215 protein-coding genes and 8 tRNA genes (1 of these 223 only partly in view) are annotated in these 226,359 nt (G+C 68.2%); 93 read left to right on the plus strand and 130 right to left on the minus strand.

The genetic code is table 11. The features are described from left to right. Positions 1–1,274: glycerol-3-phosphate dehydrogenase/oxidase (locus JOE67_RS00005; protein WP_204973544.1), on the minus strand; the 1,274-nt coding region annotated here is incomplete at its 3' end. Between the two features lie 101 nt (positions 1,275–1,375). Between JOE67_RS00005 and JOE67_RS00010 the strand changes: the two genes are divergently transcribed. Beyond that, on the plus strand, positions 1,376–2,344 hold the full coding sequence (locus JOE67_RS00010) for a sugar-binding transcriptional regulator (protein WP_204973545.1): 969 nt from the start codon (positions 1,376–1,378) through the stop codon (positions 2,342–2,344). A gap of 24 nt (positions 2,345–2,368) precedes the next feature. Here JOE67_RS00010 and JOE67_RS00015 read toward each other — a convergent pair whose 3' ends face one another. Then, complete coding sequence (locus JOE67_RS00015) at positions 2,369–3,517, minus strand: glutamate--cysteine ligase (RefSeq protein ID WP_204973546.1); 1,149 nt, start codon at positions 3,515–3,517, stop codon at positions 2,369–2,371. Positions 3,518–3,726: 209 nt separating this feature from the next. Between JOE67_RS00015 and rpsP the strand changes: the two genes are divergently transcribed. The 4 genes from rpsP to trmD are packed head-to-tail and all read left to right on the plus strand — an operon-like array spanning position 3,727 to position 5,657. Next, positions 3,727–4,146, plus strand: a complete 420-nt coding sequence (gene rpsP, locus JOE67_RS00020; protein WP_204973547.1) for a 30S ribosomal protein S16 — start codon at positions 3,727–3,729, stop codon at positions 4,144–4,146. A gap of 6 nt (positions 4,147–4,152) precedes the next feature. Further along, positions 4,153–4,383, plus strand: coding sequence for an RNA-binding protein (locus JOE67_RS00025; protein WP_204973548.1), 231 nt, complete (start codon positions 4,153–4,155; stop codon positions 4,381–4,383). A 1-nt stretch (position 4,384) separates the two neighbouring features. Beyond that, entirely contained in the window at positions 4,385–4,948 is a 564-nt protein-coding gene (gene rimM / locus JOE67_RS00030; protein WP_204973549.1) for a ribosome maturation factor RimM, read from the plus strand. Positions 4,949–4,964: 16 nt separating this feature from the next. Continuing rightward, complete coding sequence (gene trmD, locus JOE67_RS00035; protein ID WP_204973550.1) at positions 4,965–5,657, plus strand: tRNA (guanosine(37)-N1)-methyltransferase TrmD; 693 nt, start codon at positions 4,965–4,967, stop codon at positions 5,655–5,657. A gap of 16 nt (positions 5,658–5,673) precedes the next feature. Here trmD and JOE67_RS00040 read toward each other — a convergent pair whose 3' ends face one another. Both JOE67_RS00040 and map read right to left on the minus strand, forming a co-directional pair. Next, complete coding sequence (locus tag JOE67_RS00040) at positions 5,674–6,396, minus strand: DedA family protein (protein ID WP_239527929.1); 723 nt, start codon at positions 6,394–6,396, stop codon at positions 5,674–5,676. Positions 6,397–6,525: 129 nt separating this feature from the next. Further along, positions 6,526–7,308 carry a type I methionyl aminopeptidase gene (gene map, locus JOE67_RS00045; RefSeq protein ID WP_204973551.1) on the minus strand — a complete coding sequence of 261 codons (783 nt, stop codon included), beginning with the start codon at positions 7,306–7,308 and terminating at the stop codon, positions 6,526–6,528. Between the two features lie 103 nt (positions 7,309–7,411). Here map and JOE67_RS00050 point away from each other — a divergent pair, with 103 nt between their 5' ends. From JOE67_RS00050 to JOE67_RS00090, 9 genes are all read left to right on the plus strand, one after another. Beyond that, positions 7,412–7,906 carry an MFS transporter permease gene (locus tag JOE67_RS00050; RefSeq protein WP_204973552.1) on the plus strand — a complete coding sequence of 165 codons (495 nt, stop codon included), beginning with the start codon at positions 7,412–7,414 and terminating at the stop codon, positions 7,904–7,906. A 176-nt stretch (positions 7,907–8,082) separates the two neighbouring features. Continuing rightward, complete coding sequence (rplS, locus tag JOE67_RS00055) at positions 8,083–8,430, plus strand: 50S ribosomal protein L19 (RefSeq protein ID WP_071644740.1); 348 nt, start codon at positions 8,083–8,085, stop codon at positions 8,428–8,430. A 120-nt stretch (positions 8,431–8,550) separates the two neighbouring features. Continuing rightward, positions 8,551–9,285 (plus strand): signal peptidase I, encoded by a 735-nt coding sequence (gene lepB / locus JOE67_RS00060; protein WP_204973553.1) that lies wholly within the window; start codon positions 8,551–8,553, stop codon positions 9,283–9,285. Beyond that, on the plus strand, positions 9,282–9,941 hold the full coding sequence (locus tag JOE67_RS00065; RefSeq protein ID WP_204973554.1) for a ribonuclease HII: 660 nt from the start codon (positions 9,282–9,284) through the stop codon (positions 9,939–9,941). The genes lepB and JOE67_RS00065 overlap by 4 nt, the downstream gene beginning before the upstream one ends. 43 nt (positions 9,942–9,984) lie before the next feature. Further along, positions 9,985–10,311, plus strand: a complete 327-nt coding sequence (locus JOE67_RS00070; protein ID WP_071644723.1) for a DUF2469 family protein — start codon at positions 9,985–9,987, stop codon at positions 10,309–10,311. Positions 10,312–10,403: 92 nt separating this feature from the next. Further along, positions 10,404–10,766, plus strand: a complete 363-nt coding sequence (locus tag JOE67_RS00075; protein WP_204973555.1) for a YraN family protein — start codon at positions 10,404–10,406, stop codon at positions 10,764–10,766. After that, positions 10,763–12,292 carry a YifB family Mg chelatase-like AAA ATPase gene (locus JOE67_RS00080; RefSeq protein ID WP_204973556.1) on the plus strand — a complete coding sequence of 510 codons (1,530 nt, stop codon included), beginning with the start codon at positions 10,763–10,765 and terminating at the stop codon, positions 12,290–12,292. Before JOE67_RS00075 ends, JOE67_RS00080 begins: the two co-directional genes overlap by 4 nt. Further along, positions 12,289–13,467, plus strand: a complete 1,179-nt coding sequence (gene dprA, locus JOE67_RS00085) for a DNA-processing protein DprA (RefSeq protein ID WP_204973557.1) — start codon at positions 12,289–12,291, stop codon at positions 13,465–13,467. Before JOE67_RS00080 ends, dprA begins: the two co-directional genes overlap by 4 nt. Before the next feature lie 55 nt (positions 13,468–13,522). Next, positions 13,523–14,425: a tyrosine recombinase XerC gene (locus tag JOE67_RS00090; protein WP_204973558.1), complete on the plus strand. Its 903-nt coding sequence runs from the start codon at positions 13,523–13,525 to the stop codon at positions 14,423–14,425. A gap of 28 nt (positions 14,426–14,453) precedes the next feature. Here JOE67_RS00090 and JOE67_RS00095 read toward each other — a convergent pair whose 3' ends face one another. Next, on the minus strand, positions 14,454–14,951 hold the full coding sequence (locus JOE67_RS00095; protein WP_204973559.1) for a murein hydrolase activator EnvC family protein: 498 nt from the start codon (positions 14,949–14,951) through the stop codon (positions 14,454–14,456). Between the two features lie 296 nt (positions 14,952–15,247). Here JOE67_RS00095 and rpsB point away from each other — a divergent pair, with 296 nt between their 5' ends. The 8 genes from rpsB to JOE67_RS00135 all read left to right on the plus strand — a co-directional run bounded on the left by rpsB (position 15,248) and on the right by JOE67_RS00135 (position 21,226). Further along, complete coding sequence (gene rpsB, locus JOE67_RS00100; protein ID WP_204973560.1) at positions 15,248–16,138, plus strand: 30S ribosomal protein S2; 891 nt, start codon at positions 15,248–15,250, stop codon at positions 16,136–16,138. Positions 16,139–16,177: 39 nt separating this feature from the next. Then, positions 16,178–17,005: a translation elongation factor Ts gene (tsf, locus tag JOE67_RS00105; RefSeq protein ID WP_204973561.1), complete on the plus strand. Its 828-nt coding sequence runs from the start codon at positions 16,178–16,180 to the stop codon at positions 17,003–17,005. 90 nt (positions 17,006–17,095) lie between these two features. Then, positions 17,096–17,812 (plus strand): UMP kinase, encoded by a 717-nt coding sequence (gene pyrH, locus JOE67_RS00110; RefSeq protein WP_204973562.1) that lies wholly within the window; start codon positions 17,096–17,098, stop codon positions 17,810–17,812. A gap of 74 nt (positions 17,813–17,886) precedes the next feature. After that, the gene (frr, locus tag JOE67_RS00115; protein ID WP_204973563.1) at positions 17,887–18,441 is read left to right on the plus strand and encodes a ribosome recycling factor; all 555 of its coding nucleotides are present in this window, start codon (positions 17,887–17,889) and stop codon (positions 18,439–18,441) included. A 5-nt stretch (positions 18,442–18,446) separates the two neighbouring features. Beyond that, positions 18,447–19,607, plus strand: coding sequence for a phosphatidate cytidylyltransferase (locus JOE67_RS00120; RefSeq protein WP_204973564.1), 1,161 nt, complete (start codon positions 18,447–18,449; stop codon positions 19,605–19,607). Next, on the plus strand, positions 19,607–20,194 hold the full coding sequence (locus tag JOE67_RS00125) for a DivIVA domain-containing protein (protein WP_204973565.1): 588 nt from the start codon (positions 19,607–19,609) through the stop codon (positions 20,192–20,194). Before JOE67_RS00120 ends, JOE67_RS00125 begins: the two co-directional genes overlap by 1 nt. Before the next feature lie 60 nt (positions 20,195–20,254). Beyond that, a complete protein-coding gene (locus tag JOE67_RS00130) occupies positions 20,255–20,929 on the plus strand; it encodes an aggregation-promoting factor C-terminal-like domain-containing protein (protein WP_338041438.1) in 675 nt (224 codons plus the stop codon). A gap of 9 nt (positions 20,930–20,938) precedes the next feature. Next, positions 20,939–21,226 (plus strand): hypothetical protein, encoded by a 288-nt coding sequence (locus JOE67_RS00135; protein WP_204973566.1) that lies wholly within the window; start codon positions 20,939–20,941, stop codon positions 21,224–21,226. 29 nt (positions 21,227–21,255) lie between these two features. On the opposite strand, the gene JOE67_RS00140 is transcribed toward JOE67_RS00135, so the two are convergent. Next, positions 21,256–22,335 (minus strand): AI-2E family transporter, encoded by a 1,080-nt coding sequence (locus tag JOE67_RS00140; protein ID WP_204973567.1) that lies wholly within the window; start codon positions 22,333–22,335, stop codon positions 21,256–21,258. 183 nt (positions 22,336–22,518) lie between these two features. On the opposite strand from JOE67_RS00140, the gene JOE67_RS00145 reads away from it, so the two are divergent. Next, positions 22,519–24,402 carry a DUF8094 domain-containing protein gene (locus JOE67_RS00145; RefSeq protein ID WP_204973568.1) on the plus strand — a complete coding sequence of 628 codons (1,884 nt, stop codon included), beginning with the start codon at positions 22,519–22,521 and terminating at the stop codon, positions 24,400–24,402. After that, positions 24,399–25,349: a tetratricopeptide repeat protein gene (locus JOE67_RS00150; protein ID WP_204973569.1), complete on the plus strand. Its 951-nt coding sequence runs from the start codon at positions 24,399–24,401 to the stop codon at positions 25,347–25,349. Before JOE67_RS00145 ends, JOE67_RS00150 begins: the two co-directional genes overlap by 4 nt. 53 nt (positions 25,350–25,402) lie before the next feature. Here JOE67_RS00150 and glgB read toward each other — a convergent pair whose 3' ends face one another. The 3 genes from glgB to glgX are packed head-to-tail and all read right to left on the minus strand — an operon-like array spanning position 25,403 to position 31,792. Continuing rightward, the gene (glgB, locus tag JOE67_RS00155) at positions 25,403–27,610 is read right to left on the minus strand and encodes a 1,4-alpha-glucan branching protein GlgB (RefSeq protein ID WP_204973570.1); all 2,208 of its coding nucleotides are present in this window, start codon (positions 27,608–27,610) and stop codon (positions 25,403–25,405) included. After that, positions 27,607–29,691 carry a maltotransferase domain-containing protein gene (locus tag JOE67_RS00160; RefSeq protein ID WP_204973571.1) on the minus strand — a complete coding sequence of 695 codons (2,085 nt, stop codon included), beginning with the start codon at positions 29,689–29,691 and terminating at the stop codon, positions 27,607–27,609. The genes glgB and JOE67_RS00160 overlap by 4 nt, the downstream gene beginning before the upstream one ends. 31 nt (positions 29,692–29,722) lie before the next feature. Beyond that, complete coding sequence (glgX, locus tag JOE67_RS00165) at positions 29,723–31,792, minus strand: glycogen debranching protein GlgX (protein ID WP_204973572.1); 2,070 nt, start codon at positions 31,790–31,792, stop codon at positions 29,723–29,725. Between the two features lie 99 nt (positions 31,793–31,891). On the opposite strand from glgX, the gene JOE67_RS00170 reads away from it, so the two are divergent. Genes JOE67_RS00170 through ligA form a run of 3 tightly spaced genes read left to right on the plus strand, consistent with a single transcriptional unit; the run spans position 31,892 to position 36,558 of the window. After that, positions 31,892–33,046 (plus strand): cysteine desulfurase family protein, encoded by a 1,155-nt coding sequence (locus JOE67_RS00170; protein ID WP_204973573.1) that lies wholly within the window; start codon positions 31,892–31,894, stop codon positions 33,044–33,046. 38 nt (positions 33,047–33,084) lie between these two features. Then, entirely contained in the window at positions 33,085–34,182 is a 1,098-nt protein-coding gene (gene mnmA, locus JOE67_RS00175; protein ID WP_204973574.1) for a tRNA 2-thiouridine(34) synthase MnmA, read from the plus strand. A gap of 57 nt (positions 34,183–34,239) precedes the next feature. After that, positions 34,240–36,558, plus strand: coding sequence for an NAD-dependent DNA ligase LigA (gene ligA / locus JOE67_RS00180; RefSeq protein WP_204973575.1), 2,319 nt, complete (start codon positions 34,240–34,242; stop codon positions 36,556–36,558). A gap of 247 nt (positions 36,559–36,805) precedes the next feature. Here the strand turns inward: ligA and JOE67_RS00185 are convergent, their stop codons facing one another. Together JOE67_RS00185 and JOE67_RS00190 are read right to left on the minus strand one after the other, a co-directional pair. Further along, positions 36,806–38,695 (minus strand): DEAD/DEAH box helicase, encoded by a 1,890-nt coding sequence (locus JOE67_RS00185; protein WP_338041439.1) that lies wholly within the window; start codon positions 38,693–38,695, stop codon positions 36,806–36,808. Positions 38,696–38,736: 41 nt separating this feature from the next. Further along, positions 38,737–40,437, minus strand: a complete 1,701-nt coding sequence (locus JOE67_RS00190; RefSeq protein WP_204973576.1) for a long-chain-fatty-acid--CoA ligase — start codon at positions 40,435–40,437, stop codon at positions 38,737–38,739. A 47-nt stretch (positions 40,438–40,484) separates the two neighbouring features. On the opposite strand from JOE67_RS00190, the gene gatC reads away from it, so the two are divergent. From gatC to JOE67_RS00215, 5 genes are read left to right on the plus strand one after another with little or no spacing between them, the layout of a single operon-like run. After that, on the plus strand, positions 40,485–40,784 hold the full coding sequence (gene gatC, locus JOE67_RS00195; RefSeq protein ID WP_099195633.1) for an Asp-tRNA(Asn)/Glu-tRNA(Gln) amidotransferase subunit GatC: 300 nt from the start codon (positions 40,485–40,487) through the stop codon (positions 40,782–40,784). After that, on the plus strand, positions 40,781–42,298 hold the full coding sequence (gene gatA / locus JOE67_RS00200; RefSeq protein WP_204973577.1) for an Asp-tRNA(Asn)/Glu-tRNA(Gln) amidotransferase subunit GatA: 1,518 nt from the start codon (positions 40,781–40,783) through the stop codon (positions 42,296–42,298). Before gatC ends, gatA begins: the two co-directional genes overlap by 4 nt. Next, positions 42,298–43,812, plus strand: a complete 1,515-nt coding sequence (gatB, locus tag JOE67_RS00205; RefSeq protein ID WP_204973578.1) for an Asp-tRNA(Asn)/Glu-tRNA(Gln) amidotransferase subunit GatB — start codon at positions 42,298–42,300, stop codon at positions 43,810–43,812. The genes gatA and gatB overlap by 1 nt, the downstream gene beginning before the upstream one ends. A 51-nt stretch (positions 43,813–43,863) precedes the next feature. Beyond that, complete coding sequence (dinB, locus tag JOE67_RS00210; RefSeq protein ID WP_204973579.1) at positions 43,864–45,123, plus strand: DNA polymerase IV; 1,260 nt, start codon at positions 43,864–43,866, stop codon at positions 45,121–45,123. Between the two features lie 30 nt (positions 45,124–45,153). Then, positions 45,154–45,738, plus strand: coding sequence for a nucleoside/nucleotide kinase family protein (locus JOE67_RS00215; protein WP_204973580.1), 585 nt, complete (start codon positions 45,154–45,156; stop codon positions 45,736–45,738). Here the strand turns inward: JOE67_RS00215 and JOE67_RS00220 are convergent. From JOE67_RS00220 to JOE67_RS00235, 4 genes are all read right to left on the minus strand, one after another. Next, complete coding sequence (locus tag JOE67_RS00220) at positions 45,728–46,228, minus strand: DUF2017 family protein (protein WP_338041440.1); 501 nt, start codon at positions 46,226–46,228, stop codon at positions 45,728–45,730. The two genes, JOE67_RS00215 and JOE67_RS00220, sit on opposite strands and share 11 nt — an antisense overlap. Then, positions 46,225–46,527, minus strand: a complete 303-nt coding sequence (gene clpS / locus JOE67_RS00225) for an ATP-dependent Clp protease adapter ClpS (protein ID WP_204973582.1) — start codon at positions 46,525–46,527, stop codon at positions 46,225–46,227. Before clpS ends, JOE67_RS00220 begins: the two co-directional genes overlap by 4 nt. Beyond that, positions 46,524–46,868 (minus strand): metallopeptidase family protein, encoded by a 345-nt coding sequence (locus tag JOE67_RS00230; RefSeq protein WP_204976518.1) that lies wholly within the window; start codon positions 46,866–46,868, stop codon positions 46,524–46,526. The genes clpS and JOE67_RS00230 overlap by 4 nt, the downstream gene beginning before the upstream one ends. A gap of 143 nt (positions 46,869–47,011) precedes the next feature. Then, positions 47,012–47,083 (minus strand) — tRNA-Arg (locus tag JOE67_RS00235). Positions 47,084–47,131: 48 nt separating this feature from the next. Here JOE67_RS00235 and orn point away from each other — a divergent pair. Together orn and JOE67_RS00245 are read left to right on the plus strand one after the other, a co-directional pair. Then, a complete protein-coding gene (gene orn / locus JOE67_RS00240; protein WP_204973583.1) occupies positions 47,132–47,758 on the plus strand; it encodes an oligoribonuclease in 627 nt (208 codons plus the stop codon). Positions 47,759–47,794: 36 nt separating this feature from the next. After that, positions 47,795–47,870, plus strand: a tRNA-His gene (locus tag JOE67_RS00245). Between the two features lie 100 nt (positions 47,871–47,970). On the opposite strand, the gene JOE67_RS00250 is transcribed toward JOE67_RS00245, so the two are convergent. Beyond that, positions 47,971–48,234 (minus strand): hypothetical protein, encoded by a 264-nt coding sequence (locus JOE67_RS00250; RefSeq protein ID WP_204973584.1) that lies wholly within the window; start codon positions 48,232–48,234, stop codon positions 47,971–47,973. 65 nt (positions 48,235–48,299) lie between these two features. Between JOE67_RS00250 and JOE67_RS00255 the strand changes: the two genes are divergently transcribed. Next, positions 48,300–49,208, plus strand: a complete 909-nt coding sequence (locus JOE67_RS00255; RefSeq protein WP_204973585.1) for an alpha/beta fold hydrolase — start codon at positions 48,300–48,302, stop codon at positions 49,206–49,208. Here JOE67_RS00255 and JOE67_RS00260 read toward each other — a convergent pair. Next, entirely contained in the window at positions 49,180–49,653 is a 474-nt protein-coding gene (locus tag JOE67_RS00260) for an Lrp/AsnC family transcriptional regulator (RefSeq protein ID WP_204973586.1), read from the minus strand. The two genes, JOE67_RS00255 and JOE67_RS00260, sit on opposite strands and share 29 nt — an antisense overlap. A gap of 168 nt (positions 49,654–49,821) precedes the next feature. Between JOE67_RS00260 and JOE67_RS00265 the strand changes: the two genes are divergently transcribed. Genes JOE67_RS00265 through JOE67_RS00275 form a run of 3 tightly spaced genes read left to right on the plus strand, consistent with a single transcriptional unit; the run spans position 49,822 to position 53,316 of the window. Next, positions 49,822–50,934, plus strand: a complete 1,113-nt coding sequence (locus JOE67_RS00265) for a thiamine pyrophosphate-dependent dehydrogenase E1 component subunit alpha (RefSeq protein WP_204973587.1) — start codon at positions 49,822–49,824, stop codon at positions 50,932–50,934. Position 50,935: 1 nt separating this feature from the next. Further along, complete coding sequence (locus JOE67_RS00270) at positions 50,936–51,961, plus strand: alpha-ketoacid dehydrogenase subunit beta (RefSeq protein ID WP_204973588.1); 1,026 nt, start codon at positions 50,936–50,938, stop codon at positions 51,959–51,961. Further along, the gene (locus tag JOE67_RS00275; protein WP_204973589.1) at positions 51,958–53,316 is read left to right on the plus strand and encodes a 2-oxo acid dehydrogenase subunit E2; all 1,359 of its coding nucleotides are present in this window, start codon (positions 51,958–51,960) and stop codon (positions 53,314–53,316) included. Before JOE67_RS00270 ends, JOE67_RS00275 begins: the two co-directional genes overlap by 4 nt. A gap of 56 nt (positions 53,317–53,372) precedes the next feature. Here JOE67_RS00275 and JOE67_RS00280 read toward each other — a convergent pair whose 3' ends face one another. Further along, on the minus strand, positions 53,373–53,966 hold the full coding sequence (locus JOE67_RS00280; protein ID WP_204973590.1) for a TetR/AcrR family transcriptional regulator: 594 nt from the start codon (positions 53,964–53,966) through the stop codon (positions 53,373–53,375). A gap of 91 nt (positions 53,967–54,057) precedes the next feature. Between JOE67_RS00280 and JOE67_RS00285 the strand changes: the two genes are divergently transcribed. Genes JOE67_RS00285 through JOE67_RS00305 form a run of 5 tightly spaced genes read left to right on the plus strand, consistent with a single transcriptional unit; the run spans position 54,058 to position 59,993 of the window. Beyond that, on the plus strand, positions 54,058–55,611 hold the full coding sequence (locus tag JOE67_RS00285; RefSeq protein WP_239527930.1) for a carboxyl transferase domain-containing protein: 1,554 nt from the start codon (positions 54,058–54,060) through the stop codon (positions 55,609–55,611). A gap of 5 nt (positions 55,612–55,616) precedes the next feature. Then, on the plus strand, positions 55,617–57,536 hold the full coding sequence (locus tag JOE67_RS00290; protein ID WP_204973591.1) for an acetyl/propionyl/methylcrotonyl-CoA carboxylase subunit alpha: 1,920 nt from the start codon (positions 55,617–55,619) through the stop codon (positions 57,534–57,536). Then, entirely contained in the window at positions 57,533–58,705 is a 1,173-nt protein-coding gene (locus JOE67_RS00295) for an acyl-CoA dehydrogenase family protein (protein ID WP_204973592.1), read from the plus strand. Before JOE67_RS00290 ends, JOE67_RS00295 begins: the two co-directional genes overlap by 4 nt. 8 nt (positions 58,706–58,713) lie before the next feature. Further along, positions 58,714–59,193 (plus strand): MaoC family dehydratase, encoded by a 480-nt coding sequence (locus JOE67_RS00300; RefSeq protein WP_204973593.1) that lies wholly within the window; start codon positions 58,714–58,716, stop codon positions 59,191–59,193. Next, complete coding sequence (locus JOE67_RS00305; RefSeq protein ID WP_204973594.1) at positions 59,190–59,993, plus strand: HpcH/HpaI aldolase/citrate lyase family protein; 804 nt, start codon at positions 59,190–59,192, stop codon at positions 59,991–59,993. Before JOE67_RS00300 ends, JOE67_RS00305 begins: the two co-directional genes overlap by 4 nt. Positions 59,994–60,005: 12 nt before the next feature. Here the strand turns inward: JOE67_RS00305 and JOE67_RS00310 are convergent, their stop codons facing one another. After that, a complete protein-coding gene (locus JOE67_RS00310) occupies positions 60,006–60,593 on the minus strand; it encodes a histidine phosphatase family protein (protein WP_204973595.1) in 588 nt (195 codons plus the stop codon). 23 nt (positions 60,594–60,616) lie between these two features. Then, positions 60,617–61,465: a Sir2 family NAD-dependent protein deacetylase gene (locus JOE67_RS00315; protein ID WP_204973596.1), complete on the minus strand. Its 849-nt coding sequence runs from the start codon at positions 61,463–61,465 to the stop codon at positions 60,617–60,619. Positions 61,466–61,526: 61 nt separating this feature from the next. Here JOE67_RS00315 and JOE67_RS00320 point away from each other — a divergent pair, with 61 nt between their 5' ends. Then, positions 61,527–62,336 (plus strand): TrmH family RNA methyltransferase, encoded by an 810-nt coding sequence (locus JOE67_RS00320; protein WP_204973597.1) that lies wholly within the window; start codon positions 61,527–61,529, stop codon positions 62,334–62,336. Between the two features lie 19 nt (positions 62,337–62,355). Here JOE67_RS00320 and JOE67_RS00325 read toward each other — a convergent pair whose 3' ends face one another. After that, positions 62,356–63,183 carry an SGNH/GDSL hydrolase family protein gene (locus JOE67_RS00325; RefSeq protein ID WP_204973598.1) on the minus strand — a complete coding sequence of 276 codons (828 nt, stop codon included), beginning with the start codon at positions 63,181–63,183 and terminating at the stop codon, positions 62,356–62,358. A gap of 105 nt (positions 63,184–63,288) precedes the next feature. Here JOE67_RS00325 and JOE67_RS00330 point away from each other — a divergent pair, with 105 nt between their 5' ends. From JOE67_RS00330 to JOE67_RS00345, 4 genes are all read left to right on the plus strand, one after another. Beyond that, positions 63,289–65,031, plus strand: coding sequence for a DEAD/DEAH box helicase (locus JOE67_RS00330; protein WP_204973599.1), 1,743 nt, complete (start codon positions 63,289–63,291; stop codon positions 65,029–65,031). A gap of 127 nt (positions 65,032–65,158) precedes the next feature. Further along, positions 65,159–66,244: a VIT1/CCC1 transporter family protein gene (locus JOE67_RS00335; protein WP_204973600.1), complete on the plus strand. Its 1,086-nt coding sequence runs from the start codon at positions 65,159–65,161 to the stop codon at positions 66,242–66,244. Between the two features lie 92 nt (positions 66,245–66,336). Next, positions 66,337–66,792 carry an SRPBCC family protein gene (locus tag JOE67_RS00340; protein ID WP_204973601.1) on the plus strand — a complete coding sequence of 152 codons (456 nt, stop codon included), beginning with the start codon at positions 66,337–66,339 and terminating at the stop codon, positions 66,790–66,792. 6 nt (positions 66,793–66,798) lie between these two features. Beyond that, entirely contained in the window at positions 66,799–67,530 is a 732-nt protein-coding gene (locus JOE67_RS00345) for a glycosyltransferase family A protein (protein ID WP_204973602.1), read from the plus strand. 40 nt (positions 67,531–67,570) lie between these two features. On the opposite strand, the gene JOE67_RS00350 is transcribed toward JOE67_RS00345, so the two are convergent. Continuing rightward, positions 67,571–67,655 (minus strand) — tRNA-Leu (locus JOE67_RS00350). Positions 67,656–67,766: 111 nt separating this feature from the next. Here JOE67_RS00350 and JOE67_RS00355 point away from each other — a divergent pair. Together JOE67_RS00355 and JOE67_RS00360 are read left to right on the plus strand one after the other, a co-directional pair. Next, on the plus strand, positions 67,767–69,062 hold the full coding sequence (locus tag JOE67_RS00355) for a M20/M25/M40 family metallo-hydrolase (protein WP_204973603.1): 1,296 nt from the start codon (positions 67,767–67,769) through the stop codon (positions 69,060–69,062). Positions 69,063–69,114: 52 nt separating this feature from the next. Continuing rightward, positions 69,115–69,945 (plus strand): undecaprenyl-diphosphate phosphatase, encoded by an 831-nt coding sequence (locus JOE67_RS00360; RefSeq protein WP_204973604.1) that lies wholly within the window; start codon positions 69,115–69,117, stop codon positions 69,943–69,945. Positions 69,946–69,967: 22 nt separating this feature from the next. Here JOE67_RS00360 and JOE67_RS00365 read toward each other — a convergent pair whose 3' ends face one another. After that, the gene (locus JOE67_RS00365) at positions 69,968–70,813 is read right to left on the minus strand and encodes a PAC2 family protein (RefSeq protein WP_204973605.1); all 846 of its coding nucleotides are present in this window, start codon (positions 70,811–70,813) and stop codon (positions 69,968–69,970) included. Between the two features lie 77 nt (positions 70,814–70,890). Between JOE67_RS00365 and JOE67_RS00370 the strand changes: the two genes are divergently transcribed. The 9 genes from JOE67_RS00370 (at position 70,891) to lnt (ending at position 80,582) form a co-directional block, all read left to right on the plus strand. Then, positions 70,891–71,577, plus strand: coding sequence for an HAD family hydrolase (locus JOE67_RS00370; protein ID WP_420827623.1), 687 nt, complete (start codon positions 70,891–70,893; stop codon positions 71,575–71,577). Next, the gene (locus tag JOE67_RS00375) at positions 71,574–72,584 is read left to right on the plus strand and encodes a tRNA (adenine-N1)-methyltransferase (protein WP_204973607.1); all 1,011 of its coding nucleotides are present in this window, start codon (positions 71,574–71,576) and stop codon (positions 72,582–72,584) included. The genes JOE67_RS00370 and JOE67_RS00375 overlap by 4 nt, the downstream gene beginning before the upstream one ends. A 10-nt stretch (positions 72,585–72,594) precedes the next feature. After that, a complete protein-coding gene (locus JOE67_RS00380) occupies positions 72,595–73,503 on the plus strand; it encodes a hypothetical protein (RefSeq protein WP_204973608.1) in 909 nt (302 codons plus the stop codon). Between the two features lie 53 nt (positions 73,504–73,556). After that, entirely contained in the window at positions 73,557–74,507 is a 951-nt protein-coding gene (locus JOE67_RS00385) for a helix-turn-helix transcriptional regulator (RefSeq protein ID WP_204976524.1), read from the plus strand. After that, positions 74,504–75,499 carry a helix-turn-helix transcriptional regulator gene (locus JOE67_RS00390; RefSeq protein ID WP_204973609.1) on the plus strand — a complete coding sequence of 332 codons (996 nt, stop codon included), beginning with the start codon at positions 74,504–74,506 and terminating at the stop codon, positions 75,497–75,499. The genes JOE67_RS00385 and JOE67_RS00390 overlap by 4 nt, the downstream gene beginning before the upstream one ends. Before the next feature lie 26 nt (positions 75,500–75,525). Next, the gene (gene tatA / locus JOE67_RS00395) at positions 75,526–75,759 is read left to right on the plus strand and encodes a Sec-independent protein translocase subunit TatA (RefSeq protein ID WP_204973610.1); all 234 of its coding nucleotides are present in this window, start codon (positions 75,526–75,528) and stop codon (positions 75,757–75,759) included. 62 nt (positions 75,760–75,821) lie between these two features. Further along, positions 75,822–76,583, plus strand: a complete 762-nt coding sequence (tatC, locus tag JOE67_RS00400; protein WP_204976532.1) for a twin-arginine translocase subunit TatC — start codon at positions 75,822–75,824, stop codon at positions 76,581–76,583. Further along, complete coding sequence (locus JOE67_RS00405) at positions 76,580–79,051, plus strand: DEAD/DEAH box helicase (protein WP_204973611.1); 2,472 nt, start codon at positions 76,580–76,582, stop codon at positions 79,049–79,051. The genes tatC and JOE67_RS00405 overlap by 4 nt, the downstream gene beginning before the upstream one ends. A gap of 4 nt (positions 79,052–79,055) precedes the next feature. Further along, positions 79,056–80,582: an apolipoprotein N-acyltransferase gene (gene lnt, locus JOE67_RS00410; RefSeq protein ID WP_239527931.1), complete on the plus strand. Its 1,527-nt coding sequence runs from the start codon at positions 79,056–79,058 to the stop codon at positions 80,580–80,582. 1 nt (position 80,583) lies between these two features. Here lnt and JOE67_RS00415 read toward each other — a convergent pair whose 3' ends face one another. The 4 genes from JOE67_RS00415 to JOE67_RS00430 form a co-directional block, all read right to left on the minus strand. Beyond that, positions 80,584–80,967, minus strand: coding sequence for an RNA polymerase-binding protein RbpA (locus JOE67_RS00415; RefSeq protein WP_182253146.1), 384 nt, complete (start codon positions 80,965–80,967; stop codon positions 80,584–80,586). 121 nt (positions 80,968–81,088) lie between these two features. Continuing rightward, positions 81,089–81,859 carry a glycerophosphodiester phosphodiesterase family protein gene (locus tag JOE67_RS00420; RefSeq protein WP_204973612.1) on the minus strand — a complete coding sequence of 257 codons (771 nt, stop codon included), beginning with the start codon at positions 81,857–81,859 and terminating at the stop codon, positions 81,089–81,091. Further along, positions 81,856–82,782, minus strand: coding sequence for an SPFH domain-containing protein (locus tag JOE67_RS00425; protein WP_204973613.1), 927 nt, complete (start codon positions 82,780–82,782; stop codon positions 81,856–81,858). The genes JOE67_RS00420 and JOE67_RS00425 overlap by 4 nt, the downstream gene beginning before the upstream one ends. A gap of 7 nt (positions 82,783–82,789) precedes the next feature. Further along, entirely contained in the window at positions 82,790–83,263 is a 474-nt protein-coding gene (locus tag JOE67_RS00430; RefSeq protein ID WP_204973614.1) for an NfeD family protein, read from the minus strand. A gap of 105 nt (positions 83,264–83,368) precedes the next feature. Here JOE67_RS00430 and JOE67_RS00435 point away from each other — a divergent pair, with 105 nt between their 5' ends. Further along, positions 83,369–84,133, plus strand: a complete 765-nt coding sequence (locus tag JOE67_RS00435) for an SDR family oxidoreductase (RefSeq protein WP_204973615.1) — start codon at positions 83,369–83,371, stop codon at positions 84,131–84,133. A 68-nt stretch (positions 84,134–84,201) separates the two neighbouring features. On the opposite strand, the gene JOE67_RS00440 is transcribed toward JOE67_RS00435, so the two are convergent. Next, entirely contained in the window at positions 84,202–84,786 is a 585-nt protein-coding gene (locus tag JOE67_RS00440; protein ID WP_204973616.1) for an HdeD family acid-resistance protein, read from the minus strand. Positions 84,787–84,845: 59 nt separating this feature from the next. Here JOE67_RS00440 and JOE67_RS00445 point away from each other — a divergent pair, with 59 nt between their 5' ends. The 3 genes from JOE67_RS00445 to JOE67_RS00455 are packed head-to-tail and all read left to right on the plus strand — an operon-like array spanning position 84,846 to position 88,108. Next, positions 84,846–85,283 (plus strand): helix-turn-helix transcriptional regulator, encoded by a 438-nt coding sequence (locus JOE67_RS00445; protein ID WP_338041441.1) that lies wholly within the window; start codon positions 84,846–84,848, stop codon positions 85,281–85,283. Positions 85,284–85,293: 10 nt separating this feature from the next. Beyond that, positions 85,294–85,707, plus strand: coding sequence for a VOC family protein (locus tag JOE67_RS00450; RefSeq protein WP_204973618.1), 414 nt, complete (start codon positions 85,294–85,296; stop codon positions 85,705–85,707). A gap of 49 nt (positions 85,708–85,756) precedes the next feature. Continuing rightward, positions 85,757–88,108, plus strand: a complete 2,352-nt coding sequence (locus JOE67_RS00455; protein ID WP_204973619.1) for an ATP-binding cassette domain-containing protein — start codon at positions 85,757–85,759, stop codon at positions 88,106–88,108. A 66-nt stretch (positions 88,109–88,174) separates the two neighbouring features. Here JOE67_RS00455 and JOE67_RS00460 read toward each other — a convergent pair whose 3' ends face one another. Further along, a complete protein-coding gene (locus JOE67_RS00460; RefSeq protein ID WP_239527932.1) occupies positions 88,175–88,510 on the minus strand; it encodes a GrpB family protein in 336 nt (111 codons plus the stop codon). Between the two features lie 147 nt (positions 88,511–88,657). Between JOE67_RS00460 and JOE67_RS00465 the strand changes: the two genes are divergently transcribed. Continuing rightward, the gene (locus JOE67_RS00465) at positions 88,658–89,221 is read left to right on the plus strand and encodes a GNAT family N-acetyltransferase (RefSeq protein WP_204973621.1); all 564 of its coding nucleotides are present in this window, start codon (positions 88,658–88,660) and stop codon (positions 89,219–89,221) included. Here JOE67_RS00465 and JOE67_RS00470 read toward each other — a convergent pair. The 3 genes from JOE67_RS00470 to JOE67_RS00480 all read right to left on the minus strand — a co-directional run bounded on the left by JOE67_RS00470 (position 89,194) and on the right by JOE67_RS00480 (position 93,691). Beyond that, positions 89,194–90,840, minus strand: a complete 1,647-nt coding sequence (locus JOE67_RS00470) for a bifunctional phosphatase PAP2/diacylglycerol kinase family protein (RefSeq protein ID WP_204973622.1) — start codon at positions 90,838–90,840, stop codon at positions 89,194–89,196. The genes JOE67_RS00465 and JOE67_RS00470 overlap by 28 nt on opposite strands. Before the next feature lie 16 nt (positions 90,841–90,856). After that, on the minus strand, positions 90,857–92,440 hold the full coding sequence (locus JOE67_RS00475; protein WP_204973623.1) for a serine/threonine-protein kinase: 1,584 nt from the start codon (positions 92,438–92,440) through the stop codon (positions 90,857–90,859). 174 nt (positions 92,441–92,614) lie between these two features. After that, a complete protein-coding gene (locus JOE67_RS00480; protein ID WP_204973624.1) occupies positions 92,615–93,691 on the minus strand; it encodes a DNA polymerase IV in 1,077 nt (358 codons plus the stop codon). Between the two features lie 98 nt (positions 93,692–93,789). Here JOE67_RS00480 and JOE67_RS00485 point away from each other — a divergent pair, with 98 nt between their 5' ends. Beyond that, positions 93,790–95,094, plus strand: coding sequence for an MFS transporter (locus tag JOE67_RS00485; protein WP_204976537.1), 1,305 nt, complete (start codon positions 93,790–93,792; stop codon positions 95,092–95,094). A 21-nt stretch (positions 95,095–95,115) separates the two neighbouring features. On the opposite strand, the gene JOE67_RS00490 is transcribed toward JOE67_RS00485, so the two are convergent. From JOE67_RS00490 to polA, 7 genes are read right to left on the minus strand one after another with little or no spacing between them, the layout of a single operon-like run. Beyond that, on the minus strand, positions 95,116–95,928 hold the full coding sequence (locus tag JOE67_RS00490; RefSeq protein WP_204973625.1) for an arginase family protein: 813 nt from the start codon (positions 95,926–95,928) through the stop codon (positions 95,116–95,118). A gap of 54 nt (positions 95,929–95,982) precedes the next feature. Beyond that, positions 95,983–96,726: a formylglycine-generating enzyme family protein gene (locus JOE67_RS00495; protein ID WP_204973626.1), complete on the minus strand. Its 744-nt coding sequence runs from the start codon at positions 96,724–96,726 to the stop codon at positions 95,983–95,985. Further along, a complete protein-coding gene (locus tag JOE67_RS00500) occupies positions 96,726–97,091 on the minus strand; it encodes a DUF6198 family protein (protein WP_204973627.1) in 366 nt (121 codons plus the stop codon). The genes JOE67_RS00495 and JOE67_RS00500 overlap by 1 nt, the downstream gene beginning before the upstream one ends. Beyond that, the gene (locus tag JOE67_RS00505; RefSeq protein WP_204973628.1) at positions 97,088–97,867 is read right to left on the minus strand and encodes an SGNH/GDSL hydrolase family protein; all 780 of its coding nucleotides are present in this window, start codon (positions 97,865–97,867) and stop codon (positions 97,088–97,090) included. The genes JOE67_RS00500 and JOE67_RS00505 overlap by 4 nt, the downstream gene beginning before the upstream one ends. 50 nt (positions 97,868–97,917) lie before the next feature. Continuing rightward, positions 97,918–99,270, minus strand: coding sequence for an MFS transporter (locus JOE67_RS00510; protein ID WP_204973629.1), 1,353 nt, complete (start codon positions 99,268–99,270; stop codon positions 97,918–97,920). A gap of 32 nt (positions 99,271–99,302) precedes the next feature. After that, entirely contained in the window at positions 99,303–100,976 is a 1,674-nt protein-coding gene (locus JOE67_RS00515) for a DUF885 domain-containing protein (RefSeq protein ID WP_204973630.1), read from the minus strand. 39 nt (positions 100,977–101,015) lie between these two features. Then, complete coding sequence (gene polA / locus JOE67_RS00520; protein ID WP_204973631.1) at positions 101,016–103,649, minus strand: DNA polymerase I; 2,634 nt, start codon at positions 103,647–103,649, stop codon at positions 101,016–101,018. A 63-nt stretch (positions 103,650–103,712) separates the two neighbouring features. Between polA and JOE67_RS00525 the strand changes: the two genes are divergently transcribed. Next, positions 103,713–104,117: a hotdog fold thioesterase gene (locus tag JOE67_RS00525; RefSeq protein ID WP_204976546.1), complete on the plus strand. Its 405-nt coding sequence runs from the start codon at positions 103,713–103,715 to the stop codon at positions 104,115–104,117. Positions 104,118–104,229: 112 nt separating this feature from the next. Here the strand turns inward: JOE67_RS00525 and JOE67_RS00530 are convergent, their stop codons facing one another. Then, complete coding sequence (locus JOE67_RS00530; protein WP_204973632.1) at positions 104,230–104,847, minus strand: response regulator; 618 nt, start codon at positions 104,845–104,847, stop codon at positions 104,230–104,232. Positions 104,848–104,939: 92 nt separating this feature from the next. Between JOE67_RS00530 and JOE67_RS00535 the strand changes: the two genes are divergently transcribed. Continuing rightward, positions 104,940–105,022: transfer RNA gene (locus tag JOE67_RS00535), tRNA-Leu, on the plus strand. A 60-nt stretch (positions 105,023–105,082) separates the two neighbouring features. Here JOE67_RS00535 and JOE67_RS00540 read toward each other — a convergent pair. The 44 genes from JOE67_RS00540 to JOE67_RS00755 all read right to left on the minus strand — a co-directional run bounded on the left by JOE67_RS00540 (position 105,083) and on the right by JOE67_RS00755 (position 154,704). Next, positions 105,083–105,748, minus strand: coding sequence for a lipase family protein (locus tag JOE67_RS00540; protein ID WP_204973633.1), 666 nt, complete (start codon positions 105,746–105,748; stop codon positions 105,083–105,085). Then, positions 105,745–106,503, minus strand: coding sequence for an alpha/beta fold hydrolase (locus tag JOE67_RS00545; RefSeq protein WP_204973634.1), 759 nt, complete (start codon positions 106,501–106,503; stop codon positions 105,745–105,747). The genes JOE67_RS00540 and JOE67_RS00545 overlap by 4 nt, the downstream gene beginning before the upstream one ends. Positions 106,504–106,607: 104 nt before the next feature. Continuing rightward, entirely contained in the window at positions 106,608–108,056 is a 1,449-nt protein-coding gene (gene pyk, locus JOE67_RS00550; protein WP_204976549.1) for a pyruvate kinase, read from the minus strand. Between the two features lie 56 nt (positions 108,057–108,112). Further along, positions 108,113–109,579 carry a glutamate synthase small subunit gene (locus JOE67_RS00555; protein ID WP_204973635.1) on the minus strand — a complete coding sequence of 489 codons (1,467 nt, stop codon included), beginning with the start codon at positions 109,577–109,579 and terminating at the stop codon, positions 108,113–108,115. Next, positions 109,572–114,131 carry a glutamate synthase large subunit gene (gltB, locus tag JOE67_RS00560; RefSeq protein WP_338041442.1) on the minus strand — a complete coding sequence of 1,520 codons (4,560 nt, stop codon included), beginning with the start codon at positions 114,129–114,131 and terminating at the stop codon, positions 109,572–109,574. The genes JOE67_RS00555 and gltB overlap by 8 nt, the downstream gene beginning before the upstream one ends. A gap of 131 nt (positions 114,132–114,262) precedes the next feature. After that, positions 114,263–115,234 (minus strand): prolipoprotein diacylglyceryl transferase, encoded by a 972-nt coding sequence (lgt, locus tag JOE67_RS00565; RefSeq protein ID WP_204973636.1) that lies wholly within the window; start codon positions 115,232–115,234, stop codon positions 114,263–114,265. A gap of 10 nt (positions 115,235–115,244) precedes the next feature. Then, positions 115,245–116,036 (minus strand): tryptophan synthase subunit alpha, encoded by a 792-nt coding sequence (trpA, locus tag JOE67_RS00570; protein WP_204973637.1) that lies wholly within the window; start codon positions 116,034–116,036, stop codon positions 115,245–115,247. Then, positions 116,033–117,250 (minus strand): tryptophan synthase subunit beta, encoded by a 1,218-nt coding sequence (gene trpB, locus JOE67_RS00575; RefSeq protein WP_204973638.1) that lies wholly within the window; start codon positions 117,248–117,250, stop codon positions 116,033–116,035. The genes trpA and trpB overlap by 4 nt, the downstream gene beginning before the upstream one ends. Next, positions 117,247–118,059, minus strand: a complete 813-nt coding sequence (trpC, locus tag JOE67_RS00580) for an indole-3-glycerol phosphate synthase TrpC (protein ID WP_204973639.1) — start codon at positions 118,057–118,059, stop codon at positions 117,247–117,249. Before trpC ends, trpB begins: the two co-directional genes overlap by 4 nt. Continuing rightward, the gene (locus tag JOE67_RS00585) at positions 118,059–118,289 is read right to left on the minus strand and encodes an HGxxPAAW family protein (protein WP_204973640.1); all 231 of its coding nucleotides are present in this window, start codon (positions 118,287–118,289) and stop codon (positions 118,059–118,061) included. The genes trpC and JOE67_RS00585 overlap by 1 nt, the downstream gene beginning before the upstream one ends. Positions 118,290–118,323: 34 nt before the next feature. After that, the gene (locus JOE67_RS00590) at positions 118,324–118,917 is read right to left on the minus strand and encodes a Trp biosynthesis-associated membrane protein (RefSeq protein ID WP_338041443.1); all 594 of its coding nucleotides are present in this window, start codon (positions 118,915–118,917) and stop codon (positions 118,324–118,326) included. Position 118,918: 1 nt separating this feature from the next. After that, positions 118,919–119,263: a phosphoribosyl-AMP cyclohydrolase gene (gene hisI / locus JOE67_RS00595; RefSeq protein WP_204973641.1), complete on the minus strand. Its 345-nt coding sequence runs from the start codon at positions 119,261–119,263 to the stop codon at positions 118,919–118,921. Then, positions 119,260–120,021: an imidazole glycerol phosphate synthase subunit HisF gene (hisF, locus tag JOE67_RS00600; protein ID WP_204973642.1), complete on the minus strand. Its 762-nt coding sequence runs from the start codon at positions 120,019–120,021 to the stop codon at positions 119,260–119,262. Before hisF ends, hisI begins: the two co-directional genes overlap by 4 nt. Beyond that, on the minus strand, positions 120,021–120,863 hold the full coding sequence (gene hisG, locus JOE67_RS00605) for an ATP phosphoribosyltransferase (RefSeq protein WP_204973643.1): 843 nt from the start codon (positions 120,861–120,863) through the stop codon (positions 120,021–120,023). Before hisG ends, hisF begins: the two co-directional genes overlap by 1 nt. Before the next feature lie 41 nt (positions 120,864–120,904). Then, positions 120,905–121,168 (minus strand): phosphoribosyl-ATP diphosphatase, encoded by a 264-nt coding sequence (locus JOE67_RS00610; protein ID WP_204973644.1) that lies wholly within the window; start codon positions 121,166–121,168, stop codon positions 120,905–120,907. Continuing rightward, positions 121,165–121,845: a ribulose-phosphate 3-epimerase gene (gene rpe / locus JOE67_RS00615; protein WP_204973645.1), complete on the minus strand. Its 681-nt coding sequence runs from the start codon at positions 121,843–121,845 to the stop codon at positions 121,165–121,167. Before rpe ends, JOE67_RS00610 begins: the two co-directional genes overlap by 4 nt. Next, complete coding sequence (locus JOE67_RS00620; protein ID WP_204973646.1) at positions 121,842–123,239, minus strand: RsmB/NOP family class I SAM-dependent RNA methyltransferase; 1,398 nt, start codon at positions 123,237–123,239, stop codon at positions 121,842–121,844. The genes rpe and JOE67_RS00620 overlap by 4 nt, the downstream gene beginning before the upstream one ends. Then, positions 123,236–124,159 (minus strand): methionyl-tRNA formyltransferase, encoded by a 924-nt coding sequence (fmt, locus tag JOE67_RS00625; RefSeq protein WP_204973647.1) that lies wholly within the window; start codon positions 124,157–124,159, stop codon positions 123,236–123,238. The genes JOE67_RS00620 and fmt overlap by 4 nt, the downstream gene beginning before the upstream one ends. A 36-nt stretch (positions 124,160–124,195) precedes the next feature. Beyond that, the gene (locus JOE67_RS00630; RefSeq protein WP_338041444.1) at positions 124,196–126,175 is read right to left on the minus strand and encodes a primosomal protein N' family DNA-binding protein; all 1,980 of its coding nucleotides are present in this window, start codon (positions 126,173–126,175) and stop codon (positions 124,196–124,198) included. Between the two features lie 7 nt (positions 126,176–126,182). Continuing rightward, the gene (metK, locus tag JOE67_RS00635) at positions 126,183–127,379 is read right to left on the minus strand and encodes a methionine adenosyltransferase (protein ID WP_204973648.1); all 1,197 of its coding nucleotides are present in this window, start codon (positions 127,377–127,379) and stop codon (positions 126,183–126,185) included. A gap of 111 nt (positions 127,380–127,490) precedes the next feature. Continuing rightward, the gene (gene rpoZ, locus JOE67_RS00640; protein WP_099195959.1) at positions 127,491–127,745 is read right to left on the minus strand and encodes a DNA-directed RNA polymerase subunit omega; all 255 of its coding nucleotides are present in this window, start codon (positions 127,743–127,745) and stop codon (positions 127,491–127,493) included. 61 nt (positions 127,746–127,806) lie between these two features. Beyond that, entirely contained in the window at positions 127,807–128,715 is a 909-nt protein-coding gene (gmk, locus tag JOE67_RS00645; protein ID WP_338041445.1) for a guanylate kinase, read from the minus strand. Next, a complete protein-coding gene (gene pyrF / locus JOE67_RS00650; RefSeq protein WP_204973650.1) occupies positions 128,708–129,571 on the minus strand; it encodes an orotidine-5'-phosphate decarboxylase in 864 nt (287 codons plus the stop codon). The genes gmk and pyrF overlap by 8 nt, the downstream gene beginning before the upstream one ends. After that, the gene (carB, locus tag JOE67_RS00655; RefSeq protein ID WP_204973651.1) at positions 129,568–132,855 is read right to left on the minus strand and encodes a carbamoyl-phosphate synthase large subunit; all 3,288 of its coding nucleotides are present in this window, start codon (positions 132,853–132,855) and stop codon (positions 129,568–129,570) included. Before carB ends, pyrF begins: the two co-directional genes overlap by 4 nt. Further along, the gene (carA, locus tag JOE67_RS00660; RefSeq protein ID WP_204973652.1) at positions 132,855–134,003 is read right to left on the minus strand and encodes a glutamine-hydrolyzing carbamoyl-phosphate synthase small subunit; all 1,149 of its coding nucleotides are present in this window, start codon (positions 134,001–134,003) and stop codon (positions 132,855–132,857) included. The genes carB and carA overlap by 1 nt, the downstream gene beginning before the upstream one ends. Continuing rightward, a complete protein-coding gene (locus tag JOE67_RS00665) occupies positions 134,000–134,506 on the minus strand; it encodes a PH-like domain-containing protein (RefSeq protein WP_204973653.1) in 507 nt (168 codons plus the stop codon). Before JOE67_RS00665 ends, carA begins: the two co-directional genes overlap by 4 nt. Then, positions 134,503–135,804 carry a dihydroorotase gene (locus tag JOE67_RS00670; RefSeq protein ID WP_204973654.1) on the minus strand — a complete coding sequence of 434 codons (1,302 nt, stop codon included), beginning with the start codon at positions 135,802–135,804 and terminating at the stop codon, positions 134,503–134,505. The genes JOE67_RS00665 and JOE67_RS00670 overlap by 4 nt, the downstream gene beginning before the upstream one ends. A 1-nt stretch (position 135,805) precedes the next feature. Beyond that, a complete protein-coding gene (locus JOE67_RS00675) occupies positions 135,806–136,762 on the minus strand; it encodes an aspartate carbamoyltransferase catalytic subunit (protein WP_204973655.1) in 957 nt (318 codons plus the stop codon). Continuing rightward, entirely contained in the window at positions 136,759–137,289 is a 531-nt protein-coding gene (gene pyrR / locus JOE67_RS00680) for a bifunctional pyr operon transcriptional regulator/uracil phosphoribosyltransferase PyrR (protein WP_204973656.1), read from the minus strand. The genes JOE67_RS00675 and pyrR overlap by 4 nt, the downstream gene beginning before the upstream one ends. A gap of 196 nt (positions 137,290–137,485) precedes the next feature. Continuing rightward, positions 137,486–139,057: a Rieske 2Fe-2S domain-containing protein gene (locus JOE67_RS00685; protein WP_204973657.1), complete on the minus strand. Its 1,572-nt coding sequence runs from the start codon at positions 139,055–139,057 to the stop codon at positions 137,486–137,488. A gap of 97 nt (positions 139,058–139,154) precedes the next feature. Beyond that, positions 139,155–142,463, minus strand: a complete 3,309-nt coding sequence (locus JOE67_RS00690; RefSeq protein ID WP_239527933.1) for a DEAD/DEAH box helicase — start codon at positions 142,461–142,463, stop codon at positions 139,155–139,157. A 50-nt stretch (positions 142,464–142,513) separates the two neighbouring features. Then, a complete protein-coding gene (nusB, locus tag JOE67_RS00695) occupies positions 142,514–142,924 on the minus strand; it encodes a transcription antitermination factor NusB (RefSeq protein ID WP_204973658.1) in 411 nt (136 codons plus the stop codon). A gap of 2 nt (positions 142,925–142,926) precedes the next feature. After that, on the minus strand, positions 142,927–143,490 hold the full coding sequence (gene efp, locus JOE67_RS00700; protein WP_071643676.1) for an elongation factor P: 564 nt from the start codon (positions 143,488–143,490) through the stop codon (positions 142,927–142,929). Positions 143,491–143,616: 126 nt separating this feature from the next. After that, complete coding sequence (gene aroQ, locus JOE67_RS00705) at positions 143,617–144,057, minus strand: type II 3-dehydroquinate dehydratase (protein ID WP_204973659.1); 441 nt, start codon at positions 144,055–144,057, stop codon at positions 143,617–143,619. After that, the gene (aroB, locus tag JOE67_RS00710; protein ID WP_204973660.1) at positions 144,054–145,133 is read right to left on the minus strand and encodes a 3-dehydroquinate synthase; all 1,080 of its coding nucleotides are present in this window, start codon (positions 145,131–145,133) and stop codon (positions 144,054–144,056) included. The genes aroQ and aroB overlap by 4 nt, the downstream gene beginning before the upstream one ends. Next, on the minus strand, positions 145,130–145,651 hold the full coding sequence (locus JOE67_RS00715; RefSeq protein WP_204976555.1) for a shikimate kinase: 522 nt from the start codon (positions 145,649–145,651) through the stop codon (positions 145,130–145,132). Before JOE67_RS00715 ends, aroB begins: the two co-directional genes overlap by 4 nt. After that, a complete protein-coding gene (aroC, locus tag JOE67_RS00720; RefSeq protein WP_204973661.1) occupies positions 145,638–146,867 on the minus strand; it encodes a chorismate synthase in 1,230 nt (409 codons plus the stop codon). Before aroC ends, JOE67_RS00715 begins: the two co-directional genes overlap by 14 nt. A 4-nt stretch (positions 146,868–146,871) precedes the next feature. Then, a complete protein-coding gene (locus JOE67_RS00725; protein ID WP_204973662.1) occupies positions 146,872–147,696 on the minus strand; it encodes a shikimate dehydrogenase family protein in 825 nt (274 codons plus the stop codon). A 1-nt stretch (position 147,697) separates the two neighbouring features. Beyond that, positions 147,698–149,134, minus strand: coding sequence for an endolytic transglycosylase MltG (gene mltG / locus JOE67_RS00730; protein WP_204973663.1), 1,437 nt, complete (start codon positions 149,132–149,134; stop codon positions 147,698–147,700). Further along, on the minus strand, positions 149,127–149,609 hold the full coding sequence (gene ruvX / locus JOE67_RS00735; RefSeq protein WP_204973664.1) for a Holliday junction resolvase RuvX: 483 nt from the start codon (positions 149,607–149,609) through the stop codon (positions 149,127–149,129). The genes mltG and ruvX overlap by 8 nt, the downstream gene beginning before the upstream one ends. After that, complete coding sequence (alaS, locus tag JOE67_RS00740; RefSeq protein WP_204973665.1) at positions 149,606–152,266, minus strand: alanine--tRNA ligase; 2,661 nt, start codon at positions 152,264–152,266, stop codon at positions 149,606–149,608. Before alaS ends, ruvX begins: the two co-directional genes overlap by 4 nt. Positions 152,267–152,334: 68 nt before the next feature. Then, entirely contained in the window at positions 152,335–152,514 is a 180-nt protein-coding gene (locus tag JOE67_RS00745) for a hypothetical protein (protein ID WP_204973666.1), read from the minus strand. A gap of 62 nt (positions 152,515–152,576) precedes the next feature. Continuing rightward, on the minus strand, positions 152,577–153,206 hold the full coding sequence (gene rpsD, locus JOE67_RS00750; protein WP_099196950.1) for a 30S ribosomal protein S4: 630 nt from the start codon (positions 153,204–153,206) through the stop codon (positions 152,577–152,579). A 169-nt stretch (positions 153,207–153,375) separates the two neighbouring features. Continuing rightward, entirely contained in the window at positions 153,376–154,704 is a 1,329-nt protein-coding gene (locus tag JOE67_RS00755) for a replication-associated recombination protein A (RefSeq protein WP_204973667.1), read from the minus strand. A 79-nt stretch (positions 154,705–154,783) separates the two neighbouring features. Here JOE67_RS00755 and JOE67_RS00760 point away from each other — a divergent pair, with 79 nt between their 5' ends. From JOE67_RS00760 to JOE67_RS00770, 3 genes are all read left to right on the plus strand, one after another. Further along, complete coding sequence (locus JOE67_RS00760; protein WP_204973668.1) at positions 154,784–155,101, plus strand: hypothetical protein; 318 nt, start codon at positions 154,784–154,786, stop codon at positions 155,099–155,101. A gap of 133 nt (positions 155,102–155,234) precedes the next feature. After that, positions 155,235–156,518: a DUF349 domain-containing protein gene (locus tag JOE67_RS00765; RefSeq protein ID WP_204976557.1), complete on the plus strand. Its 1,284-nt coding sequence runs from the start codon at positions 155,235–155,237 to the stop codon at positions 156,516–156,518. A gap of 77 nt (positions 156,519–156,595) precedes the next feature. Further along, a complete protein-coding gene (locus tag JOE67_RS00770; protein ID WP_204973669.1) occupies positions 156,596–157,147 on the plus strand; it encodes an SAM-dependent methyltransferase in 552 nt (183 codons plus the stop codon). Here JOE67_RS00770 and JOE67_RS00775 read toward each other — a convergent pair. The 11 genes from JOE67_RS00775 to pdxS all read right to left on the minus strand — a co-directional run bounded on the left by JOE67_RS00775 (position 157,134) and on the right by pdxS (position 168,392). Then, complete coding sequence (locus JOE67_RS00775) at positions 157,134–159,386, minus strand: RelA/SpoT family protein (RefSeq protein ID WP_204973670.1); 2,253 nt, start codon at positions 159,384–159,386, stop codon at positions 157,134–157,136. The two genes, JOE67_RS00770 and JOE67_RS00775, sit on opposite strands and share 14 nt — an antisense overlap. Positions 159,387–159,456: 70 nt before the next feature. Beyond that, a complete protein-coding gene (gene secF, locus JOE67_RS00780; RefSeq protein WP_204973671.1) occupies positions 159,457–160,446 on the minus strand; it encodes a protein translocase subunit SecF in 990 nt (329 codons plus the stop codon). After that, complete coding sequence (secD, locus tag JOE67_RS00785; RefSeq protein ID WP_204973672.1) at positions 160,446–162,182, minus strand: protein translocase subunit SecD; 1,737 nt, start codon at positions 162,180–162,182, stop codon at positions 160,446–160,448. The genes secF and secD overlap by 1 nt, the downstream gene beginning before the upstream one ends. A gap of 38 nt (positions 162,183–162,220) precedes the next feature. Then, the gene (locus tag JOE67_RS00790; RefSeq protein WP_420827624.1) at positions 162,221–162,643 is read right to left on the minus strand and encodes a preprotein translocase subunit YajC; all 423 of its coding nucleotides are present in this window, start codon (positions 162,641–162,643) and stop codon (positions 162,221–162,223) included. A 64-nt stretch (positions 162,644–162,707) separates the two neighbouring features. Further along, entirely contained in the window at positions 162,708–163,739 is a 1,032-nt protein-coding gene (ruvB, locus tag JOE67_RS00795; RefSeq protein WP_204973673.1) for a Holliday junction branch migration DNA helicase RuvB, read from the minus strand. After that, a complete protein-coding gene (ruvA, locus tag JOE67_RS00800) occupies positions 163,732–164,340 on the minus strand; it encodes a Holliday junction branch migration protein RuvA (RefSeq protein ID WP_204973674.1) in 609 nt (202 codons plus the stop codon). The genes ruvB and ruvA overlap by 8 nt, the downstream gene beginning before the upstream one ends. A gap of 9 nt (positions 164,341–164,349) precedes the next feature. Next, on the minus strand, positions 164,350–164,928 hold the full coding sequence (ruvC, locus tag JOE67_RS00805) for a crossover junction endodeoxyribonuclease RuvC (RefSeq protein ID WP_204973675.1): 579 nt from the start codon (positions 164,926–164,928) through the stop codon (positions 164,350–164,352). A 67-nt stretch (positions 164,929–164,995) separates the two neighbouring features. After that, positions 164,996–165,760 (minus strand): YebC/PmpR family DNA-binding transcriptional regulator, encoded by a 765-nt coding sequence (locus JOE67_RS00810; RefSeq protein ID WP_204973676.1) that lies wholly within the window; start codon positions 165,758–165,760, stop codon positions 164,996–164,998. Positions 165,761–165,878: 118 nt separating this feature from the next. Then, positions 165,879–166,493, minus strand: coding sequence for a pyridoxal 5'-phosphate synthase glutaminase subunit PdxT (gene pdxT, locus JOE67_RS00815; RefSeq protein ID WP_420827625.1), 615 nt, complete (start codon positions 166,491–166,493; stop codon positions 165,879–165,881). Between the two features lie 16 nt (positions 166,494–166,509). After that, positions 166,510–167,394, minus strand: a complete 885-nt coding sequence (locus tag JOE67_RS00820; protein WP_204973677.1) for an AraC family transcriptional regulator — start codon at positions 167,392–167,394, stop codon at positions 166,510–166,512. Between the two features lie 95 nt (positions 167,395–167,489). Beyond that, positions 167,490–168,392: a pyridoxal 5'-phosphate synthase lyase subunit PdxS gene (gene pdxS / locus JOE67_RS00825; protein ID WP_204973678.1), complete on the minus strand. Its 903-nt coding sequence runs from the start codon at positions 168,390–168,392 to the stop codon at positions 167,490–167,492. Positions 168,393–168,460: 68 nt separating this feature from the next. On the opposite strand from pdxS, the gene JOE67_RS00830 reads away from it, so the two are divergent. Next, positions 168,461–169,771: an aminotransferase class I/II-fold pyridoxal phosphate-dependent enzyme gene (locus tag JOE67_RS00830; RefSeq protein WP_204973679.1), complete on the plus strand. Its 1,311-nt coding sequence runs from the start codon at positions 168,461–168,463 to the stop codon at positions 169,769–169,771. 4 nt (positions 169,772–169,775) lie between these two features. Continuing rightward, positions 169,776–170,627, plus strand: a complete 852-nt coding sequence (gene pdxY / locus JOE67_RS00835; RefSeq protein WP_204973680.1) for a pyridoxal kinase PdxY — start codon at positions 169,776–169,778, stop codon at positions 170,625–170,627. Positions 170,628–170,646: 19 nt separating this feature from the next. On the opposite strand, the gene JOE67_RS00840 is transcribed toward pdxY, so the two are convergent. The 3 genes from JOE67_RS00840 to JOE67_RS00850 all read right to left on the minus strand — a co-directional run bounded on the left by JOE67_RS00840 (position 170,647) and on the right by JOE67_RS00850 (position 173,634). After that, a complete protein-coding gene (locus JOE67_RS00840; protein WP_204973681.1) occupies positions 170,647–171,180 on the minus strand; it encodes an HIT family protein in 534 nt (177 codons plus the stop codon). Next, a complete protein-coding gene (gene thrS, locus JOE67_RS00845; RefSeq protein ID WP_239528250.1) occupies positions 171,177–173,114 on the minus strand; it encodes a threonine--tRNA ligase in 1,938 nt (645 codons plus the stop codon). The genes JOE67_RS00840 and thrS overlap by 4 nt, the downstream gene beginning before the upstream one ends. Positions 173,115–173,466: 352 nt before the next feature. Further along, positions 173,467–173,634 carry a hypothetical protein gene (locus JOE67_RS00850; RefSeq protein WP_177243763.1) on the minus strand — a complete coding sequence of 56 codons (168 nt, stop codon included), beginning with the start codon at positions 173,632–173,634 and terminating at the stop codon, positions 173,467–173,469. A gap of 146 nt (positions 173,635–173,780) precedes the next feature. Here JOE67_RS00850 and JOE67_RS00855 point away from each other — a divergent pair, with 146 nt between their 5' ends. Further along, on the plus strand, positions 173,781–175,121 hold the full coding sequence (locus tag JOE67_RS00855) for a cryptochrome/photolyase family protein (RefSeq protein WP_204973682.1): 1,341 nt from the start codon (positions 173,781–173,783) through the stop codon (positions 175,119–175,121). An 11-nt stretch (positions 175,122–175,132) separates the two neighbouring features. On the opposite strand, the gene JOE67_RS00860 is transcribed toward JOE67_RS00855, so the two are convergent. The 6 genes from JOE67_RS00860 to JOE67_RS00885 form a co-directional block, all read right to left on the minus strand. Beyond that, the gene (locus JOE67_RS00860; protein ID WP_204973683.1) at positions 175,133–175,411 is read right to left on the minus strand and encodes a hypothetical protein; all 279 of its coding nucleotides are present in this window, start codon (positions 175,409–175,411) and stop codon (positions 175,133–175,135) included. Positions 175,412–175,509: 98 nt separating this feature from the next. Then, a complete protein-coding gene (locus JOE67_RS00865; protein ID WP_204973684.1) occupies positions 175,510–175,941 on the minus strand; it encodes an HU family DNA-binding protein in 432 nt (143 codons plus the stop codon). A 200-nt stretch (positions 175,942–176,141) separates the two neighbouring features. Continuing rightward, on the minus strand, positions 176,142–177,530 hold the full coding sequence (locus JOE67_RS00870; protein ID WP_204973685.1) for a hypothetical protein: 1,389 nt from the start codon (positions 177,528–177,530) through the stop codon (positions 176,142–176,144). Between the two features lie 276 nt (positions 177,531–177,806). Beyond that, positions 177,807–177,878: transfer RNA gene (locus JOE67_RS00875), tRNA-Val, on the minus strand. A gap of 25 nt (positions 177,879–177,903) precedes the next feature. Continuing rightward, positions 177,904–177,974: transfer RNA gene (locus JOE67_RS00880), tRNA-Cys, on the minus strand. Between the two features lie 56 nt (positions 177,975–178,030). After that, positions 178,031–178,103, minus strand: a tRNA-Gly gene (locus JOE67_RS00885). A gap of 205 nt (positions 178,104–178,308) precedes the next feature. Between JOE67_RS00885 and JOE67_RS00890 the strand changes: the two genes are divergently transcribed. Beyond that, positions 178,309–178,381 (plus strand) — tRNA-Val (locus tag JOE67_RS00890). A gap of 132 nt (positions 178,382–178,513) precedes the next feature. Here the strand turns inward: JOE67_RS00890 and JOE67_RS00895 are convergent. The 5 genes from JOE67_RS00895 to JOE67_RS00915 are packed head-to-tail and all read right to left on the minus strand — an operon-like array spanning position 178,514 to position 180,854. Beyond that, positions 178,514–178,663: a hypothetical protein gene (locus JOE67_RS00895; RefSeq protein WP_204973686.1), complete on the minus strand. Its 150-nt coding sequence runs from the start codon at positions 178,661–178,663 to the stop codon at positions 178,514–178,516. Beyond that, positions 178,660–179,010 carry a hypothetical protein gene (locus JOE67_RS00900; RefSeq protein ID WP_204973687.1) on the minus strand — a complete coding sequence of 117 codons (351 nt, stop codon included), beginning with the start codon at positions 179,008–179,010 and terminating at the stop codon, positions 178,660–178,662. Before JOE67_RS00900 ends, JOE67_RS00895 begins: the two co-directional genes overlap by 4 nt. Before the next feature lie 30 nt (positions 179,011–179,040). After that, positions 179,041–180,162: a fatty acid desaturase family protein gene (locus JOE67_RS00905; RefSeq protein WP_204973688.1), complete on the minus strand. Its 1,122-nt coding sequence runs from the start codon at positions 180,160–180,162 to the stop codon at positions 179,041–179,043. 27 nt (positions 180,163–180,189) lie between these two features. Continuing rightward, positions 180,190–180,687 carry a hypothetical protein gene (locus tag JOE67_RS00910; RefSeq protein ID WP_204973689.1) on the minus strand — a complete coding sequence of 166 codons (498 nt, stop codon included), beginning with the start codon at positions 180,685–180,687 and terminating at the stop codon, positions 180,190–180,192. Then, on the minus strand, positions 180,684–180,854 hold the full coding sequence (locus JOE67_RS00915; RefSeq protein ID WP_204973690.1) for a hypothetical protein: 171 nt from the start codon (positions 180,852–180,854) through the stop codon (positions 180,684–180,686). Before JOE67_RS00915 ends, JOE67_RS00910 begins: the two co-directional genes overlap by 4 nt. 397 nt (positions 180,855–181,251) lie before the next feature. Here JOE67_RS00915 and JOE67_RS00920 point away from each other — a divergent pair, with 397 nt between their 5' ends. From JOE67_RS00920 to JOE67_RS00935, 4 genes are all read left to right on the plus strand, one after another. Further along, a complete protein-coding gene (locus JOE67_RS00920) occupies positions 181,252–181,530 on the plus strand; it encodes a hypothetical protein (RefSeq protein WP_204973691.1) in 279 nt (92 codons plus the stop codon). 655 nt (positions 181,531–182,185) lie between these two features. Beyond that, entirely contained in the window at positions 182,186–183,517 is a 1,332-nt protein-coding gene (locus JOE67_RS00925; protein WP_204973692.1) for a cytochrome P450, read from the plus strand. After that, a complete protein-coding gene (locus tag JOE67_RS00930; RefSeq protein ID WP_204973693.1) occupies positions 183,514–184,737 on the plus strand; it encodes a zinc-dependent alcohol dehydrogenase in 1,224 nt (407 codons plus the stop codon). Before JOE67_RS00925 ends, JOE67_RS00930 begins: the two co-directional genes overlap by 4 nt. A 48-nt stretch (positions 184,738–184,785) precedes the next feature. Then, on the plus strand, positions 184,786–185,679 hold the full coding sequence (locus JOE67_RS00935; protein WP_204973694.1) for a TIGR01777 family oxidoreductase: 894 nt from the start codon (positions 184,786–184,788) through the stop codon (positions 185,677–185,679). Between the two features lie 16 nt (positions 185,680–185,695). Here the strand turns inward: JOE67_RS00935 and JOE67_RS00940 are convergent, their stop codons facing one another. From JOE67_RS00940 to zapE, 5 genes are all read right to left on the minus strand, one after another. Further along, complete coding sequence (locus JOE67_RS00940; RefSeq protein ID WP_204973695.1) at positions 185,696–186,451, minus strand: MBL fold metallo-hydrolase; 756 nt, start codon at positions 186,449–186,451, stop codon at positions 185,696–185,698. A gap of 75 nt (positions 186,452–186,526) precedes the next feature. After that, complete coding sequence (locus JOE67_RS00945) at positions 186,527–186,913, minus strand: SPW repeat domain-containing protein (RefSeq protein WP_204973696.1); 387 nt, start codon at positions 186,911–186,913, stop codon at positions 186,527–186,529. 111 nt (positions 186,914–187,024) lie between these two features. Continuing rightward, complete coding sequence (locus tag JOE67_RS00950; RefSeq protein ID WP_420827626.1) at positions 187,025–187,627, minus strand: type II toxin-antitoxin system PemK/MazF family toxin; 603 nt, start codon at positions 187,625–187,627, stop codon at positions 187,025–187,027. After that, positions 187,624–188,883, minus strand: coding sequence for an ammonium transporter (locus tag JOE67_RS00955; protein ID WP_204973697.1), 1,260 nt, complete (start codon positions 188,881–188,883; stop codon positions 187,624–187,626). Before JOE67_RS00955 ends, JOE67_RS00950 begins: the two co-directional genes overlap by 4 nt. Before the next feature lie 112 nt (positions 188,884–188,995). Further along, on the minus strand, positions 188,996–190,039 hold the full coding sequence (zapE, locus tag JOE67_RS00960; RefSeq protein WP_204973698.1) for a cell division protein ZapE: 1,044 nt from the start codon (positions 190,037–190,039) through the stop codon (positions 188,996–188,998). A gap of 127 nt (positions 190,040–190,166) precedes the next feature. Between zapE and JOE67_RS00965 the strand changes: the two genes are divergently transcribed. Next, positions 190,167–191,063, plus strand: a complete 897-nt coding sequence (locus JOE67_RS00965; protein WP_204973699.1) for a rhodanese-like domain-containing protein — start codon at positions 190,167–190,169, stop codon at positions 191,061–191,063. A 37-nt stretch (positions 191,064–191,100) separates the two neighbouring features. Continuing rightward, the gene (locus JOE67_RS00970; RefSeq protein ID WP_204973700.1) at positions 191,101–191,532 is read left to right on the plus strand and encodes a SufE family protein; all 432 of its coding nucleotides are present in this window, start codon (positions 191,101–191,103) and stop codon (positions 191,530–191,532) included. A gap of 34 nt (positions 191,533–191,566) precedes the next feature. On the opposite strand, the gene JOE67_RS00975 is transcribed toward JOE67_RS00970, so the two are convergent. Next, the gene (locus tag JOE67_RS00975) at positions 191,567–192,712 is read right to left on the minus strand and encodes an alpha/beta hydrolase family protein (RefSeq protein WP_204973701.1); all 1,146 of its coding nucleotides are present in this window, start codon (positions 192,710–192,712) and stop codon (positions 191,567–191,569) included. Positions 192,713–192,737: 25 nt separating this feature from the next. On the opposite strand from JOE67_RS00975, the gene JOE67_RS00980 reads away from it, so the two are divergent. From JOE67_RS00980 to JOE67_RS01000, 5 genes are all read left to right on the plus strand, one after another. Continuing rightward, positions 192,738–193,319 (plus strand): DUF3000 family protein, encoded by a 582-nt coding sequence (locus tag JOE67_RS00980; RefSeq protein ID WP_204973702.1) that lies wholly within the window; start codon positions 192,738–192,740, stop codon positions 193,317–193,319. After that, positions 193,312–194,508, plus strand: a complete 1,197-nt coding sequence (locus JOE67_RS00985) for an HRDC domain-containing protein (RefSeq protein ID WP_204973703.1) — start codon at positions 193,312–193,314, stop codon at positions 194,506–194,508. Before JOE67_RS00980 ends, JOE67_RS00985 begins: the two co-directional genes overlap by 8 nt. Before the next feature lie 74 nt (positions 194,509–194,582). Continuing rightward, the gene (locus JOE67_RS00990) at positions 194,583–195,788 is read left to right on the plus strand and encodes an acetyl-CoA C-acyltransferase (RefSeq protein ID WP_204973704.1); all 1,206 of its coding nucleotides are present in this window, start codon (positions 194,583–194,585) and stop codon (positions 195,786–195,788) included. A 6-nt stretch (positions 195,789–195,794) separates the two neighbouring features. Next, the gene (locus JOE67_RS00995) at positions 195,795–197,954 is read left to right on the plus strand and encodes a 3-hydroxyacyl-CoA dehydrogenase NAD-binding domain-containing protein (protein WP_204976564.1); all 2,160 of its coding nucleotides are present in this window, start codon (positions 195,795–195,797) and stop codon (positions 197,952–197,954) included. 143 nt (positions 197,955–198,097) lie between these two features. Then, positions 198,098–198,793, plus strand: a complete 696-nt coding sequence (locus JOE67_RS01000; RefSeq protein ID WP_204973705.1) for an SPFH domain-containing protein — start codon at positions 198,098–198,100, stop codon at positions 198,791–198,793. A gap of 7 nt (positions 198,794–198,800) precedes the next feature. On the opposite strand, the gene JOE67_RS01005 is transcribed toward JOE67_RS01000, so the two are convergent. The 6 genes from JOE67_RS01005 to dut form a co-directional block, all read right to left on the minus strand. Next, entirely contained in the window at positions 198,801–199,706 is a 906-nt protein-coding gene (locus JOE67_RS01005) for a diacylglycerol/lipid kinase family protein (RefSeq protein WP_204973706.1), read from the minus strand. Between the two features lie 11 nt (positions 199,707–199,717). After that, on the minus strand, positions 199,718–201,661 hold the full coding sequence (gene dxs / locus JOE67_RS01010) for a 1-deoxy-D-xylulose-5-phosphate synthase (RefSeq protein ID WP_204973707.1): 1,944 nt from the start codon (positions 201,659–201,661) through the stop codon (positions 199,718–199,720). A 117-nt stretch (positions 201,662–201,778) separates the two neighbouring features. Next, positions 201,779–204,640: an aconitate hydratase gene (locus tag JOE67_RS01015; RefSeq protein ID WP_338041448.1), complete on the minus strand. Its 2,862-nt coding sequence runs from the start codon at positions 204,638–204,640 to the stop codon at positions 201,779–201,781. A gap of 175 nt (positions 204,641–204,815) precedes the next feature. Further along, positions 204,816–205,478, minus strand: coding sequence for a DUF3159 domain-containing protein (locus JOE67_RS01020; protein WP_204976565.1), 663 nt, complete (start codon positions 205,476–205,478; stop codon positions 204,816–204,818). An 83-nt stretch (positions 205,479–205,561) separates the two neighbouring features. Further along, positions 205,562–206,149 (minus strand): DUF3710 domain-containing protein, encoded by a 588-nt coding sequence (locus tag JOE67_RS01025; RefSeq protein WP_204973709.1) that lies wholly within the window; start codon positions 206,147–206,149, stop codon positions 205,562–205,564. Next, positions 206,146–206,595: a dUTP diphosphatase gene (dut, locus tag JOE67_RS01030; protein ID WP_204973710.1), complete on the minus strand. Its 450-nt coding sequence runs from the start codon at positions 206,593–206,595 to the stop codon at positions 206,146–206,148. The genes JOE67_RS01025 and dut overlap by 4 nt, the downstream gene beginning before the upstream one ends. A gap of 3 nt (positions 206,596–206,598) precedes the next feature. Between dut and JOE67_RS01035 the strand changes: the two genes are divergently transcribed. Next, on the plus strand, positions 206,599–207,081 hold the full coding sequence (locus JOE67_RS01035; protein WP_239527936.1) for a DUF3093 domain-containing protein: 483 nt from the start codon (positions 206,599–206,601) through the stop codon (positions 207,079–207,081). A 63-nt stretch (positions 207,082–207,144) separates the two neighbouring features. On the opposite strand, the gene JOE67_RS01040 is transcribed toward JOE67_RS01035, so the two are convergent. Then, positions 207,145–207,438: a DUF4193 domain-containing protein gene (locus JOE67_RS01040; RefSeq protein ID WP_071640407.1), complete on the minus strand. Its 294-nt coding sequence runs from the start codon at positions 207,436–207,438 to the stop codon at positions 207,145–207,147. A gap of 210 nt (positions 207,439–207,648) precedes the next feature. Between JOE67_RS01040 and sepH the strand changes: the two genes are divergently transcribed. After that, on the plus strand, positions 207,649–208,674 hold the full coding sequence (sepH, locus tag JOE67_RS01045; protein ID WP_204973711.1) for a septation protein SepH: 1,026 nt from the start codon (positions 207,649–207,651) through the stop codon (positions 208,672–208,674). Positions 208,675–208,687: 13 nt separating this feature from the next. Here sepH and JOE67_RS01050 read toward each other — a convergent pair whose 3' ends face one another. After that, positions 208,688–209,815: an alkaline phosphatase family protein gene (locus JOE67_RS01050; RefSeq protein ID WP_204973712.1), complete on the minus strand. Its 1,128-nt coding sequence runs from the start codon at positions 209,813–209,815 to the stop codon at positions 208,688–208,690. Between the two features lie 83 nt (positions 209,816–209,898). Between JOE67_RS01050 and JOE67_RS01055 the strand changes: the two genes are divergently transcribed. Further along, positions 209,899–212,337 carry a DNA gyrase/topoisomerase IV subunit A gene (locus JOE67_RS01055; protein WP_204973713.1) on the plus strand — a complete coding sequence of 813 codons (2,439 nt, stop codon included), beginning with the start codon at positions 209,899–209,901 and terminating at the stop codon, positions 212,335–212,337. A gap of 71 nt (positions 212,338–212,408) precedes the next feature. Here JOE67_RS01055 and JOE67_RS01060 read toward each other — a convergent pair whose 3' ends face one another. Then, complete coding sequence (locus tag JOE67_RS01060) at positions 212,409–214,529, minus strand: DNA gyrase subunit B (protein WP_204973714.1); 2,121 nt, start codon at positions 214,527–214,529, stop codon at positions 212,409–212,411. 180 nt (positions 214,530–214,709) lie between these two features. Between JOE67_RS01060 and JOE67_RS01065 the strand changes: the two genes are divergently transcribed. Then, the gene (locus tag JOE67_RS01065; RefSeq protein WP_099196012.1) at positions 214,710–214,919 is read left to right on the plus strand and encodes a DUF7455 domain-containing protein; all 210 of its coding nucleotides are present in this window, start codon (positions 214,710–214,712) and stop codon (positions 214,917–214,919) included. Positions 214,920–214,946: 27 nt separating this feature from the next. Here the strand turns inward: JOE67_RS01065 and JOE67_RS01070 are convergent, their stop codons facing one another. Together JOE67_RS01070 and JOE67_RS01075 are read right to left on the minus strand one after the other, a co-directional pair. Then, complete coding sequence (locus JOE67_RS01070) at positions 214,947–215,981, minus strand: alanine racemase (RefSeq protein ID WP_204973715.1); 1,035 nt, start codon at positions 215,979–215,981, stop codon at positions 214,947–214,949. Next, a complete protein-coding gene (locus JOE67_RS01075; protein ID WP_338041449.1) occupies positions 215,978–216,667 on the minus strand; it encodes an alanine racemase in 690 nt (229 codons plus the stop codon). Before JOE67_RS01075 ends, JOE67_RS01070 begins: the two co-directional genes overlap by 4 nt. A gap of 59 nt (positions 216,668–216,726) precedes the next feature. Between JOE67_RS01075 and JOE67_RS01080 the strand changes: the two genes are divergently transcribed. Continuing rightward, positions 216,727–217,749 (plus strand): sugar-transfer associated ATP-grasp domain-containing protein, encoded by a 1,023-nt coding sequence (locus JOE67_RS01080; protein WP_204973716.1) that lies wholly within the window; start codon positions 216,727–216,729, stop codon positions 217,747–217,749. Between the two features lie 61 nt (positions 217,750–217,810). Here JOE67_RS01080 and JOE67_RS01085 read toward each other — a convergent pair whose 3' ends face one another. The 3 genes from JOE67_RS01085 to JOE67_RS01095 all read right to left on the minus strand — a co-directional run bounded on the left by JOE67_RS01085 (position 217,811) and on the right by JOE67_RS01095 (position 220,860). After that, positions 217,811–218,512: a coenzyme F420-0:L-glutamate ligase gene (locus JOE67_RS01085; RefSeq protein ID WP_204973717.1), complete on the minus strand. Its 702-nt coding sequence runs from the start codon at positions 218,510–218,512 to the stop codon at positions 217,811–217,813. Then, the gene (locus JOE67_RS01090) at positions 218,509–219,768 is read right to left on the minus strand and encodes an RNA polymerase sigma factor (protein ID WP_204973718.1); all 1,260 of its coding nucleotides are present in this window, start codon (positions 219,766–219,768) and stop codon (positions 218,509–218,511) included. The genes JOE67_RS01085 and JOE67_RS01090 overlap by 4 nt, the downstream gene beginning before the upstream one ends. Before the next feature lie 165 nt (positions 219,769–219,933). After that, the gene (locus tag JOE67_RS01095) at positions 219,934–220,860 is read right to left on the minus strand and encodes a proteasome assembly chaperone family protein (protein WP_204973719.1); all 927 of its coding nucleotides are present in this window, start codon (positions 220,858–220,860) and stop codon (positions 219,934–219,936) included. 111 nt (positions 220,861–220,971) lie between these two features. Between JOE67_RS01095 and JOE67_RS01100 the strand changes: the two genes are divergently transcribed. The 3 genes from JOE67_RS01100 to sucB all read left to right on the plus strand — a co-directional run bounded on the left by JOE67_RS01100 (position 220,972) and on the right by sucB (position 225,656). Then, a complete protein-coding gene (locus JOE67_RS01100) occupies positions 220,972–222,447 on the plus strand; it encodes a leucyl aminopeptidase (protein WP_204973720.1) in 1,476 nt (491 codons plus the stop codon). Continuing rightward, a complete protein-coding gene (lpdA, locus tag JOE67_RS01105) occupies positions 222,447–223,820 on the plus strand; it encodes a dihydrolipoyl dehydrogenase (RefSeq protein ID WP_204973721.1) in 1,374 nt (457 codons plus the stop codon). Before JOE67_RS01100 ends, lpdA begins: the two co-directional genes overlap by 1 nt. A 72-nt stretch (positions 223,821–223,892) precedes the next feature. After that, entirely contained in the window at positions 223,893–225,656 is a 1,764-nt protein-coding gene (gene sucB / locus JOE67_RS01110) for a 2-oxoglutarate dehydrogenase, E2 component, dihydrolipoamide succinyltransferase (RefSeq protein ID WP_204973722.1), read from the plus strand. A 6-nt stretch (positions 225,657–225,662) separates the two neighbouring features. On the opposite strand, the gene JOE67_RS01115 is transcribed toward sucB, so the two are convergent. Beyond that, positions 225,663–226,359 carry the 3' portion of a hypothetical protein gene (locus tag JOE67_RS01115; RefSeq protein ID WP_204973723.1) on the minus strand. It continues 698 nt past the right edge of the window, so 697 of the gene's 1,395 nt are visible here — the last part of the coding sequence; its start codon lies beyond the right edge, outside the window; the stop codon is at positions 225,663–225,665.

Genomic DNA, 226,359 nt, shown 5'->3' on the forward strand with positions numbered 1-226,359 from the left:
ACCGTCGACACCGACCGCGGGCGGCCGATGAGTCCGAGCACGACATCCGAGAGCGACTCTCCGAGGGCCCGGAAAGTGGTCCACTTGCCGCCGACCAGGCTCACCAGGGGTACAGAGCCCTGCCTATCGACCTCGATGCGGTAGTCCCGCGAGACGAAGCCGGGCGCGGTGTCTTCATGGCGGGGGAGCGGACGGATGCCAGAGAAGGTGTAGACGATCTGATCACGCGACACGGGGATGGTCGGGAACACGTGATGGATCAGGTCGAAGAAGTAGTCGATCTCCTCATCGGTGCACACCGGCGCCTCGCGGGGATCGGCGTCGATGTCGGTCGTGCCGACGAGCACCCGGCCCTTGAGCGGGTAGATCAGGACGATGCGTCCATCCGAATGCTCGAAGAAGATCTCGCGGCCGCCGGTCGCGTCGAGCAGCTCGGGGTGATCGAGCACGATGTGCGAGCCCTTGGTGCCGCCCATGAAGCGCGTGTCCTCGCCGAGGGCGTCGTTCGTCAGGTCGGTCCACGGTCCGGATGCGTTCACGACCACGTCCGCGGCGAGGGTGAACTCTGCGCCCGACTCGAGGTCGCGAAGCCGGACGCCGTCGGCCGAACGGCCGATCGCCTCGACATAGTTCAGGGCGACGGCGCCATCGTGCGCTGAGCGACCGTCCTGCAGCACGTCGAGAGCGAGACGCTCGGGGTCGTGCATCGATGCGTCGTAGTACGTCGCGGTGTACTTGATGTTCGGGTCGAGAGAGGGCAGCTCCGCCAGCGAGCGCTTACGGCCGAGGAACCGATGACGCGGCACCACGCCGCCGTCGCGGGAGAACGTGTCGTAGATCGTGAGTCCGACCTTGATCAGGAAGGCGCCGCGCTCCTGCGGCTTGCCGCTGCGGTGGGTGAGGAAGCGCAGGGGAGCCGAGAGGATGCCCGAGAACGTCGAGTAGATCGGGATCGTCGTCTGCAGCGGCTTCACATAGTGCGGTGCGATCTTGAGCAGACCGTTGCGCTCCTGAACGGATTCCCGCACCAGCCGGAACTCGCCGTTCTCGAGGTAGCGAATGCCGCCGTGGATCATGTGGCTGGATGCCGAGGAGGCGCCCGACGCGAAGTCGCCGCGTTCCACCAGCACGACATCGACGCCCTGCAGGGCGAGGTCGCGGAAGGTGGAGATGCCATTGATGCCCGCGCCGATGACGAGGACGCTCGTGCGTCCAGATTCGCGGACGGCCCGTACCTGCTCGCGCTCCGGCGAGGAGTGTGTCGGCTCAACCATGCTCGACCTCTCTCTGCTCTGATTGCCTTCAGCATCGACCCGCAGCGCTCTGCGTGCAAGCCCATTGCACATATGTGCAAGAATCGTGGACGGAGGACCGGATGCCGACTCGCAACCACCGCGATCAGAAGCTGATCGCCGCGCTCACCGCCGCACGCCTGTACTACATGCAGGACCAGACGATGGAGGTCATCGCAAGGGAGCTCGGCACCTCGCGTTCGTCGGTGTCGCGCCTGCTCAGCTTCGCCCGCGAGGTCGGTCTCGTCGACATCCGCATCCACTCGCCCCTCGAGCGGCTCGGGATGCTCGAGCAGCGCCTCAGCGATCGTCACGGCGTCACCGCCCACATCGCGCCGATACCCGAGCGGGTCAGCGAGGTGGAGCGGCTCGAGCGCGTCGCCCTCACGGCAGGCAGGCTGCTGTCGCAGTTCATCGAGTCGAACATGGTCGTCGGCGTCGCGTGGGGATCGACCATCAGCACCGTGAGCCGTTCGCTCACTCAGAAAGACACCCACGGCACGACGATCGTGCAGCTCAACGGCGCCGGCAACACGCAGACCAGCGGCCTGGAGTACTCGAGCGACATCCTGCAGCGGTTCGGGCACGCCTTCGGCGCGCAGGTCGAGCAGTTCCCGGTGCCGGCGTTCTTCGACAGCCCCGACACGAGGGACGCCATGTGGCGAGAGCGCAGCACCAGGCGCGTGCTCGCCTTCCAGGCCAAGATGGATGTCGCCGTGTTCGGCCTGGGCTCGCCGCAGTCGGACGTCCCCAGCCGGGTGTACGTCGGCGGATACCTGGCGCGTGACGACTATCGCAGCCTCGAAGAGGACGGGGTCATCGGCGACGTCGCCACCGTCTTCTTCCGCGCGGACGGCAGCTGGCGCGACATCCGGCTCAATGCACGTTCGACCGGACCAGGTCTCGACAGGCTCCGGCGCGTTCCTCGCAGGGTGTGCATCGTCTCAGGGGAGGCGAAGCTCGGCTCGCTCCGCGCGGCGATCGGCGCCGGGCTGATCACCGACGTCGTGCTCGACGATGCGCTCGCCAGACGTCTGCTCGACACCGACTGACGACAGACCTCGCGCGGGGCGGGGTCAGTCGCGGACCGAGCGCTCGGGTCCGCCGCGGAACTCGCGGATCAGATGCTGCACGACCTGACGCAGGTCGCCGCGGGCCGCGTCGGCAGCCTCCAGCTGACGGGAGTAGCTCGCGCCCTGCTCGATGATCGTGAGCACGCCCTGGAGCTCGCGCGAGCAGCGGAGGTCGGCGGCGATGGGGGCGAGGTCCTCGACCACCGCGGTCAGATGCTCTCGCACCGGCACCTGCGACCCGGCGCGATCGACGATCACCCTGGCATCCAGACCGTAGCGGGCGGCGCGCCACTTGTTCTCGCGATGGAACCACGGCTGCAGGGTCGGCAGCTGCCTGCCCTCGTCGAGCTCCCGGGAGAAGAACTCCACCAGAGTCTGAGTGAGCGCGGCCACGGAGGCGAGCTCGGCGAGCGTCGACATACCGTCGCACGCGCGCACCTCGATCGTGCCCCACTTCGGGGCGGGTCGGATATCCCAGCGGATCTCAGACGGATCGTCCATCACTCCCGTGCGCGTCATGTCGTCGACGAAGTCCTCGAACTCGCGCCAGCTCGTGATCGGCCAGGGCAATCCGGCCGTCGGGAGCTGCTGGAAGACGAGCGCGCGGTTCGACGCATAGCCGGTGCGCTCACCGGCCCAGTACGGGCTCGATGCGGACAGCGCCTGCAGATGAGGGAGGAACGAGGACAGCGCTCCCATGATGGGCAGCACTTTTGCCCTGTCATCCACTCCGACATGCACGTGGATGCCCCAGATCATCATGTTGCGGCCCCACCACTGCGTCCGCTCGATGAGCTTGTGATACCGGTTCTTGTCGGTCACCCGCTGGTCGAACCACTGAGCGAACGGGTGGCTGCCGGCCGAGAGCAGCTCGATGCCCGCCGGGTCGGTGGAGCGCCGGACCGCCGCGATCGCCGCCGCGATGTCGTCGACGGCGTCCGCGACGGTCGCGCCGACTCCGCTGGTGACCTCGATGGTGTTCGTCAGCAGCTCTCCGGTCACGGTGTGACGCTCGGGCGCGCTCTGCTGCTCGAGGCGCGTCAGCAGCTCGGGTGCACGCCCGACCAGATCTCCGGTGACAGGATCTGCGAGCATGATCTCCCACTCCAGCCCGACGGTCGAGCGGGCGGAGGAGGCGAATTCGATCGGCACGCGCACAGTCTGACACGCACCTTCACCGCGCCGCGCACTCCGTGTCGTGTCGTTTCGCGGACTGCCGTCCGATCTGGCAGAATAGAGGGTCGGACGGCTGCTCGACCCTCTATCCAGCATCCGTCACCCCTTACAGAGCTTCCGCCGGATGTGCACCCCACTCTCCAGGCGACCGGTTCATCTTTCTTTCCACACCATTCAGGAGAATCGTGGCTGTCAAGATCCGTCTCAAGCGCATGGGCAAGATCCGTGCACCGCACTACCGCATCGTCGTCGCCGACTCGCGCACCAAGCGCGACGGTCGAGTGATCGAGGAGATCGGCAAGTACCACCCCACCGAGAACCCCTCGTTCATCGAGGTCGACTCCGAGCGTGCGCAGTACTGGCTCTCCGTCGGCGCTCAGCCGACCGAGCAGGTCACCGCACTGCTGAAGCTCACCGGCGACTGGGGCAAGTTCAAGGGCGACAAGGACGCGAAGTCCACCGTCCAGGTCGCAGAGCCCAAGGCTCCCTTCGAGGTCGACTCGGCCAAGAAGTCGGTCATCAAGCCCAAGGCTGAGAAGAAGGCCGAGGCTCCTGCCGAGGCTCCCGCCGAGGACGCGGCAGACGCCGCCGCCGACGCAGAGTAATCCGCTGTGCTCGCCGCCGCGCTCGAACACGTCGTCAAGGGGATCGTCGATCACCCTGACGATGTCCGCATCACCGCATCCGCGTCGCCCCGTGGTGACCTTCTCGAGGTGCACGTGCACCCGGATGACCGTGGTCGCGTGATCGGGCGCGGCGGCCGTACCGCCAAAGCGCTGCGCACGCTCGTCTCCGCCCTCGCCGACGGACGCCGTGTCCGCGTCGACGTCGCGGACGACTGACGTGGCAGCCGAGAAGAACCAGCTCCGCGTCGGCCGTCTGCTGAAGGCCCACGGCCTCAAGGGCGCGTTGAAGCTCGAGCTCTACACCGACAACCCGGAGCGTCGCTTCGTTCCCGGTGCCGAGTTCACGCTGCAGGTGCCCGAAGCGTCCAGCTGGCACGGCAAGACCGTCACCATCCGCGAGTACCGCGTGATGAACGGCAACTCCGTCGTCTTCCTCGACGGCGTCGACGATCGCACCGCCGCGGAGTCGCTTGTGCGGGCCATCCTGTGGATGGACGAGGACGACGAGACCGAAGACGACGCCTGGTACGCGCACCAGCTCGTCGGACTCGACGTCGTCCGCGACGACACGGTCGTCGGACGGGTCGCACGGGTCGAGCACCTGCCCGCTCAGGATCTGCTGATCGTGAAGACCGATACGGGCGATGTGATGGTGCCCTTCGTCGAGGCGATCGTGCCGAGTGTCGACATCGCCGCCGGCCGCATCGTGGTCACACCGCCGCCCGGGCTCTTCGAGGAGCTGCCCGCTGCGGACAGCCCCGACGACGCCCCCTCCGAGTGATCGGCAGCGCCGACCGATGAGAATCGACGTCGTATCGATCTTCCCGTCGTACTTCGACGGTCTCGCGCTATCGCTCCTGGGGAAGGCCCGCGACTCGGGCATCCTCGACCTGAACGTCCACGACCTTCGCGACTGGACTCACGACCGCCATCGCACCGTCGACGACACGCCGTACGGCGGTGGTGCGGGCATGGTGATGAAGCCCGAGCCCTGGGGGCTCGCGCTCGATCAGCTGGCACCGGCCGAGGCATCCGCTCGTCCGACCATCATCTTCCCCTCGCCTGCGGGCGCGGTCTTCACGCAGGCGACTGCCCGCGATCTGGCGACACGTGAGCACCTCATCTTCGGCTGCGGCCGCTACGAGGGCATCGACGAGCGTGTGTTCGAGTACGCCGCCGATCTCGGCCAGGTGCGCCTGATCAGTCTCGGCGACTACGTGCTGAACGGGGGAGAGGTCGCGGTGATGGCGATGACCGAGGCGATTGCGCGGCTCATCCCCGGCGTGGTGGGAAACCCGGAGAGCCTGGTCGAAGAGTCCCACGAGGACGGACTGCTCGAGTACCCGTCGTACACGAAGCCTTCGGTCTGGCGAGACCGCGAGGTGCCGCCGGTGCTGCTCAGTGGCAATCACGGCGCGATCGCGAACTGGCGTCACGAGCAGCAGCTCGAACGCACCCGTCTGCGCCGGCCCGACCTTCTCTCGGACTGAACCGCCGCGCGGTCGCTCAGCGGCCCCTCGTGGTCGGAACGCCGGGTGACTCCGTGTCCGAGTCCTGCTGCCGCTGACGAGCTTCGCCGCTGGCGTCTGAGCGCCCGGCGCGCCGAGACCGGATGCGCAGGACGACTATCACGACGACGACCGCCGCGACGACGACGATCACGATGTTCTGCACCACGTCCACGTACTGTTCGACGATGTGCCAGCCCGAGCCGAGGAACCATCCGCAGAGGATGAACACCGTGTTCCAGATCAGGCTGCCCGCGGTGGTGAGGGCGCTGAAACGCCACACGGGCATACGTGCGACGCCGGCGGGGATAGAGATCAGGCTGCGGAAGATCGGGATGAAACGCCCGAAGAACACAGCCTTGCCGCCGTGCCGTTGGAACCAGGCGACCGTGCGGTCCACATCCGACACCGCGATGAGCGGCAGGCGGTCGGCGACGCGCCGCAGACGATCCAAGCCCAGCCACGCTCCCAAGCCGTAGAGCGCGAGCGCACCCACCAACGACCCCAGCGTCGTCCACGCGACGGCCTCCCAGAGCCCGAACGCTCCGTCGTGGGCCGCGATGCCGGCCATCGGCAGGATCGCCTCGCTCGGCAACGGCGGGAAGAGGTTCTCCAGCGCGATCGCCAGTCCCGCCCCCGCCGGGCCGATGACGTCCATCAGCCCGATCACCGCATCTATGAGAGCTGAGAGCCAGGAGCCGTCGGCGGTGGTGCTCGTCATCACGTGGCAGGTCCCTCGGATCGTCGGGCGAGTGTCGCACGCGAGTCTAGAAACGGCGGATGCGAGAGTTCTGGGAGCAGACGCTGCCGTGCCGACGGCGCGCCGACCCGGTCCGCACGGCTCGCGCGATCAGTCGACGCCGAGGAAGCCGCGGTCGGTGAGGACTATCGGACCGTCCTTCGTGACGGCGACCGTGTGCTCCGAGTGGGATCCGCGCGAACCGTCTGCGCTGCGCAGCGTCCAGCCGTCGTCATCGGTCACCAGCTCGTCGGTGGTCGCCAGGAACCACGGCTCGAGGGCGAACACCAGGCCCTCGCGCAGCGGGAAACCGCGCCCGGCGCGTCCGTCGTTCGGCACGTGCGGGTCGCCGTGCATGATGCGCCCGACGCCGTGGCCCCCGAAGTCGGTGTTGATCGAATAGCCCTCTCCGTGCGCGACGGCCGCGATCGATGCCGAGATGTCACCGATGCGGTTGCCGACGACGGCAGCGGCGATCGCGGCGTCGAGCGCGCGCTCGGTCGTGTCGATCAGGCGCAGGTCCTCGTCACGGGGCGTGCCGACCACGAACGACACCGCGGAGTCCGCCACCCATCCGTCGACCGACACGGCGAAGTCGAGCGACACCAGGTCGCCGTCGCGGAGCACGTAGTCGTGGGGGAGCCCGTGCAGCACCGCGTCGTTCACCGACGTGCAGATGACCTTGCCGAAGGGGCCGCGCCCGAACGAGGGCGCGTAGTCGATGTAGCAGGACTCAGCGCCAGCGCGGCGGATCAGATCGTGGGCTCGCGCGTCGATGGAGAGCAGGTTCGTCCCGACCTTCGTCTCGTCGCGCAGCGTCGCCAGCGTCTCGGCGACGAAGCGGCCGGCGGCGCGCATCTCGTCGATCTCGGCGGGGGTGCGCAGTTCGATCATGGGGATTCCTCTCGTCGGCATCCATTCTCCCCGATCCGCGCCTCGGTCGACGTCCTCAGCGAACAGCCACCCTCTCCATCGGACGGAGACGTAGCATCGGAGCATGATGGTGCGACGGCTCTTCTTCCGCTGGCTGCTGCCGGCATCCCTCGTCCTTCCGGCTTGGATGCTGGTGGGCTGGGCGATCTTCGGACGCAACGGCTGGGGCCTGCTCTGGGTGCTGCTCATGGCGATTCCCGGCGTCCTCATCGCGCAGCTCGTGCTGACGCTCCTGACCCGGTCGCGTCCGTCGGTTCGTGCAGAGCGGGCCGTGTCGTGGCTGGACGTCGCCGGATTCGGCGTGTGGCACGTGCTGACGATCCTCGTCGGATGCTTCATCGACGGAGCCTTCCCGTGGCTTCTCACCGCTGCGATCGTCACGGCTGTCGTGCTGCTGTGGATGCAGCTCTGGCAGCTCTGGAACGAGGCCCGCGGGGCAGGCGCTCGCCTGCGCGAGACCATCACGTGGTCGACGCTCGCCCCGTCGCAGCATTCCGATCGTGCGGCCGGCGAGCCGGACGTGATCGTGATCGAGGAGTCTCGTTCGCGAGACCTCTGACGCCCCCGTTCCGGATTGGCGCAGGGCCGCCGTTCATGGCAGAATAGCTGTTTGTGCCGTGACCCGGTTCTGCCTCAGGGGAACCTGCGGACGCCTCGCGCGCCGCTCGGCACACACCCGTTCTCACCCCTTTGATTCATGCATCCGACCTGTGGCGAGTGCAGAGAGAGACGATCATGCAGATCCTCGACGCCGTCGACGCGGCTTCGCTCCGTTCCGACATTCCTGTCTTCCACCCCGGCGACACCGTCAAGGTGCACGTGAACATCACCGAGGGCACCCGCTCGCGCATCCAGGTGTTCCAGGGCGTCGTCATCGGCCGTCAGGGCGATGGCGTGCGCGAGACCTTCACGGTCCGCAAGATCAGCTTCCAGGTGGGCGTCGAGCGCACCTTCCCGGTGCACTCGCCGGTGATCGACCACATCGAGGTCGTCACCCGCGGTGACGTGCGTCGCGCGAAGCTGTACTACCTGCGCAACCTGCGCGGCAAGAAGGCCAAGATCAAGGAGAAGCGCGACAACTGATCTCGTCGCATCCTTGCGCCAGAACCCCGGGACACTCGTCCCGGGGTTCTGGCGTTCGGTCGCGGGTGTGCGACCCTTGTAGAGCCGCGCGTGCGCGGTGAGTCGATGAAGAGGACCCACATGACATCCGATGCCCCCGCGGCGATGATCCAGCCACCACAGCGGAGGCGAGGGGCACTGGTCTTCCTGAGGGATGTGCTGGTCATCATCCTCATCGCGGCGCTCGTGTCGTTCGTCGTCAAGACCTTCGTGATCCGCTCGTTCTACATCCCGTCGGGATCGATGGAGCGCACGCTGCTCGTGAACGACCGCATTCTCGTCGACGAGCTGACTCCGCGGTGGAGCGGCTACGACCGCGGCGACGTCGTGGTCTTCAAGGACCCGGGCGGCTGGCTGCCGTCGGCACCGCAGACCCCGGCACGCCCTCCGCTCGTCGAAGCCGTCGACTGGGCGCTCACCTTCGTGGGGATCTCGACGACCGACGCGCAGGACCACCTCGTGAAGCGGGTCATCGGCATGCCGGGCGACCACGTCGTGTGCTGCAACGCGCTCGGCCAGACCACCGTCAACGGTTCGCCGATCAACGAGCTCGGCTACCTCAATCTGCCCGAGGGCGACACGGCGGCGTCGAACGCCGAGTTCGACGTCACGGTGCCTGAGGACCGTATCTGGGTCATGGGCGACAACCGGGATCGCTCGCAGGACTCCCGCGCGCACCAGGATCTGCCGGGCGGAGGTTTCGTGCCGCTCGAGAACGTCGTGGGGCGCGCGTTCCTCACCACCTGGCCCCTCGACAGATTCGGGCCGATCGACACGCACGACGACGTGTTCCGCGCCGTGCCCGATCCGGAATGACCGTGGTCGCCCCGACGCTCGCCCTCGAGCGCCGGCTGCTCAAGGAGTTCGACCTGATCATCGCGCTCGACGAGGTCGGCAGGGGAGCGCTGGCCGGCCCTGTGGCGGTCGGCGCGGCCGTGATGGATGCCGCAGGCTCGCGTCGTCGGGTGCCCGAGGGCCTCCGCGACTCGAAGATGATCACTGAGAAGCGCCGGCCCGCCATGGCCGAGCGAGCGAGCAGCTGGGTGCCGCTGTCGGCCGTGGGCTGGTCGACTGCCGCCGAGATCGACGAAGTGGGCATCATGCGCGCCCTGGGGCTCGCCGCCTCGCGCGCTCTGCAGGCCGTCGTCGACGCGGGCGCGAACCTGGAGCGGACCCTGGTGATCCTCGACGGCAACCACGACTACGTCTCCCGGGTGCATCCCGTGCCGCTCACCGTCCGCACCGTCATCAAGGGCGACCGCGACTGCGCCTCGGTGTCGGCGGCATCGGTCATCGCGAAGGTCGCACGCGACACGCACATGGCGGCGCTGCATCCCGAGCATCCCGACTACCAATGGGACCGCAACAAGGGCTATGCGAGCCTCGAGCATCGGCAGGCGATCCGCGAACGCGGGCTCTCGCCGCTGCACCGGGCGTCGTGGGCGATCGCAGACGCGCCGACCCTGTTCTGACGAATCCGCATTCGGCCCCGGGTGCTCATAGGATGGAGTCATCATGGATGAGGATGCCTTCGACGATTACGACCGCGAGCTCGAACTCGCGCTTTTCCGCGAGTACCGCGACGTCGTCGGACAGTTCCAGTACGTCGTCGAGACCGAGCGCCGGTTCTATCTCGCCAACGAGGTGAACGTTGTACGTCGTGACACAGAGCACGACTTCTACTTCGAGATCTCCATGACCGACGTGTGGGTGTGGGACATCTATCGCGCCGATCGCTTCGTCAAGGCTGTGCGCGTGCTGACCTTCAAGGACGTCAACGTCGAGGAGCTGCAGCGACGCGAGTTCGAACTGCCTGAAGAGCTGTCGCTCGACGGCAAGTGACTTCTGTCCCCAGTTCGGGGACAGGAACGAGTTGTCCCCACGCGGTGTGAGGACGAGCTGGCCGCGTCGGCGGCGGACGCCAGGCTGTCGTCATGGCAGCGAAAGACGAGTTCGGGCGGGCGGGCGAAGAGCGCGCGGCACAGCACCTGGAGGCACTCGGCTACGAGATCCTCGAGCGCAATTGGCGCTGTGCGCAGGGTGAGATAGACCTCATCGCGGCGCGGGGCGATCTGCTCTGCGTGATCGAGGTCAAGACACGCCGGTCGGACCGCTTCGGCCACCCCTTCGAAGCGGTCGACGAACGCAAGCGACGCCGTCTCTGGCGGCTCGCCTTCGCCTGGGCGGAGGCGCACCCCGATATCGCGCGAGGCCGACCTCTGCGCCTCGAGGCGATCGGCCTGACGGGCGCCGAACCAGCGGATGCCCGACTCGAGCACCTCGACGATCTGCGATGAGCACCGCGCGCACGTGGGCGGTGGCTCTGACCGGCGTCGACGGACACATGGTGGAGGTCGAGGCAGACCTCAGCAGCCAGACACCGGGGTTCCAGATCATCGGCCTGCCGGATAAGGCACTGGGCGAGGCAGCACAGCGCGTGCGCAATGCCTGCGTGAACGCGGGACTGGACTTCCCGCGGCGGCACCTCACAGTGAACCTCTCTCCTGCCAACCTGCCGAAGGCCGGCAGCGGGTTCGACCTGAGCATCGCTGTCGCAACACTCGCCACCACCGGAGCCCTGCGCCGGGATTCGGTGCGCTCCACCGTTCACGTCGGCGAACTCGGGCTCGACGGCCGCCTGAGGCCCGTGCCCGGAGTGCTGCCTGCGGTCTACGCGGCCGCTCGCGCCGGATTCACCAAGGTGATCGTGCCGTATGCGAACGCGGCCGAGGCTCGGCTCGTGCCCGGTGTCGAGGTCCATGCAGCGGCGTCTCTCGCCGAGGTCGCCGTGTCACACGGTGCTGACATCGAGGTGCGTGACACCGACCCCGTTCACACCGCTCCGCGCGCTGTACCGAGCGATGAGACGCTCGACCTTGCCGAGGTGATCGGCCAGGACGAGGCTGTCGATGCGCTGATCACCGCGGCGGCGGGCGGGCACCACATGATGCTGAGCGGACCACCCGGTGCAGGCAAGACCATGCTCGCGCGGCGACTGCCGGGGATACTCCCCGCGCTCACCGAGGGCGAAGCGCTCGAGGTGGCTGCCATTCGCTCGCTCGCGGGTGAGGCTGTCACGCGCCTCGACTCCCTGCCGCCGTTCGAGGCGCCTCACCACACGGCGTCGGCCGCGGCGCTGGTCGGCGGTGGCTCACGCAGCCCCCGTCCTGGGGCCATCGTCCGCGCGCATCGCGGGGTCCTCTTCCTGGACGAGACGCCGGAGTTCCCACGTTCCGCGCTCGATGCGCTGCGACAGCCGTTGGAGAGCGGCCGAATCGAGATCATCCGCGCCGGGTTCGCGACGGCGTTCCCCGCACGATTCCAGCTGATCCTCGCGATGAACCCCTGTCCGTGCGGTAACTACGGGGTACGCGGTGCCGAGTGCATGTGCCCGCCTATGGCGATCCGCCGGTACGCGGGCCGGTTGTCTGGGCCGCTGCGCGACCGGGTCGACATCGACCTGCAGGTGGCTCGCGTCGCTGCGGCCCGTGCAACCTCCGATGAGCGCTCAGGGGTGTCGACCGCAGACGCCCGGGAGCGGGTGACCGTTGCGAGGTCGGTCGCTGCCGAGCGATGGCGGGGCACCCCCTGGCGGCTCAATGCAGAGGTGCCGGGGGAGCGGCTGAGGCAGGGGGCGCTGCGTCTGCCTTCGGCGGTGCGCGCGCCTCTCGACCGCGCCCTGGAACGGGGCAGCGTCACCCTGCGCGCCTACGACCGGGTGCTGCGCATCGCATGGACTCTGAGCGATCTGGCAGGGCTGTCGTCGCCCGGCGGCGATCAGCTCGGACACGCGCTCTTCCTCAAGAAAGGACTGCTGGCATGATCGATTCCGCACGGTGCGAACTCATCGACGATTCGGAGCTCACGGCAGCGGCTCGGCTGACGCGGCCCGACGTCGAGGCCACCGAGGTCGCCGCTCGTGTCGCGTGGTCGGTGCTGGTGGAGCCGGGCGACGGAGTGGCCGGCGCGCTCGTCCAGGCTCTCGGCGCCGCCGGGGCGCTGCGTACGGCGTTCGGCGACCTCGACCTCGTGCCACCAGGTGTGGTGGCCCCGCGCGCCCTGAAAGAGGCGATGGCGCGGTGGCGGCCGCGTGCCCATCCACGGGCCGTACGCGATGCCCTGCTCGCGGCGCACAGCGTCGGGGCCCGACTGCTGCTGCCGGGTGATGAGCTGTGGCCGGACGGCCTCCGCGATCTCGATGCACATCAGCCCGTGCTTCTCTGGGCCCGCGGAGATGCTGACGTGCTGCGCGCTTCGACGGCCGCAGCTGTCGTCGGGGCGCGAGCCGCCACATCGTACGGCGAGGCCATCGCGGGCGATATCGCCGGTGACCTCGCAACAGGGGGCGCCCTCGTGGTGTCGGGTGGTGCCTACGGCATAGACGGGGCGGCGCATCGCGCCGCGCTGGGTGTCGGCGGGACGACAGCCGCCTACCTCGCCGGTGGAGTGGATCGGGCATATCCCGTCGGCCATCAGCAGCTCTTCGACCGGATCCAGCAGTCAGGCGTCGTTCTCAGCGAGGTGCCCTGTGGCTCGGCACCCACCAAGTGGAGGTTCCTCGCGAGGAACAGGCTCATCGCCGCCGCAAGTCTGGCCACCGTCGTGGTCGAGGCAGGCTGGCGCAGCGGGACTCTCAACACGGCGGGTCATGCGTCATCGCTGGGGCGGCCGCTCGGGGCGGTGCCGGGGCCCGTCACGTCGGCCGCGTCGGCAGGATGTCATCGGCTGCTGCGCGAGTTCGACGCGGTGTGCGTCACGAACGCGCAGGACGTGCGTGAACTGTGGGGAGAAGCGGATGCTTCGTATGTGGCGCCCCCGCCACCGGATCATGACCGCACGCGGATGCTGGATGCGATGAGCATGCGCACCCCACGCGAGCCCGCTGACATCGCACGTCGCAGTGGGCTCTCCATCGAGCGCGCTCGCTCCCAGCTCGGGCTCATGGCACTTGACGGCGTCGTCGCGCAGCGCGACGACGGGTGGGTGCGCCGACAGTGACAGCGGCTCCGGCGCGTCAACGGGCGTGGGGCCAGGTGAGCGGCATGCTGGTGCTGTGCGGTATGAGAGCGCGGTGACGTCCTTCACGTCGTACCTGGAGCAGGTGCGCCGGCTGTCGACGGCCACCGTCCGCGCATACCGCTCGGATCTGGCGGATCTGGGGGCGGTGACGGGAGACGTCGATCTGCGCGACGTCGATCTCGAGCTGCTGCGTGAATGGCTCTGGCGCGCGACCCAGCGTGGCGATGCGCGGTCGACGATGGCCAGACGCGCCGCTGCCGCCCGTTCCTTCTTCGGGTGGGCGCACGAGAGCGAGCTCATCGCCGTCGACCCGAGCCTGCGCCTCGTGACCCCGAAGCGCGCCAAGACGCTCCCCGTCGTCGCCTCGAAGGAAGGCATGCGCCAACTGCTCGATGAGCGGGCGGCGGCTGCAGCAGACGGCGACCCTGTCGCTCTGCGCGACCACGCGATCCTCGAACTGCTGTACGGCACCGGTGTCCGCGTCTCGGAGCTCTGCGGCGTCGACGTCGACGACGTCGACCTCGAACGTCGCACCGCGCGTGTACTGGGCAAAGGCTCGAGGGAACGGGTGGTGCCCTTCGGCACCCCGGCCGCCGAGGCCGTGGGTGCCTACATGACGAGAGGACGCCCGGCCCTGGCCGCGCGAGCCGAGCGCGCGACACCCGCCCTGTTCCTGGGCGCCCGCGGCGCGCGCATGGGGACGCGCGCCGTCTACGCCCTGGTCGCGCGTGTGCTGAGTCCGATCGTCGGCGCCGAGCACATAGGGCCTCACGCTCTCCGTCACTCCGCAGCGACCCACCTGCTCGACGGCGGCGCGGATCTCCGCGCTGTCCAGGAGATCCTGGGGCACGCGAGCCTCGGCACGACCCAGATCTACACGCACGTGTCAGCCGAGCGCCTGCTGGACGGCTATCGCCTCGCGCATCCACGCGCCTGACCGCTCACGACGAGATCGTCCGATCGCATCAGCCCTGACAGCACGGCAGCAGGATCGCCCGGGGAATCGATCCGAACAGCGGCAGAGGGTTGATGTAGTCGCCCTCCAGGCGCACGCCGACGTGAACGGCCCCGCGCACGGTGTGGCCGCCATCCGCGACCACGCCGAGCGGATCGCCGGCCGACACGGAGTCGCCTGGGGACAGGTCCGACGTCACCGGCTCCCAGGTGCTCACATGCCCGCCGCCGTGGTCGATCGTGAGGAGGGGACGATCGACCACCACGCCCCGGAACGCGACCACGCCTGCTGCGGGCGCCAGCACCTCCGTCCCCGGACTCGCTGAGACGTCCATCCCGCGGTGCCCAGGGCCGTAGTCGTGCGCGGGTGCCTGGAACGGCTCCGTCACAGATCGCGGCCCGGACGTCGGCCAGCGCCACGGATAACCGGGCGCCGTCGGCGAACCGCCTGCACCTCCGCTGAGCGAGAGCCCGAGGGAGAGCAGGAGAGCGACGAAGCGAATGCGCATGTGTACACACTCTCCGACCGATCGGATCGATCGGTGCGCGAGCGCCGGCGACCGTGGAGAACTCGTGCATTCCGGTGGATGTGCAGGACGTTCTCGCGCGGCGTCATCCTGTACACTGGGGGAGCACCTCGAAATCGGGGTGACTACGCGTGCCCACAGCGACTCCGGTCGTGGCATCCACTCCCACAGGTCCCGCTCTCTGAGCGGGCGGGCGTGTGCCGGGCACCAGGAATGCCGGTCGGTCGACCGGCGAATCAACCTCAACGACGCGAGAGCGTCAGAACAAGGAGACGACCATGGCTGTGGTCACCATCCGCCAGCTGCTCGACAGCGGCGTTCACTTCGGACACCAGACCCGCCGGTGGAACCCGAAGGTGAAGCGCTTCATCCTGACCGAGCGCTCGGGCATCCACATCATCGACCTGCAGCAGTCGCTGTCGTACATCGACCAGGCCTACGACTTCGTCAAGGAGACCGTGGCCCGCGGCGGCACGATCCTGTTCGTCGGCACCAAGAAGCAGGCGCAGGAGATCCTCGCCGAGCAGGCAGACCGCGTCGGTCAGCCGTACGTCAACCAGCGCTGGCTGGGTGGCCTCCTCACCAACTTCTCCACCATCGCGAAGCGTCTCGCTCGCATGAAGGAGCTCGAGGAGCTCGACTACGAGAACCCCGCAGCCTCGGGCTTCACGAAGAAGGAGCTGCTCCTCAAGAAGCGCGAGCTCGACAAGCTGCACAAGTCGCTCGGCGGCATCCGCAACCTGTCGAAGACCCCCTCGGCCCTGTGGGTCGTCGACGCCAAGCGCGAGCACCTCGCCATCGACGAGGCCAAGAAGCTCGGGATCCCCGTCATCGGCATCCTCGACACCAACGCCGACCCGGACGACTTCCAGTACCCGATCCCCGGCAACGACGACGCGATCCGCTCGGTCTCGCTGCTGACGCGCATCATCGCCGACGCCGCCGCCGAGGGCCTGCAGCAGAAGCACAACCCCGACGCCGGCGACGCCGAGCCGCTCGCCGAGTGGGAGCAGGAGCTTCTGCAGGGCGACGCCGAGGCAGCCGCTGAGGCTCCGGCCGCCGACGAGACCGCTGAGGCTCCGGCCGCCGACGAGACCGCTGAGGCCCCCGCCGCCGACGAGACCGCTGAGGTTCCGGCCGAGGCAGCCGTCGAGGCAGACGCCAAGTAAGTCACCCCGCACACGTAGAGAAGCAAGGAGCCACTACACATGGCCAACTTCACCATCGCCGACATCAAGGCGCTGCGCGAGCAGCTCGGCACCGGAATGGTCGACACCAAGAAGGCGCTCGAGGAGGCTGACGGAGACGTCGAGAAGGCGACCGAGATCCTCCGCCTCAAGGGTGCGAAAGGCAACGCGAAGCGTGCCGACCGCTCGACCAGTGAGGGACTCGTCGTCGCTCGCGAGATCGAGGGTGGCGTCACGCTGATCGAGCTCGCCTGCGAGACCGACTTCGTCGCGAAGAACGAGCGCTTCATCACGCTCGCCGAGAAGGTCGCCGACGCCGTCGCGGCCGTCGCAGCGGACTCGATCGAGGCCGCTCTCGCCGCTCCGGCCGGCGACCAGACCGTCGAGCAGCTGATCTCCGACGAGGCAGCCATCATCGGCGAGAAGGTCGAGCTGCGTCGCGTGCGCACCATCACCGGCGACGCCGTCTCGGTGTACCTGCACCGCACCAGCAAGGACCTGCCGCCGCAGATCGGTGTGGTCGTCGCCTACAGCGGCTCGGACGCCGAGACCGCTCGCAGCATCGCCCAGCACATCTCGTTCGCCAACCCCTCGTACCTCACCCGTGAGGACGTCCCGGCTGCCGAGGTCGAGAAGGAGCGCGAGATCGTCACCGAGATCTCCCGCAACGAGGGCAAGCCCGAGGCTGCTCTGCCGAAGATCGTCGAGGGGCGCGTCACCGCTTACTTCAAGCAGGTCGCGCTTCTCGAGCAGGACTACGCGAAGGACAACAAGCTGTCCGTGGCCCAGGTTGCGAAGGCTGCCGGTATCACCGTCACCGACTTCGCCCGCTTCAAGGTCGGCGCGTAACAACCTCAAGGGGGTTCGGATCTCTGATCCGAACCCCCTTCTTCATGCCCAGAAGGCACTATCTTGAATCGGGACGAGAGGAACTCATCCATGACCGAAGGAAGCGGACGCCGGCGCGTCCTCCTCAAGCTCTCCGGCGAGGCGTTCGGCGGCGGCCAGCTCGGTGTCAATCCCGACATCGTCGGCCAGATCGCCCGTGACATCGCCGCCGCTGTCGACCGCGTCGAGATCGCCATCGTCGTCGGCGGAGGCAACTTCTTCCGCGGTGCAGAGCTGAGCCAGCGCGGAATGGACCGCGGTCGCGCCGACTACATGGGCATGCTGGGTACCGTCATGAACGCCCTCGCCCTGCAGGACTTCCTCGAGCAGGCCGGCGCCGCCACGCGCGTGCAGTCAGCCATCTCGATGACCCAGGTCGCCGAGCCGTACATCCCGCTGCGCGCCGAGCGCCACATGGAGAAGGGTCGCGTCGTCATCTTCGGCGCGGGCGCAGGTCTGCCGTACTTCTCGACAGACACCGTCGCAGCGCAGCGTGCGCTCGAGATCGGCGCAGACGAGGTGCTCGTCGCCAAGAACGGCGTCGACGCGATCTACACGGCCGATCCGAACAAGGATGCGAGCGCCGAGCGCATCGAGAAGGTCACCTACCGCGACGCTCTACAGCGCGGGCTCAAGGTGGTCGACTCCACCGCGTTCAGCCTGTGCATGGACAACAACATGGACATGCGCGTGTTCGGCATGGAGCCCGCCGGCAACGTCACCAAGGCGCTGCTGGGCGAGCCGATCGGCACCCTCGTCACCCCCTGAGCGCCCCGTCGCTCGCTGTCCGGCCAGTCTCCGCCGGATAGACTCGTTCGAAACCCACGACTAAAGGAGTACCCGTGATCGCGGACGTCCTCGAAGACACCACCGCACGCATGAACCGCGCGGTCGACGCAGCCAAGGAGGACTTCGCCACCGTCCGCACCGGACGAGCGAACCCCCAGCTGTTCCAGAAGCTCATGGTGGACTACTACGGCTCGCCCACGCCCATCGCGCAGCTCGCCTCCATGGCGAACCCTGAGGCTCGCACGCTCATCGTCACCCCCTACGACAAGAGTGCTCTGAAGGCGATCGAGCAGGCGATCCGCGACATGCCGAACCTCGGTGCGAACCCGACGAACGATGGAAACATCGTGCGAGTGACCATGCCGGAGCTGACCGAGGAGCGCCGGAAGGAGTACGTCAAGCTCGTGCGCTCCAAGGGTGAGGACGCCAAGGTCCAGGTGCGCGGCATCCGTCGCAAGGCGAAGGACCAGCTCGACGCTCTCAAGAACGAGGTCGGCGAGGATGAGATCGCCCGCGGCGAGAAGGAGCTCGATGCTCTGACGCGTCAGTACGTCGACGCGATCGACGACGCGCTCAAGCGCAAAGAGGCAGAGCTGCTCGAGGTCTGACACGCATGGCCGGTGACAGCGATTCCGACGATCAGCCGCTGACGCGACGCGAGGCCCAGCGGGGTGATCTGCCTTCAGCGGCCGACACTCCGTCGAGCGCGCCCGCTCACGTGGAGGACGTCGACACACCCGTGCGGGGGCTGCCGCTGTCGGATGCGGCATTCCCGTCGTTCGATGCGGAGCGCATCCCGCCTCGGCCGCCGATGCCTGCGCCCGGCACGGATTCGCACGCCATCCGCGAGCAGTGGCGAGCAGCACGCGGCGAGTTCGAATCGCACGTGTCGCAGGCTCGCGAGCAGTTCGATCAGGCGAACGAGCGCATCAAGCAGCGCACGGGGCGCGATCTGATCGTCGCGATCCTCATCGGCATCGGCTTCGGTGCCGTGCTCATCGCGTCGCTGCTGTTCGTCAAGTGGCTCTTCATCCCGATCGCGGTCGCCGCAGGTCTTCTCGGAACGTACGAGCTCTCTCGCGCGTTGCGCACCGCTGGGCGTCGAGTCGACGTCGTCCCTCAGCTGATCGCCGGAGCGGCTGTGCTGCTGACCGGCCCGTTCGCGGCTCTGTGGCTGAGCTGGGTCATGCTGATCGCGGCGGTGGCGTTCGTCAGCGTGTGGCGCATGGTCGCGCAGATGATCGCCGCCGACGGCCGCACCTACGGCGACGTGCTCTCGGATGTCATCGTGGGCGCCTTCGTGCAGGTCTACGTGCCCTTCCTCACGTCCGTCGCTCTCATGCTGCTGAGCCGTGACGACGGCGAGTGGTGGGTGCTGGGCTTCGTCGCCGTCGCTGTGGCGGCTGACACCTGCGCCTACGCGTCCGGGCTGGCTTTCGGCAAGCACCCGATGGCGCCGCGGATCAGTCCGAAGAAGACCTGGGAGGGCTTCGCCGGCGCGGTGATCGGCTCGCTCGTGGTCGGCGTCCTGCTCGCGATCTTCCTGCTGCAGCTGCCGTGGTGGTGCGGTCTCGTCTTCGGCGCCGCGATCGTCGCCTGCGCGACGCTCGGCGACCTGGGGGAGTCGATGCTCAAGCGCGACCTGGGGATCAAGGACATGAGCTCGTGGCTGCCCGGTCACGGTGGCCTGCTCGACCGGCTCGACAGCATCCTTCCCTCGACGATCCCCGCGATCGCCCTCTACCACCTCTTCACCCCTCTGATCGGATCCTGATGACTGACGCAGACCTCGAGGCGCTCACCACGCCACAGGACGACGTGGCGCCGGCCTTCCCGCTGACCAGTGGACGGCAGCGTGGCTACCACCGGGCGGCCGTGGACAGCTTCCTCGATTCCGCACGTGCCGCATTCGAGCAGGCCAGGGCGGACTTCGGCGCCGACGACGTGCGCGCCGCCTCATTCCCGCTGGTGAAGGAGGGGTACGCGATCGCAGACGTGGACGCCGCTCTGTCGCGGGTCGAGGATGCCTTCGCTCAGCGTGAACGTGAAGAGGCGATCCGCCGGGTCGGCGTCGATGCGTGGGTCGCGCAGGCCCGCGATGACGCCCAGCAGGTGCTGGACCATCTCAGCAGGCCGCACAGGCAGCGCTTCGCGCGCACGAGCATCCTCACCTTCGGATACCGCATAGACGAGGTCGATCACGTCGCCGATCGGATCTCGGCCTTCCTGCGCGACGGTGACGCGCTCGACGTCGAGCAGGTGCGCGGCGCGGCTTTCCGCATGCAGCGGGGCGGCTATCGGGAAGAACAGGTGGATGCTCTTCTCGACGCCACCGTCGAGATCATCCTCGCTGTGCGTTGAGGCTTTCTCGGTGAGTTCTCATGGATGTCTCGGCGACGTGTGCGTAGACTGAGGGCCATCGTGACTCCCGATAACGAATTGATCTCGAACCAGACGAGCCCGAACGCTGGTGGTTCGACGAAGAAGACTCAGACGCGACGCCGCGCCAGCGCCCTGCTGGCGGGCCTCGCGGTGGTCGGTATATCAGCTGCCATGATGGCGCCGACGGGCGTGGCCGTCGCCGACCCTGAGCCCGCCGACGCTCCGCTGACCGCGTACTCCCTCGCGACAGCTGAGACGCAGAGCATCACCGTCTCGTCCGTCGAAGGGGCCGATATCGCTCCTGCCGCACGCAGCGGATTCGACGTGTACGTGAAGCCCAAGCCGAAGCCCAAGCCCAAGCCCGCGCCGAAGCCCGCTGCGGAGACCGCGTCATCGAACCGCAGCACTGGTCCCTCGATGCCCCGCTACAGCGGCGGCGGGTCGAAGGAGGACTGGATGACGGCGGCCGGCATCGCGCGCGGCGACTGGGCCTATGTCGACTACATCGTGTCGCGCGAGAGCGGCTGGAACCCGAACGCCACCAACGCGTCCTCGGGGGCGTGCGGTCTGGTTCAGGCTCTGCCCTGCAGCAAGGTCCCCGGCAACGGCTACGACCCCGTCGACAACCTCCGCTGGGGCAACGGCTACGCCGTCGGCCGCTACGGCAGCTGGGCTGCAGCCTACAACTTCTGGTCGCGCAACCACTGGTGGTGAACCGGCGACGTGCCACGCTCACATCGTCGACGACCTGAGCGCAGCAGCTCGGACGACTCCTTCGACCGCCTGCTCGCGGGCTGGAAGCGCACCGAGACGCGGCGGGGCAGGGAATGGATCGTGCAGCCCGTCTCAGCGACCCAGGCTGTGAAGGACTATCGATGCCCTGGCTGCGTCACGATGATCTCGCCTGGTACGGCCCACGTCGTGGTGTGGAGTGGCGACGGCGTGATGGGCGACAGCGCCGATCTGGCTGCCCGTCGCCACTGGCACACCCACTGCTGGCGTATCGCCTGAAGCTCGCACCGCGCCGGCCGCGGACCGCGTCAGCGTTCGTTCATGCGGGGAATCAGCACCTGCCTGTAGATGATCAGCACGCTCGCGGCGACCGGGATGGCGATCAGTGCGCCCAGCAGTCCCAGCAGTGATCCTCCCGCGAGGGCCGCGATGACCACGACCGCGCCCGGCACCGCCACCGCGCGGCTCATGATGCGCGGTGCGATGAAGTACGCCTCGACCTGCATGTAGATCAGGTAATAGATCGCCGCGGCCAGTGCCGTCGCCGGAGAGCCGACGCCGGGCAGCAGGCACGCGAGCACGATGATCGTCGAGCCGGTGAGGGTCCCGACCAGTGGGATGAGCGAGAAGAAGAACGCCACCACGGCCAGAACGGCGGTGAAGGGGGCGTTGATGATCGAGAGGTAGACCATGCTCAGGATGCCGTTGATCACACCGAGCGAGACCTGACCCATCACGTAGTGTCCGACCGAGTCGGTGATCTGGTCGGCGATGTCGATGAAGCGCTCGCGCTTGGAGGCGGGCACCAGCTGGTACACCGCGCGCTTCAGCGAGGGAGTCGACGCGGTCATGTAGATCGTGAGGATCAGCACGATGAAAGCGCCGAAACCCCCGGCGAGCACAGCGCCGCCGACGACGAGGACGCCCTGCCCGATCGACTCGGTCCATCCGGCGACCGTGTTCTGCCACTCGTCTTTCGCCATCCACTCATTGATGTAGGCGAAGACATCGTCCACGGCGAGGTTGGGGAACGTCTCGGTCATCCATGTCCTGAAGCTGCTGATGGTGCCGGGACCATCCTGCACCAGCGGGCTGATCTGCTCGACCAGCTGCGAGACCTGATCGACGAGCACCGGCACGACGATGAGCACGACGGCCGCGAAAACGCTCAGCACGGCGAGGATGGTCACCAGCACAGCCGCCCAACGGGGGAGGCCCCGACGCTCGAGGAACGTGACCAGGGGATCGAGACCCAGACTCAGGAAGAGTGCGGTGCCGATGTACAGGATGATCGTCGACAGAGTCTGGACGCCATTGATCAGCAGGATGCCGAGGCCCACGCCGAGCGTCGCCACCAGAGCGGTGCGGAAGGGACTGTGAATCTTCATGGCTCTCCAGGTCGACCTGCGAAAGATCCTAATCGCCTTGCGGTCGCTCGCCCCCGCGACTGGCCGCAGCGCATGCCCGGCCACCTCGCGCGGGTCGTTCGTGGGCAATGCCCAGGTGGTTTCGCTAGTCTGAAATGTCGAGCGGACCGGCGGCGAATGCCCGGTCACGTAAGGAGTTGATTCGTGCGTTTCGTATGGGCCGTCGTGGCCTTCGTGCTGGCCACGGTTCTCATCGGAGCCGGAATCGCCCAGCGCACCATCTTCATGGGGCCATCTGAGCAGACTATGGAGCTGTCGGTGAACGAGCCGCAGCCCTACGTCCTCGTCGATGCGGAGGTGCTGGGAGCCCACCCCGGACTGCAGACCCTCCTGGTGCGCGGTGAGGGCGAGATGTTCGTCGCCTACGGCCGCACCGACGATGTGAAGGCGTGGCTCTCCGACACCAGCTACACCGACGTGACGCTCGGCAAGGGCGACAAGCCGAAGAGCAGCACAGTGGCGGCGCAGCAGCCACCGGCTGCCGGTGGCGAGACGTCTGGTCGGAATCCGTCTGGATCGGACCTGTGGCTCGATTCGTTCACCGATGAAGAGATTCTCGTGACCAAGATGCAGCTCACCCCCGGGCACAGCGTGCTGATCGCCCGCGACGGCGTGCAGCCCGCGCCCGACGACATCCTGGTGAGCTGGGGCCTCGACACGCGCACACCTCTCGCCGGCCCGCTGATGGTCGCAGGAGGGGTGCTGCTGCTCGCCGGTCTCGTGCTCTACATCCTCGCCATCCGGCACCAGCGTCGCGGTCGGGGTCCGCTTCGAAAGGGCCCCGCGCCGCTGCCGGAGACGGAGCCGATCGAGATGCCTGCCGCTCCGAAGCGCAAGGCGATCGAAGCCGGTGACGGCACGAGCGACGCGTCCGAGCCCGGCTCTCCTGACGCCGTCACCGGTGACCAGCCGGTCTCGGACGGGCAGGACTCGGGGACCGGGCGCACGCAGCGCTCTGCGCTGCGCCGCCGCGCCTGGCTGGGTCTTCCCGCGCTGGCCCTCACCGCGGTGCTCGCAACCGGCTGTTCACCGGAGTCGTGGCCCGACCTCGGCGCCGAGAGCCCGACGCCGACGCCGACGCCGACCGTCGTGACTCCGGAGGACCAGAAACCGCCTGTGGTCACCGAGAAGCAGGGGCACCGCATCATCGCGCAGATCGAGGAGACCGTGTCGAAGGCCGACACCGATCTCGACATCGAGCTGGCCGAGACCCGCCTCGCCGGCGCAGCACTCGAAGGCCGTCGCACGGAGTACGTGCTGCGCGGCAAGATCGCCGATCGCGACACCAACCTCACCGCGCCCCGCGAGAAGGTCACGATCCTGCTGCCGGAGGCCGCAGACGGCTGGCCTCGCTCGGTCCTCGCGCTGACGGTCTCGGAGAAGGACGACACGGTGCCTCCGGTCCTCCTCACGATGACTCAGGACGATCCGTGGTCGAATTACCGGATCTCGGAGATGGCCGACATGCCGGCGTCGTCCGAATTCCCTGACGTCGCACCCGAATGGCTCGGTACCACCCGGGTTCCTCAGGACTCGCCGTTCCTCGCGCTCCCTCCCGAGCAGGTCGCCGCGGCGTTCTCGGATTTCGTCGACAGCGGAGACAAGAGCGAGTACGCAGGACGCTTCGACGAGACCGCCGTGAAGCTGGCGCAGAGCGTGCGCGACAGTCGTGCCGCTGTGGTCAAGGGGCTGAAGGACAAGAAGGCGGACAAGACCTCGAAGGTCGCGTTCGACATGAAGCCCACCGACGAGACTCCTCTGTCGCTCGCCACGCTCGGCAGCGGTGCGGTGGTGTCGGTGAGCGTCGATGACATCGAGACGATCACACCCACCACGAAGGAAGCGGTGATCCGAGTCGGTGACAATCCCGAGGCGAGTGCTCTGACCGGCGTCAAGGAGTCGGCGAAGGGCTTCACGACGACCTACTCGATCCAGCTGTTCTTCTCGGTCCCGGCACAGGGGTCGAACGAGCAGATCCGTCTCCTGGCGTACCACCAGGACCTCATCAGCGTGAAGGTGATCAAGTGACCGAAATCTCCGCGGCCGCACTGCGCGGCGCCGTCGATCTCTCCTCCCTGCGCAATCGACCGACCGCGCCGTCGCAGCCCCAGAGCGCACCGGCGGCACAGGGCGAGGGGGAGCAGGCAGCGCCCGATGTGGTGGTCGACGTCACAGACCAGTCTTTCGGCGAGATCCTCGAGCTCTCCCGTTCGGTGCCCGTTGTCGTCGACCTCTGGGCCGAGTGGTGCGGGCCGTGCAAGCAGCTCAGCCCCATCATCGAGAAGGTGACTCGAGAGCAGCGTGGACGGGTGGTTCTCGCGAAGGTCGACGTCGATGCGAACCCTCAGATCGCCCAGGCGTTTCGCGCGCAGTCGATTCCGATGGTCGTCGCGCTCATCGGGGGTCAGCCTGTCCCGATGTTCACGGGTGCGGTGCCGGAGGAGCAGGTGCGCGAGGTCTTCTCACGTCTTCTCGAGGTTGCGGCGCAGAACGGAGTGACGGGGTCTGTGCCGTTCGGCGGTGCCGACGATGTCGCTTCGGATGAGCCCGAGCAGGCGCCGCTCCCTCCCTTGCACGCCGAGGCGTTCGAGGCCATCGAGGCGGGCGACTACGCCCGCGCGATCACGGCGTACGAGCGAGCTCTCGCGGAGAATCCGCGAGACGACGACGCGAAGGCCGGCCTCGGCCAGGTCAGGCTCCTGCATCGGGTCCAGGGTCTCGACCTGCAGCAGGTCCGCGCGGCGGCGGCCGCGGCGCCCGGCGATGTCGACGCCCAGTTCCAGGTGGCTGATCTCGATCTCGCCGGAGGTCACGTCGACGATGCCTTCGGCCGTCTGCTCGACCTCTTCGCCACCGCCGATCCCGAAGCGCGCACGCGCATTCGTGAGCGTCTGGTCGAGCTGTTCGAGCTCATCGGTCCGGCGGATCCGCGCGTGGCGTCCGCTCGCACCCGGCTCACCTCACTGCTGTTCTGAGCCGCCACGATCAACAGAGCGCCCGGCCCCGCTGAGGGGTCGGGCGCTCTCGTTCACCAGCGACTGGGAGTCGGCAGGTGGGGGTCGGACTGGTAGCGGAACCACAGCGTCGACAGCGCGGGAAGAGTGACCGTCGCGATCGCTGGCGCGTCGTCGGCGTCCCTGTGCGCGCTGATCATGCCGAGGTTGCCGGTGTCGTGCCCGCCGAAGGCAGCGGCATCCGTGTTCAGAATCTCCTGCCAGGTTCCCTCGACGGGAAGAGCCAGCCGGTAGCCGGTGCGGGTGACCCCCGCGAAGTTGGAGATCACCACGAGGCGGCCGCCGTGGGCATCGCGCCGCTCGAACGCGATCACACTCGGGTCCCAGCTCGGCGCTCCCAGCCGAGAGAAGGATGTCCCGTCGTTGTCACGCTCCCACAGCGGAGCCTGAGAGCGATACACGGCGTTCAGCGATCCGACCAGGTCCTGCAGCTGGGCGTGCGAGGGCTGATCGAGCAGCCACCAGTCGAGTTCGCGATCGACCGACCACTCGCCGATCTGCCCGAACTCCTGTCCCATGAACAGCAGCTTCTTGCCGGGATGGCCCCACATGAAGCCGAGATAGGCCCGCAGGTTGGCGAGCTTGTGCGCGTGGTCACCCGGCATCCGCGAGATCAGGCTTCCCTTGCCGTGCACGACCTCGTCATGACTGATCGGCAGCAAGTAGTTCTCGCCGAATGCGTACACGAACGAGAACGTCATCTCACCCTCGTGGTGCGAGCGATGCAGCGGGTCGCGCTTCATGTACTCGAGGGAGTCGTTCATCCATCCCATGTTCCATTTGAAACCGAAACCCAGCCCGGCGTGGTCGGTCGGCGCGGTGACACCGGGGAAAGCGGTCGACTCCTCGGCGATCATCACGATGCCCTTGTGGTGCCGGTAGGCCGTGGCGTTGACCTCCTGCAGGAATCTGATCGCCTCCAGGTTCTCCCGCCCGCCGTGGATGTTCGGCTCCCACTCGCCGGCCTTGCGCGAGTAGTCGAGGTACAGCATCGAGGCGACGGCGTCGACGCGCAGACCATCGACATGGAATTCGCTCAGCCAGAACAGCGCGTTCGCGACGAGGAAGTTGCGAACCTCGCTGCGGCCGTAGTCGAACACGAGCGTGCCCCAGTCCTGATGCTCACCGCGCCGCGGATCGCTGTGCTCGTACAGTGCGGTGCCGTCGAAGCGGGCAAGTGCGAACTCGTCCTTCGGGAAGTGGCCAGGCACCCAGTCCATGATCACGCCGATGCCGGCCTGGTGCAGCCGGTCGATGAGGTAGCGCAGATCGTCGGGGGAGCCGAACCGGCTGGTCGCCGCGTAGTAGCCGGTGACCTGGTATCCCCACGACCCACCGAACGGGTGCTCGGCGAGCGGCATGAACTCCACGTGCGTGAAGCCCGTGGACTGCACGTGCTCGATCAGCGGGTCAGCAGCGTCGCGGTAGGTCAGCCCGCCGCGCCAGGAGCCGAGATGGACCTCGTACACCGACATGGGCTGGGCGACGGCATGGGTGGCGGCCCGCCTCGTCAGCCATGCCGCGTCATTCCAGCGATAGGCGCTGAGCGTGACGACCGATGCGGTCGCGGGCGGCAGCTCGGCCTCCTGCGCCATCGGATCCGCCTTGAGGCGCCAGCGCCCGTCCGCCCCGCAGATCTCGTACTTGTACCGGGCTCCGACCTGGACGTCGGGGACGAACAGCTCCCACACGCCGCTTCCGCCCATCGAGCGCATGCTGTGGCCCTCGCCGTTCCACGCGTTGAAGTCGCCCACGACGCGGACCGCGGATGCGTTCGGCGCCCACACCGCGAAGTCGACGCCCTGCTCGCCATCGAGCGCACGGGGATGCGATCCGAGAACGTCCCACAGCCGCTCGTGGCGCCCCTCGCCGATCAGATGGATGTCGAGTTCGCCGACGGCGCTCAGATGGCGGTAGGGGTCGCCCTCCAGACGCTCTTCCCCGCCCTCATAGGTCGTCGCGATGCGGTAGGCGACGGGCGGCCCGCTGTGGCTGCCCTCCCAGATCCCGTGCGCGACGTGCGCGAGGTCGAGCCTCGAGCCGTCGTCGAAGACCGCCTGCACCGTCTCCGCCAGGGGTCTGCGGGCGCGGATGCTGGTGCTGGTGCGTCCGACCGAATCGGTGCGCGGATGCGCGCCGAGAACCGCATGCGGATCATGATGGGTGGACTCCGCCACTGCAACCCACTCCGCCGAAGCTGTGACGTCCTCGAGATAGCTCATGATCGCTCCTTCACCTTCAGGATGTGCACCGGCTCGGCGAACGCGTCGAGTCGTACGTAGTTGTGGTCGGACCAGGTCCAGACCGCCCCCGTGAGCAGATCCTCGACCTCGAACGTCTCACCCGGTTCGACGCCCCAGATCGTGGTGTCGAGGTGCACGGTCGTCTCCCGCACGGAATGCGGGTCGACGTTCGCGACGACGATGACGGTGTCGGCGCGTCCGGTGCCGGTGAAGGCGGCATCCAGATGCTTCGAGTACACGAAAACGGCGTCGTCATCGCTCCAGTGCGCCGAGAAGTTGCGCAGCTGACCGAGCGCGGGATGCTCGTGCCGAATCTGGTTCAGACGCCGAAGCAGCGGCGCGAGCGATTCGCCGCGCTGCTCTGCGCCGTCCCAATCCCGGAATTTGTACTCGTACTTCTCGTTGTCGATGTTCTCTTCCGAGCCCGGTCTGGCGACGTTCTCGATCAGCTCGTATCCGGCGTACACGCCCCAGATCGGCGCCGCCGTGGCGGCGATGCAGGCTCGGATGCGGTAGGCCGCACGCCCGCCGTACTGGAGGTACTCGGTGAGGATGTCGTGGGTGTTCACGAACAGGTTCGGCCGCATGTAGTCGCTCGTCTCGTGCGAGATCGACGTCAGGAACTCCTCGAGTTCGGCCTTCGTATTGCGCCACGTGAAGTACGAGTAGCTCTGCTGGAAGCCGACGGCCGCGAGCGCTCGCATCACAGCGGGCCGGGTGAAGGCCTCGGCGAGGAAGATGACGTCGGGGTCCTGACCGTTGACCTCTGCGATCAGCCACTCCCAGAACTGCAGCGGCTTCGTGTGCGGATTGTCGACACGGAAGATCTTCACGCCCAGCTTCACCCAGTGCATGACGACCCGGAGCATCTCGGCGTAGCTGCCCGAGGGGTCGTTGTCGAAGTTGATCGGGTAGATGTCCTGGTACTTCTTCGGCGGATTCTCGGCGTATGCGATCGTGCCGTCGGGGAGTGTGGTGAACCACTCCGGGTGCTCTGCCACCCAAGGGTGGTCAGGTGACGCCTGCAGCGCGAGGTCAAGGGCGACCTCGAGCCCCTCCTTCGCCGCAGCGCGGATGAAGGCGCGAAGATCCTTCTCGGTGCCGAGCTCCGGGTGGATCGCGTCGTGTCCGCCGTCGGGGGAGCCGATCGCGTACGGCGAGCCGGGATCGCCGGGCTCGGTCGTCAACGTGTTGTTGCGGCCCTTGCGGTTGGTGGCTCCGATCGGATGGATGGGCACGAGGTAGACGACGTCGAAGCCCATCCCGGCGACCCCAGGCAGCCGCTTGGCCGCCGTGCGGAACGTGCCGCTCTTGACCGATCCGTCCTTGAGACGCACCGCACCCTCGGAGCGGGGGAAGAACTCGTACCAGGCGCCGACGCCCGCGAGCGCGCGCTCTACGCGGAGCGGCAGCCAGTCGGTGACAGAGCCGAGCGAGGTCTGCGGCCTGGCCCTGAAGGCGGCACTGAGCGCTGCGTCGGTCGCGGCGGACCGAAGGGCCGTGGCGTCGGAGGACTTCTGGGCCTTTCGCAGGCTCGTGGCGGCGGCCTTCAGCATCCGGATCTCTGCCGCGGGCCGATCGGCGTCCTTCGACGCGGCCGACAGCAGCTGCACTCCCAGTGCGCACATGACCGGTACATCGACGCCAGCCACCGCCTTCACGTCGGCGGCGTGCGCCCAGGTCGCGAAGTCGTCGGAGAAGGCCTCGAAACGGTAGCGCCAGTCGCCCGCGCGGTCGATGGCCACGGTGGTGCGCCACCTGTCTGTGCCGTCGGCGAGCGCGGTGAGCCGGTGCAGCGTCTCCTCTCCCGTGGGCGAGGAGAGACGCAGGTGCACGCCGATGAGATCGTGACCCTCTCGGAACGAGACGACGTCGAACGGCACTGCCTCACCGACGAACGCCTTCGCCGGATAGCCCTGGGGCACGTGCGGTGTGGGCGAGAACAGCGGAATCCTCCCGGCTCTCAGGCCGGTGCCCACGGTCGTCTCAGCGGCAGGGCGCAGAGGGATCTGTGCGGGGCTTCTCAGGCCCGCAGATTCATGTGCTGTCTGTGCTGCCACACCTTGAATGTACCGCTCTCGCGGGCGTGCGTCACTCCACCCGGAAGAGCTGCATCGAGGTGCCGGCGATCGGCAGAACCTCGCCGGGAGCGTACCGCCGCTGCTCTGCGCGGGGCGCGTCGTCAGCGCTCGACCACAGCGACACGAACTCGGTCGCGCCGGTGAGATCATCGGGCAGGCGGACGTCGATCGGGGCCTCGGTGCCGTGTACGATCAGCAGGATGCGGTTGCTCTCGCCATCGTGCGGATCGCTGGTCGCAACGTACTGCAGGGTGCGGTTGCGGGGGTCGTTCCACTGCTCGACCTCCATGGTCTCGCCGTTCTGGTCGAACCACTCCATCTCCGAGGCCTCGGGCACGTGCTCGCCGAGCACCGCATAGCGGGCGGGCCGCAGAGCGCGGTTCTCGGCACGCAGCCGGGTGAGCAGCGCCACGTGCGCCAGCAGGTCCTTCTGCCACGGCTCGTGGGCCCAGTTCAGCCAGGTCAGCGGAGAGTCGTGGCAATAGGCGTTGTTGTTGCCCTTCTGAGTGCGTCCGAACTCGTCACCCGCGGTGATCATCGGAATGCCTGCCGACAGCAGCAGGGTGCCCATCAGATTGCGCATGGCCTTGCGGCGCGCGGCGATGATGGCAGCGTTGTCGGTCTCGCCTTCGACGCCGTGGTTGAACGATCGATTCACGTCGGCGCCGTCGCGGTTCTGCTCACCGTTGGCCTCGTTGTGCTTGACGTCGTAGGTGACCAGGTCATGAAGCGTGAAGCCGTCATGAGCGGTGACGAAGTTCACGCTCGCCAGGGGTCCGCGCTCCGGCGAGTAGGTGTTGGCGGACCCCGCCAGACGGTTCGCGAACCCGCCGACGCCGACGGGAGCCGAGGCACGACGCGCGTAGTCGATGTCGCTGAGCCAGAAGTTGCGTGCACGATCGCGGTAGCGATCGTTCCACTCGCTCCATCCAGCGGGGAAATTGCCCGTCTGCCAGCCGCCGAGGCCGACGTCCCACGGCTCGGCGATGATCTTCACATCCTGCAGAGCGGGATCCTCGCTGATGGCGCGCAGGAGCGGGTGCTCGATGTCGTACTCGTGCCCGCTGTTTCGGGCAAGCGCAGTGGCGAGATCGAATCGGAAGCCGTCGATCTGCATCTCCGTCGCCCAGTAGCGGAGCGAGTCGAGAACGAGGCGCGCCGGCGCGTCGGATGAGGTGTTCAGAGTATTGCCGCATCCGGTCGTGTCGACGTAGGCGCCGTCTTCGAGCTGCCGGTAGTACAGCGCGTTGTCGATTCCACGGAAGCTGGATCGCGGGCCGCCGATGCCTTCTTCGCTGGTGTGGTTGTACACCACGTCGAGGATGACCTCGATGCCTGCCTGATGCAGCAGCTTGACCATGCCCTTGAACTCTGCGAGCACGGCTTCGGGACCGGAACGGCGTGCCGCCTCGGTCGCGTAGGCGGTGTGCGGGGTGAAGAAGTTCAGGGTGTTGTAGCCCCAGTAGTTGGTGAGGCCGCGCTCGAGCAGCCGCGGCTCTGGAACGAAGGCGTGCACGGGCAGCAGCTCGACGGTGGTGATTCCGAGTTGCTTCAGGTAGCCGGTCATCGCGGGGTGGGCGAGTCCTGCATAGGTGCCGTGCAGGGCCGCGGGAACATCAGGGTGACGCTTGGTGAGTCCCTTGATGTGCCCTTCGTAGATGACTGTCTCATCCATGGGCACGGCCGGCTTTCGCACGTCGCCCCAGTCGAAGCCATCGGCGATGACGACAGACCGCCACTCCTCGTATCCGTGGCCTTGGGCGAGTCCCCGGGAGTAAGGGTCGAGGAGCAGCCTCTCGGGGTTGAAGATGTTCCCAGGACCGTGCGGGCCGTCGACCCGCAGCGCGTACCGCGCTCCCGGCTGCAGAAGCTCGGTCGTCACCTGCCAGATGCCGCCGGTCTGCCGCTCCAGCGGGATGGTCGCCGTCTCCCAGTCGAGATCGTCCTCGTCGAACACGACGAGTTCCATCGACGAGGCGTTCTGCGACCAGACGCGCAGAGTTCCGACACCGTCGTGCAGGCGCACGCCGAGGTCGTTGAGGGTGTCGCCGCCGAGAGACGGCGCGGGCAGAGCGGGCATGGGCAACAGCCTAAACGCGTCGGCGGATCCGCGGTGAATCCGCGTTCCACTGACCCTGGTTCTCAGTCCCGCACCGCGGTGCGGTGGGAGGATGGGAGCATGCGGCACTACCTCGACCACGCTGCCACGACGGCGCTGCGCGCCTGCGCGCGCGATGCCTGGCTGTCGGCGTCGGAGATCGTGGGCAACGCGTCGTCGACACATGGTGCAGGGCAGGACGCGCGCCGGATGCTCGAAGAGTCGCGCGAGCGGGTCGCCGCGGTGCTGGGTTCCGATCCGATCGAGGTGGTGTTCACCTCCGGTGGCACCGAGTCGATCAACACGGCCTTGCGGGGTATGTGGGCCGCGAGACGGGAGGGGGCGCACTCGATCGTGCTTCCGGATGCCGAGCACCATGCCACGATCGACACCGTCGCAGCCCTGGCAGAGGAAGGCGCCGAGGTGCGCGCGGTTCCGGTCGACGGGCTCGGACGTATCGACGCCTCCGCCTTCGCCGGTGCTCTGGATGGCGCTGCGCTGGCGACCGCCCTCATCGCGAACAACGAGGTCGGGACCATCAACCGCGTTGCCGACCTCACCGCCGACAGCGCGAATGCCGGCGTGCCTCTGCATCTCGACGCCGTCGCGGCGTGCGGCCATCTGCCGTTGTCGTTCCGAGAACTGCGCGGCGATGCGCCGGTCGGGGGCGGGCTGGTGGCGATGAGCATCGCCGGCCACAAGATCGGTGCTCCCGTCGGCACCGGCGCCCTGGTCGTGGCGCGCAGCGCTCGAATGGCTCCGCTGCTGCGTGGCGGAATGCAGCAGCGAGGGCTTCGCGCCGGCACGCAGGACATCGCGGGCGCTGCGGCCCTCGCCGCAGCGCTGGAGGAGGCGGAAGCGCAACGCGAAAGCGAGGGCATCCGGCTCGCAGTCCTGCGGGATCGGCTCATCACCGGCATCCGCCACGCCGTCCCGTCTGCTCAGCTGCTCGGCGATCCGATCGACAGACTGCCCGGCAATGCGCATCTGCTCTTCCCTGGTGCGGTGGGAGAGAGCCTTCTCTTCCTGCTCGACATGGCAGGGGTGTCGGCCTCGACAGGGTCGGCGTGCCAGGCGGGCGTCGCCGAGCCGTCGCACGTCGTGATCGCGATGGGACGCAGCGAGCATGAGGCCCGCAGCGTTCTGCGCTTCACGCTGGGCCCGTCATCGAACCGAGCAGATGTCGACGCGGCGATCGCCGCGATCCCGGATGCTGTGCAGCGGGCCTCACGCTGACGGGACCCGCTCAGGCGCTCGCTCGTAGACTGGAGACCATGCGAGTTCTGGCGGCGATGAGCGGTGGCGTCGATTCCGCGGTGGCGGCGGCGCGTGCCGTCGACGCCGGCCACGACGTCGTCGGCGTGCATCTCGCGCTGTCGAGGGCGGGCGGCACTCTGCGCACGGGCAGCAGAGGATGCTGCACGATCGAGGACGCGCTGGACGCGAGGCGCGTGGCCGACCTGCTCGGCATCCCCTTCTACGTCTGGGACTTCTCGGAGCGCTTCCGCGACGACGTCATCGACGACTTCATCTCGGAGTACAAGGCCGGCCGCACGCCCAACCCGTGCCTGCGCTGCAACGAGAAGATCAAGTTCGCCGCTCTCCTCGAGCGCGCCATCGAGCTCGGCTTCGACGCCGTCTGCACCGGCCACTACGCAACGCTCGTCGACGGCTCGGGGGGTCTCGAGCTGCACAGGGCATCAGACGCCGCGAAGGACCAGTCGTACGTGCTCGGCGTCCTGAACGCCGAGCAGCTCGCGCATACGTACTTCCCCCTCGGTGACACGCCCTCCAAGGCGCTGGTGCGCGCAGAAGCGGCCGAGCGGGGCATCACTGTCGCCCAGAAGCCGGACAGCCATGACATCTGCTTCATCCCTGACGGCGACACACGCGGCTGGCTGGCGGAGAAGGTGGGCACCGCGACGGGCGACATCGTCGACCGCAACGGCGAGGTCGTGGGATCGCACGAGGGTGCGCATGCATTCACCGTGGGACAGCGGCGAGGTCTGCGGCTCGGCGTGCCCGCAGCCGACGGGAAGCCGCGCTTCGTGCTCGAAGTCCGCCCGGTGTCGAACACGGTCGTCGTCGGCCCCAAGGAGGCGCTCGCGATCGCGGAGATCGCGGGGGAGCGGTTCTCGTGGGCAGGTGCGGCTCCCGAGGCATCAGAGTTCGCGTGCGAGGTGCAGATCCGCGCCCATGCCGAGCCCGTTCCCGCTCGCGCGTCCGTGACGGACGACGGCGTGCGCGTCGTGCCGGAGGTCGCGCTCGACGGGGTCGCCCCGGGACAGAGCGCCGTGATCTACGTCGGCACGCGCGTGCTCGGGCAGTTCACCATCGACACCACCGTGTCAGCAGTGCCCGTCGACGCCTGATCCCAGCGCGGCCGTCAAGCCCCATGGGCTGTCGGTGCCCACTCGTAGACTTGCGGGGTGCCTGAGAACATCTCGCTGACCGACGCCCGTACTGAAGCCGAAGAGCTCACGACTCGCATCCTCGAGGCGAAGGACGCGTACTACGGACGCGACACGTCTCTGGTCGACGACGCGACCTACGACGGGTGGATGCGCCGCCTCGAAGAGCTCGAGCGGCTTCATCCCGAGCTGCAGGGGCAGGACTCACCCACGCAGATGGTCGGCGCCGCCGAGGCGACCGGGCTCGCGACCATCGAGCACGCGGAGCGCATGCTGAGTCTCGACAATGTGTTCTCGATCGACGAGCTCCGAGAGTGGGCGTCGAAGACCAGAGCGTCAGCCGGGCGTGACGTCGCCTGGCTCACCGAGCTCAAGATCGACGGTCTCGCGATCAACCTGCGATACGAGAACGGGGTGCTGACCTCTGCGGCGACCCGCGGCGACGGTCGAGTGGGCGAGATCGTCACCGAGAACGCGTTGCGCCTCGCCGACATCCCCGAGCGCCTCGTCGGCGAGGGTCATCCGGAGATCGTCGAGGTGCGCGGCGAGGTGTTCATCCCGGTCGCCGCATTCGAACGGCTCAACGCGGCGCAGGCCTCGTTCCGCGACCGAGTGCTCGCTGACGCACGCGAGCGCTGGGAGACGCGCGCCGGTGCGAAGAAGCCGTTCGACGAAGAGAAGGCGCGCACCGCAGCCGCCAGACGGTTCCCTGCATTCGCCAACCCCCGCAACGCTGCGAGCGGTGGCCTTCGCCAGCAGATCGACAAGAAGAGCGGACTCGAGCTCGAGGCCGGGTTGCTGCGCATCGAGTCGCTGTCCCTGTACGTGCACGGCATCGGCGCCTGGACGAACCCTCCGGTGGCCGCCCAGAGCGAGGTCTACGAGCTTCTGTCGGAGTGGGGTCTTCCCACCAGCCCTCACACCAGGGTCTGCCGCACCGTCGACGAGGTCGAGGAGTTCGTCGCCTACTTCGGCGAGCACCGTCACTCGATCGAGCATGAGCTCGACGGCATCGTCGTGAAGGTCGACGAGCTGGCCCTGCACGACGAACTCGGCACCACGAGCCGCGCACCCCGGTGGGCCATCGCGTACAAGTACCCACCAGAAGAGGTGCAGACGCGTCTGCTCGACATCGTCGTATCGGTCGGGCGCACGGGACGGGCGACACCGTTCGCGGTGATGGAGCCTGCCCATGTCGCGGGGTCGGTCGTGCGCCAGGCGACCCTGCACAACAAGGACGTGGTCAAGGCCAAAGGCGTGCTGATCGGAGACACCGTCGTGCTGCGCAAGGCGGGCGACGTGATCCCCGAGGTGCTCGGTCCCGTGGTCGAGAAGCGCGACGGCAGCGAGAGAGAGTTCGTCATGCCGGAGGCGTGCCCTGAGTGCGGCACGACGCTGCGACCGATGAAAGAGGGCGACATCGATCTGCGCTGTCCGAACGCGCGCTCGTGCCCCGCGCAGGTGCGCGGCCGCGTCGAGCACGTGGGGTCCCGCGGTGCGCTCGACATCGAGGCGCTCGGTGAGGTCACCGCTGCGGCGCTCACGCAGCCGAGCAGCCCAGCCGTTCCGCCCCTCGAGACCGAGGCCGGCCTGTTCGATCTCACCCTCGAGCAGATCGTCCCCATCGAGGTCATCGTCCGCGACTCCGAGACGGGACTGCCGAAGGAAGACGATGACGGCGTGGTCAAGACCCGCGCACCGTTCCGCCGCAATCCCACAGCGGCAGAGAAGAAGCAGGGGCTCGAGGGGCCGCAGCCCTCATCGCAGGCGGTCAAGCTGCTGGCCGAGCTGGAGAAGGCGAAGACGAAAGAGCTCTGGCGGCTGCTGGTGTCGTTGAACATCCGTCACGTCGGGCCGGTCGCCGCTCGCGCGTTGGCGCAGTGGTTCGGCTCGCTCGAGGCCATTCGCGCGGCGAGCCGCGACGAGCTCGCCGCGGTGGAAGGGGTCGGCGGCATCATCGCCGACTCGCTGCTCAGCTGGTTCGAGATCGACTGGCATCAGGACATCGTGGAGCAGTGGTCCGAGGCCGGTGTGCAGTGGGCGACGCCTGGGCATCCGGGTCCCGGCGCTGCCACAGCCGAAGGTGGTGTGCTCGACGGTCTCACGGTGGTCGCGACCGGAAGCCTCGACGGTTACACCCGTGAGGGTGCGCAGGAGGCGATCATCAAAGCCGGCGGCAAGGCCGCGTCGTCAGTCTCGAAGAAGACCGACTTCGTCGCCGCGGGCCCTGGTGCCGGATCCAAGCTGGCGAAGGCCGAGGACCTCGGGATCCGGATCCTGGACGCCGAGCAGTTCCACATCCTCGTCACGCAGGGCCCGGGCGCGCTCGACGCGTGACCACGCGCTCGCCACGACGGCCTGCCTCATCTCTCGGGGCGGGCCGTCGTTCGCGAGGTCGCTTCCGGATTCGCGGGCACTCGGCGGCACGGGCATCCGGAGGTTCGACATCCGGAGGTCCGGGCATCCGGAGATCTGGGCACTCCGCGCGGAGAAGTGCGCTTCACGCGGATGAATTCTCGAGATCCGTCCGCGTGAAACGCTCATCCCCGCGGCTGGACGCGGGGATGAGCGGTGAAGAACTGCCTCAGCTCTTGTGACGAGGCTTGCGGTCACCGCGATCATCGCGCGAGTATCCGCTGCTGCGGTCGGGGCGTGCGCCGCGATCGTCGCGCGAGTAGCCACGGCCCCCGCGGTCGTCCCGGCCGCCCCTGTCGTGGCCGGCACGGTCGTCGCGAGGTGCGCGCCGGTTGGGCACGCCGCGGTCAGGGCGGATCTCGATCAGCTTGCCCGAGATGCGGGTGTCGCGGAGCTTGTCGAGCACCGACGGATCCATGTTCACCGGGAGCTCGACGATCGAGAAGTCGGGCTTGATGGCGATCGCGCCGAAGTCGTCGCGGCCGAGCCCGCCCTCGTTCGCCAACGCGCCGACGATCTGGCGCGGCTCGACGCGGTGGCGGCGGCCGACCTCGATGCGGTACGGCGTGTAGTCACCGCGTCCACGGCGCTCACGCGGTGCACGCTCGCCTCGATCGGCCGAGCGATCGCTGCGCTCGCGAGGAGGACGGTTGTCGCGTTCGACAGCTCGCGACAGCTCGTCGTTCTCGGGGTCGAGCAGCAGGGGAGTGTCACCCTGCGCCACGACGGCCAGAGCCGCAGCCACATCGGCCTCGGGCACGTCGTGGTTGCGCACGTAATGGGCGATGATGTCGCGGAACGCCTCGATGCGACGAGTCTCTTCGAGGGCAGAGGTGATGGCGTCGTCGAAACGCGCGAGACGCGTGGTGTTGACGTCCTCGGTGGTGGGCAGCTGCATCTGGGCAGGAGCCTGACGCGTCGCCTTCTCGATGTGCTTGAGCAGGTAGCGCTCACGAGGAGTGATGAAGCTGATCGCGTCGCCCGTGCGGCCGGCGCGACCCGTTCGGCCGATGCGGTGCACGTACGACTCGGTGTCGGTCGGGATGTCGAAGTTCACGACATGGCTGATGCGCTCGACGTCGAGACCGCGCGCGGCGACGTCAGTGGCGACGAGGATGTCGAGCTTGCCGTCCTTCAGCTGGTTCACACTGCGCTCGCGCTGCACCTGCGGCACGTCGCCGTTGATCGCCGCCGCCGAGTAGCCGCGGGCGCGGAGCTTCTCGGCGAGGGTCTCGGTCTCGTTCTTCGTGCGGACGAAGATGATCATCCCGTCGAAGTTCTCGATCTCGAGGATGCGAGTCAGGGCATCGACCTTCTGCGCGTACGAGACGACGAGGTAGCGCTGGGTGATGTTGGTGTTCGTGGCGGTCTTGGACTTGACCGTGATCTCCTCCGGGTCGCGCAGGTACTGCTGCGCGAGCCGGCGGATGCTGGCGGGCATCGTCGCGGAGAACAGGGCGACCTGCTTCTCCTCCGGAGTCTGAGCGAGAATCTGCTCGACGTCCTCGGCAAAGCCCATCTTCAGCATCTCGTCGGCCTCGTCGAGCACGAGGTACTTGAGGTCGGAGAGGTCGAGCGTGCCCTTGGCCAGGTGGTCCATGATGCGCCCGGGGGTGCCGACCACGACATCCACGCCGCGGCGCAGCGCCGACAGCTGCACCCCGTAGCCCTGGCCGCCGTAGACGGGCAGCACGTGCACGCCCTTCATCTTCGTCGCGTACGCCTCGAACGCCTCGCACACCTGCAGAGCCAGCTCGCGGGTCGGCGCGAGCACGAGGGCCTGCGGGGTCTTCTGACCTGGCTCCAGACGCTCGAGCACGGGCAGCGCGAACGCCGCGGTCTTGCCGGTGCCCGTCTGCGCCATGCCGACCACGTCCCGGCCCTGCAGCAGCGTGGGGATCGTTGCGGCCTGGATCGGCGAAGGGGTCTCGTAGCCGAGATCCTTGATCGCCTTGAGCAGCGAGCCTGTGATGCCCAGCTCCTCGAATCCGGGAGGCGTCACGCTCTCTTCAGCGGTCTGGGGTGCGTCGGTGGCAGGGGCGATGTCGTCGGCAGTCACCTGTCAACGATAGTGGGTGCGGATGTGAGAGTGCTGGCCGCTCAGCTTCCCGAGGTCAGCGCCAGCAGGCGCTCCTTCACCTGGCGGCGCAGCACCTTGCCGATCAGCGACGTGGGCAGCTCGTCCACGACGAACAGACGACGGGGAACCTTGTACGGCGTGAGGATGCCCCGGGCGAACTCGCGGATCGCCTCGACGTCGACGTCCTTGCCGTCCTCCACGACGATCGCTGCGACGACCTCCTCGCCGGAGTGGTCGCTGGGCAGGCCGACGACGGCTGCGTCGACGACGTCCGGATGCTGGCGCAGAGCGCCCTCTACCTCGGTCGGCGCCACGTTGAAGCCACCAGTGATGATGAGCTCCTTGATGCGGTCGACGATGCGCACGAAGCCGCCTTCGTCGATCGTGACGATGTCGCCGGTGCGGAACCAGCCGTCGACGAAGACCGCCTCGGTCTCTTCGGGCTTGCCGTAGTAGCCGGAGAACACCTGGGGGCCGCGAACGATCAGTTCGCCCGCCGAACCCGCCGGCACGTCGACGGTCGGGTTCTCAGGGTCGACGACGCGGCACTCCGTGCCGGGCAGCGGCAGACCGACCGTTCCGGCGACGCGGTTGCCCGCAACCGGATTCGCCATCAGCACGGGGGAGCACTCGCTCAGACCGTACCCCTCGACGAGGAAGCCGCCTGACGCCTCTTCGAAGGGGACCACCAGCTCGTGCGCGAGCGCCATCGCACCCGATATCGCGACCTCGGTGCCGGCGAGCGAAACCCCCTTCTCGTTCGCCGCCGACAGCAGCCGCTCGGCGATCGGCGGCACGAGCGGCAGGAAGGTCGCCGGGTGCTTCTTCGTGACCTCGAGCACGAGATCGGGGTCGAACTTCGGGAAGAGGACGAGACGCGCTCCCATCGACATGGCGAACGTGAGGCAGAGGGTGAGGCCGTACGCGTGGAACATCGGCAGCACGGCGTAGACGACGCAGCCGTTGCCTCGGGTGATCGACGGCACCCATGCCTGTGCCTGTGCCGCGTTGGCGAGCAGGTTGCGGTGGGTGAGGGAAGCGCCCTTCGGCGTTCCCGTGGTGCCGGAGGTGTACTGGATGATCGCGAGGTCGTCGGTGCCCGGCCGCCGGTGCGTGGCAGGCAGGGGAGTGGATGCCAGCAGCGATTCCCAGCTGATCGCGCCGCGAACCTTCGCCGTGAGCGCTTCGCGGGACTCTCTCGCCTTGGCTATGGGCAGCTTCAGCATGAGCTGCGTCATGACCGGCATCGCCTTCGTCACGTCCACGGAGATGAGGCTCGTCAGCGCCAGGTCGGCGGGGAACGCCTGCACGGTCTCGACGACCTTGCTCCAGACGATCGCGTGCTTCGCCCCGTGATCCTCGAACTGCTTGCGCAGCTCGCGTGCGGTGTAGAGCGGGTTGTGCTCGACGACGACCGCGCCGAGCCGCAGCACGGCGTAGAACGCGATGATGTGCTGCGGGCAGTTCGGCAGCACGATCGCGACGGGATCGCCGGCGCCGACGCCGAGGTCTCGCAGTCCCGCGGCTGCGCGCTCGATGGCATCCTGCATCTCGCGGTAGGTCGTCTCGCGACCGAAGAACTGCAGCGCGGGGGCATCCGGGTAGTCGCGCACCGATGCCTCGACGATGTCGACCAGCGAACCGGTCACCTCGGGCAGATTCTCCGGAACCCCGTCGGCGTAGCTTGCGGTCCATGGGCGAGGGGGAACGAACTCGGTCACGCGCCCAGCTTACGTGGCCCTGCCCCGCGCTCTCGTAGACTGGAGCGGTGTCTGAAATCACCCCTGATCTTGTGCGCCATCTCGGCGTGCTCGCGCGCATCCAGCTGTCCGACGACGAGGTGACTCAGCTGACAGGTCAGCTCGATGCCATCGTCGACAACATCGCCAAGGTGTCGGAGGTCGCGACGCCCGACGTCGTGGCGACCAGCCACCCGATCGCGATGAGCAACGTCTTCCGACCCGACGAGGTCGGACAGACGCTGACCCTCGAGCAGACCCTGCAGAACGCGCCGGACGCCGCCGACGGCCGCTTCCGCGTCACCGCGATCCTGGGAGAAGAGCAGTGAGCGACATCATCCGGCTGACCGCCGCCGATCTGGGCGAGAAGATCGCCGCCGGTGAGATCTCGAGTGTCGAGGCGACTCAGGCTCACCTCGATCGGATCGCCACCGTCGACGGCGACGTGCACGCCTTCCTGCACGTGAGCGAGCACGCGCTCTCCGCAGCCGCCGACATCGATGCCCGGCGTGCGGCGGGGGAGCAGCTCGGCCCGATCGCGGGCGTTCCGCTCGCGGTCAAGGACGTGCTGGTAACCACCGACATGCCCTCCACGAGCGGATCGAAGATCCTCGAGGGCTACATGTCGCCCTTCGACGCCACGGTCGTCGCTCGCTCGCGAGCCGCAGGGCTGATCCCCCTCGGCAAGACCAACATGGATGAGTTCGCCATGGGCTCGTCGACCGAGCACTCCGCCTACGGGCCGACGCGCAACCCTTGGGATCTCGACCGCATCCCCGGTGGCTCGGGAGGAGGGTCCGCCGCGGCTGTGGCTGCGTTCGAGGCGCCTCTCGCGCTCGGCTCCGACACCGGCGGCTCGATCCGCCAGCCTGCGCACGTGACGGGCACCGTCGGCATCAAGCCCACCTACGGCGGCGTCAGCCGCTACGGCGCGATCGCGCTGGCATCTAGCCTCGACCAGGTCGGTCCCGTAACCCGCACCGTGCTCGACGCCGGTCTGCTGCACGACGTGATCGGCGGGCACGACCCGAAGGACTCGACGTCGCTCGCGAAGCAGTGGCCGTCGTTCGCGGAGGCCGCGCGCGAGGGCGCAAGCGGGCAGGTGCTCAAGGGGCTCAAGGTCGGCGTCATCAAGGAGCTGCCGGACTCGGGCTTCCAGGAGGGCGTCGTCGCGTCGTTCCGCGAGTCGCTCGCGATGATGGAGGCGCAGGGGGCCGAGATCGTCGAGATCTCGGCGCCGCACTTCGAGTACGGAGTCGCCGCCTACTACCTCATCCTTCCCGCCGAGGCCTCCAGCAACCTCGCGAAGTTCGACTCGGTGCGCTTCGGGCTGCGGGTCACACCCGAGGGCGGCGCGACCGTCGAGGACGTCATGTCGGCGACCCGTCAGGCCGGGTTCGGGCCCGAGGTCAAGCGACGCATCATCCTCGGCACGTACGCCCTCTCGGCGGGACACTACGACGCCTACTACGGCAGCGCGCAGAAGGTGCGCACGCTCATCCAGCGGGACTTCGATCAGGCGTTCGCGCAGGTCGACGTCATCGCCACGCCGTCCGCGCCGACCACGGCGTTCAAGATCGGCGAGAAGATCGACGACCCGCTGCAGATGTATCTCAACGACCTGACCACGATCCCGGCGAACCTCGCCGGAGTCCCGGGCATCTCGATCCCGTCCGGCCTCGCGGCCGAGGACGGGCTCCCGGTCGGCATCCAGTTCCTCGCGCCCGCGCACGAGGACGCTCGTCTGTATCGCGTCGGCGCGGCTCTCGAGGCCGCGCTCGTCGACTCGTGGGGCGCGCCTCTGCTCGCCCGTGCTCCGCAGCTGCTGGGAGGAACCCGCTGATGGCCACCGCCAAGCTCATGGACTTCGACAAGGCCCTCGAACTGTTCGAGCCCGTGCTCGGCTTCGAGGTGCACGTCGAGCTGAACACCCGCACGAAGATGTTCTCCGATGCGCCGAACCCGGCGAACGACGAGTTCCACGGCGCGGAGCCGAACACGCTCATCGCCCCGGTCGACCTGGGCCTGCCGGGCTCGCTCCCCGTGGTGAACGAGAAGGCCGTGCGCTCGTCTATCAGCCTCGGCCTCGCGCTCGGCTGCTCGATCGCCGAGTCGAGCCGCTTCGCGCGCAAGAACTACTTCTACCCCGACCTCGGCAAGAACTATCAGATCTCGCAGTACGACGAGCCGATCGCGTTCGAGGGGTCGGTCGAGGTCGAGCTCGAGGACGGAACGCTCGTCACCATCCCCGTCGAGCGCGCGCACATGGAGGAGGACGCGGGCAAGCTCACGCACATGGGAGGCGCCACCGGCCGCATCCAGGGTGCCGAGTACTCGCTGGTCGACTACAACCGCGCCGGTGTGCCGCTCGTCGAGATCGTCACCAAGCCGATCTTCGGAGCCGAGCACCGTGCACCCGAGTACGCGAAGGCGTACATCGCCGCCATCCGCGACATCGTCCGCGGCCTGGGCATCTCCGAAGCGCGTCTCGAGCGAGGCAACCTGCGGTGCGACGCGAACGTCTCGCTTCGCCCCCGCGGTCAGGAGAAGCTCGGCACACGCACCGAGACGAAGAACGTCAACTCGATGCGTTCCGTCGAGCGCGCGGTGCGCTATGAGATCCAGCGCCAGGCGGCGATCCTCGCAGACGGCGGCACGATCACCCAGGAGACGCGTCACTGGCACGAGGACACGGGTACGACCTCCCCGGGGCGTCCGAAGTCTGATGCCGATGACTACCGCTACTTCCCCGAGCCCGACCTGCTGCCCGTGCAGCCGACGCGCGAAGTGGTGGAGGAGCTGCGTGCCGCGCTTCCCGAGCAGCCGGTCGCCCGCCGCCGTCGGCTGAAGGCGGAGTGGGGCTTCACCGACCTGGAGTTCCAGGACGTGCGCAACGGCGGCCTGATCGACGAGGTCGAGGCGACGATCGCCGCCGGCGCCGCACCCGCGACCGCGCGCAAGTGGTGGACAGGTGAGATCACGCGCATCGCCAACGCGCAGGAGCGCGACGCTGCGGGTCTCATCGCTCCGGCCGACGTCGCCGCGCTGCAGGGTCTGGTCGATGCAGGCACACTGACCGACAAGCTCGCTCGGCAGGTTCTCGAGGGCGTCATCGCCGGTGAGGGTTCGCCGCAGGAGATCATCGACGCACGCGGCCTCGCCGTCGTCTCGGACGATGGTGCGCTGATCGCCGCCATCGACGACGCCTTCGCTGCGCAGCCGGACGTGCTGGCGAAGATCAAGGACGGCAAGGTGCAGGCTGCCGGCGCTGTCATCGGCGCAGTGATGAAGGCGATGAAGGGTCAGGCCGACGCCGCGCGGGTGCGCGAGCTGATTCTCGAGCGCGCCGCGCAGTGACCTCTACGGTGCCACCGGCACGATGTCGGTGGCACCGGTCAGGATGGATGCATGGGACGCGGTGACGGATCCGGTCGCATCGTCTCGCCCGAGGGCGCGGACGACAGCGGCACCGGCATCCTGCATGTCGACATGGACGCGTTCTACGCGGCAGTCGAGGTGCTGCACGACCCGTCGCTGCGCGGCCTTCCGCTGATCATCGGCGGTCGTGACGGGCGCTCGGTGGTCTCCAGCGCGTCGTACGAGGCGCGCCGGTTCGGCGTGCGCAGCGCCATGCCCGTCGGTCAGGCTCTCAGACTGTGCCCGACGGCTCGGGTGGTGCCGCCGGATTTCACGCGCTATCAAGCGGTGTCGGCCCAGGTCATGGAGATCTTCCAGAGCATCACACCGCTCGTCGAGCCTCTGTCGATCGACGAGGCATTCCTCGACGTACGCGGCGTGCGCCGGCTGTGGGGGAGTCCGGGCGAGATCGCCGCTCTCATCCGTCGACGGGTGCGCGATGAGGTCGGCATCACCTGCAGCGTCGGGGTCGCTGCCACGAAGCACGTCGCGAAGATGGCATCCACCGTCTCCAAACCAGACGGGATGCTGGTGGTGCCGGCCACGCGCACGCAGGAGTTCCTCGATCCGCGCCCGGTCGGGGCGATGTGGGGCGTCGGTCCGAAGGCAGCGGAGGCGCTGGAGCGTCGGGGGATCCGGCTGATCCGTGACGTCCGCGAGGCGCCGCCGGAAGCGCTCGAACGCGCGGTCGGTCCTGCGCTGGGCCAGAGGATGCAGGAGCTCGCTCGAGGTCTCGATCCACGGTCGGTCCAGACGGAGAGGGTCGAGAAGAGCATCGGTCACGAGGAGACGTTCGATCGCGATATCGCGGACCTCGATCTGCTGCGATCGGAGCTTCTGCGCCTGGCCGATAGGGTCGGAGCCAGGCTGCGATCTGCCGGATGGCATGCCGGTGCGGTGTCGATCAAGATCCGCTTCGCCGACTTCAGCACCATCAGCCGCACGGTCTCGCTGCCCGAGCCGACCGATGTCGGACAGCGCATAGGGGAGACCGCGATCGGCCTGTTCGGGCAGATCGAGCGCCGCGATCCGGTGCGTCTGGTCGGCGTGCGCGCCGAGAAGCTGCGATCGGCCGGGGCGTCTGCGATGGCGCTCTGGGACGACGACGAGGATCAGCGACGGCTGGAGGGCACGCTCGACGACGCACGTGCACGGTTCGGCGTAGGGATGATCACCCGCGCACGGCATGTCGGCGGGTCCGATCGTCGCGGTGCCGACGCAGTGCAACCGCGGCCGTTCGGACGGGAATGACCCCGTCTGCGGTTCGGATAGCGTGGAGCCATGCCGAGTGCGACCTCCCCTGATCCCTTCGGCGAGGGCCTGACGGCTGCGACCGTGCGCATCTGCGATGCGGTCACCGCTGTATCCGCATCGAACCCGGTCGTGGTGATCGACGGGCGAAGCGGAGCAGGCAAGAGCAGCCTCGCCGCGCGCGTCGCGCGTGCGTGGCCGCTCAGCACGCCCGTGCAGCTCCTCGCACTCGATTCGCTGTATCCGGGCTGGGACGGGCTCGAGCGCGGCGCCGATATCGCGCGCGAGAACGTGCTGCGTCCGCACGGCAGGGGCCTGATCGGCATCTGGCGTCGCTGGGACTGGGAACTGGGGGAGGAAGCCGAAGCCCATGCGGTCGATCCGGCGCTCGGTCTGATCGTCGAGGGATGCGGAGCACTCACGCTCGCATCGGCAGCGCTGGCCGATGTCACCGTATGGGTGGACGGCCCGAGCGCGTCACGACGCCAGCGCGCGCTCGATCGGGACGGCGACGGGTTCCGCCGTCACTGGGATATGTGGGCCGCCCAGGAGGATGCGCATATCATGCGTCATGAACCGCAGCGTCTCGCTCGCGTGAGCGTGCTCACCCCGTAGGGTTCTCGTCCGCGGCGTCGACTGCGTCTGCTCGCTGGATGAGATCCTCCAGGCGGTAGCCGAGCCAGTCGTAGACGTGGAAGCGAGGGTCGTCCGCGTCATGGTGGTCGTCGCTGACGACCCCGAGCCTGGATGCGACGACGAGCCGGATCGCCGTGAGAGTGCGCAGCCATGGATCGATGTGCCCGGGTGGCACCTCGACCTCGTGGGGCGTCAGCATGTCGCGCGAGTCCTCGTCGTCGGCGTCGAACTCGTGCAGATCGTCGCGCATCACGATGGCGTCGCTGCGACGGCGGTCGAACAGCTCGCTCTCGGTGCCACGGCGGAACTCCGACGCCGCCGCATCGTCTCCTGGATAGGCGACGGGAGCAAGCCGCAGGAGCGCCGGGTCAGCGCCGTCACGCGGCCCTTCGACCAGCCCGAGGAACTCGTCGAGCAGATGCAGCAGGTTGCGTCCTTCGATCCAGGCGATCGAGATCGTGACCGTCACAGCGGCACCTGCCTGACCGTCGCCCACAGACCGAATTCATGCATCGCGCGGGCGTGCACCTCCATGGTCTCCCTCGGGCCGGTGGCGACGACTGCGTGCCCTTCGTTGTGCACAGCGAGCATGAGAGCGGTCGCCTGCTGCTCGGGATAGCCGAAGTAGCGACGGAACACCCGCACGACATAGCTCATGAGGTTGACGGGATCGTCCCACACAACCAGCTGCCATGGCACCAGCGGTGCGGCGGAGAGATGCTCAGCGAGCTGTTCGTCGAGCAGGGGAGCGGACGCCGGGATGCTCATGCCCACCCCAGCTCGTGCAGCTGCTCGTCGTCGATGCCGTAGAAGTGGGCGATCTCGTGCACGAGAGTGGTGTGCACCTCGTCGCGCAGCTCGCCCTCGTCGGCACACGCACCGAGGTGCGCTCGGCGGTAGACGATGATGCGATCGGGCAGCTCGCCCATGCCGTACTGTCCCCGTTCGGTCAGCGCGAAGCCCTCGTAGAGGCCGAAGAGATCGCCGCCGTCTTCTGGTTCGTCCTCGACCACGAAGATCACGTTGTCGAGTCCCTCGACCATGTCGTCGGGGAGCCTGTCGAGCTCGTCGACCACGAGCCTCTCGAAGGCCTCAGCATCCATCTCCATGCCTGCAGCGGCCTCTTCGGCGCCGGAGGCGATGGCGACCTGTGCCAGGTCGCCATCCGAAACGGGGTGATCGAGCGAGGACATACGTCGATGCTATCGAGAGCGTGCATGCAGCGCCGGGGAATCCCCGCGACCGCAACCGGTGCCCCCTGCAGGATTCGAACCTGCGACCAACGGATTAGAAAGCCGATGCTCTTCCTCTGAGCTAAGGAGGCGTACTGACTCAAGATTACCGTGTCGGGCGCCGTCGCTAGGATCGGATCATGGTTTCTGCGACAGAGAACGACAGGCTCGTCTGGATCGACTGCGAGATGACGGGCCTCGACCTCTCGGTCGACGAACTCGTCGAGATCGCCGTCGTCGTCACCGACTTCGAGCTGAACCCCATCGACCCCGGATTCCAGATCGTCATCAAGCCAGGCGATGCGGCGCTCGCGAACATGAACGACTTCGTCACCAACATGCACCGGACCTCAGGGTTGATCGACGAGATCCCCGCCGGTGTGAGCCTCGCCGAGGCCCAAGAGCAGACCCTGGCCTACATCAAGCGCTTCGTGCCGCAGGAGCGCAAGGCGCCACTCGCGGGCAACACGATCGGCACCGATCGGATGTTCCTCGCCAAGTACATGCAGGACGTCGACCAGTACCTGCACTACCGAAACGTCGACGTGTCGAGCGTCAAGGAACTTGCGCGGCGCTGGTACCCGCGGGTCTTCTTCCAGGCGCCCGAGAAGAACGGCGGGCACCGCGCACTCGCAGACATCCTCGAGTCGATCCGCGAGCTGCGTTACTACCGTTCCGCGGTGTTCATCGATGCCCCTGGACCCTCGTCAGAGCAGGCCCGCGACATCGCGTCCCGCACCGTGTCAGAGTTCACTCCGAACATGTAATAGACTTATCGAGTTGCCCGCTCCGGCAGGCGCATGGTGGGTATAGCTCAGCTGGTAGAGCACCGCGTTGTGGTCGCGGGGGTCGCGGGTTCAAGCCCCGTTACTCACCCCAGAGAAGGTCCCGGATCCTGAAGGTTCCGGGACCTTCGCTTTTCATGTCTCGTCGTGCATGCCGCGTCGTTCGCTCCACCCGCGGGCGCCGATCTCGCGTGTCAGTGGCGCAGCGACGCCACGGCATCGTCTGGATCCCAGAACTCGCCGACCAGGACGAACGCGCCGGATGCCAGGTGCAGCCGCTCGGCGCGGTAGCGGATGCCGAGGGGATCGGCGATCACGCGCAGGTGACCGCGTATCGTCCCGCGGGCGTCGACGACGCGCCACAGGTGATCTCCGGCTCGGTCGAGATGCTCCGAGCGGCTGCGCAGGGTCGGCGTCTCCCAGAGGAGCGCGGGGTGTGCCGTGGTGAGCGAGGTCATGATGTCTCCTTCCTGATTCGAACATATGAACGGCCACCGACATTCCTTCCCGTAGACTCGGAGGCATGCCCGCTCCATCCCCGTACGCAGCTCGTCTCGCCGCGGTCCCGGTCGAGCGCCGAGAGGTCGAGGTGCTCGGATCGACGACGGCGTACTGGGTCTACGGTGAGCCGGATACGGCGGCGGACGCCCCGACGATCATCGCCGTGCACGGTTTCCGCGGTGAGCACCATGGCCTCGAGCCCGTCGTGGCATACCTGCCTGGCATCCGGATCATCTCGCCCGACCTTCCCGGCTTCGGCGAGACGCCACCGGTGCCAGGGCGTGAGCATGATCTCGGGCTCTACGCGGGCTGGCTATGCGAGTTCGCCCGCGCTGTGGCGCCGGGAGCGATCATCCTCGGCCACTCGTTCGGGTCGATCGTCTCGTCAGCGGCCGTCGCCAGCGGGCTCGAGACGCCGCGCCTCATCCTGATCAACCCGATCGGCGCGCCTGCGCTGGAGGGCCCGAAGGGAGTGCTCACCCGGATCGCGGTGCTGTACTACTCCCTGGGCGCACGCCTGCCGGAGCGCCTCGGAACGGCTCTGCTGCGGCATCCGCTCACCGTTCGCGTGATGAGCATCGCGATGGCGAAGACCCGCGACCCCAGGCTGCGACGCTTCATCCACGATCAGCACGACACCTACTTCTCGCGCTTCGCCGACCGCGAGGTGCTGCACGACGCGTTCGTGACCAGCGTGTCGCATGACGTCCGCGCCTTCGCGGGCGTGATCGACGTGCCGACCCTGCTGATCGCCGCGCAGCGAGACGACATCACTCCGATCGAGGCCGAGCGCCGGCTGGCGATGATGTTCCCGAACGCCGAGCTCGTCGAGATCGCAGAGGTCGGCCACCTCATCCATTACGAGACGCCGGCGGAGGCAGCAGGAGCGATCCGCCGGTTCCTCAGGCTTCCCGTCGCGCGAGGCCGATGAGACCGGCGACGCGGAACGGGATCACCTCGCCCATCGCGAGGGAGGTCTCGGTGCGCTCGACCCCTTCGATGGACAGGATGCGCGCGTCGGTGTCGAAGAGGTGACGAGCATCTCGGCAGGCGACTCGCGCGAGCAGGTCGATCGATCCGCTGAGACCGTGAGCCTGGACGATCTCCGGCACGCGTGAGAGCTCACTGATGATGCGCGGCAGCTCGGTCTGCCGCACTCCGATGCTGATGAAGGCCTGAAGCGGGAATCCGAGAACCTCGGTGGAGTACGACCGCTCGTACGACTCGAACACGCCGGTCTGCTCCAGCCGCGCCATGCGCGCCTGGATCGTGTTGCGCGACAGGTTCAGCCGGTCGGCCAGCTTGACCACCGTCATGCGCGGGTCTTCGGCGAGGGCGGTGAGCAGTTCGAGATCGGTGCGGTCCAACGTGGGCATAGTGCCACACGTTAGCAGGGCTTGGCCCTCACTTATTGCGCAACATGCTCAGCAGTCGCAGACATGCTTGAGCGAGGTGTCACCCAGACGTACCATTCGATCAAGCCCGACGCAGCTGTCGGGAAGCCGTGCACGCCCCACGAAGGCCGCCACGTCAGGAGGACGCCGATGTCACCGCACACCAGCCCGATCGTCGACACGCAGAACGATCTCGAACTCACGGAGCGCATTCTCGCTCCCGACGGCACGCGCGTGCCGAACCCCCAGCTCGACCGCTGGATCGCCGACATCGACTTCCAGACGATGCGCGAGCTGCACCGCGACATGGTCGTGCTGCGCCGCATCGACTCGGAGGGCGTAGCGCTGCAGCGTCAGGGCCAGCTGGGACTCTGGGCGCCGTGCAACGGACAGGAGGCCGCCCAGATCGGCACCGGTCGCGCGCTCGCCCCTCGGGATTTCGTGTTCCCGAGCTACCGCGAGACCGGAGTGATGTACACCCGCGGTGCCGAGCCGGGCGACTACGTCCGCATGTGGCGCGGCGAGGACGGCGCGGCGTACGACCCGTCGCGATTGAACATCGCCCCTCTGCAGATCATCATCGGGGCCCAGACGCTGCATGCGGTCGGCTACGGCATGGGAATCCTGCATGACGGCGCCGACGAGGTCGCCGTCACCTACTTCGGCGACGGCGCGACCAGTCAGGGCGATGTCAACGAGGCGATGATCTTCGCCTCGTCGTATCGCGCGCCCGTCGTGTTCGTCTGCCAGAACAACCACTGGGCGATCTCCGAGCCCGTGGGCCTGCAGTCGCAGTACCCGCTCGCCGGCCGTGCTCCGGGCTTCGGGATCCCGAGCCTGCGCGTGGACGGCAACGACGTGCTCGCCTGCATGGCGGCGATGCGCTGGGCGCTCGACCACACGCGCTCTGGCAAGGGCCCCGCGTACCTGGAGGCCGTCACGTACCGCATGGGTCCGCACACCACCGCAGACGACCCGAAGCGCTACCGTGACGATGCCGAGCTCGCACAGTGGCGCGAACGGGATCCGATCACCCGCCTCGAGGCTTACCTGCGCGCGGCCGGGGAGCTGACCGACGAGCACCTGGTCTCGGTTCAGAAGGCCGCCGACGACGTCGCACGCGAGATGCGCGCCGCGTGCATCGGCATGCAGACCCGTCCCGCTCTCGCCGTGTTCGATCGCGTGTACGCAGAGCCGCACTCCGGCCTGCAGCGCCAGCGCGACGACTACGCCGCGTACCTCGCATCGTTCGAGGAGGCCTGACATGACGACCATGACGATGGGCAAGGCCCTGAACGCCGGCCTTCGGCAGGCCATGCTCGATGACGAGAAGGTCGTGCTGATGGGAGAGGACATCGGCACGCTCGGCGGTGTCTTCCGAATCACCGACGGACTGAAGGACGAGTTCGGCGCCAAGCGCGTGATCGACACGCCTCTCGCGGAGTCCGGCATCGTCGGCACCGCCGTCGGTCTCGCCTTCCGCGGCTACCGCCCTGTGGTCGAGATCCAGTTCGACGGGTTCATCTACCCGGCCTTCGACCAGATCGTCTCCCAGGTCGCGAAGCTGCACTACCGCACCCAGGGCCGCGTGAAGATGCCGATCACGATCCGCGTGCCGTGGGCAGGGGGCATCGGGGCGGCGGAGCATCACTCCGAGTCGCCTGAGGCCTACTTCGTGCACACCGCCGGTCTGCGCGTCATCGCGGTCTCTGATCCTCAGGACGCCTACCGCTGCCTGAGGCAGGCGATCGCCAGCGATGACCCCGTGCTGTTCTTCGAGCCCAAGCGCCTGTACCACCACAAGGGCGAGGTCGACCTCGAGGCGCCGCTGGCCGACGCCCCGCCGATGGGCCTCGCGCGCGTCGTGCGTCAGGGAGCCGATGCCACGATCATCACGTACGGCGCCATGGTGAGCACTGCACTCGACGCGGCCGCGGCGGCCGAAGACGAGGGGGTCTCCCTCGAGGTGATCGACCTGCGCTCCATCTCGCCGGTGGACTACGAGACGGTCTCGGCCTCGGTGCGCCGCACCGGCCGCGTGGTGGTCGCGCACGAGGCGTCCCGCGAGGCGGGCGTCGCCGCCGAGGTCATCGCGAGCATCACCGAGTACTGCTTCGAGTACCTCGAGGCGGCCCCCGTGCGGGTGACCGGGCATGACATCCCGTACCCACCGGCGAAGCTCGAGAAGTTCCATCTGCCCGACCTCGACCGCATCCTGGATGCCGTCGATCGTGTGCTCGATCGTCCGCACAGTCTCAGCGGCGCGGACGCGAAGGGAGATCAGCGGTGATCGCCGAATTCCGTCTGCCCGACCTCGGAGAGGGACTGACTGAAGCCGAGGTGGTCCAGTGGCTCGTGCAGCCGGGTGATCCCGTGGCGCTCAATCAGACTCTTGCGGAGGTCGAGACCGCGAAGGCGGTCGTCGAGCTGCCCTCGCCCTACGAGGGAACCGTCGCGACCCTGCATGCGGACGCGGGGGAGACGGTCGCCGTCGGAGCTCCGCTGATCGCCTTCGATGTCGTCGGCGAGGAACCCGCGTCCTCCTCCGCTCCTGCTTCGGAGGGCGAGGAGAAGGCGCAGCCGAACCTCGTCGGATACGGCGCAGCCCCGGCGTCTTCCGGCCGCCCGGCGCGCCGAGCGCGTCGCGGCGGGACTCCTGCTGCGGCGTCCGCGGATGCGGACGTGCTCGTCGCCGCCCCGCACGATGTGCTTCCGCCGAGCGTCGCAGAGCCGACTGTGGGGGAGCGCCCCCGATCCACCCCGCCCGTTCGCGCGCACGCCAAGCGCCTCGGAGTCGATCTCGTGCTCATCGCCGCTGAGGTCGGCGACCGGGTGATCACCCGCGAGGACGTGGATGCCTACGCCGAGCGCACCGGTGCCACCGCGAACGCGGCGGCACCGGCTCCTGCCGAGCCGGCGATGCCCGCCGCCATGCCGTCCGGTGAGCGCGCCCAGACCCGCATCCCGATCAAGGGCGTGCGCAAGCACACCGCCCAGGCCATGGTGCGCAGCGCCTTCACTGCGCCTCACGTGACGACGTTCCACACGGTCGACGTGACGGCCACGATGGAGCTCATCGATCAGCTCAAGGCCGACAGATCGCTGTCGGAGCACCGGATCGGTCCGCTCGTGGTCGTCGCGAAGGCCGTCGCCCTCGCACTCGGCCGCAATCCCTCGCTGAACGCGACCTGGGACGAGGCGGCCGGCGAGATCGTGCAGAACCACTTCGTCGACCTCGGGATCGCCGCGGCGACGGAGAGGGGCCTGATCGTGCCGATCATCCGGGATGCAGAGCGACTCTCGCTTACCGGCCTGGCCGATGCGCTCACGCAGCTCACCCAGACGGCCCGTGCGGGTAAGATGAGCCCCGCAGAGCTCGCCGGCGGCACGTTCTCGATCACCAACATCGGCGTGTTCGGCATCGATGCGGGAACCCCGATCCTGCCACCAGGGCAGTCGGGGATCCTCGCGGTCGGCGCTGTGCGGCGTCAGCCGTGGGAGCACCGGGGCGAGATCGCTCTGCGTCAGATGATGACCCTGAGTCTCTCGTTCGATCACCGTCTCGTCGACGGCGCTGAGGGCGCCCGGTTCCTCAAGGACGTCGCAGACATCCTCGAGCAGCCGGGGCGGGCTCTGCTGTTCTGATCCGTCTGCGCCTGTCGACGCGATCCTCGTCGAGCACTCGTGGCCGGCGACTGATCTCAGTCGCCGGCCGTGAGCGCCGACATGGCCATGGCTGCGAGCACGCGAGCCGTGTCGGCCCGCGTGCGCAGCGCCGCCGAGGTGCTGTGCGGTGTCGAGTTGAGCAGGCCGAAGCAGGCCTGCACGCGCAGGCGCAGCTCTTCGCGACCCGCGCTGACCAGCATGTGGAGGGCATCGATCCACAGCTCGATATAGGCGCGCTGCAGCCGTCGCACGTCTGCCTGCGAGTCGTCCGACAGATGAGACAGATCGCGATCCTGCACTCGGATGACGTCGGCGTTGCGCAGCGCGAAGTCGACGTGGAAATCCACGAGCAGCGCCATGCGGGCGCGCTCGTCGCTCTCGCCGCGTACCACGGCCGCGCCGCCGGCGACCAGATCCTCACTCACGCCGATCAGCAGCGCTCCCAGCAGAGCCTGCTTTCCTGCGAAGTGCCGGTACACCGCAGGGCCGGAGATGCCCACGGCCGCGCCGATGTCCTCGAGGCTGACGCCCGAATAGCCCCGCGCAGCGAACAGCTCGGCGGCCGCGATGAGGATCGCGTCGGTCCGCTCGGCCTTGGCGCGATCGCGCGCGGTGAGAGGCGTTGTCATTTCGGTTAATCCTCGCTAACCTGAATTGTCGGGTTAGTGCACACTAACCCTTTTGATGCGAATTTTCAGCAATGGTCAAGGAGGACCCGCGATGCCGGTCACCCAGCAGGCACTCGCCGAAGAACTGCGTGAGCGACTCGCCGCCGCCGCGCTGGGCGGACCGGAGCGCTCCCGGGAGCGTCACGTCTCCCGCGGCAAGATGCTGCCCCGGGATCGCGTCACGCGGCTGCTCGACGAGGGAAGCCCCTTCATCGAGATCGCGCCGCTGGCAGCTCACGGGCTGTACGGCGGCGAGGCACCGGCGGCCGGCGTCATCGCGGGCATCGGGCTCGTGCACGGTCGGCATGTCATGGTCGTGTGCAACGACCCCACGGTGAAGGGCGGCACCTACTTTCCGCTGACCGTCAAGAAGCACCTTCGAGCGCAGGAGATCGCGCTCGAGAATCGTCTGCCGTGCCTCTACCTCGTCGACTCTGGCGGCGCCTTCCTCCCGAAGCAGGACGAGGTGTTCCCCGACCGTGACCATTTCGGGCGCATCTTCTTCAACCAGGCGCAGATGTCGGCAGCGGGCATCCCACAGCTGGCGGCGGTTCTCGGCTCCTGCACGGCGGGGGGCGCCTACGTGCCGGCGATGAGCGACCAGACCGTGATCGTCCGCAATCAGGGCACGATCTTCCTCGGCGGTCCGCCGCTCGTGAAGGCCGCCATCGGCGAGGTCGTGACAGCTGAGGAGCTCGGTGGCGGCGAGCTGCACGCCCGCCGCTCCGGCGTCGTCGATCACCTCGCCGACGATGACGAGCACGCTCTCGAGATCCTGCGCGACATCGTCGCGACCCTTCCGCAGCCCCCGCAGCCCGCATGGCAGGTGATGCCCGGTGTCGCTCCGCGCGAGACCGGAAGCATGTACGACGTCGTCCCGGTCGATGTGAACGCCGCGTACGACGTGCACGAGGTCATCGACCGGCTCGTCGATGCCGACACATTCAGTGAGTTCAAGGCCGAGTACGGCACGACCCTCGTCACGGGCTTCGCCCGGCTCCACGGCCACCCGGTCGGCATCGTCGCGAACAGCGGGGTGCTCTTCAGCGAATCGGCGCAGAAGGGCGCGCACTTCATCGAACTCTGCGACCAGCGAGGCATCCCCCTGCTCTTCCTGCAGAACATCACCGGATTCATGGTCGGGCGAGACGCCGAGGCCGGTGGCATCGCCAAGGACGGGGCGAAGATGGTCACCGCTGTCGCCACCACCCGGGTGCCCAAGCTCACCGTCATCATCGGGGGTTCCTTCGGAGCCGGCAACTACTCCATGTGCGGGCGTGCGTACTCGCCGCGCTTCCTGTGGAGCTGGCCGGCGAGCCGCATCTCGGTGATGGGCGGGCCGCAGGCGGCATCCGTCCTCGCCACAGTCAAGGAGGATCAGCTGACGGCAGCGGGAGAGAGCTGGACGCCGGAGGAGCGCAACGAGTTCGAGGCGCCGATCCGCAGCCAGTACGAGGCCCAGGGCGAGCCGTACTACGCGACCGCCCGGCTCTGGGACGACGGCATCATCGACCCGGATCAGACCCGAGACCTGCTGGGGCTGGCTCTCGACGTCGTCTCCCGCACCCCCCTGCCCGAGCCGCGCTTCGGCCTCTTCCGGATGTGATCACCATGACCACAGGCAGCATGACCACAGGCACCACGACCATCGACACCGTGCTCGTCGCCAACCGCGGCGAGATCGCCCGCCGTATCATCCGCACCCTGCGCGAGCTGGGCGTGCGCAGCGTCGCCGTGTACAGCGACGCCGACGCGCGTGCGCCGCACGTCCGCGAGGCGGACCAGGCGATGCACATCGGAGGGTCTGCAGCCGCCGACTCCTACCTCAACGTGGATGCCATCATGGCCGCGGCACGGGCATCCGGAGCCCAGGCGATCCACCCCGGATACGGCTTCCTCTCCGAGAGCGTCCAGCTGGCACGCGCGTGCGCGGCCGCGGACATGATCTTCATCGGCCCGGACGAGCGGGCCCTCGACATCATGGGCGACAAGGCCACCGCGCGCGACCACGTCGCTCGGCACGGCGTTCCGGTGGTGCCGGGCTTCAACGCCGCCGGTCTCGACGATGCTCAGATCCGAACCCGCGCCGACGAGATCGGCTACCCCCTGCTGGTCAAGCCCAGCGCCGGCGGTGGCGGAAAGGGCATGGAGATCGTGCGATCCGGCGACCAGCTCGCCGGAGCACTGGCGACGGCGCGACGGGTCGCGACCGCTGCCTTCGGTGACGATTCGATGGTGCTCGAGCGGCTGGTGCAGCGGCCGCGGCACATCGAGGTGCAGGTGTTCGGAGACGCACACGGCACCGTGATCGCACTCGGCGAGCGCGAGTGCACTCTGCAGCGCCGACACCAGAAGGTCATCGAAGAGGCGCCGGCCGCTGCACTTCCCGATGCGGTCCGGCGGCGGCTGCTCGACGCAGCCGTTGCCGCCGCCAGGAGCGTCGACTACGTCGGGGCCGGCACGGTCGAGTTCCTCGTCGAGGCGGACGCCGTGGAAGACATCTTCTTCATCGAGATGAACACTCGGCTGCAGGTCGAGCACCCCGTGACCGAGGAGGTCACGGGCCTCGACCTCGTCGCGCTGCAGCTGCACATCGCCGCAGGCGGGGCGATCGACCCCGCCCCCGCGGTGCGCGGCCACGCGGTCGAAGCGCGCGTGTACGCCGAGTCTCCCGAGCGCGGATTCCTGCCTTCGACGGGCCGCGTGCTGCTGTTCGACCCGCCCCGTGACGTGCGCGTCGATGCGGCGATCGAGACCGGCTCCGAGATCAGCGGCCACTACGACCCCATGATCGCGAAGGTGATCGCATACGGTGCGGAGCGCACGACTGCGCTCCGCCGCCTCGACGCCGCGCTCGCTCGCACGGTGGTGCTCGGCGTCGAGACCAACATCGCCTTCCTGCGGGCCCTCATCCGAGACGAGCGCGTGATGTCGGGGGACCTCGACACCGGTCTCATCGAGACGATGCTGCCGTTCCCCGCCGGCGCTCCGACGCCATCCATGCTCGCCGCGGCCGCGCACGCCCTCGAGGCGCAGCGCCCGGTCGGGGCGGGAGACATCTGGCACCAGCTGCCTGGTTGGCGGCTCGGCGGCACGGCCCAGGTCGATCGCCCGGTGTTTCTCACCGACGACGACGAGGTGATCCAGGCTCCGGCGGCGTACGTGCACGGCATCCCGACGGCGACCGACGCGGGCGGCGCGGTGTGGACTTTCGCCGAGGGCGCGACAGCCCGTCTGCGGCCGCTGTCGCGTCGCTCGCGCATGCAGCGTCGTCTCGCCGAGCGGGAGCAGGCATCGGGCCCACGTGAGCCCGAGGGCCGTGCACCCATGCCAGGCAGCATCGTCGCCGTGCATGTCGCCGAGGGCGACCTCGTGCGCGCCGGCGACCCCATCGTCTCGATCGAGGCGATGAAGATGGAGCATCCGGTGCTCGCGCCTCACGACGGCACGGTGCACCTGCTGGTCGCCCTCGGCGACCAGGTGAGGCGGGACCAGCCCGTCGTGCGAGTCAGCGAAGAGGAGACAGCATGAGCGCCCAGACCGAACTGACCGGTGTCGACCTGAACGAGGAGCAGCGCGAGCTCGCCTCGATGGTGCGCGAGTTCGCCGAAGAGGTCGTCGCCCCGCAGGCGTACGAAGCCGACCGGACCCACACCCTGAACCTCGACGTGGTCCGCCAGATGGGGGAGATGGGCCTGTTCGGTCTGCCTTTCTCGGAGGAGTACGGCGGCCAGGGCGGTGACTATCTCGCCCTGGGCCTCGCAATCGAGGGACTGGCGCGCGTGGACCAGTCGCTGGCGATCACCCTCGAGGCGGGGGTGAGCCTCGGAGCCATGCCGATCTATCGCTTCGGCACCGAGGAGCAGAAGCAGGAGCACCTGCCGTCGCTGCTCGCGGGCGAGGCGCTGGCGGGCTTCGGTCTCACCGAACCAGAGGCCGGCAGCGACGCGGGCGCCACGCGCACCACGGCGCGCCTCGACGGCGGCGAATGGGTGCTCAATGGCAGCAAGCAGTTCATCACGAACTCCGGCACCGACATCACCCGGTTCGTGACGATGACAGCGGTCACCGGCGAGAGCGACGGACGCAAGGAGATCTCGACGATCATCGTCCCGAACGGCACCCCCGGCTTCACCGTCGAGCCCGCATACGACAAGGTCGGCTGGAACGCCTCGGACACCCACCCGCTGACCCTCCAGGATGCGCGCGTGCCCGAGGCCAACCTGCTCGGGGAGCGCGGCCGCGGCTTCAAGAACTTCCTCAGCATCCTCGATGAAGGCCGCATCGCGATCGCCGCCCTCGCGACGGGCGCCGCCGAGGGATGCCTGGAGGCGGCAGTCGACTACGCAAACAAGCGCACGGTGTTCGGCTCGGCTCTGAGCACCAGGCAGAACGCGCAGTTCACGCTCGCCCGCATGCGGGTACGTGTGCACACCGCGCGTCTGGCTTGGCATCACGCTGCTCGTCTGCGCGACGCAGGCCGTCCGTTCGCCGAAGCGGCGGCGATCGCCAAGCTCGTCTCGGGTGAAGCCGCGATGGACAACGCCCGCGACGCGACGCAGATCTTCGGCGGCAACGGATTCATGAACGAGTACCCCGTGGCTCGCCACTACCGCGACTCGAAGATCCTCGAGATCGGCGAGGGCACGACCGAGGTGCAGCTGCTCGTCATCGCCCGCTCGCTGGGTCTCGTGGGTTAGGAGAGAGCATGACCGACATCGTCCAGCGCGGGCTCTACTTCGAGGAGTTCGAGGTCGGCGCGCGCTATCTGCACCGCCCGGGGCGCACCGCGACCGAAGCCGACAACGTGCTGTTCACCACCCTCACGATGAACACGCAGGCGCTGCACCTCGACGCCGCGTTCGCGGGCGATCAGCAGCCGTTCGGACAGCGCCTGATGAACTCGATGTGGACCCTGTCGACGATGGTCGGGGCATCGGTCGCGCAGCTGACCCAGGGCACATTGGTCGCGCAGCTCGGACTCGGCGACATCTCGTTTCCGCACCCGCTGTTCCATGGCGACACGCTGTACACCGAGAGCATGATCGTCGACAAGCGCCTCTCGTCCTCTCGTCCCGGTCAGGGCATCTGCACGATCGAGCACACGGGTCGCAATCAGGACGGGGTGATCGTGGCGAAGGCGACTCGAACCGCGCTGATGCGCTGTCTTCCGGAGGGCGAGCGATGACTCTCGGCATGGGCCCGGCGCTGCTGTTCTGTCCGGCTGATCGACCGGAGCGCTTCTCAGGGGCGCTGCAGAAGGCGGATGCCGTGATCCTGGATCTCGAGGATGCGGTGCTTCCGGATGCCAAGGCTGCCGCTCGTGAGAACGTCATCGCGGCCGATCTGGATCCGTCCCGGGTGATCGTGCGGGTGAACGCGCCTGAGACGGCCGAGTTCGCGCTCGATGTCGACGCCGTGCGTCGCACTCCGTTCCGCACCGTGATGGTCGCGAAGAGCGAGGACCCGATGGCGTTCGACTCGTTCGGGGCGGAGTTCCGTCTGATCGCGCTCTGCGAGACCGCGCGAGGCGTGCACCGGGCCGGTGACATCGCCGCCCACGAGCGGACCGCGGGGCTGATGTGGGGTGCAGAGGACCTGGTGGCGTCGCTGGGTGGCACGTCGAGCCGGTTCGCCGACGGGCGCTACCGCGACGTCGCACGCGCGGCTCGTGCACAGGTTCTGCTGGCTGCCGGAGCATACGGCCGCACGGCGGTGGACGCCGTGCACCTCGACATCGACGATCTGGATGGGCTGGCTGCGGAGGCCGCCGACGCGGCGGCATCCGGATTCGGCGCGACCGCCTGCATCCATCCGAAGCAGGTCGCCGTCATCCGCGACGCGTACCGGCCGGACGAGGCCACGCTCTCATGGGCTCGCGCGGTGCTCGCCGCAGCCGAGGGGGAGCGGGGCGTGTTCCGCCACGACGGGCGCATGATCGACGAGCCGGTGCTGCGGCACGCCAGAGCTGTTCTCAGTCGAGGGTGAGCCGGCCGGCGGTCAGAGGACGACCGCCTCTTCGAGCAGGCGCAGCGTATCTGGCGATGCCTCGAAGCGATGCAGGGATCCGTTGCCGAGCACGCTGCCGAGTGCAGGCAGCGTTCCGCCTGAGGCGTGGTCGATGAGCGAGCGGATCACTCCGCCGTGGGTCACGACGATCACCGATTCAGCGGTCGGAGCCGAACGGCGGCGGGCGTCGCGTGCGATGCGGTGCAGTGCAGCCATGGCGCGGACGCACACATCCTCGAGCGACTCCGCTCCCGGCACCTCGCCGTGCCAGTCACCGTAGGCCTCGATGTAGTCCTTGACGAGCATCCCCTCGCCGACGCCGAACTCTCGTTCCCGCATGTCCGGAACGAGAGTGGGAGCCGCGAGACCCAGTTCGTCCGCGATGATCTCGGCGGTCTCCCTCGCTCGCTTGAGCGGGCTCGCGTAGATGGCATGGTGCTGGGTGCGGCCGAGCTTGTGCGCCGCGTATCGAGCGTCGTCCCTGCCGGTCTCGTTCAGGGGGATGTCGGTCGTGCCCTGGATGCGGCGGGCGAGGTTCCAGTCGGTCTGGCCATGGCGTACGAGTGTCAGCAGGGTCACCTCTCGAGCCTACGGGAGGCGGCTCAGAGGACGCCGAGCCGGGAGGCCAGCGCCGTGAGCACCTCGGTCGTCCCTCCCGTGATCACCTCGTCTGCCCACACATCGGCCCTGGTGGGCTCGTGGTTGACGATGACGATGGGCATGTCGCGGCGCCGTGCGCGCTCGATCACGCGGATGCCGGAATTGACCGTCAGCGACGTCCCGGCGACGACGAGTGCGCTCGACGCGTGCACGAGCGATTCGGCGAGCGCGAAGCGCGCGACGGGGACGAACTCCCCGAAGTACACGACGTCCGGCTTGAGCATCCCGCCGCAGATCTCGCACGTCGGAATGACGAAGCCCTCGGTGCTCTCCGGCGACACGTCGCCGTCGGGATTGAGCACGATGTTCTCCGGGACGAGGATCCACGGGTTGAGCGCCTCGATGAGCTCGGCGATCGCCCGCCGATCGTAGACCTGACCGCAGTGCAGGCACAGCGTGCGGTGCATCGTGCCGTGCAGTTCGACCACCCGCCGGCTGCCGGCCCGCAGGTGGAGACCGTCGACGTTCTGCGTGACGACGCCCGTTGACGCGCCCGATCGTTCGAGAGCCGCGAGCGCGAGATGCCCGCCGTTCGGATCGGGCGCAGTGAACGCGCGGTAGCCGAGATGGCCGCCGAGCCAGTACCGGCGCCGCGCCGCCTCGTCCGACAGATAGGTCTGAATCGTCATGGGCTTCGATCGGGGCGGCGCACCTGCGCCGCGATACGCCGGGATGCCCGAGTCGGTCGAGATTCCGGCCCCGGTGAGCACGGCGAATCGACGGGACTGCAGCAGATCCGCGGCACGATCGATCGCGTCGGAGATCGTGTCCGAGGATTCGAGCGACTGCACCTCGGAAGTCTAAGCGCGTCTGACGGGCTCCGGGGCCGTCGCGGCCTGACAGCATGGAGGCATGCAGCTGCACGTCCTCACCGACCCACACGATCCGGTGCTCGATGACTACCGTTCTCTCACCGACACGGCGCTGCGTCGCGTGCGCGAGCCGGCGGGTGGGCTGTACATCGCCGAATCGGCGAAGGTGATCGAGCGTGCTCTGCAGGCCGGGCACAGGCCACGGTCGGTTCTGACGCAGCAGAAGTGGACGGATGCCGTCGCCGCGCTCGTCGGAGATCGTGACGTGCCGGTGTACGTCGTCGCCGATGACGTCGCCGAACGACTCACCGGGTTCGCGGTGCACCGCGGCGTGATGGCGGCCATGCACCGTCCTGATCCGGCATCCGTGGCGGAGGTGCTGTCGATGATCGACGGGAGCCGTCCGCGGATCGCGATCCTCGAGGGCCTCACCGATCACACCAACGTCGGTGCGATCTTCCGGTCGGCGGCTGCTCTGGGCGTCGATGCCGTGCTGATCACCCCCACCTGCGCGGACCCCCTCTACCGGCGGTCGGTGCGCGTGTCGATGGGCGCGGTGTTCCAGGTGCCGTGGACACGGATCGAGAGCTGGCCCCAGGAGATCGACACGCTGCGGGCGGCGGGCTATGCGGTCGCAGGAATGACGCTGGGGGAGGCCGCCATCGCCCTGGACGATCTGGTGGCCGAGTCGCCCGAGCGGCTCGCACTGGTGTTCGGAACGGAAGGCGACGGCATCCTGCCCGACACCGACCGGATGCTGGATCGTCGAGTGACCATCCCGATGATGGGCGGTGTCGACTCGCTCAACGTCGCCGCGGCATCGGCGGTCGCGTTCTACGCGACGCGCTGACCGTCGCCGTCCGGGGCGCTCAGCCGATGTCGCCGCGCAGGAAGGGGCCCGCATCGGGGCGCTTCGCAGCGATGTGATCACCGGATGACTGGTGCCGAAGGCGGCGCAGCACCCACGGCACGAGGTGCTCTCGCGCCCAGCCGATGTCCTCGGTGCGCGCTTCACGCCAGGTGCGCACGGGGATGGGGTCGGGTTGCATCGCCTGCAGCGAGTTCGGCACGTTCAGCGCGCGCAGCACCATGCGCGCCACTTCGTGGTGACCAAGAGCGTTCAGGTGCAGCCGGTCGTCGGCGAAGAACCGGGTGTCCTGGATGACTTTGAGAGCCCACTGGTCGGCGACGATGCAGTCGTGGCGGTCGGCGATGGCCCGCACGTTCTCGTTGTAGATGGCGACCTTGCCGCGGAAGGCACGGAACACGGGCGTGAAGTTCGTGTCGATGCCGGTGAACAGCACAACCGCTGCACCCGTGGACGCGAGCCGTGCCACGGCGTCCTCGAGCTGGGCGGCGATGTCGTCGGGGTCGGTGCGCGGGCGGATCACATCGTTGCCGCCCGCGCAGATCGAGACGAGGTCCGGCTTGAGCGCCACCGCCGGCTCGATCTGCTCGGCGACGATCTGGCGGATGAGCTTGCCTCGCACGGCCAGGTTGGCATAGGCGAAGTCGTCGACGTCCTTCGACAGCACCTCGGCCACCCGGTCGGCCCAGCCGCGGTGACCGCCGGGCGCGGCCTCGTCGGGGTCGCCGATGCCTTCGGTGAACGAATCGCCGACGGCGACGAACCGGCGCCACGGGTGGGGCCCCTCGTTGGCGATGTACGGTGTGCGCGACGAATCCTGGTCGACCATCGTCTCTCCTTCGGCAGGCGCGCCTCGGGGTGCCCGGGCACAGCATCCGAGCCTACCCCCGGGCCTAGAAGCGAACTGTCGGCGGGCTGGATTATCGTAGACGGGATGCTCTCTCCGTCCTTCCCTCAGCGCGCCCCGTGGGGTACCGCAGACAAGCTGAGGGCCTGGCAGAGAGAGGCTCTCGAGCAGTACTTCCAGGCCGACCAGCGCGACTTTCTCGTCGCGGCGACCCCCGGTGCAGGAAAGACGACATTCGCCCTGACGCTCGCCGTCGAGCTCCTGCGTATGGGCGAGGTCAACCGGGTCATCGTCGTGGCCCCCACCGAGCACCTCAAGACCCAGTGGGCCGATGCCGCCGCACGCGTGCACATCCGTCTCGACCCGCACTTCAAGAACAGCCACTGGGCGCCCGCGCGGCACTATCACGGCGTGGTCGTGACATACGCGCAGGTCGCGGCGAAGTCATCACTGCACCGCCACCTCACCGAGGACGCGAAGACGCTGGTCATCCTCGACGAGGTGCATCACGGCGGCGACGCGCTCAGCTGGGGTGACGCGATCCGCGATGCGTACGGTCCTGCCAAGCGGCGCCTGCTGCTGTCGGGAACGCCGTTCCGCAGCGACACCGCACCCATCCCGTTCGTCGAGTACCTGCCGGACGAGTCGGGTGCGCGCATTTCGAGCACCGACTACGCCTACGGATATGGGCGGGCGCTCGAAGACGGCGTCGTCAGGCCGGTGCTCTTCCACATGTACTCCGGCAAGATGCGCTGGCGCACGAGTGCGGGCGACGAGCTGGAAGCGCATCTCGGGCAGGACAACACGAAGGATGTCACCTCGCAGGCCTGGCGCACAGCGCTGGACCCGGAAGGGGAGTGGATGCCGGCTGTGCTGCGCGCAGCCGACCGCCGGCTCTCCGAGATCCGCCACCACGTGCCCGACGCCGGCGGCCTGGTGCTCGCCACCGATCAGACAGTGGCGCGCGCGTACGCGAAGATCCTGCACAGCATCACGGGGCAGCAGCCCACCGTCGTGCTCAGCGACGACGCCTCGGCCTCGGAGCGGATCGAGAAGTTCAGCGCGGACGACCGGCGATGGATGGTCGCGGTGCGGATGGTGTCGGAGGGCGTCGACGTGCCCCGTCTCGCGGTCGGCGTGTACGCGACCTCGTCGTCGACCCCCCTGTTCTTCGCTCAGGCCATCGGCCGCTTCGTGCGCGCCCGGCGTCGCGGCGAGGCCGCGAGCGTGTTCCTGCCCAACGTCCCGGTGCTGATGACTCTCGCGAACGAGATGGAGAAGCAGCGCGACCACGCGCTGGATCGCCAGACGAAGGACGACGACGGGCTCGAGGACTCGCTGCTGGAGAGCGCGAACCGAGAGGACGACGCGTCGGATGCCCTGACGCAGGAGTTCAGCTATCAGGCGATCTCGTCGCTCGCGCACTTCGACCGGGTGGTGTTCGACGGCAAGGACTTCGGGCAGCTCGCCGAGCCGGGCACTCCCGAAGAGGAGGAGTTCATCGGCTTTCCCGGCCTGCTCGAGCCTGAGCACGTGCACGACCTCCTGATGCAGCGTCAGGCTCGGCAGAGCAAGCTGCGTCAGGCACGCGAAGCGACCGCGCCTCCCGAGCAGGAGTCGACCCTCCCGGCGCCGCTGCACCGCACGCTCCGTGAGCAGCGGCAGCTGCTGAACAGCCTGGTCGGGCTCTACGCCCGGCAGAGCGGCGAGCCGCACGGTGCCGTGCATGCCGAGCTGCGCCGAGTCTGCGGCGGTCCTGCCGTCGCACAGGCAACGGTCACGCAGCTGCAGTCGCGCATCGACGTGCTGCGCAAGCGCGTGCGCTCCTGAGGGTGTTCGCGCATCGCCGGACCCAGGGCAGTTCGGGAATCCGAAATCCTGTCAATCGCTGATCTGACGCGGTTCCGGCGCTCCGTGATCGATACCGTTGACTGGTCACCCACAGCACGGAGGATGCATGAACGCGCCCGCACAGCCCACTGCCGCCGATCGCCGGCAGTGGGCCCGCTACCTGGTCGAAGAGCGCGCTGAGGGCGCCGTGTACGCGAACCTCGCTGCTCGCCGCGAGGGCGAAGAGCGCGAGATCCTGCTGTCTCTGGCCGAGGCCGAGCGCCGCCACGAGCAGCACTGGCTCGATCTGCTCGGTGAAGAGCCGCAGCGCCTGCCGAAGGCCGGCCTCCGATCACGGATGCTGGGCTGGATGGCGTCCCGCTTCGGATCGATCTTCGTGCTCGCTCTCGCCCAGAGCGCCGAGGCCAGGTCGCCGTACGACACCGAGAGATTCGCCACCCCTGCGATGCGCGCCGATGAGAAAGTGCACCACGAGGTGGTGCGAGGTCTCGCGGCGCGCGGTCGCCGACGCCTGTCGGGCTCCTTCCGCGCCGCGGTGTTCGGCGCGAACGACGGACTGGTGTCGAATCTCGCGCTCGTGCTCGGCATCGGCGCCACCGGCGTCAGCGGCGGGTTCGTGCTGTTCAGCGGCATCGCGGGCCTGCTGGCCGGGGCCCTGTCGATGGGGGCCGGCGAGTTCGTGTCCGTGCGGTCGCAGCGGGAGCTGCTGGCGTCGACCGAGGAGAACAACGACGCGGATGCCACTGCAGCCGATCTCGACATCGACGCCAATGAGCTCGCACTCGTCTACCGAGCTCGCGGTATGGCGGAGGACGAGTCGCTCGCACGTGCGCAGCGCGTCGTCGAGGCTGCCCGGGCGGGCATCCGGCGCGACGCCACCGGCCCGATCGGCATCCACACCGACCACGACGTCGTCGGCAGCGACTGGTCAGCGGCGATCTCCAGCTTCCTGCTCTTCTCGTCAGGAGCGATCGTGCCCGTGCTGCCGTGGATCTTCGGCCTGAGCGGCTCCTCGGCGATCGTCCTGGCCCTCGTGCTGGTCGGCATCGCACTGCTCACAACGGGGGCGATGGTCGGCATCCTCTCCGGCGGGCCGCCGCTGAGGCGGGCCCTTCGCCAGCTCGCGATCGGAGTGGGGGCAGCAGCCGTCACGTACGTCCTGGGTCTCGTCTTCGGTGTCGGAGCGGTCTGAGTCGACTCCCGCGCAGGGCCACGTCAACCCCCTCCCGCGATGGGATGCGATGCGGCTGACTGGGATCTCCATCCAGAAGCGAGGAGTTGAAGATGCCCCAGATCATCGAGACCGTCGACGTGAACGTCCCCGTGAGCGTCGCGTACAACCAGTGGACGCAGTTCGAGAGCTTCCCGCACTTCCTCGACGAGGTCGTCTCGATCACGCAGATCGACGACACCCACAACCACTGGGTCGTCAAAGTCGGCGGTGCCGAGCGCGAGTTCGATGCCGAGATCACCGAGCAGCACCCCGACGAGCGCGTCGCGTGGCGCAGCATCGGCGGCGAGACCGAGCACGCAGGCGTGGTCACCTTCCACAAGCTCGACGAGACCACCACTCGCGTCACCGCGCAGATCGACTGGGATCCGCAGGGACTGCTCGAGAAGGTCGGCGCTCTCGTCGGTGCGGGTTCCCACGCCGTGAAGAAGGACCTCGACAACTTCAAGGAGTTCATCGAGGGCCGCGGCAGCGCGACCGGCGCGTGGCGCGGCGACGTCGAAGCCTGAGCATCATTGCGCATCTCGGTCGTCATCCCGGTGCGGGATGACGCGGCACCGCTCGAGCGCTGTCTCACGGCTCTGCGTGAGCAGACCCGTGCACCCGACGAGGTGATCGTCGTCGACAATGCATCTTCGGATGCGTCGGCGGCGATCGCCATGTCCGGGGGAGCGCGGGTGGTGCGCTGCATGGAGATCGGCATCCCCCCGGCTGCGGCGGCCGGCTACGACGCCGCCGTCGGCGATCTGATCCTCCGCCTCGATGCCGACTGCGTGCCACCGCCGACGTGGGTGCGTGACGCCGAGACGCAGTTCCTGCGGTCGCCGGATCTGCTCAGCGCCACGGGCCCAGCCCGTTTCACCGACGGACCGCGCGCCCTGCGGTGGACCTCTGCCGTGTATCTGGGCGGCTACGGACTCGCCGCAGGAGCAGCTCTCGGGCACCGGCCGCTGTTCGGCTCGAACCTGGCGATGCGGACCGACGCGTGGCGCTCGGTCCGCTCAGAGGTGCACCGTCATCACACCGAGACCCACGACGATCTAGACCTGTCGTACCACCTCGGTGGTCTGGGAAGACCCGGCCGACTGCGCGGTGCGCCGATGGGCATCTCCATGCGACCGCTCTGGCCAGGACGCGGGTTTCGTCGTCGCGTTCGGCGAGGTTTCGACACCGTCGTGCTGCACTGGCCGGACGACTTCCCGCCGTGGCGGTGGCGACGCCTGCGCGCACGAAGATTCGCTGACTGAGACAAGAAGGCCCCGGATCCTGGGATCCGGGGCCTGTCTGTGCGCGAGGGGGGACTTGAACCCCCACGCCCTATTCGGGCACTAGCACCTCAAGCTAGCGCGTCTACCTATTCCGCCACCCGCGCAGGTGATGAAATGTTCGTTGCCGAACGAAGAATGACTCTAGCACGCCGTGGTGAGGTGTTCGAACCAGCGCGACGCCCGGGCGTGGCACGACCGTTGGGTAGCCTGGGGTCATGCCCGACACTGAGCTGCCCGAGGTCGTCCGCATCGCTCGCGATCTGATCCGCATCGACACGTCGAATTACGGTGGGGGTCGAGCGAACGGCGAGCGGGAGGCGGCTGAGTACGTCGGCGCGTACCTCCAGCAGCTCGGCCTCGCGCCGGAGTACTACGAGCCGATCGACCGGCGCACCAACGTCATGGCCCGCGTGGCCGGGCGTGATCCCGACCGGCCGGCTCTGGTCGTGCACGGGCACCTCGACGTGGTGCCCGCGATCGCCGGCGACTGGAGCGTCGACCCGTTCGAGGGCCTCGTGCGCGACGGGTTGCTGTGGGGCCGCGGCGCCGTGGACATGAAGAACATGAACGCCATGATCCTCACCGCCGTCGCCGACATCCTGCGCGCGGGAGAGCAGCCAGAGCGCGATCTGATCCTCACGTTCTTCGCCGATGAGGAGAACGGCGGCGTGGAGGGCTCTGCGCTCGTCGTGCAGAACAAGCCGGAATGGTTCGCGGGCGCGACTGAGGCGATCAGCGAGGTGGGCGGGTACTCGATCACCGTCGACGATCGCCGCGCGTATCTGCTGCAGGTGGGGGAGAAGGCGATGCTGTGGCTGCGCCTGGTCGCGAAGGGACGGGCGGGGCATGGCAGTCGCTACCACGACGAGAACGCCGTTACTCGGCTGGCCGAGGCGGTCGCGGCGATCGGCCGCACGCGCTGGCCGATCCGGCTCACCCCGACCACCGAGTCCCTGCTGCAGGGGCTGAGCGACCTCACGGGTCGTCCTGTCGAGGATCCGGATGCCCTGGCCGCCGCTGCAGGACCCGCTGAGGCGTTCCTGCGTTCGACGTTCCGCACCACGGCGAACCCGACAGTGCTCACCGCCGGATACAAGCACAACGTGATCCCCGAGACCGCCGAGGCGCTCATCGACGTGCGTGTGATCCCCGGCACGGAGGACGACGTCCTCGCCGAGCTGCAGCGCATCGTCGGAGACGACATCGAGATCCAGACCGTCGTGCGCGACATCGGCATGGAGACCCCGTTCGAGGGCGACCTGGTCGATGCGATGGTCTCCGCGCTCGGTCGTCACGACCCGGGCATCCCGGTCATCCCGTACCTTCTCGGGGCCGGCACCGACAACAAGGCTCTGGCCTCGATCGGCATCACGGGCTATGGATTCGCTCCTCTCCGCCTGCCGGCCGACCTCGATTTCACAGGGATGTTCCACGGAGTCGACGAGCGCGTGCCCGTAGAATCGCTTGTCTTCGGCCAGCGCGTGCTGGCCGATCTGCTGCGCAGCTGCTGATCAGCATCGCCCTGCGCGCCACGCCTACGAAGCCTCTGTCAGAAAGCGACGCATGAACCTGCTCGAAGCGCTCATCCTCGGCATCGTGCAGGGACTCACCGAGTTCCTGCCGATCTCATCCAGTGCGCACCTGCGCATCCTCGGTACCTTCCTGCCCTCTGGGGAAGACCCGGGGGCCGCGTTCACCGCCATCACGCAGATCGGCACCGAGGCGGCCGTGGTGGTGTTCTTCTGGCGCGACATCGTGCGCATCATCGCGCAGTGGTTCCGCTCGCTGACCGGCAAGGCTCCCCGGAACGACCCGGACGCCCGAATGGGCTGGCTGATCATCCTCGGAAGCATCCCGATCGTGCTGCTGGGTCTGCTGTTCCAGGATCAGATCGAGACGGTGTTCCGCTCGCTGTGGGTCGTCGCCGTGATGCTGATCGTGTTCGGCGTGCTGCTCGGCATCGCCGACTACGTCGGCGCGAAGCGCCGCAAGCTCGACCAGCTCACCTACGGCCACGGCGCGGCGTTCGGTGTGGCCCAGGCGCTCGCGCTCGTGCCGGGCGTGTCCCGCTCAGGCGGCACGATCACCATGGGGCTCTTCCTCGGCTACGAGCGGGCGGCAGCAGCTCGGTATGCGTTCCTGCTGGCGATCCCGGCCGTCTTCGGCAGCGGGTTCTATCAGTTGATCAAGCACGGGGGAGATGCGGATCAGCACTTCGGGCTGGGCGAGACGCTCGCCGCCACCGGCATCGCTTTCGTCGTCGCACTCGGTGTGATCGCGTTCTTCATGAACTGGATCTCGAAGCGCAGCTTCCTGCCGTTCGTGATCTACCGCGTGCTCCTCGGAGTCGCGATCATCATACTGCTGGCGACAGGCGTCATCCCCGCCGTCTGATTCGCGAGGCCTTCGGGCGCAGTCAGCGCTTGTCGGGGCCGTCGCCCCGTCGGCGCAGGTAGCGTTCGAAGGCCTGAGCGATGGCGTCGCCGGAGGCGTCAGGGGAGTCCCACGTGTCGCGCGTGCGCTCGAGCTGGCGGATGTACTCGGCCATGTCCTCGTCTTCCGCGGCTGCCGCATCGATGGATGCCTCCCAGGCGGCCGCCTCGGTCCGCAGGTGCTCGCGCGCCGGCCCCACGCCCGTGAGCTCCTCGAGACGGTCGAGCAGCGCGAGGGTCGCCTTGGGTGACGGCGATGCGGTCGCGACGTAGTGCGGCACGCTGGCCCACAGGCTGGCTGCAGGGATCTCGGCCTGGCTGAAGAACTGGTCGAAGACGCTGAGGATCCCGACAGGGCCTTCGTAGGTCGACTTCTCGAGGCCGTGCGCCTCGCGTACACGCTCGTCCTGACTCGTCGCGAACACCGAGATCGGCCGGGTGTGCGGCACGTCCGAGAGCATCGCGCCGATCGTGACCAGACCGGTGACGTCGTCGCGCAGGGCGACGTCGACGAACTCGTTCACGAACGCCTGCCAGGCGCGTGCCGGCTCCGATCCCGTCAGAAGCCAGAGCTCCGGTCCGGCGACGGCCGGACGAACCGGGCGCCAGAGCGCGGCCTGCGGCCAGCGCAGCTCACGCGCGCCTTCCGCGTTCAGCCTGCTCGACGGCCGGGTGTACTGATAGTCGAAGTACAACTCGGGGTCGGCAGCGTGCACCTGTTCGTATTCACCTGCCGCACGCAGAGCCGCGATGGCGCCGCTCGCCGCTTCGCCGGCATCGTTCCAGCCGTCGAACGCGGCGACGATGATGCGAGAGCCGAGGACGTCCATCCCTCTCCTTCCGGGAGCCGAGCCGATCCCTCCAGGCTAGACCTCAGGGCCGGGTCAGGGGCGGCGACCCGGCTAGCATGGGTGCAATGAGCAGAAAGCCCCGCGCAGTCCTGTGGGACATGGACGGAACCCTCGTCAACACCGAGCCGTATTGGATGGCGGTCGAGACGGAGCTGGTGGAGTCCTACGGCGGCACCTGGACTCACGATGATGCTTTGGGGCTCATCGGCAGCAACCTGCTCGAGAGCGGACGGGTGCTGCAGCAGGCCGGTGTCGACCGCGAACCGGCCGAGATCGTCGACCTGCTCACCGACCGCGTCGCCGAGCGCCTGCGCACCCAGGGTGTCCCGTTCCGCCCTGGCGCGCGAGAGCTGCTCGCCGACCTGCGCGCCCAGAGCATCCCGACTGCGCTGGTGACCATGTCTCTGCGTCGGATGGCGCTCGATGTCGTGGCCCGGATCGACTTCACCGCGTTCGACCTGGTGGTCGCCGGCGACGACGTCGAACGCGGCAAGCCGTTCCCCGACCCCTACCTCACCGCCGCCGCCAGCCTCGGCATCGACATCGCCGACGCCGTCGTGATCGAGGACTCGCCGACCGGCGTCACCTCGGGCGTGGCATCCGGCGCGGTCACGCTGGGCGTGCCTCACATCGTCTCGCTCGACGGTTTCGGCGCCGACGAGCTCTGGCCCACGCTCGAAGGTCGCACCGCGGCCGACATCATCGACCTGCACACCCGTCTCGCGAAGGAGGGCGCCCGATGAGCGCCGTACGCCCCAGCGGTCCCTTCCGCGAAGGAGACCGCGTTCAGCTCACCGGCCCGAAGGGCCGCCTGCACACCATCACACTGCGTGCCGACGGCGAGCTGCACACTCACCACGGCGTGCTCAGGCATGCCGACCTGATCGGACAGCCCGACGGGTCTGTCGCCACGAACAGCTCGGGCCACGACTATCTGGCGCTGCGCCCGCTGCTGCGCGACTTCGCGATGTCGATGCCGCGCGGCGCGGCCATCGTCTACCCCAAGGACGCGGCGCAGATCGTGATGCAGGCAGATATCTTCCCCGGCGCCGTGGTCGTCGAGGCAGGCGTCGGATCAGGGGCGCTCTCGCTCGCCCTGCTGCGCGCGATAGGCCACGACGGCAGCCTCACCTCGTTCGAGCGGCGAGAGGACTTCGCCGAGGTCGCGAAGGCCAACGTCGAGACCTTCTTCGGCGAGACGCCGCAGACCTGGGAGGTCGTCGTCGGCGATCTGGCGGAAGAGCTGGGCTCCGTGCACCAGCCGGGCACCGTCGACCGAGTGGTGCTCGACATGCTCGCCCCGTGGGAGTGCATGGACGCCGTGGCTGAGGCGCTCACGCCCGGTGGCGTCGTGATCTGCTACATCGCGACTGCGACCCAGCTGTCGCGCGTCGCCGAGTACATCCGCAACACGGGGCTGTTCACCGACCCCGACGCCTCCGAGACCATGGTGCGCGGCTGGCACGTCGAAGGCCTCGCGGTGCGTCCCGACCACCGCATGGTCGCCCACACCGGATTCCTGCTCACCGCCCGCAGGCTGGCACCAGGCGCGGTTCCCCCTGAGGTGCGCCGACGCGCATCCAAGACGAGCTACGGCGACGAGGACGTCGAGCTCTGGACTCCCGGTGCCGTCGGAGATCGGCAGATCACCGACAAGAACCTGCGCAAGCGGGTGCGCGAGGCGCAGAAGGCGGCTGGCGGCGCGCGGGTTGCCGCCGCGTCGCGCGAGGGTGAGCAGGCATCCGAATAGACTGGGGCGCGTGCGTAAAACGACCGCTGCCCTCTCGGCTCTCGCCCTCACCGCAATCGCTCTGACCGGCTGCTCGGCCGCGACGCCGGCCTTCGACGGCTCCGCGTGCGACCGCGACAGCTCAGCCGCGCTGGAGGCCTCGGTGAAGGTGACAGGCGAGTTCGGCTCACCAGAGGTGAGCGTGGAGACGCCCGTGCGGTCAGGAGACCTCTCCTACGCTGACCTCATCGTCGGCGACGGCCGTGCCATCACCGACGGTCGCCAGGAGGCGATCCTCGCTCGTGTACTGGTGAACGGCACGACGGGGGAGCCGATCGACGCTCAGCTGCGGCTCTGGAGCCCGGAATCCGCAGGCGCCGAGCTGCCCGGTGTGGACAAGGCGCTGGAATGTGCGACCGCCGGAAGCCGCATCGTGGTCGCGATCCCCGGGTCCGACCTGCCGGAGGGCGTGGCCGATCAGATCGGCCTCGACGCGAAGGGAAACCTGCTCGCGGTCTACGACGTGCATTACGCCACTCTCGACAAGGCCGACGGCTCCGACGTGTTCAACGACGCGCCTGGTCTGCCGTCGGTCGTGCGGGCCCCCGACGGACGCCCCGGCGTCATCATCCCTGACACCGCGGCTCCGAAGAAGGCCGTGACCGAGACGCTGCTCCGGGGCGAGCACGAGAAGGTGGGCGACGGCACCGCCCTGATCCGGTCGACCTCGGTCGGATGGAGCGACCGCACGGTCGAGCAGACCACGTGGGACGGAACACTCACCGGCACCGACGGACTTTCGGCCGAAGTGGCTGACGCGGTCTCGAAGGCGCGAGTCGGCTCGCAGCTCATGATCGTCGTGCCGTCGGAGGCCGGCGACGCCACCGTTCACGTCGTCGACGTCCTCGGCGTCGTACCCGAGGAGCTGACGGCGCAGTGACAGCCGCCCGCATACCGGCCGAGGAGCGCCTGACGAACCTCGTCGTGGCGCTGATGGCCACGGAGATCGGGCTCACGAAGCAGCAGATCATCGAGAACGTCTCCGGCTATAGGCAGCGGGTCGAGGCTGGCGCCAAGACCGATGCGCTGGAGAAGATGTTCGAGCGCGACAAAGACGAGCTGCGCTCCCTCGGCGTGCCGATCGAGACCATCGGCGACCCCACCGACCCTCAGGATCTCCGCGAGGCGCGCTATCGCATCCCGCAGGCGGATTACGATCTGCCGGCCGACATCGACTTCACTCCCGCGGAGCTGGCCGTCCTCCGCCTCGCGGGCAGCGTCTGGAGCACCGAGTCGGTCTCGCTCGACGCACGCTCGGGTGTCCGCAAGATCCGCGCGCTGGGCATCGACGGCGATGAGCCGATCATCGGCTTCGCGCCGCGCATCGCGGCTCGCGATGCCGCGTTCCCTGCCCTTCAGGAAGGGATCGAGCGCAATCGCGTTGTCGTCTTCGAGTACCTGAAGCCGGGGGAGACGGCGCCGACGCGTCGACGCGTGCGGCCGCTCGCCCAGGTCGAGTACGAAGCGCGCTGGCACCTGTTCGGCATCGACATCGACATCGACGCAGAACGCACCTTCCTGCTCAGCCGCATCGTCGGAGACGTCAAGGTGACTGCTCAGACGTTCGACGTGGCGCTGCGCGAGGGGGCCGCGGATCGGGCTCTCGCAGGACTCGAGCACGTGGCCGCATCGCAGAGCGCCCTGCTCGAGGTGACGCCGGGCACCGAGGCCGCGCTGCGGCTCGGGCGCCGAGCCACACCGCAGGCGCAGGGGATCGCGGTCGGCTATGTCGACCGGCACATCTTCGCCGACGAGCTCGCGTCTTACGGTCCTGAGGTGCGCGTCGTCTCACCTGCCGACCTGCGAGACGCGGTGATCGAGCGCCTCAGGGCGATCGTCGACCAGCACTCGGCCGATCGCCGGGCAGAGGGGAGCAGGTCATGAGCACCTCTGGCGCGCCGCTGCTCGCCGCTGACCGCGTACGGCTCTACCTCACCCTCGTGCCCTACCTGCTCGAGCGCGGACAGGTCACGCTCGACGAGGCTGCCGCCGACTTCGGCGTGACTCCCGAAGCGCTGCGCAGGATGGTCGAGAAGCTGACGGTCATAGGCCTGCCAGGCGACTCGGGTTACTGGCAGCTCCCGCAGGAGATGTTCGACATCGACTGGGACCTGCTCGACGAGCACGACATCATCGAGATCACCAACGACGTCGCGCTTCGGCGCGTTCCGCGGCTGACCGCGCGGGAGGCTGCAGCGCTGCTCGCGGGTCTGCAGATGGTCGCTTCGGTGCCGGCGGTCGCCGAGTCGGGTCTCGTCGCCGGTCTCATGGCGAAGCTCTCGCGGGGCTCCGCAGGTGCACCTCCCGATCTGATCGTGGCCCCTGCCGCCGTCACCGAGGTGCAGCGTGTCGTGTCGCAGGCCCTGCATGACGGGGTGGCCGTGTCCTTCCGCTATCAGGCGCCGGATGCGCAGCCAACGACGCGTACTGTCGACCCCGCGCAGATCCGCATCGACAACGGTCAGTGGTATCTGCAGGGCTGGTGCCATCTGCGCACCGCCATGCGCACGTTCCACCTCGACCGGGTGAGCGACCCGCGCCTCACCGACATTCCCATCACGCACGCCGACGCCACGGTCCCGACCGAGTTCGGCGACGGCGACGGCCCCGCAGGCGAGGTGACGGTCCGGATTCCCGAGCGGCTGGCTCCGATGATCGGGGCGTTCCGCCAGGAGGAGATCGATCGCGCCGACGGGCTCGTCACCCTCCGCATCCGGATGGCCGACCCCCGCGGGATCAAGCGGATCGCCGCACGATTCGGTGGAGCGCTGGAAGTCCTTGACCCCACTCTGGCCCGTACGACCACCCGTGATTGGGCGGCTGCAGGACTCGACCTGTACACGACACCTGGGTCGCATCCCGTCCGGGTAGACTGATCGCACCCTCGATTTAGGAGCTCCACATGTTTGCTGGCCTCAACGGATGGCACCTGGTTATCCTCCTCGTCGTCATCCTTCTTCTCTTCGGTGCGGCGAAGCTGCCGGCGCTGGCCAAGAGCATGGGTCAGTCGGCCCGCGTCTTCAAGGGCGAGATGAAGGCCATGCGCGAAGAAGACGCCGCTGACCCGACGAAGAAGAAGGACACCGCGACCGACGTCGACCCCGAATCGCCCGCCGGTCCTGATCGCACTGTCTGATCAGCGTGGCTGCGGTAGATTCTCACGCCGCGAAGGACAGCCAGCCGCGCGGTGAACGGCGGATGTCGCTGGGCGCTCATCTTCTCGAGTTCCGCAAGCGATTGATGCTGTCGGCGGCCGGCCTGCTGGTCGGCATGATCGTCGCGTTCATCGTGACCGACCCGATCATCGCGTTTATCTCAGAGCCGATCAACCGGGTGGCAGAAGAGAGCGATCAGCTTGTGGCGCTCACCTTCAGCTCGGTGACGGCGCCGTTCGATCTGCGGATGCGCATGGCGTTCTCGCTGGGGCTGTTCCTGTCGGCGCCGATCTGGATGTGGCAGATCTGGGCGTTCATCATGCCCGGGCTGACCCGCAAGGAGATCAAGTACACGCTCGGGTTCCTCGGGGCGGCGCTGCCGCTGTTCTTCGCCGGATGCTATGTGGGCACGCTCATCGTGCCTCACATCATCGAGTTGATGGCGACGTTCACCCCCGACGGGGCTCAGAACCTGTACACGGCCAAGGAGTACTACGACTTCGTCTTCAAGATGATGCTGGTGATCGGCGTGGCCTTCGTCCTGCCCGTCTTCCTGGTGGCGCTGAACTTCGCCGGCATCCTGTCGGGCCAGGCGATCCTCAAGGGGTGGCGGGTCGCTGTGCTGATCGCGACGACGTTCGCCGCGCTCGCGACGCCCGCAGCCGACGTGGTCAGCATGCTGATGCTGGCCGGCATGCTCATCGTGCTGTACTTCGCCGCTGCCGGCCTCACGCTGCTGCTCGACAAGCGCCGGCGCAAGAAGCGCGTCGCCGCCGGTCTCGAACCCGACCTGCCGACGGCATGAGCTCGCCCGCTGACCGCTACGCCGCAGCGCGCGCGGCAGCGGAGCATCCTCACACGCAGGCCTTCGCGGACCGGCAGCGCTTCGCGCTCGATCCGTTCCAGGTCGACGCGTGCTACGCACTGGAGCGGGGCCGCAGCGTGCTCGTGGCCGCCCCCACCGGTGCAGGCAAGACCATCGTCGGAGAGTTCGCGATCCATCTCGCGATGCAGACGCCGAACGACAAGGCCTTCTATACGACCCCGATGAAGGCGCTGTCGAATCAGAAGTTCCGCGAACTCGTCGACGTGTACGGCGCCGACGACGTCGGCCTGCTCACCGGTGACACGAACATCAACGGCAACGCGCGGATCGTGGTGATGACCACCGAGGTTCTGCGCAACATGCTGTACGCCGACTCGGATGCGCTGCGCGGACTGCGCTACGTCGTTATGGACGAGGTGCACTACCTTGCCGATCGCTTCCGCGGCCCCGTGTGGGAAGAGGTCATCCTGCATCTGCCCGAACATGTGCGGCTCGTCTCACTCAGCGCGACGGTGTCGAACGCGGAAGAGTTCGGCGACTGGCTCGACACCGTGCGTGGCGATACCGACGTCATCGTGTCGGAGATCCGGCCCGTGCCTCTCGAGCAGCACGTTCTGGTTCGCGATGACCTGCTGCCGCTCTTCGACGAGCGCGCAGGCATCGCCACTGCGCAGGTGAATCAGGAGCTGCTGCGCATCCGATCGTTCACCGGGTCGAGGCACGAGAGCAACCGCCGTGCGCAGGAGTACCGCAGCAATCGGCACGCGGGTCGCGAGGCACATCGCCCGCCGCGCGGCGGTAAGCGCCCGGTGCGGGCGTCGAACATGCGCCGTATCGAGCGCATGGATCGCCCCGAGGTGGTGCGACTGCTCGAGCGGGCGAATCTGCTGCCCGCCATCTTCTTCATCTTCAGTCGCGTCGGCTGCGATGCGGCTGTGCAGCAGGTGCGTCGCGCCGGCGTCCGCCTGACCTCGCAGGAGGAACGCGAGCAGATCCGGGAGATCGTCACCGATCGCACCCGTGCCCTGCAGGACGAAGATCTCGATGTGCTCGGGTTCTGGCAGTGGAGGGACGATCTCGAACGAGGCGTCGCCGCCCACCACGCCGGGATGCTTCCCGCATTCAAAGAGGTGGTCGAGGAACTCTTCCAGCGCAAGCTCGTGAAGGCCGTGTTCGCGACCGAGACGCTGGCACTCGGCATCAACATGCCTGCGCGAACGGTCGTGCTCGAGAAGATGGAGAAGTTCAACGGTGAGGCGCGGGTCGCGATCACCTCGGGGGAGTACACCCAGCTCACCGGCCGCGCCGGCCGCCGCGGCATCGACATCGAAGGTCACGCGGTCGTGCAGTGGACAGAGGGGATGGACCCCCAGGCCGTCGCGGCCCTGGCATCCCGTCGCACCTACCCGCTCAACTCGAGCTTCCGCCCGACCTACAACATGGCGGTCAACCTGATCGACAGGTTCGGTCGCGCGCGAGCACGCCAGATCCTGGAGTCGTCCTTCGCCCAGTTCCAGGCAGACCGATCTGTCGTCGGGCTCGCCCGCAAGGTGCGAGAGGCGGAGGAGTCGCTGGCAGGCTACCGCGACGCGATGAGCTGCGAACACGGCGACTTTCTCGAGTACGCCGCGATGCGGCGCGAGCTCAGCGATCTCGAGAAGAAGGACCGCCGGGATGCCGGTGGTCGCGCGGCTCGGGACAAGCGGATGAAGAAGATCCAGACGCTGCGCAATCGAATGCGGCGGCACGCCTGCCACAGCTGCCCTGACCGCGAAGCCCACGCGCGCTGGGCCGAGCGCTACTTCTCGCTCAAGCGCGACACCGACCGCATCCGACGCCAGATCGAGACCCGCACCGGCACCGTCGCCCGGATCTTCGACCGGGTCATCGATGTGCTGCAGGTCGTCGGCTACCTCGAAGGCGAAGGCGACACGCTTTCGCTGACGAGCGCAGGGGGCACGATGCGCCGCATCTACGGTGAACGCGACCTGCTGGTCGCCGAGTCACTGCGGCAGGGACTCTGGCGCAACCTGGATGCGCCGTCGCTCGCCGCCATGGCCAGCTGCCTGGTGTACGAGCCGCGGCGCGATGAGCAGAACATGGGCGAACGCGGACTGCCTCGCGGTGCGTTCCGCATCGCCTACGACGCCACGACACGGCTCTGGGCCGAGCTGGATGACCTCGAGCACGACTACTCGCTGCCGCGCACCGAGCCCCTCGCACCTGGTCTCGCCGCCGCGATGCACGCATGGGCGCGCGGCGGGTCACTCGACCGGGTGCTCATCGACGCAGACATGGCCGCCGGTGACTTCGTGCGCTGGGCGAAGCAGACGATCGACCTGCTGGACCAGCTCTCGATCGTCGCGGAGGATGCCGAGCTGGGCCGAACCGCTCGTCGCGCGCTCGAGGGTGTGCGGCGCGGCATCGTCGTCTACACCGCGGTGTGACCCGATGACCGACGTCGAGCCGATGCCTTCGGCGCGCCCGCCCCTGCCGCTGTGGGGGGCCGTGGTCGTGGCGGCGGTCGCGGGGGCGCTGATGGCTTTCGCTTTTCCCGCCGCGGCGATCTGGCCGCTGGTGTTCGTGGCGCTGGCGTTGCTGCTGCCTGCTCTGATGGGGCGGCGGATCGGCGGGGCTCTGCTGGTCGGGCTCGCGTACGGCCTGGTCTTCTTCGCCGTGCAGGTCTCGTTCACTGCGAGATATCTCGGTCCTGTTCCGTGGGTGGCGCTGACGGTGGTGGAGGGGGCGCTCACTGCGGTGGCGCTGCTTCCGATCACGCTCGCCTACCGGTGGCTTCCGCGAGCGTGGCCCCGCAGCAGAGCCATCGTGCTGCCTTTCGTCGTAGCGGGGCTCTGGACCGTGCATGAGCTCTTCCTCGGCAACTGGCCCTACGGCGGGTTTCCCTGGGCGCGGCTAGGAATGTCGCAGGCCCAGGGCCCGTTCGCGCCGGTCGCCTCGTGGCTCGGAGTGAGTGGGCTCTCCTTCCTGATGGTCGCTCTTGCCGCGCTGCTCGTAGAGGTAGTGCGGATGCGCGGCTGGCGTCGGCCCTGGTTGCTGATCGCACCGGTGCTGACGGCCCTTGTTCTCTCGCTCACGCCGTTGTTCCCGACGGCTCCGAGCGGCGACATGCGGATCGCGGCGGTGCAGGGCAATGGGAGCACCGGCTACTTCGATGAGCGAGAGCCGTACGGCGTCATGACTGCGCAGACGGACGCGACTCGAGCCATCGGCGACGGCCCTGTCGACCTTCTCGTCTGGCCCGAAGGCGGCATCGATTACGACCCCTTCCAGGATGAGACGACCGCTCGGAGACTGACCCGACTGGTGAACGAGTTCGGCGCCCCCCTGCTCGCGAACACCGCGACCGAACGCGGAGACCGGATCTTCAACACATCGTTTCTGTGGATGGAGGACGGCGACGCCACTCAGCTGCATGACAAGAGGCATCCCGTGCCATTCGGGGAGTACGTCCCCGACCGCGACTTCTACTACGCACTCGCACCGGACCTGATCGGCCTGATCGGGCGAGAGTACACGCCCGGGTCGAACCCGCCTGTCGTCCGGGTCGACGGCGTCGGCGTGGGGCTCGCCATCTGCTTCGACGTGATCTACGACGAGGTGATCCGCGAGAGCGTGACGCAGGGGGCTCAGGTGCTGGTCTTCCAGACCAACAATGCTGACTTCCGCGGTACCGACGAGAACCTGCAGCAGCTCGCATTCGCACGGATGCGCGCTGTCGAGACCGGACGCAGTGTGGTGAACGTGTCGACGGTGGGCACCAGCCAGATCATCCGGCCGGACGGCTCGACTGTCGCCTCGCTGGACGCAGATGAGGCCGGAGCGCTGCTCGAGGATGTCGAACTGCGTTCCGGCCTCACGGCTGGTGTCGTACTCGGCCCGTGGATCCAGCTGGTGATGCTGGTCGCGGCGCCGGGTGCGCTGATCATCGCCGGATTGTGGTCTCGGCGACGCGGGTGAATCAGGCGCCGATGCGCTCGCGCGTCGGGTCGTCGCCGGCGCCACGGCGGGCGCGCACATAGGCGAGGCGCTCAGCGAGGAGCTCTTCGAGCTCGTCGCGGGTGCGACGCTCGAGCAGCATGTCCCAGTGGGTGCGTGCTGCCTTCTCGTCGTTGTCCTCGATCTTGACGGGTGCACCGTCGACCTGCAGCACCGCTTCGGCGCCGCAGTGGCGGCACTCCCATGTCTGCGGTGCCTCGGCATCGGCGGCGAACATCAGGGTGGTCTCCTGGCCGCACGTGTCGCACTTGTACTCGGTGGCGCGCCGCTCCATGAAGACGACGCCCTCCTCGCTCTGAAGGCTCTGGGCACCCAGCCGGATGCCGCGAAGGCTGCGATCTGCCATTGTGTGGTCCTCTCGTCGCTGTCAGGTATAACGCTCGCGCCTGTGCGCTTCATCCACGGCGGCGAGAACGGTCGAGAACTCACAGCGGAATCCCAGGGCATCGCCCATGCTCACCGACGGATCAGGAGAAGGCACGCAGGGCCACGTCCGCGCGGTCGGTGACGACGCCATCTGCACCGGCTGCGATCAGTCGGGTCATGTCGGCGGGGTCGTTGACGGTCCAGACGTGCACCTCGACACCGTGCCGGTGGGCGGCGCGCAGCAGCGACGGAGTGAAGAGGCGGAGTCGGCCGTGGACCTCGGGGATCTGCACGGCGTCGATATCACGGAGCACCCGCGCGGGGGAGAGGCGAACAGCCGACAGCGCCCGCAGTCGTGCGATCACAGAGCGCCCGCCGGACGTGGCGGGGCGGATCTCGGCGCCGGCTCTTTCAGTGGAGGCGAGTGCCGCCAGGCGGTTGCGGTCGGAGAAGCTGGTGACCAGCACGCGGTCCGCATGAGGAGCGAGGGCAGGACCGAGCGGGCCCGCGGCCGCGGGTGTCTTGACGTCGATGTTGAACCGCACGTCGGGGAAGACGTCGAGAGCGTCTGCCACCGTGAGCAGTCCGCCATGCTCTGCGAAAAGCCTCTCGAGCTCTTTCGTGCGCACCGACGCAACCGGGCGCGGATCGCCGGTCAGCCGCGCGAGCGTATCGTCGTGGAAGAGCACGACGTCGCCGTCGGCGGTGACCTGGCAGTCGGTCTCGATGTACTCCGCTCCTGCGGCGTGCGCGGTGGCGAAGGCAGCCGCCGTGTTCTCCCACACCGACGAGTCCTCGCCGTTCGCGGAGGTCAGTCCGCGATGGGCAAGGACTCGGGGGTGAGTCGTGCCGGTGAAGAACGGGTGCGTCACGCGTCGCGCGGGGAGTCGCCAGCGGCGTCGCCGCGCGGCGTGAACGCCGAGCCGATGCCCTTGAGGGCCTCGGTGAGCTCGCTCGGGATGATCCAGAGCTTGCTCGACTCGCTCTCGCTGATCTTCGGAAGCATCTGCAGGTACTGGTAGGCGAGGAGCTTGTCGTCTGGGCGGCCCTGGTGGATCGCTCCGAAGACGTTCTGGATCGCCTCGGCCTCGCCCTGAGCGCGCAGCACGGCAGCCTGCTTCTCTCCCTCGGCCTTGAGGATCGCTGCCTGACGCTGACCTTCGGCTTCGAGGATCTGCGACTGCTTCGATCCCTCAGCCGTCAGGATCGCGGCGCGGCGATCGCGCTCGGCGCGCATCTGCTTCTCCATCGAGTCCTGGATCGAGACAGGCGGATCGATGGCCTTCAGCTCGACACGGGAGACGCGGATACCCCACTTGCCGGTCGCCTCGTCGAGGACCACCCGCAGCTGGCCATTGATGTTGTCACGGCTGGTCAGAGCCTCTTCGAGGTTCAGACCGCCGACGACGTTGCGGAGAGTGGTGGTGGTCAGCTGCTCCACGGCACCCAGATAGTTGGCGATCTCGTAGGTCGCAGCACGGGCATCCGTCACCTGGAAGTAGACGACGGTGTCGATCGAGACGACGAGGTTGTCCTCGGTGATCACCGGCTGCGGCGGGAACGACACCACCTGCTCGCGCATGTCGATGAGGGGCCGCAGCCGGTCGATGAACGGCACGAGGAGGTTCAGCCCCGGCTGCAGGGTCTTGTGGTAGCGACCCAGCCGCTCGACGACGCCCGCCGTGGCCTGCGGGATGATCCGGATCGCGCGGGCGATGGTGACGAGCACGAAGATGATGACCGCGATGGCCAGGATCCACGCGATAGCGGTCGGAATGAACGAGGAGTCGCTCATCTTGCTCCTATTCGGTGACGGGGCGGACGATGGCGGTGGCGCCGCTGATGTCGGCGACCGCGATGCGGGTGCCGGCGAGGATGGGTGCTCCATCGACGCTGCGGGCGGTCCAGATGTCGCCGTTGCTCAGCTTCACCTGGCCAGTGATCTGGGTGATGTCGAGGAGCGCGGTGCCCCGGAGCCCCATCAGCGCGTCGACATTCGACTTCGCCGGATCCTCGCCGCGGCGCAGACGGTGCAGCAGGGGAGGACGGAGGAAGAAGATGAACAGGGCGGCGGCGACCGCCGCGACGATGAGCTGGCCCCACCACGGAAGTCCGAGCAGCCCGCCGACGAGTCCGACGAGACCGCCGAAGGAGAGCATGAGGAAGGTGAAGTCGAGAGTCAGCATCTCGATCACGAGGAAGACGGCGATCAGCACCAGCCAGGCGATCCACGCCCACTGCCCGATGTCGGCCAAGAATGTCGCGAAACCGTCCATGCGCCCTCCTGTCGTCAACCTACCACGCGGACCAGGCCCGGACAGGGCGGCGTTGTAGGGTTGAGTGTCGCCATACGGGCGATCCCCGCGTATCGAGGAGCACGAATGACACAGGTCCTTCCGGCCGGATCCCTCGACGGCAAGGTGGCCCTCGTCACCGGATCGTCGCGAGGAATCGGAGCCGACACCGTCCGCTACTTCGCCGAGGCGGGCGCCGACGTCGTCATCAACTTCCGCAACAAGGCGCCGCGCGCCGAGAAGCTCGCGAACGAGCTGCGCGCCCTCGGACGCCGTGCCCTCGTGGTTGGTGCGGATCTGACCGACCCCGAGTCGGTGTCGGCGATGTTCGATCAGGTGCGTGAGGAGTTCGGCCGCCTCGATGTTCTCGTGCTGAACGCTTCCGGTGGCATGGAAGCCAACATGGGCGAGGACTACGCGCTCAAGCTCAACCGCGACGCGCAGGTGAACGTGCTGCAGACCGCTGAACCGCTGCTCGGAGACGGTGCACGCGTCGTCTTCGTGACGAGCCACCAGGCGCACTTCATCCGCACCACGCCGACCATGCCCGAGTACGAACCGGTCGCGAAGTCGAAGCGTGCCGGCGAGGACGCCCTGCGCGAACTCGTCCCTGACCTCGCCGAGAAGGGCATCGGCTTCACCGTCGTCTCGGGCGACATGATCGAGGGCACCATCACCGCCACTTTGCTGAACCGCCTGAACCCCGGTGCGATCGCCGAGCGTCGCGAGTCGGCGGGCAAGCTATACAACGTGTCGGAGTTCGCCGCTGAGGTGGCGCAGGCCGCGATCGACCCAGTGCCCTCCGACCACACGCGTCTGGTCGGAGACACGTCGGACTTCATCGCCGAGTGATCCTGCGGTGAAGAGGGAGGCGGCCCGCTCGGGGTCGCCTCCCTCTTCTCTGCTCGACGCCGGGCCGCTCAGATGTCGGCGACCGGTGCGTGCGCCGCCTGCACGCTCTTCATGGTGAGCGCCCGCACGAGCTGCACGACACCCAGCGCGACAAGGGAGATGCCGAGGATGAGCCAGAGCACGGTAGCCGCGTACAGGGGCGAGAACAGCACGGCGATGCCGGCGACGATGCCGAGCAGCGCGTAGAGCAGGGTCCACACCTTGGAGGCGTCGAGTCCCATCAGGCTCAGCGCCACCACTCCGTCGGCGATCCAGCTGACGCCGATGAAGATGGCCACGATGATCGCGAGAGTGACGGTCGCGGCGCTCAGATTCGCGAAGGCGATGACGCCGGTGACGATGTAGAGCAGTCCGAGTACGATATGGCCGGCACGGACCCAGCCGCCGCCCTTGCCGGAGAAGACCGCCAGCCCGAGATAGACCAGTCCTCCGACGATGAGGTAGCTGGCGAAGATTCCCGTGACGATGACAGCGGACTTGGCGGGCCAGATCAGCAGCACCAGGCCGGCGATGAGAGTGACGGCTCCGGAGACGCCGAGGAAGATGCGGACGGAGCGCAGGAATCCAGGCTCCGCCGTGCTGAACGATGACATGGTGTTCCTTTCGTGGGCGGACGCTACGCGCACACGCTATCGGATGCCAGGATCGTGGTGTGAGTGAAGAGGGGGATCCGCATCGACTGGCCGAGCTGGTGCGGCTGCGGCGGGTGAGAGACAGGATCGACCGCGAGTACGCGCGTCCGCTCGACGTCGAGACGCTCGCCAGGGGCGAGCACATGTCAGCGGGCCATCTCAGCAGGAGGTTCCGCCAGGTCTTCGGAGAGTCGCCGTACTCGTATCTGATGACGCGCCGCATCGAACGCGCCATGGCGCTCCTGCGCCGCGGCGACGTGAGTGTCACTGAGGTGTGCTTCGAAGTGGGGTTCTCCTCTCTCGGCACTTTCAGCACCCGGTTCAGCGAGCTGGTCGGGGTATCACCGAGCGCCTACCGGCGCGAACCGGGTCTCGGCCCCGGCATCCCGTCGTGGATCGAGAAGCAGGCGACGAGACCGATCAGGAATCGAGAAGCGCCATCCCACAGGCGTGACTAGCGTCGAGAACATGAACATCACCATCAGCGTCAGCTTCCTCCCGCACATCGATCCGGAGGCATCCCTCGGCTTCTACCGCGACGTCCTCGGCTTCGAAGTCCGCAAGGACGTCGGGTACGACGACATGCGATGGATCACGGTTGGCCCGGCCGGCCAGCCGGACACATCGATCGTGCTCACGCCGCCGGCGGTGGATCCAGGCATCAGCGACGATGAACGCCGCACCATCCTCGAGCTGATGGCCAAGGGCAGCTTCGCCGGGGTCGTCCTCACCGCCGACGACGTGGATGCCGCCTTCTCCGAGATCGAGGCCAAGGGCGCCGACGTCGTGCAGGAGCCCATCGACCAGCCCTACGGCGTGCGAGACTGCGCGTTCCGCGATCCGGCCGGTAACTTCGTCCGTATCAACCAGGCCATCGCCTGACGGGGGCGCCGTGACAGGCATCCATCGCCATCCGAATGAAGGAACCACCGTGCCACAGGACCACCCCGCCGACAGCCACGACAGCATTCGCGTCGAAGGCGCCCGCGAGAACAATCTCAAGGACGTCTCGGTCACCCTCCCGAAGCGCCGGCTGACCGTCTTCACGGGCGTCTCGGGATCGGGGAAGAGCTCGCTGGTGTTCGACACGATCGCTGCCGAGTCTCGACGCATGATCGACGAGACCTACAGCGCGTTCGTGCAGGGATTCATGCCGTCTGTTCCCCGTCCCGACGTCGACGTCCTGGAGGGGCTGACCACCGCCATCATCGTCGATCAGGAGCGCCTCGGCGCCAACCCTCGGTCGACGGTGGGCACGGTGACCGACGCGAACGCGATGCTGCGGATCCTGTTCTCGAAGTTCGGCGTACCGTACATCGGCGGTCCGACGGCGTTCTCGTTCAACATCCCCACGCAGAAGGCCAGCGGGGTGATGACCGGACCCAAGGGCGAGAAGAAGATCGTGAAGGACGTCGTCTACCTCGGCGGCATGTGCCCGCGGTGCGAGGGCAGGGGAGCGGTGTCCGACATCGATCTCGCCCAGGTCGTCGACGAGTCGAAGTCCCTCGACGAGGGCGCCATCATGGTGCCCGGCTACACGGCGGACGGCTGGATGGTGAAGGGGTTCTCGCAGTCGGGGTTCTATCCGGCCGACAAGCCGGTCTCATCGTTCACCGAGAAGCAGCGCCAGCTGTTCCTCTACGGCGAGGTGACGAAGGTCAAGATCTCGGGGATCAACATGACCTACGAGGGCCTGATCCCGAAGATCACCAAGTCGATGCTCTCGAAGGACATCGACGCTCTGCAGCCGCACATCCGCGCGTTCGTCGAGCGCGTGGCGACGTTCAAGACGTGCCCTGAATGCGATGGCACCCGTCTCACCGAGGGCGCCCGGTCATCGAAGATCGACGGCACGAGCATCGCCGACGCGTGCCGGATGCAGATCACCGACCTCGCGGCGTGGGTGCGGGGGCTTTCCGTGGCCGGCGCCGCGCCGCTGCTCGACGCGCTGCGCGCGAACCTCGACTCCTTCGTCACCCTCGGTCTCGGCTATCTCAGCCTGGAGCGACCCTCGGGCTCGCTGAGTGGGGGAGAGGCGCAGCGGATCAAGCTGCTGCGCCATCTCGGATCCTCGCTCACCGATGTGACCTATGTGTTCGACGAGCCGACGATCGGTCTGCATCCACACGACATCCAGCGCATGAACACGCTGCTGCTTCAGCTGCGCGATAAAGGCAACACGGTGCTCGTGGTCGAGCACAAGCCCGAGACGATCGCGATCGCCGATCGTGTCGTCGACCTCGGACCCGGCGCAGGCAGCGGCGGGGGAGAGGTGTGCTTCGAGGGCACGGTCGACGAGCTGACGCGCAGCGGAACGCTGACAGGGCGCCACCTGCACGACCGGGCGGCGCTCAAGACCGAGGTGCGGCCGCACGCCGGCGTGATCGAGGTCAGGGGAGCGGACGTCAACAACCTGAAGGATGTGGACGTCGACGTGCCCACAGGTGTGCTGACGGTCGTGACAGGCGTCGCCGGATCGGGCAAGAGCTCTCTCGTGCACGGCTCGATCACTCCGATGGACGGCGTGGTGGCCATCGATCAGACCGCGATCAAGGGATCTCGCCGCAGCAACCCTGCGACGTACACCGGCATGCTGGAGCCGATCCGCAAGGCGTTCGCCAAGGCGAACGGGGTGAAGCCGGCGCTATTCAGCGCGAACAGCGAGGGGGCGTGCCCGTCGTGCAAGGGATCCGGCGTGATCGTCACGGAGCTCGGCTTCATGGACACGATCGAGACGCCGTGCGAGGACTGTGGCGGCAAGCGCTTCCAGCTCGGAGTGCTCGAGTACAAGCTGGGCGGGCTGGACATCACCGAGGTGCTCGACCTGCCTGTAGCGGAGGCGCACACCTTCTTCTCTGCCGCCGAGACGAAGATCCCCGCGGTGGTCTCGGTGCTCTCGCGGATGGAGGACGTGGGTCTCGGGTACCTGACGCTCGGCCAGCCTCTGTCGACGCTGTCGGGTGGTGAGCGTCAGCGGCTCAAGCTCGCGATCCAGATGGGCGAGAAGGCCGACATCTACGTGCTCGACGAGCCCACGACCGGCCTTCATCTCGCTGACGTCGAGAACATGCTCGGTCTGCTCGATCGACTGGTCGACTCGGGAAAGACCGTCGTCGTCATCGAGCATCATCAGGCGGTGATGGCGCACGCCGACTGGATCATCGACATCGGGCCAGGTGCAGGTCACGACGGCGGTCGGGTCGTCTTCGAAGGGACTCCCGCTGAGCTCATCGCGGATGGGTCGACGTTGACCGGCCAGCACCTCGCCGAATACGTCTCATGACGGATCAGGATGCCATCGACGAGCGCATCCACCCCGCATCCGGAATAACCGATAATGCACATTATGTCAGTTCACGTCGACACCACGTGCAGGCAGGATCACGCCTTCGGAGGCATTGGTGAATATCGACTTCTCCGATACGACGTCGTCGACTCGTTCCGACCCGCGCGGGATGTCGCGATAGACGCCTGGGGAGTCAGGCCTGGAACCGATGGCGCGCTCGAAACCCAAGGATTCGAGCCTTGTGGACACGTCACTATCGGTTGGCAGCGGTGAGATCCTGACCTGAAGATCGAGGTACGGTTTGGCTGCAAGCCCGGGCATCGCCGTCGATCCGATGTGATCGTACTCAGCATCGCCAGCGCCAGGTAGACCGGCAAGACGCTCGCCGATCGCGGCCAAGAACCTCGATGCTCCGTGGCCACGAATCGTCGTACGGCTGCAACTCGGCTGGATTCGAGGTCGCCATGCTGACGACGTTACTCGGAAGTCAGGTGGTACGTCGCGAGAAGCGGATAACGGGATTACCCACCGGCCTAGAGTCGACTCATGCCTGCGTTCCCGCATCCCGACCTGACCGTCGAGCAGCTCACGCTGTCAGACCTGACCTCTGACGACGCGCCTGCGCTCGTATCGGCCTTCTCGGACCCTGAGCTGCGGCGGTGGCTGCCCCTCCCCTCCCCGTACACACTGCAGATGGGCGAGGCATGGTGCGCGGAGATCTCTGAGCAGATGAGGCGTGAGGGACGCGGTCTCGTCATCGGCATCCGCCGTGACGGCATGCTCGCCGGAAGCATCGACGCGAAGCGCGTCGACTGGCGCGCAGGCACCCTCGAACTGAGCTACTGGACCGCTCCGCTCCACCGCGGTCAGGGGCTCATGTCGGCGGCACTGCGCCGCACGACGGACTGGCTGATCGAGGGCCTCGGCTTCGAACGTGTCGAGCTGCGGATCTCCCCCGGCAATACCGGGTCGCTCGCCACCGCCCGTGCCGCAGGCTTCACCCGCGAGGGCGTGGCGCGCAACGCCGGCTTCACCGATACGGGGCGCACAGATCTCGTCATCTGGTCCCGCGTCCCGATGGACTATCCGTCCTCATCGGCGAGTCCGTAGACCTCGAGGCCACCGGGGACGATCCGCACGGTCGCCACGGCGGTGCCTCCGTCCAGCGCTGAGACCTCGCCATCGTGCGCGATGTGCACGGGTTCACCCGAGGAGGTCCTGGCCTCGATGCGCACTTCCTGCGCGGTGAACGCCTCGATCGTCGCGAGCTCGGCGCGGCCCGGCACCCGATCGAGCAGGGCGGATGCCCGCACCCCGAACGTCAATGCGACGAGGCCACGAAGGCGCGGCATGCGTCCGCGGGCATGCAGCACGCGCACGTCGAGAACACCGTCATCGAGGCGACGCCGCTGCAGGGGCACCATCGATGCAGATGAGTTCTGCCCTGCTGCGACTGCGACGGACCAGACGCGCGCGGTTCGTCCGTCCACTCGCACTGAAAGGGTGCGAGCCCACGCCAGGACCCGGATGGCGGCGATGAGCGTCGCCACAGGCTTGCCCAGCGCGCCTTCCATCTCTTCGCGCTCGGCGACGAAACCGGGATACACGCCCACCGACGCGACATTCATGACGGTCATGGGGCGACCTCCGTCGATCGCGAGCTCCGCGACGTCGACGCGTCGACCGGCGCCCGTCTTCAGCGCCTGCACCGCATCGTCCAGCGTCGCCGCACCGGCGGTACGGGCGAAGTGGTTGAACGTGCCTCCCGGGAAGATCACCAACGGCAGGTGAGCGCGCCGCGCGGCATCTGCGGTGTTCGCTACCGTGCCGTCGCCGCCCCAGACTCCGATCACGTGAGGAGGGTCATCTGAGGCGACGGCGTCACGCACCAGATGTGCGATGTCATCCCCGTCCGCGAGCAGGTGCACCTCGGCCGACGGGAGCTCCTTCGCCAGGAAAGAGGCGGGCTCCGGACGCAGCGGGTCGATACCAGAGGCGGGATTGGCGAAGATCAGAGCGCCGGCGCCGTCAGGCAGCGCAGCCAATTCGACCATCGCCCCTCGGTGCGTGGGCTCGGGTCGCGGGTGCGCCGGCACGAGCATCCGCCCGAGGACCGCGACCGCGGCGCCGAGCGCCCCTCCCCCGATGACATCCGACAGCCAGTGCGCGCCGGTATGCAGGCGAGAATATGCCACGGCCGCACCGAGCGGTGCAAGCACGGCGCCCGAGCGCCCGGACTCGAGGGCGACCCCCGTCACGAAAGCAGCCGCCGACGCGGAGTGCCCCGAAGGGAACGACCCCGATGTCGGTGTCTTCCGCAGGCGACGCGGGACCGGAACGTCCTTGAGGAGTGGCCGATCACCTCCGAACACGCGTTTCCCGACGAGGTTCGCCAGTGCGCTCCCTACGATCAGCGATCCGATGCCTCGCACCGCGCCCCGGCGCGGCGCTCCGCCCATCAGGTACAGCAGCGTCCCGATCTGGAACCAGAGGCGGCTGCGATCCGCACGATGCGAGAGCCGCGCGAGAGCGCCGTCGAGTTCTGGCAGATGCCGGTGGCCGTTGATCCGCTGCGCCGCGCGTGAGTCGAGCCGCCGCACCCAGCGAGGCAGCAGACGGACCCGGCGCAGAGCGACGGACGGGCGCGTGAGCGACGCCACTCCCCTCTTGAGAAGAGAGGTGCGATGGGATGCGACCTGCCGGTCGCCTTCGGTGCCGAAGTTCCTCATGAGAACGACTCCCCCCTCACCCGGCGGGCGGCGGCGACTGCGAGGGCGTCGACCCCGAGTCACCATCCGGTGTCGGCTTGGTGCCGGGTGACGGCTCGGCTTCCTCCAGCTGCTGATCCCCCGTATCCTCCGCGGCCTCCTCAGCATCCTCGGCCGCTTCCTCGGCATCCTTCTGAGCTTTCTCTACGGCCTTCCGCTGCTCTTCGGATGCTTTCTCGGCTTCCTTCTCAGCTTTGCGATCCTTCTCCGAGTTCTTGTCGTCCGATGTGTTCCCGACGACACCGGAGTCTCGTGTCTCGTCCGGCGCTTCGGGCGTCGGGGTCGCAATCTCCGATGGCCCGGTGTCGGCCGGGTTCGTCGCAGCGGGTTCGGGTACGGCATTCCCGGCCATCCACGCCCCGGCGAGTACCGCGGCGCCCGCGGCCACGGCCGCGACCGCCCCGACGAATCCCAGCCGACGGCGCGTCGTCGAGCGGTCGGGCTCGCCATCCGGCGCTGAGCGGGCGAGAACGCGAGTCGGAGTAGGCTCCGCGGGCAAGGATGCCGCGCCCATCGGCATATCAGACGTCGCTGCTGACGACGGGGATGGAGTCGCGCCGGTCGACGCAAGGGCCCCCGCACCCGTCGAGGTCGTCATCGCGGCAGTCACAGCGTCGGTCGGAGCGGCCATCGCATCCGCAGCCGACGAGCGCGCCACCGCCGCTGCTGCGGCGGCTGCCGCCGCAGCAGCCGGAATCACCGGACGGGGCGGCCGAGCGGAAGCCGTGGTGAGCTCGGATGCTGCGGTGAACACCTCCGACGCTGTGGGCCGCTCCCCCGGGTCTGACGCCGTCATGGCCGTCAGCAGGTTCGACCACGCCGACCCGAGGTCGGCGGGCACCACAGGAGCAGTGTCGAGTCTCGCCAGCGCGGCGCCGATCCCCTCTGCCTGCGGGAACGGCCGAGTCCCGGTGAGGGCCTCCAGCATCATCAAGCCGAGCGAGTAGATGTCGGCCGGCGCGGCAGGCATCGCGCCCTGCAGCTGCTCGGGGGCGATGTACGCGGCGGTGCCGATCACGATCCCCGGTGTGGTGAGCCGCGCGGCGTCGACGATGGCGGAGATGCCGAAGTCGGCGAGCTTCGCGCCCGATCGACTCGTCGGAAACGGCGCCCGCGACAGCAGCACATTGGACGGCTTGATGTCGCGATGCACGATTCCGGCGCTGTGCACGACGTGCAGAGCTTCAGCGAGGTCGGCTGTGAGTGCCGCGACGTCTCCGGGCGCGAGCGGGCCATCGGCAATGCGCTCGGCGAGCGTGGGGCCGTCCACGTACTCCATCACCAGGTACTCGGGACGTCCCGGCACCAGATGGGCGTCGTACAGCGTGACGAGTGCCGGGTGGTTCAGAGAGGCGAGCGCGGTCATCTCACCGCGCGCACGCCCTGCCGAGGCCTCGTTCCCCTCGAGTTCGCTGCGAAGCATCTTGAGCGCTACGACGCGTCCGAGAATCGTGTCGTCGGCGCGGTACACCTGCGCCATCCCGCCGCGGCCGACGCATTCGAGGATCCGGTAGCGCCCATCGATCAGCTCAGCGTTCGTCAACGAGTCATCGGCGGTCATCGAGTCCTCCTGTCGCCTGGTCGGGTGCGCAGCGACGATATGCCACTGTAGGTGCCCGAGACCCGACCAGCCGATGGGCTTGACAGCGCTCGACTCCCCTTGGCATCCGGATCGCTCGGCAGGAGGCCGTTGCCGACGGGCGAGTAGAGATCTTCGATGCGGCGGACGACGAGGTCACATCCTTCCGCGGATCGGTGTTCGTTCCACCGCATCCTCGTCCCCCGGCATCGTCATCTCCGCGCGCACGCCCAGCAGACGCACTTCCCGCTCAGCCTCCACCGTGGCGGCGAGCTCCAGAGCTGCCGCGACGAACTCCGCGCGATCAGAGGTGGGCGTCGCCAGCTTGCGGCCGAAGGTCCGCGTGTCGAACGGCGCGTAGCGCACCTTCAGGTGCACCCGCTGTATCGGGCGGTCTTCCGCTGCGCAGTCGTCGTACGCGCGCACAGCCAGATCACGGACAGCGTCGGCCACCTGCTCCGCCGTCGTGAGATTCTGCTGGTACGTCGTCTCGCGGCTGTGGCTGCGTGCCACCCACGGCGTGTCATCGACTACCGCCGGGCCGCGGCCGTATCCGAGATCGCGATACCAGACGCCCATCTTCGGGCCGAACTCCGCGACGAGCTCCCCCTGATCGGCGTCGGCCAGCTCACGCACCGTCTGGACGCCGTGAGCCGCCAGCCGCTTCTGCACGCGAGACCCGACGCCCCACAGGTCGCGCGTCGACCGCTCCCCCATGACATCGAACCAGTTCTGCTCGGTGAGCCGGAAGACTCCCCGCGGCTTGCCGAACCCCGTCGCGATCTTCGCCCGGATCCTGTTGTCTCCGATCCCGATCGAGCAGTGCAGGGCCGTGGAGGCGAGCACCGCCGCCTGTGCTCGATGGGCAACCGCCTCGGGGTCCTCGGTGGAGACGCCGAGGAAGCACTCGTCCCAGCCGAGCACCTCAAGAGTGACTTCGGGCAGAGCGCGCAGGGTCGCCATGACCTCGGCCGATGCCTGCTCATAGGCAGCGTGGTCCACCGGCAGGAAGACAGCATCGGCAGGAGCCTTGCGCGCCGCGACCTTCAACGGCATCCCGGAGCCGATCCCTAACTGACGCGCCTCGTACGAGGCCGTGGCGACCACCGCCCGTTCAGCCGGGTCACCGTTGCCTCCGACGATGACTGCCTTTCCTGCGAGTTCGGGGTTCCGGAGCACCTCGACCGCAGCGATGAACTGATCCATGTCGACATGCAGCACCCAGGGAGTCATGGTCCGAGTCTGCGCCGCCAGACGCCTCGTGTCACGCGGTCTGTGCGAACCCCGAGCGGCGTTAGCCTTGACGGGTGAGTGCCACTCCCCTCCCCCGTATGACACCTGGTTGGCGCGGATGGCTTGTGTGGGGTGTGGCGGTCGCCGCCTACGTTCTCGCGATCACCAACCGCAGCTCGCTCAGCGCCGTCGGCGTCGATGCCGCCGAGCGCTTCCAGGCTGACGCCGCGACCCTCTCGCTCTTCGCCGTCGTGCAGCTCGCAGTATACGGCGGCCTTCAGATCCCCATCGGGGTGCTGCTCGACAGGTACGGGTCGCGCCCGATCATGGTGGTCGGCATGCTGCTGATGGCACTCGGTCAGTTCGTCATGGCGGTCTCTCCCAGCATCGGCATCGCCCTCATCGCCCGCGTGCTGCTCGGGGCCGGCGATGCGGCGATCTTCCCGGCCGTGCTGCGGCTGGTCGCAACATGGTTCCCCGCTCAGCGCGGACCCGTCATGGGCCAGTTCACCGGACTCATCGGCCAGACCGGCCAGCTGGTCGCCCTGATGCCTCTCGCCGCTCTGCTGCACTCGACCAGCTGGTCGATCACCTTCGGCAGCATCGCTGGTCTCGGACTGCTCTTCGCCATCCTCGTCTGGATGCTCGTGCGCAACCATCCGCCGGAACGCAGCGCCGACGTGACGGTGAACACGGAGACTGGACTGGTCCAGGTGATCACCTCCGCGATCGACACAGGAGTCGGAATCCGCGCGGCGTGGGCGCACCCCGGAACCCGCCTGGCGTTCTGGTCGCACTTCACGACCCCCTTCGCCAGCACGGCGTTCCTGCTTCTGTGGGGCATGCCCTTCCTCACCGCAGGGCAGGGGCTGTCGCCGGCCCAAGCCGCAGGCATCCTGTCGGTGAACGTGCTGGTCAGCATGGCACTCAGCCCCATTCTCGGCACTCTGTCGCGACGCATTCCCACCCGACGCTCTCTCGCCCTCGTGCTGCCGAGCGTCGCAGTCCAGGTCATCGCATGGAGCGCCGTGATCCTCTGGCCAGGTCCTGCGCCGATCTGGCTGCTGGTGGTGCTCGTGGTCTGTCTGGCTGCCGGCGGTCCGGCGTCGATGATCGCGTTCGACCATGCGCGCACCCACAATCCTGCCCACCGTCTCAGCACCGCCACGGGCGTGACGAACTCCGGCGGCTTCCTGGCCGCGCTGGTCGCGATCTTCTTCATCGGCTTCACCCTCGACCTTCAGGGCGCTGGTACGCCGGACACGTACGCGCTCGACGCCTTCCGCTGGGCGTTCGCTACGCAGATCCCGCTGTGGCTGATCGGGGCGTCGTTCATCGTCCGCGAACGCAAGAACACTCGGATTCGCATGGGGCTCGACCCCGAGCGCACGCGGCGCCGCTGACTTCTCAGCCAGCAGCGGGACTCAGAGACGCAGCGCCTGAAACGTCCCGAGGATCAGCTCGAGACTGAGGTGAGACGGGATGTCATCGTCCCCGGCTTCGAACTCAGCGAGCTCGACGCCCGTCACCTGGCCTGGTGCGAGCGCTGCGAAGATCGCTGCCACGTGATGAGGCAGCAGACCCTCGCCGACGCGATAGGCGGCGGGGATGTAGCCGGGCTCGAGCACATCCCAGTCGACGTGGATCCACACGTCGCGCCCGTCGACGAGCTCGGCGACCCTCTCCGGTGTGCTCTCCCGCGGGCTGAGAACGGTCACCCGATGCTCGTCCAGCAGCTTCCGCTCGGCAGGGTCGATGTCGCGGCCGCCGACGATGACCACCTGCGCGGGGTTCAGCCCGGCGCCGTGCCCGCTGTCCCAGAGACCGCATGCCGCTGCGACGACCATGCCACCGAGATATCCCGACTCCGTCGTCTGCGGGGTGTTGAAGTCGCCGTGCGCGTCGATCCAGAGCACGACGGCGTCCGGGAAGCGCTCCGCGACCGCAGGCAGGGTGCCGATGCTCGCACCGCACGTGTTGGTGGTCAGCACGGGAACTGCTCCGCTGTCGAAAGCCCGCTTCACCGCGTCGCGCAGGCCGTGCAGCGTGTCGGTGGCGGCCGGAAGGCACTCCGACCAGTCGTCCGTGCGCGCCGGCGAAGGATCCCCGATGATGCGGGGCTCGAGCCCGAGCATCCGGCCGATCGCCTGGCCCGTCGCGAGTGCGCCCGGAAGCGCGCCGGCGGTGCGGTCGCCCACGCGTCCTTGCGAGACGATGAGCTCGATCGGCCTGTTCATACGCATTTCTCCTGAGTGCTCGAGGTTGGTGGGGTGCGGCGAATGCGCCGCGGATCAGCGTCGGGGTGTCCAGCCCAGCGGCCGTGCTCCGCCGCGTCCGCCCTGCTCGACGTCGGCCTGCGCTGACCATCCCTGGGCGGCATCCTCGCCGTCGAAGGCACCCCGCGCGAGTCTCATGCCCACATCGTCATGGTGCATCCGCGGTCCACCGCCCCGACGCACGGACGCGCGCACGCTCCAGGTGTCGTCGGCGAAGCCGCCGCCGCGGAAGACACGGTAGTCGTCGTACCGCTCCGGATCGAGGAAGTCCCAGCACCACTCCCAGACGTTGCCGAGCGTGTCGAAGAGTCCGTTGAGATTCGGCAGCTTCATGCCGACGTCCCGCGGGGACCCGACTCCGTCGAGCGATGTCCATGCGATCTCGCCGAGGGGGCCGTACTGCGGCCCGATCGACCCGGCGCGGCAGGCGTACTCCCACTCCGCCTCTGTCGGCAGACGGTAGCCGTCGCTGTCGACGTGCCAGGTGATCTCCTCCCCGTCGAACGAGTAGGCAGGATCGAGCCCCTCCCACTCCGACGCGGCATTGCAGAACCGGATGGCGCGGTACCAGCTCAGGTCGCGGGCCGGCCGGCGGGGATGCTGAGCAGCGATGCCCAGCACTTCGGCGAACTGGCCCTCGGTCACCGCGAAGACGCCGATCTCGAACGGCTCGAGCTCGACCGTCCGGTGCTCGCCCCGGCGTGCGTCGTGCAGGACGACGGTTCCGGCCGGCAGCTTTCGCATCTCCCAGAGATCCATCAGCGGTCCACGGGGAGGCGTCGGGTGCGTGGAGCGGGTTCGTGCCCCACCGGTACCGAGAAGATGCGCAGGAAGAGCTGGCAGAGAGGACCCACGAGCAGAGCGCACAGCACGGTGCCTGCACCGACGGTGCCGCCGTTGACGATCGTGCCCATTCCCGGCTTCTGCCGGATGGAGATCCACAGCAGCAGCACGATGGCGCTGACAATCGTAGTGACGACGCCGAACGAGAGGGGCACATGCCTGGTGATGCCCTGGGTCAGCACATCCCACGGCGCCGCGCCCAGGGCACTGCGCACGAGGAAGGCGATCCCGATGCCGTTGAGGAACACCCCGACGAGCAGTTGGGCGATGCGCCGCGTCATCCTTCTGCCGCGGGGTCCGCTCGCTGGGGCGACCGCTCGACCCAGGTCGCATACTTGGCCTCGCGCCCGTCGCCAGACGAGGTGCGTGTCACCCTGCGCTTGACCCAGGGGCCGACGAACTGACGGTAGTACGCGAGACCGACCGGTCCTTCCGGGTGATCGGTGGTCGGCGACCACCACTCCTCCGGTGGTTCGACGCCGACGGCCTGCAGCACGCGTGCAGCCACGCGGTGATGCCCGTTCGAGTTCATGTGCAGCCGGTCGTGTGACCAGTAGCGCGGACGCGAGAGTTCGGCATCGGGCCAGTTCAGCGCTCGGATGACATCCGGGCGATCCTCGATCCGGCGCAGCACCGCTGCTGACAGCAGATCGCCCCGCCGCTGGAACACCGGTCCCATCGGCAGCTGACCGCTGGGATTGGCGCCCGACAGCACGATCAGGGTGACGCCCTCCTCATCGCAGCGGCGCAGCACACGTGAGAAGGCGTCGGCGATGTGCTCGATGTCGGCATTGGGGCGCAGGATGTCGTTGCCACCGCCGTTGAACGACAGATGGGTCGGCCGCAGCGCCAGGGCCGGTTCCAGCTGCTCTTCTACGATGGGCCAGATCAAGCGCCCGCGGATCGCCAGATTCGCGTACTGCACCGTGTCACCGATGGCATCCGCCCACCCCTGCGCCGCGAGATCGGCCCAGCCGCGCACGCTCCCGTCGAGCAGCTCATCGCCTACTCCCTCGGTGAAGGAGTCTCCGATCGCCACGAACCGCACAGTCGCCATGCTCTCAGCCTATTGCGGCGCCGAGCGCGCTGAGGCCGGGGTGACGCCGATCAGCGCTCGTCGAGAGCCCTTCCGCGCAGATCCACCAGGCCCCACGCGGCGACGGTCGCGACGATGAAGAATCCGGCGAAGACGGAGAATGCCAGCGGGGCACCTCCCGAGGCGAGCATGACGGGTACGAGCAGCGGTGCGAGGATCGAGGCGATACGGCCGACGCCCGCAGCCCAGCCGGAGCCCGTCGCGCGCAGCGATGTCGGATACAGCTCTGGCGTGACCGCGTAGAGAGCGCCCCACGCCCCGAGGTTGAAGAACGACAGCGCCATGCCGGTCGCGATGATCGCCTGCTCACTGCCCGCGGTGCCGAACAGTACGGCCGAGATGGCGGAGCCTGCGAGGAACACCGACAGCGTTGCCCGTCTGCCCCACACCTCGATCAGCCAGGCCGCCACCGCATATCCGGGCAGCTGCGCAAACGTAATGAGGAGCGTGAACCCGAAGGACCGAACCAGGTCATAGCCGGCCTGCATGAGGATGCTCGGGATCCAGATGAAGGCTCCGTAGTACGCGAAGTTGACGCAGAACCAGACCAGCCAGATGCACATCGTTCGCACCCGGAACTCGGACGACCACAGCGCGCTCATCCGCTGGGCGGCGTTCTCCGCCACCGCCCGAGGAGCGGGGATCTGGCGCGCCGGTGGGGTGCGCCGCAGGTCTGCTGCGGTCTCGAAGGTCGAGACGATGCGCTCCGCTTCAGCGATACGGCCACGGGAGGCCAGCCAGCGCGGCGATTCCGGCATCCCCCACCGCACGACCAGCGCGTAGACGGCGGGGATGGCGCCGAGGGCGAAGGCCCAGCGCCACCCATCTTCGGATGCCGGGATCACGAAGTATCCGATGAGAGCCGACGCCGTCCACCCGACGGCCCAGAAGGCCTCGAGGATGACGATCAGCCGTCCGCGGATCGCCGCGGGGGCGAACTCGCTGACATAGGTGGAGGCGACGGGCAGCTCGGCTCCGAGGCCCAGACCGACGAAGAAGCGCAGGACGAGCAGCATCGCCACCCCGCCGACCAGCGCACTGGCACCGGTCGCGAGGCCGTAGATCAGCAGGGTGAGGGCGAAGACCTGCCGACGCCCGAGACGATCGGCGAGCAGGCCGCCCACACTGGCGCCGATGGCCATTCCGACGAAACCGATCGATGCGATCCACCCCGTCTCGACGGGCGACAGCTGCCACTGCTGAGCGAGCACGGCGATGATGAACGAGATGAGCCCGACGTCCATGGCGTCGAGAGCCCAACCAAGGCCCGATCCGGTGAGCACCCGCAGATGCGGTCGGCCGAAGGGCAGGGCGTCGAGTCGCGAAGCGATGGATGCACGGCTCGGAAGCTCGGTGTGCGGCATCCTCTCATCGTAGAGGCGCCGCGCACCGAGGCTCAGCCGATGACGGCGGTGCGGAGGGTGTCTAGACCGACCCCGCCGATGTCGAGCGCGCGCTTGTGGAAGTCCTTGAACGAGAACGCGTCGCCCTGCTTCTGCTGCACGGCGTCGCGCACCTGCTCCCAGATCCGCTGACCGACCTTGTACGACGGCGCCTGACCGGGCCAGCCGAGATAGCGGTTGACCTCGAACTGACGGAACTCGTCTGGCATGTTCACGTTGCGGCGCATCTGCTCGAGCGCGTAGTCGTGGTCCCAGACGCCGTCGCCGTCCAGCGTCGGCTTGCCCAGGTGAACGCCGATGTCGAGCACGACGCGAAGAGCACGCATGCGCTGACCGTCGAGCATGCCGAGCCGATCGGCGGGGTCGTCGAGATAGCCCAGCTGCTGCATCAGACGCTCGGCGTACAGCGCCCATCCCTCGGCGTGACCCGAAGTGCCGGCGAGCACACGACGCCAGGTGTTCAGCTCCGCGCGATTGTAGGTGGCCTGAGCGATCTGGAGGTGGTGACCGGGCACGCCCTCGTGGTACACGGTGGTCAGCTCGCGCCAGGTGTCGAACTCGGTGACGCCTTCCGGCACCGACCACCACATGCGCCCCGGACGCGAGAAGTCATCGGTGGGACCGGTGTAGTAGATGCCGCCCTCCTGCGTGGGCGCGATCATGCACTCGAGCTCACGGATCTGCTCGGGGATGTCGAAGTGACTGGCGCCCAGGTCGGCGATCGCACGATCGCTCGTCTCCTGCATCCATTTCTGCAGCGCGTCCGTCCCGTGCAGCTTGCGAGATGGATCGGCCTCGAGATGCGCGACCGCCTCCTCCACGCTTGCGCCGGGAAGGATCTCGTTCGCGATCGCCTCCTGCTCGGCGATCATCCGCTGCAGTTCCTCGCGGCCCCACTCATATGTCTCGTCGAGGTCGATGGTCGCGCCGAGGAAGCGGCGCGAGTTCAGCGCGTACAGGTCACGCCCGACGGCATCCTGGTCGCCTGCCACGGGAGCCAGCTCGCTGATGAGGAACTCGCGCAGCGAGTCGTAGGCCACGCGCGCGGCGCCTGCATGGTCGGCGATGTCGCGGGCGAGCGATGCCGGCAGCTGGCCGTCAGCCGGAGCGGCAGTTGCCGCGAACTCGGCGAAGAAGCCCTGATCGGCGCTGTAGCGCGCGATCTGCGTGGCGACCTCGGTGACCTGACGTCGGGCGGGCACGACACCGTGCCGGATGCCTTCGCGCAGGGTCTCGACGTAGCCCCTGAGGGCACCCGGAACAGCCGCGAGGCGCTCGGACACCACGGACCAGTCATCGACCGTCTCAGTGGGCATCAGGTCGAAGGCCTGACGGAAGTCCTGCGGCGCCGAGGCGATGACGTTGAGGTCGCGAAGGTGCCACTGAGCGTCGTGCAGCTCGAGCTGGAGTCGCAGCTCTGCCGAGAGGTCCGTCTTCGTCACCTCGTCGATGCTGTCGACGGGAGCGGTGGCGTCCAGCTTCGCGAGAGTCTCACGCGCCGCGGTGACCGCGCGCTCATGACCTTCGGGGCTGACGTCGTCGAGGCGTGCATTCGCCTCGTTGCGTCCGATGTATGTGGCGAGGATGGGTGAGAGGTCGACCAGGGTGTCGACCCAGTTCTCCGCGATCTGATCGATGGCAGAGGGGGTGCGAGGCTCTGAACTCATGATCTCGAGCCTAGCCCGCACCCCTCTCCGCATCCGGGATCAGTGCGCCGCTTCGTTCCAATCGCGGCCGCGACCGACCTGCACCTCGAGCGGAACCGACAGAGACGCAGCGCCGGCCATGCGATCGCGCACGACGCTCTCGACCTCGTCCCACTCCCCCGCGGCGACCTCCACGACGAGCTCGTCGTGGATCTGCAGCAGGGCGCGCGACGCGAGACCGCGGTCGCGCAGGTCGGCGTGGATGCGGTTGAGTGCGATCTTCATGATGTCGGCTGCGCTGCCCTGGATGGGCGCGTTGAGGGCGGCCCGCTCCGCGTTCTCGCGCAGCACGCGGTTGGGGCTGGAGAGGTCGGGGAACGGACGCCGGCGACCGAAGATCGTCTCGGTGTACCCGTCTTCCTTGGCCTGCATGACCGAGGCTCGCAGGTAGTCGCGCACGGCGCCGAAGCGGGCGAAGTACTCGAGCATCAGCTTCTTGGCCTCCGACTGCTCTATGCGCAGCTGCTTCGACAGCCCGAACGCGCTGAGCCCGTAGACGAGGCCGTACGACATGGCCTTCACCTTCGTGCGCATCGCGGAGGTGACCTCTTCGGGCTCGACGCCGAAGACGCGTGCGCCGACGAACCGGTGCAGGTCCTCTCCCGAGTTGAATGCCTCGATGAGGCCCGGATCGCCCGAGAGATGCGCCATGATGCGCATCTCGATCTGCGAGTAGTCGGCGGTGAGAAGGGTCTCGTACCCTTCGCCCACCTCGAACGCGCTGCGGATACGACGCGATTCCTCGGTGCGCACGGGGATGTTCTGCAGGTTCGGGTCGGTGCTCGACAGACGGCCGGTCTGGCTGCCGGTCTGCACGTAGGTCGTGTGAATGCGGTGATCCGGGCCGATCGCCGTGTCGAGCGTCTCGATGATCTGACGCAGCTTGGTCGCCTCACGGTGCTGCAGCAGCAGTGCGAGGAAGGGGTGCGGATTGGTCTCCTGCAGGTCGGCCAGCACAGCGGCGTCGGTGGAGTATCCCGTCTTGGTCTTGCGGGTCTTCGGCAGCTGCAGGTCTTCGAAGAGCACCTCCTGCAGCTGCTTCGGTGAGCCGAGGTTGAACTCGCGTCCGACGAGGGCGAACGCCTCGGCGGCGAGAGCGTCGGTGCGCGCAAGCAGCTCTCCGGAGAAGGTCGAGAGAACGTCATGCGAGACCGCGACCCCCGCCGACTCGAGGTCGGCGAGAGCGATCACGGCAGGCAGCTCGATGTCGACGAGCACCGCTGCGACCGAATCCGGCATCGCGTCGCGCACGGCGTCCGTGGTGCGCAGGGTGAACCACGCCTCCTGTGCGGGTGTCGCACCATCCGTCTCGGGGACGAGCTGGGTCGGGTCGGACTCCGGCAGCTTCTCGTCGAGATAGCGGCCGACGAGGTGCGCGAGCGTCTTGTCGGGGAAGCTCGGACGCATCAGCCAGCCCGCGAGCAGCGTGTCGTGGGCGAGACCGCCCAGCCGGATGCCCTCGCGCAACAGCGCCTTCACCTGCGGCTTCGCGTCGTTGAGGACCTTCGGTGCATCGCACTCGAGCCACGGAGTGAGCGCTGCGACCGCATCGGCATTCCAATCGCACTCGTGCAGGGTGTCCACGGTCGCCACACCCACGCGCGTGATTCTGTCGCCGATGATCGTCAGCAGCAGGCCGACCTCGCTCTGCTGGGCGCCGAGCCACGCGGCGATGTCCGTCGCCGATGACTCGGCGGCGACCGGAACCTCCACGGCGGGCTCGTCGTGCACCGGCTCGTCAGGCGCGCCGACCGCCTCGAAGACGCGCGGCAGCAGAGTCCGGAACTCGAGACGCGCGAAGATGTCGCGCACAGCCTGCGCATCGATGGGCACGACTGCGAGATCGGTGGGGCCGACCGGCAGCTCGACGTCGTTCAGCAGACGGTTGAGCTTGCGGTTGCGGCGCACGTCGTCGATGTGGTCGCGCAGGTTGCCACCGACGACGCCCTTGATCTCGCCCGCGCGGTCGAGCAGCTCATCGAGCGACCCGAACTGCGTGAGCCACTTCACGGCGGTCTTCTCGCCCACCTTGGGGACACCAGGCAGGTTGTCGCTCGTTTCGCCGACGAGTGCGGCGATGTCGGGGTACTGCTCGGGCGGCACGCCATATCGCTCCTGCACCGTGACCGGGTCGTAGCGCTTGAGCTGCGACACTCCCTGCACCGACGGGTACAGCAGCGTGACGTCGTCGTTCACGAGCTGGATGGTGTCGCGATCGCCCGAGACGACCAGCACGTCGTAGCCCTGTTCGGAGCCCTGCTTGGCGAGCGTCGCGAGGATGTCATCGGCCTCGATGCCCTCCTGGGTGAGCACGGGGATCGACATGGCGGCCAGGCAGTCCTGCAGCAGCGGGATCTGCCCCTTGAACTCACCCGGCGTCTCTGAGCGGGTGGCCTTGTACTCGGGGTACTCGTCGGTGCGGAACGAGTGACGCGATGTGTCGAAGGCGATCGCCATGTGCGTCGGCTTCTCTGCCTTGATGAGGTTCACCAGCATCGACAGGAAGCCGTAGATGGCGTTCGTGTGCTGGTTGTCCTTCGTGGTGAAGTTCTCGACAGGAAGGGCGAAGAAGGCCCGGTATGCGAGTGAATGGCCGTCGACGACCATGAGGGTAGGCTTTGCGGAGTCCGTCACCCTGCAAGCCTAACGAGGGCGGCGGACACGCGCTGAGGAGGACATGTGACCGAGCAGACCGAGATGACGGGACTGGAGTGGGCGACGCACCGCGGCATGGGCGCACTCGCCGAGAAGATGGGCATCGAGTTCACCGAGTTCTCGGTCGAGCGGGCCGTCGCGACGATGCCCGTCGAGGGCAACACCCAGCCGGTCGGCCTCCTGCACGGAGGCGCCTACGTCGTACTCGGCGAATCGCTCGGATCGATGGCTGCGAACCTCCATGCGGGTCCCGGCCGACTGGCTGTCGGTGTCGACATCAACGCCACCCACACGCGCTCGGCGACCTCGGGCTTCGTCACGGGCGTGTGCACTCCCGTGCACCTGGGACGCAGCATGACGGTGCATGAGATCGCCGTCTCGGATGAGCAGGGCCGTCGCTGCTCGACCATCCGCATCACGAACATGATCAGGTCCGTCGACGCATGACGGATGACGCGAAGAGGCCCCGCCGATCGGCGGGGCCCCTTTTGTCTGGAATCCCGACTCGCTCGCTCTGAGCCGCGTCAGGTCCGCTTCGCGGCAGCGACCCGCATCCGAGTCACTTCTTGGGCGCGAGCTGCTCGATGATCGCCTTGGCGACATCCTGCATGGTGAGGCGGCGGTCCATCGAGGCCTTCTGGATCCAGCGGAAGGCCTCAGGCTCCGACAGGCCCATCTTCTCGTTCAGCAGCCCTTTGGCGCGGTCGACCAGCTTGCGCGTCTCGAAGCGCTCGACCATGTCGGCGACTTCGGCCTCGAGGGTGATGATCTGCTCGTGACGGGCGAGGGCGATCTCGATCGCCGGAAGCAGGTCGTTCGGGGTGAACGGCTTGACGACGTAGGCCAGGGCGCCGGCCTCGCTGGCGCGCTCGACGAGCTCCTTCTGGCTGAAGGCGGTCAGCAGCACCACGGGCGCGATGTTTGCCTTGTGCAGCTTCTCAGCCGCGCTGATGCCGTCGAGCTGCGGCATCTTCACGTCCATGACGACGAGGTCGGGACGCAGCTCGGTGGCGAGCTGGACGGCCGTCTCTCCGTCGCCGGCCTCGCCGACGACGTCGTATCCGTTGTCACGCAGGATCTCGACGATGTCGAGGCGGATCAGCGACTCATCCTCAGCGACGACGACGCGACGCGGGGCGGATGCCGTGGGCTGCTCGGGCTGCTCTTGCTCAGTCACCCGTCCATCCTAGTCGAACGCCGAGCCCGGGGGCGGAAGCCGCGAGCAGCCGTGCCCGCCGCCTGCGCTACAGTCGTATGCGCAGTGTGCCGGCCGGCGTGGCGGAATGGCAGACGCGGGGCACTCAAAATGCTCTGTCCGAAAGGGCGTGTGGGTTCGAGTCCCACCGCCGGCACCTGTTCAGAGGGCCGTCCGGATGCGGGCGGCCCTCGTGCACGGGTCAGCGGGCCCGGCGTCAGCCGGCCAGCACGGCCAGCTCGGCCATCACCCGCGGATGGGCCAGCACCCGGAAGTGCCCGCCGGTGTCGAGTGCGACGTTCTTCGCCCCGGGCAGCTCACTTCCTTCGGGAATGTGGGGGTCGAACCGTGCGTAGACAGACACGATCCGCGCGTTCGCCTGCCGCTGTGCAGACAGCGCGGCGATCGAGGGGTGCCTGGGAGCGAGGGCGCGAAGGCTGCGTGTGAGCATGACCCTCGCGTAGCGCGATCCGCCGAAAGGGGTCGCGACGGCCAGCATCCCGCGCACGCGCGAGGCGGCCGGCCCGAGCATCACCTGCTTGCCCGCGAGGCCGCCCTTGCTGTGCGCGAGCAGCACGACGTCGTGCAGGTCATGCTGCGTCAGGTATCCGCTCACGCTCTCAGCCATCTCCGCGACCGGTCGCAGGTTCCGGTCGAGAGGCTCGATCACATGCACCGGATGCCCGTCGCGATGCGCTCGCTCGATGAGCGGCTGCATGAATCGCCAGGTCTCGTAGATGCCTGGCAGCACGACGATCGGCACTCCCGCTCCGCGAGAGAAGGTCTCGGCCCGACTGCGGCTCCCGAAGGCTCGCACCTGCCAGACGGCGGCGTAGGCGTAGTCCGCGGCCCACCACAGAGCTCGGCGTAGCACCCCGATCACGCGGTGCCGCCCTCTGATCGGCCGAGCGCGAGCTGGAGGCAGAAGTGGCTGATGGCGGATGCCACAGCAGCAGGCGCCGAGTGCTGCACGTTGTGCGCGCGACCAGGCACTTCGATCAGCATCGTGTCCGGGGCTGCCGACGAGCGCAGAAGCCTGCACCAGCTGCGGGATGCGATGGGGTCCCGTCCCCCTCTGATGACCAGCACGGGGGCGTCGATCGAGGCGATGCGCTCCTCGATCGGATATCCGAGCATATGGCGCAGCTGCGTCAGGTACCAGAACGGCCCGCAGCGCAGATAATCGCCCATGACGAGCGTGTTCGCTCCCGGCGGCTCGCGCATGGTGTCGAGAGCGAGCAGGCGCGCCTGCTGCATCGCGGTGCGGCGACGCTCGTCCGCCACGGGGCCTATGAGCACGACGGCTCGGGCCAGATCAGGGCGGCGGACCGCGAGCTCGACCACCCACTGCGTGCCCATCGACTGCCCGATGAGCACGACGCCGCTGACGTCCAGGCGGTCGAGCACGTTGCCCAGGGCATCCGCCATCTCGCCGATTGCGGCGTCACCGGCGGGCTTCGGCAGCCCGCCGAACCCGGGGAGGTCCACCGAGATCACGGTGCCCTGCGCGGACAGAGCCGCATGCAGTCGCGCCAGATACCGATGCGACATGCCGATGCCGTGCACCAGCACGAAGACGGCGTCGGAGAGACCGGTCGAGGTGAACGAGCGGAAGCACAGATCGCCGATCCGATGCATGCGCCTCGTATCCGACCTCATCTCAGCACCGTACCGCGTCACACGCACACGAGCGCCGAGGGAGGACTCTGCAGTCCTGACCCTCGGCGCTCGAATGCTCAGTCTCAGACTCCGGTCTTGTAGACCGGTGCTGCACCGCGGATCGTGTCGCCGACCTTGTGGACGCGCAGATCGTTGGTGGAGCCGATGATCCCGGGAGGGGATCCGGAGATGACGACGACCTTGTCACCGGTCTCGGCGAGGCCCGAGCCCAGCAGGTACTCGTCGACCTGGTGGAACATCATGTCGGTGTGCGGCACAAAGTCGACCAGCGACGAGCGGATGCCCCAGGTGAGCGCCATCCGGCGACGGATGCCCGGCTCGGGCGTGAACGCGAGCATCGGGATGCGCGAGCGCAGACGCGACAGACGACGTGCCGAGTCACCCGACTGCGTGAACACGCAGAGGAACTTCGCCTCGACGAACTCCGCCACTTCGAGCGCTGCCAGCGTGATGGCACCGCCCTGCGTGCGCGGCTTCGTGGTGAGCGGAGCGACCCGCTCGAGCCCGTGCTCCTCCGTCGACTCGATGATGCGCGCCATGGTCTCCACGACCACGATCGGGTACTCCCCCACGCTCGTCTCGCCAGACAGCATGACCGCATCGGCGCCGTCGAGGACGGCGTTGGCGACGTCGGAGGTCTCGGCGCGGGTCGGCACGGGGCTCGAGATCATCGACTCGAGCATCTGCGTCGCCACGATGACGGGCTTCGCGTTGCGACGGGCGAGTTCGACGGCCCGCTTCTGCACGATCGGCACGGCCTCGAGCGGCAGCTCGACACCCAGGTCGCCGCGAGCGACCATGATGCCGTCGAACGCGTCGACGATCTCCTCGAGCGCGTCGACGGCCTGCGGCTTCTCGATCTTGGCGATGACGGGAACCCGCACGCCCTCCTCGGCCATGATCTCGTGCACGCGGTTCACATCCGCGGCATTGCGCACGAACGACAGTGCGATGACGTCGGCACCGGTGCGCAGGCCCCAGCGCAGGTCGTCCTCGTCCTTCTCGCTCAGCGCGGGAACGTTGACGGCGACACCGGGAAGGTTGATGCCCTTGTTGTTCGACACGGCGCCGGCGACGATGACCTTGGTGGTCACCACGGTGCCGTCCGTCTCGACCACCTCGACGCGCACCTTGCCGTCGTCGATCAGCAGGAAGTCGCCGGCCTTGACGTCCTGGGGCAGGCCCTTGAACGTCGTCCCGCAGATCTCGCGGTTGCCGATGATGTCCTCGGTCGTGATCTTGAAGATGTCACCGACAGCCAGCTCGTAGGGGCCGTCCTCGAAGCGTCCGAGACGGATCTTCGGACCCTGGAGGTCGACCAGCACGGCCACCGCGCGGTCTGCATCCTCGGCGGCGCGACGCACGTTGGCGTAGTTGGCCTCGTGCACCGAGTAGTCGCCGTGGCTGAGGTTCAGCCGAGCGACGTCGACGCCCGCGTCGATCAGGGCGCGGACCTTCTCATAGGTCGAGGTTGCAGGGCCGAGTGTGGCGACGATCTTCGCGCGTCTCAACATCATCTCCAGGGTAAGAGGGCATAAACGATCATGGCGACGTTGCCGCGCTCAGCCTACGCGGGCTGAACGCGGAACGCGACATCTGTGACGGCCACCGGCGCGGGCAGCACGGTGGCGCCCATGAGGTGACGGTCGATCGCGGCAGCGGCCGACCGGCCCTCTGCGATCGCCCACACGATGAGCGACTGCCCTCGTCCGGCGTCACCCGCGACGAAGACACCGGGAATGGCCGTCGCGTACTCGCCGTCGCGCTGAAGGCTGCCGCGGTCGGTCACGACGGGAGTCGTTTCCCCCTCGTACGAGTGCGTCTCTGGACCAGTGAAGCCCATCGCGATGAGCACCAGCTCGGCGGGGATCTCGCGCTCCGTGCCGCTCTTGGGCACGCGCCTGCCGTCGATGTACTCGGTCTCCGCCACGCGCACCGCGCGCACCCGCCCGTCGCCGTCGCCGAGGAACTCGACGGTGGACGCCAGGTAGGTGCGCTCACCACCCTCCTCGTGCGCGGACTGCACCTCGAACAGCGTCGGCATCGTCGGCCAGGGCTGGTCATCGCCGCGTTCCGTGCCCGGCTGGCGCCCGATGGCCAGATTGGTGACGCTGCGCGCCCCGTGCCTGTGGGCGGTGCCGATGCAGTCGGCGCCGGTGTCGCCGCCGCCGATGACGACGACGTGCTTTCCGGATGCCGTGATCTGATGGGCGATCTCGTCGCCTGCACCCACGCGGTTCGACGGCACGAGATAGTCCATCGCGAAGTGCACCCCGTCGAGGTCGCGCCCGGGGATCGGCAGGTCGCGCGGCACGGTCGCTCCGGTGGCGATCAGCACGGCGTCGTACCGGCCGCGCAGTTCGTCCCACGACATGTCTCGACCGATCTCGACGCCGGGACGGAAGCGCGTGCCCTCCTCCTCCATCTGCTGCAGGCGGATGTCGAGGTGCCGCTTCTCCATCTTGAAGTCCGGGATGCCGTATCGCAGCAGACCGCCGATTCGATCGTCGCGCTCGAAGACGACCACCGTGTGCCCGGCCCGCGTCAGCTGCTGAGCGGCCGCGAGGCCGGCCGGCCCGGAGCCGACGACGGCGACCGTGTGTCCCGTGAGGCGCTGGGGCGGCTGCGGCTGCACCCAGCCCTTCTCGAACGCCTCGTCGATGATCGAGACCTCGATCTGCTTGATCGTGACCGCGGGCTGGTTGATCCCGAGCACACACGCGCTCTCGCACGGCGCAGGGCACAGTCGGCCCGTGAACTCCGGGAAGTTGTTCGTCGCGTGCAGGCGCTCGATCGCGCTGCGATCGGCACCGCGCCACGTCAGGTCGTTCCACTCGGGGATGAGGTTGCCGAGCGGGCATGCCGAGTGGCAGAACGGCACACCGCAGTCCATGCAGCGACTGGCCTGGCGCTTCAGCACCGCCCGGTCGCCCGGTTCGTAGACCTCTTTCCAGTCCATGATGCGCACGGGAACAGGCCGACGGGCCGGCAGTTCGCGTTCGGTCGTCTTCAGAAAGCCCTTGGGGTCAGCCACCGGTCACCTCCAGGATCCGGTCCCAGATGACGTCGCCGTCGGGATCGATGCCCGCGGCCTCCGCCTCCTGGCGCATGGTGCGCACGGCGGCGTAGTCGCGCGGCAGCACCTTCGTGAATTCGTTGAGGACGCTCTCGAAGTCGTCCAGGAGAGCGGATGCCAGCGGCGACGCCGTCCGCTCGACGTGCTCGACGAGCAGCTCGCGCAGCACCTCGGCGTCATCGCGGCCGAGCGGGCTGAGCAGCAGCTCGCCGGTGTGCAGCGCCTGGCTGTTCACGTTCGCCTCGCTGAGTGCGTGCACGTACGCCACGCCGCCGGACATCCCGGCGCCGAGGTTGCGTCCGGTCGCGCCCAGGATCACGGCGACGCCGCCCGTCATGTACTCGAGGGCGTGGTCTCCTACGCCCTCGACGACCGCTGTCGCGCCGGAGTTGCGGACGAGGAACCTCTCCCCCACCACTCCGGAGATGAACATGCTGCCGCTCGTGGCGCCGTAGCCGATCACGTTTCCGGCGATCACATTGCGGTGCGGCTCGAAGGCGGAGTCGCGCGCCGGGCGGATGGTGATGTCACCGCCCGAGAGGCCCTTGCCCACGTAGTCGTTCGCGTCACCCTCCAGCCGCAGCACGATGCCCGGCGGCAGGAACGCGCCCAGTGACTGCCCGGCCGTACCGTGCAGAGTGATGTCGATCGTCTCGCGCGGCAGGCCCGCAGCGCCGTAGCGCGCGGTCACGTGATGCCCGAGCATGGTACCGACCGCGCGCTCGGTGTTGCGGATGGGAAGCTCCACGACGACGGGCAGCGCGCTTTCGAGCGCTTCGGTCGCGTGCGCCAGCAGCGTGGCATCGAAGTGCTTCTCGAGCTCATGGTCCTGCGACCTTGCGCTGCGCCGCGGCTCGCTTGCAGGGAAGGCTGGTCCCTCGAGGATCGGGTCGAGGTCGAGACCGTCGGCCTTCCAGTGCCGCACGGCGGGATCCGTGCGCAGCAGATCGTGCCGACCGATGATCTCGTCGATCGAGCGGAAGCCGAGCGCGGCGAGCAGCTCGCGCACCTCCTCGGCGATGAACTCCATGAAGTTGACCACGAACTCGGGCTTGCCTGTGAAGCGCTCGCGCAGCAGGGGGTTCTGCGTCGCGACGCCGACCGGGCAGGTGTCGAGGTGGCAGACGCGCATGAGGATGCAGCCGCTGACCACCAGGGGCGCCGTCGCGAAGCCGAATTCCTCGGCACCGAGCAACGCGCCGATGATCACGTCGCGCCCCGTCTTCAGCTGGCCGTCGACCTGCACGACCACACGATCGCGCATGCCGTTGAGCATCAGCGTCTGCTGCACCTCGGCGAGGCCCAGCTCCCACGGTGTGCCGGCATGCTTCAGGGAGTTCAGCGGGCTCGCCCCCGTGCCGCCGTCGTGGCCCGACACGAGCACGACGTCGCTGAGCGCCTTCGCCACGCCGGCCGCAACCGCACCGATTCCCGACTGGCTGACGAGCTTCGTGTGGATTCGCGCCTTCGGATTCGCCCTCTTCAGGTCGAAGATGAGCTGTTTGAGGTCTTCGATCGAGTAGATGTCGTGGTGCGGCGGCGGCGAGATCAGCCCGACGCCCGGGGTCGCGTGCCGCGTCCTGGCCACCCAGGGGTATACCTTCTGCGGAGGCAGCTGCCCGCCCTCACCGGGCTTGGCGCCCTGTGCGAGCTTGATCTGCAGGTCGTCCGCCTCGGTGAGGTACTGGCTCGTCACCCCGAATCTGCCCGACGCGACCTGCTTGATCGCACTGCGTCGCTCAGGATCGACGAGACGGTCGGGGTCCTCCCCGCCCTCGCCGGTGTTGGACTTGGCCCCGAGACGGTTCATCGCGATCGCGAGCGTCTCGTGCGCTTCCTTCGAGATCGATCCGTAGCTCATCGCGCCGGTCGAGAACCGCTTGACGATCGAGCTCACCGGTTCGACCTCGTCCAGCGGCACCGGCGGACGATCGCCCGTGCGAAGCTCGAACAGCCCGCGCAGCGTCTTCAGCTCGCGCGCCTGGTCGTCCACGAGGCGCGTGTACTCGCGGAAGATATCGTAACGCCGGGTTCGCGTCGCGTGCTGCAGACGGAACACCGTCTCGGGGCTGAACAGGTGCGGCGAGCCGTCGCGACGCCACTGGTACTCGCCGCCGGTCCACAGCCGCTCGTGCGCCCGCGGAGCGCCGTCCTGCGGGTAGGCGTAGTCGTGCCGCTTCTGGTTCTCGGCGAAGATCTCGTCGATGCCGATGCCGCCCAGCTTCGTCTCGGTGCCGGTGAAGTACCGGTCGACGAACTCCTGGCTGAGGCCGATGGCTTCGAACACCTGGGCACCGGCGTACGACGAGACGGTCGAGATCCCCATCTTCGACATGATCTTCAGCACGCCCTTGCCGAGCGCGTGGATCAGATTGTGCACGGCCTCGTCAGGGGTGACGCCGGTGATGAAGCCCGTGCGCACGAGGTGCTCGACGGTCTCCATCGCCAGGTAGGGATTGACGGCCGCCGCGCCGTAGCCGATCAGCGTCGCGACGTGATGCACCTCGCGCACGTCGCCGGCCTCGACGATCAGCCCGACCCGCATTCGGGTCTCGCGGCGGATCAGGTGGTGATGCACGGCAGAGAGCATCAGCAGCGAGGGAATCGGCACCCTGTCCTTGTCCGAGTCCCGGTCGGACAGGATGATGAACTCTGCGCCGCGCTCGATGGCCGCATCCGCTTCTGCGCACATCTCGGCGAGCCGCTCCGGCAGCGACTGGGGGCCGGCGTCGAAGTGGTACAGGCCCGAGATGATCGCGCTTCGGCGCCCGGGCAGAGCTCGATCGACGTGCTTGATCTTGGCGAGCTCGTCGTTGTCGATCACCGGGAAGTCCAGGCTCACGGTTCGGGCGTGCTCCGGACCCCAGTCGAGCAGGTTGAGCTGCGGGCCGAGGCCGAGACGGAGACTCGTGACGACCTCCTCCCGGATCGCGTCGAGCGGCGGGTTGGTGACCTGCGCGAACTGCTGCACGAAGTAGTCGAAGAGCAGACGCGGTCGCTCGCTCAGGACCGCGATAGGAGTGTCGCTCCCCATGGCGCCGAGCGGCTCAGCACCGGTCTGCCCCATCGGGGTCAGCAGCACCTTGACCTCTTCCTCGGTGTAGCCGAAGGTGCGCTGGCGACGAGTGATGGAGGCCGCGGGGTGCACGATGTGCTCGCGTTCGGGAAGATCTGCGAGACGCACCGCGCCGGCATCCAGCCACTCCCGCCAGGGATGCAGGGTCGCGAGGTCGTGCTTGACCTCCTCGTCCTCGATGATGCGGCCCTCGGCCGTGTCGACGAGGAACAGGTGCCCGGGGCGCAGTCGCCCACGGCGCTTGATGCGCTCGGGCGCGAACTCGAGCACGCCGGTCTCGCTGCCGATGACGACGAGGCCGTCGACGGTCTCGGTCCAGCGGCCAGGGCGCAGGCCGTTGCGGTCGAGCGTGGCGCCCACCTGCGTGCCGTCGGTGAAGATCAGGGCTGCGGGGCCGTCCCACGGCTCCATCTGGATGTCATGGAACTCGTAGAACGCGCGCAGGTCCGGGTCGATGTCCGACTGCTTCTCCCACGCCTCGGGAACCATCATCATGATCGCGTGCGGCAGGCTGCGCCCGGTGAGGGTGAGCAGCTCGAGCACCTCGTCGAACGACGCCGAGTCGCTGGCGCCGTCGCTGCAGATGGGCAGCAGCGGACGGATATCGCCGAGGAGGTCGGACTGCAGCTGCGACTGGCGCGCGCGCATCCAGTTTCGGTTTCCGCCGACGGTGTTGATTTCGCCGTTGTGCGCGAGCATGCGCAGCGGCTGAGCCAGCGGCCACGAGGGGAAGGTGTTGGTCGAGTAACGCGAGTGCACGACGGCCAGCTCGGAGGCGAAGCGCTCGTCCTGCAGGTCGGGGTAGAACGGCTCGAGCTGCAGGGTGGTCAGCATGCCCTTGTAGCCGAGCGTGCGGCTCGAGAGCGAGACGAAGTAGGCGCCGAGTTCGTGCTCTGCGCGCTTGCGCAGCCGGTAGGCGAATCGGTCGAGTGTCAGGGCGGAACCCGCTCCGGGGATGCTGACGAAGAGCTGTTCGAAGGCGGGGCGGGCCTCATCGGCGAGCTTGCCGAGGTGTTCGTTGACCGTGGGCACGACGCGCCATCCGAGCACGTCCAGGCCCTCTGCGGCGGCGATGCGCTCGATGCCGGCCTTCTGCTCACGGCGGGCGCTCGACTCCCGAGGGAGGAACGCGAGACCTGCTGCGTACTCGCCTACCGGGGGAAGGTCGAAGGGGACCACATCCCGGAGGAACGCGTCTGGCATCTGCGTGAGGATGCCCGCACCATCGCCGGTGCCGGCATCAGAGCCGATGGCACCGCGGTGTTCCAGGTTGCGCAGCGCCTCGAGCGCCAGCGCGATGATGTCATGGCCGGGTTCCCCGCGGAGCGTTGCGACCATGGCCAGGCCGCAGGCATCCTTCTCGTGGGCGGGGTTGTACAGGCCCTGCTTCGGGGGGTAGGCGCCGGAGGCGCCGTATGGAGGCTGGAAGTACACCAGTCACCGTCCTCAGATTTCAAGTGAACCCGGGGACATCATCGGCCCGTTCGTTCAGTGCGATCTCTCGCGCGGAAGGAGAGCCCGGGCGGGCTCTCGCGTGACGGGAGCGGTGCTTGTGGCGATGGCTCCTAGTTCGCTTCGGCCGAGACGGGAGGCTCACTCACGTCGACGAAGTCGGAGGAATTGTCCTGCGATTCTACATCGTCGCGCTCGGGCTCCCGACCGCGCACGTACGGAGAAGGCTCGACACCCGGGTGACGACGGCTCTGCACGATCAGGATGACGATGCCGACGACGACGCCGATGATCGCGGCCCACACATTGCTGCGGAGCCCCAGCAGCACCTCGCTCGGATCGATGCGGATGCTCTCCCAGACGATGCGACCTGCCGAGTACCAGATGAGGTAGACCGCGAACAGGCGGCCCCACTGCATCGAGAGGCGGCGACCGAGCCAGAGCAGCACGATCACCCCGAGACCGTTCCACAGCACCTCGTACAGGAACGTGGGGTGGAAGAGGGTGCCCTCGGCCAGGCCCGGAGGGAAGGCAGAGTTCGTGGACTCGATCTCGAGACCCCACGGGAGATCGGTGGGAAGGCCGAAGAGCTCGTGGTTGAACCAGTTGCCGAAGCGGCCCATCGCCTGGGCCAGCAGGATGCCAGGTGCCAGCGCGTCGGCGAAGGTCCAGAACCGGATGCCCGTCCACCTGCAGCCGAGCCAGGCGCCGACAGCACCGCCGAGAAGCGCGCCGAAGATGGCGATGCCGCCCTCCCAGATCGCCCAGACCGAGCCTGGTTCGAAGGGGTTCCAGGTGTTCCGTCCCTCGCCGAAGTAGAAGTTCGGGTGGGTCAGCACGTGGAAGATGCGTGCGCCGATGATGCCGAGCGGCACCGCGATGATGGCGATGTCGATCACGACCCAGTTCTCGGCTCCCCGCCGAGTGAGGCGGTGGTTGGTCAGCAGCACGGCCGCGATGATGCCCGCAATGATGCACAGTGCGTAGAAGTGGATCGTCAGCGGGCCGATCTGGAACGAGCTGACCGGAGGGCTGGGGATGCTGGCGGGCACGATCGACAGGCTGCTGAGAGGCGCGAAGGGCATGAGAGAGATCCTAGTATCGCGTCGTCGGCGTACCGCCGGCGAGGGTTCTGGTGGTTTCAGCGAGGGCGTCCAGTCCCCCATCGCGCAGCGCCTTGACGAGCGCGGTTCCGACGATGGCGCCGTCGGCGTACTCGACAACGCCCGCCACCTGCTGGGCATTGGAGATCCCGATGCCGACGCAGGCGCGCACGTCGCCGCGCGCGCGCATGCGCTCGACGAGGGTGCGGGCCGCCAGGTCGAGGGCCGCGCGCTCGCCCGTGATGCCCATGGTCGACACGGTGTACACGAATCCGGTCGACGCGGAGATGACGAGGTCGAGTCTCTCGTCACTCGACGTGGGCGCAGCGAGGAAGATGCGGTCGAGACCCGTGCGGGTGCTGGCTTCGATCCACTCCCCCGCCGACTCGGGAGTGATGTCGGGGGTGATGAGACCTGCCCCGCCTGCGGCGAGCAGATCGTCCGCATAACGGTCGACGCCGTACTGCATGACGGGGTTCCAGTACGTCATGACGACGACGGGAACATCGGTCTCGGCGGTGATCGCCTTGACAGCCGTGAAGAGGTCGCGCATGCGGAACCCGTTCGCGAGCGCGTGCTGCGTCGCCTCCTGGATGACCGCGCCGTCCATCACCGGGTCGGAGTAGGGCGGGCCGAGTTCGATGATGTCGACGCCGTTGCGGGCCAGGGTGAGGGCTGCACGGATGCTCGTGTCGAGATCCGGGAACCCGACGGGCAGGTAGCCGATGAAGGCGCCCCGTCCGGCCGCGTGCGCCTTGTCGATGGCGTCTTCGACCCGGCTCACTCCGCGGCCTCCTCTGCGTCGTACAGATCGAAGTAGCGCGCCGCGGTGTCCATGTCCTTGTCGCCCCGACCGGAGAGGCAGACCGCGATGATCCCATCGGGTCCGAGCTCCCGCCCGATGCGCAGCGCGCCGGCGAGGGCATGTGCGGACTCGATCGCGGGGATGATCCCCTCTGTCCTACTCAGCAGCCGCAGCGCCTGCATGGCCTCGTCGTCGGTGGCGGGGATGTACTCGGCGCGACCGATGTCGCTGAGCCACGAGTGCTCGGGACCGACGCCGGGGTAGTCGAGGCCGGCCGAGATGGAGTGGGACTCGATCGTCTGGCCGTCCTCGTCCTGCAGCACGTAGGTCTTCGCACCGTGCAGCACGCCAGGACGGCCGCGTCCGATCGAGGCCGCGTGCTTCGGCGTGTCGACGCCGTCGCCTGCAGCCTCGACTCCGTACAGCTTCACGCCGTCGTCATCGAGGAAGGCGTCGAACATCCCGATCGCGTTGGAGCCTCCGCCCACGCACGCGACCACGGCGTCGGGCAGCCGCCCTGCCTCGTCGAGCAGCTGTTCGCGCGCCTCCTCGCCGATGATCTTCTGGAAGTCGCGCACCATCGCCGGGAACGGATGAGGACCGGCCGCGGTGCCGAAGATGTAATTGGTCGTCTCGACGCTGGCGACCCAGTCGCGGTACGCGTCGTTGATGGCGTCCTTGAGGGTGCGAGAACCCGTGGTCACCGCAACGACCTCGGCGCCGAGGAGGCGCATGCGCGCGACGTTCAGCGCCTGGCGCTCGGTGTCGACCTCGCCCATGTAGATCGTGCAGTCCAGTCCGAACAGGGCAGCCGCCGTGGCAGTGGCCACGCCGTGCTGCCCGGCGCCCGTCTCAGCGATGACACGGGTCTTGCCGAGACGCTTGGTCAGAAGTGCCTGTCCGAGCACATTGTTGATCTTGTGCGAGCCGGTGTGATTGAGATCCTCGCGCTTGAGGAAGACGCGTGCGCCCCCCGCGTGCTCCGCGAAGCGCGCCACCTCCGTGATCGGTGACGGTCGTCCGGCATACGAGTGCAGCAGAGTGGCGAGCTCGGACCGGAAGTCCGGATCCGCGATCGCGTCCTCGTAGGCGGCGGTGAGCTCATCGATCGCGGCGATGAGGGACTCCGGCATGTAGCGCCCACCGAAATCGCCGAAGAAAGGTCCGTGCTGGTCGCGAAGACTGACGTTCACGTAAGGCGCTCCGTCCTCCCGCGCACCGGCGTGTCGCCGGCCGCGAGGAATGCGTCGAGGGTGGCGACAGGGTCGCCGGTGACCAGCGCCTCGCCGATGAGGACGACGTCGGCACCGGCATCCCGGTACCGTGTGACATCCTCGGGCTGCAGCACGGCCGATTCCGCGATGCGGACGGCCGAGTCGGGGATGCGATCCGAGAGCCTGGCGAACAGATCGCGGTCGAGCTCGAGGGTGTGCAGGTTGCGAGCGTTCACCCCGATGAGATCTGCGCCGAGGTCGATGGCGACATCGAGCTCTTCCGCCGAGTGGGTCTCGACGAGCGGAGTCATCCCGAGCTCCTTGATGAGCGCGTGCAGCTCGGCGAGGACGCCGCGAGACAGACCTGCCGCGATGAGCAGCACCAGATCGGCACCGGCCGCGCGCGCCTCGAACACCTGGTACGGAGTGGCGATGAAGTCCTTGCGCAGCACGGGAACGCCGACACGGCCCGTGACCGCCTCGAGGTCGGCGAGGCTGCCGCCGAAGCGGCGCTGCTCGGTGAGCACGCTGATCGCCGAAGCCCCGCCCTGCTCGTACAGAGATGCCTGCAGAGCTGGGTCCGGGATCTCGGCCAGTGCGCCGCGGGAGGGGCTGGCGCGCTTGACCTCGGCGATGATCTTGACGCGATCCGCCGGAGCGAGCGCTGCCAGCACGTCGCGGGCAGCAGAGCGCTCGAGGGCGTCGCGCTCCACGGCGGCAAGCGGTCGCGACTGAGCGCGCGTCTCTGCGTCCTCCACCGCGCCGGCCGTCAGGTCGGCGAGGACCATCAGTGAGCCTTCGGCGTGTACTTCGGGCCCTTCACACCCCAGCCGGCCTTCGCCATCGCCCAGCCGACGATCGCCCCGATCACGACGACAGCAACGCTGACCCAGACGGCGACGGGCTGGTCGAGGCAGAAGAAGACCGTGCCGGCGGTGAACCCGACGAGCATGATCACGACGGCGGTCCAGGCAGCAGGCGAGTGTCCGTGGCCGGGGTCGGCGATCGGGTTGGTCATGTTCTCCTCCGGGTGGTTAGGCGATGCTGACAGTCTATCGGGCTGAGTCCGTCGGATCGGTGCCGTGCGACAGCTCGTCCCACGAATCGACGGCGTCGAGCGGGCCCGTGCTGTGGTGCGCGGCTTCCGAGGCCGCCCGATAGCGCCGGCCGCCGGCGGGCCAGCGGCGGGCAGTCGCGAGTACGTAGATGGATGCCATGGCGAGCAGGATCCAGGCGATCAGAGCGAACACCGGCCAGGGCGTCGGGGTGATGGCATCCACCACCTCACTCAACGACGCCTCTCCGCCGAGGCCTGTGGCTTTGGTGACGGCGGGCGCGACGGCAGAGAGCGGCGGCGATCCGATGAGCGGTGCCGTGCCGACGAGCAGCGTGACGCCGGCACCGAGACCGAGGACCGCGATGACGTGACGCAACACGAGGCCAGCGATGGAGAGTGCGGCCCCCAGAGCGAGCACCGCGAGCGACAGGGGTGCGAGAAGCGGATAGATCACCGAGCCGGTGACGCTGAGCGACTCGCCCGCATCAGCGCGCTGCACGGTCGCCCAGACCTGAGTCGACGAGATGATCCCGATCCCGCCGGCGAGCAGGAACGCGACGACACCGAGCATCCTGGCCCGACGCAGCACGTCAGCTCACCTCACCGAGCGGGAGTTCGCGCCCGTCGAAACAGGTGCGGGTGCCTGTGTGGCACGCGGGCCCCTGCTGGTCGACCTGCATCAGGATGGTGTCTGCGTCGCAGTCCACCGCGACGCCCACCACCCGTTGCGTATTGCCCGAGGTGTCGCCCTTGCGCCAGTACTCCTGGCGTGAGCGCGACCAGTAGACCGCGCGGCCGCCGGTGAGTGTTCGCCGCAGCGCCTCGGCGTCCATCCAGGCGAGCATCAGCACCTCACGCGTGTCGTGCTGCTGCACGATCACGGGGGCGAGCCCGTCGTCGTTCCAGGCGATCGACGTGATGTCCTGTTCAGTCACCTGACCACCACCCCGTCCGCTCGCAGCGCATCCTTGACCTCGCCGATCGAGAGCTGCCCGCTGTGGAACACGCTCGCGGCGAGCACGGCATCCGCCCCGGCCGCGATGGCCGGCGCGAAGTCGCCCACCTGACCGGCGCCGCCTGAGGCGATCACCGGCACAGCCGAGACCTCGCGCATCAGGGCGACGAGCTCGAGATCGAATCCGTCTTTGGTGCCGTCCGCGTCGATCGAGTTGACCAGCAGCTCCCCCGCGCCGCGCTCGATGGCCTCGCGCGCCCAGTCGAGGGCGTCGAGCGTCGTCTCGGTGCGGCCGCCATGCGTGGTGACCACGAAGCCGGAGTGGGTGGTCGTCGCGCGCTTGACATCGAGCGAGAGCACGAGCACCTGCGCGCCGAACCGGTCGGCGATCTCATCGATCAGCGCCGGACGGGCGATCGCCGCAGAGTTGACGCCGACCTTGTCGGCCCCGACCGAGAGCAGTCGCGCCACGTCGTCGACGCTGCGCACGCCTCCGCCGACGGTGAGCGGGACGAACACCTTCTCGGCGGTGCGCTGAACCACGTCATAGGTGGTCGCCCGCGCATCCACCGTCGCGGTGACGTCGAGGAAGGTGATCTCGTCGGCTCCCTGAGCGGCGTAGTGCGCCGCCAGCTCGACAGGGTCGCCCATGTCGCGCAGATTCTGGAAGTTGACGCCCTTGACGACGCGCCCCGCAGCGACGTCGAGGCACGGGATGACGCGCGCGGCGAGCGTCATCAGAGCCTCGCCGCGTGGATCGCGGTGACGAGGATCGCCCGAGCGCCCAGAGCGTACAGATCGTCCATCACCTGGTTCACGCCCTTGCGCGGCACCATCACGCGCACGGCCACCCACTCCGGGTCGCGCAGCGGTGAGATCGTCGGCGACTCGCGGCCTCCGGCGATCGCGACCGCGGCGTCCACCAGGCCGACCGGAAGATCGTAGTCGAGCAGCACATACTGTCGGGCCACCATCACGCCGCGCAGACGGCGCAGCAGCCGATCGGTGCCTGGCACATCGCCGGGTCGGCTGATCAGCACGGCCTCGGATTCGATGATCACGGGTCCGAAGATCTCGAGTCCGGCCTGACGCAGCGTGGTGCCGGTCTCGACCACGTCTGCGATCACGTCGGCGACGCCGAGCCGCACGGCCGACTCGACTGCGCCGTCCAGCGGCACCAGCACTGCGGTGACGCCGTTCTCGCGCAGGAAGTCGTCGACCAGACCGGGATAGGCCGACGCGACACGCACGCCCTCGAGGTCGTGGATCGACGAGTACCGGCCGGGAGGAGCGGCGAAGCGGAAGGTCGAGCGCGCGAAGCCGAGCTGCTCGATCTCCCTCGCATCGTCCTGGCGGACGTCGCGCAGCAGATCACGGCCGGTGATGCCCACATCGAGGGCGCCGGATGCCACGTAGGTGGCGATGTCGCGTGGGCGGAGGTAGAAGAACTCGACGTCGCTGTCGGCGTCGATGACGTGCAGAGTCTTCGGGTCACGACGGCCGGTGTAGCCGGCCTCCGCGAGCATCTCGGCGGCTGTCTCGGAGAGGGAGCCCTTGTTGGGAACGGCGATGCGCAGCATGGATGTCTTTCGTGTCTTGTGAACGGTCGTCTGAGCGTCGTTCACAGATGTCGGTAGACGTCCTCCAGGCTGAGTCCCTTGGCGAGCATCATGACCTGGAGGTGATAGAGCAGCTGCGAGATCTCCTCAGCGGCATCGTCGTTCGACTCGTACTCGGCGGCCATCCAGACTTCGGCCGCCTCTTCGACGATCTTCTTGCCGATCGCATGCACTCCGCGATCCAGCTGTGCGACGGTGCCCGATCCCTCGGGACGCTCGAGCGCCGTGGCGCTGAGCTCGGCGAACAGTTCGTCGAATGTCTTCACGATTCCAGGCTAGCCGCTCGCGCACGCTCGCGAAGACCGATGACCGCGGCCTCGATGTCGGCCGCCCCGTACACGGCCGAGCCCGCGACGAAGGTGTCGGCCCCGGCAGCCGCGGCCTGCGCGATCGTGGCATCGGAGATGCCTCCGTCGACCTGCAGCCAGACGTCCGATCCGCGCCTGCGTGCCTCGTCGTGCAGCGCGCGGAGCTTCGGCATCGTCTCGGGCATGAACCCCTGGCCGCCGAAGCCCGGTTCGACGGTCATCACCAGGACCTGATCGAACTCGTCGAGGATGTCGTAGAGCGGCTCCCCCGCCGTACCAGGCTTGATGGCCACGCCGGCGCGGGCGCCGATCGAACGCAGGCGCCGTGCGAGCGCAACAGGATCGGCAGCGGCCTCGAGGTGGAAGGTCACGCTCGCCGCTCCCAGCTCCGCATATCCCGGCGCCCAGCGGTCGGGGTCGCTGATCATCAGATGCACGTCGAGCGGGATCGGGCTCGTGGCCTGGACGCGCTCGACCATCTGCGGCCCGAACGTCAGATTCGGCACGAAGTGGTTGTCCATCACGTCGACATGCACGAAGTCAGCCGTCGCGATCCGGGCGAGCTCGGCCTGCATGTTCGCGAAGTCGGCGGCGAGGATGCTCGGGTTGATACGCGGTGCGGGGGGAAGGGTCATGACTGCGTCCTTTCCTGGTCGGTGCGCTGCAGCAGCGCGAGGAACATGGCGTCGGTGCCGTGCCGGTGGGGCCAGAGCTGCACGCTGCCGCTGCCTGGCCCGTCTGCCACCCGCGGGGCGAGGTCGATCGGAGCCTGCGACACATCGGCCATCACGGCACGCGTGTCGAGCTCGACGACGTCGTCGCGTCGACGCAGGATCTCGGCGACCACGCCGGTGGTCTCAGCGAGATGGGGGGAGCAGGTCGCGTACCCGACGATGCCGCCAGGCGCGAGCGCGTCGACTGCCGCGTGGAGCAGCTGCATCTGCAGCTCTACGAGCTCGGCGACGTCAGCGGGCGATTTGCGCCAGCGCGCCTCCGGGCGCCGGCGCAGCGCCCCCAGTCCGGTGCAGGGCGCATCGACGAGGATTCGGTCGAAGGATGCCGGGTGCTGCGCCGCCAGCGCCCTGCCGTCCTCTTCGTGCACGGGCACCTCGATCGGCAGCGGCCGCACGGCGTGACGCACGAGCCCGGCGCGTGCGGGCACCACCTCGTTCGCCTCGAGGCTCGCTCCGCTCTCGTGGGCGAGAGCCGCGAGCATCGCGGTCTTGCCTCCAGGTCCTGCGCACAGGTCGAGCCACCGCTCCCCCGCTCGCACAGGCGCCGCGGCAGCAAGGGCGAGCGCGATGAGCTGCGAGCCCTCGTCCTGCACCCGGATGGTGCCGTTCGCATCGGCGATGGCCTGCCGCGGGTCGCCCCCTGGCGATCCGAAGGCGGTCGCGGCATAGGGGCGACGCGGGGTACCCGGCTCGGCGAGACCGGGGAGGGCTGCCAGGGTGACCTCGGGAGCATCGTTGTCGGCATCCAGGAGCTGTTCGAGCTCGTCCGCTCGGTCTTCGGCTGCGAGAGCGCGTCGCAGCGCGCGTATCACCCACACCGGGTGGGCGGTGCGCAGCGCGAGACGCTCGTCGTCGGATCGCGCTCCCGCCTCGATGCGCTGCTGCCAGGTGTCGGCGTCGTCGCGGCCGATCCGGCGAAGCACGGCGTTCGCGAACCCTGACGCACCGCGGCCCGCTTCAGCTGAGACGAGCGACACCGACTCGTTCACCGCCGCGTGCGCGGCGACCCGCGTCGACAGCAGCTGATGAGCGCCGAGGCGAAGGGCATCGAGCACAACGGGGTCGATCTGGGTCACGGGCCGGCCGGCGGCTTCGGCGATGATCGCGTCGTAGGTGCCCCGGCGTCGCAGCGTGCCGTAGGCGAGTTCAGTCGCCAGCCCGGCGTCCTGAGGGTTGAGCCCCGCCTCGACGATGAGCTTCGGCAGCAGGAGGTTCGCGTACGCGTCGTCGTCAGACACAGCGCGAAGCACGTCGTACGCCACCCAGCGGGCGGCCTGGATCTTCGGCGCGCTCATGCGCCAGCCCTCAGCGACCCGCTGTCGCGCAGACCGCGCCACCAGTCTGCGGCGTTCATCGGCCCCTTTCCTGACGGCTGAACACGGGTGACGGCGAGCGGCGTCGTGCCGGTGCCGATGAGCACCGCGGACTTCGTGCCGGCGAGCTCCCCGGGCTCGAGCGTGACGACGTCGGCGGGCGCGGGCTCGGCGGCGAGGATCTTCAGCCGGGCCCCGTCGAGCGTGGTGTGCGCGCCAGGCTCGGGGGTCACGCCACGGTAGCGCGCGTGCACCGATGCGAGTGGCTGGCTCCAGTCGAGTTCGCCGTCCTCGAGAGTGAGCTTGGGAGCCAGCGTGGGTGCGCCCAGCTGGGCCTCGGCACGCGCGGTGCCGTCGGCGATGCCGGAGACCACGTCGATGGTGAGTGCGGCGCCGTCGTCAGCGAGCACCTCGAGAGCGACGTCGGCCGTGGCATTCTCGGGAAGCGCGACGGTGCGCATGGCGAACACGTCGCCGGCGTCGAGGTCGGGCACGAGCTGGAACACGCTGACGCCGAGCTCGGCGTCGCCGTTGATCAGCGCTCGCTGCACGGGGGCCGCCCCTCGCCACCGCGGCAGCAGGGAGAAGTGCAGGTTGATCCAGCCCCTCTCGGGCGTCGACAGCAGCGGCTCGCGAACGATCCCGCCGTACGCCACGATCACACCGAGGGCGGCGTCGAGCGCGGCGACCTGCGCTGTGACCTCATCGTCGAGGCGCGCCGCCTTGATCACAGCCAGCCCGAGCTGCTCGGCGGCGGCGGCGACCGGCGACGGCGTGAGCACGCGTTTGCGACCGAGCGGCGCATCGGGGCGGGTGATCACCGCCGCGATCTCGTGCTGCGCGGCGAGGGCCTGCAGCGTGGGAACGGCCACCGCGGGGGTGCCTGCGAAAACGAGGCGCATGAAAGGTTCTCCGGTCGGTCGAGCGAGGGTCGGTGATCAGATGTCCGGTTCGAGGATATCGAGGTGGACGGCGAGGGGGATCCGCTGCCGTCCTCGGCCTCGGCGGCTCTGAGCGGCGTCGGCGACGACGCTTGCGCGCAGCGTGTCTGCAACGCTCTGGCCTGCGGCATAGGGGAAGCGCACGAGGGCGCGGACGCGCCCGTCGTCGCCTGTCGGCACAGGGCCGAGTACGGCATCCGCGGGAATGCCGATCTCCGAGAGCGCGTCGAGCGCTCCACGTACGGATGCAGGGATGCCCTCGATCTGGGCGAACCGGGCGGTCGGCGGCATGTGCAGCGGCATCCGGGCATCCAGCTCCGAGCGCGCATAGGCTGCGCCCGACCAGGTTGCCAGGGCACGCGCGACCGGGCCGTCGACGCCGACGAGATGCACGGGCGCGCCGGGCGAGGCGAGGGCAGCGGCGTTGGACCACCACCGCAGGCACGACTCCCCGATCCGCAGGTCGGGGGCCTGCAGCATGCGCGCGCCATCGAGGAGGATGACGGCGCGATACCCGCCCGCGGCTACCGGCTCGGCGCCGCGCGTCGCGACCACCAGGGCGGGGCGGTCGTCGACATGCTGCACGGGGTGCGAACCGTCGGACACGATGACCCGGACACCGGGGAATGCGCGCCCGAGCTCGTCCGCCGTGCGCTCGGTACCGGACGACGCCAGCCGGACCTGATCGGATGAGCACTCCACGCAGCGCCAGGAGTGCGCCGAGCGACCGCACCATCCGCACACAGGCACGGCTCCCCGGCGCTGGGCACCGAGCGGGCCGCCGCACTGTCGGCACCGTGCAGGGAGCCGACAGCTGGCGCAGACGAGGGTCGGCGAGAAGCCGGGGCGGGCGACCTGAACCAGCACGGGCCCCTCCGCGGCCGCGGCACGCGCAGTGGCGAAGGCGCTCGACGGCACCCGCTGCCCCATGGTGCGCTCGAGTTCCTGAGGTGTGCTCAGCCGCACATTCGGGATGACCCGTCTCGCCGCGGTGATGTCGCGCAGCCATCCGTTCTGCACCAGTCGCTCGACGTCGGTCGAGCGGGTGTGCGAGACCAGCAGCAGCGCGCTGCCCTCCTGCTCCTGACGGATCAGGGCAGCGTCACGCGCATGCACGTAGGGCGCCAGGGGCTCAGCCAGCAGAGCATCTGCGTCGTCCCAGATCGCGACGAGGCCCGCGCGTGCGGGTGAGTACACGGCCGACCGGTTGCCGACGACGATGCAGGGCGCGTCGTCGAGAGTCCGCAGGAACGCGCGATAGCGGTCGGGGTTCGGCTGTCGCGCATCGTGCCGCACGACAGCCTCAGACGGAACGAGCGCTTCCAGCGCAGCGAGAAGCAGCTCCTGATCGCGGTAGTCGGGTACGACGAGCACGCTCGAGCGCCCCTCCCCCAATTGGGCGGTGGCAACGGCAGCCAGCAGCGCGGCCCATCCGGGGCGAGAGCCGTCCTGCACGGGGATGGCCTCGACCGCTGCACGGCCGGCGTCGGCGATCGTCTCGCCCAGGCCCTGGTAGCGGTCGATGATCTCATCGGCTCGGGCCAGGGCATCCGGGTCGATGGCCACGGGCTCGTCCACCGGTGCCCAGGCCTTCTCGACTCGCACCTGCCGCTTGGGGATCGCGAGACGGAGGATGTCCGACGCCGAGCCCGCGGCCCGGTCCGCCGCGCGGCGCGCCAGGCGGTAGAGCCGCTCGGGCATCACGACTGCAGGCGAGACCACGCTCTCGATCTTCGAGAGCGAGCGGGTGGCATCCGACTCCACACCGATCTCCACGACGAAGCCGTCGACGACGCGACCGGCCGTGCGCAGCGGCGCCTTGATGCGCACACCCGGTGCGACGTCGCCCAGCTCGAGAGGCAGCTCGTAGTCGAACAGCCGGTCGAGCTGCGGCAGCGGCGAGTCGATCAGAACCCGCGCGATGCGGCGCCCCTCTTCGCGGGCCGCCGGCACTCGCTCAGCACGAGCGTCGGACACGCCGGCCTCAGAGCCCGGCGGCGCGGCGCAGATCGTCGGCGCGGTCGGTGCGCTCCCAGGTGAAGTCCGGCAGCTCGCGCCCGAAGTGGCCGTAGGCGGCGGTCTGCGCGTAGATCGGGCGCAGCAGATCGAGCTCCTCGATGATGGCCTGAGGTCGCAGGTCGAACACCGTCGAGATCGCCTCGGTGATGGTCTCTTCAGACACCCGCCCCGTGCCGAAGGTCTCGACGTACAGGCCGACGGGGCGTGCGACGCCGATCGCGTATGCGACCTGCACCTCGGCACGGTCTGCGAGACCCGCGGCGACGACGTTCTTGGCCACCCAGCGCATCGCGTAAGCACCGGAGCGGTCGACCTTCGACGGGTCCTTGCCGCTGAAGGCACCGCCACCATGCCGGGCAGCGCCGCCGTAGGTGTCGATGATGATCTTGCGACCGGTGAGTCCTGCATCGCCCTTCGGCCCGCCGGTGACAAAGGGGCCGGCCGGGTTGATGTAGTACTTCAGGTCGTCGGCGAGGTCGAGACCGGTCTGCTCGAGCACTGGGTCGATGACCGTCGATCGCACCAGGTGCTTCAGCTCGTCCTGCGAGATGTCGGGGTGGTGCTGCGTCGAGAGCACGACGGCGTCGACGGTCTTCGGCGTGAAGCCGTCGTAGCCGAGTGTGACCTGGGTCTTCCCGTCGGGGCGCAGGAACGCCAGCTCACCCGAGCGTCGCACCTCCGTGAGGCGCTCCGCGATGCGGTGCGCCGTCCAGGCGGCCATCGGCATGAGCTGCGGCGTCTCGTTGGTCGCGAAGCCGAACATGATGCCCTGGTCGCCGGCGCCGAGTTCGTCGCGAGGGTCGGTCGAGCCGCCGTCGCGGTGCTCCTGCGCCTGGTCGACGCCGTTCGCGATGTCGGCCGACTGCTCGCCCACGGAGATGCTGACACCGCACGACGATCCGTCGAAGCCCGTGTCGCTCGAGGTGTACCCGATGCCGTTCACGACATCGCGGACGATGGTCGGGATGTCGACGTAGCCCTCGGTGCGGATCTCACCGGCGACGTGAACGAGACCGGTGGTGACCAGGGTCTCGACTGCGACGCGGGAGTCCCGATCGACGGCGAGCAGACCGTCGAGGATGCTGTCGGAGATCTGGTCGCAGATCTTGTCGGGGTGTCCTTCGGTGACGGACTCGGACGTGAACAGGCGCAGCGCGCTCATCGGTGCTCCAAAACGGGTTCGTGGGGCGGAGCCGGGGCGGGCTCGACGCCAGTGTGCATGGAGCCGCCGAGATCCGGGTGGGGACGTCGGCGGCTCACAGTGCGAAGAGGATCACTCAGCGTGGCGGATGCGCAGCTTGTCCTCGTTGATCTCGTGCAGAGCGATCGTGAGGGGCTTGTCCTCGACCGACGAGTCGACCAGCGGACCGACGTTGTCGAAGAGGTTTCCCTCGTGCAGGTCGGAGTAGTAGTCGTTGATCTGACGAGCGCGCTTCGACGCGTAGATCACGAGCTCGTACTTCGACTCGACGCGCTCCAGCAGGTTGTCGATGGGCGGGTCGATGATGCCGTTGTTGTGTCCGGCCATGGTGGACCTCCTGGTCAGCCGACGGAGTCGTCGGGAAGCGGTGGATGAGAGCGCGCGCGGATCAGCGCGCAGAGTCTGTCGCCAATTCTACGACCTCTTCGGCCGCGGTGGCGACGTCGGCGTTCACGACCAGGTAATCGAACTCGTTCTGCGCGGCCAGTTCGACCCTCGCGGTGCGAAGCCGTCGGGCGCGTTCCTCGGCATCCTCGGTGCCTCGACCGACGAGTCGCTGCACCAGTTCGTCCCAGCTCGGCGGCAGCAGGAAGACGAGGGATGCCGTCGGCTCGGCCGCGCGCACCTGCCTCGCACCCTGAAGATCTATCTCGAGCAGCACAGTCCTGCCTTCGGCGAGGGCGGCGTCGACGGGTCTGCGCGGCGTGCCGTACCGGTGCTTGTTGTGCACCACGGCGTACTCGAGCAGCTGCTTGTCGGCGATGAGCCGGTCGAACTCGGCGTCGTCGACGAAGTAGTAGTGGACTCCGTCGACCTCCCCGGGCCGGGGCGCCCGGGTGGTCGCCGAGACCGACAGGTGGATCTCGGGGTGAGTCTCGCGGATGTGCGCGGCCACAGTCCCCTTGCCGACGGCCGTGGGCCCCGCGAGCACGAGCAGCCGGCTGCGGGCCGGGCGGGGGCGGTGCGGCGGGAAGCGCTCGTCGAGCCAGGCGCTGAGCGCGACGCGCTGACGCACACCCAGTCCACCGAGTCTCTTCACGGGTGCGATGTGCAGCTCTTCGAGGATGCGATCGCGTTTGCCGGCGCCGATGGCGGGCAGCGCCATGAGGAAGTCCGTGACGCGCATCGTGGCGGCGTCGGACTCGGCATCCTCGGTGGCGCGATGCAGGACGGTCTGAGGTGCGATCACTCGGGTGCTCAGATCCCGCTTCAGAGCGGCGCGCGCACGACGACGCTCGAGAGCGCGGCGCGACGCGGCGACACGATCGACGTCGGGGACGGCAGGACGTTCAGGCACGGAGGACCTCCTGGTAGCGCAGGTTTCGGATTCTGATCTCCTCGGCGATGCCGGCGGGACCCGCCCGAAGGATGCTTCGGCTCTCGCTCGCGAGCACATTGCGCGCCACCGCGCCGAACCGCGGGATCAGGTCGTCTTCTGTCGCGCCCTGAGCGCCGAAGCCCGGCGCGAGAATCGGCGTGTCGACGAGCAGGGCGTCGTCCAGACCGACCTCTGCACGGTCGACGGTCGCGCCGACCACGAGTCCGACCGGCCCGAGTCCGCCGGCGAAGGCGGCCGAGTGGTTGACCCAGGTGACATCACGGGCCACCCGCGCCGCGACGGTCTGCTCCTCCGTCGCAGCGACGTCGACCGTGCGGGCGGTCTGCAGTGCCGCCGCCTCCGGGTTGCTCGTCGCCGCGAGAACGAAAACGCCCTTGTCGGCGTGGACCGCCGCGGCGAGCGTGTCGCGCAGCGACTCGGGGCCGAGGTACGGGCTGATCGTGACCGCGTCGGACTCGAGCGGCGAACCCGGCTCCAGCCACGCCGATGCATAGCCGGCCATGGTCGAGCCGATGTCACCCCGTTTCGCGTCGGCGAGAACGAGCAGGCCGGCATCCCTGGCCGCGCCCATCACATCCTCCAAGGCGGCGAACCCACGCGAGCCGAAGCGCTCGAAGAAGGCCACCTGAGGCTTCACCACACCCGCGCGCCCGGCCGCGGCGTCCACCACGCCGAGGCCGAACGCACGCAGCCCATCGGCGTCCTGCCCGAGGCCCCACTGATCCAGCAGGGCCGCATGCGGGTCGATGCCGACGCACAGCGGACCGAACCGGTCCATCGCCGTGCGCAGCCTCACCCCGAACGAGTCGCTCATCGCGTGGCCGCACGATCGAGGGCGTACTCCTGCAGGCTGCGCACCTCGAAGCCGGACTGCGTGGCGTCCATACCCGTGACCGCGGCACCGAGCACGGCCATGGTGGTGAACAGCGCCTTGTCGGCGGCGACAGCCGCGGCGCGGATCTCGTATCCGTCCGCGCGAGCCGAACCGCCGCCTGGCGTGTTCACGACGATGTCGATCTCTCCGTCATTGATCAGGTCGACGATGTTGCGCTCACCGCTCTCCTGCGTCTCGCTGAACTTCGGCACCACCCGAGCCGTGATGCCGTTGCGGCTGAGGATCTCGGCGGTGCCTTCGGTGGCGATGAGATCGAAGCCCAGCTGCTGCAGTCGGTGCGCGGGCAGGATGACGTCGCGCTTGTCGGAGTCGGCGACCGAGATGAACACGGTTCCGGAGGTCGGCATGCCGCCGTACGCGGCCGACTGGCTCTTCGCGAATGCGGTCGGGAAGTCCCGGTCGATGCCCATGACCTCGCCCGTCGAGCGCATCTCAGGACCGAGCACCGAGTCGACGACCTTGCCGTCGTGCGTGCGGAACCGCTTGAACGGCAGCACGGCCTCCTTCACTGCGACCGGCGCACCCAGCGGCACGCGGGAGCCGTCCTGAGCAGGCAGCATGCCCTCATCGATCAGCTCGGCGATGGTGGCACCCGCCATCAGGCGGCTCGCCGCCTTCGCCATCGGGATGCCCAGGGCCTTCGACACGAAGGGCACGGTGCGGCTGGCGCGCGGGTTCGCCTCGATCACGTACAGCACGCCGGCGCTGATCGCGAACTGCACGTTCAGCAGGCCTCGCACTCCCACGCCCTCGGCGATGGCGAGCGTCGCGGTGCGGACGCGGTCGACATCCGTGCGTCCGAGCGAGACCGGGGGCAGGGTGCAGCTCGAGTCGCCGGAGTGGATTCCCGCCTCCTCCAGGTGCTCCATGACACCGCCGATGTAGAGGTCGGTGCCGTCGTACAGCGCGTCGACGTCGAGCTCGATCGCGTCGTCGAGGAAGCGATCCACGAGCAGCGGCTTGCCCTCCTCGATCACGACCTCGCCGGCGGTGCGGACGAAGTACTCGCGCAGCGAAGCGGTGTCGTAGACGATCTCCATGCCGCGTCCGCCGAGCACGAAGCTCGGGCGCACGAGCACCGGGTAGCCGATGTCCTCCGCGATGCGCACGGCACCGTCGACGTCGATCGCCGTTCCGTTGCGCGGGGCGACCAGGCCCGCGTCATCGAGCAGGCGGGCGAAGAGCTCGCGCTCCTCGGCCAGATCGATCGCAGCGGGGCTCGTGCCCAGCACCGTGTACCCCGCTGCCTCGATGCCCTTCGCGAGACCCAGCGGAGTCTGACCGCCGAGCTGGCAGACGACGCCGAGGATCGTGCCGCTGCGCGCCTCCGCGTCGAGCACCTCGAGCACGTCCTCGAGGGTCAGCGGCTCGAAGTACAGCCGGTCGGAGGTGTCGTAGTCGGTCGAGACCGTCTCGGGGTTGCAGTTGACCATGACGGTCTCATAACCGGCGTCCGACAGTGCGAAGGAGGCATGCACGCACGAGTAGTCGAACTCGACGCCCTGACCGATGCGGTTGGGCCCCGAGCCGATGATGACGACCTTGGTGCGGTCCGACGGCGCGACCTCTGTCTCGAAGTCGTAGCTCGAGTAGTGGTACGGGGTGAGCGCGGGGAACTCGCCGGCGCAGGTGTCGACGGTCTTGAAGACCGGACGCACATCGAAGCCGTGACGGATGCGGCGGACCTCCGCCTCGCCCAGGCCGCGCAGCTCAGCGATCTGAAGATCCGAGAAGCCGTGCTCCTTCGCGTGCCGCAGCGTCGCGGCGTCGAGCTCGTCGGCGGACGCCACGGCTTCAGCGACCTCGTTGATCAGGACGATCTGGTCGAGGAACCACGGGTCCATGGCCGTCGCCTCGAAGGCCTGCTCGATCGTCGCACCCTTGCGCAGCGCCTGCTGCAGCACGACGATGCGCCCGTCCGTCGGGGTCTTCGAGATCTCGAGCAGCTCGTCGACCGTGCGGCTCTCCTCGCCCCAGTGGAAGCTGGACCCCCGCTTCTCGAGCGAGCGCAGCGCCTTCTGCAGCGCGGTGGTGTAGTTGCGGCCGATGGCCATGGCCTCGCCGACCGACTTCATGGTGGTGGTGAGCGTGGCGTCGGCGGCCGGGAACTTCTCGAACGCGAAGCGGGGCACCTTCACCACGACGTAGTCGAGAGTCGGCTCGAAGCTCGCAGGCGTCACGCCGGTGATGTCGTTCGGGATCTCGTCGAGGCGGTAGCCGAGAGCGAGCTTGGCGGCGAGCTTCGCGATGGGGAAGCCCGTGGCCTTCGAGGCGAGTGCCGAAGAGCGGGAGACTCGCGGGTTCATCTCGATGACGATGATGCGCCCATTGGTCGGATCGACCGCGAACTGGATGTTGCAGCCGCCGGTGTCGACTCCGACCGAGCGGATGATGTCGATCGAGATGTCGCGCATCTTCTGGTACTCGCGGTCGGTGAGCGTGAGCGCCGGAGCCACGGTGATCGAGTCGCCGGTGTGGACGCCGACCGGATCGACGTTCTCGATCGAGCAGACGACCACCGTGTTGTCGGCGGTATCGCGCATCAGCTCGAGCTCGTACTCCTTCCATCCGAGGATCGACTCCTCGAGGAGCACCTCGTTGGTCGGCGAGTCGTGCAGTCCCGCTCCGCCGATGCGGCGGAGGTCCGCCTCGTCGTAGGCGAAGCCCGAACCCAGACCGCCCATGGTGAACGACGGTCGGACGACCAGCGGGTACCCCAGCTCGTCGGCTCCCGCCAGCAGCTCGTCCATGGTGTGGCAGATGACGGAGCGGGCGACGTCGGCGCCCGCTTCGAGCACGAGCTCCTTGAAGACCTGGCGGTCCTCACCACGGCGGATGGCCTCGACCTTCGCGCCGATCAGCTCGACGTCGTACTTCTCGAGGATGCCGCGCTCGTGCAGCGCCATGGCCGCGTTCAGCGCGGTCTGCCCGCCGAGGGTCGGCAGGATCGCGTCCGGCTTCTCCTTGGCGATGATCGTCTCGATGACCTCGGGAGTGATCGGCTCGATGTACGTCGCATCCGCGAAGTCGGGGTCGGTCATGATCGTGGCGGGGTTCGAGTTCACGAGGATGACGCGCACGCCTTCCTCACGCAGCACCCGGCAGGCCTGGGTTCCCGAGTAGTCGAACTCGCATGCCTGGCCGATGACGATCGGGCCAGAGCCGATGACCAGGACGGAATTGATGTCTGCGCGCTTCGGCATCAGTTGGCGCCCTTCTTGTTGGCGAGCACGAGCTCGCGGAAACGACTGAACAGATAGTGGGCGTCGTGCGGACCTGCCGCCGCTTCGGGGTGGTACTGCACCGAGAACGCGGGCACGTCGAGGGCCCGCAGGCCCTCGACGACCCGGTCGTTGAGGCCGACGTGGCTGACCTCGGCGCGTCCGTAGCCGTGGGGGCTGTCGAACTCGCCGTCGATCGGCGCGTCGACCGCGAAGCCGTGGTTGTGCGCGGTGATCTCGACGCGTCCGGTGGCCTTGTCGATCACGGGCTGGTTGAGACCGCGGTGACCGAAGGTGAGTTTGTAGGTGCCCAGGCCCAGGGCCCGGCCGAACAGCTGGTTGCCGAAGCAGATCCCGAAGTACGGGATGCGCGCGTCGAGAACCTGCCGGAGCACGGCGACCTGCTGATCGGATGCCGCGGGATCGCCGGGGCCGTTCGAGTAGAACACGCCGTCCGGCTCGACCGCCGCGATGTCGTCGAACGAGGAGGACTGCGGCAGCACGTGCACGTCGAAGCCGAGCGCGGCGAGGTTGTCGAGAGTGGACTGCTTGACGCCGAGGTCGAGCACAGCGACGTTGCCGATGCGCTCGGTGCTCGCCGGGATGACGACCGGCTCCGCGACCGAGACGGTCGCCGACAGGTTCTGGCCGGTCATCTCAGGAGCAGCGGTCACCCGCTGGAGCTGCTGCTCGGCATCCATCGCCGCGTCGGCGCCCGAGAAGATGCCACCGCGCATCGAACCCGTGTCGCGGATCCGCCTGGTCAGCGCGCGCGTGTCGATGCCGCTGATGCCGACGATGCCACCGCGCACGAGGGCGTCGTCCAGGGACTCCTCCGAGCGCCAGTTCGACACCCGGCGGGCGGGGTCGCGCACGATGTATCCGGCGACCCAGATGCGTGACGACTCCTCATCTTCGCGGTTCATGCCGGTGTTGCCGATGTGAGGTGCGGTCTGCAGGACGATCTGGCCCGCGTACGACGGGTCGGTCAGCGTCTCCTGGTAGCCGGACATGCCGGTGGCGAAGACGACCTCGCCGAGGGTCGTGCCGCGTGCGCCGTAGGCACGGCCCTCGAAGCGGGTGCCGTCCTCGAGAACGAGCACGGCGGGCTCTGAGTTGATGGAAGTCATGAGTTCTCTCCGTTCTCCGCTGCCGTGCACAGGCGCACGAGCTGCGGAAGGATGTCTGCGGGCCCGCCGGAGGCGAGCCGGATGAAGGAGTCGACGTGCACGCCGTCGGCGATCCGCCACACGAGGCGGATGAGACCGTCGCGCTCCACGACGCGGTCGATGGCGACGGTGGCACGGTCGGCATCGGCGAGCCGGGTGGATGCCAGGAAGACGGTCGGAGCGCCATCGAGGCTGAGCGCGACGCCGCGATCGGTGAGCACGAGCTCTCCGCGCGCGCGGTAGGTCAGCGGGCTGACCGCGAGTCGCTCGAGAGGCTGGTCGTGCTTCGTCGTGGCCACATACAGGATCTCGTGCCTGTCTGTCACTTCGGCATGCTCGGGCACGCCGAGGGGCGCAGTGAGATCGGAGTCGCGTCGCAATCTTCTGCGCCATGCAAGGAACATGGTCAGCAGGATGAGCGCGGCGACGACGCCGATGATCAGACCGGCGGTCTCCCGGCTCACTCGCCCAGCTCCTCGACGAGCACTCCCCCGTCGACCGTCACCACGCCGCCGTGGATGGTCCACTGCACACGCCCCGGCAGCTCGCGCCCGAGGTACGGGGAGTTGCGGCTGCGCCCGTGCAGGTCGGCCTCGGTGAACACACCGGGCACGCTGGGGTCGTACAGCGTGACGTGCGCGGGACGTCCTGCCTCGAGCGCGCCGAAACCGTCGAGTCGACCGATCTGCGCGGGCGCCGCACTCATCACCCGGGCGACGTCGGTCCAGTCGAGCTGACCGGATTCGACCATCGCCTGGTGAACGACCCGCAGTGCGCTCTCGAGCCCGACCATGCCGTTCGCCGCGGCCTGCCACTCGCAGGCCTTGTTCTCAGCCGGGTGCGGGGCATGGTCGGTGGCCACGATATCGATCGTGCCGTCGGCGAGACCCTCGCGAACCGCCATGACGTCCTCAGCCGTGCGCAGCGGAGGGTTGACCTTGTAGCGCGCGTCATAGTCGCGCACGAGGTCATCGGTGAGCAGCAGGTGGTGCGGGGTGACTTCGGCGGTCACCCGGATGCCGCGCTTCTTGGCCCAGCGGACGATGTCGACCGATCCTGCGGTCGAGAGGTGGCAGACATGCAGGCGGGAGCCGACGTGCTCGGCGAGCAGCACGTCGCGGGCGATGATCGACTCCTCCGCGACGGCGGGCCAGCCGGTCAGACCCAGCTCAGCCGAGACGATGCCCTCGTTCATCTGGGCGCCCTCGGTGAGACGCGGGTCCTGCGCGTGCTGGGCGATGACGCCGTCGAACGACTTCACGTACTCGAGTGCGCGGCGCATGATGAGCGGATCCCACACGCAGAAGCCGTCGTCGCTGAAGACGCGCACCCGCGCTCGCGACCCGGCCATCGCGCCGAGCTCAGCCAGGCGCTCGCCCTTCTGGCCGACGGTGACGGCTCCGATGGGCTGCACGGTCGCGTAGCCCGCCGCCTCGCCGAGGGCGAGCTCCTGCTCGACGACGCCGGCGGTGTCCGCGACGGGCTGGGTGTTCGGCATGGCGAAGACAGCGGTGAAGCCACCGGCGGCAGCGGCGCGCGTGCCGGTGAGCACGGTCTCCGACGCCTCGAAGCCGGGCTCACGCAGGTGGGTGTGCAGGTCGACGAGTCCGGGAAGCGCGACCAGGCCGGCCGCATCGATCACTCGCGCGCCCGATCTGGTGAGGCCCGAGCCGATCTCGGCGATGACGCCGTTCTCGATCACGATGTCGGCGCTGTCGCGCCCGAGCAGCTGGACGCCTGCGATGACGAGGGTCTGGCTCATTTCACTTCCCCTCTTCGTTGCGCTCGCCTGCCAGCAGCAGGTAGAGCACGGCCATGCGCACCGAGACTCCGTTGGTGACCTGCTCCAGCACGGTGGAGCGGGGCGAGTCTGCGGCTTCGGATGAGATCTCCAGCCCACGGTTCATGGGCCCCGGGTGCATCACGATGCTATCGCCCGGGAGGGTCGCCGCGCGGACGGCGTCCAGGCCCCACAGGCGGGAATACTCCCGCTCAGTGGGGAAATACGCGGCGTGCATGCGCTCCGCCTGGATGCGCAGCATCATGACGGCGTCGGGCCCGTCGGCGAGAGCTGCGTCGAGATCGTAGAGCACGCGCACCGGCCACTGCGTGACGTTCTGCGGCACGAGCGTCGGCGGCGTCACGAGGGTGACGTCAGCGCCGAGCAGCGAGAGCAGCCAGACGTTCGATCGGGCGACCCGCGAGTGCAGGACGTCTCCGACGATGACGACGCGCAGGCCCTCGAGGTCCTGACCGCGGCTGTCGCGTCCGTACCGGCGCTTGCGGATGGTGAACGCGTCGAGCAGAGCCTGCGTGGGGTGCTCGTGCGTGCCGTCTCCGGCGTTGACGACGCCGGCCGAGATCCAGCCGCTGGTCGCGAGGGTCCGCGGGGCACCGGATGCCGGATGACGAACGACGACGGCATCCGCCCCCATGGCCTCCAGCGTCTGCGCGGTGTCTTTCAGGCTCTCGCCCTTCGACACGCTCGACCCCTTGGCGGCGAAGTTGATGACGTCCGCGGAGAGCCTCTTGGCGGCGGCCTCGAACGAGATGCGGGTGCGCGTGGAGTCCTCGAAGAACAGGTTCACGACGGTCTTGCCGAGCAGGGTCGGGAGCTTCTTGACCTCCCGAGACTGCGTGTCGGCCATGTCCTCAGCGACGTCGAGGATGCGGAGCGCCTGCTGGCGATCGAGGGTGCGCGTGTCGAGCAGGTGCCTCATGACTCGATCGTCACCTCATCCGACCCGTCGAGTTCCCGCAGACGCACGTTCACGCGCTCCGATCGCGACGACGGGATGTTCTTGCCCACGAAGTCGGGGCGGATGGGCAGCTCGCGATGACCGCGGTCGACGAGGATCGCCAGACGCACGACCGAGGGGCGGCCGATCGACTGCAGCGCATCGAGGGCGGCACGGATGCTGCGACCCGAGAAGAGCACGTCGTCGACGAGCACGACCGTCTTGCCGTCGATGCCGTCAGCGGGGATGTCGGTGCGCTTGGGGGCGCGCGTGGGGTGCTTCGACAGATCATCGCGGAACAGGGTGATGTCGAGCGACCCCACCGGGATGTCCGTCTCGGCGATGCCCGAGATGATCGGACCGAGTCGCTCTGCGAGCGTGATTCCTCTGGTCGGGATGCCGAGGAGGACGAGACCGTCTGCGCCTCGGTTGGACTCGAGGATCTCGTGCGCGATGCGCGTAAGAGCGCGCGTGATATCGGCTTCGTGCAGCACTGTGCGTACAGACATCGGCCACTTCCCTTCTCCGCCTCTCAGGACGGGTTTAAAGGTTCGGTGATGAGTCGATTCTAACGATTCGTTCCTGCCGCCGCTGGTATACCAGCCGTCTCGGTGGGTCGATCCTCGAGGCCGTCATCTGTGCTGTCGCGTCGACGTGGGCACTGTCCGGGTCAGCGCAGGGAATGCTCGCCTGCGCGAGTCGGAGTCAGGCGCCGAGTCGCAGAGCGTCCTCAGTCACAGGGCAGCGCTCCGCCCGGATCGGGTGTCCCGTCGTGGTCAGGCACTTGCCCGTCGCGAGGTCCCACTTCCAGTCGTGCATCGAGCAGGTCAGGATGCCGTCCTCGATCTTGCCGGTGCGGGTGAGGTCGGCGCGCAGGTGCGGGCACCGTCGCTGCACGATCCAGTCGCCGATCTCGGCGTCCTCGGTCTGGTCGGTCTGCTCCTGATACCAGTTCTCGACGTACTCGATGCGGTCGACCGAGAGGCACTTGAGGAACGTCGTCAGGAACTCGTTGAACTTGCCGCTGCGCCCCACCGAGAACTGCATCGACAGGAAGATCGAGTTCGACCAGTCGATCTCGTGGTCGCGGATGTTCGTCGAGACGAGGTCAGCAGGGATCGTGTACCAGTAGATGCACTCCTCGCCCGCGTACTCGCGGACCTTCGCCTTGGGGAAGTCGACGACCATGTCGAGGTCGCCGATCTTGAAGCGCACGTTGCCGCCGACGCCGAGACGGATGGTGCGCGACTTCTTCAGAAGCGGCTCCCACCACTCCTTGATCGCAGCGAGCATTTCATCCGGCGGAATGACCGCCGCGCGGGTGGCCTCCTCGTCGATGATCTCCTGCTGCCGCGTGGCCTTCTGCTCGGCCAGGTACTCCCACTTGTCGTCGAAGATGTGGTCGATCTCGGCCTGGGTGTAGAGGCTCTGCGAGACGTTCAGCTCGCCGTGGTTCATCTCGACCACGGTGCCGGGGATGAAGAGATGGCCGTCGTACTGCGGTGCCAGCTCCTTCATGTGCGCCAGGAACTCCTTCTGATCCGTGAAGATCGAGTCGTCGTTCTGGCCCTTGCCGTTGTACTGGAAGAGCTCTTCGCGCAGGAACATGGGCGGTCCCGCCATCGGGAAGACGTGCGGGGCGTCGACCTTCTCGATGTAGTACATCGCCCGCTTGTTCTGCGCATCGCGCTTCAGCCCGGCGAACTTCTGCTTGGCGTCCTGCGGCAGGTCGTAGACCATGGGCCACCAGATCGCTCCGGAGACCTGGGTGAAGTAGGCCTCGGGCTTGCCGAACGAGAGCAGCGCCTCGAGATCGAGCGGGTGCGAATCGTTCTGGTTGAGGATCGACGCCGTGCCGTCGTCGACGCTCAGGGAGGAGTCGCCGATCGGGCCGTCGCTCGGCGCGCGCAACGGGGTGATCATGATCTTCAGGTCGCCGCGCTCGATCACCTGGCCGGCGGGCGCGTAGGTGATGTTGTTGTAGCCGAGCTTGCGGATGTCGACTTCGAGGTCGTCGGTGACGTACTCGGGCAGCAGCACCTCGATGTCCTTCGAGATGTACTTCTCGAGCAGCTTCGGGTCGAAGTGATCACGGTGGCGGTGCGAGATGTACAGGAAGTCCGCGTCGCGTCCGAAGCGCTCCCAGTCAAGGCCGCGGTTGTCGGGGAACGGGAACCACGAGCCGTAGAACGAAGGACCGAGGACCGGGTCGCAGATGATGTTTCCGCCGGCCGTCTCGATGAACATCCCGGCATGGCCGAGTCCCGTGATCCGCATGTCTCTCCTCTGGGTTGGACGGCGTCAATTCTAACGAGCGCTTGCTGTGCGCAGTCGGTGACCGGCCGTGCTTATCCGGATGCCCGTCTCGCCACGGTCAGGAATCCAGCAGCCCGCGGATGTCGTCGGCGGTGAGCGCCTGCGCGAACAGCGCCTCATCGTCCATCACGGCGGTGAACAGCCGGGCCTTGCGCTGCTGCAGCGCCAGGACCTTCTCCTCGATCGTTCCAGCGGCGATGAGCCGGTAGACGAACACCCGCTGCGTCTGGCCGATCCGGTGCGTGCGGTCGATGGCCTGTGCCTCGGCTGCGGGATTCCACCACGGGTCCAGGAGGAAGACGTAGTCCGCCTCGGTCAGGGTGAGTCCGAACCCGCCTGCCTTGAGGCTGATGAGGAACACCGGTGCGTCGCCCGAGCGGAATGCGTCGATGACATCCTCCCGACGGCGAGTCGACCCGTCGAGATGCGCGTAGGCGATGCCGGCTTCGCGGAGCCGCTCGGCCGCCATTTCGAGGTAGGAGGTGAACTGGCTGAAGACCAGTGCACGATGACCCTCCGCGCGCAGCTCCTGCACGTGCTCGAGAAGCACGTCGAGCTTCGCCGAGACGGCGTCGGGGGCATCCGGGTCGATCAGCCGCGGAGACAGCGCGAGCATGCGCAGCATCGTGAGCGAGCGGAACACGATGAAGCGGTTGCGGTCGAGATCGGCGAGCAGCCCGAGCACTTTCTGCCGCTCACGCTGCAGCACCGTGTCATACACAGCCCTGTGGGCGGGGCTCAGGTCGACGAAGAGCTCCTGCACCTGCTTCTCGGGAAGGTCCGCGGCGACCAGCTCTTTCGTGCGGCGCAGCATCAGGGGGCGGATGCGACGGCGCAGCCGCTCGAGGCGCCGCTGGCGGTACGGTGCACCCTCCTCGTTCTCCGGCACCTTGCCCTGCTCGATCGGCTGCACGTAGTCCTCGCGGAAGCGGCGCTTCGAGGGGAACAATCCCGGCGCCGTCAGGGCGAAAAGGGCCCATACGTCGGTGAGGCTGTTCTCTAGCGGGGTGCCGGTGACGGCGATCGTCACCGTCGAACGCAGCTTCGCGATCGCCTGATGCACCTTCGTCGCCGGGTTCTTCGCGAACTGCGCCTCGTCGACGATGACACCCGCCCAATCGATGCCCTGGTATTCCTCGGCGTCCAGGCGGAGCAGGGTGTAGGAGGTGACGAGGATGTCGGCCCCGGCGACCATGGCCGCGATCTGGTCGGGTCGACGGGACCCCGTCCCTTCGACGACCCTTACCCGAAGCCCCGGAGTGAATCTGCCCGCCTCGCTGCGCCAGGTGCTCAGAACGGACGTCGGCGCGATCACGAGGAACGGCCTCGTCTCCCCCGTCTCGACGGCGTGGGCGACCAGGGAGAGCAGCTGCAGCGTCTTGCCCAGACCCATGTCGTCGGCGAGGATGCCGCCCAGACGGTGCTTCCAGAGGAACACGAGCCAGTCGAGTCCCTGCTGCTGATAGGGGCGCAGCTGCGCGCGCACGCCGTTCGGCGGCGCGGTCGGGGGAACGTGCTCGATCCCCCGCAGACCCTCTGCCGTCGCGCGCCAGCTGACTGCCTGCTCGGACTCATCGGCGAGGTCTTCGAAGTCGTCCCAGAGAGCAGTCTGATAGCGGCTGATGCGGGGACCGGTCTCCCACTCGGCGAGAGCACCTGCCTCGTCGATGAGCTCGCGCAGCTCCTGCAGCGCAGGGTGCGCGAGCGAGAAGTAGGTGCCGTCGACCAGCATGAGCTTGGTGCGCCGCATGCTCAGCGCAGTGAACAGCGGCGTGAAGGGAATGGAGTGCCCGTCGATCTTCACGAGCACTCCGAGGTCGAACCAGTCCGGATCGGTCGACTCGACCGTCGACACCGAGATCTCCGGGGTTCCCGTCAGCTCCCGGTATCTGCGGCGTCGCCCGGTGACGACGACCTTGATGCCGGCAGCCTCGAATGCAGGCAGGACGTGAGCGGCCCATTCCGCGGCGGTGAGCTGCTCGAGCTCGCCCTGATGGCGGAACGGCTCGCCGCTCCCGGTGGCCCATACTGCCTCCAGCTCGCGCACGCGGCGGCGTTCGGCATCCGGATCACGGAACGGCTCGCCACCCGTGAACGGGACCGGCCCGCTGCCGGCGTACTCCCACTCGAACCGGTAGTCGATGCGGTGCCCGCTGCGGAAAGCGACGCGCAGCAGCGGCTCCGGAACGGCGAGCATGGGCAGCGCGACGTGGTCGGGCGCCGACACCATGGTCTGGCGCGCGAGCGCGGGGTACGCCTCTGCGAGGAAGCGCTGCCTGTCGTGCTCAGGCACATCGATCGGCGCGGCGGTGTTGAGCGCGCTGAGCACGGGCGGTGCCAGCGCCACTCGTGCGATGGCGATCTCGATGCCGGCCCCGACGAGCTGCCAGCGGTAGACACCGACCCGTCCGATCGGGCGAAGGGATGCCGCAGCCGCCGCCTGGCCGTCGATCACAGCGTCGACGCTCACGGCGAGTCCGCCGCTGTCGTTGGGTTCGATACGGAGCCCGATCTGTGCCGAACCGGCGAGAGCGACCGTCGTGTGCTTCTGCGTCGGGACGATCGGGATGCCCAGCCCGGGGAGCGCATCGAGATGCTGCCAGAGCAGCGGGGTCTCGACGCGGTCGAGTGCGATCCAGTCACCGGCGGTGCCGGAGAGCAGCGAGTCGCGGGCGATGTTGAGGAAGTCCGTGAACCAGCGCGCCTGTTCCGGGTCGAACCGACCCGCGGACCGGCGCACCGAGTCCCAGCTCGCATCGCCCTGAATCCACTTGCCCGTGGACGCGCTGCGCATCAGCGGGCGGACCACGAGCAGCAGCTCTCCATGCTCGCCCGCCAGATCGCGCGGCGTCGCGGTCTGCAGCGCAGCCGGTCCCCATCGATCGAACGAGCGAGCAGGACGCACCCGCAGCTCGATGCCGACCGCGAGCGGCTGAGCATCCACCGGCGTGCGGGATGAGTCCAGGAGCGCACGCCATGCGGGCGGCGGCACGGGCCGCGCGAACGCGCCGAACTGCTCCCACGGCTCCCGAGGCGGAGGCGGCGCGACGGCTGGCTGCGGCTGAGCAGGGGTGGTGATCTCGATGCTCTCGTCCGGACCGACGATGATCGCGGCGATCACGTGCTTGCACGCGGTCGCGACACGACACGAGCATCGGGTCGTCATGATGCGCTGTCCGTCGAAGCGGACGCGGCAGCGATAGGGTGCGCGCTCGCTGCCGAAGACCTCGGCGGCCAGCGTCTGCGTCGCCGCATCCCACCGGGCGACGGCCACGCGCCCTCGTCGTGCGTAGTCGAGCCCCCGCTGGTACCCGCCATCGCCGGCGAGGTCGCGCAGGACGCTGACGGCAGGACGGGGAGGGCTCATGACAGCATCCTCCCCGTCACCGCCGACATGCTCGTCGTGGCGTGTCGCGATCAGATGGAACGGGCGATGCGCGCGAGCACCCCGTGCACGAACGCGCCGGAATCCTCGGTCGAGAGCTCCTTCGCGAGCTCCACTGCCTCATCGATCGCCACCGCCGTGGGCACCTCGTCGTTGTAGACGATCTCCCACGTGCCGATGCGCAGCAGAGCGCGGTCTACGGCCGGCATGCGGTCGAGCTTCCAGTCGTTGCTGTGCGTGGTGATGTGCTCGTCGATCTCATCGCGGTTGTCGATGATGCCGTCCACGATCTCGCGAGCGTAGAGCCACGACGCTTCGCGAGACGGCTCGCTCGCGGCACGCTTCGCGGCGGCTGCGAGCACGACCGAGAGCTCCTCGCCGCGCACGTCGGCCGAGAAAAGGATGTCGAGGGCGCGCTTGCGCGCCTTGGTGCGGGCGCTCAAGATCAGTCGTTGACGCGGCCGAGGTAGTCACCCGTGCGGGTGTCGACCTTGACCTTGGTGCCGGTCTCGAGGAAGAGCGGAACCTGGATCTCGTAGCCGGTCTCGAGCGTCGCGGGCTTGGTGCCGGCCGACGACCGGTCGCCCTGCAGACCGGGCTCGGTGTAGGTGACCTCGAGCACGACCGAAGCCGGGAGCTCGATGTAGAGCGGGTTCCCGTTGTTCAGCGCGATCTGCACCTGCTGGTTCTCGAGCATGTAGTTCTTCGCGTCGCCGACAGTGGCCGCGGGGACGTTGATCTGGTCGTAGTCCTCCTGGTCCATGAAGACGAAGCTGTCGCCGTCGGTGTACAGGTACGTGAAGTCACGGCGATCGACGTTCTCGATCTCGATCTTCGTGCCGGCGTTGTAGGTCTTGTCGACCGACTTGCCCGTGACGACGTTCTTGAGCTTGGTGCGGACGAACGCGCCGCCCTTGCCGGGCTTGACGTGCTGGAACTCCACGACGCTCCAGAGCTGTCCGTCGATCTTGATGACGACGCCGTTCTTGATGTCTGCGGTGGATGCCATGGTGATGCGGGTCCGTTCGTTCAGAAGTTTCGAGGGCCGGGCGCGGTTGCGCGCAGAGAAGTGGCCGAGAAGCGATTCTATCGGATGCCCTGGATCGGGCGTGCGGGGTACCCGCGCCTGGCGTCCTCAGAGCAGCGCCGCGAGCTCCCGCACGGCCAGCGCGTAGCCCTCCACTCCCCTGCCGACGACGCGCACGTCGGCCACATCATCGAGGTACGAGAAGTGGCGGAACTTCTCACGTGCGTAGACGTCGGAGATGTGCACCTCAGCGAACGGCAGGGCGACTCCCGTCAGGGCATCCCGAAGCGACACCGAGGTGTGCGTGAGGCCGCCCGGGTTGATGACGATCGCCGCGCAGTCCTCTCGCGCCGCGTGGATCGCGTCGATCAGCACTCCCTCGTGATTGCTCTGCAGAGCGCGCAGCTCGTACCCGGCCTCTGCCGCTGCCGCTGCGGTGAGCTGCTCGACGTCGGCCAGCGTCGCCGTGCCGTACAGGTCGGGCTCGCGGGTGCCGAGCAGGTTGAGGTTCGGACCGTTGAGCAGCATCATCCTGCGCGTGTCGCTCATCCCGCGATCTCCTGATAGGCGGCGAACATCAGCGACTCGTCGGGAGCCTGCACGACAGTGGGCTTGGCGATGTCGTCGAGGAGGATGAACCGCAGCATCCCTCCCCTGGCCTTCTTGTCGCGCTGCATGGTGGCGAGCAGCTGCTGCCAGGCGCCCGCACGGTAGGTCGTCGGCAGTCCGAGCGACTCGAGCACCGAGCGGTGCCGGTCGGCACCGGCGTCCGGCAGGCGTCCTGCGAGACGCGAGAGCTCGGCGGCGTACATCATGCCGATCGAGATCGCGGCGCCGTGTCGCCACTGGTAGCGCTCGGCGTGCTCGATGGCGTGACCCAGTGTGTGCCCGTAGTTGAGGATCTCGCGCAGCCCCGCTTCGCGGAAGTCATCGGAGACGACCTTCGCCTTCATGTCGATCGCGAGCTCGATCGTCCGACGGAACTCATCGGTCGTCGGGTCGACCGCCCGCTCGGGCGATGCCTCGACGATGTCGAGGATCTCGGGCGCCCAGATGAAGCCCGCCTTGACGACCTCGGCATAGCCTGCAGTGGCCTCGTTCGGGCTCAGCGTCTGCAGCTCGTCGAGGTCGCCGATCACCGCGCGCGGAGCCCAGAAGGCGCCGACCATGTTCTTTCCCTCTGCGGTGTTCACGCCGGTCTTCCCGCCCACTGCAGCGTCGACCAGGCCGAGCACGGTGGTCGGCACCTGAACGACCTGCACACCTCGCAACCAGGTGGCGGCGACGAATCCGGCGACATCGGTGACCGATCCGCCGCCGTAGCCGATCACTGCGTCGGTGCGGGTGAAGTCCGCCTGGCCCATGACCTGCCAGCAGAACGCCGCTACCTCGATGCGCTTGCCCGCCTCGGCATCCGGGATCTCGGCCAGCAGCACGTCGAGACCGCCGTCCGCCATCAGCCTCTCGCGGAGGTCGGCCGCGCGCTTGCCGAGCGTCGGGGGGTGCACGACGAGCACCTTCCGGACGGCCGGATCGAGAGCGGTCTTCACCTGGTCGAGGATGTCCCGGCCGACCGCGATCTCGTAAGGGGTCTGGCCTGTGACGCTGATGGTGGTCGTGGTCATTGCTGCTTCCTCCTCCAGGCGGCGATCTCCTCCGCCAGTGCGCGCATGGGTCTGCGCGACGTGTCTACGGTCAGGTCGGCGACTTCTTCGTACCAGCCACGTCGCTGGTCGAAGATGGCCCGCCACCGCTCCAACGGGTCGTCCTCGCCCGCGAGCAGCGGTCGCCCCGCTCCCCCGATCCGGCGTTCGACGGCGTCGGCGCTGACGGTCAGGAAGACGACCGGATGCCTGTGCAGCAGTGCTCGGGTGCCGGCGTCCATCACGGCTCCCCCGCCGAGCGACACGACGCCGCCCTGTGCGACCGCCGTCGCAACGGCCTTCCGCTCGAGATCGCGGAAGTGCGCTTCGCCGTGCTCGGCGAAGATCCCGGGGATGGGGCCGTGCTCGGCGGCAACGCGCTTGTCGGTGTCGGTGAACGGCATGTCGAGCAGTCGCGCGACCTTCCGGCCCACGCTCGTCTTGCCCGCAGCCATCGGGCCGACCAGCACGAGCGTCAGCGGGTGCTCAGACGAGCTCATCATGGGCGAGCAGCGCCGCCTCGGATGCGGGTGCCGTGCGCAGCGTCTCAGGGATGGACGCCAGGTACGATTCCACGTTGCGACGGGTCTCGCGGATGCTGTCGCCCCCGAACTTCTCGAGCAGCGAGTTCGCGAGCTCGATGGCGACCATCGCCTCGGCGACCACGCCTGCGGCAGGAACGGCGCAGACGTCGGAGCGCTGGTGGTGCGCTGTCGCGGTCTCGCCGGACGCGACATCCACCGTGCGAAGGGCCCGCGGCACCGTGGCGATCGGCTTCATGCCGGCGCGCACGCGCAGCACCGTTCCGGTGGTCATGCCGCCCTCGATGCCGCCGGCACGGTCGGATGCGCGGGTGATGCCGCCGTCACGGACGAACAGCTCGTCGTGAGCAGCAGAGCCTCGGCGACGCGTGGTCTCGAAGCCGTCGCCGACCTCCACACCCTTGATCGCCTGGATGCTCATCAGCGCCTGTGCGAGGCGTCCGTCAAGGCGGCGGTCCCAGTGCACATGCGACCCGATCCCCGGAGGCAGGCCATATGCGAGCACCTCGACGATGCCGCCGAGCGTGTCTCCGTCCTTCCGGGCGGAGTCGACCTCTTCGACCATGCGCGCAGACGTCGCCGCGTCGAAGCAGCGCAGCGGGTCGGCGTCGAGCGCATCGACGTCGTCCGGAGTCGGAAGCTCGGCATCCGCCGGCGCGTGCACCGGTCCGATGGAGAGAGTGTGGCTGACGAGGCGGATGCCCAGCTCCGAGAGGAATGCGCGTGCCACCGCACCGAGCGCGACGCGGGCCGCCGTCTCGCGGGCGCTTGCGCGCTCGAGTATGGGTCGCGCCTCGTCGAAGTCGTACTTCTGCATGCCGACCAGATCGGCGTGACCTGGGCGGGGCCGGGTGAGCGCCGCTCCCCTGCCACGTGACTTCTCGGTCAGCTCGACAGGCTCCGCGCTCATGACCTCGGTCCACTTCGGCCACTCCGTGTTGCCGATGCGCACGGCGATCGGGCTGCCGAGGGTGAGGCCGTGACGCACGCCGCTCGAGATCGACAGCTCGTCCTGCTCGAACTTCATGCGTGAACCGCGTCCGTAGCCGAGCTTGCGCCGCTGGAGATCAGCCTGGATCGCCTCGGCCGAGACGGTCACACCGGAGGGCAGGCCCTCCACGATGGCGATGAGTTCGGGGCCGTGCGATTCGCCGGCAGTGAGCACGCGGAGCATTTCTCTAGTCTTCCATGCCCGCGAGGCGCATGATGTCGACTGTGACGGCCTCGTCAGGCAGCTCATGTCGCTGATCGCCGAAGCAGAAGATGCGGATCTGCCGCACAGCCTGGAACAGCAGCATCTCGAAGCCGGAGATGACGTTCGACTGCGGCCACAGTGCGGCCAGAGCTGAGGGCCAGGGGGCGTAGGCCGCCTCGAACAGCGTGCCTCCGACCGCTGCGAGGGGCTGCGCGAGGTCAGCATCCAGCACGGTGCCGCTGGGCAGCGTGGCGACGGTGACATCGACGTCCGACGCGATCGACGAGAACTCCGCGGTCGTGAGCCTGACTCCGAGCGCCTCCGCAGTCGGTCTCAGGCGATCGACGGCCTCTGGCCGTCGCGCGCGGAACTCGACCTCCGTCGCACCGAGGTCGCTGAGGGCGACGAGGGCGGATGCCGCGGTCGCGCCCGCGCCCAGGATCCGCGCCGTCCGCACATCGGTGACTCCGGCGTGCGTGAACGCGTCGACGATGCCGCCGACATCGGTGTTGAAGCCGCGCAGGCTCTCGCCGAGGAGCAGGGTGTTGACGGCCCCGGTGAGCGCCGCGTGACGATCGAGTTCCTCGGCGGCGTCGTGCGCGGCCTCCTTGAGCGGCATGGTCAACGACAGCCCACGCCATGAGTCGTCGAGAGATGCCAGGGCGTCGCGAAAGGCGTCACGGCCGACCTGCCGACGCTCATACGTCCAGTCCACACCTATGCGACGGTAGGCGGCGAGGTGCAGCTGCGGTGATCGGCTGTGCCCGATCGGGTCGCCCCAGACCGCCAGATGGCGGCGATCGGACATGTCAGCAGCCCTTGTAGTCGGGATTGGCCGAGCACCAGTCGGCGAGCCGGCCGATGCCCTTCTGATGCTGCTCGTAGGACTCGGAGAACTGGGTCTCCCCGGTGCTGAAGTCGACTGTGACGAAGTACAGCCACGGCCCGTCCGCCGGGTGCATGGCGGCGTCGATCGCCGCGTCGCCCGCGTTGGCGATCGGCGTCGCCGGCAGCCCTGTGATGACGTACGTGTTCCATGGGTTGTCGTCGAACTGCGCCTCTTTGGAGGTGCTGGCCTTGCCGGCGTGCAGTTCGCCGTATCCGTACTGCGCCGTCGAGTCCATCTGCAGCATCATTCCGTCGTCGATGCGGTTCTGGATGACGCGGGAGACCTTCGGGAAGTCAGGCGTGCGGGCCTCGCGCTCGATGCTCGATGCGATCGTCAGGACACGCTGGGCCTCGGCATCGGGCACCCCGGCCTTCTTCAGCGACTCGCGGGTGCGGTCGACCATGGCGGCGATCACGTCCTTCGCGGACGCGCCGGGGTCGAAGGTGTAGACGGCGGGGAAGAGCCATCCCTCGAGGTTCTGCGCGTCGACGTCGTAGACCTTCGGGTCCTTCACCGCCGCCTGCAGCTCCTCGAGCGGGATGCCGACGCCTTCTGCGATCCGCGGCAGCGAGGAGTCGACCGTGCTGCCCTCCGCGATGCGCACGGCGTTCTCCATCCGGTTCTCCGGATCCTCGAGAGCCTTCAGGGCATCCTTCGCCGTCATCTTCTGCTGCAGCTTGTAGACGCCGGGGAAGAACGTCGCGTTCGGCTCGTTCTCGATCAGGTAGTCGTAGAAGACACGATCCGTCTTGGTCACCTTGGCTTCGAAGAGGGCTGTCGACACCGGAGAGCCTGTATCGCCCTTCTTGATGGTGACGTAGGCCTCACCCGTGGCGAGGCCGGGTTCGTAGTCCTTCGGCTCGCCCCAGCCCATGATGTCGTCGATCTTGTCCTGGTAGGTGCTGTAGACCCAGGCGCCGCCCGCCGCGATGCCGCCGCCGATCACGAGCAGGATGATCAGGGCGATCAGGCAGCCTCGCCCCCGCCGCCGCCGCGGAGCGTCGACAGCTGACTCCGGAGCGAACAGTGCGTCGATCGGGTGGTCGGAGTCGTCAGCAGGCGTCTGCTCCGCAGGAGCGGCCGCGGGCGCCTCGGCCGGCGCTGCCGGCTGTGCGACGGAAGCCGGCTCGGGCTGCGCGGGAACCTGCCGCGTTTCGTCGCCCGCGCGGGGTGGATGCTCCCGCCCCGCGGACTCGCGGGCGGCCGCCTCGCGTGCTGCGGCCTCGCGCAGCGCACGACGCGAACCGGGCAGCGGCTCATCTCGCACCTCGCGCCCTGGCAGAGGTGTGGACGCGGTGGGGACGTTGTCGAAGAAATCCCCGAGGGAATCGGTCGTGCGGTCGTGCGGGTCAGACATCGCGCGGCGGCTCCTGAGGGGCGGGGATCAACGCACCGGCGGGGCGACCGGTGCTCTTCTCGGTGTCGACCGCATGCTGCAACAGCACCACTGCGGCCACCTGATCGACAATGCTACGAGACTTCTTCTGCGATCGCCCCGATGCACGCAGCGCCGTGTGCGCGCTGACTGTGCTGAGACGCTCGTCGACCATCCGGACGTCCAGCCCTGATCGGCGCTGCACCTCCTCCGCGAACTGCCGTGCGTCGGTGGTCGACAGCGTCTCCTCGCCGCGCATGTTCACAGGCAGGCCGACGACGATCTCCAGCGGCTCCCACTCAGCGACGATCTGCATGATGCGATCGATCGACGCCTCCGAGCGCGGCACCGTCTCGACAGGCACGGCCAGCATCCCGTCGGGGTCGCATCGGGACACGCCGACGCGAGCCCTGCCGACGTCGATGCCGATCCTGGTTCCGCGGCGGAAGCCGGTCACGCGCCCGAGAGCTCCGAGACGACAGCCGACAGAGCGGCGTCAAGCGCCGATGCGTCGGTGCCGCCACCCTGCGCGACGTCGTCCTTCCCGCCGCCACCGCCGCCGAGCATCCCGGCAGCGATGCGCACGAGTGCACCCGCCTTCGCGCCGGCCTGACGCGCTGCATCGTTGGTCGCGACGACGACGATCGGCCGTCCGGCGACGATGCCGCCGAAGGCGACGACCGCGGCGCCTGAGCCGAGACGCTCGCGCACGCTCAGCGCGAGCGTGCGGATGTCGTCCGCCGAGCCGACCTCGCCCAGCGACGTGGCAGCCACGCGGTAGCCGCCCGCCTGAGATGCGGCCTCCACGAGCGCAGGCACGCGGCCGTCGCGCTCCTTGGCCTCGAACTGCGCGATCCGCTTCTCGGCAGCCTTGAGGCTGGCCTGAAGCTCTTCGATACGGGCGCCGAGCTGGTCGCGCGGAGCCTTGAGCGCTGACGTCAGCTGGGAGACCACGGTGCGCTCGGCGGCGAGCTCGCGGAAGGCGTCCTGACCGACCAGCGCCTCGATTCGGCGGTTGGACGCCCCGACCGACGACTCGCCGACCAGGCTGACGAGTCCGATCTCCGAGCTCGTCGACACGTGTGTTCCGGCGCAGAGCTCACGCGACCACGGGCCGCCGATGTCGACCATCCGCACGACATCGCCGTACTTCTCACCGAACAGTGCCATGGCGCCGGCTTCCTTGGCCTCATCGAGCGACACGATGCGGGTGGTCACCTCGAGGGCGTCGTTCACCGCGCGGTTCGTGATCTCCTCGATCTCCGAGCGCGTGTCGAGCGACAGCGGCTGCGACCAGGAGAAGTCGAAGCGCATGTAGCCGGCGCGGTTGAGCGAACCGGCCTGCGTGGCGGTCTTGCCGAGCGTGTCTCGCAGGGCGGCGTGCACCAGGTGCGTGGCCGAGTGCGCCTGCCGCGCGGCTCGGCGGTTGGCGGCATCCACCACTGTGGTCGCCCGGTCGTCGACCGCGACCGAACCCGAGGCGACGTGCACGGTGTGGCTGATCAGCCCGGGGACCGGCCGCTGCACGTCGAGGACGTCCAGTTCGAAGCCCGCCCCGACGATGGTTCCCTTGTCAGCCACCTGTCCACCCGACTCGGCGTACAGGGTGGTCTCGGCGAGGATGACCTCGGCGACCTGGCCCTCCGACGCGGTCTGCGCGGGGGCTCCGTCGACGATCAGTCCGAGCACGCGCGACTCGGTCTGCAGGTCGGTGTAGCCGGCGAAGCCGGTCTCGCCGAGTGCACGGTACTCGCGGTAAACCGACACATCGGCGAGCTGACGCTTGCGATTGCGGGCGTCGGCCTTGGCGCGGTCGCGCTGCTCTTTCATCAGGGAGTCGAACGCGGTGCGGTCGACGTCGAGCCCCGCCTCCTCGGCGACCTCCAGCGTCAGGTCGATCGGGAAGCCGTACGTGTCGTGAAGGAGGAATGCCTCGGACCCGCTGAGAGTGACGCCGCCGGCCTTCTTCGTGTCGGCCAGAGCGAGATCGAGGATGGTCGAACCCTGCGCGAGGGTGCGACGGAAGGTCTCCTCTTCGGCGAACGCGGCAGCGGAGAGGGTGCTCCACTCCGTCTCGAGCACCGGATACGCCGACTTCATCGCTTCCTTCGACGCGGCGAAGAGCTCAGGGAAGGACGGGGCGTCGACGCCGAGCAGACGCATGGCGCGCACCGTCCGACGCATCAGCCGGCGCAGGATGTAGCCGCGCCCCTCGTTCGAGGGCCGCACGCCGTCGGAGAGCAGCATCAGCGACGAGCGCACGTGGTCAGCGATGACCCGGAAGCGCACGTCGTCCTCATGAGCGGCGCCGTACGTCTTTCCCGAGAGCTCCACCGCACGGTCGAGCACCGGACGAACCTGATCGGTCTCGTACATGTTCTCGACGCCCTGCTTGAGGAAGGCGACGCGCTCGAGGCCCATGCCGGTGTCGATGTTCTTCATCGGCAGCTCGCCAACGATGTCGAACTCGGTCTTGCTCCGCACGTTCTCGACGAACTCCTGCATGAACACGAGATTCCAGATCTCGAGGAAGCGGGAGTCGTCGGCCGCGGGGCCGCCGTCCTTGCCGTAGGCAGGCCCGCGGTCGAAGAAGATCTCCGAATCGGGGCCGCCGGGGCCGGGCTGACCGGTGTTCCAGTAGTTGTCGGCGCGTCCGAGGCGCTGGATGCGCTCGGGCTTGAGGCCGATGATGTCGCGCCAGATGGCCTCCGCCTCGTCATCCGTCTCGTAGACGGTGACCCACAGGTTTCTCTCGTCGAAGCCGAGGCCCCCGTCGGCCTCTGAGGAGGTGAGCAGCTCCCACGCGTAGCGGATCGCGCCTTCCTTGAAGTAGTCGCCGAACGACCAGTTGCCCAGCATCTGGAAGAACGTGCCGTGACGCGCCGTGCGTCCGACCTCTTCGATGTCGTTGGTGCGGATGCACTTCTGCACATCAGCGATGCGGGGATGCGGCGCAGGCACGACACCCGTGAGGTACGGGATCATCGGCACCATGCCTGCGACGGTGAAGAGCAGCGACGGGTCGTCGCTCACCAGGGATGCCGAGGGGACGATGAGGTGGTCGTTCTTCTCGAAGTAGTCGAGGTAGCGCTGCGCGATCTCCGCAGTTTTCATAGAGCTCGTGGCATTCCTTGCGTAGGAGCGCCGCGTCGATGCACGCGGCGCGAGAGGGGGGGTCGTGGTCAGTCTTCTGCGGGGTCGGACAGGCGGGCGTCCTGCTGCCGATACGCGTCGCCGATGATGGCGGTGACCTGCGACAGCCTCGCGTCGAGGTCTGCGAAGAGCTCTTGTCCGCGGGGATCCTTGTTCATGAAGTGGGCGGCGACGAAACCGCCGATCAGGAACCAAGACAGTCTCTTCATCGCTCCATCCTACGACGAGAGGCGCCGGGGATACCCCGGCGCCTCTCGCGTGGATGCTGATATCAGCGGGCTGCGTAGTACTCGACGACGAGCTGCACTTCACAGGTCACGGGGACCTCGGCGCGCTTCGGACGACGGACCAGGCGGGCCTGCAGCTTGTCGAGCTCGACCTCGAGGTAGCCCGGAACCGGGGGCAGGACCTCGGCGTGACCGCCGGCTGCTGCGACCTGGAAAGGCTCGAGAGCCTCGGACTTGGCCTTGACGTGGATGAGCTGACCCGGCTTCACGCGGAACGACGGGCGGTCGACGAGCTGACCGTCGACGAGGATGTGACGGTGCACGACCAGCTGGCGGGCCTGCGCGGTCGTGCGGGCGAAGCCAGCACGCAGCACGAGGGCATCGAGACGCATCTCGAGCAGCTCGACCAGGTTCTCACCGGTCAGGCCGTCCTTGCGGCGAGCCTCGTTGAACGCGATGCGCAGCTGCTTCTCGCGGATGCCGTACTGCTCGCGCAGACGCTGCTTCTCACGCAGACGGACGGCGTAGTCGCTGTCAGCCTTGCGCTTGGTGCGGCCGTGCTCGCCCGGAGCGTAGGGACGCTTCTCGAGGTAGCGGGCGGCCTTCGGGGTGAGCGGGATTCCCAGCGCACGGCTGAGACGGACCTTGCGGCGGTCCTGGGACTTCGTGACCACGAAGTATTCCTTCCGTGACGTGGACGCGTCTTTCGCGCCTCACGGGCGTATCGCCTCGCTTCCTCCTTCTCGTCGCGCACGCCGGGGCGCGTCGGGAAGTGGTGCAGGAGAGAGGGATGCCCGAAAACTCTGTTTCGAGCCGATCAATTCTAACAGATCGGCGGACGCCTCAGCGATCGCCGAGAATCCTGCGGATGCGCTCGAGCCGCGGGGCTATGTCACGCTCGGCGCCGAGGTTCTTCGGCTCGTAATAGCGGCGCCCGACGAGCTCGTCTGGCAGGTACTGCTGCGGCAGTATGCCCGCCTCGCTGTCGTGCGGGTAGCGATAGCCCTTGCCGTGACCGAGGCGCTTCGCACCGGCGTAGTGCGCGTCGCGCAGGTGGATCGGCACCCGACCGAAGCCACCGGATCGGACATCGGCGATCGCCTGGTTGATGGCCGTGTACGCCGCGTTCGACTTCGCCGTGGTCGCAAGATAGATGGTCGCCTCGGCGAGGGGGATGCGCCCTTCGGGCATCCCGATGAATGCCACAGCATCAGCCGCCGCTGTGGCGATGGTGAGCGCCTGCGGGTCGGCGAGGCCGATGTCCTCAGCAGCGGAGATCACCAGCCGCCGGGCGATGAACCGCGGGTCCTCCCCCGCCTCGATCATCCGCGCCAGGTAGTGCACCGCCGCGTCGGGATCGGACCCCCGGATCGACTTGATGAAGGCGCTGATCACGTCGTAGTGCTCGTCGCCCTGCCGGTCGTAGCGAAGCAGCGCGCGGTCGACGGCTTGAGCGACGTCTTCGTCCGAGACGACGACGTCTTCCTCTTCCTCATGCTTCGAGATCGCCACGGCGGCCGCCGCCTCGAGCCCGGTGAGGGCGCGGCGCCCATCTCCGGAGGCGAGCCGGACCAGTGCCGCCCTGGCATCGTCGGAGACGGTCACCGAGCCTGCGAGGCCGCGGGCATCCTTCACCGCGCGGTCGAGCAGCACGCCGATGTCGTCGTCGGTCAGGGGCTTCAGAGTCAGCAGGAGCGAGCGCGAGAGCAGGGGTGAGATCACCGAGAACGAAGGATTCTCGGTGGTGGCGGCGATGAGGATGACCCAGCCGTTCTCGACGCCGGGCAGCAGGGCATCCTGCTGAGCCTTCGTGAAGCGGTGGATCTCATCGAGGAACAGGATCGTCGTCTGCCCGTAGAGATCGCGCTGCGTGATCGCCTCCTGCATGACCTCCCGCACGTCCTTGACGCCGGCGGTGATCGCCGACAGCTCGACGAACCGGCGGCCCGACGAGCGGGCGATCGCCTGAGCGAGCGTGGTCTTGCCTGTGCCGGGAGGTCCCCAGAGGATGATCGACACTGCCCCTGGAGCCTTGGCATCCGGATCGGCGAGAGCGACGATGGGCGAACCCGCCCGCAGCAGATGCTGCTGCCCGGCCACCTCGTCGAGCGAGACCGGTCGCATGCGCACGGCGAGCGGGGTCTGTCCCGACAGGAGAGGGGCTGACGTCATCCCTCCAGGCTAGTCGGGGCGGCAGACACCGGGTGGTCGCCAGGTAGGCTCGCACACGATCGGATCAGGAGGACGTTCCATGGCTGCACGCGGCTCTCGCACACCTCAGCGCACACGCACCGAGGCGGAGCGCGCCCGGCTGTACGCCGCTCGCGCCGCGTGGCACGCGAAGATCCTCAGGCGACGCCGTCGCGACACCGTCGTCGCCGCTGTCGTCGGCTCGATCATCGTTGCCGGCGCGATCGTGAGTCAGGCGGTGCACGCGCAGGTGACAGCGCCCGAGCCCACGCCGAGCAGGACATCCGCGCCCCTCGACAGCCCGTCACCCGGGTCCTCCCCCAGCGCGGAGCCGACCCCCACAGGGAGCGTGACTCCGACGCAGACGCCGAGTGAGTGAACTAGGCTGAGCAACGTCCTTTCCCACTCCCGCGGAGCGACCGCGCAAGGAGAACATCGTGTCTGACAACGACGCCCCCACGCCCACCCCTCCCGTACCCGGCCCGCCCGTCCCGGCACCGCCGCGCAAGCCGATGCCCGCTGCCGCACCGGCGGCGGCTGCAGCTCCGGCCGTCGCGCCGATCGCGTCGGATGCCGCCGAATGGGGGCGCGTCGCCGAAGACGGCACCGTCGAGGTGCGCGAGGGCGACACCTGGCGCCCGGTCGGTCAGTACCCTGACGGCACGCCCGAAGAGGCGCTCGCCTACTTCGCCCGCAAGTACGACGATCTCGCCGTCAAGCTCGGCACGCTCGAGACCCGTGCCCAGAACGGCGGTGCATCGGCGTCCGATCTCACCAAGCAGGCCACGCATCTGCGCGGCGAGGCCGCCGACGCTGCAGCCGTCGGCGATCTCGTGTCGCTGCGTGAGCGCATCGAGAACCTTCTCTCCTCGCTCGCAGAGGCCACCGCACAGGAGTCCGCCGCCGCCAAGGAGGCGATGGATGCTGCGATCGCCGAGCGGACCGTCATCGTGGAGAAGGCCGAGGCCATCGCGGCTCGCGATCTCTCGAAAGTGCAGTGGAAGCAGGTCACCGTCGAGATGACCGAGCTGTTCGACTCGTGGCAGGCTCACCAGCAGAACGCACCGCGTCTGCCGAAGGGCGTGGCCCAGCAGCTCTGGAAGCGCTTCCGCGATGCGCGCACCACGGTCGACAAGGCCCGCCGGGCATTCTTCTCCGAACTCGACGACGCGCACCGCGCCGCACGCGATGCCAAGGCCCGTCTGGTCGAGCGCGCCGAAGCCCTCGCCCCGCGCGGGGTCGACGGCATCCCGGCCTATCGTGATCTGCTGGACGCCTGGAAGGCATCCGGCCGGGCCGGTCGCAAGGCCGACGACGCCCTGTGGGCGCGGTTCAAGGCGGCGGGCGACGCACTCTACGCGGCGCGCGCAGAGCAGGCCGCCGCCGAGGAGGCCGACTCCGCGCCGAAGATCGAGGCCCGCGAGGCACTGCTCGAAGAGGCCAAGGCTGTGGCCGATGAGCCCAACCTGAAGCGCGCCCGCGCGCTGCTGACCCGCATCCAGCGGCAGTGGGACGAGGTCGGCCGCATCTTCCCGCGCGAGAAGGAGCGCGCGCTCGATGACCGCATGCGCTCGATCGAACAGGCGCTGAAGTCCCGCGAGGACGTCGACTGGAAGAAGAACAATCCCGAGACCAAGGCGCGCGCGAACGACATGAGCTCGCAGCTGCTTGAGGCGATCGAGAAGCTCGAGGCCGAACTCGCCGCCGCCGAGAAGTCCGGCGACAAGCGTGCGATCGCCCAGGCGACAGAGGCGCTGGCGGCCCGTCGCTCCTGGCTGAGCGCCCTCGGCGGCTGATCTCGGCGACAGAGACCTTATCCACAGTATGAGCCGCGGCGTCCTCGATGAGGACACCGCGGCTCATACTGTTGGACGTGCATCCCGTCCTCTTCTACCGCCCCGGCGATCGGCTCACTCTCTCCGAGCTGAGCGCGGCACGCCTCGACGGCCATGTGGTCGAGGTGGGCGAGGGATACATGCCGTGCGACACGGTCGAGGGGGTGGGCGCGAGGGCCGTCAGCCTGTCCCCGCTCATGCCGGCCGGGACCGCGCTGAGCGGGGTGAGCGCCGCATGGGTGCACGGCGCAGGTGACCTCCCGCCCGCCGTCCATCACGTGACGCGGATCAGCCGCAGCCGGCAGCGCGTCATGGTCTCAGCCAGAGTCGTCCACCACGAGCGTCTGCTCGCGCAGAACGAGGTGCAGTCGATCAGCGGGGTCTGGGTTCAGACACCCGTCGCGGCGGCGGTGACGCTGCTGTTCGGTTCCGCTCGCAGCCGAGAGGACGCGAGGTGGCTGCGCGCCCTCGTCGAGGTCTCCCCCGGGCTCATCGACGATGTGCGCGCCCAGGTGCTTCCGCTCAGGCGCCGCCCCGGCGCCCGCCATGCGAAGCGGATGCTGGACGCCTGGCCTGTCAGGAGGTCGTGACGCGGTAGACGTCGTAGACCGCATCGATGCGGCGCACGGCGTTCAGCACGCGATCGAGGTGCACGGAGTCACCCATCTCGAACACGAACCGGCTCAGAGCGAGACGCTCATCGGTCGTCGACACCGTCGCAGAGAGGATGTTGACGTGATGCTCGCTGAGAACTCGCGTGACGTCGGAGAGCAGACCGGAGCGGTCGAGTGCCTCGACCTGGATCTGCACGCGGAAGACGCTCTTGGTCGTGGGAGCCCACTCGACCTCGATGAACCTCTCGGGATCGGAACCCAGCGCCTTCACGTTCACGCAGTCCTGGCGGTGCACCGAGACCCCGCTCCCGCGGGTGACGAACCCGACGATGGGGTCACCGGGCACCGGCGTGCAGCAGCGTGCGAGCTTCACCAGGATGTCGGAGGCACCACGCACCAGCACACCCGAGTCGCTCGTGCGCGGCTCGCGAGCGGGTGCCTGACCCGGGAGCTGGATCGCTCCGGTGCTCGTGTCCTCGTCGGCGGCGACAAGCGCAGTGACCTTCTCGAGCACCGACTGGGTCGAGACGTGCCCCTCGCCCACAGCGGCGTACAGACCTGAGACGTCCTCGTAGCGCAGCTGACGAGCCACCTCGGCGAACGACTCCTGGTTCATCAGGCGCTGCAGAGGGAGGTTCTGCTTGCGCATGGCGCGAGCGATCGCCTCCTTGCCCTGCTCGATGGCTTCTTCGCGACGCTCCTTGGTGAACCACCCGCGAATCTTGTTGCGCGCCCGGGTGCTCTTCACGAAGGTCAGCCAGTCCTGGCTGGGTCCGGCATCGGGGTTCTTCGAGGTGAACACCTCGACGACGTCGCCGCTCTTCAGCTCGGTCTCCAGCGGCACGAGACGCCCGTTGACCTTGGCGCCCATCGTGCGGTGACCGATCTCGGTGTGCACCGCGTAGGCGAAGTCGACCGTTGTGGCCCCGGCAGGCAGACCGACGACCCGTCCCTTCGGGGTGAAGACGTACACCTCCTTCGCACCGATCTCGAAGCGCAGGGAGTCCAGGAACTCGCTGGGGTCGGCCGTCTCGGCCTGCCAGTCGGAGATGTGCGCGAGCCACGCCATGTCGGCGTCGGCGGCCTTCGCATCCACCTTGCCGCCGTTCATCCGCTCCTTGTACATCCAGTGGGCCGCGACACCGAACTCGGCCTGCTGATGCATCTCGTGGGTGCGGATCTGGATCTCGACCGTGCGGCCGGATGGACCGATGACGGTCGTGTGCAGCGACTGGTAGAGATTGAACTTCGGCGTCGCGATGTAGTCCTTGAAGCGACCGGGCAGTGGAGTCCAACGGGAGTGGATGGCTCCGAGTACGGCGTAGCAGTCGCGCACGGAGTTCACGAGCACGCGGATGCCGATGAGGTCGTAGATGTCATCGAACTCGCGTCCGCGGACGACCATCTTCTGGTACACCGAGTACAGCTGCTTCGGGCGACCCACGACCTTGCCGCGGATGCGAAGCTCGCGCAGGTCTTCGTTGATCGACTCGACGACGTTCTGCAGGTACTTCTCGCGCTGCGGCGTGCGCTGGGCGATCAGGCTGTTGATCTCGGCGTAGATCTTGGGGTGCAGCACCGCGAACGAGAGATCCTCGAGCTCGGACTTGATCGTCTGGATACCCAGGCGGTGCGCGAGCGGCGCGTAGATCTCGAGGGTCTCCTTGGCCTTCCGTGCGGACTTCTCGGGAGGCACGAATCCCCACGTGCGAGCGTTGTGCAGGCGGTCGGCGAGCTTGATCAGGAGCACCCTGATGTCCTTCGACATCGCCACGATCATCTTGCGGACCGTCTCGGCCTGCGCACTCTCGCCGTACTTGACCTTGTCGAGCTTGGTCACGCCGTCGACGAGCATGGCGACCTCGTCGCCGAACTCGGCCGTCAGCTCGGTGAGTGCGTAGCCGGTGTCCTCCACCGTGTCATGCAGCAGGGCCGCTGCGATCGCGCGCGGGCCGAGACCGAGCTCGGCGAGGATCTGCGCGACGGCGAGCGGGTGCGTGATGTACGGTTCACCGCTCTGGCGGAACTGGCCCTCGTGCTTCTCTCTCGCGACACGGTACGCGCGCTCGATGATGGGCAGATCACCTCGAGGGTGATTGGCACGGACCGTGCGGATGAGGTTGTCGAGATCGTTGACCCTGGGCGCGCGAGAGAAGATGCGCGGCACCAGCCGGCGCAGGCTCGACACCTGCGATGTGGTCTGCGAATCCGCCATATCCTGCTCCCGTCCCCGATCAGATCATCCTACGCGGGGCCGGGCGCCTGCCCGACCCCGCGCGGGCCGATCACACCGTTGCGACAGCGCGGTCTCGCGCCTCGTGCACCTTCGCGTCGTGGGCGACGATCGCAGGCTCCTTCTCGCGGAAGAGCGAGTACAGAGGAGCCGCGACGAAGAGCGTCGAGTAGGTCGCGACGATGATGCCGACGAAGATCGACAGCGAGATGTCGGTGAGCGTCTCCGCGCCGAACCACAGAGAGCCGATGAACAGGATCGCGCCGACTGGCAGGGCCGCGACGACCGAGGTGTTGATCGAGCGGATCAGCGTCTGGTTCACCGCGAGGTTGACGGACTCGCCGAACGTGCGAGTCGTCTGATTGACGTCCTCGGTGGTGTTCTCGCGGATCTTGTCGAACACGACCGTGGTGTCGTACAGCGAGTACGCGAGGATCGTGAGGAATCCGATCACCGCCGCAGGCGAGATCTCGAAGCCGGCCAGCGCGTACACGCCCACGGTGATGAGCAGCACGTCGAGCAGACCGATGATGGCGGCTGCCGACATCTTCCACGTGCGGAAGTAGATGGCCAGGATGAGGAACGTCAGCGCGAGGAAGATCGCGAGGCCCCACAGCGACTGCCGCGTGACGTTCTCGCCCCAGGCGGGGCCGATGAACGAGTCGGTGATCTCGTCGGCCTTGACGTCGTACGCCTCGGAGAGGGCCGCCTTGACCTCCTGCGTCTCGTCCGGGGTCATCTGGTCGGTCTGCACCCGCACGTCGCGGTCGTTGACCGTAACGACCTTGGCTGCGGCGTCGGGCACGACCGAGCGCACGGCGTCGGTCGCCAGGCTCTGGTCGGTCGATGACGGCGCGAGCACGACGAACTGCGAGCCGCCGGTGAACTCGATCGAGAACTGCACGGGACGGATCAGGGGCACGAGGGCCGAGCCGACCACGAGCAGGATGGCGATGATGAACCACAGACGACGCTTCCCCACGAAGGGGAACGAGGTCTTGCCCGAGTAGAGGTTGTTGCCGAACTCATTCATGGAGAACATCAGGCGTCGGAGTCCTTTCCGGCATCCTTGGATCCTGCGAGCGCCTCTGCGCGCTTGCGCTCGGCGATGGTCTGTCGCTTCTCGGCCTCACCGCGCGCTCCCTTATTCCGCGCAGCGCGTCCGGAAGAACCGGTGCGCACGTCGCGGAACTGTGCGCGCCCGCGGTAGACCGCGCCGAGCGCCTCGGGGTCGAGACCAGACAGCTTGTGCCCGCCGCCGAAGAAGCGCGTCCGCGCCAGCAGCTGCATCACGGGGTGCGTGAAGATCACGAAGATGAACACGTCGATGAGAGTCGTGAGACCGAGGGTGAATGCGAAGCCCTTGACCGTCGCATCGGCCAGCACATAGAGCACGACCGCCGCGAGCACGTTGATCGACTTGGAGATGTAGATCGTGCGCTTGGCGCGACCCCAGCCGTCCTCGACGGCCGCGACGATCGACTTGCCGTCTCGCAGCTCGTCTCTGATCCTCTCGAAGTAGACGATGAACGAGTCGGCCGTGAAGCCGATCGAGACGATCAGACCGGCCACACCGGCGAGAGAGAGCCGGAAGCCCATCCGCCAGGCGAGGATCGCGATGATGATGTAGGTCAGCACGCCCATTACGGCGATGGATGCCATGATCACCCAGCCGAGCGCCCGGTATGTGATCAGCGAGTACAGCGCGACCAGGCCGAGACCGATCAGACCCGTGATGAGTCCGATCTGCAGCTGCTGCGATCCGAGGGTCGCTGAGATCGTGTCGGAGCTCTCGACGGTGAAGCTGAGCGGCAGCGCTCCGTAGCGCAGCTGGTCGGCCAGGGCCTTCGCGCTCTCCTGCGTGAAGTTGCCCGAGATGCTCGGCTTGCCGTTGAGGATGACGGCCTGCATGGTCGGTGCGGAGAGCACCTTGCCGTCGAGCACGAATGCGAACTGATCGCGCGGGGCCTGGTTGGCCAGGCGGTTGGCGTTGAGACGCTGGCTGACATCGCCGAAGATCTCGGTGCCCTTGGAGTCGAACTCGAGGTTGACGGTCCAGCGCCCGCTCTGCTGCTCTCGCCCGGCTGTGGCGTCGTCGATCACGGTGCCGTCGAGCTCGACCGGTCCGAGCAGGTACTTGGCGCTGCCGTTCTCCTCGCACGCGATGAGGGGCCTGTCTTCGGCCGTGCTCGCATCGACCTCGGCGGAGCAGTCGTACGACTGCAGCGCCGCGATCTGCTTCTCGGTGGCCCAGCTCGGGTCCGATTTGTCGGTCGGTGACGGCGAGGGCTCGTCGTTCATCGTCTCGGCCGGAGTCGGGTAGGGCGTCTCCTTACCGTCCTCACCCGCGAACGAGGTCGCGGGGTCCGTGGCCAGGATCACCGGTCGCAGCTCGAGCTTGGCGCTGGCCTGGATGCGATCACGGGTCGCCTGATCGGCGACACCGGGGATCTGGACGACGATGTTGCGGCCGCCCTCCGTCGTGATGTCAGCCTCGGCGACACCCGAGGCGTCGACACGCTGGCGGATGATCGCGGCAGCCTGGTTCAGCTGATCCTCAGTCGGTGCAGCACCGTCCGGCGACTCCGCGCCCAGGATGATCTGCGTTCCGCCCTGCAGGTCGAGGGCCAGCTCCGGAGCCCAGGAGCTCGCAGGCTTGCCAGCGTCGGTCTTGAAGACGTAGACGCCGAGGGCGTTGATGCCGAACAGCACTGCGGTGACGATGAGCAGGCCGAGGAGGACTCGCCAGGCGTGGCGAGTCGGAGATGTGGATGCCACTGAGTTCCGCTTTCGAGTGGGGGTGCCGTGCCGGCGAGTCAGTTCTCGTCGTTGCGCTCGAGGCGCGCCTTGGTCTCTTCCGGCGTCTCGACCTTGATCGACTCGATGCCGTCGGTCTTGTCCTGCGCAGGAGCGTCTGCAGCCGGCGCGACGACGTCAGCAGATGCCACGTCGGTCTGCTCGTTCTCGTCGACGAGACGGAGGATGGCCTGGCTGTGCACCTCGATGACGACGCCGGGGGCGATCTCGATCTGGGCGGGCTTGTCGAGGTCGACCGGGTCGTACGAGACCACGGTGCCGTAGAGGCCGCCCTGAAGCAGCACCTTGACACCCGGAACCGTCTTGGCTGCCTTCTCCTCCTGCTGCTCCTTCATCATCTTCTGACGCTTGCGGGTGTTCACGAACATGAACACGAGCATCACGCCGAGAAGGCCGAAGAGCATGAGGGACATGGGATCCATAGAGATGGGCCTTTCAAGGAGCGCACGCCGATGAGCGCACAAGGGTTCAGGGAGGCTTCAGCGATTATAGGTCATCGAACAATGCCACACCGTCGGGGTGGGCGATGCCGAGGTGGCGGTAGGCGTCGGGCATGGCGATGCGCCCTCGAGGGGTGCGACCGAGGAATCCGATCCGCACGAGGTAGGGCTCGACGACGCTCTCGACCGTCTCAGCCTCCTCGCCCACGGCGACGGCCAGCGTGCTCAGCCCCACCGGCCCACCGCGGAAACGGCGCACCAGCGCATCGAGCACTGCCCGGTCGAGACGGTCCAGTCCGATGGCGTCGACGTCGTAGAGATCGAGAGCGGCTCGGACGTCGGAGATCGACGCGGAGCGGCCGCCGCCGTGCACCAGCGCGTAGTCGCGCACACGGCGCAGCAGCCGGTTCGCGATGCGGGGCGTGCCCCGCGATCGCCGGGCGATCTCACTGAGCGAATCGTCGGGCAGACGCACGCCGAGCACATTCGACGACCGGGCGATCACGCGCTCGAGGTCATCGTCGTCATAGAACTCGAGATGGCCGGTGAAGCCGAAGCGGTCGCGCAGCGGGTTGGGCAGCAGCCCGGACCGCGTCGTCGCGCCCACCAGGGTGAACGGCGCGAGTTCGAGCGGGATGCTGGTGGCGCCGGCACCCTTGCCGACCATGATGTCTATGCGGAAGTCCTCCATCGCCAGGTACAGCATCTCCTCGGCGGAGCGGGCCATGCGATGGATCTCGTCGATGAAGAGCACCTCGCCAGGAGTGAGGCTGGACAGCAGGGCTGCGAGGTCTCCGGCGTGCTGGATCGCAGGTCCGCTCGAGAGCCGCAGAGGGCGCCCGCTCTCGTGGGCGACGATCATGGCGAGGGTGGTCTTGCCGAGGCCGGGGGGACCCGCGAGCAGGATGTGATCGGCAGGGCGCTCCTGGATGCGCGCAGCCTCGAGCAGCAGCTGAAGCTGACCGCGCACCTTGGGCTGACCGACGAACTCGTCGAGGCTGCTGGGGCGCAGGGCACCCTCGATCGCGAGCTCGGTGTCGTCGAGCGCTTCGGCGGCGTCGCGCGAGCCGTCAGCCACGCTTGGCTCCTGGTCCCATGGCGGCGAGCGTGCGGCGCAGCAGCGCGGGCACCGACTCGCGCTCAGCGTCGGTGGCGTCCTCAGCCGACTGCGCTGCGGCCTCGGCCGCGACCTTCTCCGACCATCCGAGTCCGACCAGGGCTGCGGCGACCTGCTCGACGGTGGCCGTCGCGGGTGCCCCTGCCGGAGCCGACGCCACCCGGGGCTGAACCTTGCCAGCAAGCTGCACGACGATCAGCTTCGCGGTCTTCGGCCCGATCCCCGAGACGCGACGGAACGGCGCATCGTCCTCCGCGGTCACCGCTTCGGCGATCTGGTCGACCGTGAGGTGCGAGAGCACCCCGAGGGCCGACTTCGGGCCGACGCCAGTGACGCTGAGCAGCTGGCCGAAGATCTCGAGTTCGTCCCGATCGCTGAAGCCGAACAGCGTGAGCGCGTCTTCCCGGACGATCAGGCTCGTGTGCAGCCGGAGCTGCTCCCCCACGACGGCCGTGTGCGCGACGTCGCCCGGCACGAACACCGAGAACCCGACCCCGCCGGTCTCGATGACGACGTGCGTGGAGTCAGCGTGCAGCACAGTGCCGCGCAGGGACGAGATCATGCGGCCAGCCTATCGGACATATGTTCTAGAGGTGCGGGCGCCGCGCTCGGCCTCAGCCCACGCGCGCTGCGCCGGTGTGAGGCCTGCGGCTGCGCCTGCGGGAGCGGCAGCGCCCCGCCAGGCGTGGCAGAGCGCGATCGCGAGGGCATCGGCGGCGTCAGCGGGCTGCGGTGGGGCGTCCAGCCGGAGAATCCGGGCGATCATCGACTGCACCTGCCGCTTGTCGGCAGAACCGTATCCGGTGACCGCGGCCTTCACCTCGCTCGGCGTGTGAGTGGCGGCGGGAAGGCCGGCTTCGGCGGCGATGAGCAAGGCCACCCCGGATGCCTGAGCCGTCGCCATCACGGTCTGGACGTTGTGCTGCGCGAACACCCGCTCCACCGCGACCGCCTGGGGGCCGTGGTCGTCGATCACGGCCCGGATGCCCGCCGCGACGGCGGCGAGGCGCACCGAGAGATCGGCGTCGACCGGGGTTCGGACGACGCCCACGTGCACGAGGGATGCCCGCCGGGAGCGGTCGACATCGACGATCCCGATCCCGCAGCGGGTGAGGCCGGGGTCGATGCCGAGGACGCGCAGAGTGCTCACTCCCCCAGGCTAGGAGGTGCACGAAGGCCCCGGGCGCAGGCGCGCCCGGGGCCTTCGTGCACGGGTACTACTCCTCGTCGTCGCCTTCGAGCTCGGCCTGCACCTCGGGGGTGAGGTCGAAGTTGGCGAACACGTTCTGCACGTCGTCGCTGTCTTCCAGGGCGTCGATCAGGCGGAAGACCTTGCGGGCGGTGTCGGCGTCGATCTCGACCTTGAGATTCGGGACGAACTCGACGTCGGCCGAGTCGTAGTCGATGCCGGCTTCCTGCAGGCTCGTGCGCACGGCCACGAGATCAGTGGCCTCTGCGATCACCTGGAAGCCGTCGCCATGCGCCTCGACCTCTTCAGCGCCCGCCTCGAGCGCCGCCATCATCACGTCGTCCTCGGTCGTGCCCTCGGAGCCGACGACGATGACGCCCTTGCGGGTGAAGTTGTAGGCCACCGATCCGGGGTCGGCCAGCGTGCCGCCGTTGCGGCTGAGCGCGGTCCTCACCTCTGCTGCGGCGCGGTTCTTGTTGTCTGTCAGACACTCGATCATGAGGGCGACCCCGTTGGGTCCGTAGCCTTCGTACATGATCGAGGTGTACTCGACGGCCTCGCCGCCGATGCCGGCACCGCGCTTGACAGCACGGTCGATGTTGTCCTTCGGGACCGACATCTTCTTGGCCTTGAGAACGGCGTCGAAGAGGGTCGGGTTGCCCGCCTGATCGGGTCCGCCGAGCTTGGCCGCGACCTCGATGTTCTTGATGAGCTTCGCCCACGACTTCGCACGGCGCGCGTCGATGACGGCCTTCTTGTGCTTGGTCGTAGCCCACTTGGAATGCCCGGACATATGTCTCCGCTCGTCGTCTCCGCCCGAGAGTCGCCTCCAGGGCGTCGTCCATTCTATCGAATCGCGGACAGTGCCACCGGCGGTCCGTGGCGAGCTGCGGTGACCAGTGCTCGCGTGGCTACAGGCCGACGACCGCCTCCCGTTCTGCGACGCGCTGCAGGAAGCGCTCGTGGAAGCGCGGTTCTCCCGAGATCTCCGGGTGGAAGCTGATCCCGAGAAGACTTCCCTGTTCGACCGCGACGACGCTGCCGTCGTCGAGTGACGCGAGGACGGAGGCATCCGGACCGACGGATTCGACCACCGGACCACGGATGAATGCGGCGTGCACCGGTCGGGGGCCGAGGCTCGGCACGGCGACAGGGCCTTCAAAGGAGTCAACCTGCCGGCCGAACGCGTTGCGGCGCACGGTGACGTCGAGGCCGCCGAAGGTCTGCTGCCCGTCGATCGCGTCGACCAGGCGGTCAGCGAGCATGATCAGGCCGGCGCATGTGCCGAACATGGGCATCCCCTCTCTGATCGCTCGGCGGATGGGCTCGGCCAGCCCGAACATGCGCGTGAGCTTGTCGATCACGCTCGACTCGCCGCCGGGGATGACCAGTCCGGCGACGGTCGCGAGCTCCTCCGGTCGGCGCACCGGTACGACATCGGCGCCGAGGCGTCCGAGCATGGCCGTGTGCTCTCGCACATCGCCCTGCAGAGCGAGCACTCCGACGCGCCCGCTGCGGGCCATCATCGACTCCTGTGTCACATCAACTCCGTTCGATCGGCAGCCACAATTCGGTGGTCGCGGTGCTGAAGTCGCCGGCGCGATCCAGCACCGCGACGACAGAGGGCCCGGGGCGCAGGCGCCACGGATTGGAGGGGAACCACTCGGTCGCGGTGGCGGCCCACGTGTCCTGCAGCGCCGCCGGATAGGCGCCCGCCGCCCGGAAGACCGCCCAGACCCCTCCGTCGACGTCGATCGTGTCCAGGTCGGCCGGCACCGATGTCGTCGCGCTCACCGCGACGCCATGGAGGTAGGTGAGCTCACTGCCCTCGGTGCTGTCCGGGTCGACGTCGGCGCTCACCTGCAGGATTCCCGACGGCTCGGCATCACCGAGGCTCTTGAGCCGGGCGTGGGCCTCGACGGGCAGCGAAGCGATGTGGGCCTGGATATGGGGATTTGCTCCGCTGTGGATCAGCGGCACGCGCGTTGCGTGGCCGATCAGGCGGAAGGCGTCTCGTTCGACGATGCGGACATCCATAGGGGTGCTCCCTTCTACGGTCAGGCGGAACCTGAGCTGCGGCTGGCTGCGAAGGGGGCCACCGTCACGGCGGACGACACCATGGGCTACGCCGTGCACGGCGCGGAATGCGCGACCGAAGGCCTCGGTCGATCCGTAGCCGTAGCGAACCGCGATCGAGAGCAGGTCCTCGTCGCCCACGACGTCCGCCGCCGCCACGGTCATACGCCGGCGACGGATGTACTCCGAGACCGGCATGCCCGCGAGCGACGAAAACATGCGCCGCACGTGGTAGCCGGTGGTGCCGGTCGCCGAGGCGATGCCGTCGATGTCTAGGTCGTCGCCCAGATGCGACTCGATCTCATCGACGAGGTGGTTGAGGATCTCGATCACGGTGGCTCCCTTCGACATCGAGTCTCCACCGCGTGCGACGTCACGCACCCGACGATCGGGGTCCGATCCTGTCGGATCCGACCCCGACGCCATGTGTCCGTCCGGTGAAGGCCTTACCAGCCGCGCTCGGCGAGGCGGTGAGGTGCGGGCAGGTCCGAGACATTGATGCCGACCATGGCCTCGCCCAGGCCGCGCGAGGCTTCGGCGATGACCTTCGGGTCGTCGTAGAAGGCCGTGGCCTTGACGATCGCCTTGGCGCGGGCAACGGGGTCGCCCGACTTGAAGATGCCCGAGCCGACGAACACGCCGTCTGCCCCGAGCTGCATCATCATCGCGGCGTCGGCAGGGGTGGCGACGCCACCGGCGACGAACAGCACGACGGGCAGCTTGCCGGTCTCTGCGATCTCGGCGACCAGCTCATAGGGTGCCTGCAGCTCCTTGGCCGCGACGTACAGCTCGTCCTTCGAGAGTGCGCCAAGGGCTGCGATCTCGCCGCGGATCTTGCGGATGTGCTTCATCGCCTCGGAGACGTCTCCGGTGCCGGCCTCACCCTTCGAGCGGATCATCGCCGCGCCCTCCGTGATGCGGCGCAGAGCCTCGCCCAGGTGCGTCGCCCCGCACACGAACGGCACAGTGAAGGGCCACTTGTCGATGTGGTTCACGTAGTCGGCGGGTGAGAGCACCTCGGACTCGTCGATGTAGTCGACGCCGAGCTCCTGCAGCACCTGCGCCTCGACGAAGTGACCGATGCGGGCCTTGGCCATCACGGGGATCGAGACGGAGTCGATGATGCTGTCGATCATGTCGGGGTCGCTCATCCGAGAGACGCCGCCCTGGGCTCGGATGTCCGCCGGGACGCGCTCGAGCGCCATGACGGCGACGGCACCGGCGTCTTCGGCGATCTTCGCCTGCTCTGCGGTGACGACGTCCATGATCACGCCGCCCTTGAGCATCTCGGCGAGTCCGCGCTTGACGCGCTGCGATCCGGTGGTCGGGTTCTGGTCGGTGGATGCCATGATCACTCCTCGTTGTGACAATCCGCACTTTGGCCTATGCCAAAAGATAGCACCCTAGACTCAACACGATGGACATCGAGATAACGGGAACCTCCGCCGCGGAGATCGCCGACAGCGTGCGCGCCCTGCGAGAGCGCGGCACCCTGCGTCCCGGAGATCCCCTGCCTCCTGTACGCGAGCTCGCGACGACCCTCGGCGTCAACCGCAACACCGCAGTGGCCGCGTACCGGCAGCTCGCGCAGGCAGGGCTCGTCGTGTCCCGCGGCCGCGCAGGCACGGTGATCGCGGGCGCCGAGCCCGTCGCGCAGGAGGGTGTCGCAGACACGGTGCTGCGCGATGTGGCATCCGGCAACCCCGACCCGACGCTCATCCCCGATCCGACTCCGGCACTAGGGCGCATCGCCGGACGTCCTGTCCTGTACGGCGAGCCCGTCCTCGATGCCGGACTCGAGCAGTGGACCCGCGAATGGATGCTCGCCGACCTGCCCCGCGATGATCTGCACGTCGTCGTCACCAGCGGCGCCGTCGATGCAGTCGAGCGTCTGCTCGCGCAGGCGCTGATGCGCGACGACGCCGTCGCGCTCGAGGACCCGTGCTTCCTCTCCAGCATCCACACCGTCCGGCTCGGCGGCTACCGCGCGGTGCCGGTCGCCGTCGATGAGGAGGGCATGACCGTCGATGGGCTTCGGGCGGCTGTGAACGCCGGCGTCCGTGCCATCATCAGCACCCCGCGCGCGCAGAACCCGACGGGCGTGAGCCTCTCCCCTGCGCGTGCCGCTACGCTCCGCGAGGTGCTGGCCGATCACCCGTACGTGCTGATCATCGAAGACGACCACTTCTCGCTGCTGTCTCAGCACCCTTATGCCTCACTGATCGGGCCCTCGCACCGCCGGTACGCGCTGATCCGCTCGGTGTCGAAGTTCCTCGGTCCGGACATGTGCCTCGCCCTGGCCGGCACCGATCCCACCACGGCGCAGCGCCTGGCGATGCGACTGAGCCCGGGCACGACCTGGGTCAGCCATCTGCTCCAGCGACTCGCACATGCCCAGCTGACCGATGAGTCCGTGCGCGGGCAGATCTCCCGTGCGGCATCGCACTACGCCGCACGCAACAGGGCGTTCAGCGAGGCGCTCGCCGCACGCGGCATCCCGACCATGTCCACCGACGGACTCAGCCTGTGGGTCCGTCTCGACGTGACAGCTCGCGACGCGGCCGAACGGCTGATGCGACGGGGCTGGCTCGCCCGTCCCGGTGACGAGTTCCTGCTGGAGGAGACCGCTGGTCCGTCCCGTCACCTGCGCCTCACCGTTCACGACCTGACAGAGGCCGAGAGCGCGCGCCTCATCGACGACCTCGCGGCCGCCGCGGTGAGAGGATGACAGGATGAAGATCCTCTCGATCCAGTCGGCCGTCGCGCACGGCCACGTCGGAAACTCGGCCGCCGTCTTCCCGCTGCAGCGCATCGGCGTCGATGTGCTTCCGGTGTACACGGTCAACTTCTCGAACCACACGGGCTACGGCGCGTGGCGCGGACCGATGATCGACCCTGCCGATGTACGCGAGGTCATCACCGGCATCGAGGAGCGCGGTGTCTTCGATCAGATCGACGCCGTGCTGAGCGGCTACCAGGGCGGCGAGGGCATCGCCGACGTGATCGTCGACGCCGTCTCACGCGTGAAGGCCGCCAACCCCGACGCCGTCTATGCCTGTGACCCCGTCATGGGCAACGCCAAGTCGGGCTGCTTCGTCGCACCGGCGATCCCCGTGCTGCTGCGCGACAAGGTCGTGCCCGTCGCCGACATCATCACCCCGAACCAGTTCGAGCTCGGGTTCCTCACCGGCACCGAGCCGTCCGACCTCGAATCGACCCTGGCCTCGGTCGACGCGGCGATGGACATGGGCCCCTCGATCGTGCTCGTGACGTCAGTGGAGCGACCCGATCGCGAAGAGGGCACGATCGAGATGCTCGCCGCCGACGACAAGGGTGCGTGGCTGGTCGCCACCCCGCACCTCCCGATGAAGGCGAACGGCTCGGGCGACGTGACCGCTGCCCTCTTCACGGCGCACTACACAGCCACCCGCGACGCGAAGGTCGCGCTCGAGCGCACAGTGTCGAGCGTCTTCGATCTGCTGCAGAACACTCTCGACTCGGGCGACCGCGAGCTGCGCCTCGTCGAGTCGCAGGAGACCTACGCCAACCCGCGCATGCAGTTCACCGCACACCAGGTGCGCTGAGCGCGCCGCGTCGGCCGGATCAGCGGGGCCAGGCGCTCGACACGGCCTCGCGGATCTCATCGAGCAGCTGCGGCAGCGCCTTGGTCTTCGCGATGATCGGGAAGAAGTTGGCGTCCGTCGCCCACCGCGGCACGATGTGCTGATGCAGGTGGGCGGCGACGCCGGCTCCTGCGACCTCGCCCTGGTTCATACCCAGGTTGAAGCCGTCGCAGCGCGATACCTCGCGCAGCACGCGCATTCCTGTCTGCGTGAGTGCGCCGATCTCGGCGACCTCCTCGGGTGTCGCCTGATCGTAGGTGCCGATGTGACGGTACGGGCAGACCAGCAGATGGCCCGAGTTGTACGGGAAGAGATTGAGCACGACGAACGCGGTCTCACCGCGCGCGACGATCAGCCTCTCCTCGTCGGGGTGCTTCGGTGCCTCGCAGAACGGGCACTCGTCACGCAGGGGCTGTGGCCCCGCCTGGATGTACGCCATCCGATGCGGGGTCCACAGCCGCTGGAACTCGTCGGGCACTCCGACGAGGTGACTGCCGTCTTCGACTCCGGTCAAGCCAGATCCTCCGAGGTCATGACGCGCGCGTGGCCAGCAATCGCCGAGCGGATGCGTGAAACGGCATCCGCGATCGGAACACCGTTCTCCTGCGACCCGTCACGGAAACGGAACGAGACCGTCCCCGCGGCGCGGTCCTGCTCCCCCGCGATCAGGATCACCGGCACCTTCGCGGTGGTGTGATTGCGGATCTTCTTCTGCATGCGGTCGTCGGAGTGGTCAAGGTCGGCGCGGACACCGGCCTCCCGCAGCTGGCCGATCACGCCGTCGAGATACTCCGCGTACTGGTCGGCGACGGGTACGCCCATGACCTGCACAGGCGCCAGCCACAGGGGGAAGTCGCCGGCGTAGTGCTCGAGCAGGATGGCGAAGAAGCGCTCCACAGAGCCCAGCAGCGCGCGGTGGATCATCACCGGACGGTGCTTCTGCCCGTCGGGGCCGGTGTACTCGAGCTCGAAGCGCTCGGGCTGATTGAAGTCGAGCTGGATGGTCGACATCTGCCAGGTGCGGCCGATCGCGTCACGCGCCTGCACTGAGATCTTCGGCCCGTAGAAGGCGGCTCCGCCCGGGTCGGCGACCAGCTCGAGACCCGACTCGAGGGCGACCTCGCGCAGGGTGTCGATTGCCGTCGACCACTGCTCGGGCTCGCCGAGGAACTTGTCGTTGCCCTCTTCGTTCGTGGAGAGCTCGAGGTAGAAGTCGTTCAGGCCGTAGTCGCGCAGCAGCGTCAGCACGAGGTTCAGGTTGGTCGCGAGCTCGTCGCGCACCTGGTCCTGAGTCACGTAGATGTGCGCATCGTCCTGCGTCAGACCGCGCACTCTGGTGAGCCCCGAGAGCGTGCCGCTCTTCTCGTACCGGTAGACGGTGCCGAACTCCGCCATCCGCAGCGGCAGCTCGCGGTAGCTGCGGCCACGGGCCCGGTAGATGAGGTTGTGGAACGGGCAGTTCATGGGCTTCAGGTAGTAGTCCTGGCCCTGACGGGTGATGTTGCCCTCTTCGTCGCGCGCCTCGTCGAGGTGCATCGGAGGGAACATGCCGTCGGCGTAGGTCTGCAGGTGGCCCGAGGTCATGAACAGGTCCTTCTTGGTGATGTGCGGGCTGTTCACCACCTCGTACCCGTTGCGCAGAAGATGGCGCCGCAGGTTCTCCTCGATCTCATAGCGGATGATCCCGCCCTTGGGATGGAACACCGCCAGTCCCGAGCCGATCTCGTCGGGGAACGAGAACAGATCCATCTCGACGCCCAGCTTGCGGTGGTCGCGGCGCTCGGCCTCGGCCATGCGCTCCTGGTAGGCGCGCAGCTCGTCCTTGCTCGGCCATGCCGTGCCGTAGATGCGCTGCAGCTGAGGGTTCTTCTCGCTTCCGCGCCAGTAGGCGGCGGCCACGCGAGTCAGGTCCCAGCCGTTGCCGACCATCCGCGTGCTCGGCACGTGCGGACCACGGCAGAGATCCTTCCAGGCGACCTCGCCGTCCTTGGTGACGTTGTCGTAGATGGTCAGCTCTCCGGCGCCGATCTCGGCCGATGCGCCTTCGGCTGCGTCCGCGCCGGAGCCGGGGCCACCGGCGAGGTCGATGAGCTCGAGCTTGAACGGCTCGTTCGCCAGCTCGGCGCGGGCCCCGTCTTCGCTGACGACGCGACGCGTGAAGCGCTGACCTTCCCGGATGATGCGCTGCATCTCCTTCGAGATCGCCTTGAGGTCCTCAGGGGTGAAGGGGGTGTCCACGCCGAAGTCGTAGTAGAAGCCGTCGGTGATCGGCGGGCCGATGCCGAGATTCGACTGCGGGCGGATGCGCTGCACGGCCTGCGCGAGCACGTGGGCCGTCGAATGGCGCAGGATGGCGAGGCCATCGGGGCTGTCGATGCTGATCGGCTCGACGACGTCGCTCTCGGCGACGGGCGAAGCGAGATCCTTCAGCTCGCCGTTCACGCGCATGGCGACGACGGAACGATCGGTGAACAGGGCGAAGCCGTCGCGCTTCTGGGCGCTGGGCTGGGCAATGTCTGACACGGGGTTCTCCAGATAGGGGTATGGAACAGGATGACTCAGCTGCAGGCGCGATCGCGCCCTGCCCGCTCAGGCGTCCGTAGTTCGCACGACGACACCGGTGACAGAGGTCACGAGGGCGGTCGACGCGGATTCCATGCCCTGAAGTCTACGCCGCAGGCTCCCGGCATCCCGCATCCGCCGTGCAGACACGAAAAAGCCCCGGTGTGCGAGCGCCCGCTCTGCGCACCGGGGCCGGGCGTCGATCGCTACCCGTTGACGATCGACGCGGGGTCGGAGGTCACACGCTCGTGTTTCGACCCGAGACCGCCCTGATGAGCCACGCGATCACCGCGAGCGCAAGAAGGACCAGTCCGACCCACAGCAGGAAGTTCAGGGACTGCACCAGTCCACCCGTGATTGCCAGGATGATCGCGATGACCGCGATGATGATCAGAAGAGGATTCATGACCGCTCCTTTCCATTGTGAAGCCCAGGCGAGCTCCGATGACACGACAGTAGGCCTGTGGAACGCGTTCACCGTAGGGGCTTGACTGCGCTGGTGGAACCGTGCGACGAGCGCCCAGAAGGCTTTCTGTCTGTAATGCTGAGCGCATGACCTCCCCCTCGATCGTGTGGTTCCGCGACGATCTGCGGCTGGCCGACAATCCGGCGCTGCGCGCCGCGGTCGACCGCGATGAGCCCGTCATCGCCGTCTACGTCTTCGACGACGAGTCGTCCGGGCTGCGGATGCCAGGGGGCGCAGCCCGCTGGTGGCTGCACCACTCCCTTGACTCGCTGAGGGAACGGGTCAGGCAGAGGGGCGGCGCCTTCATCCTGCGGCGGGGAGCGGCATCCCGTGTGCTCTCCGAGCTGGTCGATGAGACGGGAGCCGGAGCTGTGTTCTGGAACCGGCGCTATGGCGGAGTCGAGCGTGAGGTGGATACGCGGGTCAAGTCCTCGCTCCGGGAGCGCGGCGTCGAGGTGCGCTCCTTCGCCGCATCCCTGCTCTTCGAGCCGTGGACGGTGCGCACCGGCGGTGGCTCCCACTTCTCCGTATTCACGCCGTTCTGGCGCGCCTGCCTTGCCCTCCCCGCACCCAGGGCACCGCTCCCCGAGCCGCGAGAGCTGCGCGGGCCGCGCTCGGCACCGGCATCCGACGATCTCGACGACTGGCGTCTGCTGCCGACAGCGCCCGACTGGGCCGGCGGTCTGCGAGAGACCTGGCGTCCTGGTGAGCCCGCCGCACGGGTCCGGCTGCGTGAGTTCCTCACAGACGATCTGCCGAGCTACGACACCGCCCGAGACGAGCCGTCGGCGGGCGCGACGTCGATGCTGTCACCGAGGCTGCGCTGGGGAGAGCTGAGCCCGTTCACGGTCTGGCACGAGGCGACAGCTCAGGAGGGCGCGGGTCGCTTCCTCTCGGAGATCGGATGGCGCGAGTTCGCATGGCACACGCTGTTCCACTTCCCTCAGCTGGCGACGCGCAATCTGCGCTCCGAGTTCGACGCATTCCCCTGGCCGCACCTCAAGCCCACCCACCTCGTGGCCTGGCAGCGTGGCGAGACGGGCATCCCCCTTGTCGACGCGGGCATGCGCGAACTCTGGCACACGGGGTTCATGCACAACCGGGTGCGGATGGTGACCGCGTCGTTCCTCGTGAAGAACCTGCTGATCGACTGGCGGCGCGGCGAGGAATGGTTCTGGGACACGCTGGTCGACGCCGACGACGCATCGAATCCCTTCAGCTGGCAGTGGGTGGCGGGGTCTGGCGCCGACGCCGCACCGTACTTCCGTGTCTTCAATCCCGAACTGCAGGCGAAGAAGTTCGACCGCGACGGCCATTACGTGAGGGAATGGGCCCGGGATGCCCCTGCGGAGCCCCTGGTCGATCTCGCCGCGACACGCAGAGCCGCGCTCGCCGCATACGAGTCGATGCGACGCGCGCGTACCTGACGGTCCGTGAGCTAGAGCAGATCCGCCGGCAGGTCGTCGAAGCCGCTCACCGGCGGGGTGTCGAGCGCCTCGAGGCGGAACGGCAGCACCGCGATGCGGACCCGGCTGTGGGGCGTGAGCAGGACCGACACCTCCGCGCCCTCTGCCGTGCGGAAATCCACGAAACGGCTCTTCTCGGCGGCCTGTTCGATGCGCTTCTTCAGATCGCCGATGTCCTGGTCGCGTTCGAGCGGGATGCTGTCGTCGTCGTCTATGAGAATGATCGCCTGCTGCGTCTGCCCCGTCGTCATGTCAGCGAAGCTATCCACCTCACCTCGCATCGCAAGAGGGGGTTGCGCTCGCGGAGCGGACTCGCAAGACGTACGCCGCTCCGGCTCCCTCTGCGCGTTCAGTCGTCGTCGCCATCGGCTGCTTGCAGCGCCCGTGAGCCGTCCGTGAGCAGCCGGGTGCCGGGAACGCGTCTGCCTTCCCCGAGATCACCCGGCGACGCGACGAAGCGATTGACCACCGGGGTTCCGCGGAACTGCACGGAGGGGTAGTCCTCGGGCGGTTCGTGCTTCCTGCCCGGCGCGATGTTCGCGGGGCGCCCCTTCATCCACTTCCAGGTGAACTTACCGAACCCTGTGAGGGTCACCTGGTCACCAGCGCGCAGGTGCTCGACGGTGATCCGGATGAACTCGTCGTATACCCGGTCGGCATCCTTGAGCGGAAGACCCGTGGCCCCCGCGAGTTCTCGGATGAACATCCGTTTCGTGACGACGGTGCCGGATGACGACCCGGCGCGCCCGTCATCGTCGCTCTCTTCGTTCTCGCTGCTCACGTGCAGCCCCTCTCGTACCCAGGCCGGTCGTCCCCCGCACACCACACTATTCAGGTGCCCACGACGGGCTGCAGACGCCAGCCAACATGAACCGCACCGTCAGTGCTCCTCGCTCGGTTCTGACGGCGATCAGGCCTGCCGAGACATGAAGAAGCCCGCGCATCGGAAGACGGATGCGCGGGCTCCCCCACCGTGTGGAATCACTGCACGACGACGTTCACCTTCTGCGTGAAGACTCCGTACGGAGTCAGGTACGTCAGCGTCGCCACCTGGGTTCCTGCCCTCTTCGTGTCGACGGCGGAGACGGTCGTCGGGTAGGTCAGGTAGAGCCGGCTGCCCGCGTACGACACCTCGACGGTGTAGGTGGTGCGGAGGGTGTTGGCGACGACGGCACTCTTCGTGCCCTTCTTGACCAGGAGGGATGCCGTCTTGGCGAAGAAGCGATCGACGACGTCTGCCGTCTTCACCGTCAGGGCCGAGCGATCGATCCTGTCGATCTTGCCCGCCGCAGCGCCGAGGAACAGCGCGGAGCCCTTGACCGCGATCGACGTGTAGTTGCCCTGGACGGCACCCAGCTCGGTCCAGTCCCGGCCGTTGGCCGAGGTGTAGATGGTGCTGAAGCCGGTGTGGCGCTTCACCGCGTACGCGGTGGCTCCGTCGATGAAGATGTCGGTCATCTGGGTCTGCAGACCGTTCGCCAGGTGCTTCTCCACCGGATTGGTGCCGGCGAGCACCCGGCTGGACTGATCGGAGACGATACGGCCCGCGAAGGTCTCCAGCTCCTGGTACGCGTTGATCAGCGGAGGAGTGCTCGTGGTCGACCAGGATCCGTTGCGCAAGACGTCCGTCGTCCGCGTCGCCTTCGCCGCGGTGAGAGTCTCACGATCGACCTCCGCCTGGGCGTACAGCGTGTCGCCGACCACGGAGAGCCAGTAGTAACGATCGAGTTCGTCGGTCTCCGTGCCAGACCAGCGCGCCTTCTCGATCTTCCAGGACTTGCCGCCGTCGGTTGACGACTTGATCGCAGCGATGGTGTTGTTGGGGCCGTAGATGCTCTTGTCGGGGTTCACGATCGAGCCCGCGAGAAACAGCGTCTTGCCGACCTTCGCCACGTCCAGCACGTGGACGAACGGCGTGGCGGCGTTGTACTGCCATACGCCGTTGACGTTGGTCGCATACCCGGCGTTGGCCGTCCACGACACCTTCGGATCGATGTCGGGCACGTAGATCGCGCCGTCGTAGATGCGGAGCTTGTCGAAGGCCTCGCCGTTGACGGTGAGGTGCTTCGTCGCAGAGCCTGTGGTCATGTTCACCGAGATGAGATCGGTAGGACCGGAGTTCTGCGTCCAGTCGCCGTAACCGGTGTAGAGCTCGTCACGGAGGACCTGCATCTCTGTGATGCTGCTGCCGGCCTTGCCTGCATCCGCCAGCGCCTTCGCACCGGAATTGACAGCGAAGCTCGACGGGACCGGAGCGGCCGTGGCAGCGGTGGCCGGCGGCACCACGAGGCCTCCGAGAAGGGCGGCCGCCACAAGGGCGCCGCCCCCGACCGCGAGACGGGAATGAGCACGGGAAGAGGGTGATGGCATAGTGAGTCCTTTGCGACACACAGGGGGCATGACGCCCATGAACATGAAGGATTTCGATGCACGCAAGGTCAGCCCTTGCCATCCCCAGATTCACTACTTCCCCGGACTACATGCAGCACTGTTTTTTCCACATACATGTGGAATTTGTCGCCCTGAACCCCTCGAGCTTGAGATCAATATATCAGAGAAGCCCCACCGACCGATACGATTTCTCGCGTGCGAGGACCCCGCCGCACAAACAAGAAAACCCCCGGCGGAACCGGGGGTTTCTGTCTGTGCGCGATACTGGGATCGAACCAGTGACCTCTTCCGTGTCAGGGAAGCGCGCTACCGCTGCGCCAATCGCGCCTAGAAGGCTGTTCAGTTGTCAGAGAGGTGGCGACGGGATTCGAACCCGTGTAAACGGCTTTGCAGGCCGGTGCCTAGCCTCTCGGCCACGCCACCGCGAGGTGGATTCGAACCCACATGCTGAAACCCCCTGAAGGGGGCTCCTGCACTCGAGCGGATGACGAGACTCGAACTCGCGACCCTCACCTTGGCAAGGTGATGCGCTACCAACTGCGCTACATCCGCATATTCTGTTTTCGTTTCCGGCGTCCCGGGCACTTGAAATACATTAGCCCAGGATCGGCGCATCGCCAAACCGCCCCGCGCCGCCGGGCGTGTCTCACGGTCGTCCTCCCCGTCGCCACGCCCGGCCTCCCGGCCGGTGTCAGGGCGCCGCCCCCGATCGGGTATGCTTTCTGACTGTGCCGCTGTGCACGACACAACTTCACATGGGCGATTGGCGCAGTTGGTAGCGCGCTTCCTTCACACGGAAGAGGTCATCGGTTCGAGTCCGGTATCGCCCACACAAAGAAAGCCCCGTCAGGACCGAAATCCTGACGGGGCTTCTTCGTTGTCGAGCGTCGTCGTGGGGCAAACGTGGGGCAGACTCATGCGCCCCAGTCGTCGAAGTCATCCGACGGGGGATCCTCATCCATCTAGGTCGAGTCGGTGAAGGGCTCCCCCAGGATGCACGCGATGCCTCCCTGGGGAAGTTCGAGCTCGTCGGCGGCGATGAAGTCGATCCGGTCATACGCGGTGACCGAAGGCTCGGTGACCAGAGACCGGCCGTCCTTCCGCACGCTCACCCGTAGTACTCCTTCCGGCCGGCGGCCCGCTGGCGCTTCCAGCCGTTCTCCGCCGCGCGTTGCGTGGCGCCGGTTCCTCGGCTACCGCACTCACAGGACCAGACGATGCGCGGGCGCTCGGCGCCTTCCTCGCTCGTGTCGAGCTCGATGAGCTGATGCCCCGCCCGCATCCGCCGACACTCACTGTTGGCCTGGACGAGCTGGAGTTCGCGACCCAGCCTGCCTGTCCGGAGTGCGGCGTTGGCATGCGCACCGAGCCGCACGCCTTCGTCTGCCCGCACTGCGCTCTCCTGCAGCTCGACGGGGTGGAGATGCCGTCTGAGTTCGATGGGCGGGACATCGGTCATCGCGGTTCGCGGGCTGGAGGGTGACCTTTCTCATTCGGCCGCAGCGGGAGGGGCGTATGTGAGTGCAGCGAGGTGGGTGCGTTGCTCGATGAGAGGGCAGGTGAACACGTCGCGTTCTCCCAGTCCGACCCTATTGATGTACCGGACGACGATCGCGTAGCCCTCGAGCAATCCGGTCTGCGTGTAGGGCACGCCGACTTGCCTGCAATAGGTCGCGATCAGCGGGGCGGCTCGCCTCAGGTGTGGTCGCGGCATGGATGGGAAGAGGTGGTGCTCGATCTGGTAGTTCAGCCCGCCCATGAAGAAGTCGAGGACGCGGTTCCCGCGGATGTTGCGGCTCATCATCACCTGCCGGCGCAAGAAGTCGATCTTCATTGTGCGCGGGACGATGGGCATCCCCTTGTGGTTCGGTGCGAACGCGATCCCCAAGTGGAACCCGAAGATGCCGAGTTGCACGGCGAGGAACGTGGCCGCGATGCCCGGAGAGAGCACGATGAACAGGAGGGCGATGAAGCCCACGAGCCTCACGGTGAGAAAGATGATCTCAATGGTGCGGTGTTCGAGGTGACCTCGGGATAGCACGCGACGGACGCTCGACGCGTGCAGCGAGACGCCCTCAAACAGCAGAATCGGGAAGAACAGTATCCCTTGATGCGCACGTAGCCACGCGACGAGTGGTCCATGATCGTGCTGCGCGGTCTCGGCGGTTACCGCAATCACTGGCAGCTCGATGTCCGGGTCGGTGCCGAGCTTGTTCGGATTCGCGTGATGGCGGGTGTGCTTGTGCTGCCACCACCCGTAGCTCATGCCCACCATCAGGTCCCCTATGACCAAGGACATCCAGTTGTTCCAGCGGCCCGACACGAAGATCTGCCGGTGCGCGGCATCATGTCCGAGGAACGCAGCTTGAGCGAAAAGGATCGCGAGGACGACAGCGGTGAACAACTGCCACCAGGTATCACCGATCCAGACGAACGCCCACAGTGCGCCTGCCAGGGCGAGGAACAGGATCGCGATCTTGCTCCAGTAGTAGCCGTAGCGTCGACGCATCAATCCGCTGCGGTGAACTTGCGCCGCGAGCTCGGTGAACAGGTTCGCCCCCGGGGCAGCACCTCTGTCCGCTTTAGGTGTGGTGGTGCGTATAGGCCCCATGATGACCTTCTTCTTGAGGCGGCTTCCCTAGCGAGAGGAGGCGCCTCCCTCATTAGCCCAGACTTGAGCAGGTTCAGCCTCAACTGGGCCTGGCACGAACGCCACCGCCTCGGCGAGCGCGGCAACCGCAGCCGCCCGGGTCTGTTCACGGTCTGCAAGGTTTCGCGCTTCTGCTGCCGCAACCGCACGATGACCGGACAGCGTGGCGTCCACTTCGGCGAGGCGGTTCGCGATCACCGTCGAAAGACCGGTGCTGAGGTCTTGCAGGTTCGTGTTGCGGATCTCAAGGCGACGGTCCGACACGTGCAGTTCGACACCCGCGAAGCCGTGCTCCTCGAGGTAGCGCCGCGTCGCGTCGCTCTCAATAGCAGCGACTTCATCATGCTCTACCTTGCGGGTGAAGACCGCCTCGACCGTGTACCGGTTTGGCGCTCCGGGGCTCAGCAGAGAGCCAGGAAGTGACCCGGCGAGAACGTGCCCGAGCCCGAGCACCTCCGGTTGGTGTGCGTCGGTGGCAGCGTTCATCTTGTCGGCCTTCCTTGTCCGCGATTGCGGCGAACGAGGCCGAAGATGATCGTCCCGAAGAAGAGGATGACCCCGATCACGCCGAGCCAAAGCAGACCTTCGAAGGCAAACCCGACTACAGCGAGCACCGCCCACGCGATCACGAGTACCACGATCATCGTCCACATATTGCTGACCATACGCTCACCTGTGGTCGCCCGGTAGACCACTCTGGTGCTGGCCCTTTCGCGCAGCCTCGTGATTGGGACACGTCGGACTGCGCCCGTGCGGTGTGGAGGAAGCTCCCACCGCGCACGTCCCCTTGCGCGGACGGTGAGAGTCCCATCATCCGGACCCACCGTTGCGGCGCCTTTGCCAAGCGACGGGCCCTAATCGTCACCGTACGCTCCCAGCATTCGGAAAGATAGAGCAGTCTCGACAAGCCATGGCCAGGTAAAGGGTCGGGCCGCCCTCCTCGGCACGATGTCGCACCTCATCGACCGGCCGCGTCAACACTGAACCCCGTGTCGCCGCCTACCGCAACCCCATCAGTCGAATCACCCGATACGAGCTAGCGTCCGGCCTATGACCTCCTCCCAAACCGACGCCAGAACGCTCATGTCCATCGACGATGAAACAGTCGTGCTTTCCCCCGACCAAGATGTGGGAGCGATAGAGCAGCGCCTCCAGGACGCTGTTGACCATCCTCAGTTCGTGCACGTCAGACTCACCGACGGAACCGACCTGTCATTTCTCATGTCGATTGCGCGCCGCGTCAGCATCGCGACCGGCGCCCGCCAACCGAAATCCCCGCCCGTACTATCACTCGTTGATGACGACACCATCGGCGTCCTCGACTTCTGATCCAGCCTTCGTCTTGTCGGCTTGGGCCTTGTCGGCTTGGGCCTTAATGTCTCGAGCCGAAGTCTCGGCACTCGGAGAACTGCCGTGCCAGTGAGCAGCCCGCGCCCGATCCCAACTCGACGGTGGCGGCCCTGGCGCATTATTGTCTGTCATCTCCGGAACATACGCGCCCAGGATGTGCGTTCACCTGGCTCCCCTGCCGGACGAGCATCAATTATGACGGCACGCAGCACGCGAAACGAAGGCTTCCGGTGTCGGACAACCCGACGCTGTATCACTTCAGAGCGAGCAGACGCCCTTCAGCGCGACTGACGTTTCTGCCGAGCAACTGCCCGGTGCACATTGCCTGTATCGCGTGAGGCCGGTTGCCCGCGTGCGCACCAAGCCGCGCGCGTTCCTCTCCCGCGCTGCGCTCACCCGCTGCAGTCGCTCACCGAGCGCGAGCGTAGTATCCGGCTACGTTTCGCCTGAGCCGCTATCCAGCCTTTGGGGCATCCCCTCGTAAAAGGTCATCGGTTCGAGTCCGGTATCGCCCACCATCGAGAAGCCCCGTCAGACCCCTGACGGGGCTTCTGCGTTGTCAGCACCCGTAGCACAGACGGTCGCGAAACGCGCCCCCGTTCACACATTCTCGAGGGGCCCTCAGGCTGGTGCCATGCTTCACCGGATCGCAGACGACGCTCCCCTGCTCCTCGTGCACGGCTACGACCTCGGCGCACGCGTGTGGTCACGCGTGCGAGACGGGGCCCGCGGTGCGCCCATGCGGCTTCTCGGCCATCGCGCGGTGTTCGTGCGCGGCGCCGAGGGAGTCCGCCTGTTCTACGACGAGAGCCGCGTCGCGCGGCACGGCGCCATGCCGCGCTTCGTGCAGGAGACCCTCTTCGGCCACGGGTCGGTGCACAGCCTCGACGGCGCGGAGCACCGGCACCGCAAAGCCACCTTCGTCGACGTCGCCTACGAGGACGAGCAGGTGCGCCGTCTCGAACCCGAGCTCGAACGCGAATGGCAGCGCGAGCTGGACGCCTGGCTCGCGGGCGGTGACCGCTCGGCGTACGACGCGGCGGTGGGCGCCCTCGGCCGTGCCGGGATGTCGTGGGCCGGCCTGCCCGGCTCCGATGACGCGCGCACGAGATGGGCGGCGCGGCTGGCGCAGATCGTCGACGGCTTCGGCCGCCCCTTCTCCCCCGACTTCGCCATGGCCGCGTTCAACCGTCTCTGGTCCGACCGCCGCTCCGCCCGGCTGATCCACGACGTGCGTTCGGGCGTGCTGACGCCTCGGCATGGCACCGCGCTGTTCGAGTGGGCGTGGCACCGCGGGCCGGACGGCCGGCTGCTGCCGGAGCGACTGGCCGGTATCGAGCTGCAGAACAGCATCCGACCGGTCGTCGCCGTCGCTCGCTTCGTCGCCTTCGCAGCGAAGCGCCTGCACGAGAACCCCGACTGGCGGCTGCGCATCCACGCAGAGACCGCGAGAAGCGGTCGGCTCGTAGGCGGACCCCTAGCCGTCGCGTTCGCTCAGGAGGTGCGCCGCACCTCTCCGTTCGTGCCGATGCTGCCGGGCAAGGCGATCACAGAGATCGACTTCGACGGGCAGCAGGTGCCCGCGGGCGGCCGCGTGGTGATCGACATCCTCGGCACCGACCTCGACGAGGCGTCCTGGGATGACCCGAACGAGTTCCGCCCAGAGCGCTTCAGTCACCGGCCTGACTACGAGGCCATCCCGGCCTTCATCCCGCACGGAGGCGCCGACGTGCAGACCGGGCACCGCTGCCCAGGCGAGAAGCTCGCGATAGCGGCCCTCTCCGCGGCGATTGCGGCTCTCAGCGACCCGCGCGTGCACATCTCGGCGCAGGGGCTCGAGGTCGACAGGCGGCGACTGCCCGCCATGCCCGCATCCGGCGGCTGCGTGCATGCCGCCGCCGCACGCGGCTCCACCGCAGACCGAGACCAGCACGACGAGACCGACGAGCAGAGGAGCACACCATGAAGGCACTGACCTGGCACGGCAAGCGCGACGTCCGCATCGAGCAGGTTCCGGACCCGACTATCCTCGAGCCGACCGACGCCATCATCCGCGTCACGTCCACTGCCATCTGCGGCTCGGATCTGCACCTCTACGAGATCCTCGGTCCATTCCTCGAGCGCGGGGACATCCTCGGCCACGAGCCCATGGGAGAAGTCGTCGAGGTCGGGTCCGCGATCCGCGACCTGAGCGTCGGCGACCGGGTCGTCATCCCGTTCAACATCGCCTGCGGGTCGTGCTGGTTCTGCGTGCGCGGTCTGCAGTCGCAGTGCGAGACGACCCAGGTGCGCGAGTACGGCAGCGGTGCTGCCCTCTTCGGCTACACGAAGCTGTACGGTCAGGTGCCGGGCGGGCAGGCCGAGTACCTGCGGGTTCCGCTTGCCGACCACAACCACGTGAAGGTCGGAGCGGACCTGCCGGACGAGCGCTACCTGTTCCTCAGCGACATCCTGCCCACCGCATGGCAGGGGGTCGAGTATGCGCAGGTCCCGGCGGACGGCACCGTCGCAGTGCTGGGCCTCGGTCCGGTCGGGCAGTTCGCTGCCCGCATCGCCCGGTCCCGCGGGTATCGCGTGCTCGCTGTCGACCCCGTGCCCGAGCGGCGCGCCATGGCTGCGCGCCACGACATCGAGGTGTTCGATCTCGACGATGACACCACACCGCACCTGCGCGACCTCACCGCGGGACGCGGTCCTGATTCGGTGATCGACGCCGTGGGGCTCGAGGCCCACGGCAATCCGGCGATCTCGCTGATGCAGCAGACGGTCGGGCTGCTGCCCGACGCCCTCTCGCGTCCGATGCTCGAGCACGCCGGCGTCGATCGCCTCGCTGCTCTGCACGCCGGCATCGATCTCGTGCGGCGCGGCGGCACGGTCTCGCTCAGCGGGGTGTACGCGGGTGAAGCCGACCTGATGCCCATGAAGACGCTGTTCGACAAGCAGATCACCATGCGCATGGGACAGTGCAACGTCAGGCGATGGACGGACGAGCTGCTCCCGCTCGTCGAGGACGACTCCGATCCGCTCGGCGTGATGGACCTCACCACCCACCGGGCTCCGCTCGACGACGCGCCCGAGCTCTACCGCACGTTCCAGCGCAAGGAGGACGGCTGCATCAAGGTCGTGCTCCGCCCCGGCGACCCGCACATCACGCCCAGCTCGCCGGCCGTCGAAGGCGGCCTATGATCGAGCCCATCGGCGCCGGTCGTGCGCCTCGCAGGGAGGGCCCACCACATGAATGACTCACGTGTCGTCATCTCTGGAGCGAGCGGCCTCATCGGCAGCGCTCTCACCCGGTCACTGCGCTCAGACGGCATCCGCGTGGTGCACCTCGTCCGGCGAGCGAGCCGCAACGCCGACGAGGTCGAGTGGCTGACCGGCGCGAGGCTCGAACCGGCCGTGCTGGCCGGCGCCGCCGCGGTGGTCAACCTCAACGGCGCGAGCATCGGGCGCCTGCCGTGGGGGCCGCGCTACCGCCGCACCCTGCTGCAGTCGCGCGTGGAGCCGACAGGGGCACTGGCCGACGCGCTTCTCGAACTGGCATCCGACGGGCCGGCGCTTCTGTCAGCGTCGGCCGTCGGATACTACGGCGATCAGCCGGGAGCGCACCTCGACGAGGCCGCGCCCGCCGGCGACACCTTCCTGGCCGAGGTCTGCGTGCAGTGGGAGCGCGAAGCCATGCGCGCCGCCGCTGCGACCAGGGTCGCGCTGCTGCGCACCGCGCCGATCCTGCACCCGGAGGCCGTGCTGAAGCCCATGATCGCCCTCACCCGCTTCGGGCTCGGTGGCCCGCTCGGCTCCGGGCGGCAGGTCTGGCCGTGGATCTCCCTCGACGACGAGGTGCGCGCCATCCGGCATGTCATCGACTCCGGACTGCACGGCCCTGTCAATCTCGCCGGTCCGCAGCGCGCCACGGCCGGCGGGATAGGTCGTGTCCTGGCATCCCGGATGCACAGGCCGTACCTGCTCCCCGCACCGTCATGGGCGCTGCGGCTGGGGCTGGGCCGAGCAGCGGCGGATTCGCTGCTCCTCGCCGACGCCGATGTGGCGCCAGACGCGCTCGCGCGCTCGGGCTTCGAGTTCAGGCATCCCACCGCAGCGGAGGCCATCGCCGCAGCGATCGGCTGAGCGCCGGGCGTCGGTCTCAGTGCGCGCCGGCGCGCAGCGCGGCATCGATGGCCGAACCGACGCCCCGCGTCCAGGGATCCCCGTGCCCCGGAAGCAGGACCGAGTCGTCGACCTCGCGAAGCATGTCGAGCGAGGCGAGTGCACGCGTGCTGTCCACGGTCGCGGCGCCCGCGACGATCTGCGGCCCGCGCGCGCCGGTGTAGGGATCGAGGGTGACGATCGCGTCGCCGCAGAGCAGCGCTCCCACGCTCTCGAAGAAGTACGCGCAGTGCCCGTCTGTGTGGCCGGGCGTCCAGATCGCGCGCGGATGGCCTGGTATGTCGAGAGTCTCGCCGTCTGCCACGCCCGGCGCGACGTCCACCCCTCGCACGGCGAGGGCACCCTTTCCCACCATCGCGAGCATCGATGGAACGACCCGGGGGTGACGCAGGGGGTACGACCAGATCGGCGCCTCGTGCGAGTAGCGGTAGGGATGCCGGGCGAGCCGGGCATCCCCGGGATGCACGAGTGACGCGACGCCCTCGCCGGCCAGGGATCGCGCCATCCCCACGTGATCGAAGTGCCCATGGGTCAGCAGCACAGCGTCGATGTCACCCCGCCTGGCACCGATGCGGCTCAGCACGGAGTCGAGAAGACGGGCGCTGCGAGGCAGCCCGGCGTCGACGAGTGTCAAGCCGCCCTCGGCCTCGATGAGGTAGCAGTTCACGTGCGCCACATCTATTCGGTGCACGCCCGGTGCCGGCTGAGTCCATCCGGTTGCTCTTCGGCTCATGGCACCACTGTGGGCTGACGGCGCCCGACACGTACGTGCCTTGCCGTCACCCCGCGGTGGTGCTAGTCGTGCGGCTCAGGCGCGGGCGGTGGCCAGCTTGGCCGTGACCGGCTGCGGCTCGGAGAAGATCACCACCAGGATCACGGTGATGCCCACGACCACGTGGGGAACCCAGGCGTTCGGCGAGGCGGAGACGAAGCCGAACAGCCACGGCGACAGAGCGAGGAACAGGCTGGCGACGACATCGAACACCAGGTGCACCGGCATCGGGATCAGCTTGATGGGTCCCCATTCATAGCTGGTGAGCAGGCTGTAGACGATCAGGCCGACCCCGAGGATGACGGGGATCACGACGGCGGGCCCGCCCATCGAGGCGAAGCCGAACAGCCAGGGCGCGGCGATGAGCGCGATTCCGACCAGGTAGTCGAGCACGCCGTGGACTTTGGTGGGGATGAAGCGCATGATTCCTCCTTGATCGATGAGTCGCGTTTGGCGGCTCGACGGGGGTTCGTCACCCCCGTTCCGATCGGATTGGATGCCGGCGCCAGGCGCCCGCGCTCCGCTAGGGCGCCATCAGGCGCGAGCCCATCCGTAGCGCTCGATCAGTGCCTGCGCCACACGGCCATAGCGGCCTGCGTCGAGCGCAGCCGCCTCGCGCCGCATGCCCTCGTGATGAACGCTGTAGAGCTGCTCGATGTCCACCCATGACTCTCGACCCTGACCGTCCCAGGCCCCCGAGCCGATGGAGATGAAGTCGCGGTCCCGATCGTGCGGTTTGCTGGTCATCCGGACGGCGTACACGCGGTCGGCGCCGTGGCGGCCGATGACCAGCACCGGACGGTCCTTGCCGCGTCCGTCGTTCTCCTCGTAGGGAACCCAGGTCCAGATGATCTCGCCGGAGTCGGGAAGTCGGTTGCGAGACGGCGAGTATCCGACGCTCACCTCACGGACGCGCGCAGAATCGACCTGCACGGTCTCCGATCCGGGTATCCGGCCTGCGGATGCCTCGCCCGACGCTCTGGTCTCGCGCGAGGGGGCGGAAGCGGGGCCTCTACCGTCCGGCCGCAGAGTGGCGCGCGGACGGGGGCGGGCCTGCTGCCCGCCCCCGCTGCGCCCCGACAGCACCCTGCCGAGGATGTCGACGATGGCCGAAACGATCCTGCTGCTCGAACTCACCCGCTCACACTAGCGGCGTGCGCCGGCTCGAGCGCGTAGCCCTCCTCGCCGTGCACCGCCAGGTCGACTCCGGCGACCTCGTCCTCGCGGGTGACACGGAACCCGATCGTCTTCTCGATCACGAACCCGATCGCGTACGCGACGACGAACGAGTAGATCATGACTCCTCCGGAGGCGATCACCTGAACCACGAGCAGACGCCAGTCACCGCCGGTGAACAGGCCCTGCCCTGTCGCGAAGAAGCCCAGGTACACCGTGCCCAGCAGACCGCCGACGAGGTGCAGGCCGACGACGTCGAGGGAGTCGTCGAACCCGAGCCGGAACTTGAGCTCGACCGCGAGTGCGCACGCCGCACCGGACAGAGCGCCCAGCAGAAGCGCCCAGCCCGGAGTCAGGCTCGCGCAGGCCGGGGTGATCGCCACGAGACCGGCGACGAGTCCCGAGACAGCACCGACCGAAGTGGGCTTTCCAACCCGGAGCTTCTCGATGAGCACCCAGCCGAGGATGCCCGCCGCCGCCGCTCCCAGCGTGTTGATGGCGATCAGGCCGACGCCGCCCATGTCCTCCGAGAGCCACTCGGCTCCGGCGTTGAAGCCGAACCAGCCGAACCACAGCAGTGCCGCTCCCAGGAGCGTCAGCGGCACGTTGTGCGGCTTGCTCAGTTCGCGTCCGAACCCGATGCGCTTGCCGAGCACGATCGCGAGGGCGAGAGCAGCGGCGCCCGCGTTGATGTGCACCGCAGTGCCACCTGCGTAGTCGATCACCGCGATGCCGCTGTCCGCCCCGAACAGGGTCGTGCCGAGGTGCATGATCCATCCGCCGCCCCACACCCAGGCGGCGATCGGGAAGTACCCGATGGTGCCGAACACACCCACGAAGATCAGCCACGGCCCGAAGCGGGCGCGGTCGGCGATAGCTCCCGAGATCAGTGCGACGGTGATGATCGCGAACGTCGCGCCGTAGGCGATGCCGAGCAGCGCGACATTGGCCTCAGGGCCGGTCGAGGCCGCGGCCAGCCCGAGATCGGCGAACGGATCTCCGGCGAACTGCGTCGGCGAAGTCACCGAACTCATCGAGAAGCCGTACAGCACCCACAGCACGGCGATCAGACCGATCGCGCCGAAGCTCATCATCATCATGCTGATGACGCTCTTCGCCCGCACCAGGCCGCCGTAGAAGAACGCCACCCCCGGTGTCATCAGCAGCACCAGCGCGGTCGCGGTGATCACCCACGAGACGTTGCCTGTGGCATCCATGTCGAACCTCCTCCGTTTAGCGAACGAGGTCAGTCTGTGCGCGTCATGTTTCGGGCGGCCGCGCGTCATGTTGCCGGCACGTTACGTGCCGGCTCCCGATGTGACGATCGTGTTACTCGGCGGCGGAGTGGGTCAGCGCATTGAGACGCGAGATGGCGCGCAGGTACTTCTTACGATATCCGCCCGCGAGCATCTCATCGGCGAACACCTGGTCGAGGGCGACGCCCGTGGCCACGATCGGCAGCTGCGCGTCATACACGCGGTCGACGAAGGCGACGAACCGCAGCGCCTCGGACTGATCGGTGAGGGTGCGCACCTCGCGGAGTCCCACCAGGGAGAGTCCGTCGATGAGACGGATGTAGCGCGACGGATGCACCTGGGCCAGGTGATGGATGAGCGCGCCGAACTCGTCGTCTGAGGCGACGCCGGACGTCGCCTCAGACTCGATCGCCTGGGTGAACTGCGCGTCGTCCGAGACCACCGCGCTGCCGTCGAGTGCGCGCTGGCGGTAGTCCACACCGTCGATACGCAGCGTCTCGAAGCTCTCGGACATGGCGTGGATCTCGCGCAGGAAGTCCTGCGCCGCGAAACGCCCTTCGCCCAGTGCGTTCGGCGGGGTGTTCGAGGTCGCCGCGAGCTTCGTGCCCGAGGAGACGAGCTCTCCCAGCAGCCGGGTCATGACCATGGTGTCGCCCGGGTCGTCCAGTTCGAACTCGTCGATGCACAGCAGATCCGCGCCGCGAAGCAGGTCGACGGTGTTCTTGTAGCCGAGGGCTCCGACGAGAGCGGTGTACTCGATGAACGAGCCGAAGTACTTCCGTCGGGCCGGAAGCGCGTGGTAGACGGATGCCAGCAGGTGGGTCTTGCCGACGCCGAAGCCGCCGTCGAGATAGACGCCCGGCTTCATCGGAGCCTCTTTGGGGGCGCGTCGGAAGAACCCGGCCTTCTTTGCGGGTGCTGCCCCGCCGCCCGCGAAGCGCTGCAGCAGCTGCTTCGTCGCCTCCTGCGAAGGGTAGCGGTCGTCGGAGCGATAGCTCTCGAACGTCGCATCGTCGAACTGCGGCGGGGGTACGAGGCTTGCCAGCATCTCGGTTCCGGTCACGACGGGCGTGCGCTCGGTGAGGTGCACGACGCCCGTGCTGATCTGCTGGGTCATCACGTTCCTGAAGTCATAGTCTTACGATCCTGATGCGGGTGCGCGCCAGGGGATCTATCGTCATAAGGGACGGCTCAACTTTACGCCGTCGCCATGCCCACCCGATCCTGACCCCTGAGGAGCACCCGTGGCCGTCGATCACGACACGTCATCCGCCAAGTTCGCCGAGTACGCCGCACCAGGGCGGCTCGTGAGCACCGAGTGGCTGGCCGCTCATCTGGACACCCCCGGCCTCGTGGTCGTGGAGTCCGATGAGGACGTGCTGCTCTACGAGACCGGCCACATCCCCGGTGCGGTGAAGGTCGACTGGCACACCGAGCTCAACGACCCGGTCGTGCGCGATTACGTCGACGGCGAAGGCTTCGCAGAGCTGCTGAGCCGCAAGGGCATCTCGCGCGACGACACCGTCGTCATCTACGGCGACAAGAACAACTGGTGGGCCGCATACGCGCTGTGGGTCTTCTCGCTGTTCGGTCACGAAGACGTCCGACTGCTCGACGGCGGCCGCGACCGCTGGATCGCCGAGGGACGCGAGATCACCACCGCGAAGACCGAGCGACCGGCCACCGAGTACCCTGTCGTCGAGCGCGACGACTCGACCCTGCGCGCCTACAAGGACGACGTGCTCGCCTTCATCGGCAAGGGTCCGCTGATCGACGTGCGGTCGCCCGAGGAGTACAACGGTGAGCGGACCACCGCCCCTGCCTATCCCGAGGAGGGCAGCCTGCGCGCCGGCCACATTCCGACGGCGCAGAGCGTGCCGTGGGGCAAGGCGGTCGCCGAGGACGGCGGCTTCAAGACCCGTGCGGAGCTCGAGGCCATCTATCGCGACGGCGCCGGGATCACGGACGGCGACGATGTGATCGCCTACTGCCGCATCGGAGAGCGCTCGAGCCACACGTGGTTCGTGCTGCAGCACCTGCTCGGTTTCGAGAATGTGCGCAACTACGACGGCTCGTGGACCGAGTGGGGCAGCGCGGTGCGTGTGCCGATCGTCAGCGGCAGCGAGCCCGGCTCGCTCTGAGCGCCCCGACTCTCCGCAGGGTGGGATGATGGCAGGGATGACTGATACGCACGTCCCCGCCGCTCTCGCCGAGTTCCGCGATGAGTTCCTCGAGCTCCCCGAGCCAGACCGCCTCGAGCTGCTGCTGGAGTTCGCGAACGAGCTCCCGCCGGTCTCCGATGAGATCGCGAGCCACCCTGAGATGTGCGAGCGGGTGGCGGAGTGCCAGTCCCCCGTCTACATCTACATCGAGGTCACCGACGGCGTCGTCACCATGCATGCGACGGCGCCGCCGGAGGCTCCGACGACGCGCGGATTCGCCAGCATCCTCGTGCAGGGGCTCACGGGTCTCACCGCCGACGAGGTGCTGGCGATCCCGAACGACTACCCGCAGAGCATCGGCCTGACGCGCCTCGTCTCGCCGCTGCGGATCGGCGGCATGACAGGGATGCTGATGCGCGCGAAGCGACAGGTCGAAGCCAAGCGCTGAATCGTCGCCCCCCCTCGCGCAGAGCCGTTCTGCGTCAGGTCAGACCCTTGGCGGTCATCCACTGTTCGATGGCCGCCGTCCACCCGTCCTGGTCGTAGTTCCAGATCTTCGTGTGCCGCGCCACCCGGAACTCGGGCATCGTCACCAGATCGGGTCGAGCCTCTGCCAGTGCGTGCGAGGCGTCGGCAGGCACGAACCCGTCGTCTTCGCTGTGCAGGATGAGAATCGGAGCGCTGAGCTCGGACGCCCTCGCGACCATGTCCAGTCTGTCGAACGGGATCGCCTCCTCGGCGCCGCTGAGCCGCGCAAGGAAGGTGTTCCCCAGCGCGCCCATTGCGAGCCCGGGCAGAGGCTCGCGCAGACCCGACTCACGCGCCTGGAAACGCAGCACGGTGCGCCAGTCGACGACCGGTGACTCGAGCACGATTCCGGCTATGGCGTCCCGGTGCCCCGATGACACCGCCGTCTGCAGCACGATCGCGCCGCCCATCGACCAGCCCATGAGCACCACCCGCGTCGCGCCGTGGCGCAGCGCGTGACCGATCGCCGCATCGACGTCCCGCCATTCCGAAGCGCCGAGCGCATAGCTGCCGCCGCGCGAGCGCGGCGCCTCGCCGTCGTTGCGATACGAGACGACGAGCGTCGGCAGGCCGAGCGCCTGCATCACGGGAACGGCGCGCAGGCACTCCGACCGGAGCGTTCCCCGTCCGTGCACCTGGATCACCCACGTCGACGAGTCGGCGGGGAAGAACCACGCGGGGCACGGCCCCGCAGGCGATCCGATGAGCACGCTCTCCCACGGCAGGTGCAGCTCGCTCGGGGTCACGTGGTACCAGCCGCTGAAGGCGGCGTCCCGATCCACGCGAGCACCCGGCTCGATCTGAGTGAGCAGCTTGCGACGGACTCTCGTCCGGTCTGCGCTGAGCACCGCGCCCAGCTTCACGTAGCCGTAGGTGCCGGTCGTGAAGAGGCCGTACCGACCCGGCAGCTCGGTGTCAGGAGTGCGCGAGAGCTCTATCGTCTGCGCACCCGTGTCTACGGCGAGGATCTGCGTGTCGTTGCGCCGCAGCGAGGGCGTCACCACTCGCCGGGCGGTGGCGAGGACGGCCGCGCCGGCCGCGATCCCCGCGGCGACGACAGCAGGGACGGCGAAGGCTACGGCGTGCCTGAGACTCTTCATCGCCTCCCGACTCTAGCCTGTCCACGTGAGCGCACACCCGGAGGCCGCAGCGCTGTTCGACGCAGCGGCGGCAGAGCTTCGTGAAACGGCGTTCCGCGCCGACATCGTCGTGCGGGAGATCCCGTCTCCGGCAGGCCTCGCGCCGTTCGCGCTGGCGCTCGCAGCTGACGTCCGTCCGGACGATCACGGCGACTCGGTCTACGGCACCGGTCGCTTCGTGCTGCTGCACGATCCGGATGAGCCGGATGCCTGGGGCGGGGCCTGGCGCATAGTCGCGTTCGCGCAGGCGCCGCTCGAACCCGAGATCGGCACGGACCCGCTGCTCGCGGATGTCGCCTGGTCATGGCTCGTCGATGCTCTCGACTCCCGCGACGCGCACTATCACTCGGCATCGGGAACCTCCACGAAGATGCTCTCGAAGGGCTTCGGCGGACTCGCAGCCGAAGGCGACGGAGCGCAGATAGAGCTGCGCGCGTCGTGGACACCGGATGCCCCGCTGCGCCCGCATGTGGAAGCATGGGCGGAGCTGGTCGGGATGCTCGCAGGCCTCCCGCCGGGTTCAGAGGATGTCGCCGTGTTCGGCGCGAGAAAGGGCGCACGTGGCTGAGTACTCCGTGATCGACGACCGGACGGAGTTCGAGAAGGCCGCCGCAACGCTGGCGAAGGGAAGCGGCCCAGTCGCCGTCGACGTGGAGCGCGCGTCTGGTTTCCGTTACTCCCAGCGCGCCTATCTCGTGCAGGTCTATCGCCGCGATGCCGGCGTGTTCCTCTTCGACCCGCCCGCGATCGGCGATTTCACCGCGCTTCAGGTCGCCATCGGAGAGGCTGAGTGGGTCTTCCACGCCGCAAGCCAGGATCTCCCGTCGCTGCGCGAGCTCGACCTGATGCCGGCGCGCATCTTCGACACCGAGCTCGCGTCGCGCCTGCTCGGCAGCGACGGCTTCGGTCTGGCCGCGGTGGTCGAGCACGCCCTGGGGATCACCCTCGCCAAGGCTCACTCCGCAGCCGACTGGTCGACGCGGCCGCTGCCTGACCCGTGGCTCGAGTACGCGGCTCTCGACGTGCTCCATCTCGTCGACGTCCGGGATGTGCTCACGGCCGAACTCGAGGCGGCTGGCAAGACGGAGATAGCCGCGCAGGAGTTCGAGGCCACTCTCTCCCGCCCGCCGAAGCCTCCGCGCGAGGAGCCGTGGCGGCGTCTGAGCGGCCTGCACAAGGTGCGCGGTGCCCGCCAGCTGGCCGTCGCCCGTGAGCTGTGGACGGAGCGGGAGCGATATGCAGAGGAGGTGGACGTGTCGCCGGGTCGTCTTGTGCCCGACCGCTCGCTGCTGGCCGCGCTGCTCGCCGCGCCCCGATCGAAACAGGAGCTCGCCGGGCTCAAGGAGTTCAACGGCCGCGCCAGCCGCACGCAGCTCGATCGATGGTGGGGTGCCATCGAACGCGGGCGCACCACCCACGATCTGCCACGCGAGCGCGTGCCCAGTGATGCACTCCCTCCGCCCCGCGCCTGGGCTGATCGCAATCCCGAGGCGGATCTGCGGCTGAAGGCCGCTCGCCCCGTCGTGGAGGCGATCGCCGAGGAGCTGCACATGCCCACCGAGAACCTGCTCACTCCCGAGCACCTTCGCCGGGTGGCCTGGCTCCCCCCGGCCGAACTCACCGCTGAAGCCGTCGGTGCGGCTCTCGCGGAGCTCGGCGCACGGCCCTGGCAGGTTGCGCATACTGCACAGAAGATCGTGGATGCTTTTGTAGAGGGACCGCAAACCACGGTCGAGGGCTTCCCGACCGCTTCGTAGGTTCGATCCAACCGATTCCAAGCGGTCGGACCACGCTCCTAGGCTGGACGCGAACCCCAACCTATGGAGGCAGAGTGGCCGAGATCTCGGACGTCTACTTCGTCGATGGAGTGCGCACACCCTTCGGGCGCGCCGGCGAAAAGGGCATGTACTGGAACACCCGCGCTGATGACCTCGCCGTGAAGGCGACCATCGGCCTGATGGAGCGCAACGCCGCAGTGCCGGCCGATCGCATCGACGACGTCGCCATCGCGGCGACCTCCCAGACGGGCGATCAGGGTCTGACCCTCGGCCGGTCGGTCGCCATTCTCGCCGGGCTTCCTCAGACGGTTCCGGGCCTCGCCGTCGAGCGCATGTGCGCCGGCGCGATGACGAGCGTCACCACGATGGCGGCGTCGATCGGCATCGGCATGTACGACTTCGCTCTCGCCGGCGGTGTCGAGCACATGGGCCACCACCCGATCGGCGGCAACGCCGACCCGAATCCGCGCTTCGTCGCGGAGAAGATGGTCGATCCCGGTGCCCTCAACATGGGGGTCACCGCTGAGCGCATCTTCGACCGCTTCCCGCACCTCACCAAGGAGCGCTCCGACCGCTTCGGCATGCTGAGCCAGCACAAGGTGCAGGCCGCGTACGACGCCGGCAAGATCCAGCCCGACCTGGTGCCGGTGGCCGTCAAGGGCGCCGATGGCGCCTGGGGCCTGGCTACCGAGGACGAGGGCCGCCGCCCGCAGACCACGATGGAGGATCTCGCCGCACTGAAGACGCCGTTCCGACCGCACGGACGCGTCACTGCCGGCACCTCCTCGCCCCTCACCGACGGCGCGACGATGTCGCTGCTCGCAGGCGGTGGCGCGGTGAAGGAGTTCGGCCTCACCCCGAAGATGAAGATGGTCTCGTTCGCCTTCGCGGGCGTGCAGCCCGAGATCATGGGCATCGGCCCCATCCCCTCGACCGAGAAGGCCCTGAAGAAGGCCGGTCTCGAGATCTCCGACATCGGGCTCTTCGAGCTCAACGAGGCCTTCGCCGTTCAGGTGATCTCGCTGCTCGACCATTTCGGCATCGCCGACGACGACCCGCGCGTCAACCAGTGGGGCGGCGCGATCGCACTCGGGCACCCCCTCGCGGCATCCGGAGTCCGCCTGATGATCCAGCTCGCCGCGCAGTTCGCCGAGCGTCCCGACGTTCGCTACGGCCTCACCGCCATGTGCGTGGGTCTGGGCCAGGGCGGCTCGGTCATCTGGGAGAACCCGTTCTACGACGGCAAGAAGAGGAAGTGACGCGTGATGGCTGACACGATCCACGAGCAGTACGCCGGCGTCGACTTCACGCCGCTCTCCGCCCTCGCCGACGGCGAGGTGATCACCCACTCCCCCGTCCGCGACATCCGCCTGGCCTCCGGCAAGGTGCTCGCCCTCATCACCCTCGACAACGGCCGGGACCACACGCGGCCGAACACGCTGGGCCCCGCGACCCTCACCGAGCTCGGCGAGACGCTCGACTCGCTCAGGGCCCGCGCCGCCGCGGGTGAGATCCAGGCCGTCGGCATCACCGGCAAGCAGTACATCCTCGCCGCCGGCGCCGACCTCTCCGACATCAGCCGGCTCGGGTCGAAGGACAATGCCCGGCTGATCGCGCAGCTCGGCCACAAGGTGCTCGGCTCGCTGTCTGAGCTCGGGGTTCCGACCTTCGCCTTCGTCAACGGTCTCGCGCTCGGCGGAGGCATGGAGATCGCGCTGAACTCCACCTACCGCACCGTCGACGCGTCGGCGGCGGCGCTGGCCCTGCCCGAGGTCTTCCTCGGCATCATCCCCGGCTGGGGTGGCGCCTACCTGGTGCCGAACCTGATCGGCATCGAGAAGGCCCTCGAGGTCGTCATCTCGAACCCGCTCAAGCAGAACCGCATGCTCAAGCCGCAGCAGGCCTTCGAACTCGGACTGATGGACGCCATCTTCCCGGCGGCCAACTTCCTCGAGAACTCGCTCGCCTGGGCGGACTCGGTGCTCGCAGGCAGGAAGGTCGAGCGCCGCAACGAGCCGGGCAAGATCGAGCGCACGGTCAAGTGGCCGATCGCGATCAAAATGGCCAGGGGCATGCTCGAGTCCAAGATCGGCACGATGCCCCGCTCGCCCTACGTCGCACTCGAGCTGCTCGAGAAGGCCAGGAGCGGCACGAAGGCCGAGGGCTTCGCTCGCGAGGACGAGGCTCTCGCCGAACTCGTCACCGGCGACCAGTTCGCGGCATCGATGTATGCGTTCGACCTGGTCCAGAAGCGTGCCAAGCGCCCCGTCGGAGCCCCCGACAAGGCTCTCGCGAAGAAGGTCACCAAGATCGGCATCATCGGCGCAGGCCTCATGGCCAGCCAGTTCGCGCTGCTGTTCGTGCGCAAGCTGCAGGTCCCGGTGCTCATCACCGACCTCGACCAGGCGCGCGTCGACAAGGGCGTGGCCTACATCCACGACGAGATCGGCAAGCTGGAGGCGAAGGGCCGTCTCGACGCCGACACCGCCAACAAGCTGCGCTCGCTCGTCACCGGAACCACCGACAAGGCGCAGTATGCCGACTGCGACTTCGTCATCGAGGCCGTGTTCGAAGAGGTCGGCGTCAAGCAGCAGGTGTTCGGAGAGATCGAGAAGATCATCGCCGACGACGCGATCCTCGCGACGAACACGTCGTCACTGTCGGTCGAGGAGATCGGCTCGAAGCTCGCTCATCCCGAACGTCTGGTCGGCTTCCACTTCTTCAACCCCGTCGCGGTCATGCCGTTGATCGAGATCGTGAGGACTCCGCACACGGCCGAGGCGGCTCTGTCGACGGCGTTCGTCGTCGCGAAGGGACTGGGCAAGAACGCCGTGCTGACGGCCGACGCACCGGGCTTCGTCGTGAACCGACTGCTCGCCAAGGTCATGGGAGAGGCGGCGCGCGCCGTCTACGAGGGGACCCCCGTCGCGGATGTCGAGAAGGCCTTCGGCCCTCTCGGGCTGCCGATGGGCCCCTTCCAGCTCATCGATCTCGTGGGCTGGAAGGTCGCCGCACATGTGCAGGACACGATGGTGCGTCACTTCCCCGAGCGCTTCTACGCCAACGAGAACTTCCACGCTCTCGCCGAGCTGGACGCGGTTGTCGAGAAGGACAAGGGCGGTCGCGTCACCGGCTGGACCAAGAGCGCCGAGAAGGTTCTCAAGGGACACGTGGGCAGCGCTCCGGCATCCGCCGAGACCATCCTGCAGCGTGTGCAGGATGGTCTCGCCCAGGAGATCCGCCTCATGCTGGACGAGGGCGTCGTGCCGGAGGTCGAGGACATCGACCTGTGCCTGATCCTCGGCGCCGGCTGGCCCTTCATCGACGGTGGCGCGTCGCCGTACCTCGACCGCGAAGGCGCGTCTGAGCGGGCTTTCGGCGGCACCTTCCACAACCCGCCGATCCGCGGCGTCGCGCACAGCTGACGACCGCATGCACAGGGGCCGCACCTTCCGGTGCGGCCCCTCGTCGTGCCGGCGCCGAACACCTGGCCAACAGCGGATGAACACCCGCCGCGATCGGCCCGATTCCGCGGTCTGCCCGACTGGAGCGGGGCACGATGGTGGGCATGGACATGATTCTCACGATGATGGGTGGGAAGGGCATGTCGGGCCTGCTGAAGACGGGCACCGCGCTCCTCACCGTCCTGCTGGTGGTGCCTGCCCTGCTGCGGCTGTTCGTCGTGACGGTGGACGAGGGCTGGGCAGCGATCCGCACCCGGAACGGCAAGCCGATCATCCGCAATCGCCCGCAGCGGCGACCCTCACGAGGCGGCGGTGCCGTCGGAGAGGTGGTCGTGCTGCATCCTGGTACCCACGGCGCGTTCCCTCTGTTCTACTGGTACAAGCTCGTCGACGTGCGCTGCAGGGCTACGGATCTTCCCGTTCGCGAGATGACAGGCGCGAACGGCCGCCAGCACCGCGTGCACGCGTCGTTCGAATGGCGCCCGATACCCAGCGGCCGCGATCTGCGGGTCTTCGAGCTCGACGTGGTCAACGTGAAAGAACGCGCGTCGAACATGGTGGGCGCGGCGCTTCGGGACATCGTCCGCGGGATCGACGCGGTCGAGCTGCCGCACAACGACGAGCTGAGCACTCGCGTGCTGTCAGCGTGCTCCGCAGACGTACGCGATGCCTGCGGTGTCGAGATCGTCCGAGTGATGATCACCGGCGATGCACTGACCGACGGCTATCTGCTCGCGGGCGCACTGCGAGACGGCGACCGCGCATCGTCCGGCGTCGCCGCCCTGCATGCGCTCAACTGAGCAGGCGTCATCTCCGCGGCAGCATGACCACGAGCGCGTCGGGGATGATGCCGATCTCGCACTCCCCCACCCCGATCCGCTCGCCGTCGGCGTAGACCATCAGGTCCTGCGCCGATACGTGCACCCGCCGGCAGTGCTCGTGATCGACCTCGGGACGGGTGAGGTGGGCGCCGCGCAGCAGCAGCGGGAAGAGTCGAAGCAGCCGTGATCTGCTGAGCGGCGCGACGTGGACGGCGTCGAGCAGGCCGTCATCGGCACGCGCGCCCATGCACATCGGCATCCCTCCGCCGTAGCTCGATGTGTTGCCGACGGCGAACAGCGTGCCTGGCAGGCACACCGAGGGCGCACCGTCGATCGCGATCCGGAACCGGGTGGGGCGCAGCCGCAGCAGCTCTATGGCCAGCGCGACGTGATACCGCAGGCGACCGCCCGGCCACCGGAGCCGGTTCGTGCGTTCGCTGACCTTCGCGTCGAACCCCATCGCGGCCACGGTGAGGAAGACGCGCGTGCGACCGTGCGAGGTCGCGGTTCCGAGGTCGGTCGGACGTCGGATGCCCGTGAGCACGGCCATCGCTGCCTCCGGAGGCTGCACATCGGCGATGCCCAGCGCGCGAGCGAAATCGTCGCCCGTTCCGGCCGGCACGACCGCGACAGGCAGAGCGGCGTCCATCACCAGGTCGACGATGCCTGAAAGCGTGCCGTCCCCTCCGACCACGACCATGCCGTCCCACCGCTGCCTCAGCGCGTCGATCACCAACTCGCGCGCGCGATCGGCGGTCTCGCCGACCACCGCGTGCACGATCGCCCCGGAGGAGCGCAGTGCCTCTGCCGCGCGATCGCCGGCGTGCGCTCCCCGGCCTCTGCCTGAGCCCGGGTTGATCACCAGCAGAAGGCGGGGCGCCGCACTGCCCATGGCAGCGGCGTTCAGCGGCTCTCGCTCAGCGGGAGCTCGATCGCCCCGGTCTGTCCGGGAGCCTTCGCCACCGGGATGCGCGTGCCGCCCACCTGGGCGACGATGTCGGCCGTGATCTTGTCGACCGAGAGGCCGGCATCTTCTAGGATCTGCTCACGCGAGGCGTGCTGGAGGAACTGATCGGGGACGCCGAGCTCGTCGACGCCGGTGTCGATGCCGGCTTCGCGGAGCACCTGGCGCACCCGAGTGCCGATCCCGCCCACGCGGATGCCGTCCTCGATCGTGATCACCAGGCGATGCCGAGCGGCGAGCGAGACCACCGAGGGCTGCACGGGCACCGCCCACCGGGGATCGATGACGGTCGCGCCGATGCCCCGCTCACGCAGGCGCTGGGCGATCTCGACCGCCATCTCGGCGAACGAGCCGATCGCCACGATGAGCACGTCCTCGTCGTCGCTGCGGGCGAGCACGTCGGTGCCGTCCGACAGGCGCTCTACGGCGACCATCGTGTCCGGAACCTCGCCCTTCGGGTAGCGGATGACGGTCGGCGCGTCGTCGATCGCGACCGCCTCGGTGAGAGCCTCGTGCAGACGTTCAGCGTCGCGCGGTGCTGCAATGCGGATACCAGGAACCATCTGCAGCATGGCGAGGTCCCAGACGCCGTGGTGGCTCGGGCCGTCGGGTCCGGTCACGCCGGCGCGGTCGAGCACGAAGGTCACACCTGCGCGATGCAGCGCGACGTCCATGAGCACCTGGTCGAATGCGCGGTTCATGAACGTCGCATAGATCGCGACGACGGGGTGCAGACCGCCGAACGCCAGGCCGGCCGCTGAGGCGACGGCGTGCTGCTCGGCGATGCCGACGTCGTACACGCGATCGGGGTAGCGCTCTGCGAATGCCGCGAGTCCCGTCGGTCGCAGCATGGCGGCCGTCATGGCGATCACCTTGCGGTCGCGGCCGCCGATCTCGACGAGCGCGTCGGAGAACACCGAGGTCCACGAGATTCCCGACGAGGATGATAGCGCGCCGCCGGTCTTCGGGTCGATGCGACCGACGGCATGGAACTGGTCGGCCACGTCGTCGAGTGCAGGCTGATAGCCGCGACCTTTCTCGGTGATCGCGTGCACGATGACCGGCGCGCCGTAGTCCTTGGCGAACTGCAGGGTCTCGATCAGCGCTCCGACGTCGTGGCCGTCCACCGGGCCGAGGTACTTGATGTCGAGGTTGGAGTAGAGCGCCACGTTGTTCGTGAATCGCGACAGGAATCCGTGGGTCCCGCCTCGAACGCCACGGAACACGGCACGCCCCAGCGGCCCGAACGCTCGGAAGAGCCGGTCGGACTTGCGATGCATCTCGCGGTACACGCCCGCGGTGCGCACGCGGTTGAGGTAGCGCGACATGCCGCCGATCGTCGGCGCGTACGAGCGCCCGTTGTCGTTCACGACGATCACAAGGTTGCGCTCGTTGTCGTCGCTGATGTTGTTGAGCGCCTCCCAGGTCATCCCTCCCGTGAGAGCGCCGTCGCCGACGACTGCGACGACGTGACGGTCGCTGCGCCCTGTCGCCGTCAGGGCGCGGGAGATGCCGTCAGCCCAGCTGAGCGAGCTCGACGCGTGCGACGACTCGACGACATCGTGAACGCTCTCCGAGCGCTGAGGGTAGCCGGCGAGCCCGCCGCGCGAACGGAGGTTCGAGAAGTCCTGACGACCGGTCAGCAGCTTGTGCACGTACGACTGGTGACCGGTGTCGAAGATGATCGGGTCGTCGGGTGACGAGAACACCCGGTGCAGAGCGATCGTCAGCTCGACGACGCCGAGATTGGGTCCGAGGTGCCCGCCCGTGCGTGCCACGTTCTCGACGAGGAAGGCCCTGACCTCGGCCGCCAGCTCGACCAGTTCATCGTCGGAGAGGCGATCGAGATCTCGGGGGCCGCTGATGCTCGGCAGGATCGGCATGGACGTCCTTCCGCGTCATGGAGCGCTCGTCGGAGACGACGTGCGCATCAGAACATTCTAACCGGGGATGCGACAGGGGCCCGGATGCAGACGCATCCGGGCCCCTGTCGTGAGCGATCAGACGAGCGAACGCAGCACGTACTGCAGGATGCCGCCGTTGCGGTAATAATCCGCTTCACCGGGGGTGTCGATGCGCACGACCGCGTCGAAGGTGATGGGCTCGCGGCCCTCTGCGGAGAACTCGCTGGGGGTCGCCGTCACCTTGACGGTCTTCGGGGTGACGCCCTCGTTGAGCGCCGTCAGACCCTCGATCGAGATGATCTCGGTGCCGTCGAGTCCGAGCGTCTCCCACGTCTCGCCGGCGGGGAACTGCAGCGGGACGACGCCCATGCCGATCAGGTTCGAGCGGTGGATGCGCTCGAAGCTCTCGGTGATGACCGCCTTGACGCCGAGAAGGTTGGTGCCCTTCGCCGCCCAGTCCCGCGAAGACCCGGAGCCGTACTCCTTGCCGCCGAAGATCACCAGCGGCACGCCCTGGTCCTGGTAGTTCTGCGAAGCGTCGTAGATGTACGCCTGCGGTCCACCTTCCTGCGTGAAGTCGCGCGTGAACCCGCCCTCGATCTGCTGGCCGTCGTTGACGGCCTTCACGAGGGCGTTCTTCAGGCGGATGTTCGCGAAGGTGCCGCGGATCATGACCTCATGGTTCCCGCGACGCGAGCCGTAGGAGTTGAAGTCGCGCTGCTCGACACCGTGCTCGGTGAGGTACTGCGCGGCCGGAGTGCCGGCCTTGATGTTGCCCGCAGGCGAGATGTGGTCGGTGGTGACCGAATCGCCCAGGGTCGCCAGCACGCGAGCGCCGGTGATGTCGGTGACAGGTGCCGGGGTGAGCTCCATGCCGTCGAAGTACGGGGCCTTGCGGACATAGGTCGACGCGTCGTCCCACTCGAAGATCGGGCCCGTCGGCGTCGGCAGGTTCTTCCAGCGCTCGTCACCGTCGAAGACGGTCGCGTACTGCTTGATGAACTGGTCGCGCGAGATCGACGTGTCGATGATCTCCTGCACCTCTTCGGGTGCAGGCCAGATGTCCTTGAGGAAGACGTCGTTGCCCGCTTCGTCCTGACCCAGCGGATCGCTCTCGAAGTCGAAGTGCATCGACCCGGCGAGAGCGTACGCAACGACCAGCGGCGGGCTGGCGAGGTAGTTCATCTTCACGTCGGGGCTGATGCGACCCTCGAAGTTGCGGTTGCCCGAGAGCACAGCGGTCACGGCGAGGTCGTGCTCATTGACGGCGGCCGAGACCTCCTCGATCAGGGGGCCGGAGTTTCCGATGCAGATCGTGCAGCCGTAGCCGACCGTGTAGAAGCCGAGACCCTCGAGGTCTTTGTCGAGACCCGACTTCTCGTAGTAGTCGGTGACGACCTTCGAGCCGGGCCCGAGCGTGGTCTTGACCCACGGCTTCTGCTTCAGGCCCTTCTCGCGGGCCTTGCGGGCGAGAAGACCAGCGGCGATCATGACCGACGGGTTCGAGGTGTTGGTGCACGAGGTGATCGCTGCGAGGGTGACGGCACCGTTGTCGAGGATGTACTTCTGCCCGTCGGGGGTGGTCACCTTGACCGGGTTGGATGCCCCGTGGGTGCCGCTCGACGCGAGCATGCTCTGCTCGTGCGCGGTCTCATGCTGATACGAGACGCCCTCTTCGGACACGTGCTCGCGCTCGACACCGGGGGCGTTGCCCGGGTCGGATGCCGGGAATGTGCCCTCGACCTCGACCGAGCCCTCGGTCACCGAGGTGTAGTTCAGGATGTCCTTCTCGAACTGGCTCTTTGCCTCGGCGAGCAGGATGCGATCCTGCGGACGCTTCGGACCTGCGATCGAGGGGACAACGGTCGACAGGTCGAGCTCCATGTACTCGGAGTACGAGGGCTCCTTGTCGGCGTCGTGCCACAGGCCCTGCACCTTGGCGTACTGCTCCACGAGCTCGACGGCGTGCTCGTCGCGGCCGGTGAGCCGCAGGTAGTCGAGGGTGACGTCGTCGATGGGGAACATGGCCGCGGTCGAGCCGAACTCGGGCGACATGTTTCCGATGGTCGCGCGGTTGGCGAGCGGAACGGACGCGACGCCCGCGCCGTAGAACTCGACGAACTTGCCCACCACGCCGTGCTGGCGGAGCATGTCGGTGATCGTCAGCACGACATCGGTCGCGGTGACGCCGGCAGGGATCTCACCGGTGAGCTTGAAGCCGACGACGCGCGGGATGAGCATCGACACGGGCTGGCCGAGCATGGCTGCCTCTGCCTCGATGCCGCCGACGCCCCAGCCGAGCACGCCGAGTCCGTTGACCATGGTCGTGTGCGAGTCCGTTCCGACACAGGTGTCGGGGTAGGCGCGCAGCACGCCGTCGACGGTGCGGTCGTAGATGACCTTCGCGAGGTGCTCGATGTTCACCTGGTGCACGATGCCGGTGCCAGGGGGCACGACCTTGAAGTCGTCGAAGGCGGTCTGGCCCCAGCGCAGGAACTGGTAGCGCTCGCCGTTGCGCTGGTACTCGATCTCGACGTTGCGCTCGATGGCGTCGGGACGACCGAACAGGTCGGCGATGACCGAGTGGTCGATCACCATCTCCGCCGGGGACAGCGGGTTGATCTTGCTGGGGTCGCCACCGAGGGCCGTGACCGCCTCGCGCATCGTGGCGAGGTCGACGATGCAGGGCACACCGGTGAAGTCCTGCATGACCACACGCGCGGGCGTGAACTGGATCTCGGTGTCGGGGTCGGCGCTGGGCTCCCACGAACCGAGCGCCTCGATCTGCGCCTTGGTGACGTTCGCGCCGTCCTCGGTGCGCAGCTGGTTCTCGAGAAGCACCTTCAGCGCGAAGGGGAGCTTCTCGTGACCCGCGACCGTGTCGATGCGGAAGATCTCGTAGTCGGTGCTGCCGACCGTCAGGGTGCTCTTGGCACCGAAGCTGTTCACCGTGGACACGAATCCGTCTCCTTCTGATCGAATGGACGCGACAGGCGCTTCCATCTTGCTCGCCGAGTGATCGCCACGGCTAGCAAGGTTGGCCTTACCAGTCTGCGTCGGGCGACCGCTCGAGGGAATGAGCAATTTATCTTGACGTCAAGATAAATCTAGCAGAAGAAGAGTTCGCGGGCCGCTACCCGGCGCGTCGGTAGAGCGCTCGTACTACGAGCCAGGTGACGGCGACCATCGGCGCAAACAGCGGCAGTCCCATGACGAGCTTGAGCGTGCCCAGAAGCGTCACCTGATCGGTGAGGTACAGGGGCAGCTGCACCGCGAGCCGCAGCAGGAAGAGGGCTCCCCAGGCCAGCCCGAGCCAGAAGAACGCCCTGCGCTTGCGGCGGTCCGACCTCCAGGCCGTGCCCTCCCCCATCAGGAAGCCGACGGCGAGGCCGATGATCGACCAGCCGACGAGCGCGGCGACGACCATCACCGTGCCGTACAGGGCATTGGTGATCAGACCGGGAACGAAGTTGTCGGCGCCTCGCCCCGTCCACAGTGCGAGTCCGGCGGCCGCTGCGGCCGCGACCAGTCCGCCGACGGCAGCCGACGGGGGCGACTTCTGCACGAGGCGGATGATGGTGAAGACCGCCGCGATGCCGACCGACATGCCGAGCGAGAGCAGCAGAGGCTCGGGCTGAATGGTGAAGAGGATGACGAAGGCGAGGCTGGGGAGGACCGACTCGACGATCCCGCGCCAGCCGCCCATCGCACTCCAGACGATCGTCTGGGTACTCTCCTCGGTCTGGGACGTGAGGCCGGCCCTGCGCGCAGCGCCGCCTAGAGCCGCCCCGATCATCTCCGCCGCGGTCGGCTCCGCGTCGCCCCTGTCGCCCGCATCGGCCTCTGCGCGGTGAGCGTCGTCCGGGCCGTCGGCCGAGGTCACGCCGAACCCGGCGTGGAGGGCATCTTGAGCGGGATGAGGTCACGCGGGGGCATCGGCGAGCCGCCGCGCACCACGACGATGGAGCGGAACAGATCCTCGACCTGCTCGGCCGCGGTGGGGTCGGATGCCGCATCGCCGCCGATCACGCCGCGCAGGAACCATCGCGGTCCGTCGACTCCGACGAACCGGGCGAGGCGCATTCCCGAGCCCTCAGCGGCCGTCGCCGGCACCTCGGCCAGCAGCTCCTTGCCCAGGGGGCCCTCGCGCTCTTCGACGCGGCCGCCCTGGGTGCGGATCTGATCGCGCAGCTGCACACGGGTCTCGTCCCACAGGCCGCGGGTGCGCGGTGCCGCGAAGGGCTGCACCTGCAGCGAGGAGCCCGCATAGTCGAGGCCGACGGCCACGATCCTCTTGCTCTGCTCCTCGACTTCGAGCCGCAGGTTCAGCCCCTCGCGGGGCAGCACCTTGATGCCGCCGAGGTCGATGTACGGACGGACCGGGTTCGCCTCGCTGTCGTCGAACGGGCCAGCGGTCGCACGATCGGCCGGTGCGGACTTCAGCGTGGGTTCGATCTCTTCAGTCATTCGCTCTTTCCCTGGGTGTAGCCGGTGGACCCGAAGCCGCCGTCGCCGCGGACGCTCTCGGGCAGCTCGTCGACCGGCTCGAAACGGGCCTGCACGACGGGCATCACGATCAGCTGTGCGATCCGGTCACCGACCGCCACATCGTACGCTTCCGCGCTGTCGGTGTTCAGCAGGCTCACCTTGATCTCGCCCCGATAGCCCGCATCGACCGTACCCGGCGAGTTCACGACCGTGATCCCGTGCTTGGCTGCGAGCCCGCTGCGCGGCACGACGAATGCCGCGAACCCCTCGGGCAGCGCGATCCGCACGCCGGTGCCGAGCAGCGCGCGCTCGCCTGGCGCGAGACGCACGGCCTCGGTCGACACGAGATCTGCCCCGGCGTCACCGGGGTGCGCGTAGAACGGGACGTTCGCGGAGATAATGGGAACGGCAACGGAATGAGTCACCCCATGAGGCTAATGCAGAACACGCGCCCCGATACCCGTGAGACCTACCGCGAGCGACTGGCCCCCGGGCTGTGGCTCCTGGTCACGATCGCCCTCGCCGGGCCGATGGTCTCACTCGTGCTGACCCCGCTCGATCCGAGCCTCGCACTGGTCGTCGGCGGCGCGGTGTCGCTCGCGCTGGTGACTCTGAGCGTGGCCCTGTCGCCGAGGATCCGCGTCGCCGACGGAGTGCTGCACGCGGGCCGCGCGCACGTAGATGCCCGCTGGCTCGGCGACGCTGAGCACTTCTCGGGCGAAGACGCGAGGGCGCGTCGAACCCACGCGATCGATAAGGACGGGTGGAATCTTCTGCGGGGAGGCATCGACGGCGTGGTCGTGGTTCCGATCACGGATCCGGACGACCCGGTGAAGAGCTGGACCATCTCATCGCGTACTCCCGACCGTCTCGCTGCCGCGATTCGGACAGCTTGCGCGGAGAGTCGCTGACCGCTCCCCTACGACGCAGAACGCGCCCCGAGCCATCAGGCCGGGGCGCGTGCGTGTCAGGTGTCAGGCGGCGCATTCCTTGCAGATGGGGCCGTCCGCGCCGTCGTGGTCGAGCTGCGAGCGGTGCTTCACGAGGAAGCAGCTCATGCAGGTGAACTCGTCCTGCTGCGCGGGCAGCACGACGACATCGAGCTCCATGTCGGAGAGGTCAGCGCCGGGGAGCTCGAAACCCGTGGGGTTGTCGGAGTCCTCGACGTCGCCGGCGCCGGACTGGGTGCTCGGCACGCGCTCCTTGAGGGCTTCGATCGACTCGGAGTCGTCTTCGCTCTTGCGAGGGGCGTCGTAATCGGTTGCCATGCGGTGATTCTCCACTTCCGTGGTGCGTGTGGGTCTGGGTGGGGGGATCCGATTTCGGGTGATCGGCGGGCCATAGTTTGCACGACTGCGTTCCATTTAGCAAATGCCTCTTGACCCGCAGGGGGAAACTCGCGGCGCGCCCGCGATATTCCCCGCCCGATCAGGGTGGTCGTGACACCATGAATGCACACCCATCAGAGGGGCATTGGCATGGAAAACGTCACCATTGTCGGAACGGAAGCGGGAGTCCTCGTCCTCGCGACCGAGTCCGGACAGCGCTTCGCGCTGCCCATCGACGACGTCCTGCACCGTGAGGTGCGTCGAGCGACCCGCGAGGCCGACCCAGCACCCGCGCGGCTGGCTGCGAGCCCGCGCGACATCCAGGCGCAGATCCGCGCCGGCTTGTCTGCCGCCGAGGTGGCGGCCCTGCTCGGCGTCAGCGAGTCCGACGTCGCGCGGTTCGAAGGTCCCGTCCTCGCTGAGCGCGAGCACATCGTCAACCAGGCACTCGCCGTGCCCGTGCTCATCGGCAGCGATGTCGAACCCGACGCCCAGCCCACATTCGGCACGGCGGTACGCGCGAAGCTGGCGGACCTCGGGGCTTCCGACGAGCGCTGGGCCAGTTGGAAGGACGACTCGGGCTGGACCGTCAAGCTCGAGTTCACCGCCAACGAGGTGGCGCACGATGCGCGTTGGGCGTTCGATCCACGCCGCAGCACTCTCTCCTCCATCAACGCCGACGCCACGCAGCTGTCACGTCAGGGGTCTCTGCCAGAGGGTCTGATCCCCCGCCTGCGAGCGGTCGACGCCGAGCGGGTCTCACCGTACAAGGACGACAGCCGCTTCGACTCGGGCGCCTTCGGACCTCGGCTGCTCCCGCAGCCGGACGAGGCGGAGGAGTCGACCGTCGAGCACTCCAGCGCCGCCGCTCACGATGCAGCCGCACGACGCGCACCAGACGAGCATCGCACCAGCTCGGAGACGGCCGATCTGCTGGAGGCACTTCGTCGCCGTCGTGGACAGCGTGAGTCCGCGCCCCTCTTCGAGGACGCCGAAGACGACGAGCCGTCGCCCATCGCGCTCTTCGACGGCCTCGACGAGCCAGAGCAGGAGCCCGAGACCACGCCCGCTCCCGAGCAGGCGGAGCCTGCCGAGCAGCCCAGCGGCCGCCGCAAGCGACGCAACGCCATGCCCTCCTGGGACGAGATCGTCTTCGGAGCACGCACAGACGAGTGAGCGACGGCCCTGATCAGCGGCGGAAGGCTCCCATTCGGATGAATGGCACTCGCCATTCCTCCGGAGTCAGCGCGCCGTGCTGTCCGATCATTCCCCGCCCGCGCTGGTCCTCTGCCTCCGCGTCGTAGAAGGCGACGTTCCCGCGCGCGACGACGAGCATGTCCCCGATGCGCTGGCTCACGGCATCCGATGTCACCGGGCCGAACAGGCCCGCGTCGATCGCCTCCGTTCGGCTGACCACGTCAGCCGAACCCTCGAGGTCGCGCCGCCATCGGACGAGCATCCCGGGCTGATCCGCATCGGGCTCTGCATAGACGTGCAGCATGCGAGGTTCCCCGCCGATGTGCCGGACGCCGTCGTGCCACCCTCCCGACGCGTCGAGCACAAGCTGTCGGTGGTGCGGCACGTCGATCATCCCGTGGTCTGCGGTGACGAGCACTCCCACCCCATCGGGGACCGGCCGGGTCAGCGCGGCGTCCACGTCCTCGAGCGCCGCGACCCAGTCGGCGGAGGCGATGCCATGACGATGGCCCGCCTTGTCGACCTCGGGCAGATAGCAGTACACGACGGCGCCGTCGTTCGCGTCGGCCAGCTCCCATGCCAGCTCGACACGGTCGGCGGGGCTGCGTGCCCCGTGGAACCGGGACCCGCGCAGGGTCGCACGCGAGAACCCGCTTCCCCTGTACGCCGGGATGCCGACGGCGAAGGCGGGTTGGCCGGCCGCCTCGGCCTGTTCGAACACGGTCGGGCTCTGCTGCCACTCCAGCGGATCGATGCCGTCGTCGTCCCAGCCGGAGAGCAAGTTGACGAGTGTGTCGCCGTGCGGATCCCGTACCCGGTACCCGACCAGCCCGTGCTCACCCGGCGCGACCCCGGTGAGCAGAGTCGTGAGCGCGGCGGCCGTCGTCGTCGGGAAGACGGATCCGGCCACATCCTTCTTCGTCATCGCAGACGACAGGGTGCGCGCATGTCCGGCGTGCGCCCGCAGGGGCACGACCCCGAGACCGTCCACCACCACGAGGACGACGGATCGTGCCGGGGCGAGGTCCGCGGATCCGCCACGCAGCGCTGCGAGCAGCTGAGGCGCCACCCCGCTGATGTTCCGCGTCGAATCGAGGCTGGTCGGTAGGATGAGAGGCATCCGGGTCAGTCTCGCACAGGTGACCCGACGCACCGCGCCCGAGCGCCGTCGCGAGCCCGCCCCGAGCGACCAGCAGGAAGTCCATGCCAAAGCCCTCGCCATCCGAGCCCGTTCAGGAGCGCATCCAGGACATCGACCTGTCCCAGGAGATGCAGGGCTCGTTCCTCGAGTACGCCTACTCCGTCATCTACTCGCGTGCTCTTCCCGACGCGCGTGACGGACTCAAGCCCGTGCAGCGACGCATTCTGTATCAGATGGCGGAGATGGGGCTTCGCCCCGACCGGGGGCACGTGAAGAGCGCCCGCGTCGTCGGTGAGGTCATGGGAAAGCTGCATCCTCACGGCGACTCCGCGATCTACGACGCCCTGGTGCGTCTCGCACAGGGCTTCGCCCTGCGAGTGCCGCTCGTGGACGGTCACGGCAACTTCGGCTCGCTCGATGACGGACCAGCCGCGTCCCGCTACACCGAAGCGCGCCTCGCGGCATCGGCGCTCGCGATGACCGAGAGCCTCGACGAGGACGTCGTCGACTTCGTGCCCAACTACGACGGCCAGTTCCAGCAGCCCGCGGTGCTCTCCGCGGCGTTCCCCAACCTCCTCGTGAACGGCGCGAGCGGCATCGCCGTCGGCATGGCGACCAACATGGCCCCGCACAACCTCATCGAGGTCGTCGCCGCAGCCACCCATCTGCTCGAGAACCCCGATGCGTCGACCGCCGAGCTCATGGAGTTCGTGCCGGGGCCCGACTTCCCTTCCGGCGGCATCCTGATGGGGCTCGACGGCGTCAAAGACGCGTACGAGACCGGCCGCGGGGCCTTCAAGCTGCGCGCCAAGACCTCGATCGAGCCGCTGGGGCCGCGCAAGACCGGCATCGTCGTCACCGAGCTGCCCTATCAGGTGGGCCCCGAACGCGTCATAGAGAAGCTCAAGGACGCCGTCGGCGCCAAGAAGCTGCAAGGCATCAGCGATGTGCAGGACCTCACTGATCGCAAGAACGGCCTGCGTCTCGTCATCACCGTGAAGACCGGATTCGACCCGGCAGCCGTGCTCGAGCAGCTGTTCCGATTCACCCCGCTCGAGGACTCGTTCTCGATCAACAACGTCGCGCTGGTCGACGGTCAGCCTCGCACTCTCGGGCTCAAGGAGCTGCTGCGGGTGTACCTGCAGCACCGCATCGAGGTCGTCACGCGTCGCAGCCGCTACCGCCTTGCCCGGCGCAACGAGCGCCTGCACCTGGTTCGAGGACTTCTTCTGGCCATCCTCGACATCGACGAGGTCATCCAGGTCATCCGCTCCTCCGACGACTCCGAGACCGCGCGCGCCAGACTCCAGCAGGTCTTCGAGCTCGACGAGGTGCAGGCCGAGTACATCCTCGAGCTGCGCCTGCGCCGACTGACCAAGTTCTCGCGCCTCGAGCTCGAGGCCGAGCGCGACAAGCTGCTCGCGGAGATCGCCGAGCTCGAGACGCTCCTCGCAGACCCCGCGCTCGTTCGCGCGCAGGTCGCGAAGGAGCTCGACGCCGTGGCCGAGCAGTTCGGCACGCACCGCCGGACACTGCTCCTCAACGCCGCACCGCCCAAGGCGCGCACGACCAAGACCGCGGCCGATCTGCAGATCGCCGATGCCCCGACGACGCTGCTGCTGTCGACCACGGGCCGTGCCGTCCGCGTCGATCTCGAGCAGGGCGCGACGATCACGACCCCCGCCCGCCGCAGCAAGCACGATGCGATCCAGGCGCGACTCGAGACGACCACACGCAGCGAGATCGGGGCCGTCACCACCGCCGGCCGCGTCGTGCGCTTCACGCCCGTCGACATCCCCGCAGTTCCCGCCACATCGGTCGGTCTCGGGGCGGGGGTTCGCATCTCCGACTACCTCGGCATCACAGACCGCACCGAGCGGATCATCGCTCTGATCCGCTTCGACGACGACACTCCCCTGGCTCTGGGCACGAAGGACGGCGTGGTCAAGCGCATCGTCCCCTCGTCGCTCGCGGTGCGTCCCGAGATCGAGATCATCGGGCTGAAGCCGAAGGACGTCGTTGTGGGTGCCGCGCCGGCGCCCGATGACACGGAGCTGGTGTTCGTCACCTCGGATGCGCAGCTGCTGCATTTCCCGGCGTCGAACGTGCGTCCCCAGGGCGCGCCCGCCGGAGGGATGGCGGGTATGAAACTGAGCGCCAAGGGCCGGGTGATCTCGTTCACGGTCGTGGCCTCAGCCGAAGACGCCGTGGTCGTCACGGTGTCGGGTTCCGAGGGAACTCTCGCGGGGGCGGATGCCGGACGCGCCAAGGTGTCGGCATTCGCCGAGTTCCCCGCGAAGGGCCGTGCCACGGGAGGAGTGCGTGCGCACGCTCTCCTCAAGGGCGAGGACGGCCTGCGTCTCGCCTGGGTGGGCGTAGAGCCCCGCGCCATCGGCGCAGACGGCGCCGCGCGCGTGCTGCCGCCGTCGGGTGCGAAGCGCGACGGCTCGGGCCAGCCGCTGGATGCCGTCATCGGCTCGGTCGGCACCGTCATCGGCTGACACGCGCCGCCTCTCACTCAGCGCCGTCCGGCCTGTTCATGCATGCCGGAGGGCGTCCGACGTGCTGAGGATCAGGCGTCGATGGATTCGCGGCTGAGCCGATCGCTCGAGCTCATGATGAACTCCCGTCGCGGAGCGACCTCGCTGCCCATCAAGAGCTCGAAGGTGCGCACGGCGGCGTCCGCCGACTCCGCATCCTCGATCGTGACCCGACGAAGCAGACGACCGGACTTCTCCATGGTCGTGTTCGCGAGCTGATCGGCGTCCATCTCGCCCAGGCCCTTGTAGCGCTGGATCGGATCCTGCCAGCGCTTGCCGGACTTCTGCAGCTTCGCCAGCAGCGTGTGCAGCTCGGCCTCGGAGTAGGTGTAGATGGTCTCGTTCGGCTTCGAGCCGGGATTCATCACGATCACGCGATGCAGCGGCGGCACAGCGGAGTACACGCGTCCGGCTTCGACGAGCGGCCGCATGTAGCGGAAGAAGAGGGTGAGCAGCAGGGTCCTGATGTGCGCCCCGTCGACATCGGCATCGCTCATGAGAATGACCTTGCCGTAGCGTGCAGCGCTGATGTCGAACGAGCGGCCGGAGCCGGCCCCGATCGTGGTGATGATCGCGGCGCACTCGGCGTTGCCGAGCATGTCGCTGATCGATGCCTTCTGCACGTTCAGGATCTTGCCGCGGATCGGCAGCAGTGCCTGGAACTCGCTGTTGCGCGCGTGACGGGCGGTGCCGAGCGCCGAGTCGCCCTCGACGATGAACAGCTCGCTGTGCTCGACGTCGTTCGACCTGCAGTCGACGAGCTTCGCCGGCAGCGACGACGATTCGAGCGCGGTCTTGCGGCGCTGCGTCTCCTTGTGCGCACGAGCAGAGACACGCGCCTTCATCTCGGAGACGATCTTGTCGAGCAGCATCGACGCCTGGTTCTTGTCGTCCCGTCGGGTCGACGCGAAGCGCTCGGCGAGCTGCTTGCGCACCACCTGGGCGACGATCGTGCGGACGGCGGGTGTGCCGAGCACCTCTTTCGTCTGCCCTTCGAACTGCGGTTCGGGGACGGTGACGGTGAGCACGGCGGTCAGACCGGCGAGCACGTCATCCTTCTCGAGCTTGTCGTTGCCTACTTTCAGACGGCGGGCGTTCTGCTCGACCTGGGCGCGCAGCGTCTTCAGCAGCTCCTGCTCGAAGCCCTGCTGATGCGTACCGCCCTTGGGTGTTGCGATGATGTTGACGAACGAGCGGACCGTCGTGTCGTAGCCGGTGCCCCAGCGCAGCGCCACATCGACCTCGCACTCGCGTTCGACCTCGGTCGCCTTCATGTGGCCGTCGGGCTGCAGCACGGGAACGGTCTCGGTGAACCGGCCGCTGCCCTGGATCCTCCAGGTGTCGGTCACCGGTGCATCGGATGCGAGGAACTCGACGAACTCCGAGATGCCCCCCTCGTAGAGATACGAGGTGATGCGCGGCTGCGCGGGTGCATCTCCTTCGGGAGACGGCGTCGAGAGCGGGCGCTCGTCACGGATCTGAAGCTCGAGTCCTGGTACGAGGAAAGCGGTCTGGCGCGCGCGCGTCTCGAGCTCGGAGAGCTGGAACGCCGCGTCCTTCGTGAAGATCTGGCGGTCGGCCCAGTAGCGCACCCGGGTTCCGGTGACGCCCTTCGCGACCTTGCCGACGACGCGCAGCTCGCTGCGCTGCTCGAACGGGGTGAACGGGGCATCCGGACGAGGGTTGCCGTCGTCGGCGAACACACCGGGCTCGCCACGGTGGAACGACATCGCGTAGGTCTTGCCGCCGCGATCGACCTCGACGTCGAGACGCTCCGACAGCGCGTTCACCACGGAAGCGCCGACACCGTGCAGGCCGCCGGAGGCCGCGTACGATCCACCGCCGAACTTCCCTCCGGCGTGCAGCTTCGTGTAGACGACCTCGACGCCGGTGAGGCCGGTGCGAGGCTCGACGTCGACGGGCACGCCTCGGCCCCGATCGGCGACCTCGACGCTGCCGTCGTCATGCAGAGTGATGTCGATCTTCGAGCCATTGCCCGCGACTGCCTCATCGACGGAGTTGTCGATGATCTCCCACAGGCAGTGCATGAGACCAGGCGAGCCGTTCGACCCGATGTACATGCCGGGGCGCTTGCGCACGGCCTCGAGGCCCTCGAGAACCTGGAGATGGTGGGCGGAATACTCGGCAGTCACAATGATCGATTCTATTTCGGCGCACCGACGCGCCCGCTCCACGACACTCCCGGCGGCGCAAGTGCGGACGGCATGCGTACGCGCACAGCGAAACACGCCGCGATACGGGCATGCGCACAGGCAGCGCGTGGTTGTATTGAGCACGATCTCAAAGGATCTGATCGCTGAGGAGGCACCGAGATGAACGCTACGACTGAGCGCGAGACTGTCGAGTACCGCCTCACTGCGATGGACCGCTGCGACTCCTGTGGAGCGCAGGCGTACATCGCCGCCGAGGTCAACGGCACCGAGATGCTGTTCTGCGCGCACCACGGACGCAAGTACGAGGAGAAGCTGCGCGCCGTCGCCACCTCGTGGCACGACGAGACCGCCCGCCTCATCGAGGCCTGAGCGGACTCAGCACCGAGCGCGGGCGCGTCAGTCGACGACGACGCGCCGCACGCGCGGCGACAATCGCAGCGCGATCTCCTCGCCGATCGAGCCGATGCGCTCGCCGAGGGCGGTGACGTCGGCTTCGCCATGCTCGCCGGCGCCGTAGATCCGCACGCGATCGCCGACCTCGGGGGCATCCCAGCTCTCCACGACGCTGCTGTGCGCGCCTATGTGCAGGATGCGTCGCAGGCCCCCCGGCGTCGACACGACCTGGCCGACGAGGGTGGAAGGCAGGCCGTGCAGCGCGCCGAGGCCGACTTCGACACGATCAGCTTCCACTCGGTCGACTGATGCGGTGAGGGCGGCGATGGGCACGACGCCGGGGATCTGCGGGCCGTCGCCCGAGCGGATGCCGTAGCAGAACGCCCCGATGCGGCTGAGAGTCCCGCGGAGCTCCGGACGCCACCAGGACGCCGCAGATGCGGTCAGATGCTCGGCTTCGAGCTCGGCACCGGCGTCGCGGAGTTCGGCCGTCGCTGCGCGGAAGACGGCCGCGGAGTCATCGTCGTCGGCATCGCTGGCCTCGCTCAGGTGACTCCAGACCCCCACGACATGAATATCGGAGCGCTGCTGCGCCTTCATGGCCGTCTTCACGAAACCGGACCACTCCTCGGGTCGCACACCGTTGCGGTGCAGCCCGGTGTCGATCTTGAGATGCACGCGCGCGGTCCGGCCGAGGCGGGCGGCCGTCTCGATCACGCGCTGCAGGTACCCGACGGTGCCGACACCGAGGTCGACGTCGGCCGAGATCGCCGAGGCGACCTCCTCACCGGACGCGATCGCCCAGGCGAACACGCGCGCATCACCTCGCAGCGCGCGGATGCGCAGCGCGGTGGCCACGTCGTACGAGCCGAACCAGCGCACGTCATCAGCGGTCTGCACGACCAAGTCGAGACCATGACGGTACGCATCGTCCTTCACGACGAGCATCACCTCGCTCGGCGCGACATGCGCAGCGACAGCGGCGATGTTCGAACGCAGCGCAGACCGCGAGATCGTGAGCTCGGGAACGGAGTTCATGAGACGTGCTCCCTTCGCGCGTTCATGCCGACGACGGTGACCAGCTCGGCCGCGGCGAGACCGGTGATGCTGCTCCATTCGGCGAGGTGCTGCGCGGCCGGTCCGTCTCCGCCGAAGTAGATGACCTCGTCACCCTCCTCGATCAGCGCATCGCCGATCTCGACCACGCACACGTCCATCGCGACGCGTCCGACGACCGGATGCAGGTCTCCGCGGATCTCGACGTGGGCGCGGTTGCCCAGTGAGCGCACGACGCCCTGCGCGTACCCGCCCGTGACGAGCGCGACTCGCGTCCTCCGCGAGGCGCGGTACAGGTAGCCGTATGAAACTCCGTCACCGACCTCGAGGGGCTTGGTGGAGAGCACAGCGCCCGTGAGGCGCAGCGCTGGTCGCACTCCGGAACCAGGCAGACCGAACAGGATGCTCGAGTCCGCGTCGGGCGACGTGTTGCACGAGGCCTGCATCCCGAGCGCCGTCAGAGGCGCCAGGTCGACCTCGTCGACGAGTACGGCGGAGGCACCGGCGTCGAGAACGATGCGAGCGACCTCGGCCACGCCGTGGCCCCAGGCATCCGCCCTCAGGTCGAACACCGACCCGCCCTGCGCCAGCACGGCCTCGGCCCCGGACCGAAGAGCCTTCTTCGACACCAGAGCGCGCGGAAGACTGCTGCTGGCGGTCGGGCTCACACTTCCACAGTACCGCTCGCACGTAGACTGGAATCTTCCGACACCGACTGGAGATGTGCATGCCAGCCAAGGGCCTGGGCCTCGCCCCCCGCCTTCGTTACCTCGTTCAGCGCGCCACCCGAATCGACGTCGGGTCCGTCTTCACCCGCGCGAAGGAGGTGCGCGCCGAGCACGGCAAGCCGGTGCCTGCCGTCGTCGCGGACATGATCTGGAGCGCCGCGAGACACAATGTCGGCTTCCAGGACTACGTCGACTTCGACTTCGCGATCCTGTCGAAGGCCGAGCGCGAGACATATATGACCCACCCGATCTCGAACCAGTACTCGCAGCGCTTCGATGCCCCCGAGTACCGGCACTTCTTCCACGACAAGATCGAGTTCAACAAGGTCTTCGACGCCTACCTGCGCCGCGAGTGGATGATCGTCGACGAGTCGAACGCCGATGCGGTCGAGCAGTTCGTCTCGAAGCACGGAACCATCATCGCCAAGACGCCCATGGGCCAGGCAGGCAGCGGCGTGCGGCGCTACCACTCCGCCGACGTCACCGACTGGAAGGCGTTCCACCGCGAGCGCCTCGAGCGCGGCGAGCTGCTGCTCGAGGAGGTCATCGTGCAGCACGCAGACCTCGCCGCCGTCTGCCCGGGCACGGTCAACACCACGCGCGTGACCGCATTCTTCGATGGCAGTCAGACGCACATCCTCGCGATCGCCCAGAAGTTCGGCCGCGGCGAGGTCAGCGACCAGATGAGCTTCGGCGGGTTCTACACCATGCTCGACGACGACGGTCACGCCCGCTCCGCAGGCTATGACTCGCACGGTCACGTGCATGTCGACCACCCCGACTCGGGCTTCCGCATAGCCGACTTCCAGCTGCCGCTGATGGATCAGCTGCGCACATTCGTCGACGAGGTCGCGCGCGTCGTGCCTCAGGTGCAGTACGTCGGCTGGGACTTCGTCATCACTCCGAACGGCCCCGTGCTCGTGGAGGGAAACTGGGGCGCCGGCGTCTACGAGAACAAGCCGTCTGTGTCGGGCATCCGCACCGGCCACCGCCCTCGATATCGCGCCGCGATCGGCCACTGACATATGAGAAAGGCCCGGGCTGATGCCCGGGCCTTTCTCATATCTCTGTGCCGCCTGAGTCTCAGGCGCGGCGGATGACTCCGAGGGGCGTCGACTGGTGTCCCTGACCGAGAGGGTTGTCGCTCAGGATCTCGACGAGACGCTGCTCGCCCGCACGATCGAGCGTCGAGCCGAGGATGTTGCCGCCGATGTCATTGATGTCGACGACCGCGACGTCCACACCCTCGATGCCGACGAGCCTCTGGAGGGTGCGAGCCACCTGCTGAGGCTTCTCCGGCCCGAGCACCACTGCCTTGTTGTACGGCGGGATGGTGCCGGAGGTGGGTCCGTCGATGGCCCGGGCCTTGTCGCCGGCGATCCGGTAGAAATCGCCCTTGCGACCGAGCGCCTTCGTCACGGCCGAGACCGCGGCGGCGAACAGGATGCGCGGAGTGCCGCACTCGCGCAGCGCCATCTCCATGGTCTCGGGCATGCCGAGCCCGATGCCGTACGGCGTTCGCGTGACGTACTTCGACAGGAAGCGGGCCAGTGGGCGCGGGTGGATCTCGTCGAGGCGGAACGACCGCCCCTGCGTGATCGCGACGATCTTCTCGGTGACGAAGAGGATGTCTCCGGCGCGCAGGTGCTCCGGCGCGTACTCGCGGATGAACTCCTCGAGAGAGTCGCCCGGCATGACCACCCGGGTGCGGATCGGGATGCGCTGGTACGACGTGCCCCCGACCTCGACGGTGAGGGCCTTGCCCTCGTTGGCCTCTGACATCATTCGAGGTAGTCCCGCAGCGACTGCGAACGGCTCGGGTGACGCAGCTTCGCCATCGTCTTCGACTCGATCTGGCGGATGCGCTCGCGCGTGACGCCGAACGTGTCGCCGATCTGGTCGAGGGTCTTCGGCTGACCGTCGCCGAGCCCGAAGCGCATCCGGATCACGCCGGCCTCGCGCTCGGACAGCGAGTCGAGCAGCTGCTCGAGCTGACGCTGCAGCATGGTGAAGCCGACGGCGTCGGCAGGAACCACGGCTTCGGTGTCCTCGATGAGGTCACCGAACTCGCTGTCGCCGTCCTCGCCGAGCGGGGTGTGCAGCGAGATCGGCTCGCGACCGTACTTCTGCACCTCCACGACCTTCTCAGGGGTCATGTCGAGCTCACGCGAGAGCTCCTCGGGCGTGGGCTCGCGGCCCAGGTCCTGCAGCATCTGGCGCTGCACTCGGGCGAGCTTGTTGATGACCTCGACCATGTGCACGGGGATGCGGATGGTGCGCGCCTGGTCGGCCATGGCGCGGGTGATCGCCTGACGGATCCACCAGGTGGCGTACGTCGAGAACTTGAAGCCCTTGGTGTAGTCGAACTTCTCGACCGCGCGGATGAGACCCAGGTTGCCCTCCTGGATCAGGTCCAGGAACTGCATGCCACGCCCGGTGTAGCGCTTCGCCAGCGAGACGACGAGACGCAGGTTCGCGCCCAGCAGGTGGCTCTTCGCGCGCTGACCGTCGCGTGCGACCCACTGCAGGTCGAGTCCGAGCTGACTCGACTTCTCGGCCGCCGACATCGTCGACAGCTTCTCCTCGGCGAAGAGACCCGCCTCGATGCGCATTGCGAGCTCGACCTCTTCGGCCGCGTTCAGCAGAGCGACCTTTCCGATCTGCTTCAGGTAGTCCTTGACCGGGTCCGCCGTGGCACCGGTGATCTGCGTCGAGTAGACGGGGACGTCGTCCTCATCCTTCGACGTGAGGACGATCGCGCCGGTCGGAAGCGGCTCGGTGAAGGCGGGCTTCTTGTCGCCCTCCTCCTCGTCGGCTTCCTCGGTCTCGACGGCCTCGTCTTCGACCTCGGCGGACTCATCGTCCTTCTTCTTCGCCGTGCGACGGGCGGGCGCCTTCTTCGCCGGAGCCTTTGCGGCCGCCTTCGTCGCCTTCTTGGGCGCCGCCTCGGCGGCGTCGACCGTCTCGACCTCGGCGGACTCGGTCTCGACAGCGGTCTTCGTCTTGGTCGTCCGGGAGTTCTTGCTCGTGGCAGGAGTCACGTTTCGCCTTTCACGGAGCGGTGCACACGCTCCGAGCCATTTCGGACACTAGTAAGACCCTTGTCAAGTCCATTCGCGAGGAATGTCTGTTGACAACGGGTCAGACATCCATTATCACACACACCGGCGATGGGTTGCTCCTCTTCGCCCGATCCGCGCGTCGGCTCAGCGCTGCTTGTCGTCGTCGCCCGGACGCCGCGTCGCGAGATAGCGCTCCAGCTCGGCGGCGAGCTCGTCGGCGCTCGGCAGATCGCGCTCGTCGAATCCGGCCTCTTCTCCTGAGTCCTCGCGCCCGGCCATGTAGGCGTCGTAACGCTGCTCGAGCCCACGCAGCATCTGCATCAGCTCCTCACTGCCCTGCACCTGCTCGGTGACGCGCGCGTGGAACTCCTCGCCGCGCTCGTGGACGGCATCCATGCGCAGGACCAGCCCGGTGCCCGCCATCAGCTTGTCGGCCGCGGTGACGACCGTGTCGGGATACTCGGTGTCCGCGAGATAGTGAGGCACGAGCAGCACGAACCCCGCGACCCGCACGTCGCTCTCTATAAGTCGGAACTCGAGCAGGTGCGCCGCGGTCGCAGGCACCTGCGTACGGGGGCGCCACACGGAGTGCACCGCCGTGAGATCGCGGCGATTTCCGCTGACCGTCACACCGAGCGGGCGGGTGTGGGGAACGGGCATCGCGATCGAGTGCACCCAGGTCACGGTCGACACCTGGAAGGCCTCGACGAAATCGACGACTGCACCGGCGAAGGCGTTCCACGCGAAGTCCGGCTCGTAGCCCGACAGCAGCAGGAACTGCTGCCCGAGCGCGTCATGCGCGATCGAGAGCTCGAGCCGTGACGGCCGGTATTCGGTGAGGTGGTCCTGGTCGAACAGCACGATCGGGCGCCTGGCGCGGTAGTCCAGCAGCGCGTCGCTGTCGAACACGGCGAGCGGAGTCGGATCAGTGGTGGCGTTCAGGTGGTCGATGAGACCGGCGACCGCGCTGCCCGCGTCGGTGAAGCCGGTGAGCAGGATGACCAGAGGCAGGCCGGTCGGCACGTCCGGCGCACCGGGGACCAACTCGAAGAGGTCTGCAGGTGACGGCATGTGTCCATGCTACGAGGCGTGTCCGGGCCCGGGGCGGCGAGGTGAATGCTCACAGCGAACACGGCTTCGCCCGCACGGCGTCACGCGCGTCCCCGTCCATAGGATGGAGGCATGACGCTTCCCGTGATCTCGCACACGACCGATCCGTTCCCCGGAGGCACCGCAGACGCCGCAGTGCTCGTCATCCCCGATCCCTCCACCGCCGCTGACTCGCTGAGCGCGTTCGAGGGCCTCGCCGACACCCTGGCAGGCATCGGGTACAAGGGAACCCCTTCCGCATACACCCGCGTGCACCTGCCGACAGTGACGTCGGCGCCGCTCGCCGTCGTCAGCGCCGGCAAGCAGCCCGACGCCGCCGCCGTGCGCGACGCCGTCGCAACCGCCGTCCGGTCGCTGACCGGCTTCGCGACGGTGTCGATCGGCTTCGCCGGCGACCTCGGCCAGTACGCGGACGCTGCGGCCGAGGGCGCCCTGCTCGGCGGCTACCGCTTCGACGACTACCGGTCCGAGAAGAAGCCGAGCCGGGCAGACGCCATCGTCCTGCACGCAGCAGCCATCGGCGACGGCGCACTCGAGCACGCTCGCACGGTCGCGGAGGCCGTCGCCCTGGTCAAGGACCTCGTGTCGGTGCCCGCCGAATGGCAGAGCCCCGCGCAGCTCGCAGACGAGGCGGCGAAGGCCGTCGCGGATCTGCCGGTCACGGTTGAGGTCCTCGATGAGAAGCAGCTCGAGGAGCAGGGCTACGGCGGCATCCTCGGCGTCGGTCGCGGCTCCGATCGGCCGCCGCGCCTGGTTCGCCTCGACTACTCCCCCTCGAACGCCGTGCGCCACATCGCCCTCGTCGGCAAGGGCATCACGTTCGACACCGGCGGACTGTCGCTCAAGCCGGCGACCGGCATGGTGGGCATGAAGTTCGACATGGCGGGAGCGGCAACCTCGCTGGCAGCGCTCCGCGCGATCGCCGCACTCGAGCTCCCGGTGCGCGTCACCGCCTTCCTCTGCATCGCAGACAACATGCCTTCCGGCCGGGCCACGCGCCCCGGCGATGTGCTGCGAATGCTCGACGGCCAGACGGTCGAGGTGCTGAACACGGACGCTGAGGGTCGTCTGGTGATGGCGGACGGCCTCGTCGCCGCCAGCCGCGAGAACCCCGATGTCATCATCGACGTCGCGACCCTCACGGGGGCGATCATCGTTGCCCTCGGCATGCGCCACACCGGCGTCATGGGCGACGACGATGCCGTCGCCGAGTACCTCGCCGCCGCCGAGTCGGTCGGCGAGGACGCATGGGCGCTGCCGCTCCCCGAGTTCATGGAGGAGAGCCTCGACTCGCAGATCGCGGACATGATCAATGCGAACATGGGCGACCGTTCTGGCGGCTCGCTGTTCGCCGGCCTCTTCCTGCGCCGGTTCGTCGGCCGGACGACGGACGCAGACGACGCGCCGCGGATCCCGTGGGTGCACCTCGACATCGCCGGGTCCAGCGAGCACAAGGGCGCACCGTACGGCTTCACTGAGAAGGGGCCGACCGGCGCAGCCGTCCGCTCCCTCATCGCCTTCGCACGCGCATCGGTCACGGAGTCCTGATGGCCACGCACGAGTTCGACGTCGTCATCCTCGGCGGAGGCAGCGGCGGGTACGCCGCGGCGCTGCGCGCCAGCGAGCTGGGCAAGAAGGTGGCCCTCATCGAGAAGGACAAGGTCGGCGGCACCTGCCTTCACCGCGGCTGCATCCCCACCAAGGCTCTGCTGCACGCCGCCGAGGTCGCAGACCACGTCCGGTCTGCTGCCTCGGTGGGCGTGACGGCGACCCTGGAGTCCGTCGACGCGGCCGGCGTCCGCGCGTACCGCGAGGGCATCGTCGCCAAGAAGTTCAAAGGGCTCGAGGGCCTGATCAAGGCCCGAGGCATCACCACCGTGAGCGGCGAGGGTCGCCTCGAGGCCGATCGCACGGTCGTAGTGGGCGACGACCGCTACGTCGGCGGCGATGTGATCCTCGCGACCGGCTCGTACAGCCGCTCACTGCCGGGTCTCGAGATCGGGGGGCGCATCCTCACCAGCGAGCATGCGCTCGCTCTCGACGAGGTGCCGAGCAGCGTCATCATCCTCGGCGGCGGCGTCATCGGCGTCGAGTTCGCCAGCGTGTGGAAGTCGTTCGGCGCCGAGGTGACGATCGTCGAAGCCCTGCCGCACCTCGTGCCCAACGAGGACATCGTGCTGAGCAAGGGGCTCGAGCGCGCCTTCCGTCGCAGGGGCATCACGTACTCGCTCGGTACGCGCTTCCAGAGAGCCGAGCAGGACGACACCCAGGTGACGGTGACGCTGGAGGACGGCAAGACCTTCAGCGCCGACTATCTGCTCGTCGCCGTCGGTCGAGGTCCCGCCACGGCCGGACTCGGGTTCGAGGAGGCTGGAGTCGGCCTGGAGCGTGGTTTCGTCACGGTCGACGAGCAGCTGCGCACGGCAGTGCCCGGCGTATGGGCCGTCGGTGACATCGTGCCGGGTCTGCAGCTCGCGCACCGCGGGTTCCTGCAGGGCATCGCGGTCGCGGAGCGCATCGCCGGCATGGAGGTTCCGACCCTCCCGGAGTCGCAGATTCCCCGCGTCACCTATTGCAGCCCTGAGGTGGCTTCGGTCGGCATCACCGAGGAAGCAGCCGTGGCGGCCCACGGTGCCGACAGCGTCGTCTCGTACGAGTACAACCTGGCAGGCAACGGCAAGAGCGAGATCATCGGCACCGGCGGCACCGTCAAGGTCGTGCGACGCAAAGACGGCCCGGTTCTCGGTGTGCACATGCTGGGCGACCGCGTCGGCGAGCTCATCACCGAGGGTCAGCTCGCGGTGGCCTGGGAGGCGCACCCCGAGGACATCGCACCGCTCATCCATGCGCACCCCACGCAGAGCGAAGCGCTCGGCGAGGCTTTCCTCGCACTCGCCGGAAAACCGCTGCACGCGCTGTAGGAACGCACAAATATCCGTAGACTCCCAGGTCACTAAGCTGGGGGCATCACAATTTTCCGAAGGAGACTCGACATGAGCACAGCCGTGGTCCTTCCCGCACTCGGGGAGAGCGTCACCGAGGGCACGGTCACTCGCTGGCTGAAGCAGGTCGGCGACACCGTGCAGGCCGATGAAGGCCTGCTGGAGATCTCGACCGACAAGGTCGACACCGAGATCCCGTCCCCCGTCAGCGGCGTCATCGAGGAGATCCTCGTCGCCGAGGACGAGACCGTCGAGGTCGGCGCGCTGCTCGCGCGCATCGGCGACGGCAGCGGGGCAGCTTCCGGCGGCGACGCACCCGCAGCCGAGGCTCCGGCCGCCGACGAGGCGCCCGCGCAGGAGGCGCAGTCCACGGCTGCTCCTGCCGAGAACGAGGTAGAGGCCTCGCAGGCATCCGACCAGGCCCAGGCGCCGACCCCCGCGGCATCGGGAGATGCGACGGACGTCGTTCTCCCCGAACTGGGTGAGAGCGTCACCGAGGGAACCGTCACCCGCTGGCTGAAGCAGGTCGGCGATGATGTCGCCGTCGACGAGGCTCTGCTCGAGATCTCGACCGACAAGGTCGACACCGAGATCCCGTCGCCCGTCGCGGGTACGCTGCAGGAGATCCTGGCTGACGAGGACGAGACCGTCGAGGTCGGCGCTGTGCTCGCCCGCATCGGCTCCGGCGCTCCGGCTGCTGCCGCACCCGCCGCAGAGGGTCCCGCCGCCGAGGCACCGGCCCCAGCAGCTGAGGCACCGGCCCCCGCGGCTGAGGCACCGGCCGCCGCGGCCGAGGCACCGGCCCCGGCAGCTGAGGCACCGGCCGCCGCCCAGCAGGCGCCCGCGGCAGAAGCGGCCGCTCCCGCGCCGGCAGCTCCGGCGGCTGAGGCGCCCGCCTCGGCTGACTCCGACTCGCTCTACGTGACTCCGCTGGTGCGCCGCCTGGCCAGCCAGCAAGGTATCGACCTGTCGACCGTCACCGGCACCGGTGTCGGGGGACGCATCCGCAAGGAGGACGTCCTCAAGGCAGCCGAGTCGAAGTCGCAGGCTCCTGCCGCCGCGGCCGCGGCTCCGGCCCCCGCGCCGCTCGAGGTCTCGCCGCTGCGTGGCACCACGCAGAAGATGTCGCGTCTGCGCAAGGTCGTGGCAGAGCGCGCCGTCGCGTCGATGCAGCAGACCGCGCAGCTGACCACGTTCGTGGAAGTGGACGTCACCAAGCTGGCGGCGTTCCGCAACGCGAAGAAGGACGAGTTCAACCAGAAGACCGGCGCAAAGCTGTCGTTCCTGCCGTTCTTCACCCTCGCAGCCGCCGAAGCGCTGCAGGCGTTCCCGATCATCAACTCGACCGTCGACGGCGACTCGATCGTCTACCCGGCGAGCGAGAACATCTCGATCGCGGTCGACACCGAGCGCGGACTGCTGACCCCCGTCGTCCGCGATGCGGGAACCAAGAACATCGCCCAGCTCGCGCAGGAGATCGCCGACCTGGCGGCTCGCACGCGCGACAACAAGCTGAAGCCCGACGAGCTCGCCGGCGGCACCTTCACGGTGACCAACACGGGTTCGCGCGGCGCACTGTTCGACACTCCCCTGGTGTTCCTGCCGCAGTCGGCGATCCTCGGCACCGGCGTCGTCTTCAAGCGGCCCGGCGTCGTCACGGTCGACGGAGTGGATGCCATCGCGGTCCGCTCGTACGTGTACCTGGCGATCTCGTACGACCACCGCACGATCGACGGCGCGGACGCTGCTCGCTTCCTCGGCGCGATCAAGACCCGTCTCGAGTCGGCGGAGTTCACCGCGAATCTCGGGATCTGAGCTCGCTCAGCCCGCATCCGATGGCTGGTCAGCGACGTCATACACGTCGCGGACCAGCCATCGGTCTTTCTGGCGCACGAGCACGAGCATCTGCTCGCCTCTTTCGCCCGATGGCCCGAGTCGCAGCACGCTGACGTCGCCGTAGTCCTCCACCGCTGTCACCGGGCGGCTCGCGTCCGCTCCGGCGAGGCGCTCCTGCACGAGGGCGCCGGAGCCATCGACGACTGCGTCTTCGCACACGGCGTCCCTCGCGTCCTCACATGCGGCGACAGCCTCAAGCAGCGCGACCGCCTGCTGCTCAGCCGAGCCGTCCTTCAGGCCGTCAGGGCTCGGCGACGGATGCAGACCCGGTACCGCATCCGTCGCCGACCCAGCCTCGTCGGGTGTCGCAGCCCCCGCCGGTGTCACGCCCGGCGATGCGGTCGGCCCGCTGCCGGCGTGGGCCGACTGCTGACCTGACGTGTCGCCGACCGGACGCTCTGTTGCAGCCGAATCCTCGTCGGAGGACGGCCACATCAATCCGCCTGCGAGAACGGCCCCGGCGGCGGCCGCTCCGGCGAGAATCACACGCAGCCGCCCTGACTTCGTCCCTTGAGCCCTCCCGCGGGCGAGCAGCGCGGCGACTCGACCTCGACCGGGTAGGCGCTCGAGAATCCGGCGGCCCGCGCTCGAAGCCCTCTCCGCGATCCGACCCCAAGCCAGC

The sequence above is a fragment of the Microbacterium esteraromaticum genome (genome assembly GCF_016907315.1).
In the GTDB taxonomy this organism is placed as follows: domain Bacteria; phylum Actinomycetota; class Actinomycetes; order Actinomycetales; family Microbacteriaceae; genus Microbacterium; species Microbacterium esteraromaticum.

Bases quoted from the DNA above. Each gene is read 5' to 3' on its own strand.
- JOE67_RS00010 (WP_204973545.1), top strand. From the start codon at position 1,376: ATGCCGACTCGCAACCACCGCGATCAGAAGCTGATCGCCGCGCTCACC.
- trmD (WP_204973550.1), top strand. From the start codon at position 4,965: ATGAGAATCGACGTCGTATCGATCTTCCCGTCGTACTTCGACGGTCTC.
- JOE67_RS00040 (WP_239527929.1), bottom strand. From the start codon at position 6,396: ATGACGAGCACCACCGCCGACGGCTCCTGGCTCTCAGCTCTCATAGAT.
- map (WP_204973551.1), bottom strand. From the start codon at position 7,308: ATGATCGAACTGCGCACCCCCGCCGAGATCGACGAGATGCGCGCCGCC.
- JOE67_RS00050 (WP_204973552.1), top strand. From the start codon at position 7,412: ATGATGGTGCGACGGCTCTTCTTCCGCTGGCTGCTGCCGGCATCCCTC.
- rplS (WP_071644740.1), top strand. From the start codon at position 8,083: ATGCAGATCCTCGACGCCGTCGACGCGGCTTCGCTCCGTTCCGACATT.
- lepB (WP_204973553.1), top strand. From the start codon at position 8,551: ATGACATCCGATGCCCCCGCGGCGATGATCCAGCCACCACAGCGGAGG.
- JOE67_RS00065 (WP_204973554.1), top strand. From the start codon at position 9,282: ATGACCGTGGTCGCCCCGACGCTCGCCCTCGAGCGCCGGCTGCTCAAG.
- JOE67_RS00070 (WP_071644723.1), top strand. From the start codon at position 9,985: ATGGATGAGGATGCCTTCGACGATTACGACCGCGAGCTCGAACTCGCG.
- JOE67_RS00075 (WP_204973555.1), top strand. From the start codon at position 10,404: ATGGCAGCGAAAGACGAGTTCGGGCGGGCGGGCGAAGAGCGCGCGGCA.
- JOE67_RS00080 (WP_204973556.1), top strand. From the start codon at position 10,763: ATGAGCACCGCGCGCACGTGGGCGGTGGCTCTGACCGGCGTCGACGGA.
- dprA (WP_204973557.1), top strand. From the start codon at position 12,289: ATGATCGATTCCGCACGGTGCGAACTCATCGACGATTCGGAGCTCACG.
- JOE67_RS00095 (WP_204973559.1), bottom strand. From the start codon at position 14,951: ATGCGCATTCGCTTCGTCGCTCTCCTGCTCTCCCTCGGGCTCTCGCTC.
- rpsB (WP_204973560.1), top strand. From the start codon at position 15,248: ATGGCTGTGGTCACCATCCGCCAGCTGCTCGACAGCGGCGTTCACTTC.
- tsf (WP_204973561.1), top strand. From the start codon at position 16,178: ATGGCCAACTTCACCATCGCCGACATCAAGGCGCTGCGCGAGCAGCTC.
- pyrH (WP_204973562.1), top strand. From the start codon at position 17,096: ATGACCGAAGGAAGCGGACGCCGGCGCGTCCTCCTCAAGCTCTCCGGC.
- JOE67_RS00120 (WP_204973564.1), top strand. From the start codon at position 18,447: ATGGCCGGTGACAGCGATTCCGACGATCAGCCGCTGACGCGACGCGAG.
- JOE67_RS00125 (WP_204973565.1), top strand. From the start codon at position 19,607: ATGACTGACGCAGACCTCGAGGCGCTCACCACGCCACAGGACGACGTG.
- JOE67_RS00140 (WP_204973567.1), bottom strand. From the start codon at position 22,335: ATGAAGATTCACAGTCCCTTCCGCACCGCTCTGGTGGCGACGCTCGGC.
- glgB (WP_204973570.1), bottom strand. From the start codon at position 27,610: ATGAGCTATCTCGAGGACGTCACAGCTTCGGCGGAGTGGGTTGCAGTG.
- glgX (WP_204973572.1), bottom strand. From the start codon at position 31,792: ATGCCCGCTCTGCCCGCGCCGTCTCTCGGCGGCGACACCCTCAACGAC.
- JOE67_RS00170 (WP_204973573.1), top strand. From the start codon at position 31,892: ATGCGGCACTACCTCGACCACGCTGCCACGACGGCGCTGCGCGCCTGC.
- mnmA (WP_204973574.1), top strand. From the start codon at position 33,085: ATGCGAGTTCTGGCGGCGATGAGCGGTGGCGTCGATTCCGCGGTGGCG.
- gatB (WP_204973578.1), top strand. From the start codon at position 42,298: ATGGCCACCGCCAAGCTCATGGACTTCGACAAGGCCCTCGAACTGTTC.
- dinB (WP_204973579.1), top strand. From the start codon at position 43,864: ATGGGACGCGGTGACGGATCCGGTCGCATCGTCTCGCCCGAGGGCGCG.
- JOE67_RS00215 (WP_204973580.1), top strand. From the start codon at position 45,154: ATGCCGAGTGCGACCTCCCCTGATCCCTTCGGCGAGGGCCTGACGGCT.
- clpS (WP_204973582.1), bottom strand. From the start codon at position 46,527: ATGAGCATCCCGGCGTCCGCTCCCCTGCTCGACGAACAGCTCGCTGAG.
- JOE67_RS00230 (WP_204976518.1), bottom strand. From the start codon at position 46,868: ATGGAGATGGATGCTGAGGCCTTCGAGAGGCTCGTGGTCGACGAGCTC.
- orn (WP_204973583.1), top strand. From the start codon at position 47,132: ATGGTTTCTGCGACAGAGAACGACAGGCTCGTCTGGATCGACTGCGAG.
- JOE67_RS00250 (WP_204973584.1), bottom strand. From the start codon at position 48,234: ATGACCTCGCTCACCACGGCACACCCCGCGCTCCTCTGGGAGACGCCG.
- JOE67_RS00255 (WP_204973585.1), top strand. From the start codon at position 48,300: ATGCCCGCTCCATCCCCGTACGCAGCTCGTCTCGCCGCGGTCCCGGTC.
- JOE67_RS00260 (WP_204973586.1), bottom strand. From the start codon at position 49,653: ATGCCCACGTTGGACCGCACCGATCTCGAACTGCTCACCGCCCTCGCC.
- JOE67_RS00265 (WP_204973587.1), top strand. From the start codon at position 49,822: ATGTCACCGCACACCAGCCCGATCGTCGACACGCAGAACGATCTCGAA.
- JOE67_RS00270 (WP_204973588.1), top strand. From the start codon at position 50,936: ATGACGACCATGACGATGGGCAAGGCCCTGAACGCCGGCCTTCGGCAG.
- JOE67_RS00280 (WP_204973590.1), bottom strand. From the start codon at position 53,966: ATGACAACGCCTCTCACCGCGCGCGATCGCGCCAAGGCCGAGCGGACC.
- JOE67_RS00285 (WP_239527930.1), top strand. From the start codon at position 54,058: ATGCCGGTCACCCAGCAGGCACTCGCCGAAGAACTGCGTGAGCGACTC.
- JOE67_RS00290 (WP_204973591.1), top strand. From the start codon at position 55,617: ATGACCACAGGCAGCATGACCACAGGCACCACGACCATCGACACCGTG.
- JOE67_RS00295 (WP_204973592.1), top strand. From the start codon at position 57,533: ATGAGCGCCCAGACCGAACTGACCGGTGTCGACCTGAACGAGGAGCAG.
- JOE67_RS00300 (WP_204973593.1), top strand. From the start codon at position 58,714: ATGACCGACATCGTCCAGCGCGGGCTCTACTTCGAGGAGTTCGAGGTC.
- JOE67_RS00305 (WP_204973594.1), top strand. From the start codon at position 59,190: ATGACTCTCGGCATGGGCCCGGCGCTGCTGTTCTGTCCGGCTGATCGA.
- JOE67_RS00320 (WP_204973597.1), top strand. From the start codon at position 61,527: ATGCAGCTGCACGTCCTCACCGACCCACACGATCCGGTGCTCGATGAC.
- JOE67_RS00325 (WP_204973598.1), bottom strand. From the start codon at position 63,183: ATGGTCGACCAGGATTCGTCGCGCACACCGTACATCGCCAACGAGGGG.
- JOE67_RS00330 (WP_204973599.1), top strand. From the start codon at position 63,289: ATGCTCTCTCCGTCCTTCCCTCAGCGCGCCCCGTGGGGTACCGCAGAC.
- JOE67_RS00335 (WP_204973600.1), top strand. From the start codon at position 65,159: ATGAACGCGCCCGCACAGCCCACTGCCGCCGATCGCCGGCAGTGGGCC.
- JOE67_RS00340 (WP_204973601.1), top strand. From the start codon at position 66,337: ATGCCCCAGATCATCGAGACCGTCGACGTGAACGTCCCCGTGAGCGTC.
- JOE67_RS00355 (WP_204973603.1), top strand. From the start codon at position 67,767: ATGCCCGACACTGAGCTGCCCGAGGTCGTCCGCATCGCTCGCGATCTG.
- JOE67_RS00360 (WP_204973604.1), top strand. From the start codon at position 69,115: ATGAACCTGCTCGAAGCGCTCATCCTCGGCATCGTGCAGGGACTCACC.
- JOE67_RS00365 (WP_204973605.1), bottom strand. From the start codon at position 70,813: ATGGACGTCCTCGGCTCTCGCATCATCGTCGCCGCGTTCGACGGCTGG.
- JOE67_RS00370 (WP_420827623.1), top strand. From the start codon at position 70,891: ATGGGTGCAATGAGCAGAAAGCCCCGCGCAGTCCTGTGGGACATGGAC.
- JOE67_RS00375 (WP_204973607.1), top strand. From the start codon at position 71,574: ATGAGCGCCGTACGCCCCAGCGGTCCCTTCCGCGAAGGAGACCGCGTT.
- JOE67_RS00385 (WP_204976524.1), top strand. From the start codon at position 73,557: ATGGCCACGGAGATCGGGCTCACGAAGCAGCAGATCATCGAGAACGTC.
- JOE67_RS00390 (WP_204973609.1), top strand. From the start codon at position 74,504: ATGAGCACCTCTGGCGCGCCGCTGCTCGCCGCTGACCGCGTACGGCTC.
- tatA (WP_204973610.1), top strand. From the start codon at position 75,526: ATGTTTGCTGGCCTCAACGGATGGCACCTGGTTATCCTCCTCGTCGTC.
- tatC (WP_204976532.1), top strand. From the start codon at position 75,822: ATGTCGCTGGGCGCTCATCTTCTCGAGTTCCGCAAGCGATTGATGCTG.
- JOE67_RS00405 (WP_204973611.1), top strand. From the start codon at position 76,580: ATGAGCTCGCCCGCTGACCGCTACGCCGCAGCGCGCGCGGCAGCGGAG.
- lnt (WP_239527931.1), top strand. From the start codon at position 79,056: ATGACCGACGTCGAGCCGATGCCTTCGGCGCGCCCGCCCCTGCCGCTG.
- JOE67_RS00415 (WP_182253146.1), bottom strand. From the start codon at position 80,967: ATGGCAGATCGCAGCCTTCGCGGCATCCGGCTGGGTGCCCAGAGCCTT.
- JOE67_RS00425 (WP_204973613.1), bottom strand. From the start codon at position 82,782: ATGAGCGACTCCTCGTTCATTCCGACCGCTATCGCGTGGATCCTGGCC.
- JOE67_RS00430 (WP_204973614.1), bottom strand. From the start codon at position 83,263: ATGGACGGTTTCGCGACATTCTTGGCCGACATCGGGCAGTGGGCGTGG.
- JOE67_RS00435 (WP_204973615.1), top strand. From the start codon at position 83,369: ATGACACAGGTCCTTCCGGCCGGATCCCTCGACGGCAAGGTGGCCCTC.
- JOE67_RS00440 (WP_204973616.1), bottom strand. From the start codon at position 84,786: ATGTCATCGTTCAGCACGGCGGAGCCTGGATTCCTGCGCTCCGTCCGC.
- JOE67_RS00450 (WP_204973618.1), top strand. From the start codon at position 85,294: ATGAACATCACCATCAGCGTCAGCTTCCTCCCGCACATCGATCCGGAG.
- JOE67_RS00465 (WP_204973621.1), top strand. From the start codon at position 88,658: ATGCCTGCGTTCCCGCATCCCGACCTGACCGTCGAGCAGCTCACGCTG.
- JOE67_RS00470 (WP_204973622.1), bottom strand. From the start codon at position 90,840: ATGAGGAACTTCGGCACCGAAGGCGACCGGCAGGTCGCATCCCATCGC.
- JOE67_RS00475 (WP_204973623.1), bottom strand. From the start codon at position 92,440: ATGACCGCCGATGACTCGTTGACGAACGCTGAGCTGATCGATGGGCGC.
- JOE67_RS00480 (WP_204973624.1), bottom strand. From the start codon at position 93,691: ATGACTCCCTGGGTGCTGCATGTCGACATGGATCAGTTCATCGCTGCG.
- JOE67_RS00485 (WP_204976537.1), top strand. From the start codon at position 93,790: ATGACACCTGGTTGGCGCGGATGGCTTGTGTGGGGTGTGGCGGTCGCC.
- JOE67_RS00490 (WP_204973625.1), bottom strand. From the start codon at position 95,928: ATGAACAGGCCGATCGAGCTCATCGTCTCGCAAGGACGCGTGGGCGAC.
- JOE67_RS00495 (WP_204973626.1), bottom strand. From the start codon at position 96,726: ATGGATCTCTGGGAGATGCGAAAGCTGCCGGCCGGAACCGTCGTCCTG.
- JOE67_RS00500 (WP_204973627.1), bottom strand. From the start codon at position 97,091: ATGACGCGGCGCATCGCCCAACTGCTCGTCGGGGTGTTCCTCAACGGC.
- JOE67_RS00505 (WP_204973628.1), bottom strand. From the start codon at position 97,867: ATGGCGACTGTGCGGTTCGTGGCGATCGGAGACTCCTTCACCGAGGGA.
- JOE67_RS00510 (WP_204973629.1), bottom strand. From the start codon at position 99,270: ATGCCGCACACCGAGCTTCCGAGCCGTGCATCCATCGCTTCGCGACTC.
- JOE67_RS00515 (WP_204973630.1), bottom strand. From the start codon at position 100,976: ATGAGTTCAGAGCCTCGCACCCCCTCTGCCATCGATCAGATCGCGGAG.
- JOE67_RS00525 (WP_204976546.1), top strand. From the start codon at position 103,713: ATGACGGGACTGGAGTGGGCGACGCACCGCGGCATGGGCGCACTCGCC.
- JOE67_RS00545 (WP_204973634.1), bottom strand. From the start codon at position 106,503: ATGCATCGGATCGGCGATCTGTGCTTCCGCTCGTTCACCTCGACCGGT.
- lgt (WP_204973636.1), bottom strand. From the start codon at position 115,234: ATGCCCTTCGCGCCTCTCAGCAGCCTGTCGATCGTGCCCGCCAGCATC.
- trpC (WP_204973639.1), bottom strand. From the start codon at position 118,059: ATGGTCCTCGCCGACCTGACGGCCGGCGCGGTGGAGGACGCAGAGACG.
- JOE67_RS00585 (WP_204973640.1), bottom strand. From the start codon at position 118,289: ATGACCAACCCGATCGCCGACCCCGGCCACGGACACTCGCCTGCTGCC.
- hisF (WP_204973642.1), bottom strand. From the start codon at position 120,021: ATGACGCTCGCCGCGCGCGTCATCCCGTGCCTCGACGTCGCTGCGGGG.
- hisG (WP_204973643.1), bottom strand. From the start codon at position 120,863: ATGCTGCGCATCGCCGTTCCCAACAAGGGCTCCCTCTCCGAGACAGCC.
- rpe (WP_204973645.1), bottom strand. From the start codon at position 121,845: ATGACCCTTCCCCCCGCACCGCGTATCAACCCGAGCATCCTCGCCGCC.
- JOE67_RS00620 (WP_204973646.1), bottom strand. From the start codon at position 123,239: ATGAGCGCGCCGAAGATCCAGGCCGCCCGCTGGGTGGCGTACGACGTG.
- fmt (WP_204973647.1), bottom strand. From the start codon at position 124,159: ATGCGCCTCGTTTTCGCAGGCACCCCCGCGGTGGCCGTTCCCACGCTG.
- metK (WP_204973648.1), bottom strand. From the start codon at position 127,379: ATGAGCGCGCTGCGCCTGTTCACGTCCGAGTCCGTCACCGAAGGACAC.
- rpoZ (WP_099195959.1), bottom strand. From the start codon at position 127,745: ATGGCCGGACACAACAACGGCATCATCGACCCGCCCATCGACAACCTG.
- pyrF (WP_204973650.1), bottom strand. From the start codon at position 129,571: ATGAGCGACTCGTTCGGGGTGAGGCTGCGCACGGCGATGGACCGGTTC.
- carB (WP_204973651.1), bottom strand. From the start codon at position 132,855: ATGCCGAAGCGCGCAGACATCAATTCCGTCCTGGTCATCGGCTCTGGC.
- carA (WP_204973652.1), bottom strand. From the start codon at position 134,003: ATGACTTCCATCAACTCAGAGCCCGCCGTGCTCGTTCTCGAGGACGGC.
- JOE67_RS00670 (WP_204973654.1), bottom strand. From the start codon at position 135,804: ATGAGCCAGACCCTCGTCATCGCAGGCGTCCAGCTGCTCGGGCGCGAC.
- JOE67_RS00675 (WP_204973655.1), bottom strand. From the start codon at position 136,762: ATGAGGCACCTGCTCGACACGCGCACCCTCGATCGCCAGCAGGCGCTC.
- pyrR (WP_204973656.1), bottom strand. From the start codon at position 137,289: ATGTCTGTACGCACAGTGCTGCACGAAGCCGATATCACGCGCGCTCTT.
- JOE67_RS00685 (WP_204973657.1), bottom strand. From the start codon at position 139,057: ATGCGGATCACGGGACTCGGCCATGCCGGGATGTTCATCGAGACGGCC.
- JOE67_RS00690 (WP_239527933.1), bottom strand. From the start codon at position 142,463: ATGAGCCCTCCCCGTCCTGCCGTCAGCGTCCTGCGCGACCTCGCCGGC.
- efp (WP_071643676.1), bottom strand. From the start codon at position 143,490: ATGGCATCCACCGCAGACATCAAGAACGGCGTCGTCATCAAGATCGAC.
- aroQ (WP_204973659.1), bottom strand. From the start codon at position 144,057: ATGAGCGACACGCGCAGGATGATGCTGCTCAACGGTCCGAACCTCAAC.
- aroB (WP_204973660.1), bottom strand. From the start codon at position 145,133: ATGACCACGACCACCATCAGCGTCACAGGCCAGACCCCTTACGAGATC.
- JOE67_RS00715 (WP_204976555.1), bottom strand. From the start codon at position 145,651: ATGAGCTCGTCTGAGCACCCGCTGACGCTCGTGCTGGTCGGCCCGATG.
- aroC (WP_204973661.1), bottom strand. From the start codon at position 146,867: ATGCTCCGCGTGCTCACTGCCGGCGAATCGCACGGCCCCGAACTCATC.
- JOE67_RS00725 (WP_204973662.1), bottom strand. From the start codon at position 147,696: ATGTCCGATCGCCGCCATCTGGCGGTCTGGGGCGACCCGATCGGGCAC.
- mltG (WP_204973663.1), bottom strand. From the start codon at position 149,134: ATGTCTGACCCGCACGACCGCACGACCGATTCCCTCGGGGATTTCTTC.
- alaS (WP_204973665.1), bottom strand. From the start codon at position 152,266: ATGAAAACTGCGGAGATCGCGCAGCGCTACCTCGACTACTTCGAGAAG.
- JOE67_RS00745 (WP_204973666.1), bottom strand. From the start codon at position 152,514: ATGAAGAGACTGTCTTGGTTCCTGATCGGCGGTTTCGTCGCCGCCCAC.
- JOE67_RS00755 (WP_204973667.1), bottom strand. From the start codon at position 154,704: ATGACGTCAGCCCCTCTCCTGTCGGGACAGACCCCGCTCGCCGTGCGC.
- JOE67_RS00760 (WP_204973668.1), top strand. From the start codon at position 154,784: ATGGCTGCACGCGGCTCTCGCACACCTCAGCGCACACGCACCGAGGCG.
- JOE67_RS00765 (WP_204976557.1), top strand. From the start codon at position 155,235: ATGCCCGCTGCCGCACCGGCGGCGGCTGCAGCTCCGGCCGTCGCGCCG.
- JOE67_RS00775 (WP_204973670.1), bottom strand. From the start codon at position 159,386: ATGGCGGATTCGCAGACCACATCGCAGGTGTCGAGCCTGCGCCGGCTG.
- secF (WP_204973671.1), bottom strand. From the start codon at position 160,446: ATGTTCTCCATGAATGAGTTCGGCAACAACCTCTACTCGGGCAAGACC.
- JOE67_RS00790 (WP_420827624.1), bottom strand. From the start codon at position 162,643: ATGGATCCCATGTCCCTCATGCTCTTCGGCCTTCTCGGCGTGATGCTC.
- ruvA (WP_204973674.1), bottom strand. From the start codon at position 164,340: ATGATCTCGTCCCTGCGCGGCACTGTGCTGCACGCTGACTCCACGCAC.
- JOE67_RS00810 (WP_204973676.1), bottom strand. From the start codon at position 165,760: ATGTCCGGGCATTCCAAGTGGGCTACGACCAAGCACAAGAAGGCCGTC.
- pdxT (WP_420827625.1), bottom strand. From the start codon at position 166,493: ATGATGGCCCGCAGCGGGCGCGTCGGAGTGCTCGCTCTGCAGGGCGAT.
- JOE67_RS00820 (WP_204973677.1), bottom strand. From the start codon at position 167,394: ATGTCGAAGGGAGCCACCGTGATCGAGATCCTCAACCACCTCGTCGAT.
- pdxS (WP_204973678.1), bottom strand. From the start codon at position 168,392: ATGGCATCCACCGACCAGAACCCGACCACCGGATCGCAGCGCGTCAAG.
- JOE67_RS00830 (WP_204973679.1), top strand. From the start codon at position 168,461: ATGGACATCGAGATAACGGGAACCTCCGCCGCGGAGATCGCCGACAGC.
- pdxY (WP_204973680.1), top strand. From the start codon at position 169,776: ATGAAGATCCTCTCGATCCAGTCGGCCGTCGCGCACGGCCACGTCGGA.
- thrS (WP_239528250.1), bottom strand. From the start codon at position 173,114: ATGCGCGTGAACGGCGAGCTGAAGGATCTCGCTTCGCCCGTCGCCGAG.
- JOE67_RS00850 (WP_177243763.1), bottom strand. From the start codon at position 173,634: ATGAATCCTCTTCTGATCATCATCGCGGTCATCGCGATCATCCTGGCA.
- JOE67_RS00855 (WP_204973682.1), top strand. From the start codon at position 173,781: ATGACCTCCCCCTCGATCGTGTGGTTCCGCGACGATCTGCGGCTGGCC.
- JOE67_RS00860 (WP_204973683.1), bottom strand. From the start codon at position 175,411: ATGACGACGGGGCAGACGCAGCAGGCGATCATTCTCATAGACGACGAC.
- JOE67_RS00870 (WP_204973685.1), bottom strand. From the start codon at position 177,530: ATGCCATCACCCTCTTCCCGTGCTCATTCCCGTCTCGCGGTCGGGGGC.
- JOE67_RS00900 (WP_204973687.1), bottom strand. From the start codon at position 179,010: ATGACCGATGTCCCGCCCATCGAACTCAGACGGCATCTCCACCCCGTC.
- JOE67_RS00905 (WP_204973688.1), bottom strand. From the start codon at position 180,162: ATGGGGCCTATACGCACCACCACACCTAAAGCGGACAGAGGTGCTGCC.
- JOE67_RS00910 (WP_204973689.1), bottom strand. From the start codon at position 180,687: ATGAACGCTGCCACCGACGCACACCAACCGGAGGTGCTCGGGCTCGGG.
- JOE67_RS00915 (WP_204973690.1), bottom strand. From the start codon at position 180,854: ATGTGGACGATGATCGTGGTACTCGTGATCGCGTGGGCGGTGCTCGCT.
- JOE67_RS00920 (WP_204973691.1), top strand. From the start codon at position 181,252: ATGACCTCCTCCCAAACCGACGCCAGAACGCTCATGTCCATCGACGAT.
- JOE67_RS00925 (WP_204973692.1), top strand. From the start codon at position 182,186: ATGCTTCACCGGATCGCAGACGACGCTCCCCTGCTCCTCGTGCACGGC.
- JOE67_RS00930 (WP_204973693.1), top strand. From the start codon at position 183,514: ATGAAGGCACTGACCTGGCACGGCAAGCGCGACGTCCGCATCGAGCAG.
- JOE67_RS00935 (WP_204973694.1), top strand. From the start codon at position 184,786: ATGAATGACTCACGTGTCGTCATCTCTGGAGCGAGCGGCCTCATCGGC.
- JOE67_RS00940 (WP_204973695.1), bottom strand. From the start codon at position 186,451: ATGAGCCGAAGAGCAACCGGATGGACTCAGCCGGCACCGGGCGTGCAC.
- JOE67_RS00945 (WP_204973696.1), bottom strand. From the start codon at position 186,913: ATGCGCTTCATCCCCACCAAAGTCCACGGCGTGCTCGACTACCTGGTC.
- JOE67_RS00955 (WP_204973697.1), bottom strand. From the start codon at position 188,883: ATGGATGCCACAGGCAACGTCTCGTGGGTGATCACCGCGACCGCGCTG.
- zapE (WP_204973698.1), bottom strand. From the start codon at position 190,039: ATGACCCAGCAGATCAGCACGGGCGTCGTGCACCTCACCGAGCGCACG.
- JOE67_RS00970 (WP_204973700.1), top strand. From the start codon at position 191,101: ATGACTGATACGCACGTCCCCGCCGCTCTCGCCGAGTTCCGCGATGAG.
- JOE67_RS00975 (WP_204973701.1), bottom strand. From the start codon at position 192,712: ATGAAGAGTCTCAGGCACGCCGTAGCCTTCGCCGTCCCTGCTGTCGTC.
- JOE67_RS00995 (WP_204976564.1), top strand. From the start codon at position 195,795: ATGGCTGACACGATCCACGAGCAGTACGCCGGCGTCGACTTCACGCCG.
- JOE67_RS01000 (WP_204973705.1), top strand. From the start codon at position 198,098: ATGGACATGATTCTCACGATGATGGGTGGGAAGGGCATGTCGGGCCTG.
- JOE67_RS01005 (WP_204973706.1), bottom strand. From the start codon at position 199,706: ATGGGCAGTGCGGCGCCCCGCCTTCTGCTGGTGATCAACCCGGGCTCA.
- dxs (WP_204973707.1), bottom strand. From the start codon at position 201,661: ATGCCGATCCTGCCGAGCATCAGCGGCCCCCGAGATCTCGATCGCCTC.
- JOE67_RS01020 (WP_204976565.1), bottom strand. From the start codon at position 205,478: ATGATCGGGGCGGCTCTAGGCGGCGCTGCGCGCAGGGCCGGCCTCACG.
- JOE67_RS01025 (WP_204973709.1), bottom strand. From the start codon at position 206,149: ATGACTGAAGAGATCGAACCCACGCTGAAGTCCGCACCGGCCGATCGT.
- JOE67_RS01035 (WP_239527936.1), top strand. From the start codon at position 206,599: ATGAGGCTAATGCAGAACACGCGCCCCGATACCCGTGAGACCTACCGC.
- JOE67_RS01040 (WP_071640407.1), bottom strand. From the start codon at position 207,438: ATGGCAACCGATTACGACGCCCCTCGCAAGAGCGAAGACGACTCCGAG.
- sepH (WP_204973711.1), top strand. From the start codon at position 207,649: ATGGAAAACGTCACCATTGTCGGAACGGAAGCGGGAGTCCTCGTCCTC.
- JOE67_RS01050 (WP_204973712.1), bottom strand. From the start codon at position 209,815: ATGCCTCTCATCCTACCGACCAGCCTCGATTCGACGCGGAACATCAGC.
- JOE67_RS01055 (WP_204973713.1), top strand. From the start codon at position 209,899: ATGCCAAAGCCCTCGCCATCCGAGCCCGTTCAGGAGCGCATCCAGGAC.
- JOE67_RS01065 (WP_099196012.1), top strand. From the start codon at position 214,710: ATGAACGCTACGACTGAGCGCGAGACTGTCGAGTACCGCCTCACTGCG.
- JOE67_RS01070 (WP_204973715.1), bottom strand. From the start codon at position 215,981: ATGAACTCCGTTCCCGAGCTCACGATCTCGCGGTCTGCGCTGCGTTCG.
- JOE67_RS01080 (WP_204973716.1), top strand. From the start codon at position 216,727: ATGCCAGCCAAGGGCCTGGGCCTCGCCCCCCGCCTTCGTTACCTCGTT.
- JOE67_RS01085 (WP_204973717.1), bottom strand. From the start codon at position 218,512: ATGATGTCAGAGGCCAACGAGGGCAAGGCCCTCACCGTCGAGGTCGGG.
- JOE67_RS01095 (WP_204973719.1), bottom strand. From the start codon at position 220,860: ATGCCGTCACCTGCAGACCTCTTCGAGTTGGTCCCCGGTGCGCCGGAC.
- JOE67_RS01100 (WP_204973720.1), top strand. From the start codon at position 220,972: ATGACGCTTCCCGTGATCTCGCACACGACCGATCCGTTCCCCGGAGGC.
- lpdA (WP_204973721.1), top strand. From the start codon at position 222,447: ATGGCCACGCACGAGTTCGACGTCGTCATCCTCGGCGGAGGCAGCGGC.
- sucB (WP_204973722.1), top strand. From the start codon at position 223,893: ATGAGCACAGCCGTGGTCCTTCCCGCACTCGGGGAGAGCGTCACCGAG.